The organism is Citrobacter sp. ANG330 (assembly GCF_047467925.1).
Lineage (GTDB): Bacteria > Pseudomonadota > Gammaproteobacteria > Enterobacterales > Enterobacteriaceae > Citrobacter_A > Citrobacter_A amalonaticus_G.
Map to the genome: position 1 here is coordinate 115344 of NZ_JASJUI010000001.1, position 229759 is coordinate 345102.

The 229759-nt window shown below is 52.5% G+C and carries 221 protein-coding genes, 2 tRNA genes, 7 other RNA genes, 5 pseudogenes and 1 other annotated feature (2 of these 236 only partly in view); of the genes and pseudogenes, 112 read left to right on the top strand and 123 right to left on the bottom strand.

Annotation, left to right across the window (positions count from 1 at the left end; genetic code table 11):
• Together QNN88_RS00500 and QNN88_RS00505 are read right to left on the bottom strand one after the other, a co-directional pair.
• Positions 1 to 49, bottom strand: the start of a protein-coding gene (locus QNN88_RS00500) for a peptidase U32 family protein (protein WP_414238512.1). 1913 nt of this gene lie to the left of the window's left edge; 49 of the gene's 1962 nt are visible here — the first part of the coding sequence; it begins with the start codon at positions 47 to 49; its stop codon lies off the left edge, out of view.
• A gap of 78 nt (positions 50 to 127) precedes the next feature.
• Complete coding sequence (locus QNN88_RS00505; RefSeq protein ID WP_414238513.1) at positions 128 to 664, bottom strand: helix-turn-helix domain-containing protein; 537 nt, start codon at positions 662 to 664, stop codon at positions 128 to 130.
• Between the two features lie 91 nt (positions 665 to 755).
• Between QNN88_RS00505 and QNN88_RS00510 the strand changes: the two genes are divergently transcribed.
• On the top strand, positions 756 to 1922 hold the full coding sequence (locus QNN88_RS00510) for a benzoate/H(+) symporter BenE family transporter (protein ID WP_414238514.1): 1167 nt from the start codon (positions 756 to 758) through the stop codon (positions 1920 to 1922).
• Here the strand turns inward: QNN88_RS00510 and QNN88_RS00515 are convergent.
• Positions 1899 to 2774, bottom strand: coding sequence for a helix-turn-helix domain-containing protein (locus QNN88_RS00515; protein ID WP_414238515.1), 876 nt, complete (start codon positions 2772 to 2774; stop codon positions 1899 to 1901). The genes QNN88_RS00510 and QNN88_RS00515 overlap by 24 nt on opposite strands.
• A 171-nt stretch (positions 2775 to 2945) precedes the next feature.
• On the opposite strand from QNN88_RS00515, the gene QNN88_RS00520 reads away from it, so the two are divergent.
• On the top strand, positions 2946 to 3839 hold the full coding sequence (locus QNN88_RS00520) for a DMT family transporter (protein WP_414238516.1): 894 nt from the start codon (positions 2946 to 2948) through the stop codon (positions 3837 to 3839).
• Positions 3840 to 3872: 33 nt separating this feature from the next.
• On the opposite strand, the gene QNN88_RS00525 is transcribed toward QNN88_RS00520, so the two are convergent.
• The 3 genes from QNN88_RS00525 to tehA all read right to left on the bottom strand — a co-directional run bounded on the left by QNN88_RS00525 (position 3873) and on the right by tehA (position 6294).
• Positions 3873 to 4541 carry a DUF3313 domain-containing protein gene (locus QNN88_RS00525; RefSeq protein WP_414238517.1) on the bottom strand — a complete coding sequence of 223 codons (669 nt, stop codon included), beginning with the start codon at positions 4539 to 4541 and terminating at the stop codon, positions 3873 to 3875.
• A 155-nt stretch (positions 4542 to 4696) separates the two neighbouring features.
• Complete coding sequence (gene tehB, locus QNN88_RS00530) at positions 4697 to 5293, bottom strand: tellurite resistance methyltransferase TehB (protein ID WP_414238518.1); 597 nt, start codon at positions 5291 to 5293, stop codon at positions 4697 to 4699.
• Entirely contained in the window at positions 5290 to 6294 is a 1005-nt protein-coding gene (gene tehA, locus QNN88_RS00535; protein WP_414238519.1) for a dicarboxylate transporter/tellurite-resistance protein TehA, read from the bottom strand. The genes tehB and tehA overlap by 4 nt, the downstream gene beginning before the upstream one ends.
• A gap of 112 nt (positions 6295 to 6406) precedes the next feature.
• On the opposite strand from tehA, the gene ydcK reads away from it, so the two are divergent.
• Complete coding sequence (gene ydcK, locus QNN88_RS00540) at positions 6407 to 7387, top strand: YdcK family protein (RefSeq protein WP_414238520.1); 981 nt, start codon at positions 6407 to 6409, stop codon at positions 7385 to 7387.
• Here ydcK and rimL read toward each other — a convergent pair.
• On the bottom strand, positions 7379 to 7924 hold the full coding sequence (rimL, locus tag QNN88_RS00545; protein WP_414238521.1) for a 50S ribosomal protein L7/L12-serine acetyltransferase: 546 nt from the start codon (positions 7922 to 7924) through the stop codon (positions 7379 to 7381). The genes ydcK and rimL overlap by 9 nt on opposite strands.
• Positions 7925 to 8108: 184 nt before the next feature.
• On the opposite strand from rimL, the gene QNN88_RS00550 reads away from it, so the two are divergent.
• The 7 genes from QNN88_RS00550 (at position 8109) to QNN88_RS00580 (ending at position 13634) form a co-directional block, all read left to right on the top strand.
• Positions 8109 to 9230 carry a M42 family metallopeptidase gene (locus QNN88_RS00550; RefSeq protein WP_414238522.1) on the top strand — a complete coding sequence of 374 codons (1122 nt, stop codon included), beginning with the start codon at positions 8109 to 8111 and terminating at the stop codon, positions 9228 to 9230.
• A complete protein-coding gene (sgcB, locus tag QNN88_RS00555) occupies positions 9227 to 9505 on the top strand; it encodes a PTS sugar transporter subunit IIB SgcB (protein WP_086512595.1) in 279 nt (92 codons plus the stop codon). The genes QNN88_RS00550 and sgcB overlap by 4 nt, the downstream gene beginning before the upstream one ends.
• Positions 9506 to 9517: 12 nt before the next feature.
• Complete coding sequence (sgcC, locus tag QNN88_RS00560; protein ID WP_042318918.1) at positions 9518 to 10831, top strand: PTS sugar transporter subunit IIC SgcC; 1314 nt, start codon at positions 9518 to 9520, stop codon at positions 10829 to 10831.
• 10 nt (positions 10832 to 10841) lie between these two features.
• A complete protein-coding gene (gene sgcQ, locus QNN88_RS00565) occupies positions 10842 to 11648 on the top strand; it encodes a BtpA family protein SgcQ (protein WP_414238523.1) in 807 nt (268 codons plus the stop codon).
• A 118-nt stretch (positions 11649 to 11766) separates the two neighbouring features.
• A complete protein-coding gene (sgcA, locus tag QNN88_RS00570) occupies positions 11767 to 12198 on the top strand; it encodes an SgcA family PTS sugar transporter subunit IIA (protein ID WP_414238524.1) in 432 nt (143 codons plus the stop codon).
• An 11-nt stretch (positions 12199 to 12209) separates the two neighbouring features.
• Positions 12210 to 12842, top strand: coding sequence for a ribulose-phosphate 3 epimerase family protein (locus QNN88_RS00575; protein ID WP_414239324.1), 633 nt, complete (start codon positions 12210 to 12212; stop codon positions 12840 to 12842).
• A gap of 15 nt (positions 12843 to 12857) precedes the next feature.
• Positions 12858 to 13634 (top strand): DeoR/GlpR family DNA-binding transcription regulator, encoded by a 777-nt coding sequence (locus QNN88_RS00580; protein WP_414238525.1) that lies wholly within the window; start codon positions 12858 to 12860, stop codon positions 13632 to 13634.
• A gap of 209 nt (positions 13635 to 13843) precedes the next feature.
• On the opposite strand, the gene QNN88_RS00585 is transcribed toward QNN88_RS00580, so the two are convergent.
• From QNN88_RS00585 to QNN88_RS00600, 4 genes are all read right to left on the bottom strand, one after another.
• The gene (locus QNN88_RS00585) at positions 13844 to 14068 is read right to left on the bottom strand and encodes a YdcH family protein (RefSeq protein WP_042318909.1); all 225 of its coding nucleotides are present in this window, start codon (positions 14066 to 14068) and stop codon (positions 13844 to 13846) included.
• A 168-nt stretch (positions 14069 to 14236) separates the two neighbouring features.
• The gene (locus QNN88_RS00590; protein WP_414238526.1) at positions 14237 to 15892 is read right to left on the bottom strand and encodes a glucan biosynthesis protein D; all 1656 of its coding nucleotides are present in this window, start codon (positions 15890 to 15892) and stop codon (positions 14237 to 14239) included.
• A 220-nt stretch (positions 15893 to 16112) separates the two neighbouring features.
• Entirely contained in the window at positions 16113 to 17621 is a 1509-nt protein-coding gene (locus QNN88_RS00595) for a carboxylesterase/lipase family protein (RefSeq protein ID WP_414239325.1), read from the bottom strand.
• A 45-nt stretch (positions 17622 to 17666) separates the two neighbouring features.
• Positions 17667 to 19010 (bottom strand): VOC family protein, encoded by a 1344-nt coding sequence (locus QNN88_RS00600; RefSeq protein ID WP_414238527.1) that lies wholly within the window; start codon positions 19008 to 19010, stop codon positions 17667 to 17669.
• Between the two features lie 238 nt (positions 19011 to 19248).
• Between QNN88_RS00600 and pcaH the strand changes: the two genes are divergently transcribed.
• A complete protein-coding gene (gene pcaH / locus QNN88_RS00605) occupies positions 19249 to 19986 on the top strand; it encodes a protocatechuate 3,4-dioxygenase subunit beta (protein WP_414238528.1) in 738 nt (245 codons plus the stop codon).
• Positions 19986 to 20606 carry a protocatechuate 3,4-dioxygenase subunit alpha gene (pcaG, locus tag QNN88_RS00610; protein ID WP_414239326.1) on the top strand — a complete coding sequence of 207 codons (621 nt, stop codon included), beginning with the start codon at positions 19986 to 19988 and terminating at the stop codon, positions 20604 to 20606. Before pcaH ends, pcaG begins: the two co-directional genes overlap by 1 nt.
• 41 nt (positions 20607 to 20647) lie before the next feature.
• Here pcaG and QNN88_RS00615 read toward each other — a convergent pair whose 3' ends face one another.
• Complete coding sequence (locus QNN88_RS00615; protein WP_414238529.1) at positions 20648 to 21550, bottom strand: manganese-dependent inorganic pyrophosphatase; 903 nt, start codon at positions 21548 to 21550, stop codon at positions 20648 to 20650.
• A gap of 125 nt (positions 21551 to 21675) precedes the next feature.
• On the opposite strand from QNN88_RS00615, the gene QNN88_RS00620 reads away from it, so the two are divergent.
• Positions 21676 to 22599, top strand: a complete 924-nt coding sequence (locus QNN88_RS00620; RefSeq protein WP_414238530.1) for a LysR substrate-binding domain-containing protein — start codon at positions 21676 to 21678, stop codon at positions 22597 to 22599.
• A gap of 50 nt (positions 22600 to 22649) precedes the next feature.
• Here QNN88_RS00620 and QNN88_RS00625 read toward each other — a convergent pair whose 3' ends face one another.
• The 3 genes from QNN88_RS00625 to QNN88_RS00635 all read right to left on the bottom strand — a co-directional run bounded on the left by QNN88_RS00625 (position 22650) and on the right by QNN88_RS00635 (position 25931).
• The gene (locus tag QNN88_RS00625) at positions 22650 to 24338 is read right to left on the bottom strand and encodes a methyl-accepting chemotaxis protein (protein ID WP_414238531.1); all 1689 of its coding nucleotides are present in this window, start codon (positions 24336 to 24338) and stop codon (positions 22650 to 22652) included.
• Between the two features lie 166 nt (positions 24339 to 24504).
• Complete coding sequence (locus QNN88_RS00630) at positions 24505 to 25623, bottom strand: S-(hydroxymethyl)glutathione dehydrogenase/class III alcohol dehydrogenase (protein WP_414238532.1); 1119 nt, start codon at positions 25621 to 25623, stop codon at positions 24505 to 24507.
• A 32-nt stretch (positions 25624 to 25655) separates the two neighbouring features.
• Positions 25656 to 25931 carry a metal/formaldehyde-sensitive transcriptional repressor gene (locus tag QNN88_RS00635; RefSeq protein WP_061077600.1) on the bottom strand — a complete coding sequence of 92 codons (276 nt, stop codon included), beginning with the start codon at positions 25929 to 25931 and terminating at the stop codon, positions 25656 to 25658.
• A 311-nt stretch (positions 25932 to 26242) separates the two neighbouring features.
• On the opposite strand from QNN88_RS00635, the gene QNN88_RS00640 reads away from it, so the two are divergent.
• Positions 26243 to 28642 carry an autotransporter outer membrane beta-barrel domain-containing protein gene (locus QNN88_RS00640; protein WP_414238533.1) on the top strand — a complete coding sequence of 800 codons (2400 nt, stop codon included), beginning with the start codon at positions 26243 to 26245 and terminating at the stop codon, positions 28640 to 28642.
• Between the two features lie 81 nt (positions 28643 to 28723).
• Here the strand turns inward: QNN88_RS00640 and cybB are convergent, their stop codons facing one another.
• Positions 28724 to 29260 (bottom strand): cytochrome b561, encoded by a 537-nt coding sequence (gene cybB / locus QNN88_RS00645; RefSeq protein ID WP_414238534.1) that lies wholly within the window; start codon positions 29258 to 29260, stop codon positions 28724 to 28726.
• Between the two features lie 187 nt (positions 29261 to 29447).
• On the opposite strand from cybB, the gene gap reads away from it, so the two are divergent.
• On the top strand, positions 29448 to 30449 hold the full coding sequence (gene gap, locus QNN88_RS00650) for a type I glyceraldehyde-3-phosphate dehydrogenase (RefSeq protein WP_414238535.1): 1002 nt from the start codon (positions 29448 to 29450) through the stop codon (positions 30447 to 30449).
• Positions 30450 to 30526: 77 nt separating this feature from the next.
• Here gap and QNN88_RS00655 read toward each other — a convergent pair whose 3' ends face one another.
• Positions 30527 to 31321 (bottom strand): YdcF family protein, encoded by a 795-nt coding sequence (locus QNN88_RS00655; RefSeq protein ID WP_414239327.1) that lies wholly within the window; start codon positions 31319 to 31321, stop codon positions 30527 to 30529.
• A 391-nt stretch (positions 31322 to 31712) separates the two neighbouring features.
• Between QNN88_RS00655 and QNN88_RS00660 the strand changes: the two genes are divergently transcribed.
• A complete protein-coding gene (locus QNN88_RS00660; protein WP_414238536.1) occupies positions 31713 to 33032 on the top strand; it encodes an MFS transporter in 1320 nt (439 codons plus the stop codon).
• A 140-nt stretch (positions 33033 to 33172) separates the two neighbouring features.
• Here the strand turns inward: QNN88_RS00660 and hrpA are convergent, their stop codons facing one another.
• Positions 33173 to 37075: an ATP-dependent RNA helicase HrpA gene (gene hrpA / locus QNN88_RS00665; protein ID WP_414238537.1), complete on the bottom strand. Its 3903-nt coding sequence runs from the start codon at positions 37073 to 37075 to the stop codon at positions 33173 to 33175.
• A 201-nt stretch (positions 37076 to 37276) separates the two neighbouring features.
• Between hrpA and azoR the strand changes: the two genes are divergently transcribed.
• Positions 37277 to 37882 (top strand): FMN-dependent NADH-azoreductase, encoded by a 606-nt coding sequence (gene azoR, locus QNN88_RS00670; protein WP_414238538.1) that lies wholly within the window; start codon positions 37277 to 37279, stop codon positions 37880 to 37882.
• Between the two features lie 35 nt (positions 37883 to 37917).
• On the opposite strand, the gene QNN88_RS00675 is transcribed toward azoR, so the two are convergent.
• The 5 genes from QNN88_RS00675 to QNN88_RS00695 all read right to left on the bottom strand — a co-directional run bounded on the left by QNN88_RS00675 (position 37918) and on the right by QNN88_RS00695 (position 42490).
• A complete protein-coding gene (locus tag QNN88_RS00675) occupies positions 37918 to 38328 on the bottom strand; it encodes a GFA family protein (RefSeq protein ID WP_414238539.1) in 411 nt (136 codons plus the stop codon).
• Positions 38329 to 38342: 14 nt separating this feature from the next.
• Positions 38343 to 39218 carry an aldo/keto reductase family oxidoreductase gene (locus tag QNN88_RS00680; RefSeq protein WP_414238540.1) on the bottom strand — a complete coding sequence of 292 codons (876 nt, stop codon included), beginning with the start codon at positions 39216 to 39218 and terminating at the stop codon, positions 38343 to 38345.
• A 113-nt stretch (positions 39219 to 39331) separates the two neighbouring features.
• Positions 39332 to 39655, bottom strand: coding sequence for a YdbL family protein (locus QNN88_RS00685; protein ID WP_414238541.1), 324 nt, complete (start codon positions 39653 to 39655; stop codon positions 39332 to 39334).
• 7 nt (positions 39656 to 39662) lie between these two features.
• A complete protein-coding gene (locus tag QNN88_RS00690; protein WP_414238542.1) occupies positions 39663 to 39854 on the bottom strand; it encodes a YnbE family lipoprotein in 192 nt (63 codons plus the stop codon).
• Positions 39851 to 42490 (bottom strand): YdbH family protein, encoded by a 2640-nt coding sequence (locus QNN88_RS00695; protein WP_414238543.1) that lies wholly within the window; start codon positions 42488 to 42490, stop codon positions 39851 to 39853. The genes QNN88_RS00690 and QNN88_RS00695 overlap by 4 nt, the downstream gene beginning before the upstream one ends.
• A 197-nt stretch (positions 42491 to 42687) precedes the next feature.
• Here QNN88_RS00695 and QNN88_RS00700 point away from each other — a divergent pair, with 197 nt between their 5' ends.
• Both QNN88_RS00700 and hslJ read left to right on the top strand, forming a co-directional pair.
• Positions 42688 to 43677, top strand: coding sequence for a 2-hydroxyacid dehydrogenase (locus tag QNN88_RS00700; protein ID WP_414238544.1), 990 nt, complete (start codon positions 42688 to 42690; stop codon positions 43675 to 43677).
• A gap of 110 nt (positions 43678 to 43787) precedes the next feature.
• Positions 43788 to 44210, top strand: a complete 423-nt coding sequence (hslJ, locus tag QNN88_RS00705) for a heat shock protein HslJ (protein WP_414238545.1) — start codon at positions 43788 to 43790, stop codon at positions 44208 to 44210.
• A 7-nt stretch (positions 44211 to 44217) separates the two neighbouring features.
• Here the strand turns inward: hslJ and QNN88_RS00710 are convergent, their stop codons facing one another.
• A complete protein-coding gene (locus tag QNN88_RS00710; protein ID WP_125368165.1) occupies positions 44218 to 44490 on the bottom strand; it encodes a DUF333 domain-containing protein in 273 nt (90 codons plus the stop codon).
• A gap of 157 nt (positions 44491 to 44647) precedes the next feature.
• Positions 44648 to 44998: a C40 family peptidase gene (locus QNN88_RS00715; RefSeq protein ID WP_414238546.1), complete on the bottom strand. Its 351-nt coding sequence runs from the start codon at positions 44996 to 44998 to the stop codon at positions 44648 to 44650.
• A gap of 768 nt (positions 44999 to 45766) precedes the next feature.
• On the opposite strand from QNN88_RS00715, the gene nifJ reads away from it, so the two are divergent.
• The 4 genes from nifJ (at position 45767) to uspF (ending at position 51664) form a co-directional block, all read left to right on the top strand.
• Positions 45767 to 49291, top strand: coding sequence for a pyruvate:ferredoxin (flavodoxin) oxidoreductase (nifJ, locus tag QNN88_RS00720; RefSeq protein ID WP_414238547.1), 3525 nt, complete (start codon positions 45767 to 45769; stop codon positions 49289 to 49291).
• Positions 49292 to 49653: 362 nt separating this feature from the next.
• Entirely contained in the window at positions 49654 to 50778 is a 1125-nt protein-coding gene (gene ompC, locus QNN88_RS00725) for a porin OmpC (protein WP_414238548.1), read from the top strand.
• Positions 50779 to 50935: 157 nt separating this feature from the next.
• A complete protein-coding gene (locus tag QNN88_RS00730) occupies positions 50936 to 51148 on the top strand; it encodes a KTSC domain-containing protein (protein WP_414238549.1) in 213 nt (70 codons plus the stop codon).
• Between the two features lie 81 nt (positions 51149 to 51229).
• The gene (gene uspF / locus QNN88_RS00735) at positions 51230 to 51664 is read left to right on the top strand and encodes a universal stress protein UspF (protein ID WP_414238550.1); all 435 of its coding nucleotides are present in this window, start codon (positions 51230 to 51232) and stop codon (positions 51662 to 51664) included.
• A 70-nt stretch (positions 51665 to 51734) separates the two neighbouring features.
• On the opposite strand, the gene QNN88_RS00740 is transcribed toward uspF, so the two are convergent.
• Together QNN88_RS00740 and QNN88_RS00745 are read right to left on the bottom strand one after the other, a co-directional pair.
• A complete protein-coding gene (locus QNN88_RS00740; RefSeq protein WP_414238551.1) occupies positions 51735 to 52928 on the bottom strand; it encodes a zinc-dependent alcohol dehydrogenase in 1194 nt (397 codons plus the stop codon).
• Positions 52929 to 52967: 39 nt separating this feature from the next.
• Positions 52968 to 53876 (bottom strand): SDR family oxidoreductase, encoded by a 909-nt coding sequence (locus tag QNN88_RS00745; RefSeq protein ID WP_414238552.1) that lies wholly within the window; start codon positions 53874 to 53876, stop codon positions 52968 to 52970.
• 377 nt (positions 53877 to 54253) lie between these two features.
• Here QNN88_RS00745 and QNN88_RS00750 point away from each other — a divergent pair, with 377 nt between their 5' ends.
• The 4 genes from QNN88_RS00750 (at position 54254) to cydB (ending at position 57531) form a co-directional block, all read left to right on the top strand.
• On the top strand, positions 54254 to 54439 hold the full coding sequence (locus tag QNN88_RS00750; protein ID WP_043000597.1) for a general stress protein: 186 nt from the start codon (positions 54254 to 54256) through the stop codon (positions 54437 to 54439).
• Between the two features lie 92 nt (positions 54440 to 54531).
• The gene (locus tag QNN88_RS00755; RefSeq protein ID WP_414238553.1) at positions 54532 to 55029 is read left to right on the top strand and encodes a ferritin-like domain-containing protein; all 498 of its coding nucleotides are present in this window, start codon (positions 54532 to 54534) and stop codon (positions 55027 to 55029) included.
• Between the two features lie 85 nt (positions 55030 to 55114).
• Entirely contained in the window at positions 55115 to 56521 is a 1407-nt protein-coding gene (locus tag QNN88_RS00760; protein WP_414238554.1) for a cytochrome ubiquinol oxidase subunit I, read from the top strand.
• Entirely contained in the window at positions 56521 to 57531 is a 1011-nt protein-coding gene (cydB, locus tag QNN88_RS00765) for a cytochrome d ubiquinol oxidase subunit II (protein ID WP_414239328.1), read from the top strand. Before QNN88_RS00760 ends, cydB begins: the two co-directional genes overlap by 1 nt.
• Before the next feature lie 34 nt (positions 57532 to 57565).
• Here the strand turns inward: cydB and QNN88_RS00770 are convergent, their stop codons facing one another.
• From QNN88_RS00770 to QNN88_RS00780, 3 genes are read right to left on the bottom strand one after another with little or no spacing between them, the layout of a single operon-like run.
• Entirely contained in the window at positions 57566 to 58084 is a 519-nt protein-coding gene (locus QNN88_RS00770; RefSeq protein ID WP_414239329.1) for a 2-oxo-tetronate isomerase, read from the bottom strand.
• Between the two features lie 11 nt (positions 58085 to 58095).
• Entirely contained in the window at positions 58096 to 58542 is a 447-nt protein-coding gene (locus QNN88_RS00775; RefSeq protein WP_414238555.1) for a DUF421 domain-containing protein, read from the bottom strand.
• 9 nt (positions 58543 to 58551) lie between these two features.
• Entirely contained in the window at positions 58552 to 59055 is a 504-nt protein-coding gene (locus tag QNN88_RS00780; protein ID WP_414238556.1) for a hypothetical protein, read from the bottom strand.
• Positions 59056 to 59195: 140 nt separating this feature from the next.
• Here QNN88_RS00780 and QNN88_RS00785 point away from each other — a divergent pair, with 140 nt between their 5' ends.
• From QNN88_RS00785 to ttcA, 3 genes and pseudogenes are all read left to right on the top strand, one after another.
• Entirely contained in the window at positions 59196 to 59588 is a 393-nt protein-coding gene (locus QNN88_RS00785) for a YdeI family stress tolerance OB fold protein (protein ID WP_414238557.1), read from the top strand.
• Between the two features lie 25 nt (positions 59589 to 59613).
• Positions 59614 to 59755: pseudogene (locus tag QNN88_RS00790) on the top strand (site-specific integrase); the annotation flags it as partial.
• Positions 59756 to 59868: 113 nt separating this feature from the next.
• Positions 59869 to 60804: a tRNA 2-thiocytidine(32) synthetase TtcA gene (gene ttcA / locus QNN88_RS00795; RefSeq protein WP_414238558.1), complete on the top strand. Its 936-nt coding sequence runs from the start codon at positions 59869 to 59871 to the stop codon at positions 60802 to 60804.
• Between the two features lie 44 nt (positions 60805 to 60848).
• Here ttcA and dbpA read toward each other — a convergent pair whose 3' ends face one another.
• The 4 genes from dbpA to QNN88_RS00815 form a co-directional block, all read right to left on the bottom strand.
• Positions 60849 to 62222 (bottom strand): ATP-dependent RNA helicase DbpA, encoded by a 1374-nt coding sequence (gene dbpA / locus QNN88_RS00800; protein ID WP_414238559.1) that lies wholly within the window; start codon positions 62220 to 62222, stop codon positions 60849 to 60851.
• A 23-nt stretch (positions 62223 to 62245) separates the two neighbouring features.
• Positions 62246 to 62425: a hypothetical protein gene (locus QNN88_RS00805; protein WP_305764052.1), complete on the bottom strand. Its 180-nt coding sequence runs from the start codon at positions 62423 to 62425 to the stop codon at positions 62246 to 62248.
• Positions 62426 to 62708: 283 nt separating this feature from the next.
• On the bottom strand, positions 62709 to 63692 hold the full coding sequence (gene zntB / locus QNN88_RS00810; RefSeq protein WP_414238560.1) for a zinc transporter ZntB: 984 nt from the start codon (positions 63690 to 63692) through the stop codon (positions 62709 to 62711).
• A gap of 89 nt (positions 63693 to 63781) precedes the next feature.
• A complete protein-coding gene (locus tag QNN88_RS00815; protein WP_414238561.1) occupies positions 63782 to 64915 on the bottom strand; it encodes a methyl-accepting chemotaxis protein in 1134 nt (377 codons plus the stop codon).
• 433 nt (positions 64916 to 65348) lie between these two features.
• On the opposite strand from QNN88_RS00815, the gene QNN88_RS00820 reads away from it, so the two are divergent.
• Genes QNN88_RS00820 through QNN88_RS00830 form a run of 3 tightly spaced genes read left to right on the top strand, consistent with a single transcriptional unit; the run spans position 65349 to position 67463 of the window.
• A complete protein-coding gene (locus QNN88_RS00820) occupies positions 65349 to 65870 on the top strand; it encodes an MHYT domain-containing protein (RefSeq protein ID WP_414238562.1) in 522 nt (173 codons plus the stop codon).
• Entirely contained in the window at positions 65842 to 66180 is a 339-nt protein-coding gene (locus tag QNN88_RS00825) for an EAL domain-containing protein (protein ID WP_414238563.1), read from the top strand. Before QNN88_RS00820 ends, QNN88_RS00825 begins: the two co-directional genes overlap by 29 nt.
• Before the next feature lie 50 nt (positions 66181 to 66230).
• Positions 66231 to 67463, top strand: a complete 1233-nt coding sequence (locus QNN88_RS00830) for a GGDEF domain-containing protein (protein WP_414238564.1) — start codon at positions 66231 to 66233, stop codon at positions 67461 to 67463.
• A 42-nt stretch (positions 67464 to 67505) separates the two neighbouring features.
• Here the strand turns inward: QNN88_RS00830 and pcaC are convergent, their stop codons facing one another.
• Genes pcaC through QNN88_RS00860 form a run of 6 tightly spaced genes read right to left on the bottom strand, consistent with a single transcriptional unit; the run spans position 67506 to position 72569 of the window.
• Positions 67506 to 67895, bottom strand: coding sequence for a 4-carboxymuconolactone decarboxylase (gene pcaC, locus QNN88_RS00835; protein WP_414238565.1), 390 nt, complete (start codon positions 67893 to 67895; stop codon positions 67506 to 67508).
• Positions 67885 to 68649, bottom strand: coding sequence for a 3-oxoadipate enol-lactonase (pcaD, locus tag QNN88_RS00840; protein WP_414238566.1), 765 nt, complete (start codon positions 68647 to 68649; stop codon positions 67885 to 67887). Before pcaD ends, pcaC begins: the two co-directional genes overlap by 11 nt.
• Positions 68627 to 69991 (bottom strand): 3-carboxy-cis,cis-muconate cycloisomerase, encoded by a 1365-nt coding sequence (locus QNN88_RS00845; RefSeq protein WP_414238567.1) that lies wholly within the window; start codon positions 69989 to 69991, stop codon positions 68627 to 68629. Before QNN88_RS00845 ends, pcaD begins: the two co-directional genes overlap by 23 nt.
• A 9-nt stretch (positions 69992 to 70000) precedes the next feature.
• Positions 70001 to 71203, bottom strand: a complete 1203-nt coding sequence (gene pcaF, locus QNN88_RS00850) for a 3-oxoadipyl-CoA thiolase (protein ID WP_414239330.1) — start codon at positions 71201 to 71203, stop codon at positions 70001 to 70003.
• A gap of 9 nt (positions 71204 to 71212) precedes the next feature.
• Complete coding sequence (locus tag QNN88_RS00855; RefSeq protein WP_414238568.1) at positions 71213 to 71869, bottom strand: 3-oxoacid CoA-transferase subunit B; 657 nt, start codon at positions 71867 to 71869, stop codon at positions 71213 to 71215.
• 10 nt (positions 71870 to 71879) lie between these two features.
• A complete protein-coding gene (locus QNN88_RS00860) occupies positions 71880 to 72569 on the bottom strand; it encodes a 3-oxoacid CoA-transferase subunit A (protein ID WP_414238569.1) in 690 nt (229 codons plus the stop codon).
• Positions 72570 to 72739: 170 nt separating this feature from the next.
• On the opposite strand from QNN88_RS00860, the gene QNN88_RS00865 reads away from it, so the two are divergent.
• A complete protein-coding gene (locus tag QNN88_RS00865; protein WP_414238570.1) occupies positions 72740 to 73546 on the top strand; it encodes an IclR family transcriptional regulator C-terminal domain-containing protein in 807 nt (268 codons plus the stop codon).
• Here the strand turns inward: QNN88_RS00865 and smrA are convergent.
• Positions 73543 to 74106, bottom strand: a complete 564-nt coding sequence (gene smrA / locus QNN88_RS00870) for a DNA endonuclease SmrA (RefSeq protein ID WP_414238571.1) — start codon at positions 74104 to 74106, stop codon at positions 73543 to 73545. The genes QNN88_RS00865 and smrA overlap by 4 nt on opposite strands.
• A gap of 424 nt (positions 74107 to 74530) precedes the next feature.
• Between smrA and ogt the strand changes: the two genes are divergently transcribed.
• The 3 genes from ogt (at position 74531) to uspE (ending at position 77094) form a co-directional block, all read left to right on the top strand.
• On the top strand, positions 74531 to 75046 hold the full coding sequence (gene ogt / locus QNN88_RS00875; RefSeq protein WP_414238572.1) for a methylated-DNA--[protein]-cysteine S-methyltransferase: 516 nt from the start codon (positions 74531 to 74533) through the stop codon (positions 75044 to 75046).
• Between the two features lie 194 nt (positions 75047 to 75240).
• The gene (fnr, locus tag QNN88_RS00880; protein WP_003020397.1) at positions 75241 to 75993 is read left to right on the top strand and encodes a fumarate/nitrate reduction transcriptional regulator Fnr; all 753 of its coding nucleotides are present in this window, start codon (positions 75241 to 75243) and stop codon (positions 75991 to 75993) included.
• A 150-nt stretch (positions 75994 to 76143) separates the two neighbouring features.
• Complete coding sequence (uspE, locus tag QNN88_RS00885; RefSeq protein ID WP_206163497.1) at positions 76144 to 77094, top strand: universal stress protein UspE; 951 nt, start codon at positions 76144 to 76146, stop codon at positions 77092 to 77094.
• 45 nt (positions 77095 to 77139) lie between these two features.
• Here the strand turns inward: uspE and QNN88_RS00890 are convergent, their stop codons facing one another.
• Complete coding sequence (locus tag QNN88_RS00890; protein ID WP_414238573.1) at positions 77140 to 77397, bottom strand: DUF2534 family protein; 258 nt, start codon at positions 77395 to 77397, stop codon at positions 77140 to 77142.
• 243 nt (positions 77398 to 77640) lie between these two features.
• Here QNN88_RS00890 and QNN88_RS00895 point away from each other — a divergent pair, with 243 nt between their 5' ends.
• Positions 77641 to 78663: a mechanosensitive ion channel family protein gene (locus QNN88_RS00895; RefSeq protein ID WP_414238574.1), complete on the top strand. Its 1023-nt coding sequence runs from the start codon at positions 77641 to 77643 to the stop codon at positions 78661 to 78663.
• Between the two features lie 69 nt (positions 78664 to 78732).
• On the opposite strand, the gene QNN88_RS00900 is transcribed toward QNN88_RS00895, so the two are convergent.
• Positions 78733 to 79116, bottom strand: coding sequence for a VOC family protein (locus QNN88_RS00900; protein ID WP_414238575.1), 384 nt, complete (start codon positions 79114 to 79116; stop codon positions 78733 to 78735).
• Positions 79117 to 79214: 98 nt separating this feature from the next.
• Here QNN88_RS00900 and QNN88_RS00905 point away from each other — a divergent pair, with 98 nt between their 5' ends.
• Positions 79215 to 79985 (top strand): DeoR/GlpR family DNA-binding transcription regulator, encoded by a 771-nt coding sequence (locus QNN88_RS00905; RefSeq protein WP_414238576.1) that lies wholly within the window; start codon positions 79215 to 79217, stop codon positions 79983 to 79985.
• A gap of 34 nt (positions 79986 to 80019) precedes the next feature.
• Here QNN88_RS00905 and QNN88_RS00910 read toward each other — a convergent pair whose 3' ends face one another.
• Positions 80020 to 81633, bottom strand: a complete 1614-nt coding sequence (locus QNN88_RS00910; protein ID WP_414238577.1) for a peptide ABC transporter substrate-binding protein — start codon at positions 81631 to 81633, stop codon at positions 80020 to 80022.
• Between the two features lie 183 nt (positions 81634 to 81816).
• On the opposite strand from QNN88_RS00910, the gene mpaA reads away from it, so the two are divergent.
• Positions 81817 to 82545 (top strand): murein tripeptide amidase MpaA, encoded by a 729-nt coding sequence (gene mpaA / locus QNN88_RS00915; protein WP_414238578.1) that lies wholly within the window; start codon positions 81817 to 81819, stop codon positions 82543 to 82545.
• Here the strand turns inward: mpaA and ycjG are convergent.
• A complete protein-coding gene (gene ycjG, locus QNN88_RS00920; RefSeq protein ID WP_414238579.1) occupies positions 82520 to 83485 on the bottom strand; it encodes an L-Ala-D/L-Glu epimerase in 966 nt (321 codons plus the stop codon). The genes mpaA and ycjG overlap by 26 nt on opposite strands.
• A 121-nt stretch (positions 83486 to 83606) precedes the next feature.
• On the opposite strand from ycjG, the gene tpx reads away from it, so the two are divergent.
• Positions 83607 to 84113 carry a thiol peroxidase gene (tpx, locus tag QNN88_RS00925; RefSeq protein WP_414238580.1) on the top strand — a complete coding sequence of 169 codons (507 nt, stop codon included), beginning with the start codon at positions 83607 to 83609 and terminating at the stop codon, positions 84111 to 84113.
• A 43-nt stretch (positions 84114 to 84156) separates the two neighbouring features.
• Here tpx and tyrR read toward each other — a convergent pair whose 3' ends face one another.
• The 5 genes from tyrR to QNN88_RS00950 all read right to left on the bottom strand — a co-directional run bounded on the left by tyrR (position 84157) and on the right by QNN88_RS00950 (position 89587).
• Positions 84157 to 85698 carry a transcriptional regulator TyrR gene (gene tyrR, locus QNN88_RS00930; protein WP_414238581.1) on the bottom strand — a complete coding sequence of 514 codons (1542 nt, stop codon included), beginning with the start codon at positions 85696 to 85698 and terminating at the stop codon, positions 84157 to 84159.
• A 147-nt stretch (positions 85699 to 85845) separates the two neighbouring features.
• Positions 85846 to 86907 carry a TIGR01620 family protein gene (locus QNN88_RS00935; RefSeq protein WP_414238582.1) on the bottom strand — a complete coding sequence of 354 codons (1062 nt, stop codon included), beginning with the start codon at positions 86905 to 86907 and terminating at the stop codon, positions 85846 to 85848.
• Positions 86904 to 88301, bottom strand: a complete 1398-nt coding sequence (locus QNN88_RS00940; protein ID WP_414238583.1) for a YcjX family protein — start codon at positions 88299 to 88301, stop codon at positions 86904 to 86906. The genes QNN88_RS00935 and QNN88_RS00940 overlap by 4 nt, the downstream gene beginning before the upstream one ends.
• Positions 88302 to 88626: 325 nt before the next feature.
• A complete protein-coding gene (locus QNN88_RS00945; protein WP_414238584.1) occupies positions 88627 to 89388 on the bottom strand; it encodes a hypothetical protein in 762 nt (253 codons plus the stop codon).
• Between the two features lies 1 nt (position 89389).
• Positions 89390 to 89587, bottom strand: a complete 198-nt coding sequence (locus QNN88_RS00950; protein WP_414238585.1) for a hypothetical protein — start codon at positions 89585 to 89587, stop codon at positions 89390 to 89392.
• Positions 89588 to 89812: 225 nt separating this feature from the next.
• Here QNN88_RS00950 and QNN88_RS00955 point away from each other — a divergent pair, with 225 nt between their 5' ends.
• On the top strand, positions 89813 to 90823 hold the full coding sequence (locus QNN88_RS00955) for a LacI family DNA-binding transcriptional regulator (RefSeq protein ID WP_414238586.1): 1011 nt from the start codon (positions 89813 to 89815) through the stop codon (positions 90821 to 90823).
• Positions 90824 to 90861: 38 nt separating this feature from the next.
• Here QNN88_RS00955 and QNN88_RS00960 read toward each other — a convergent pair whose 3' ends face one another.
• From QNN88_RS00960 to pspA, 15 genes are all read right to left on the bottom strand, one after another.
• The gene (locus QNN88_RS00960) at positions 90862 to 91767 is read right to left on the bottom strand and encodes an OmpG family monomeric porin (protein WP_414238587.1); all 906 of its coding nucleotides are present in this window, start codon (positions 91765 to 91767) and stop codon (positions 90862 to 90864) included.
• 77 nt (positions 91768 to 91844) lie between these two features.
• Complete coding sequence (locus QNN88_RS00965; protein ID WP_414238588.1) at positions 91845 to 92924, bottom strand: ABC transporter ATP-binding protein; 1080 nt, start codon at positions 92922 to 92924, stop codon at positions 91845 to 91847.
• A gap of 10 nt (positions 92925 to 92934) precedes the next feature.
• Positions 92935 to 93597: a beta-phosphoglucomutase gene (gene pgmB, locus QNN88_RS00970; protein ID WP_414238589.1), complete on the bottom strand. Its 663-nt coding sequence runs from the start codon at positions 93595 to 93597 to the stop codon at positions 92935 to 92937.
• The gene (locus QNN88_RS00975; protein WP_414238590.1) at positions 93594 to 95870 is read right to left on the bottom strand and encodes a glycoside hydrolase family 65 protein; all 2277 of its coding nucleotides are present in this window, start codon (positions 95868 to 95870) and stop codon (positions 93594 to 93596) included. Before QNN88_RS00975 ends, pgmB begins: the two co-directional genes overlap by 4 nt.
• Positions 95867 to 96922: a Gfo/Idh/MocA family protein gene (locus QNN88_RS00980; RefSeq protein ID WP_414238591.1), complete on the bottom strand. Its 1056-nt coding sequence runs from the start codon at positions 96920 to 96922 to the stop codon at positions 95867 to 95869. The genes QNN88_RS00975 and QNN88_RS00980 overlap by 4 nt, the downstream gene beginning before the upstream one ends.
• 9 nt (positions 96923 to 96931) lie before the next feature.
• A complete protein-coding gene (locus QNN88_RS00985) occupies positions 96932 to 97720 on the bottom strand; it encodes a sugar phosphate isomerase/epimerase family protein (RefSeq protein WP_414238592.1) in 789 nt (262 codons plus the stop codon).
• Positions 97721 to 97739: 19 nt separating this feature from the next.
• On the bottom strand, positions 97740 to 98792 hold the full coding sequence (locus QNN88_RS00990; protein WP_414238593.1) for a zinc-dependent alcohol dehydrogenase: 1053 nt from the start codon (positions 98790 to 98792) through the stop codon (positions 97740 to 97742).
• A gap of 28 nt (positions 98793 to 98820) precedes the next feature.
• Complete coding sequence (locus QNN88_RS00995; protein WP_414238594.1) at positions 98821 to 99663, bottom strand: carbohydrate ABC transporter permease; 843 nt, start codon at positions 99661 to 99663, stop codon at positions 98821 to 98823.
• Entirely contained in the window at positions 99650 to 100531 is an 882-nt protein-coding gene (locus QNN88_RS01000) for a carbohydrate ABC transporter permease (RefSeq protein ID WP_414238595.1), read from the bottom strand. Before QNN88_RS01000 ends, QNN88_RS00995 begins: the two co-directional genes overlap by 14 nt.
• Before the next feature lie 20 nt (positions 100532 to 100551).
• Positions 100552 to 101844: an ABC transporter substrate-binding protein gene (locus tag QNN88_RS01005; RefSeq protein WP_414238596.1), complete on the bottom strand. Its 1293-nt coding sequence runs from the start codon at positions 101842 to 101844 to the stop codon at positions 100552 to 100554.
• Positions 101845 to 101856: 12 nt separating this feature from the next.
• A complete protein-coding gene (locus QNN88_RS01010) occupies positions 101857 to 103539 on the bottom strand; it encodes a sugar phosphorylase (protein ID WP_414238597.1) in 1683 nt (560 codons plus the stop codon).
• A gap of 186 nt (positions 103540 to 103725) precedes the next feature.
• Positions 103726 to 103950 carry a phage shock protein PspD gene (pspD, locus tag QNN88_RS01015; RefSeq protein ID WP_414238598.1) on the bottom strand — a complete coding sequence of 75 codons (225 nt, stop codon included), beginning with the start codon at positions 103948 to 103950 and terminating at the stop codon, positions 103726 to 103728.
• Positions 103951 to 103974: 24 nt separating this feature from the next.
• Positions 103975 to 104334, bottom strand: coding sequence for an envelope stress response membrane protein PspC (gene pspC / locus QNN88_RS01020; protein ID WP_414238599.1), 360 nt, complete (start codon positions 104332 to 104334; stop codon positions 103975 to 103977).
• Positions 104334 to 104558: an envelope stress response membrane protein PspB gene (gene pspB / locus QNN88_RS01025; protein ID WP_042318763.1), complete on the bottom strand. Its 225-nt coding sequence runs from the start codon at positions 104556 to 104558 to the stop codon at positions 104334 to 104336. Before pspB ends, pspC begins: the two co-directional genes overlap by 1 nt.
• A gap of 54 nt (positions 104559 to 104612) precedes the next feature.
• The gene (gene pspA, locus QNN88_RS01030; RefSeq protein ID WP_046480992.1) at positions 104613 to 105281 is read right to left on the bottom strand and encodes a phage shock protein PspA; all 669 of its coding nucleotides are present in this window, start codon (positions 105279 to 105281) and stop codon (positions 104613 to 104615) included.
• 167 nt (positions 105282 to 105448) lie between these two features.
• On the opposite strand from pspA, the gene pspF reads away from it, so the two are divergent.
• From pspF to osmB, 13 genes are all read left to right on the top strand, one after another.
• Complete coding sequence (gene pspF / locus QNN88_RS01035) at positions 105449 to 106423, top strand: phage shock protein operon transcriptional activator (RefSeq protein WP_414238600.1); 975 nt, start codon at positions 105449 to 105451, stop codon at positions 106421 to 106423.
• Positions 106424 to 106535: 112 nt separating this feature from the next.
• Positions 106536 to 108179 carry an ABC transporter substrate-binding protein SapA gene (gene sapA, locus QNN88_RS01040; protein ID WP_414238601.1) on the top strand — a complete coding sequence of 548 codons (1644 nt, stop codon included), beginning with the start codon at positions 106536 to 106538 and terminating at the stop codon, positions 108177 to 108179.
• The gene (gene sapB, locus QNN88_RS01045) at positions 108176 to 109141 is read left to right on the top strand and encodes a peptide ABC transporter permease SapB (protein ID WP_414238602.1); all 966 of its coding nucleotides are present in this window, start codon (positions 108176 to 108178) and stop codon (positions 109139 to 109141) included. The genes sapA and sapB overlap by 4 nt, the downstream gene beginning before the upstream one ends.
• Complete coding sequence (gene sapC, locus QNN88_RS01050) at positions 109128 to 110018, top strand: peptide ABC transporter permease SapC (protein WP_414238603.1); 891 nt, start codon at positions 109128 to 109130, stop codon at positions 110016 to 110018. The genes sapB and sapC overlap by 14 nt, the downstream gene beginning before the upstream one ends.
• A complete protein-coding gene (gene sapD, locus QNN88_RS01055) occupies positions 110018 to 111010 on the top strand; it encodes a peptide ABC transporter ATP-binding protein SapD (protein WP_414238604.1) in 993 nt (330 codons plus the stop codon). The genes sapC and sapD overlap by 1 nt, the downstream gene beginning before the upstream one ends.
• A gap of 1 nt (position 111011) precedes the next feature.
• Positions 111012 to 111818 (top strand): peptide ABC transporter ATP-binding protein SapF, encoded by an 807-nt coding sequence (sapF, locus tag QNN88_RS01060; protein WP_043000548.1) that lies wholly within the window; start codon positions 111012 to 111014, stop codon positions 111816 to 111818.
• A gap of 122 nt (positions 111819 to 111940) precedes the next feature.
• Positions 111941 to 112729: an enoyl-ACP reductase FabI gene (gene fabI / locus QNN88_RS01065; protein WP_414238605.1), complete on the top strand. Its 789-nt coding sequence runs from the start codon at positions 111941 to 111943 to the stop codon at positions 112727 to 112729.
• A 200-nt stretch (positions 112730 to 112929) separates the two neighbouring features.
• Entirely contained in the window at positions 112930 to 114069 is a 1140-nt protein-coding gene (locus QNN88_RS01070; RefSeq protein WP_414238606.1) for a CMD domain-containing protein, read from the top strand.
• Between the two features lie 89 nt (positions 114070 to 114158).
• Positions 114159 to 116093 (top strand): exoribonuclease II, encoded by a 1935-nt coding sequence (locus QNN88_RS01075; protein WP_414238607.1) that lies wholly within the window; start codon positions 114159 to 114161, stop codon positions 116091 to 116093.
• A gap of 249 nt (positions 116094 to 116342) precedes the next feature.
• The gene (gene pdeR / locus QNN88_RS01080) at positions 116343 to 118334 is read left to right on the top strand and encodes a cyclic di-GMP phosphodiesterase (protein WP_414238608.1); all 1992 of its coding nucleotides are present in this window, start codon (positions 116343 to 116345) and stop codon (positions 118332 to 118334) included.
• 182 nt (positions 118335 to 118516) lie between these two features.
• Positions 118517 to 118699 (top strand): hypothetical protein, encoded by a 183-nt coding sequence (locus QNN88_RS01085; protein ID WP_414238609.1) that lies wholly within the window; start codon positions 118517 to 118519, stop codon positions 118697 to 118699.
• 99 nt (positions 118700 to 118798) lie between these two features.
• Positions 118799 to 119548 carry a DNA-binding transcriptional regulator YciT gene (locus tag QNN88_RS01090; protein WP_414238610.1) on the top strand — a complete coding sequence of 250 codons (750 nt, stop codon included), beginning with the start codon at positions 118799 to 118801 and terminating at the stop codon, positions 119546 to 119548.
• A 258-nt stretch (positions 119549 to 119806) separates the two neighbouring features.
• Positions 119807 to 120025 carry an osmotically-inducible lipoprotein OsmB gene (gene osmB, locus QNN88_RS01095; protein ID WP_000498253.1) on the top strand — a complete coding sequence of 73 codons (219 nt, stop codon included), beginning with the start codon at positions 119807 to 119809 and terminating at the stop codon, positions 120023 to 120025.
• A 119-nt stretch (positions 120026 to 120144) separates the two neighbouring features.
• On the opposite strand, the gene yciH is transcribed toward osmB, so the two are convergent.
• The 5 genes from yciH to pgpB all read right to left on the bottom strand — a co-directional run bounded on the left by yciH (position 120145) and on the right by pgpB (position 123781).
• The gene (gene yciH / locus QNN88_RS01100; protein WP_414238611.1) at positions 120145 to 120471 is read right to left on the bottom strand and encodes a stress response translation initiation inhibitor YciH; all 327 of its coding nucleotides are present in this window, start codon (positions 120469 to 120471) and stop codon (positions 120145 to 120147) included.
• On the bottom strand, positions 120471 to 121208 hold the full coding sequence (gene pyrF, locus QNN88_RS01105) for an orotidine-5'-phosphate decarboxylase (protein ID WP_414238612.1): 738 nt from the start codon (positions 121206 to 121208) through the stop codon (positions 120471 to 120473). The genes yciH and pyrF overlap by 1 nt, the downstream gene beginning before the upstream one ends.
• Before the next feature lie 174 nt (positions 121209 to 121382).
• Positions 121383 to 122552 carry a lipopolysaccharide assembly protein LapB gene (gene lapB / locus QNN88_RS01110; RefSeq protein ID WP_414238613.1) on the bottom strand — a complete coding sequence of 390 codons (1170 nt, stop codon included), beginning with the start codon at positions 122550 to 122552 and terminating at the stop codon, positions 121383 to 121385.
• A gap of 6 nt (positions 122553 to 122558) precedes the next feature.
• Complete coding sequence (locus QNN88_RS01115; protein ID WP_414238614.1) at positions 122559 to 122867, bottom strand: LapA family protein; 309 nt, start codon at positions 122865 to 122867, stop codon at positions 122559 to 122561.
• A 149-nt stretch (positions 122868 to 123016) separates the two neighbouring features.
• Complete coding sequence (gene pgpB, locus QNN88_RS01120) at positions 123017 to 123781, bottom strand: phosphatidylglycerophosphatase B (protein ID WP_414238615.1); 765 nt, start codon at positions 123779 to 123781, stop codon at positions 123017 to 123019.
• A gap of 196 nt (positions 123782 to 123977) precedes the next feature.
• Between pgpB and ribA the strand changes: the two genes are divergently transcribed.
• Positions 123978 to 124568: a GTP cyclohydrolase II gene (gene ribA, locus QNN88_RS01125; RefSeq protein WP_044257729.1), complete on the top strand. Its 591-nt coding sequence runs from the start codon at positions 123978 to 123980 to the stop codon at positions 124566 to 124568.
• Between the two features lie 50 nt (positions 124569 to 124618).
• On the opposite strand, the gene acnA is transcribed toward ribA, so the two are convergent.
• The 5 genes from acnA to topA all read right to left on the bottom strand — a co-directional run bounded on the left by acnA (position 124619) and on the right by topA (position 132271).
• Positions 124619 to 127294 carry an aconitate hydratase AcnA gene (gene acnA, locus QNN88_RS01130; protein WP_414238616.1) on the bottom strand — a complete coding sequence of 892 codons (2676 nt, stop codon included), beginning with the start codon at positions 127292 to 127294 and terminating at the stop codon, positions 124619 to 124621.
• 331 nt (positions 127295 to 127625) lie between these two features.
• Entirely contained in the window at positions 127626 to 127721 is a 96-nt protein-coding gene (gene ymiC, locus QNN88_RS01135; RefSeq protein ID WP_414238617.1) for a small membrane protein YmiC, read from the bottom strand.
• A 302-nt stretch (positions 127722 to 128023) separates the two neighbouring features.
• Positions 128024 to 128164 carry a YmiA family putative membrane protein gene (locus tag QNN88_RS01140; protein ID WP_212807457.1) on the bottom strand — a complete coding sequence of 47 codons (141 nt, stop codon included), beginning with the start codon at positions 128162 to 128164 and terminating at the stop codon, positions 128024 to 128026.
• 320 nt (positions 128165 to 128484) lie between these two features.
• The gene (gene cysB, locus QNN88_RS01145; RefSeq protein ID WP_414238618.1) at positions 128485 to 129459 is read right to left on the bottom strand and encodes an HTH-type transcriptional regulator CysB; all 975 of its coding nucleotides are present in this window, start codon (positions 129457 to 129459) and stop codon (positions 128485 to 128487) included.
• Positions 129460 to 129673: 214 nt separating this feature from the next.
• Complete coding sequence (gene topA, locus QNN88_RS01150) at positions 129674 to 132271, bottom strand: type I DNA topoisomerase (protein WP_414238619.1); 2598 nt, start codon at positions 132269 to 132271, stop codon at positions 129674 to 129676.
• A 395-nt stretch (positions 132272 to 132666) separates the two neighbouring features.
• On the opposite strand from topA, the gene QNN88_RS01155 reads away from it, so the two are divergent.
• A complete protein-coding gene (locus QNN88_RS01155) occupies positions 132667 to 132918 on the top strand; it encodes a YciN family protein (protein ID WP_042318668.1) in 252 nt (83 codons plus the stop codon).
• A 50-nt stretch (positions 132919 to 132968) separates the two neighbouring features.
• On the opposite strand, the gene sohB is transcribed toward QNN88_RS01155, so the two are convergent.
• Positions 132969 to 134015 carry a protease SohB gene (sohB, locus tag QNN88_RS01160; RefSeq protein ID WP_414238620.1) on the bottom strand — a complete coding sequence of 349 codons (1047 nt, stop codon included), beginning with the start codon at positions 134013 to 134015 and terminating at the stop codon, positions 132969 to 132971.
• A gap of 214 nt (positions 134016 to 134229) precedes the next feature.
• Here sohB and QNN88_RS01165 point away from each other — a divergent pair, with 214 nt between their 5' ends.
• A complete protein-coding gene (locus QNN88_RS01165; RefSeq protein ID WP_414238621.1) occupies positions 134230 to 134991 on the top strand; it encodes a YciK family oxidoreductase in 762 nt (253 codons plus the stop codon).
• Entirely contained in the window at positions 134988 to 135578 is a 591-nt protein-coding gene (gene cobO / locus QNN88_RS01170; RefSeq protein WP_414238622.1) for a cob(I)yrinic acid a,c-diamide adenosyltransferase, read from the top strand. Before QNN88_RS01165 ends, cobO begins: the two co-directional genes overlap by 4 nt.
• Positions 135579 to 135626: 48 nt before the next feature.
• On the opposite strand, the gene QNN88_RS01175 is transcribed toward cobO, so the two are convergent.
• From QNN88_RS01175 to rnm, 5 genes are all read right to left on the bottom strand, one after another.
• Positions 135627 to 135944 (bottom strand): hypothetical protein, encoded by a 318-nt coding sequence (locus QNN88_RS01175; RefSeq protein WP_414238623.1) that lies wholly within the window; start codon positions 135942 to 135944, stop codon positions 135627 to 135629.
• Between the two features lie 6 nt (positions 135945 to 135950).
• Positions 135951 to 136946: a hypothetical protein gene (locus QNN88_RS01180; RefSeq protein ID WP_414238624.1), complete on the bottom strand. Its 996-nt coding sequence runs from the start codon at positions 136944 to 136946 to the stop codon at positions 135951 to 135953.
• 172 nt (positions 136947 to 137118) lie between these two features.
• Positions 137119 to 137994, bottom strand: a complete 876-nt coding sequence (gene rluB / locus QNN88_RS01185; RefSeq protein ID WP_043000531.1) for a 23S rRNA pseudouridine(2605) synthase RluB — start codon at positions 137992 to 137994, stop codon at positions 137119 to 137121.
• A gap of 100 nt (positions 137995 to 138094) precedes the next feature.
• The gene (locus tag QNN88_RS01190; RefSeq protein WP_414238625.1) at positions 138095 to 138715 is read right to left on the bottom strand and encodes an L-threonylcarbamoyladenylate synthase; all 621 of its coding nucleotides are present in this window, start codon (positions 138713 to 138715) and stop codon (positions 138095 to 138097) included.
• Complete coding sequence (gene rnm, locus QNN88_RS01195) at positions 138712 to 139593, bottom strand: RNase RNM (RefSeq protein ID WP_414238626.1); 882 nt, start codon at positions 139591 to 139593, stop codon at positions 138712 to 138714. The genes QNN88_RS01190 and rnm overlap by 4 nt, the downstream gene beginning before the upstream one ends.
• A gap of 159 nt (positions 139594 to 139752) precedes the next feature.
• Positions 139753 to 139847: a sequence feature (Trp leader region), on the top strand.
• Between the two features lie 23 nt (positions 139848 to 139870).
• On the opposite strand from rnm, the gene QNN88_RS01200 reads away from it, so the two are divergent.
• From QNN88_RS01200 to trpA, 5 genes are read left to right on the top strand one after another with little or no spacing between them, the layout of a single operon-like run.
• Positions 139871 to 141433, top strand: a complete 1563-nt coding sequence (locus QNN88_RS01200; RefSeq protein ID WP_414238627.1) for an anthranilate synthase component 1 — start codon at positions 139871 to 139873, stop codon at positions 141431 to 141433.
• Positions 141433 to 143028, top strand: a complete 1596-nt coding sequence (gene trpD, locus QNN88_RS01205; RefSeq protein ID WP_414238628.1) for a bifunctional anthranilate synthase glutamate amidotransferase component TrpG/anthranilate phosphoribosyltransferase TrpD — start codon at positions 141433 to 141435, stop codon at positions 143026 to 143028. Before QNN88_RS01200 ends, trpD begins: the two co-directional genes overlap by 1 nt.
• Positions 143029 to 144390, top strand: a complete 1362-nt coding sequence (gene trpCF / locus QNN88_RS01210) for a bifunctional indole-3-glycerol-phosphate synthase TrpC/phosphoribosylanthranilate isomerase TrpF (RefSeq protein WP_414238629.1) — start codon at positions 143029 to 143031, stop codon at positions 144388 to 144390.
• 10 nt (positions 144391 to 144400) lie between these two features.
• A complete protein-coding gene (trpB, locus tag QNN88_RS01215; protein WP_414238630.1) occupies positions 144401 to 145594 on the top strand; it encodes a tryptophan synthase subunit beta in 1194 nt (397 codons plus the stop codon).
• Positions 145594 to 146400, top strand: coding sequence for a tryptophan synthase subunit alpha (trpA, locus tag QNN88_RS01220; protein ID WP_414238631.1), 807 nt, complete (start codon positions 145594 to 145596; stop codon positions 146398 to 146400). The genes trpB and trpA overlap by 1 nt, the downstream gene beginning before the upstream one ends.
• Positions 146401 to 146421: 21 nt before the next feature.
• On the opposite strand, the gene QNN88_RS01225 is transcribed toward trpA, so the two are convergent.
• Positions 146422 to 147900 (bottom strand): GGDEF domain-containing protein, encoded by a 1479-nt coding sequence (locus QNN88_RS01225; protein WP_414238632.1) that lies wholly within the window; start codon positions 147898 to 147900, stop codon positions 146422 to 146424.
• A gap of 579 nt (positions 147901 to 148479) precedes the next feature.
• Between QNN88_RS01225 and QNN88_RS01230 the strand changes: the two genes are divergently transcribed.
• From QNN88_RS01230 to QNN88_RS01245, 4 genes are all read left to right on the top strand, one after another.
• Positions 148480 to 148662, top strand: coding sequence for a general stress protein (locus QNN88_RS01230; protein ID WP_044257720.1), 183 nt, complete (start codon positions 148480 to 148482; stop codon positions 148660 to 148662).
• 84 nt (positions 148663 to 148746) lie between these two features.
• The gene (locus tag QNN88_RS01235; protein WP_109740285.1) at positions 148747 to 149247 is read left to right on the top strand and encodes a ferritin-like domain-containing protein; all 501 of its coding nucleotides are present in this window, start codon (positions 148747 to 148749) and stop codon (positions 149245 to 149247) included.
• 64 nt (positions 149248 to 149311) lie between these two features.
• Positions 149312 to 149818, top strand: a complete 507-nt coding sequence (locus QNN88_RS01240) for a ferritin-like domain-containing protein (RefSeq protein ID WP_043000521.1) — start codon at positions 149312 to 149314, stop codon at positions 149816 to 149818.
• 20 nt (positions 149819 to 149838) lie between these two features.
• Positions 149839 to 150717 (top strand): manganese catalase family protein, encoded by an 879-nt coding sequence (locus QNN88_RS01245; protein WP_414238633.1) that lies wholly within the window; start codon positions 149839 to 149841, stop codon positions 150715 to 150717.
• A gap of 74 nt (positions 150718 to 150791) precedes the next feature.
• Here the strand turns inward: QNN88_RS01245 and ompW are convergent, their stop codons facing one another.
• On the bottom strand, positions 150792 to 151445 hold the full coding sequence (ompW, locus tag QNN88_RS01250) for an outer membrane protein OmpW (protein WP_414238634.1): 654 nt from the start codon (positions 151443 to 151445) through the stop codon (positions 150792 to 150794).
• Positions 151446 to 151697: 252 nt separating this feature from the next.
• Between ompW and QNN88_RS01255 the strand changes: the two are divergent.
• The 5 genes and pseudogenes from QNN88_RS01255 to yciA all read left to right on the top strand — a co-directional run.
• A pseudogene (locus tag QNN88_RS01255) lies at positions 151698 to 151775 on the top strand (YkgJ family cysteine cluster protein); the annotation flags it as partial.
• 28 nt (positions 151776 to 151803) lie between these two features.
• Positions 151804 to 152547, top strand: a complete 744-nt coding sequence (locus QNN88_RS01260) for a YciC family protein (protein ID WP_414238635.1) — start codon at positions 151804 to 151806, stop codon at positions 152545 to 152547.
• A 55-nt stretch (positions 152548 to 152602) separates the two neighbouring features.
• Entirely contained in the window at positions 152603 to 153142 is a 540-nt protein-coding gene (locus QNN88_RS01265; protein ID WP_414238636.1) for a septation protein A, read from the top strand.
• Positions 153143 to 153318: 176 nt separating this feature from the next.
• A complete protein-coding gene (locus QNN88_RS01270) occupies positions 153319 to 155505 on the top strand; it encodes a TonB-dependent siderophore receptor (protein WP_414238637.1) in 2187 nt (728 codons plus the stop codon).
• Positions 155506 to 155604: 99 nt separating this feature from the next.
• A complete protein-coding gene (gene yciA / locus QNN88_RS01275) occupies positions 155605 to 156003 on the top strand; it encodes an acyl-CoA thioester hydrolase YciA (RefSeq protein ID WP_414238638.1) in 399 nt (132 codons plus the stop codon).
• Positions 156004 to 156051: 48 nt separating this feature from the next.
• Here yciA and tonB read toward each other — a convergent pair whose 3' ends face one another.
• On the bottom strand, positions 156052 to 156762 hold the full coding sequence (gene tonB, locus QNN88_RS01280) for a TonB system transport protein TonB (protein ID WP_414239331.1): 711 nt from the start codon (positions 156760 to 156762) through the stop codon (positions 156052 to 156054).
• A 90-nt stretch (positions 156763 to 156852) separates the two neighbouring features.
• Between tonB and QNN88_RS01285 the strand changes: the two genes are divergently transcribed.
• Positions 156853 to 158373: a recombinase family protein gene (locus QNN88_RS01285; protein ID WP_414238639.1), complete on the top strand. Its 1521-nt coding sequence runs from the start codon at positions 156853 to 156855 to the stop codon at positions 158371 to 158373.
• 31 nt (positions 158374 to 158404) lie between these two features.
• Here the strand turns inward: QNN88_RS01285 and QNN88_RS01290 are convergent, their stop codons facing one another.
• Both QNN88_RS01290 and QNN88_RS01295 read right to left on the bottom strand, forming a co-directional pair.
• Positions 158405 to 159178 (bottom strand): phage baseplate protein, encoded by a 774-nt coding sequence (locus QNN88_RS01290; RefSeq protein WP_311048053.1) that lies wholly within the window; start codon positions 159176 to 159178, stop codon positions 158405 to 158407.
• A 92-nt stretch (positions 159179 to 159270) separates the two neighbouring features.
• Positions 159271 to 160251: pseudogene (locus tag QNN88_RS01295) on the bottom strand (phage tail tape measure protein); the annotation flags it as partial.
• A gap of 90 nt (positions 160252 to 160341) precedes the next feature.
• Here QNN88_RS01295 and istA point away from each other — a divergent pair.
• Both istA and istB read left to right on the top strand, forming a co-directional pair.
• Positions 160342 to 161364, top strand: coding sequence for an IS21-like element IS100 family transposase (istA, locus tag QNN88_RS01300; RefSeq protein ID WP_414238640.1), 1023 nt, complete (start codon positions 160342 to 160344; stop codon positions 161362 to 161364).
• On the top strand, positions 161364 to 162143 hold the full coding sequence (gene istB / locus QNN88_RS01305; RefSeq protein ID WP_001297096.1) for an IS21-like element IS100kyp family helper ATPase IstB: 780 nt from the start codon (positions 161364 to 161366) through the stop codon (positions 162141 to 162143). The genes istA and istB overlap by 1 nt, the downstream gene beginning before the upstream one ends.
• A 76-nt stretch (positions 162144 to 162219) precedes the next feature.
• On the opposite strand, the pseudogene QNN88_RS01310 reads toward istB, so the two are convergent.
• From QNN88_RS01310 to QNN88_RS01340, 7 genes and pseudogenes are all read right to left on the bottom strand, one after another.
• A pseudogene (locus QNN88_RS01310) lies at positions 162220 to 163311 on the bottom strand (tape measure protein); the annotation flags it as partial.
• 73 nt (positions 163312 to 163384) lie between these two features.
• Positions 163385 to 163606: a hypothetical protein gene (locus QNN88_RS01315; RefSeq protein WP_414238641.1), complete on the bottom strand. Its 222-nt coding sequence runs from the start codon at positions 163604 to 163606 to the stop codon at positions 163385 to 163387.
• A 19-nt stretch (positions 163607 to 163625) separates the two neighbouring features.
• The gene (locus QNN88_RS01320; protein ID WP_414238642.1) at positions 163626 to 164348 is read right to left on the bottom strand and encodes a transposase; all 723 of its coding nucleotides are present in this window, start codon (positions 164346 to 164348) and stop codon (positions 163626 to 163628) included.
• Between the two features lie 543 nt (positions 164349 to 164891).
• A complete protein-coding gene (locus QNN88_RS01325; RefSeq protein ID WP_414238643.1) occupies positions 164892 to 165215 on the bottom strand; it encodes a hypothetical protein in 324 nt (107 codons plus the stop codon).
• Positions 165216 to 165352: 137 nt separating this feature from the next.
• Positions 165353 to 165739 (bottom strand): hypothetical protein, encoded by a 387-nt coding sequence (locus tag QNN88_RS01330; RefSeq protein WP_414238644.1) that lies wholly within the window; start codon positions 165737 to 165739, stop codon positions 165353 to 165355.
• Complete coding sequence (locus QNN88_RS01335) at positions 165739 to 166017, bottom strand: hypothetical protein (protein WP_021522066.1); 279 nt, start codon at positions 166015 to 166017, stop codon at positions 165739 to 165741. Before QNN88_RS01335 ends, QNN88_RS01330 begins: the two co-directional genes overlap by 1 nt.
• Before the next feature lie 3 nt (positions 166018 to 166020).
• Positions 166021 to 166578 (bottom strand): hypothetical protein, encoded by a 558-nt coding sequence (locus QNN88_RS01340; protein WP_414238645.1) that lies wholly within the window; start codon positions 166576 to 166578, stop codon positions 166021 to 166023.
• A gap of 199 nt (positions 166579 to 166777) precedes the next feature.
• Here QNN88_RS01340 and QNN88_RS01345 point away from each other — a divergent pair, with 199 nt between their 5' ends.
• Positions 166778 to 166960 carry a hypothetical protein gene (locus QNN88_RS01345; RefSeq protein WP_021522064.1) on the top strand — a complete coding sequence of 61 codons (183 nt, stop codon included), beginning with the start codon at positions 166778 to 166780 and terminating at the stop codon, positions 166958 to 166960.
• 1229 nt (positions 166961 to 168189) lie between these two features.
• Positions 168190 to 168735, top strand: a complete 546-nt coding sequence (locus tag QNN88_RS01350; protein ID WP_414238646.1) for a recombinase family protein — start codon at positions 168190 to 168192, stop codon at positions 168733 to 168735.
• Here the strand turns inward: QNN88_RS01350 and QNN88_RS01355 are convergent, their stop codons facing one another.
• Both QNN88_RS01355 and QNN88_RS01360 read right to left on the bottom strand, forming a co-directional pair.
• Positions 168736 to 169440, bottom strand: coding sequence for a hypothetical protein (locus tag QNN88_RS01355; protein WP_021522062.1), 705 nt, complete (start codon positions 169438 to 169440; stop codon positions 168736 to 168738).
• A 295-nt stretch (positions 169441 to 169735) separates the two neighbouring features.
• Complete coding sequence (locus tag QNN88_RS01360; RefSeq protein ID WP_021522061.1) at positions 169736 to 170401, bottom strand: hypothetical protein; 666 nt, start codon at positions 170399 to 170401, stop codon at positions 169736 to 169738.
• A gap of 340 nt (positions 170402 to 170741) precedes the next feature.
• Here QNN88_RS01360 and QNN88_RS01365 point away from each other — a divergent pair, with 340 nt between their 5' ends.
• Entirely contained in the window at positions 170742 to 171038 is a 297-nt protein-coding gene (locus QNN88_RS01365) for a YciI family protein (RefSeq protein ID WP_414238647.1), read from the top strand.
• A 41-nt stretch (positions 171039 to 171079) separates the two neighbouring features.
• On the opposite strand, the gene QNN88_RS01370 is transcribed toward QNN88_RS01365, so the two are convergent.
• Positions 171080 to 171253: a YciY family protein gene (locus QNN88_RS01370; protein WP_414238648.1), complete on the bottom strand. Its 174-nt coding sequence runs from the start codon at positions 171251 to 171253 to the stop codon at positions 171080 to 171082.
• 140 nt (positions 171254 to 171393) lie between these two features.
• Between QNN88_RS01370 and cls the strand changes: the two genes are divergently transcribed.
• The gene (gene cls, locus QNN88_RS01375; RefSeq protein ID WP_414238649.1) at positions 171394 to 172854 is read left to right on the top strand and encodes a cardiolipin synthase; all 1461 of its coding nucleotides are present in this window, start codon (positions 171394 to 171396) and stop codon (positions 172852 to 172854) included.
• Positions 172855 to 172888: 34 nt separating this feature from the next.
• Positions 172889 to 173218 (top strand): HI1450 family dsDNA-mimic protein, encoded by a 330-nt coding sequence (locus tag QNN88_RS01380; RefSeq protein WP_042283511.1) that lies wholly within the window; start codon positions 172889 to 172891, stop codon positions 173216 to 173218.
• 37 nt (positions 173219 to 173255) lie between these two features.
• Here QNN88_RS01380 and QNN88_RS01385 read toward each other — a convergent pair whose 3' ends face one another.
• The 7 genes from QNN88_RS01385 to ychE all read right to left on the bottom strand — a co-directional run bounded on the left by QNN88_RS01385 (position 173256) and on the right by ychE (position 181151).
• A complete protein-coding gene (locus QNN88_RS01385) occupies positions 173256 to 174092 on the bottom strand; it encodes an ion transporter (RefSeq protein ID WP_414238650.1) in 837 nt (278 codons plus the stop codon).
• A 47-nt stretch (positions 174093 to 174139) separates the two neighbouring features.
• Entirely contained in the window at positions 174140 to 175144 is a 1005-nt protein-coding gene (gene oppF, locus QNN88_RS01390) for a murein tripeptide/oligopeptide ABC transporter ATP-binding protein OppF (RefSeq protein ID WP_414238651.1), read from the bottom strand.
• Positions 175141 to 176154, bottom strand: coding sequence for a murein tripeptide/oligopeptide ABC transporter ATP-binding protein OppD (gene oppD / locus QNN88_RS01395; RefSeq protein WP_414238652.1), 1014 nt, complete (start codon positions 176152 to 176154; stop codon positions 175141 to 175143). Before oppD ends, oppF begins: the two co-directional genes overlap by 4 nt.
• A gap of 11 nt (positions 176155 to 176165) precedes the next feature.
• Positions 176166 to 177074, bottom strand: coding sequence for an oligopeptide ABC transporter permease OppC (oppC, locus tag QNN88_RS01400; RefSeq protein ID WP_414238653.1), 909 nt, complete (start codon positions 177072 to 177074; stop codon positions 176166 to 176168).
• 14 nt (positions 177075 to 177088) lie between these two features.
• On the bottom strand, positions 177089 to 178009 hold the full coding sequence (gene oppB / locus QNN88_RS01405) for an oligopeptide ABC transporter permease OppB (protein WP_414238654.1): 921 nt from the start codon (positions 178007 to 178009) through the stop codon (positions 177089 to 177091).
• A gap of 113 nt (positions 178010 to 178122) precedes the next feature.
• Positions 178123 to 179751, bottom strand: a complete 1629-nt coding sequence (gene oppA, locus QNN88_RS01410) for an oligopeptide ABC transporter substrate-binding protein OppA (RefSeq protein WP_414238655.1) — start codon at positions 179749 to 179751, stop codon at positions 178123 to 178125.
• Positions 179752 to 180503: 752 nt separating this feature from the next.
• On the bottom strand, positions 180504 to 181151 hold the full coding sequence (gene ychE / locus QNN88_RS01415; protein WP_042318631.1) for an NAAT family transporter YchE: 648 nt from the start codon (positions 181149 to 181151) through the stop codon (positions 180504 to 180506).
• Between the two features lie 476 nt (positions 181152 to 181627).
• On the opposite strand from ychE, the gene adhE reads away from it, so the two are divergent.
• Entirely contained in the window at positions 181628 to 184303 is a 2676-nt protein-coding gene (adhE, locus tag QNN88_RS01420; protein WP_414238656.1) for a bifunctional acetaldehyde-CoA/alcohol dehydrogenase, read from the top strand.
• A 139-nt stretch (positions 184304 to 184442) separates the two neighbouring features.
• Here the strand turns inward: adhE and tdk are convergent, their stop codons facing one another.
• Positions 184443 to 185060, bottom strand: a complete 618-nt coding sequence (gene tdk / locus QNN88_RS01425; RefSeq protein WP_414238657.1) for a thymidine kinase — start codon at positions 185058 to 185060, stop codon at positions 184443 to 184445.
• A 602-nt stretch (positions 185061 to 185662) separates the two neighbouring features.
• On the opposite strand from tdk, the gene hns reads away from it, so the two are divergent.
• The gene (gene hns, locus QNN88_RS01430; RefSeq protein WP_042318627.1) at positions 185663 to 186076 is read left to right on the top strand and encodes a histone-like nucleoid-structuring protein H-NS; all 414 of its coding nucleotides are present in this window, start codon (positions 185663 to 185665) and stop codon (positions 186074 to 186076) included.
• A gap of 139 nt (positions 186077 to 186215) precedes the next feature.
• Here hns and galU read toward each other — a convergent pair whose 3' ends face one another.
• The 3 genes from galU to rssA all read right to left on the bottom strand — a co-directional run bounded on the left by galU (position 186216) and on the right by rssA (position 189339).
• Positions 186216 to 187124: a UTP--glucose-1-phosphate uridylyltransferase GalU gene (gene galU, locus QNN88_RS01435; protein WP_414238658.1), complete on the bottom strand. Its 909-nt coding sequence runs from the start codon at positions 187122 to 187124 to the stop codon at positions 186216 to 186218.
• A 200-nt stretch (positions 187125 to 187324) separates the two neighbouring features.
• Positions 187325 to 188338 carry a two-component system response regulator RssB gene (rssB, locus tag QNN88_RS01440; protein ID WP_414238659.1) on the bottom strand — a complete coding sequence of 338 codons (1014 nt, stop codon included), beginning with the start codon at positions 188336 to 188338 and terminating at the stop codon, positions 187325 to 187327.
• Positions 188339 to 188430: 92 nt separating this feature from the next.
• Positions 188431 to 189339: a patatin-like phospholipase RssA gene (gene rssA / locus QNN88_RS01445; protein ID WP_414238660.1), complete on the bottom strand. Its 909-nt coding sequence runs from the start codon at positions 189337 to 189339 to the stop codon at positions 188431 to 188433.
• Between the two features lie 111 nt (positions 189340 to 189450).
• Between rssA and QNN88_RS01450 the strand changes: the two genes are divergently transcribed.
• The 11 genes from QNN88_RS01450 (at position 189451) to QNN88_RS01500 (ending at position 192411) form a co-directional block, all read left to right on the top strand.
• Positions 189451 to 189906, top strand: coding sequence for a YchJ family protein (locus QNN88_RS01450; RefSeq protein ID WP_414238661.1), 456 nt, complete (start codon positions 189451 to 189453; stop codon positions 189904 to 189906).
• 55 nt (positions 189907 to 189961) lie between these two features.
• On the top strand, positions 189962 to 190804 hold the full coding sequence (gene purU / locus QNN88_RS01455) for a formyltetrahydrofolate deformylase (RefSeq protein WP_414238662.1): 843 nt from the start codon (positions 189962 to 189964) through the stop codon (positions 190802 to 190804).
• Positions 190805 to 190975: 171 nt separating this feature from the next.
• A non-coding RNA gene (locus QNN88_RS01460) (RtT sRNA) lies at positions 190976 to 191118 on the top strand.
• Positions 191119 to 191142: 24 nt separating this feature from the next.
• Positions 191143 to 191227 (top strand) — tRNA-Tyr (locus QNN88_RS01465).
• A 44-nt stretch (positions 191228 to 191271) separates the two neighbouring features.
• A non-coding RNA gene (locus QNN88_RS01470) (RtT sRNA) lies at positions 191272 to 191403 on the top strand.
• Positions 191404 to 191438: 35 nt separating this feature from the next.
• Positions 191439 to 191523: transfer RNA gene (locus QNN88_RS01475), tRNA-Tyr, on the top strand.
• Between the two features lie 46 nt (positions 191524 to 191569).
• Positions 191570 to 191701, top strand: a non-coding RNA gene (locus tag QNN88_RS01480) — RtT sRNA.
• A gap of 46 nt (positions 191702 to 191747) precedes the next feature.
• Positions 191748 to 191878: non-coding RNA, RtT sRNA (locus tag QNN88_RS01485), on the top strand.
• Positions 191879 to 191924: 46 nt separating this feature from the next.
• Positions 191925 to 192056, top strand: a non-coding RNA gene (locus tag QNN88_RS01490) — RtT sRNA.
• A gap of 46 nt (positions 192057 to 192102) precedes the next feature.
• Positions 192103 to 192233, top strand: a non-coding RNA gene (locus tag QNN88_RS01495) — RtT sRNA.
• Between the two features lie 46 nt (positions 192234 to 192279).
• A non-coding RNA gene (locus QNN88_RS01500) (RtT sRNA) lies at positions 192280 to 192411 on the top strand.
• A gap of 167 nt (positions 192412 to 192578) precedes the next feature.
• On the opposite strand, the gene narI is transcribed toward QNN88_RS01500, so the two are convergent.
• The 5 genes from narI to QNN88_RS01525 form a co-directional block, all read right to left on the bottom strand.
• The gene (gene narI, locus QNN88_RS01505) at positions 192579 to 193256 is read right to left on the bottom strand and encodes a respiratory nitrate reductase subunit gamma (RefSeq protein WP_414238663.1); all 678 of its coding nucleotides are present in this window, start codon (positions 193254 to 193256) and stop codon (positions 192579 to 192581) included.
• The gene (gene narJ, locus QNN88_RS01510; protein WP_414238664.1) at positions 193256 to 193966 is read right to left on the bottom strand and encodes a nitrate reductase molybdenum cofactor assembly chaperone; all 711 of its coding nucleotides are present in this window, start codon (positions 193964 to 193966) and stop codon (positions 193256 to 193258) included. The genes narI and narJ overlap by 1 nt, the downstream gene beginning before the upstream one ends.
• Complete coding sequence (narH, locus tag QNN88_RS01515; protein WP_044327858.1) at positions 193963 to 195498, bottom strand: nitrate reductase subunit beta; 1536 nt, start codon at positions 195496 to 195498, stop codon at positions 193963 to 193965. Before narH ends, narJ begins: the two co-directional genes overlap by 4 nt.
• Positions 195495 to 199238 carry a nitrate reductase subunit alpha gene (locus QNN88_RS01520; protein WP_414238665.1) on the bottom strand — a complete coding sequence of 1248 codons (3744 nt, stop codon included), beginning with the start codon at positions 199236 to 199238 and terminating at the stop codon, positions 195495 to 195497. The genes narH and QNN88_RS01520 overlap by 4 nt, the downstream gene beginning before the upstream one ends.
• Before the next feature lie 388 nt (positions 199239 to 199626).
• A complete protein-coding gene (locus QNN88_RS01525) occupies positions 199627 to 201018 on the bottom strand; it encodes a NarK family nitrate/nitrite MFS transporter (RefSeq protein WP_414238666.1) in 1392 nt (463 codons plus the stop codon).
• A 353-nt stretch (positions 201019 to 201371) separates the two neighbouring features.
• Here QNN88_RS01525 and narX point away from each other — a divergent pair, with 353 nt between their 5' ends.
• Both narX and narL read left to right on the top strand, forming a co-directional pair.
• Positions 201372 to 203168 (top strand): nitrate/nitrite two-component system sensor histidine kinase NarX, encoded by a 1797-nt coding sequence (gene narX / locus QNN88_RS01530; protein ID WP_414238667.1) that lies wholly within the window; start codon positions 201372 to 201374, stop codon positions 203166 to 203168.
• Positions 203161 to 203811, top strand: a complete 651-nt coding sequence (gene narL, locus QNN88_RS01535) for a two-component system response regulator NarL (protein WP_042318615.1) — start codon at positions 203161 to 203163, stop codon at positions 203809 to 203811. Before narX ends, narL begins: the two co-directional genes overlap by 8 nt.
• Here narL and QNN88_RS01540 read toward each other — a convergent pair whose 3' ends face one another.
• Positions 203812 to 205218 (bottom strand): YchO/YchP family invasin, encoded by a 1407-nt coding sequence (locus tag QNN88_RS01540; RefSeq protein ID WP_414239332.1) that lies wholly within the window; start codon positions 205216 to 205218, stop codon positions 203812 to 203814.
• A gap of 209 nt (positions 205219 to 205427) precedes the next feature.
• Between QNN88_RS01540 and QNN88_RS01545 the strand changes: the two genes are divergently transcribed.
• The gene (locus QNN88_RS01545; RefSeq protein WP_414238668.1) at positions 205428 to 205781 is read left to right on the top strand and encodes a DsrE/DsrF/TusD sulfur relay family protein; all 354 of its coding nucleotides are present in this window, start codon (positions 205428 to 205430) and stop codon (positions 205779 to 205781) included.
• Positions 205782 to 206044: 263 nt separating this feature from the next.
• Positions 206045 to 206290: a DUF1883 domain-containing protein gene (locus QNN88_RS01550; RefSeq protein ID WP_042318612.1), complete on the top strand. Its 246-nt coding sequence runs from the start codon at positions 206045 to 206047 to the stop codon at positions 206288 to 206290.
• 48 nt (positions 206291 to 206338) lie between these two features.
• Here QNN88_RS01550 and QNN88_RS01555 read toward each other — a convergent pair whose 3' ends face one another.
• Together QNN88_RS01555 and chaB are read right to left on the bottom strand one after the other, a co-directional pair.
• The gene (locus tag QNN88_RS01555) at positions 206339 to 207034 is read right to left on the bottom strand and encodes a gamma-glutamylcyclotransferase (protein WP_414238669.1); all 696 of its coding nucleotides are present in this window, start codon (positions 207032 to 207034) and stop codon (positions 206339 to 206341) included.
• A gap of 196 nt (positions 207035 to 207230) precedes the next feature.
• A complete protein-coding gene (gene chaB / locus QNN88_RS01560; protein WP_414238670.1) occupies positions 207231 to 207461 on the bottom strand; it encodes a putative cation transport regulator ChaB in 231 nt (76 codons plus the stop codon).
• A 272-nt stretch (positions 207462 to 207733) separates the two neighbouring features.
• On the opposite strand from chaB, the gene chaA reads away from it, so the two are divergent.
• On the top strand, positions 207734 to 208834 hold the full coding sequence (chaA, locus tag QNN88_RS01565) for a sodium-potassium/proton antiporter ChaA (protein ID WP_414238671.1): 1101 nt from the start codon (positions 207734 to 207736) through the stop codon (positions 208832 to 208834).
• A gap of 80 nt (positions 208835 to 208914) precedes the next feature.
• On the opposite strand, the gene kdsA is transcribed toward chaA, so the two are convergent.
• Genes kdsA through hemA form a run of 6 tightly spaced genes read right to left on the bottom strand, consistent with a single transcriptional unit; the run spans position 208915 to position 214217 of the window.
• Positions 208915 to 209769: a 3-deoxy-8-phosphooctulonate synthase gene (gene kdsA / locus QNN88_RS01570; protein WP_414238672.1), complete on the bottom strand. Its 855-nt coding sequence runs from the start codon at positions 209767 to 209769 to the stop codon at positions 208915 to 208917.
• Between the two features lie 36 nt (positions 209770 to 209805).
• A complete protein-coding gene (gene sirB1 / locus QNN88_RS01575; protein ID WP_414238673.1) occupies positions 209806 to 210615 on the bottom strand; it encodes an invasion regulator SirB1 in 810 nt (269 codons plus the stop codon).
• Positions 210616 to 210618: 3 nt separating this feature from the next.
• Positions 210619 to 211011, bottom strand: coding sequence for an invasion regulator SirB2 (sirB2, locus tag QNN88_RS01580; protein ID WP_414238674.1), 393 nt, complete (start codon positions 211009 to 211011; stop codon positions 210619 to 210621).
• Entirely contained in the window at positions 211008 to 211841 is an 834-nt protein-coding gene (gene prmC, locus QNN88_RS01585; protein WP_414238675.1) for a peptide chain release factor N(5)-glutamine methyltransferase, read from the bottom strand. Before prmC ends, sirB2 begins: the two co-directional genes overlap by 4 nt.
• Positions 211841 to 212923, bottom strand: coding sequence for a peptide chain release factor 1 (gene prfA, locus QNN88_RS01590; protein WP_102601675.1), 1083 nt, complete (start codon positions 212921 to 212923; stop codon positions 211841 to 211843). Before prfA ends, prmC begins: the two co-directional genes overlap by 1 nt.
• A gap of 37 nt (positions 212924 to 212960) precedes the next feature.
• On the bottom strand, positions 212961 to 214217 hold the full coding sequence (gene hemA, locus QNN88_RS01595) for a glutamyl-tRNA reductase (protein WP_414238676.1): 1257 nt from the start codon (positions 214215 to 214217) through the stop codon (positions 212961 to 212963).
• Positions 214218 to 214418: 201 nt separating this feature from the next.
• Between hemA and lolB the strand changes: the two genes are divergently transcribed.
• The 4 genes from lolB to dauA all read left to right on the top strand — a co-directional run bounded on the left by lolB (position 214419) and on the right by dauA (position 218925).
• Positions 214419 to 215042, top strand: coding sequence for a lipoprotein insertase outer membrane protein LolB (gene lolB, locus QNN88_RS01600; RefSeq protein ID WP_414238677.1), 624 nt, complete (start codon positions 214419 to 214421; stop codon positions 215040 to 215042).
• Positions 215039 to 215890, top strand: a complete 852-nt coding sequence (gene ispE / locus QNN88_RS01605; RefSeq protein ID WP_414238678.1) for a 4-(cytidine 5'-diphospho)-2-C-methyl-D-erythritol kinase — start codon at positions 215039 to 215041, stop codon at positions 215888 to 215890. The genes lolB and ispE overlap by 4 nt, the downstream gene beginning before the upstream one ends.
• 264 nt (positions 215891 to 216154) lie before the next feature.
• Positions 216155 to 217102 (top strand): ribose-phosphate diphosphokinase, encoded by a 948-nt coding sequence (prs, locus tag QNN88_RS01610; protein WP_001518537.1) that lies wholly within the window; start codon positions 216155 to 216157, stop codon positions 217100 to 217102.
• Between the two features lie 137 nt (positions 217103 to 217239).
• Positions 217240 to 218925, top strand: a complete 1686-nt coding sequence (gene dauA / locus QNN88_RS01615) for a C4-dicarboxylic acid transporter DauA (RefSeq protein ID WP_414238679.1) — start codon at positions 217240 to 217242, stop codon at positions 218923 to 218925.
• Positions 218926 to 219001: 76 nt separating this feature from the next.
• Here dauA and ychH read toward each other — a convergent pair whose 3' ends face one another.
• Entirely contained in the window at positions 219002 to 219280 is a 279-nt protein-coding gene (ychH, locus tag QNN88_RS01620; RefSeq protein ID WP_012906045.1) for a stress-induced protein YchH, read from the bottom strand.
• Positions 219281 to 219554: 274 nt separating this feature from the next.
• Here ychH and pth point away from each other — a divergent pair, with 274 nt between their 5' ends.
• From pth to QNN88_RS01645, 5 genes and pseudogenes are all read left to right on the top strand, one after another.
• Positions 219555 to 220139 carry an aminoacyl-tRNA hydrolase gene (gene pth, locus QNN88_RS01625; protein WP_414238680.1) on the top strand — a complete coding sequence of 195 codons (585 nt, stop codon included), beginning with the start codon at positions 219555 to 219557 and terminating at the stop codon, positions 220137 to 220139.
• A gap of 116 nt (positions 220140 to 220255) precedes the next feature.
• On the top strand, positions 220256 to 221347 hold the full coding sequence (gene ychF / locus QNN88_RS01630; RefSeq protein WP_042318577.1) for a redox-regulated ATPase YchF: 1092 nt from the start codon (positions 220256 to 220258) through the stop codon (positions 221345 to 221347).
• A 71-nt stretch (positions 221348 to 221418) separates the two neighbouring features.
• Positions 221419 to 222351, top strand: coding sequence for a GntR family transcriptional regulator (locus tag QNN88_RS01635; protein WP_414238681.1), 933 nt, complete (start codon positions 221419 to 221421; stop codon positions 222349 to 222351).
• A 158-nt stretch (positions 222352 to 222509) separates the two neighbouring features.
• Complete coding sequence (gene deoC, locus QNN88_RS01640; RefSeq protein WP_414238682.1) at positions 222510 to 223220, top strand: deoxyribose-phosphate aldolase; 711 nt, start codon at positions 222510 to 222512, stop codon at positions 223218 to 223220.
• Between the two features lie 30 nt (positions 223221 to 223250).
• Positions 223251 to 223358: pseudogene (locus QNN88_RS01645) on the top strand (DUF1272 domain-containing protein); the annotation flags it as partial.
• On the opposite strand, the gene dhaR reads toward QNN88_RS01645, so the two are convergent.
• On the bottom strand, positions 223342 to 225243 hold the full coding sequence (dhaR, locus tag QNN88_RS01650) for a dihydroxyacetone kinase operon transcriptional regulator DhaR (protein WP_414239333.1): 1902 nt from the start codon (positions 225241 to 225243) through the stop codon (positions 223342 to 223344). The pseudogene QNN88_RS01645 and the gene dhaR sit on opposite strands and share 17 nt — an antisense overlap.
• Positions 225244 to 225486: 243 nt before the next feature.
• Between dhaR and dhaK the strand changes: the two genes are divergently transcribed.
• The 4 genes from dhaK to QNN88_RS01670 form a co-directional block, all read left to right on the top strand.
• Entirely contained in the window at positions 225487 to 226557 is a 1071-nt protein-coding gene (gene dhaK / locus QNN88_RS01655) for a dihydroxyacetone kinase subunit DhaK (protein ID WP_414238683.1), read from the top strand.
• Positions 226558 to 226567: 10 nt separating this feature from the next.
• Positions 226568 to 227200: a dihydroxyacetone kinase subunit DhaL gene (gene dhaL / locus QNN88_RS01660; RefSeq protein WP_414238684.1), complete on the top strand. Its 633-nt coding sequence runs from the start codon at positions 226568 to 226570 to the stop codon at positions 227198 to 227200.
• Positions 227201 to 227210: 10 nt separating this feature from the next.
• Positions 227211 to 228644 (top strand): dihydroxyacetone kinase phosphoryl donor subunit DhaM, encoded by a 1434-nt coding sequence (dhaM, locus tag QNN88_RS01665; RefSeq protein ID WP_414238685.1) that lies wholly within the window; start codon positions 227211 to 227213, stop codon positions 228642 to 228644.
• A 102-nt stretch (positions 228645 to 228746) separates the two neighbouring features.
• On the top strand, positions 228747 to 229759 hold the 5' portion of the coding sequence (locus QNN88_RS01670; RefSeq protein ID WP_414238686.1) for an alpha,alpha-trehalase. The gene runs 694 nt beyond the window's last position; only the first 1013 of its 1707 coding nucleotides appear in the window; it begins with the start codon at positions 228747 to 228749; the stop codon falls past the right edge of the window.

Sequence of the window (229759 nt, forward strand, 5' to 3'; positions counted from 1 at the left end):
TATCGCGTGCCGGGCTCAACAATTCAAGGCGATGTGGGGGCTGGCGCATAGCGTTGATTTTATCCAGTAGCAGCAAAATGGCGGCTATTGTAGTCAGAAGCGCCGCATTACGAAATAGTTTTCCCGCTTAACTGCGTGGGTAATGGATGAGCGAATGAAAGTGCACGGTCTGTTCGCTGCTGTTGCGATAAGCATGGGCTCTGTCGCCGGCAAAACGAATGCCTTCTCCGGCTCTGATGACGCGCCATTGCTGATTAATACACATCTCCAGTTCACCTGCGATCACCACAACATGTTCGATCACACCCGCTTCATGCGGTGTGGATTCGCTGAGTGCGCCGGGAGCCAGCAGAATTGAAAAGTGATCAAAGCGCAAGACCGGGTCCCACGGGAATAGCGGCGTCACGACCATCGCCTGCTCTTGCGGATCAAACGTCGGTAGCGGTTCCGATTCCGGCGGCGAGATAAAGGTGGAAAACGGGACGTTCAGACCGGTAGCAATCTTCCACAACGTCGCCACGGTAGGACTGGATTCGTTACGCTCAATTTGCCCGAGCATCGCTTTAGAGACGCCGGTCGCGTCGGCCAGTCGCGATAAACTCCACTCACGCTGCTTGCGTAACGTTTTTAAGGTGTTCGCCAGATAGTGCGTCACATTGTCCATGGATAGCCTCCCAAAAGGTCAGCTTACCACTTGTACGTTATAACGCCCAGATGCTAGATTAAACGACCGTTATAACGCACAAGAGGGGCTTATGCGCTCATTCTCTATCCCATTACCCACGTTGCTTTCTGGCTTTGTCGCCGTTCTGGTTGGCTATGCCAGTTCTGCGGCCATTATCTGGCAGGCTGCAGTGGCGGCGGGTGCCAGCACAACGCAAATTGCCGGCTGGATGACCGCTCTGGGTATCGCGATGGGGGCCAGTACGCTTATCCTGACGCTCTGGTATCGCGCCCCTGTCCTGACAGCGTGGTCAACTCCCGGCGCGGCGCTGCTGGTAACGGGACTTCAGGGTCTGACGCTGCCTGAGGCGATTGGCGTGTTTATCATCGCCAATGCGTTAATTGTATTGTGCGGCGTGACAGGACTCTTCGCCCGCCTGATGCGGATTATCCCCCATTCGCTGGCGGCGGCGATGCTGGCCGGGATTTTGCTCCGCTTTGGCCTGCAGGCCTTTGCCAGTCTCAATGATCAGTTTCTGCTTTGCGGCGGTATGCTGTTGGCGTGGTTGATTTTGAAGAGTATTGCACCGCGCTATGCGGTGATTGCGGCGCTGATTGTCGGGGCGGTTATTGCGTTACTTGAAGGTGACATTGTCACTTCATCTTTAGCCCTGTCCCCGGTTTTACCGACGTTTATTGCCCCTCAGTTTTCACTGACCCACAGTCTGGGGGTTGCCGTACCGCTCTTTCTGGTGACGATGGCGTCACAAAATGCGCCCGGCGTGGCGACCATGAAGGCCGCGGGATACGATGTTCCCGTTTCGCCCCTGATCGTTACCACCGGATTACTGGCGCTGCTGTTATCTCCTTTTGGCGTTTATTCTATCTGCATTGCCGCGATCACTGCGGCGATTTGCCAGAGTCCGGAGGCTCACCCGGATGCAGCAAAACGCTGGCTGGCCGCCGCTGCCGCCGGCGTGTTCTACCTGTTGGCAGGCATTTTCGGCAGTTCCATTACCGGGGTGATGGCTGCGCTACCGACGAGCGGTATTCAGATGCTGGCAGGACTGGCACTGTTGGGGACGATTTCGGGCAGTCTGTATCAGGCGCTGAATCAGGAAAGCGAGCGTGATGCTGCCGTAGTGACGTTTCTGGTCACCGCCAGCGGGCTAACCCTGTGGGGCGTGGGTTCGGCCTTCTGGGGACTGATTGCGGGCGGGATCTGCTACACCGTCTTAAGACTCACCCGACGCACGTAGCTGTGACGGTGTCTTGCCGGTCACCTGCTTAAAGCGGTTACTGAAGTGGCTCGGCGAACTGAATCCGCAGGCCAGCGCAATCTCCGTTAACGGACGCGGCGAGTGACACACCAGTTGTTTTGCCACTGCCATCCGGCGCTGCATCACGTACTGATGAGGCGCCATTTTCATCGACTGGCGGAACATTCTGGCGAAATGAAATTCGCTGAGTGCGGCTTCATGCGCGAGACTGGCAAGTGTTAACGGTTCCGCCAGATGGGCATCGATATACGCCAGCACATTACGCAGAGTCACTGGCGCAAGTCCACCCGTTACCGTTGGCAACCGCCACTGCACGTTGCTGTAGTGCTGAATAAGATGGGTCATCAGCAGTGACGATGCGGCGCTGAGGGTCAGGTGATTTGCGGGCTGATGCCAGTCGTTGCCCAGCAGAAACTGCCGGTAAACCGCCGTTATCCCCGGATCGTTACCAAACGTCCGCTCATCCAGCGTAAAACGGTACGGGCTTTTATCCCAGACCTTTTCCCCGATCTCACGCAGATGCGCGTCGGTGCAGTAGAGATGGACGAACGAGAGATCGTCACGGATATCCCAGGTAGATTCACTCTCTTTAGGCAACAGGCAAAACCGGTCCGGTCCGCCGCCATTTTTCCAGCCAGAGGCCGTTTTTTGATAGCTCTCGTAGCCATCCGCCACATACAAACTGAGCGTGTGATGGTCGCAATACTGCGTGATGGTATCACGCTTGTTCGACCATGCCGCCAACTGGACGCCTGAGCGCAATTCAACCGACTCGTGTAACACGGCATTGTGCTGACTCAACTTCTCAAAGGCATCGTAAAACCGGGTCATACCACCCCATAAGCGCTGTTGTTCAGGCCCTCAGTCTATCGCAGGTCGCTGTGGTTACCACTCGCCCGACAGAAAAAAGCGCAAGATTTTGCAAGTCGCCCGCAAACGGATGAAAGCATACCGCCCGGAGATAGGCGACAGTCAATTATCGGGTAAGAAGAGAGAACAGTGATGAACGCACTATTGTATTGTCTGGTTGTGGTGATCTGGGGTACGACGTGGATAGCCATTTATTTACAACAAGGCCCCGTGGCTGCACCGGTCTCGATTTTCTGGCGCTTTGCGGTGGCAACGGCGTTGATGATGATCATCATGCAGATACGCGGAAAGCTGCGTAAGCTATCGTTACGCGACCATCTGTTTTGCCTGCTGCAGGGCAGCTGCGTCTTCTGCTTTAACTTTTGGTGTTTTTACACCGCGGCAGCCTGGATCAATACCGGACTGGAATCGGTTATCTTTTCCATGGCGGTGCTGTTTAACGCGGTGAATAGCTTCTTTTTCTTTGGGCAAAAACCGCCGCTGCGTTTTTACTGCGCCGCCGCGCTGGGACTCACCGGTATCGTCACCCTCTTCTGGCAGGATTTGATGAGCAGCGGATTTAGCGGATCGTTGCTGCTGGGTATTGGTCTGAGTGCGCTGGGGACCTTTGGTTTCTCACTGGGAAATATGATAAGCCTGCGCCATCAGAAAAAAGGCCTGGAAGTGATGACGACCAACAGTTGGGCCATGCTGTACGGCACGCTACTGATTGCGACGATTGCGCTGCTGCGTGGCGATAATTTCACCCCGCAATGGACATTCAGCTACATCGGCGCCCTGTTGTATCTGGCGGTTTTCGGATCGGTCATCGCCTTCGGCGCCTACTTTACGCTGGTAGGAAGAATTGGCGCGAGTAATGCCGCGTACAGTACGTTGCTCTTTCCGCTGGTTGCGCTGTCATTTTCCACGGTTTATGAAGGGTATAGCTGGCAGGTAAATGCGGTAGCTGGACTGATGCTGATTCTGGTGGGAAACCTGGTGATGTTTGCCCGTCCCCCGGCGCTGTTGCGCCGCCGGACAGCTTAAAGGAACGCGCCATCAAACGATGGCGCGCCACGGTTATTTCTGGTTTACATCAAACATGGTGGCATCCGTCGCCATGTCATCAACCACTTGTTTCAGCGTCTCAAATGCCATTGGCGTACTCTGGTTGCTCAGATCTTTGCCTTCCCCCTGACGCACGACTTTAATCACCGGCTTATTGGTCGCCGCATCGATTAACTCGCCTTCAAAGTAGAGATGGGTATCCATCGTACGGTGACCGGTTGCCATTTGGGTACCCGCAACCACCAGCGCCACAGGCACCACTTCATAGAATTGCAGCCCCTCTTTGCTGGTATCCACCCCGGTGATCGCCCCGCGGAAGATCAGGCTACGCGGCCCCGGCGTGGTCACCAGCGGTTTACGTTGACCAATAGAGGTCTTCATTTTTGTGTTGGTGTAGTTCAACAACTGATCCAGCACATTCTGTCCAACCTGTGTGGAAGGTTTCGGGACCGGATAATAGGTGATTGGGTTCCAGACGATATTGTCATATTTGGTATCACTAAAGTTGGGATCGACCCAACGTAGCACCGGATGCCCCGTCGCAGATTTTGTTTCCTTAAGACCGGAGTAGTCTTTTAAAAAACCCGAGTATTTATCCGGCTGTGTCACTTTTGAGGCACAGCCCGATAACGCCAGTAAACCAGTAAGCACTGCAACTTTAAATAAAGTATGAGTACGCATGAAACGATCCCTTAGAATATGCAGATATGCAATTGAAATAGTAGCAAAGGGAAATCATCTGCGTTGGATTAAAAATGGCAGTAAGAGCACAATTTTTTCAGTGCGCCCAGATTTCGGAAAAAGACTGGGCGCTGAGGGAGTTAGCGGTATATTTGTTAGACCGTTTTGCGTGCCAGCAGCGTGGCGAAACGCAGTTTAATGCGGTTGCCGTTGGCGTCAGTGCGATGCAGTTCACCGACATCTTCATTATATTTCAGTAAATCCCAGCCTTCGTAATAACGACGAAGTTCCCCTTCTTTAAACGCAAAGGGGAAACCGACGGTGCACGGAAAATCAGCGGTATCCATCGCGGCGACAATCAGGTTATAACCGCCGGGTTTAGTGCAGCGCTGCATATTCTCGATTAGGCCCGGAATCGTTTTGGCTTCAAGGAACATCAGCACCACGGTGGAGAGAATAAAATCATATTCGCCCTCAAACGTTAGCGCGTTGAGATCCACTACCTTCGCCTGGAGATTATTCAGCCCTTCTGCCGCCTTGATACGCTCGACGTTGGCGATGCTCATCGGATTCTTATCCCACGCGGTCACGTCATACCCATTCGCCGCCAGATAAAGGCTGTTACGGCCATTGCCACAGCCTAAATCCAGCGTTTTACCCGGTTTGACAACCTTCACCGCCTCCAGCACTTCAGAGTGCGTGCGGGTTAAGTCGTATTTTTCAGTGAAGTAATTTTCGTCACGAAGGGTCATTTTTTATCCTCAGATTTCAGTAATGCCGCGCGTTCTGTGCGAATGAGCAGTTTTCCCTGCATCAGCAGCGCGAACGTGCGTACCAGCAATAATGCGATGATAACATTGGTAAAGATGAACAGCGGCACCGCCAGCGTATGGAAAAAACCTGCAGTACTGGCCTGGCCGAGATGTAACCCCGTGGTTGCCAGCGCCGACACGCCGAATGAGAAACTCCAGAAGGAAGCATTAAACGGCTGCGACAGATACCAGGGCATCAGACGGAGCATAAAAAGAAGTTGCAGCAGGCCGTAGCCAAACAACATTTTCGCCAGCGTGTCACCCTCGCCGCCGTTAACGCTCAGCCAGGCGCTACAGGCGACCAGCGCAGGCGCAAGCTGAATACCCAGCGATGTCCGCAGGGCGGCAGGTAATTCACCGGCACTACGCAGACGCTGCAGGATTACAGGCTCCAGGCTCAACCAGGAAAAAACGCCTGCCCCTAAAAAGACCAGTCCGGCATCGGTATAGCCTAATGCGCCGCAGGCCATCGCGCTGATAAAGTTGTTTGCGACCGTGGGTAAATAGAGTCCGGGTGTTGTTGCCTCTTCCGGGTGCGAACCGCGCCACAGCCCGGCGGTCTGCCAGGCAGCGTAAACCAGTTGAATAACTACCCCGACGCTGAACAGGCCAATCGCCAGCGGACGACACCACGGAACAAAGCCAATCGCCACCAGCATCGTGGTGGCCGGAAACAGGCTGACAAAACTGCTCATCACCGGGTGGCGAATTTCGGCAATGACGCTGTGCGGAAAACGGATCAGCCGTGTGATAAACGCCAGCGTCAACAGCCCCCAGATCATCATCGCCAGAATCACCAGACCGTCGCCGAACCAGTGGCTTACCGGCCAGATCTGGCTGGCATAACGCCAGGCAAATCCCATACCTATCGTCCCCAGCACCATGCCAAAGTAGCCAGCGGGAAGGTTCAGAACACGATCGCTATGCTTGCTGTTACTCATTTTGTTTATTTTTTAAAGTATATTTGAAATGCATTTTATGGAATTTCATTCGTTTTAGCCAGCGCCGCAAAATTTGCTACGGTTAGAGTAAGCAACTAAACGGAATGCCTTCATGCGTAAATACCGACTCAGCGACGAACCGCGCGCGTTCAGCTATCTGGATAATGGCAATAAAAAGAGCGTTTTACTACGCCAGATTATCGCACTTGTTGACTTCAGTGATGTAAAAGCCGGTGACGCGGGTGGCTGGATTGATAGCGAAAACGTGCTGGCCCACGCCGGACACTGCTGGATTTACGACGAAAATACGCTGGCCTTTGCAGGCTGTAAGATTTCTGGCAATGCGCGGATCACGCAACCCTGTCTTCTGCGTGATAACGTCATCATTAGCGATAACGTCTGGATTGACCACGCCGATCTCAGTCATGGTGCCATAATCAGTGACAACGTCACTATTCAGTCTTCTACTGTGCATGGCGACTGCCATCTCTTTGGCGACGCACGGATTCTGCAACAATCAGAAATCGTCGCGGCACGCGGACTCACCGTTGAACGCGATCAGATCCTGCAAATTTATGACCGCGCCACGGTCATCAACTCGCGCATTGTTCATCAGGCGCAAATTTATGGCGATGCCATCGTCAGCTACGCGTTTATCGAGCATCGTGCCGAGGTCTTTGATGACGCGTTGATTGAAGGTAATGACGAAAACAACGTCTGGATTTGCGATTGTGCCAAAGTCTACGGTCGCGCACAGGTGATCGCCGGAACGGGAGAGGATGCGATCCCTACTCTGCGCTACAGTTCACAGGTGGCTGAACAGGCGCGGATTGAAGGTAACTGTGTCCTTAAACATCACGTCCTGGTCGGCGGAAACGCCGTGCTGCGCGGCGGTCCGATTTTACTCGACGATCACATTCTGATTGAAGGCGCTGCGCGCATTCTCGGTGAGGTACTGATTGAGAATCACGTCGACATCCGCGGACACACCACCGTTGAGGCCGCCGCAGACGACGCCATTCACCTGCGCGGCCCGAAAGTGTATAGCGACGCGCAGCATATCACCCGCACCCCGCTGATTGGCTCACTGTAGCGGCACATCGATGATCCGTGCGTACAGGTTTACATCGTCATAGTGTCCGTTCAGGAATTCCGCCTGTTTCAGGCAGCCTTCCAGTTCAAAACCATTGCGCAGTGCGACCTGATTGCTGGCCAGATTCTTAACCCGGCATTTGATCACAAAGCGACGAATTTCACCGCGCCCGGCATAATAGTGAATAAACGCCTGCAACGCCCGCGACAGGATCCCTTTCCCCTGCTGCGCCTCATCCAGCCAGTAACCGATATACGCCGTCTTGTTCAACGGCTCTATCTGATTAAACGACAGCACGCCCAGCATCTCATCGCCGTCAAAAATGAGGAACATTTTGGCGTAACCTCGCTGATGCAGCATGATGTTGCCCAGCACGGTTTTGCGCGTATCCTCTTCACTCTTGACGTATTGCGGCCAGTCCAGAAACTGCTGTAGCCAGGCGCTGTTTTTACGTACCCGTTGATACAACCCGGTGACGTGGCATTCCTCGACTGCCCGAAGGTGCAGCGTGTCATTGACCTCAATAATTTCACTCATCCGATAGTTTCCTCCCTCGTTCAGACATTCATCAGCGCTGAGCGCTTTTATTCTACTTGTCTCACATTATTTTTTATTTCCTGCGCTTTCGCTGTTTCCGCGTGAAGCTGTTCACAATTATTCGCCCAGCCAGCGCCTATAAAACGCTCAACGAGTGATTGTTTTATCGTCTACGGAGATCCTTATGTCATTTTCTGTGCAGGAAACGCTGTTCTCGCTTTTGCCCCTCAATGCTATTTCAGGGCATGAAAACAGCGTCGCTGAGGTCATGCTACGCGAATTTAAACGACAGGCGAAAGAGGTCTGGCGCGATCGGTTAGGAAATGTCGTCGCCCGCTACGGCAGCGATAATCCGAATGCCTTGCGACTGATGATGTTTGCCCATATGGATGAAGTCGGCTTTATGGTGCGCAAAATTGAGCCGTCGGGTTTTTTACGCTTCGAACGCGTGGGCGGCCCGGCGCAGGTCACCATGTCTGGTTCCGTCGTCACACTCGCCGGGGAGAACGGCCCGGTGATGGGATGCATTGGCATTAAGGCGTACCACTTCGCAAAAGGAGATGAGCGCACACAATCGCCTTCCGTCGATAAACTGTGGATTGATATTGGCGCGAAAGATAAAGCCGATGCCCAGCGGATGGGCATTCAGGTGGGCACACCGGTTACGCTGTATAACCCACCGCAACTGCTGGCTAACGATCTCGTGTGTAGTAAAGCGCTGGACGATCGACTGGGATGTACTGCGCTACTGGGCGTCGCGGATGCCATCGGCGCAGCCTCGCTGGATATCGCGGTGTATCTGGTGGCCTCCGTGCAGGAAGAGTTCAACATCCGCGGCATTGTCCCGGTATTGCGTCGCGTTAAACCGGATCTCGCCATCGGCATTGATATCACGCCGTCGTGCGATACGCCGGATCTACAGGACTACTCCGAGGTTCGCATCAATCAGGGCGTTGGCATCACCTGCCTGAACTATCACGGTCGCGGCACGCTGGCTGGATTAATTACGCCGCCACGGCTGATCCAGATGCTCGAGCAAACGGCCCTTGCGCACCATATTCCCGTGCAGCGCGAAGTGGCCCCCGGCGTTATCACCGAAACGGGCTATATCCAGGTAGAGCAGGACGGCATTCCCTGCGCCAGCCTCTCCATCCCTTGTCGTTATACCCATTCTCCGGCGGAGGTCGCCAGTCTGCGTGATTTGACTGACTGCATTCGCTTATTGACCGCCCTGGCTGGTCTGCCAGCCGAGCACTTTCCCGTTGAGCCTGATTCAGGCACTACACAAGAGGCACATCCATTATGAAAAAGATCCTTGTGGCATGCGGTACCGGCATGTCGACGTCAACCATGATTGCGCACAAGTTGCAGGAGTTCCTTGCCGAGCAAGGCATTGCGGCAAGCACCGCCCAGTGCTGTCTCAATGAGATCCCGCTGAACTGTAACGGCATGGACCTGATTGTGACCTCCATGCGCACCAACAACGATTACGGCGTTCCCACGTTAAACGGCGCGGCCCTGCTAACGGGAATTAACGACGACGCCCTGAAGCAAGAAATCAAGGCACTGTTAACGCAATAATAAGGAGGCACTATGTTTGACTACATCCTGTCTCTCGGCGGTACCGTTTTTGTTCCCATCATCATGATTGTGATTGGGTTAATCTTCCGTATTCCCTGGCTGCAGGCGATCAAGGCCGGGGTCACGGTAGGGATTGGTTTTGTCGGGATGGGGCTGGTGATCGTGATGGCGATCGACAGCCTCAGCCCGCCCATCAAAGTGATGATTGAACGCTTCGGCCTGACCCTGCATGTGTTTGACGTCGGCGCAGGGCCGGCCTCCGGCGTCGGGTACGCCACCGCCATTGGCGCAATGATTATCCCGATCATTTTTCTGCTCAACGTCGCGATGCTGGTCACCCGTCTGACCAAAACCATGAACGTCGATATCTATAACTACTGGCATTACGCCATTACCGGCACCGTGGTCCAGTTAATGACCGGCAGCCTGATTTATGGCGTGCTGGGGGCCATTTGCCACGCAGCGCTGTCGTTAAAAATGGCCGACTGGACGGCAAAACGGGTGCAGAGCATCGTCGGTCTGGAGGGGATTTCCATCCCACAGGGCTATGGTTCGAGTTCTGTTCCGCTGTTCGTTTTGCTGGATGCCATCTACGAAAAAATTCCGTTCATGAAGGGACGCAACATCGATGCCCAGGAGATCCAGAAACGCTACGGGATGGTGGGCGACCCGGTAATTATCGGCGTGGTGCTCGGCCTGATCTTTGGCCTCGCCGCCGGTGAAGGATTTAAAGGCTGCGCCAGTCTGATGATTACCGTCGCGGCGATTATGGTGCTATTCCCACGCATGATCCGCCTGATTGTTGAAGGGTTGCTCCCCATCTCCGACGGCGCACGGAAATTTTTCCAGAAACATTTCAAGGGGCGCGAAGTGTATATCGGGCTGGATACCGCCGTCACGCTCGGCCACCCCACCACTATTGCCGTTGGTCTGCTGCTGATCCCCATCATGTTGATTCTGGCCAGCATCCTACCCGGCAACAAAGTGCTGCCGCTTGCCGATCTGCCCGTTGCACCGTTCTTTATCTGTATGGCGACGGTGATCCATCGCGGCGACCTGATTCGTACCTTAATCAGCGGCGTGATTGTCATGGTCACCGTCCTGTTGATCGCCACGCAGTTTGCCCCGTACTTCACCGAAATGGCGCTTAAGGGCGGCTTCAGTTTTGCCGGTGAAAACGCGCAAATCTCCGCGCTGTCCGTGGGCAATATGTTTGGCTGGTCAATCTCGGAGCTGATGTCGCTTGGCATCATTGGCGTCGTCGTGGCGGTGGGTATCGTCGCCAGCGTCGTACTGTTCTTACGTAAACGTGAACTATCGGAATAAGGAGTACTTCATGAGTTGGCTGAAAGAGGTTATAGGAACGGAAAAAGCCGTCATTGCTATGTGCCATTTGCGCGCATTGCCAGGCGACCCGGGATTTGATGCACAGAAAGGGATGAACTGGGTAATCGACCGCGCCCGGGACGATCTGCTGGCGCTACAGAATGGCGGTGTGGATGCCGTCATGTTTTCCAACGAGTTTAGTCTCCCCTATCTCACGAAGGTTCGCCCGGAAACCACGGCGGCAATGGCGAGAGTGATTGGACAACTGATGGGCGAAATCCGCATTCCGTTTGGCGTCAATGTGCTGTGGGACCCAGTCGCGTCGTTCGATCTGGCGATGGCGACAGGGGCAAAATTCATTCGCGAAATTTTTACCGGCGCCTACGCCAGCGACTTTGGCGTCTGGGATACCAACGTCGGTGAGACCATTCGTCATCAACACCGCATCGGCGCGGGTGAGGTCAAAACGCTGTTCAACATTGTGCCGGAAGCGGCGGTGTATCTGGGCAATCGCGATATTTGTTCCATTGCCAAATCGACCGTCTTTAACAACCATCCCGACGCCCTTTGCGTTTCTGGCCTGACGGCGGGTGCCCGTACCGACAGCGCCTTGCTGAAGCGGGTAAAAGAGACGGTGCCTGATACCGTGGTACTGGCGAACACCGGCGTGTGTCTGGAAAACGTTGAGGAACAACTCAGCATCGCTGACGGTTGCGTAACGGCCACCACCTTTAAAAAGGACGGCGTGTTCGCCAACTTTGTCGATCAGGCGCGGGTCAGTCGTTTTATGGAAAAAGTGCATCACCTGCGGCAATAAAAAAGGGGATAAGCAGCGCGCTTACCCCCGGTAGTACAGCGATCCCTGCCGCCTTCGTCAAAAGTCTCGACGGGGATCGCTATCAGAGTAACCCTAACCGGCAAGGAGTCAACGACTGATGATTAACGATGTTAAGTGGGTACAGGCGCAGCGAGAGGCTAAAGACTGGCGTCAGGCCGTCGAAATCGCCGCACGCCCGCTGATTACCTTTGGCGCTGCGCAACCAGGCTATGTGGACGGTATCATCGAAAACACCCTGAACTGGGGACCGTACTATGTTATCGCCCCCGGCATCGCGTTGCCCCATGCGCGGCCCGAACAAGGCGCTAACCATAATCAGGTCAGCATCACGACGCTCACAACGCCTGTCGCGTTTGGTCATGAGGAGTGTGATCCAGTCTGGCTGTTACTGTGCGTCAGCGCGACGGATGCCAATGCCCATATCCTTACCATCCAGCGCATCAGTCAGTTTATCGATTCGCCTGAACGGCTCGCGGCGGTCCGGCATGCGCAAACCGACGCCGCGCTGTTCGCACAGGTCTGTGGGTAACGGAGGTAATGATGATTCTGCACCCTTCTCTCGCGTCGGCAGATCCGCTGCACTACGCAGCGACACTGACGGCACTGGCCGATGCCGACATTGGCTCACTGCATCTGGATATCGAAGACAGCAGCTTTATCAACAACATTACTTTTGGCCTCAAAACCGTGCAGGCCGTCGCCCGACAGACGACGCATCCCCTCTCGTTTCATTTCATGATTGCCCGTCCGCAGGTCTGGTTTCCCGCCCTGGCGGCGCTCAAACCGGCGTGGATTTTTGTTCATGCCGAAGCGCTGGCATACCCTTCGCAAACGCTGGCAGAGATCCGCCGTATTGGCGCAAAGGCCGGGCTGGCGGTGAATCCGGCAACGCCAGTTGACGCATACCGCTATCTGGCGCCACAGCTTGACGCGCTGATGGTGATGACCAGCGAACCCGACGGAGTCGATCAACAGTTCATTCCTGCTCTGTGTGAGAAGGTGAGTCGTGTACGCGAGTGTTTCCCTGACGCGCAGTGCTGGGCCGACGGCGGCATTACGCTTTTGGCCGCACAACACCTGGCGGCAGCGGGCGCACAGCATCTTGTCGTGGGGCGTGCACTGTTCTCATCAGAGAATTATCACGCCACGTTATCCCGGTTTGCCGGACTGTAAGAGGAGATTGCTTCGATGAGCCAACAGCGCCCTGATCGTATAAAACAGATGCTGCACTATCTGTGGCAACATCGCCATCTCTCCACCCAGCAGGCCATAGAACTGTTTGGCTATGCGGAGGCCACCGTCCGTCGTGATTTCCAGTATATCGCCAGCCAGTATCCCGGCATGATTCGCGGTCATGGTTGCCTGGATTTCGACGACAGCATGGACGACAAAGAATATGTCTTTGAGGTCAAGCGGACGTTACAGATGGAGGCAAAAAAAGAGATTGCCGCCCTTGCCCGCACGATGATTAAAGACGGCGACTGTTTCTTTCTCGATTCCGGTTCCACCTGCCTTGAACTGGCGAAATGTCTGGCTGACGCGCGTGTGAAAGTCATCTGTAACGACATCAAAATCGCCAACGAGCTGGGCTGTTTTCCACATGTCGAAAGCTACATCATCGGCGGGCTTATTCGTCCGGGCTATTTTTCAGTGGGGGAAAGCCTGGCGCTGGAGATGATCAATGCCTTTTCGGTGGAGCGGGCCTTTATTTCCTGTGATGCGCTGTCGCTGGCCACGGGGATCACCAATGCCACGATGTTCGAAGTCGGCGTGAAAACACGAATTATTCAACGCGCCCGCGACGTCGTACTGATGGCCGATCATTCAAAGTTTGACGTCGTCGAACCTCACGCGGTCGCGACACTCTCCTGCATTAAAACCATTATCAGCGACAGCGCGCTGGCGGATGACATTGTGCAGCGCTATAGCCACGCAGGATGCCATTTGGTTTTGCCCCATCGCTGAATTTCAGGCACAAAAAAGCCGCCAGGTCTGGCGGCTTAGATTGCAGACAGAGAAGGAGAAAGCGTGGTTTTTCCTTCTCTGTAATTATCAGCCGAAAATCAATGAATTGATTTTCCTGATTTTTAATGAGGTGATCTCTTCTTATCCGGTTTCAGGATAAGGTTTGTCATCTCTCTCAAGCCGCCAGGTCTGGCGGCTCAAAATGCGGGTTATCCCGCGTCAACACTTTCTTTCTGCAGTATTTTGAGCATATCGTCCTTCAGCTGAAGTTTCTGTTTTTTCAGACGAACGACTTCGAGATTGTATCCCCGACCATCGGAACCTTCCAGCCTGGCAATTTCATGATCAAGGTTGTTATGCTTTTCGAAAAGCGACAAAAAGCGAGGATTCTCGGATTTCAGTCGGGAAATCAGATCTCTGTATTCTGGAAACATACGCTCTCCCTGTTAGTGGTAAACCATGTGTATAAGAAATACACGCCTTCAGCTTACCCATTTGACTTAGGGAAAAATGCGAACGGGATCGAGTTTAATTCCTGAACAGATATTTCGTACAGAACAAGGGTAAACGCCCTTTTGTCACTAAAAGGGCGTTTTGAGGGCCTAACGCATCACGCGATCGTCAACGTACGTGCGTTTATCAGGTGCTGGCGGGAAATATTGATACAGCCAGGTTTCACTGATCGCCTCACCCTGGCAGCGCAGGAACATGCGCATGTCTACCGGTTCGGTCGAATCGGACGTCGGATACCAGTCGAACTGGATGCGATAACCATCAAACGGCTCTACGTAGAGAATTTCAATCTGCTTCGCTTCGCCGCTGGAGAGTGTAATCACCGGCTCAATGCCTTTCGGTGCGGCCGCTTTCAGATCGCCGCCGACGAAATCGACTGCAAAACGCCGCGCCCATTTCTCCGGGTAGTGCTCGCCCGGCGCCCAGCCTTCAGGGAAACCGCCCATACCGGTGCGGGTGGCCAGCACACGCGCCAGCGGTGAACGAACCGGTGGTTGTGCGCTCCAGTAGAGACGGTATTGGTATTCCAGCTCATCGCCTGCTTTGATGGCTTTTTCCGGCTGCCAGAAGCAGACCACGTTATCCAGCGTTTCGCCGGTTGTCGGGATCTCCATCAGACCGATGGTGCCTTTCCCCCACCGGTTACGCGGTTCGACCCACAGGCTTGGGCGTTTGTTGTACCAGCCCATGATGTCCTGATAGTGGCTAAAATCGCGATCCAGTTGCAGCAGGCCGAAACCTTTCGGGTTGTTATCGGTATAGGCGTTGAATTGCAGCTTCTGCGGGTTGTTCAGCGGACGACAAATCCACTCACCGTTACCCCGCCACATCGCCAGACGATCGGAGTCATGGATTTGCGGGTGAATGGTATCGCACATGCGGCGTTCGTTATTGCCGCAGCTGAACATGCTGGTCATCGGCGCGATGCCCAACTGTTTGATGTCTTTGCGGGCATAAAGACGGTTTTCGACATCCATGATCACCTGGCTCTTCTCGCAGTGAATCACGAATTTATAGGCGCCGGTGATGCTCGGGCTATCCAGCAGCGCGTATACGGTAAAGGTGGTGGCGCCGGGTTTCACCGTATCAAACCAGAAGGCGGTGAAATCCGGGAACTCTTCTTTGGTGTCGGTGTAGGTATCTATCGCCAGGCCACGCGCGGAAAGCCCGTACTGATAGGTGTCATCAACCGCGCGGAAATAACTCGCACCGAGGAAAGAAACCACGTCGCGTCGCGCCAGCTCAGGCGCTTTAAAGACGCGAAAACCGGCAAAGCCGAGATCGGTTTGCCCTTCCAGTTGTTTGATATCAACACCAGCATCATTGTATTTAAACAGTTCCGGGCGGAAGTGGATCTCACGCGCCAGGTGGGTGCTGGAATCGACAGAGAACATGCGCACGCGACGACGAAAGCCCATCCCGACGTGAAAGAACTGCGCATCCAGCTGGCGGCCTTCGACGTTGTTCCACAGAGATTGCGCGGCGTCGTATTGAATGCTGTTGTAAGCCTGCGGCGTCAGATTCGCCAGCGTATTGGGCAACGCACGCGGCGCGCCGCCCCAAGGTTTCTGCGCGAGATCGTGCGCCATCGACTGCAGTACGGAAAAATCAAAGCGGACGGTTTGCCCATCCGCAATGTCGGATTCCGCCGCATACGCGGCACGGGTGAAGAGTGAAGCAATACCACTGGTGCCGCACACGGCGGCCATTGCCATTGAACCTTTAATAAATCGTCTGCGATTCATACCTGAAAGTAAATCCTTCTGGTCATGTGAAGGGTCCCGCGCTGGCGCTCGACAGCGGCAAGAAGATGCATAATTCTGACCGCTCACTCTAGACAAAATTGATTAATAATCCAATTGTTGCCCGCAGATTATCTGAACAAAATGGAAAATATTTTGTGTCGATGAGAACAGCCTGATTCCCACGTAAAGTTCCTCGCGCAAACTTTCAACTTTTGCAAAGCTAATCCAGGCTGACGTGCTGCGTCATCACCCGTTTAAACAATGCCAGCCGGGCGCGCATAAACCGGTTTTCGACCTTAAATCCGGCAAACTTATTTAGCCCGATACGTAACAACCGGTCGCGACCCTGAATACAGGCTGGCCAGCGCACGGGACCATGAAGCACATCGCAGGTCCGACTGGCGTGACGGGCAAAATTGACCCAGTAATCCGCAACATGGGAAGCAAAGGCGAGATCGTTTTCGTTCACGTAATTTCGCGAAGGTTCAGCGAGCGTTAAGGTATTAAATACGTAAGGCACCTCGTTGCCATGCCAGGCGCCGTTGGCGTAGGTATGATGTTCCGATTCTGCAACGTAATCGAACCAGTAGCGCCAGCAGGGTTCGCCGATCCGCTGTTGCGCCTGCATCACCACATAGCCCAATGCCGTAAACGCCATGTCCCGACACACCTGTCGACCCAGTTCCTCATCCCCCTTCACGCCCGGATACAGCAGCTTAATCAGACCGAGCCCCAGTCGGCGTTCACGGCGCAGTTTCTGGATTTGCCCGGCCAGATCAACGCCGAAAACCGCCATCACGCTGGCTTCATCGCTGTTAGAACCAATCATGACGGGCATCGGGTGCTGTCTGGCGGCGAAAAAGATGTCCAGCATTGGTTCCGGCAGTACCGCATCACCGAAGATCGGCGTTGGCGCAATTTTAAATGGCGCGCCCAGTGGCCAGAAGGCCTCAGCCGGAATGGCGCGTAGCTGTTCCGCCGTCGCATTCTGCAAGCCGAAGTGTTCAGCCAGCGCTACCCCGTTTTCCAGCGCGATTTCGCGAGGCGTGTCCGGCAACGTGTAGCCGCTCTGCACAATCGCTTTATGAAACAGCCCTTTCCCACGTGGGGAGGCTAACAGCGAGAGTACGCTGCGCGCCCCTGCCGACTCACCAAACAGCGTCACGTTTTGCGGATCGCCGCCGAACGCAGCGACGTTTTCCTGTACCCAGCGCAGCGCCGCTATCTGGTCGAGCAAGGCAAAATTATTGAGAGCCTCGCCCGCTTCGTCTTCCAGCGCCGGATGAGCAAAAAAGCCGAGATGACCGAGGCGATAGTTGACAGTAACGACAACCACGCCACGCTTTGCCAGCGCAACGCCGTCATAAGGCGGCAGACTACCCGCGCCAATGGTGTAGCCGCCGCCGTGCAGCCAGACCATCACCGGAAGTGGCTGATGACGTTCCGCCGGGGACCAGACGTTGAGATAGAGACAGTCTTCAGAAAATGCGCCGGGATCTCCGCCGCCCAACTCTTTGCAGTACTCAATGTCCTGCCAGCTGGCGCTGGAAAAGGTATTCGCGTCACGAATCCCGGACCAGGGAGTGACGGGCTGCGGCGCGCGCCAACGCCATTTCCCCGTCGGCGGCGCGGCGTAAGGAATACCGCGCCAGAGGTGGATGTCGTCCTGTACGACACCCATTAGCTGTCCCTGTACGGTTTGAATCAGAGGAATACCAGGATTGATCATGTCCATATTTACCCGTTAATCGCAGATCCCTACAGGATACCTGGATTAAAGCAGGCCGCAACGCCGTTTGCTGCGTTCTTCCGCCTCCTGATACAGTACAAACTCGTCAAACACCGGACACCCCAGCGCCTGTTCAAAGGCCTCGCGACTGGCGTTACCGTGACTGCGCGCCTGAGTCTCATTGCCCAGATTCGACTGGAAAATCCCCGCCGCGCTGACCGGCAGGAAATCTTCATAAGTGATGGGCTGCGCCTGCACCCAACCGCGTTCAATGTGCGGTTGCGGATCGTCGCCGGGACGAATCGCGTTGCGGTGCGCTTCGCCTGTCGGGGTCAGACGATAGCGGAACCAGGCCAGCCCCTGCTGGCGTAACAGGAACTCGCTGTCCGGAAACGCGTTAAACACCTCTTGCAGATGCAGTTGGTGCGTCAGGTTATCTTTTCCGGTACCGGCGTTGCTGAGTAATTCATCGTACAACTGGCGTCCTTTTATCGTCAGCGCTACGCCGCGTTGTTCGATCTCGCCAAAGCGGGCCGTGTGCGTCCCCTGCATTTCGCCAGCAAACAGCACCGGTTCTTCCAGCGCTTTAAAGCTGGTCTGGCGTAACAGAATGGGCACGTCGCGGCGCGGCGGACCTTCGATAAGCACTTTCGGTTCAATGCCACATTCCGGCATCATCGACTGCACCCGGTCGATATCCAGCGTTCTGGGCGTCAGATGATTGATATGACAACCGGGGAAACAGACCACATCGGCAATCAGACGATGTTCATTATGCAACGCGTGATAGGTTTGCTCATCCACGGTGGCATGACGATGCCAGCGGAAGGTTTCCAGCGCCTCTTTCACAAACTCGTGAGCCTGTGAGGCAGTAAACCCATTCTGGCTATCCCAGACGTCGAGCAGTTCACGACAGTGTGGGGTAAAAATATCGCGCTGCGCGAGGATCTCTGCCGCACGCTGGCGCAACGAGGCGTTTTCAATCAGTTCCAGGCGCAGTAAAGAGGTAAAAACGCGAAACGGATTTCGCGACAGCGAGGCATCGTCAATGGGGCGAAATGCCGTGGAGTGTACCGGCACGCCGGCCTGAGAGAGATCGTAGTAGCTGACCGGAAACATCCCCATGATCGCAAACATGCGCCGCAGCGTGGACAGCTCCTCCGCCGTACCGACGCGTATCGCGCCATGACGTTCTACGTTGAGGCGCGCCAGCTCATCCGCATTGGCCAGCTTTTCATGCAACGTGGGGTTGTTTTCGAGGACCGCCAGATTCACATCCGCCACAAGTTCCAGTAGCGTGCCGTACTGCGGAACTTCCTGCTGGTACATTGCTGACATTGCCTGCGAAAAGTATTCCCGAATCTCATCTGCCGTGATGGTGTTCGCCATAATGTCATGCCTCCAGTGAATGTTACCTGGAGTGTAGGAAAGACCATTCATTCTGGGGGGAAGAATTTACAAAGTGTGATCTCACCTGGATTCACCCTATGTCCGCCGCGGTGATTTTGTATAGCGTCTGGTTATGCAATAAGCGGCATAAATTCACTTTTAATTAACAATACATTTACACAAACTACCTCCGGTGACCCTAAAACAATAAATCTCTTCCCTGTACCGGAGTTACGCTATGTATGAAAAAAAGCCCTCTCGCGAGGTGATCCATCGCGACTATAACAGCCATCCCCCGGCCTTTGCCCCCGGCTATAAGACCAGCGTTTTGCGCTCACCACGCAATGCGCTAATCTCTTTGCAAAATTCATTATCGGAAATTACCGGACCGGTATTCAGCGATAACGATCTTGGCCCGCTGGATAACGACCTGATTATGAATTACGCCAAAGACGGCCTGCCGATTGGCGAGCGCATTATTGTTCACGGCTACGTGCGCGACGGCTTTGGCCGTCCGATGAAAAACACGCTGGTCGAAGTCTGGCAGGCCAATGCAGGCGGTCGTTATCGCCATAAGAAAGACCAGTATCTCGCGCCAATCGATCCTAATTTTGGCGGCTGCGGACGGGTGCTGACCGATGAGAACGGCTATTACTTTTTCCGCACCATCAAGCCAGGCCCCTACCCGTGGCGCAATCAGGTCAGCGACTGGCGTCCCTCGCACATTCACTTTTCACTCTCCGGCGAGGCCTTTGCTCAACGTTTAATTACGCAAATGTATTTTGAAGGCGACCCGCTAATCAAACAGTGTCCGATTGTGAAAACCCTCAATAACGATGATGCGATCCGCACATTGATTGCCGAACTGGATACCCACGCCGCCGTACCGCTCGACTGCCTGGCCTGGCGCTTTGACCTCGTACTTCGCGGACAGCGCGCGACGTTGTTTGAAAACCGCACTCAGGGAGGCGCATGATGAAAGAGTATATGCAGGAAACCGCCTCGCAAACGGCGGGACCGTATGTGCACATTGGGCTTGCGCCTGACGCCGCTGGATTTCATATCTTTGAGAAAAACTTCAGCTCCACGCTGACCAACAGCCATACCGAAGGCGAACGCATTGTGATCGAAGGACGGGTCATTGATGGTTCAGGCACGCCGGTGCGCGATGTGCTATTGGAGATCTGGCAGGCCAACGCCCACGGACGCTACAACCATCCGGCTGATCATCAGGAAGACAAACCGCTCGACGCGGATTTTCGCGGCTGGGGACGCACCTGTTCAGACTTTGACAGCGGCGTATGGCGTTTCGACACCATCAAACCGGGCTGCGTGGTGGGACGTGATGGCCGCATGATGGCTCCGCATGTCAATCTGTGGATCGTCGCGCGCGGCATCAATATTGGCCTGAATACCCGCCTCTATTTCGCGGATGAACAGGAAGCTAACCAGCGCGATCCGGTACTCAATCTGATCGAATGGGAAGTTCGCCGTCAGACCCTGATTGCCCGCCGCGAACAGCGTGGTAGCGAGACTGTCTATATCTTCGATATTCACCTGCAGGGCGAAAACGAAACCGTCTTTTTTGACGTCTGAGCAAGAGAATGGGCTGAATCTGTCAGCCCGTTCTGGCTGTTCTATTCCGGGATAGCAATATGAGTTTCCAGCCAGGGAAGCATCTGTTTTTTACGACTCAACATTCCCTCCACCGTCACCGGTTGTCTCATCTCAGGCTGATACGGGCCTGCAAACCAGAGCTGCGAATGGCCGGCGTTAATATCCGTTAACATCAGTACCACCAAATCCGCCCCGCTGCGGATTGCGTAATCAGCCATCTCCACACGCAGGGCGTCCAGCACATCGGCGACCTGATTTAACGCGTACAGTTCAATTTGCGCGACGCTCACCTGTTGCCCGTTAATGGTGAAACGCTTGATATCTTTTTGCAGTAGTTCACTGGCGCTCAGCCCTTCGACGCTGGTTTTCGCACTCAGCAAGTCAGCGCTGAATGCCGCCAAATCAACCCCGGCAAGCGGTGCCAGTTCTTCGACGGCCAGACGGTCATCCGCCGTGGTGGTGGGCGAACGCAGCGTGACAGTGTCACTCAATATTGCGCCCAACAGTAATAAAGCTTGCGCAGGCGTTATCTGTGCTCTGTTCTGGGGGCTCATCAGTTGCCACAACAACGTGGCGCTACTGCCCACCGGCTTTACCCATACTTCTGGCGGCAAACGGGTCACCAGCCCACCCAGGCGATGATGATCGATGATACCGACGATATTACTCGCCAGCAGGGTTTCTGGTCCCTGCGTCGGTTCGGTGAAATCCACCAGCCAGACGTCGAGGTCAGTCAGCGGCATCTCAAGCAACGCAGGCATGTCCAGGCCTGCACGCTCGAACAAAAATCGGGTTTCGCGATTGGGATTGCCCAGTCGCCAGGGGGTGGCCTGAAATCCGCGCATGTTCAACCAGCGGGCCGCCATGAACGCCGTGCAAATGGCATCACTGTCAGGGTTAAGGTGACCAACGACATGGATCATTTTCGCCTCCGAAGAGAAAGTGCTGTTACTTAAATAAGTTAAATGTTAATAATATTTTGCAATCAAGTTATCAAAAACAAACAACTTTACTTGTCACTGGCATCGCTCTGTTCTTAACATCGCTTATGGAAAAAAATAGTCTGTTCAGTCAGCGCATCCGATTGCGCCATCTTCATACATTTGTCGCTGTCGCTCAACAAGGAACCCTGGGGCGCGCAGCCGAAACCCTTAACCTCAGCCAGCCTGCGCTTTCCAAAACGCTTAACGAACTGGAACAACTGACCGGTACCCGCCTCTTCGAACGCGGTCGGCTTGGCGCGCAGTTAACGCTGCCCGGCGAGCAGTTCTTAACCCACGCGGTGAAGGTGCTTGATGCGCTCAACACCGCCGGACAGGCGCTGAATCGTAAAGAAGGTCTTAACAATGATGTGGTAAGGATAGGCGCCCTGCCCACCGCCGCGCTGGGTATTTTGCCTTCGGTGATCGGTCCGTTTCATCAGCAGCAGAAGGAGACCACGCTGCAGGTGGCGACAATGAACAACACCATGCTGCTGGCGGGGCTCAAATCCGGCGAGATCGACATTGGCATTGGCCGGATGTCCGATCCGGAATTAATGAGCGGCCTCAATTATGAGCTGCTGTTTCTCGAGTCGTTAAAACTGGTCGTGCGCCCCAACCACCCGTTATTGCAGGAAAATGTGACGCTGAGTCGCGTGATGGAGTGGCCCGTGGTGGTCTCGCCAAAAGGCACCGTACCGCGGCAAAATGCCGAGACGCTGTTGCAAAGCCAGGGCTGCAAGATGCCAACCGGCTGTATTGAAACGCTTTCTGCATCGCTGTCGCGCCAGTTAACCGTTGATTATGACTACGTCTGGTTTGTGCCGTCAGGCGCGGTGAAGGAAGATTTGCGCCAGGCCACACTGGTTTCCTTGCCCGTACCGACGCAGGGAGCAGGTGAACCGATCGGCATTCTGACTCGCGTGGATTCGCCGCTCTCATCTGGCGCACAGACCTTAATTGCCGCCATTCGTAAATCAATGCCGTTGTAGTCTGGTTGTGGGGTGGATGAGGCGATTTTGCGCCTCATCCGGTAATGGCATCAGAACGTTTCCCAGTTATCCCCGTGATCGGTAACCGGCTGTGTTAATGGCTGAACGGGCGTGTGGGTTGTCAGCACGCGCTTATCCGCGCGTCCGCCCTGCAAGCGAAATGTGCCTACGGCCTGTGTCAGACGTGCTGCCTGCTCTTCCAGTGACGCAGCCGCCGCCGAGGCCTCTTCCACCAGCGAAGCGTTCTGCTGAGTTACTTTATCCATCTCAGAGATAGCCTGGCTGACCTGCACAATTCCCCGGCTCTGTTCGTCCGACGCCGCGGCGATTTCCAGCATGATATCGGTGACACGCTTAACCGCCTCCACGATGTCGGTCATCGTGTTCCCGGCCGCGACCACTTCACCGGAACCCTGATCGATGAGACGGACGGATTCGCTGATCAGCCCTTCAATCTCTTTCGCCGCCTGGGCACTGCGGCTGGCCAGCGTGCGGACTTCGCTGGCGACCACGGCGAATCCACGCCCTTGCTCACCGGCTCGTGCGGCCTCTACTGCAGCGTTCAGCGCCAGAATATTGGTCTGGAAGGCAATACTGTTAATGACCGCGGTGATCTCAGAAATTTTCTTCGAACTGGTCGAAATATTGCCCATCGTCTGGACCACGCCGGAAACCATCTGCCCGCCACGACTGGCTTTGCCGGACGCGTCTTCCGCCAGTTTGCTGGCGTGGTGTGCGTTATCGGCGTTTTGCTTCACCGTCGCGGTCAACTCTTCCATGCTGGCCGCCGTCTGTTCGATCGCCGCCGCCTGCTCTTCGGTGCGTGAAGAGAGATCGGTATTGCCCGCCGAGATTTCGCTGGTACCGCGATAAATCTCTTCAGCGCCCTGACGCACCGATCCGACCGTTTGCACCAGCGAACGCTGCATCTGTTGCAGGTGACGACTCAGACGCCCAATCTCGCTACGCCCGGTAGGTTCATCCTGCATGGTGAGATCACCGGCGGCAATTTGCTCAATACGCTGCGCGGCATGCTGCAGCGGTTGAATAACGGTGCGACGCAGAACAATAAACGTCATCAGCGTCAGCACCAGTGCCAGACCAAAGGCACCAACCATGAATATCACTCCCAGTTGCGTGCGCTGATGTGCCTGTTCGCTTAACTGGTTCGCCCGCGCCATGCGCAGTTCAATCGCCTTTAACAGGACCTTGTTGTAACTGTCGTCCAGGGGTCTTGCCTGTTCACTTTCATGATTGATGATCGCTTCAAACATGCCGTTTCTGGCGTACTTGAGCATCGGTTGCATTCCTGCAATGTAGGCCTTAAAACTGCGCTCCAGCTCGCCATCCAGCGCCTCATCCGCAGGGGTTTTCACCTTGCGCGCCATGTAAATGGTAAACCCTTCCTCAGACTGCTTGATGCGCTTTTCCGCTGCGGCAATGTTCGCCTTCATGTCATCCATTTCAGCAATCCGGCTCGCCGCGCCGGCATGAATCATGTTGATTCTCGCCGTACGCAGATGGTTCGAACTGTTTGATAATCCCATGCGCACCTGAATCTCATCCGTCACGTCCCGCTGATCGCGGTCAGCCTGCATAAGAAAGTAGCCCGCCAGACCTGAGCTCAATGCGAACAGTAAAAGGATGCCACCGAGAATGGAGGAAAACAGCGGAACCAGCCTGATGTGATGCAAAAAGCCCAGCTTATGCGGTGCCTGCATCGATGATGTGTTGTCCATGACCGTCGACTCTCTTGTAGGATTAGTGCGTGATACGCGCCCGTTAGATAGTCATCGGCATTCCGCGACGTTTACTTACCGGGAAAAGCGCCGATTTCGTCACAGTTTGACAACATTTATGTTAAAAAAAGGAAAGCGCCAGCGGTGAGTTCCGCTGGCGAATGAATCAGTTATCGCCGAAATGGATAACGGTACGGATGGATTTACCTTCGTGCATCAGGTCAAACGCGTCGTTGATTTGCTCCAGCGGCAGACGATGGGTAATGAACGGATCCAGCTGGATTTTCCCGGCCATTGCGTCTTCTACCATGCCCGGCAACTGGGTACGTCCTTTGACGCCGCCAAAAGCTGAGCCGCGCCAGACCCGGCCTGTCACCAGCTGGAACGGACGCGTTTTGATCTCCTGACCGGCGCCAGCAACGCCAATGATGATGCTCTCGCCCCAGCCTTTATGGCAGCATTCCAGCGCCGCACGCATCACATTGACATTACCGATACATTCGAAGCTAAAGTCGACGCCGCCGTCGGTGAGTTCAACAATCACCTCCTGAACAGGTTTGTCATAGTCTTTCGGGTTAATGAAGTCGGTTGCGCCCATCTCACCCGCCAGTTTGAACTTCTCCGGGTTGGTATCGACGGCAATAATGCGTCCGGCTTTCGCCTGTACCGCCCCCTGAATCACCGCCAGGCCGATCCCGCCGAGGCCAAACACAGCGACGGTATCGCCCTCTTTCACTTTCGCAGTGTTATGCACGGCACCGATGCCCGTAGTAACGCCACAGCCCAGCAGACACACTTTGTCCAGCGGCGCTTGTGGGTTGACTTTCGCCAGCGAGATTTCCGCACATACGGTGTATTCGCTAAAGGTACTGGTGCCCATGTAGTGATACACAGGTTCGCCGTTATAAGAAAAACGGGTGGTGCCATCCGGCATCAGGCCTTTCCCCTGAGTCGCACGTACGGCCTGACAGAGGTTGGTTTTCCCCGATTTACAGAATTTGCATTCGCCGCATTCGGCGGTATACAGCGGGATAACATGGTCGCCTGGCTTCAGGCTGGTGACGCCTTCACCGACTTCCACGACGACACCACCGCCTTCATGCCCCAGAACCGCCGGGAAAACGCCTTCCGGGTCGTCACCAGACAGCGTAAAAGCATCCGTGTGACAGACGCCGGTGTGGGTGATTTTGACCAGAACTTCGCCTTTTTTCGGCGGTGCGACGTCAATCTCAACAATTTTAAGCGGCTGGCCGGGGCCAAACGCGACTGCTGCACGTGATTTCATCTGTCTCTTCCCTTTATTGCGAGGTGATGTGTTTATTTTAGATAAGCGCGAAGAAGGTGGCCGATCTCAGCCATGCGCACCGCGCGCTGGTCAGGGGTGGTTTCACCACTCACCAGCTCATCTTTCAGGTGGATCTCAACCATTTCGCCCATTAAACCGTTGGATGCACCGCGAACCGCGGCGATTTGTTGCAGGATAGCCAGGCAAGGCTCGCCGGACTCCAGCGCGCGCTCCAGGGCATCCACCTGCCCCCGAATGCGCCGGACGCGAGTCAGAATACGTTTTTTATCTGCAGGGGAATGCGGCATACGCCCTCCTTGATACTATAGGGGGGTATACTATCACCTTTTTAAATAATTGTGAAATAATTGCTTTGTTAAATAGCAATAAATTACTTTTGCCTCACTAACGCACAACCTGGTACTGAACTCACACAAAACATTAGCATTTTTTATATTTCATGATGAGTGTAAAGTTTTATCTAGCTAAGCAAACATTATGCTGCTGTTTACACTACGTTGAAATTATCAACGTAGAATTGCTGTGCGTTATCAATACCTTCTCACATCTTAATATTAACATTCCATTTATAAATAATAATCTACCGGATCTGCTATTAATGAGTAATCAGTTAATAAGACTACACTGTTTTACCGCCTTCTTTTTAATTACGCCCGCCGTTGCTACAGAATGGGACTATGAGGATATTTCGCTGGATGGCGATACAATAGAACTAAGAAATAATGAGCACGCGAATAATATCAGCGCCAGTAACAATAGCAAAATATATCTTTATAACAGCGCGGAAACGTATAATACAATATTGGAGGGCCGCAGTACTGAGTATGTTAATGATAGCGCACGGACCTATAACACAATTGTTCACGGTAACGGAGCAAGACAATATGGCTATGGAAATGCTCAACTCAACAACACAATACTAAACGAGGGTGGGCAGCAGTGGCTAAATGGGAACGCACTCGCGGTTGGTACTGAGATCAACGCGGGTTCATCGCAGTATTTAAGTGATAATTCCCAAACACGCAATGTGGTGATTAATAACGGCTCTCAGTATATTTCAGGTCATGGTGCGTCATCCGAAGGAACAACTCTCAATGGGAATTCATTACAGCAACTTACCGGTGGAACCGCGAATAACACCATATTAAATGGCAGTAGCTCACAAACACTGCAGTTCCAGTCTTATGCACCGGGTAAGGTTACCCATACCGTTCTTAATGATGAAAGCGTTCAATATGTTTTTTTTGAGCACTCTTCTGCAATTGGCACAATATTGAACGATAACTCTCGTCAGTATGTCTATTTTGGCTCTCAGGTATATGATACACATATTAACGGAGGTCATCAGATTGTTTACACAGACGGATATGCCGACAACACCATTATTGATGATGGCATTCAGTCTGTCGTAAAGGGGGCGGTGATAAACGATACGACATTATACGGTGGTTATACCTATCTTTATGAGGGTGCCCGTTCGACGGGTTATATGAATGTTTCGGATTCTGGTCACGTTTATATGGACCACGGTGCTTACGCTGAAAATATCAGACTAGAACAGGCTTCGTTATTTTTGACCGATATTGGTGAGCAATCCCCTGACTCAATGCCTGCCCGAATCGATAATCTCGACATGCATGACGCCAGGGTCTCTTTTTTACGTGACAGTGAGGGCGAATATACACCCTTAGATATTGGTCGGTTGTCTGGAACAGGATTATTTCTCTTTAACACATCGCTTGCCGAGCGTAATGCGAATTTTGTGACGATCGAACAAGGTTCCGGGCAGTTCGGGATTGTTGTAGCCGACTCAGGAAAAGAAATTGCCGTTCACGATAATCTGACGGTAAATCTCATTCATGACCAGTCCGGAGATATTGACTTCTCTATGGCAACGCCAAAGGGTCAACGTACGCAAAGCATTGATGGCGGTACTTTCATGTACACCCTCTACAACGCGAAGGATAAAGATGGTTTATATGGCGGAAATGTCTGGTATCTGGGGGCCATGACTGAAGATAACGGGGATGGGGATAATGGTAACGGCGGTGATAACGGTAATGGAGGACAACATGTTACCACACCTGCAACTGATGCCATTCTTAGCATGGCCACAGCAGGCCTGAACGTGATGCGTTCAGAGATGGATAGCCTACGAGCGTACCGTAATAGCCAACCTTCCGCATTGCATCAACATCGTGAAGGCCATGTCTGGGGTCATTATCTGGGTAAAAAAAGCGCCACACAGACTGGCAATGGTGCAGCGTATAAATTGTACCAGAACGGCTTTGAGCTCGGAGGTGATAAAACAACGACCTTTGACAGTGGATATCTGGTTACCGGTGCTTTCTTCATACTTTCCGATAACAGGGTTCACCATGCCCGTGGGGGCAAAAGTAAACTGAACAGCTACGGACTGGGAACCTATGCCACCTGGTATGATAACCGGGGTTTCTATGTTGATGGTGTTGCCAGGGTAAACCGCCTGAACAGCCAGTTACAAGCGCGAATGAGCAACGGTGAAAGCACCTCTGGTCGCTGGCATCAGTACGGTATCAGCAGCGCGCTGGAAACCGGGTATACCGTAAAACTCTCAGAGTCATTCTATGTTGAACCGTTTGCAAGAATGACTGGAACACAGATCAATGATGCCAGTGTGAAGCTAAGCAATGGAATGCAGGCGAAAACCGGTAAGGCTCGCTCCCTGACCGCTGAAGCGGGGGCGCGTATCGGAGCATCATATAGACTTGGTTCGGCTGAGGTGTCGCCTTATCTGCGTGCTGGCGTAGAGCAGGAGTTTGCCCAATCAAACGAAACCACGATCAATAAGCGTTACCGATTTGATAACAACCTCAATGGCACGTCCGGAAAGTATGCTGCCGGGTTGTCAGTCCTTCTGGCTCAAGACACGACGCTTTATGGAGAAATGAACTACCGCCAGGGAAGCCATATTGAAGATCCTGTCCAGGGCACTTTAGGGTTGCGTATCGGCTTCTGACAAAAAACGCAAACCAACCGCTCTCCTGTGCCCCAGAGTCTGAATTGCAATAGCCGCGCGGGGACGCTCCCCGCGCTGACATTAATTCCCCTGACGCTTGCGCGGCATCATGCGCAGCAGCGTATTATCCTTCCAGAAATAGTGGTGCATCAGCGCGGCAGCGGCGTGCAGCGCAATGACGAAGTAGCCGAGATTGGCCAGCGTGATGTGCCAGGATTTCAGCGTATCCACCAGGTCAAAATTGCCTTCTGTCGCATACGGCATCACCAGTCCAAAGGCCATCCACGGATTCCCGCGGTTGTACATCATCACCATGCCGATCACGGGTAGCGCGATGAACAACAGGTAAATCACCAGGTGTCCCAGATGCGCCAGTCCGGTCATCATCGGTTTCGGTTTTGGCACAATGGGCGGCGAAGGCACTTTCAGTCTGATCAGTAGACGCGCCACCATCAGCACCAGAATCGCGATCCCGCAAGAAACATGAATCATATTAATGAGGGGGCGATCGCTGCGTGGAAAAAAGCCCCGAAATTCCATTGCGCAGTAGGCCACAATCACCAGTAAAAAAACCAGCCAGTGGATGCCAATCTGCAGGCTTGAATACTTATTGCCCATAACACGTCCTGAGTAAAAACAGTAAAGCGACAACATAGCGAGCTTTTGTTAAAAATTCATTAATTTTTCTTCACTGCTTATCAGTAAGTTAGGCTTAACGGCAATAAGTGCGATTGCTCCCCCCGCCATCCTGGACTATGCCTGGAAGGGAAAAAGAGTGTCCGCTATAACCTCACAGGAGTTAATCATGAGTAAAATTGGCATTAACGGTTTTGGTCGTATTGGTCGCCTGGTGTTGCGTCGGTTACTGGAAGTGAAAAGCGAGGTTGATGTGGTTGCGATCAATGACCTCACCTCCCCTAAAATTCTCGCCTATCTGCTTAAGCACGACTCCAACTATGGTCCCTTCCCGTGGAGCGTCGACTTTACCGAGGATGCGCTGATCGTGGATGGGAAAACAATCGCGGTGTATGCAGAGAAAGAGGCCAAAAATATCCCGTGGAAAGCGAAAGGCGCAGACGTCATCATTGAATGCACAGGCTTCTATACCTCAACCGAGAAGTCCCAGGCGCATATTGATGCGGGTGCGAAAAAAGTGCTGATCTCCGCCCCTGCGGGCGACATGAAAACCATTGTCTATAACGTCAATGATGACACGCTGGACGCCAGCGATGTGATCGTCTCGGTAGCCTCCTGCACCACCAACTGCCTGGCGCCGATGGCAAAAGCGCTGCACGATAACTTCGGTATCAAAGTGGGCACCATGACCACCATTCACGCCTACACCGGAACGCAATCGCTGGTTGATGGTCCGCGCGGAAAAGATCTGCGCGCATCACGTGCGGCGGCGGAAAATATCATTCCCCATACCACCGGGGCGGCAAAAGCTATCGGGCTGGTGATCCCTGAACTCAGCGGCAAGCTGAAAGGCCATGCCCAGCGCGTACCGGTCAAAACCGGTTCCGTGACCGAACTGGTGTCCATTCTGGATAAAAAAGTGACAGCGGAAGAGGTTAACAACGCGCTAAAACAGGCGACGCAGAACAATGAATCCTTTGGCTATACCGATGAGGAAATTGTCTCTTCTGACGTAATCGGTTCACACTTTGGTTCCGTGTTTGATGCCACCCAGACCGAAATCACCGAGGTGGGCGATCTGCAACTGGTGAAGACCGTGGCCTGGTACGACAACGAATACGGTTTTGTCACCCAACTGGTCCGTACGCTGGATAAGTTCGTCAGACTCTAATCTTCCGCCTGATGGCGCTACGCTTGTCAGGCCTACCCCATGCCCGTTTGAGCGATAACGGCCCAAACGGGCAAACTTCAGCGCAGCGAACGGTTGCTCATCGCCTCATTCAGCGCGGCATCCTGTTGCAGGTGAAGCCATGCGCGCTCGACCTCAGGCGGGAAATCCACATGAACAATGAAGTCGCGGCCTCGGGGACCATAGCCGGTTTCATCATTACGTAATCGCGGAATCTCCCCCACCACCAGCGCTAAATAACGATCGACGGTCCACAGGCCGCCTGGGTCATTGGCGAAAGCAACACCGTCTTCCTGCTGGCATAAGACCGGCGTAAATCCCGGATGGCTCAACCAGCGTGGCGCATCCGGGTTATCACGGGTGACCCGACGAAAAGTTGCCACCGTGCGCCGTTGCATGGTGGGGTCCTGGATCACGATGGCGGTATTTATCGGTTCTGCGGCCTGAGCGACTAACTGCGCGCTAAAACGGGCATTCTCCCCGCAGTTGGTTGACTGATCTTCCAGCCAGATTTTATCCGCAGGAATATGCCAGAACTGTCGGGCAATATCCGCCAGAATGGCAGCTTCGGCGCGACCGGTAGTCTGGATGGTGTTGTAACGCGGATGCTGGGCGACGGCGGCATACAGGAAGGTCGTGGAGTGTCCAATCCCACCAGCGATCAGTAGTGGAATCTCTTGTTCATGGGCAATTCGGCATGCGGCGTCAATCGTCGGGATAACCGCATTACCCGCCAGGACCACGCAATCTGCCGGGTAAGCGGGACCTTTGCAGAAGTCATCCTGCGCCAGCCACTGCCCCACCGTATTGATCGCTTCAACGGTGGCGGCAGAAAGTTTCAGGAACGGTTGCATCATTAGGCTCCTCCTCATATTCCTGCAGAGTACCTTAACCGCGTTGAATAAACAGTAGATCTCTCTGAAAGGCTGATGATTGATATTTCGACGCTTTTTTTGTCATCGGCGTGAAATAATACAAAACGTCTAAAAACAGGACGGTTGCACCTGTAGATTATTCTTTTTAATAGCCACTCAATGAATGAATCACGTGACATCTTCTGATTTAACAGGCAATCGCCCTGCCAAATCGCGCTCTTTTTAGCCCGTTCCTGCACGATGCCCCTTGTTAAATGTTAAAAACACACCTAGTTTGATTAACAATTTCACAACCATTTAACGTAACAGGTTGCACCTGCCGCGCTGCCAGGTGACACCTTCTTTGTTCTCTGGCGGAGGTTTTAAGGTAATGACAACCCATGAAAGCAGTACGACTATACTGAAGAAAAATAAGAAGGTCCTCGTCGCCAGTCTGACCGGCAGTGCGATTGAGTGGTTCGACTACTTCCTCTACGGCACCGCAGCAGCACTGGTGTTTAACAAGATTTTCTTCCCGATGGTCGACCCGGTGATTGGTCTTATCCTCTCGTACCTCTCCTTCTCGCTGACCTTTTTTATCCGCCCGATCGGCGGGGTGATTTTCGCCCACATTGGCGATCGCATCGGGCGTAAGAAGACACTGGTACTGACGCTTTCCCTGATGGGCGGCGCGACGGTAATGATTGGTCTGCTGCCCACCTATGACATGATAGGTATCTGGGCCCCCATCCTGCTGATCCTGATGCGCATCATCCAGGGAATGGGCATTGGCGGTGAATGGGGTGGCGCGCTACTGCTTGCCTATGAGTACGCCCCGGAAAAACGCAAAGGCTTCTTCGGTAGTATTCCGCAGGCGGGGGTAACCATTGGGATGCTGATGGCGACCTTTATCGTCTCGCTGATGACCCTGTTCAGCGAAGAGGATTTCCTCTCCTGGGGCTGGCGTATTCCGTTCCTGTTAAGCTCTGTACTGGTGCTGTTAGGATTGTGGATCCGCCGCGATATCGATGAAACGCCGGATTTCAAAAAAGTTAAAGCCTCAGGCCAGGTCGCTAAAGCGCCCTTGCGCGATACGCTGACCCATCACTGGCGTGAGGTGCTGATTGCCGCGGGTTTGAAGGTAGTAGAAACCGCACCGTTCTACATTTTCTCAACGTTTGTGGTCAGCTATGCCACGAGCACACTGAGCTATCAGAAATCCCAGGTACTGGAAGCCGTCACCGTCGGCGCGTTGATTGCCACGGTGATGATCCCATTGATGGGGCTGCTGTCAGATAAAATAGGTCGTAAACGAATGTATGCCATCAGCGTCACGCTGCTTGGCCTGTTTATCGTGCCGTGGTTCCTGCTGCTCAATACCGGCACCACATGGGGCATTATGCTGGCGACGATTGTGATGTTCGGCGTGCTGTGGGCACCGGTAACGGCGGTACTGGGGACGTTGTGCTCAGAAATCTTCAGCGCCAACGTACGCTACACCGGCATCACCCTCGGCTACCAGATTGGTGCCGCGCTGGCGGGCGGTACTGCTCCTCTTATCGCCACCGGGTTATTGGCTAAATATGACGGCGACTGGGTGCCCGTGGCGTGGTACCTGCTCACCACCGTGGCGATTTCACTGGTTGCCATTTTCTTTGCCACCCGTGTGAAGCGTAGCCCGGCGACCCATGCCCAGCTTAACGAGTTGTAATCCCTTCGCGGCCAGAAAATCTGGCCGCGAAGGGCCTACGGACAATGCAATGGCATCCGGCGCTTGCTGGAACGCGTAATCCACGCCGATACCATTGAACTTGTAGGCCGGATAAGGCGAAGCCGCCATCCGGCGCTTAATTAGCCGCTAATCTGTTCCATTGCCTGCAGGATGCGTTTATCTGAAATGGGATATGGCGTTCCCAGCTGTTGGGCAAAATAGCTAACCCGCAATTCCTCAATCATCCAGCGGATCGCTTTGACATCCTCGTCTTCACGCCGCGCTGGCGGCAGCTTGTTGAACCACTGCTGCCATGCCTGCTGTACGCTTTCGACTTTTAACATCTGCGCGCGATCGCGGTGGGGATCAATCGCCAGTTTCTCCAGACGTTTTTCAATCGCCTGCAAGTAACGCAGCGTATCGCCAAGACGACGGAAGCCATTGCCGGTGACAAATCCGCGGTACACCAGCCCGCTCATCTGCGCTTTGATGTCGGAAAGCCCCAGCGCCATCGTCATGTCCACGCGCCCTTTCAGACGTTTGTTGATGTTGAATACCGCTGTCAGGATCTGTTCGACCTGTTTTGCTATCTCGACCACCGTCTCGTTCAGTTCTGCCCGAACCTTCTCGTGCAACGCGGCAAAGCCCTCTTCCGTCCAGACCGGGCCGCCATTGGCGTCAATCAGCTTATCCACACCGCAGGAAATACAGTCGTCAATCAGCTCCAGCACTTTTCCGTACGGGTTGAAGTACAGACCCAGCTTGGCTTTATTCGGCAGCTTTTCGTGCAGATACTTGATGGGCGACGGGATGTTTAACAGCAGCAAACGCCGCAACCCCGCCCACATCGCCTGCTGTTGCTCCAGCGGATTATCGAACAGCTTGATCGCCACGCTGTCGCGCTCATCCACCAGCGCGGGCCACGCTTTAACTTTGTAGTTACCGCGTTTCTGCTCGTAGCTTTCCGGCAGTTGGCCGAAGCTCCAGATATGAAGTCCACTCTGCTCGATACCATCATCGGCCACCGCAGACAGCGTCTCCTGCACTTTCCCTTTCAGCCGATCTTTTAACTCCTGTAGCGAGCGCCCTTCCTGCAGCTTCTTGTTCTTATCATCCACCACACGGAAGGTGATTTTCAGATGATCGGGCACCTGATCCCAGTGCCAGTCCTCGCGGTCAACCATCACGCCGGTCATCCGACGCAGCTCCCGCTCCAGTGCGTCCAGTAGCGGCAGTTCCAGCGGCGTCACCCGACCTAAAAACGCTTCGGCGTAGTTTGGCGCCGGAACAAAGTTACGTCGCACCGGTTTCGGCAGCGACTTAATCAGCGCAATCACCAGTTCGCGACGTAAACCGGGGATCTGCCACTCAAAGCCACTCTCGTCGACCTGATTCAACAACGGCAGCGGAATGTGTACCGTCACCCCGTCCGCATCAGCCCCCGGTTCAAACTGGTAACTTAACCGTAGCTTCAGATTGCCCTGATGCCAGAAGTTCGGGTAATCCAGCTTGCTGATTTTTTCAGCGCCCTCTTTGATGAGCATGCTCTTTTCAAAGTTGAGCAGGTCTGGCGTGTCGCGGCTGACCTTCTTCCACCAGTTGTCAAAATGACGGGCAGAAATGACGTCATGGCTGATGCGCTGGTCGTAGAACTCAAACAGCGTTTCGTCATCCACCAGGATGTCGCGACGGCGCGATTTGTGTTCCAGCTCTTCCACTTCCGCACGCAACTTGAGGTTTTCGCGAAAGAAGGCATGACGCGTCTGCCAGTCGCCCTCCACCAGCGCGTGGCGGATAAACAGTTCACGGCACAGCGCCGGGTCAATCTGGCTGTAGTTCACTTTACGCGCGGCAACAATCGGCAGACCGTACACGGTCACCTTTTCTGTCGCCATCACTGCGCCCTGTGCTCGCTCCCAGTGCGGTTCACTGTACGAACGCTTAATCAGGTGCTGAGCGACCGGTTCCACCCACTCCGGGTCGATGCGTGCTGCAATGCGTCCCCACAGACGGCTGGTTTCGACCAGTTCCGCGACCATTGCCCACTTCGGCGGTTTTTTGAACAAGCCGGAGCCGGGAAAAATCGAGAAACGCGCGTTACGTGCGCCGGTATATTCCTGTTTATCAGCGTCTTTCATACCGATGTGCGACAACAGCCCGGTCAGTAGCGCAATATGGATTTCACGATACTGCGCGGGTTCGCTGTTCACCGGAATACCCAGCTCTTTCACGACCTGTCGCAGTTGGGTGTAGATATCCTGCCACTCACGCACGCGCAGATAGTTCAGATAGTCAGTCCGGCACAAGCGACGAAACGCGTTTGACGACAACGCTTTTTGCTGTTCGCCGAGGTAATTCCACAGATTCACAAACGCCAGGAAATCGGACTCTTTATCGTGGAAGCGACGGTGTTTTTCATCAGACGCCTGCTGCTTATCCATCGGACGCTCGCGTGGGTCCTGGATGGAGAGCGCCGAGGTGATAATCATCGCTTCGCGCACGCAGCCGTGTTTTTGCGCTTCCAGCACCATGCGTGCCAGGCGCGGATCCACCGGCAGTTGGCTGAGCTGGCGGCCCAGCGGCGTCAGCTTATAGACCGTCGCCTGTTCATCGGTGGTAATCGCCCCGAGCTCTTCCAGCAGACGCACGCCGTCCTGGATGTTGCGCTTATCCGGCGCTTCGACAAACGGGAACGCGGCGATATCGCCCAGCCCCAGCGCGGTCATCTGCAGGATAACGGACGCCAGGTTAGTGCGCAGAATTTCCGGGTCGGTAAATTCCGGACGCGACAGGAAATCATCTTCGGAATAGAGACGAATACAGATCCCTTCGGATACGCGGCCGCAGCGACCTTTACGCTGGTTCGCGGAGGCCTGCGATACGGGCTCGATCGGCAGGCGCTGCACTTTGGTGCGATAGCTGTAGCGGCTGATACGCGCTGTACCAGGATCGATAACGTATTTGATGCCAGGCACCGTCAGCGAGGTTTCCGCCACGTTGGTCGCCAGCACAATACGACGCCCGCTGTGCGACTGGAAGACACGGTTCTGTTCGCTGTTCGACAGACGCGCATACAGCGGCAGCACTTCGGTATGGCGCAGATTCAGTTTATTCAGCGCGTCGGCGGTATCGCGGATCTCGCGTTCACCGCTCATGAAGATCAGGATGTCACCGGGGCTTTCACGTCCCAGTTCTTCTACTGCATCGAAAATCGCCTGTAGCTGGTCACGCTCGGTGTCATCGGCCTCTTCGACGATCGGTCGATAGCGGACTTCCACCGGATACGTGCGCCCCGAAACCTCAATGATCGGCGCATTGTTGAAATGCTTCGAAAAGCGTTCCGGATCGATGGTCGCGGAGGTGATGATGATTTTCAGATCCGGACGACGCGGCAGCAGCTCTTTCAGATAGCCAAGCAGAAAATCGATGTTCAGGCTACGTTCATGCGCTTCATCGATAATGATGGTGTCGTATTGCATCAGCAGGCGGTCTTGCTGAATTTCCGCCAGCAGGATACCGTCGGTCATCAGCTTCACCATCGTGTTATCGCTGACGTGATCGCTAAAGCGCACTTTATAACCGATGCACCCGCCCGGCTCTGTCTGTAACTCTTCCGCGATACGGTTCGCCACCGTACGCGCCGCCAGACGACGCGGCTGGGTGTGACCGATCAACCCTTTCAGCCCACGCCCCAGCTCCATACAGATCTTCGGAAGCTGGGTGGTTTTCCCCGAGCCGGTTTCCCCGGCAACGATCACCACCTGGTGATCGCGCACGGCGTCGAGAATCGCCTGTTTCTTCTGACTAACGGGCAGGTTTTCAGGGTAGGTAATCGCTGGTCGCGCCGCTTCGCGTAGCACAACTTTACCTGCCGCCTGTTCAATCTCTTTCGCCATCTCCTGGTAAATGGCCTGTTGTGCATCAGGATTTTTAACCTTCTTCACGCCATGTAGACGCCGCGAGAAACGCTGACGGTCGCGCAGCATCAGTGAATCCAGCTGCTGCTGTAAGGCATGAAACGTGAGTTTTTGTTGTTCTGTCATAGCGTTAAAAGGCAGTGATCTGCCGGGTTAAATCTCTTCTAAATGATAGGTATAGAGTACCACATCGGCGCATTTTGTGTGTTGTTCAATAAATTCGAACATAGGATTCGATATATTGCGCTTTCTCTGCGACAGGATTGTGAATACAGTGTCAACAAGCAACGGGGCACAGCCCATTCAAACATCTATAAGGAAACACCCATGAGCAAGGTATTAGTTCTCAAATCCAGTATTCTGGCAGGGTACTCTCAGTCAGGTCAGTTGTCTGATTATTTTGTTGAACAGTGGCGTGAAAAACATTCTGCCGACGAAATCACCGTTCGTGACCTGGCTGCTAATCCTGTCCCGGTGCTGGATGGCGAACTGGTGGGTGCCCTGCGCCCGAGCGACGCGCCGCTTACACCACGTCAAGAAGAGGCGCTGGCGCTGTCTGATGAGCTGATTGCTGAACTGAAAGCGCACGACGTCATTGTTATCGCGGCGCCGATGTACAACTTCAACATCCCGACGCAGCTGAAAAACTACTTTGACCTGATTGCCCGTGCTGGCGTAACGTTCCGCTACACCGAGAAAGGTCCGGAAGGTCTGGTGACCGGCAAACGTGCGGTGATCCTCTCCAGCCGCGGCGGTATTCACAAAGATACGCCAACCGACCTGATTGCGCCGTACCTGAAAGTTTTCCTCGGCTTTATTGGTATCACCGACGTGAACTTTGTGTTCGCAGAAGGGATTGCTTACGGTCCGGAAGTGGCGACTAAAGCGCAGTCTGACGCGAAAGCCGCCATCGATAGCGTGGTTGCAGCATAAGTTCTTCTCCTCCCGCTGCGGCGGGAGGTTCTTTATCACTTCGCCTGATAACGCAAATATCCCACCACGCCGTTACTTGCACCATCACTCGGATGATTCACCCCGTCAGTGACTTCCACGCAGGGAAAGTCAAACGGCGACACATTCTCAATGCATGCCACGTTAACGCCATATTGATCCGGGCTGGAGCGCCGCTGGTGGAAAGTGTAAATCCCACACACTGAACAGAAAAAGTGCCTTGCTGTGCCGGTATTGAAACGATACTCCGTAAGTTTATCCTGTCCTGAGAGAACCGTTATCCCCATCAATGGCGCAGAAACCACTACCGCCCCCCGCATCCGACAAAATGAACAGTTACAACGCCGGATGGTATTGAATCCATCGCTAAGTTGAACGGTAAATTTGACAGCCCCGCAGTGACATTGCGCATTTCTTTTTTCAGTCATGGTAAACCTCCGCCTTATGCCTTTTGCGCAATACTGTCCAGGGTCGCCAGCACTTCCGCTGAAAGAATCAGATCCCCTGCCGCCATATTTTCATGCAAATGTGTCACCGACGATGTGCCTGGTATCAGTAAAATATTCGGTGAGCGATGCAGCAACCACGCCAGCGCAACCTGCATCGGCGTTGCATTGAGGCTCGCGGCGACATCGGAGAGCGTTGAGGACTGCAGCGGCGTGAACCCGCCCAGTGGGAAAAAGGGGACATAAGCAATACCGTCTTCTGCCAGCGCGTCGATTAACGCGTCATCCTCACGATGGGCAATATTGTATTCATTCTGTACGCAGACCACGTCTGCCATACTGCGCGCCTGCGCCACCTGGCTTGCAGTCACATTGCTCAGACCGATGTGTCTGACCAGTCCCTGCTGCTGAAGCTCAGCCAGCACGCTGAAACTCTCTTCAATCGATCCTTCATGCGGGCCGTGACCGTCGCCCAGCATAATGCGTAAGTTAACGACATCCAGGACATCCAGCCCCAGGTTTCGCAGATTGTCGTGAACCGCTTTCTTGAGTTCATCTGGCGAAAACGCGGGCAGCCAGGATGCATCGTCGCCACGCCGGGCGCCGATTTTAGTGACAATCACCAGATCGTCCGGATAAGGATGCAGCGCTTCGCGAATGATTTGATTGGTCACGTGCGGACCGTAAAAATCGCTGGTATCAATATGATTAACCCCCAGCGCGATCGCTTCCCGAAGCACGGTCAAGGCAACATGACGATCGCGGGGTGGACCAAAAACACCAGGCCCCGCCAGTTGCATCGCCCCATACCCTATACGTTTGACCTGCCGGGAACCGAGAGTAAACGTTTCTGTGATGCCGTGACTTGCCATAACTGCCCCTTCTGCTGAATAGCGCGTAAGAAAAGAGAGTATAGAAACTTACCCTGCAAATTATTACGCGTCACCCGACAAAAAGAAAAACCGCAGACGACAATTTGAAAGGATTATTTCCGCAGCCACTTCCCGTTAATGCCCTGGACATATTCTCCGGGTTTCGCCCGCTCAACCAGTTTCTGTCCGGCCATTTTTGCCACTTCGTCAACGGGAAGCTGATGGCTTTCGGCCAGTTGCTGATAGCTGACGGCTCTCGCCTTATTGATTTCACTCACTAACGCCCGCGTCTGCGCATCCTGTTTCAGTGCGACCAGATAACCATTGTACGTTTCGCCAACCCGGCCCTGGCTTCTGGCTTCACTTAACGTCAGCGCGAAAGCGCTGCCACTTAATAAACTCAGAATCAGCGTCGCCAGAATAAAGGTTTTTTTCATTATCACCTCAGAACAAGTCGCTGCGGGATTTGAGCAGGCTTTCAACGTCTTTATCCACTTTGATATGGATCTCATGCTCAATTTTGACGTTCATATTGATAGTGATGGGCTCTTTGGGTGCCGCGACTTCAATGCGCGGCGTACAGCCCGTGACTAACAACAGCGGGAGAAGCACCAGCACGGCGGTCATTGTTTTCATTGGGGTTCCTCACATTCCTTGCCTTTCGAACAGGTTTTATCTGGCAGCGCCGCATTTTGTTCAAGCCATGCCTGTAGATTGTCGCCAAAGCGCAGACTGCGCCACAGCGTAAAAACATTCTCTTCGTGGGTGTAATTGAGATTAACCGTGCCGACCTTGCCATCGACCCGACTGTTGCCGGTGACCTGTGCCTGCATCGTCAATACGCCCAGATTGTCTAAATTGATTTTGGTCCATGAGTGGGCAATCTCCATATACCGTAACCAGTTGATGGCCGCCCCCGCCGCCATATTATCTTTCACCACCGCATCGGCGGTGTCTTTGTCGATACGCAGCGTCATCGGTCCGGGATTGGTTAACCAGCCGTCTTTGATAATCCATTTTTCATTGTTCAGCCACAGAGGGAGCGCGCCGCTCACCGGCCCGGACATGGCAAACTGCTTTGGATTCACCGCGCTGATAAGTTCGCTTGAAGAGATGTTTTGCACTCGCACCAGCGCCGGATCGTGCTGCGGCATGCGCAGTTGCTGCATGGAAACCTTGCCACCCAGCACATCGACGCTTACATCCGTGAGCAGCAGCGGATCGGCTTCACTCCACGGGTAAGCCCCCTCCAGATCGGCTGTAATATTCGTGGCAGTCACCTGGTTGACCACTTCAGCAATGCGCAGTGAAACCGGCCCGCGCGTCCCCAGTTGCCACGCGCCTTCACTAAAGCGGAACGGCAATACGAAATCGACGCCGTTGATCTGGTTATCCGGCATCCATGCGCTGCCGCCTTTTAAGACGCCGTGACCACCGGCCTCAAATCCCTGCTCCGCGGCCACCGAGAACGCCACCTGAGCGTACAGTTCGCCCTCACGTAATTTCATTTTCCATTCAGGCGGCACCAGCGGCTGGAATACCTCCAGCGACTGTTTTGGCCACCAGGCCTGACCGCGCAAACGCAGGCCATCCCAACGACCGTTCAGCCTGACAGGGCCGATCGCCCCGGCATGTAAATCACCTTTGAACTGGAAAAAAGTCGGATCGCGCCCGTCTACGCTGAATTTGAGCGTTGAAGGCGGTAAGACGCTTCCCCCCGAGAAATGGGTTTCTCCGGCATCAAACGAGAGCGCTCCGCTAAACCGGGGGTGCGCTGCATCACGTACCCATTCGACTGGTTGATCCATTACCAGGCGCGGCGTCTCCACCTTCATGGTGCCGTACTGAAGCTGGTCAAAGCCGGTGGACAAATCGGTTAGGGTAATGATGTTGTCATGCCACTCGCCTTTGCCGGCCACATCCCATTTTGCGTGCATCGGCGTAAAGCTGCCCTCGCCCCAGTAGCGCCACTGCCAGCGCCCCGCATCGGGCAGAAAATCATTTGCCAGACCGTCCAGGTGCAGGACGAAATCCCCCATCAGATTCTCATGAGCGCGCAGAATCGCCTGCAATCGTCCGTCCACGCCACGCTGAGTGACCTTCACGCCCGCCAGCGGCCAGCGGATTTCGTCGATATCCAGCGAATCGATAACCCGTCCGCGCGAGCGCAGCAGCGCACCCGGTTCAAATGCCAGTTCCGGATCGGTCAGGCTACCGGTCAACCTGGCAGGCAGTCTGGCATAGAAAATTAAATCATCCTGCTTGGCTTCACCGGTCAGTTGCAGCGGCATCGCGCTGTCGTCCATGCTCAGTTTTCCCGGACCAAACGAAAGCACCGCGTTGCCTTTCCCTGCTTCTCCCTGGGTCAGCACATTGAGCCGTCCGCTGATCACGGCGTTCTCGGTGCCCTCCTGCCAGTTATCCACTTTCACGCCCAGACGTCCGCTCAGCGGAAAACCCTGATAAGGCCACGACCAGCGACCATCGCTGATGGTTAACTGCTGGCGCGTGAGTTCCCACGGCAGATCGAGCAGCGGATCGGCATTATCCCGCGCCATGACAATCAACTGCCCGGCATTTTCACGCCATTCCAGTTCCGCATCGACCAGCGATGGCTCCTGCGGCAGGCTAAGTGTGGCGACAGTTCGCCCACTCACCGGCAGTCCATCCGGCACCAGCGGCATCATGAACTCCCCAACCAGTTTGACCGGTGGTTGCCCCTCAAAAGCCATCACATCGAGTTGGCTCACGGTCAGCGTCTGGCCGCGCAGTTGGCCTTGAAATTTTACCTTGTCGCCCTGATAACGAAGTTGCTGGACTGAAGAGGTCAGCGAGACGTTCAGTTTGCCCTGCCACACCTGCCAGGGGGAGAGAATGACGTTGTCGATGGTAATCCATGTGTTAGGCAACATAGCCTGCCATTCTGCCAGCGTACGTGGTGCGGCAGGAGACTGTTCCGTTTGCGGCAGTTTTGCCAGACACGCGGAGTCGAGTTCAAGCGTGCCCATATCCAGTTGCCAGCGGCTGGGATGCGACAACCGGGCCTGACTGACACGGGCTAACTGGCAATCATCAACCAGGTAGCGGAGCTCAGGAATAGATAAACCGTGGCGCGTGAATCGGGGGCTATCATCCAGTGCAATGCGTGTCCCGACCGGCAGCCAGATACCTGCCAGCGTCGGAACCCACCACCCCAGCGTCATCATAAGCGTGAGCGGGATAAGGATAACGAGTAAAAGTAGCGCCAGAACGGCTTTGTATTTACCCTTCATGGGCAGTTAATATCCTGATTTAGCGAAAAATTAAGCCGAATTAGGCTGCTATTGTGTCATGTTTGATTAAACATGCCCAGATTAAGAATAGATGCTCTAGAATTATTCATTATAGGTATGTCTTTCAATAAAATTTTATATTTTGTAAAATAATTTGAAATAATTAACTGTGACTCACCCTCACTGGAGAAAGTCTTATGAAACTCGCCGTCTACAGCACCAAACAGTACGACAAGAAGTACCTGCAGCAGGTTAACGAGGCTTTTGGCTTTGAGCTTGAATTCTTTGACTTTCTGTTGACGGAGAAAACCGCAAAGACCGCACATGGCTGCGAGGCTGTGTGTATCTTCGTAAACGATGATGGCAGCCGCCCGGTTCTCGAAGAGCTGAAGAATCATGGCGTTAAATATATTGCTCTGCGCTGTGCGGGCTTCAATAACGTCGATCTGGATGCGGCAAAAGAGCTGGGGCTGCAGGTCGTTCGCGTTCCGGCCTATTCTCCGGAAGCAGTCGCGGAACACGCCGTGGGCATGATGATGACGCTGAATAGACGTATTCATCGTGCTTATCAACGCACCCGCGACGCCAATTTCTCGCTGGAAGGGCTAACGGGTTTTACGATGCACGGAAAAACCGCAGGCGTGATTGGCACCGGGAAAATCGGCATCGCTGCCCTGCGTATTTTGAAAGGCTTTGGGATGCGCCTGCTGGCGTTTGATCCTTACCCCAGCGCGGCTGCGCTCGAACTCGGCGTAGAATATGTCGACCTGCAGACGCTGTTTGCCGAATCCGATGTGATTTCACTGCACTGCCCGTTAACACCAGAAAACTATCACCTGCTGAACCATGCAGCCTTTGATCAGATGAAGAACGGCGTCATGGTCATCAACACCAGTCGCGGCGCGCTGATCGATTCTCAGGCGGCGATTGAAGCGCTGAAAAATCAGAAAATTGGTTCCCTGGGGATGGACGTTTACGAAAATGAGCGCGATCTGTTCTTTGAAGATAAGTCGAACGACGTTATCCAGGATGATGTTTTCCGTCGCCTGTCGGCCTGTCATAACGTCCTGTTCACCGGGCATCAGGCTTTCCTGACCGCTGAAGCGTTGACCAGTATTTCTGAGACCACGCTGCAGAATTTACAGCAGTTAGCGAACGGAGAAACCTGCCCTAACGCCCTGTTCTGATCCGCCGGCCCTCCTGTTCTCAGGAGGGCATTTCAGAATTTCCCCAAAGCCACGGGTGATAAGTTCGGTATGCTGTCAGTGGCGATTACGTTTAAATGCAGAGAGTTAACATGAAGAAGGTCATAGCGCTGGCTGCGCTGAGCCTGCTGGTAGCAGGATGTGTAAGCAATGGAAAAGTGTCCGTCAGTCGTGAGCAATTACAGCATCACCGCTTTGTTCTGGAGAGTGTAGACGGCAAACCCGTCAACACGGCAGGCCAGCCGCTTGAGCTGAGCTTTGGTGAAAAGATGATGATCTCGGGCAATATGTGCAATCGCTTCAACGGTCAGGCTTCACTCTCAGAGGGTGCCTTGAAGGTAAAAGAGATGGCGATGACCCGGATGATGTGCGCCGATCCCTCGCTCAACGAGCTGGATAATACCCTTAGCACCATGCTTAAACAGGGCGCACAGGTTGATCTGACCGCGAACCAGCTCACCCTGGCCACTGCGGAACACACGTTAAGCTATAAGCTTGCTGATTTAATGCAGTAATGCGCGCTTAGTAGCTACCACAGCTTCCCGCGGCGAGGGATTGCTCGCTGCAACGTTTGCCGTTGGGAAGCGCGCACATGCCGATTGCCGATCCATCCAGTTGGCGAGCAACGGAAAGTGAACCGCCAATCATGGCGCAATTGGCTTCACCAGAACTGGTCATCGCTGCTTTTAAACCCGGTGCGACATGTGCTGCCGTCGCCTGCTGAACAGGTTCATTGTCACTGCTGCAAGCCGACAACAATAACGCGGCACATCCTACCCAAAACGCTGCGCGCATTTGACTCCCCTCATATTCTGTAAGCGTAAAACAAGCCGCACTAATAATAGGCATCCGAATTCGCCGCGTCGAGAGTCAAAACGCGCAATTATGCGACCCTGTCGCATTTTATTGCATTTTTTCACTTCGTTTTTGATCCCGCGGACCTGTTCCGCCGTTAAGCGCTTACCCGACGCGCGGTCAGATAGTGAGCCTGCCAGTATCGATTCGACAGATGTGACATTGTCACGCCTTGTGAACTGGAGGCATGAATAAAAGAATCATTGCCGATGTAGACGCCGACATGATGCACGTTCGGCTCGGTCTTAAAGAACACCAGATCGCCGACCCTCAACTCACGCTGATTGACCCTCTGCCCCATATGACTTTGCTCCTGTGCAGTACGCGGCAGGCGCTGATGGATAACCGACGCGATGATTCGGCGAGTGAAGGCGGAGCAATCAATACCGTTGCGGCTGTCGCCCCCCAGGCGGTAATCCGTTCCTCTCCACACCGCAAATTCACTCATAATGCGTTGCTTAAGTTGTGCTTTCTTATTCGGAACAAGCGCTTGCGAAAAGTGCCCTTCAGAATAAGAGAGTTGAGAAGAAGTATTAAATCCCCAGTCTTTAGCCTGCATTTTCACAAAAGCAAATGACGACGATGAGGCGGAAATAAGTAAAGTAAGCAGAAATATTCGAAGCATAATCTATTAAAAACAATCAATAAAATGAAAAAAAATCCAGACCTTTTGCGCACGAAAAATATTTATCTATAGTGATAAATAAAAGAGATATTTTTGTTATAACGTGTCTTTGCGTTGACATTGTCATTCGAGAAAACGAAGATTTACAGACACTTCCGTTCTGAATGATGCTCAGTATAGATGTGGATGCCCTGATACTGAACTTAAAAAATCTTATTAAGAAATTTACGGTGTAATGATAACGTTGAAGAGCGTAAATCCATTAAGTAAATTCTCAAAGAAAATATCCGTCCATTTTTGGATAATGTACTTTATATCGGTCATATTATTATCGGTCTTTGTAAAGGTAATTCGCCCCCTTCTCTGTAAGCCATAACTGAAGCATAACAAAAAGACACAATAAATATACAAACGGTAATTAGCGCTAAGTTATAAAATGGTTACTATTTTTGCGATCCTTGTGTCAATTTGTGCACTCGAAAGCGGCACAACTTCAAGGGAATAGAGGAAAGTCCTATACTGAAAGAATAACTATCAGGACGCTAAGTGGTTTCCCGCGTCCCTCTTTTTTGCGCAATGTAAGGGTGTCATATGATTACTATTGACGGTAATGGTGCAGTCGCCTCGGTGGCGTTTCGTACCAGTGAAGTTATCGCCATCTACCCCATTACGCCCAGTTCAACGATGGCCGAACAGGCGGATGCCTGGGCAGGCAACGGGCTAAAAAATGTCTGGGGAGATACGCCGCGCGTTGTTGAAATGCAGTCGGAAGGCGGCGCTATCGCTACCGTTCACGGGGCGCTGCAAACCGGCGCGCTTGCCACCTCCTTTACTTCTTCTCAGGGATTACTGCTGATGATCCCCACGCTGTACAAACTGGCGGGACAATTGACCCCTTTTGTACTGCATGTCGCCGCCCGTACCGTGGCCACCCACGCGCTGTCCATTTTTGGTGACCATTCTGACGTCATGGCGGTTCGCCAGACCGGCTGCGCCATGCTGTGCGCGGCGAGCGTACAGGAAGCGCAGGACTTTGCGCTGATCTCGCAAATTGCGACCCTGAAAAGCCGGGTTCCTTTTATTCATTTCTTTGATGGTTTCCGCACTTCCCATGAAATCAACAAAATCATCCCACTGGCCGATGACACTCTTCGCGGCCTGATGCCGCAGGCTGAAATTGATGCGCACCGCGCACGGGCGCTCAACCCGGAACACCCGGTGATCCGGGGAACATCAGCCAACCCGGATACATACTTCCAGTCCCGCGAAGCCACTAACCCCTGGTACGACGCCGTATACGATCATGTCGAACAAGCGATGAATGATTTCGCTGCCGCAACCGGTCGTCAGTATCAGCCGTTCGAATACTACGGTCATCCGCAGGCCGAACGGGTCATCATTCTGATGGGCTCTGCTATTGGCACCAGCGAAGAAGTGGTCGATGAACTGCTGACGCGCGGCGAGAAAGTCGGGGTGCTGAAAGTCCGTCTGTTCCGCCCTTTCTCAGCTAAACATTTGCTGCGGGCCTTGCCTGAATCCGTTCGCGCGGTTGCCGTACTCGATCGAACTAAAGAGCCAGGCGCCCAGGCGGAACCGCTCTATCTCGACGTCATGACTGCGCTGGCGGAAGCCTTCAACTGTGGTGAACGCGAAGCATTGCCACGCGTGATTGGCGGTCGCTACGGCCTCTCATCAAAAGAGTTTGGCCCGGACTGTGTGCTGGCCGTGTTTAATGAACTCAGCCAGACGAAACCCAAACCCCGCTTTACCGTCGGTATCTACGATGATGTGACTAACCTGTCGCTGCCGTTGCCGGACAACACCTTACCCACGACCGCCAAACTGGAGGCGCTGTTTTACGGTCTGGGCAGCGACGGCAGCGTTTCAGCAACCAAAAACAACATCAAGATCATCGGTAATTCGACGCCCTGGTATGCCCAGGGTTACTTTGTGTATGACTCCAAAAAGGCCGGTGGTCTGACGGTTTCTCACCTGCGCGTGAGTGAACAGCCGATCCGCTCTGCTTACCTGGTCTCACAGGCCGATTTCGTTGGCTGCCACCAGCTTCAGTTTATTGACAAGTACCTGATGGCCGAGCGTCTGAAGCCTGGTGGCATTTTCCTGCTGAATACGCCATATCCCGCCGAAGAGGTCTGGTCGCGGCTGCCGCAGGAAGTTCAGGCGGTACTGAACCAGAAGAAAGCGCGTTTTTACGTCATAAATGCAGCGAAAATCGCCCGTGAGTGTGGGCTGGCCGCACGTATTAATACCGTCATGCAGATGGCGTTTTTTCATCTGACTCAAATTCTGCCGGGCGACAGCGCGCTGGCTGAGCTTCAGGGAGCGATCGCCAAAAGCTACAGCAGCAAAGGCCAGGATCTGGTGGAGCGTAACTGGCAGGCACTGGCGCTGGCGCGGGAATCCATCGCCGCAGTGCCGCTGCAGTCGGTGGATCCGCACAGCGCCAACCGTCCGCCGGTGGTGTCTGACGCCGCGCCTGATTTTGTGAAAACCGTCACCGCAGCCATGCTCGCGGGTCTTGGCGACGCCCTTCCCGTCTCCGCGCTGCCGCCGGACGGCACCTGGCCGATGGGCACCACGCGCTGGGAAAAACGCAACATCGCCGAGGCGATTCCCATCTGGAAAGAGGAGCTTTGCACCCAGTGTAACCACTGCGTTGCCGCCTGCCCGCACTCGGCCATTCGTGCCAAAGTGGTTTCGCCGGACACGATGGAAAGCGCCCCCTCCAGCCTGCATTCACTGGATGTGAAATCGCGCGATATGCGCGGACAGAAATACGTTCTGCAGGTTGCACCGGAAGACTGCACCGGTTGTAATCTGTGCGTGGAAGTGTGCCCGGCGAAAGACCGACAAAATCCGGACATCAAGGCCATCAATATGATGTCCCGCCTTGAACATGTAGAAGAAGAGAAAGTGAATTATGACTTCTTCCTCAATCTGCCGGAAATTGACCGCAGCAAACTTGAGCGCATCGATATCCGTACGTCGCAGTTGATTACACCGCTGTTTGAGTATTCCGGTGCCTGTTCCGGCTGTGGTGAAACACCGTATATTAAGTTACTGACCCAGCTCTATGGCGACAGAATGCTGATCGCTAACGCTACCGGTTGTTCGTCTATTTACGGCGGTAACCTGCCTTCCACGCCGTACACGACCGATGCTAATGGACGCGGCCCCGCGTGGGCGAACTCCCTGTTTGAGGATAACGCAGAATTTGGTCTGGGCTTTCGCCTGACGGTCGATCAACACCGGGCCCGCGTGCTGCGCCTGCTCGCACAGTTTGCCGACCGGATCCCGGCCGAGCTTAACGATGCGCTACATGCAGAAGCGACACCAGAAGTGCGTCGTGAACAGGTTGCCGCGCTGCGTCAGCATCTGAAGGATGTTGAGGGTGCGCGGGAACTACTCACCGATGCCGATGCGCTGGTTGAAAAATCCATCTGGCTGATTGGGGGTGACGGCTGGGCTTACGATATTGGCTTTGGCGGACTTGATCATGTGATGAGTCTGACGGAAAACGTCAATATTCTGGTGCTGGATACGCAGTGCTATTCCAATACCGGCGGGCAGGCGTCAAAAGCCACGCCGCTCGGTGCGGTAACGAAATTCGGTGAGCACGGTAAGCGTAAAGCGCGCAAAGATCTGGGCGTCAGTATGATGATGTACGGTCATGTCTATGTCGCACAGATTTCGCTCGGGGCACAACTCAACCAGACCGTGAAGGCGATTCAGGAAGCAGAAGCGTATCCTGGCCCGTCGCTGATCATCGCCTACAGCCCTTGCGAAGAGCACGGCTATGATCTCGCGCTGAGTCACGATCAGATGCGCCAGTTGACGGCGACCGGCTTCTGGCCGCTTTACCGCTTTGATCCGCGCCGCGAAGCTGAAGGGAAATTACCGCTGGCGCTGGACTCTCGCCCGCCGTCAGATGCACTCGCTGAGACATTGCTCAATGAGCAGCGTTTCCGTCGCCTGAATGCACAACAACCAGAAGTGGCTGAGCAGTTATGGAAAGACGCCGCGGCGGATCTGCAAAAACGCTATGACTTCCTGGCGCAGCTGGCTGGTAAAGCAGAGAAGAGTAGTACCGACTAAGCTGGCTGTACGCCTTATCACTGCCTGAAAAAAAGCCCGAACATCTGTTCGGGCTTGTCATTATAAGTGTTGGCAAATCAGCACGTCGTACAGTAGACCAACAAAAAAGCAGTACGTGACAATAAAGGCATATAACCCGCGCAGAATATCGCATCATTTTTATTTTGTATAATTTTTATTTTATATATTTTATGCAATTATATTCACCCAAATTATTGTCATTTCACCAGAATTATTTATTTAAGGTTTCACTTAAGACGTAACAATTGATACTTATCTCTTTACGGAACTTCTCCTTTAGCATGTTTTTACTCCCCAACAGAGGGAGTGAAAGCTAAATATAAAACTAAAGGATTATTGCGATGAAAAGAAAAGTACTGGCCCTTGTCATCCCTGCCCTGTTAGCAGCAGGCGCAGCTCATGCTGCTGAAGTTTATAATAAAGACGGCAACAAATTAGATCTCTATGGCAAAGTTGATGGTCTGCATTATTTTTCTGATAATGCCAACAGTGATGGCGATCAAACTTATGTTCGTATGGGTTTTAAAGGTGAAACACAAATTAATGACCAACTGACCGGTTATGGCCAGTGGGAATATCAGGTTAACGCGAATACCACCGAAGGCGATCACGGCAACAGCTTTACCCGTCTTGGTTTTGCTGGCCTGAAATTTGGTGAGTACGGTTCATTCGACTACGGTCGTAACTACGGCGTTATGTATGACGTGGAAGGCTGGACCGATATGCTGCCTGAATTCGGCGGTGACTCCTACACCTATTCCGATAACTTTATGGTAGGCCGCACCAACGGTGTTGCCACCTACCGTAACACGGACTTCTTCGGTCTGGTAAACGGTCTGAACTTCGCGCTGCAGTATCAGGGTGCCAACGAAGATCAAATCACCAATGAACAGGAAGGCACCGGCAACGGCGGCGATCGCACCGTCCAGAACTCCAACGGCGACGGTTTCGGTATCTCTTCAACCTATGACTTCGGGATGGGCTTTAGCTTCGGTGCAGCCTATACCACCTCCGACCGTACCAACGAGCAAGTCAATGCTGGTGGTCGTGTCGCGGGCGGTGATAAGGCGGATGCATGGACGGCGGGTCTGAAATATGATGCCAACGACATTTATCTGGCTACCATGTACTCTGAAACCCGTAACATGACCCCGTATGGTGATGACGGCGTTGCAAACAAAACCCAGAACTTTGAAGTCACTGCGCAATACCAGTTCGACTTCGGACTGCGTCCGGCGGTGTCCTTCCTGATGTCAAAAGGTAAAGATCTGACCGGTCAGGGCAATGACGACAGCAAAGATCTGGTGAAATACGCGGATGTTGGCGCGACTTACTACTTCAACAAGAATATGTCCACCTACGTTGATTATAAAATCAACCTGCTGGATAACGACGACAACTTCTATTCTCGTAACAATATTAATACCGATGATGTCGTCGCACTCGGTTTGGTCTATCAGTTCTAAGATCTTCAGCCCGCTGGCAACGGCGGGCTTCTGTCCTTTTCCTCGCGGTCATAACCTATTCGTTTTACCTATAACAAAACACGATATCAGAGAGACTAAAATCCCCGTGGGTTAAATGATATATTCGTTGTATGCCCTGCCGCCGAGGATGCCCGCCATGAATCACCAGCCTGTAAAATCATCACGAATTGCCTCCGTCGGCTATGACGAGAAATCCTCTACGCTTGAAATTCGTTTCTACCAGACGGGCGTTATCCAGTATCGCGGTGTCCCTGCGCGTATATACCAAAATTTCCTTTCTGTGGTCTCAAAAGGCCGATTTTATGACGGTGTGATTAAGGATAAATACCCGGAAATCAAAAGCAAATAATGTCGAATTGTGATCTTTGTCATTGTACTGCCCCGGCGATAAGACGTTACACTTTATAGGGATACTCAAACAGGAGGTTTAATGAACAGAACAATTCTTGTACCCATCGATATTTCAGACTCAGAATTAACTCAACGTGTGATTAATCATGTCGAAGCCGAGGCAAAAATTGACGATGCACAGGTTCATTTCCTGACCGTCATCCCATCTCTGCCTTACTATTCTGCACTGGGCCTGGCCTACTCTGCGGAGTTGCCTGCCATGGACGATCTGAAAGCCGAAGCAAAATCTCAACTGGAAGAGATCATCAAGAAGTTCAGCATCCCTGCAGACAGAGTACAGATTCATATAGAGGAAGGTTCGCCGAAAGATAAGATTCTGGAAATGGCGAAAAAACTGCCTGCGGATATGGTGATTATCGCATCACACCGTCCGGACATTACCACCTATCTGTTAGGGTCGAACGCGGCTGCCGTGGTACGCCACGCAGAGTGTTCCGTTCTGGTCGTACGCTAATATTTTCAGCCCGCACATCGCTGCGGGCTTTTTAATTGTGCCTTAACCGGTGTTGCTGCTGTATCCACGCTCAGACGGTGGCCTTTCCTTGCGTCATACCAGGCACCAGAATCACTTTTCGACACGCCTCTTCACGCTTTTCAAATATCTCATAACCCCGCGCGGCCTCTTCAAGTGGCATATGGTGAGTCACGATTTCCTCCGGTGTCAGTAGTCCCTGTTCAATGAGACTGAGCAGGTCCGGCAGATATGCATGAACGTGAGTCTGACCCATTTTGAAGGTCAGTCCTTTGTCGAAGGCATCGCCAAACATGAATCCGTGAATAAAACCGGCATACACGCCAGGCACGCTGACGATACCACCGCGGCGCACGGCGGCAATACATTGCCGGAGCGCTTTACCGCTGCTGCCTTCAATTTTCAACGTGCTCAGCACGGTTTCTGTCAGGCTGCCCTTCGCCTCAAAACCAACAGCATCAATCACCGCATCCACACCGCGGTGTCCGGACGTGTTATCAATGATCCACTCGGCCGGATCGTCGTTTTTATCAAAATTAATCGGGATAGCGCCGTAACGCTGATGCGCAAACTCGAGCCGGTAGTCGTTATGGTCAATGATAAAAATTTGCTCCGCACCGTTCAGTCGGGCACAAGCGGCGCAGAGTAATCCCACCGGGCCCGCGCCAAAGATAGCCACGCTTGAACCCTGTTTAATGTCGGCATTCTTCACCGCTTGCCACGCTGTTGGCAAAATATCTGACAGAAAAAGCACCTTTTCATCCGGCAGTGTATCCGGCACTTTGAAGGGGCCGGCATTCGCCTTTGGAACGCGGACATATTCTGCCTGCCCGCCGGGGATCCCACCGTAGAGATCGCTGTAGCCAAACAGCGCGGCGGGAGGCGTGATGTTCTTACGGTTCAGTGCAGCACCTTTGCCGCTGTTGGTATTTTCACAGGCGGCATATTGATGCAAATGACAGAAAAAGCACTCACCGCAGGCGATCACAAAGGGTATCACCACGCGATCGCCTTTACTGACTGCCGTCACCTCCGGACCGGTCTCCACCACTTCGCCCATAAACTCATGACCAAAAATATCGCCATGATGCGTACCGGGGATTTTGCCGCGATAGAGATGCAAATCCGATCCGCAAATGGCGGTGGCGGTCACGCGAAGGATAATATCGTCCGGCGCCTCGAGACCCGGATCGGGCACAGAATCAACGCTAACATGATGCGGGCCATGATAAGTGAGTGCTTTCATTCACATTTCTCCTGTCGTCAGTGGCTGGCAAACAGCGCGTTATAAGGTTCCGGTGCCACCGTCAGAACACCAGACCTGACCCGACGTGTAACTGTTCTCTGGAGCAGCCAGCGTGACATACAGCGGCGCGATCTCCGCCGGTTGACCGGGTCGGCCAAGCGGGGACTGCGCGCCAAATTTCTCGATTTTTTCCTGTGGCTGACCGCCGCAGCACTGCAACACCGTCCAGTAGGGTCCCGGCGCGACGGCGTTGACCCGAATCCCCTTCGGCGCCAGCTGTTTCGCCAGCGATTTGGTGAAGACGGCGAGAGCCGCTTTGGTCTGCGCATAATCCAGCAGGATATCGCTCGGTTCGTACGCCTGGACTGAGGTGGTGTTGATGATCACACTGCCCGACGAGAGGTGACGAAGTGCAGCCTTCGTTATCCAGAAAGTCGCGTATACATTGGTCTTGAATGTGGCATCAAACGCTTCGGTAGTGAGATCTTCAATTGACTCACAGAACTGCTGGCGCCCTGCGTTATTCACCAGGATATCCAGCCCGCCTAACGCGTCTACCGCCTGGTTAACCAGCGTCTGGCAGAAAGTTTCATCGCGGATATCACCCGGGATCGCGGCCACGTTCCTGCCCGCTTTTTTAATCAGTTCAACCACTTCACGGGCATCTTCTTCTTCGTCGGGCAAATAATTAATCGCCACATCGGCGCCTTCCCGCGCATAAGCAATCGCCACCGCGCGACCAATACCGGAATCGCCCCCGGTAATTAAGACTTTCTTGCCGTTAAGCCTGCCACTCCCTTGATAACTCTCTTCACCGTGATCGGGACGGGGCTGCATTTTGCCGGCAAGTCCTGGAAAAGGTTGTTTTTGGTGCGGAAATGGCGGAGCCGGAAAATGCTCAGAATGCGTTTTATTGGTGATCTGCTTTTGATTATTCTGGTCAGCCATGCGTTTACCTCTCATTATTTTTCCTAAGGACTTTTAAGCGTAGAACAAAATTGTCGATAAGGTTCTTCAAACCGTCTGACTGATTAATTTTCGGTCATTCAAGCTGAGTCCCTTACTGAATACAGGTTTATTCTGAAGACTATTTTTTTAACCACTCTGCGCTCAGTCAGTTACGAACAAATATTTACAAACCATCGTAAAATAAGCGAAACGGGTCATTACGATAATATATTGAAAAGTAACCGGTCGGTTTTTTCTGATGTTTTGTGTAAATTTGACTCCTCGCGGATAGCCGCTAACTTTAAGCCCTGAACAACGACGGATACAAATTACATTTTTGTATCTGACTGACATAACCGATATACAAGAGGTGAGATATGGCAGAGCATCGTGGTGGTTCCGGTAATTTCGCAGAAGACCGTGATAAAGCATCTGAAGCGGGTAAAAAAGGCGGTCAACACAGCGGCGGGAACTTCAAAAACGATCCGCAGCGTGCATCTGAAGCAGGAAAAAAAGGCGGTCAGAACAGCCATAGTGGCGGACGTAAGTCTGATAACTCCTGAGTGTCAATCTGCTTTAGCCTTTAATAAATAAAGTGTCCTGCGGGTCTGTCTGTAGACTCGCAGTTATTTTTTCTGAGCCAGGAGAGGATTTTATGAATATGAAAACCCTTGAGGATGTTTTCATCCATTTACTTTCAGACACCTACAGCGCGGAAAAACAATTAACCCGTGGTCTGGCGAAACTGGCCCGAGCGGCCTCTGACGAAAAACTCAGCGCCGCATTTAATGCGCACCTGGATGAAACGCAGGGGCAAATTGCACGTATAGACCAGATAATCGAACAGGAGCCGAAAATTAAGATTAAACGCATGAAATGCGTGGCGATGGAAGGTTTAATTGAAGAAGCCAATGAGGTCATCGAAAGTACAGAAAAAAATGAAGTTCGTGATGCTGCGTTAATTGCTGCCGCCCAAAAAGTTGAGCATTATGAAATTGCCAGTTACGGCACGTTGGTAACTCTCGCCGAACAGTTAGGCTATACCGCCGCGGTAAAACTTCTGGCGGAAACGCTTGAAGAAGAAAAAGAAACCGATCTGAAATTAACTGACCTGGCGGTCAGCAATATCAATAAAAGTGCGCAGAAACGATAACTGCGCCCGAAGTTATCGGTGGGGAAGAAAAAACAGTTTCGTCGCGCTCTGCTTACGGCAGAGCTTTGTCATGGGGTAGCATACCGTGCCTGAACTTGATGCTTTTCATCTGGCCCGTTTTCAGTTTGCCTTCACAGTCTCTTTTCACATTCTTTTCCCGGCGATTACCATCGGGCTGGCCAGCTATCTGGTGGTACTGGAAGGAATGTGGCTGCGCACGCACGACCACCTCTGGCGTTCGCTTTATAACTTCTGGCTCAAAATCTTTGCCGTCAATTTTGGTATGGGCGTCGTTTCCGGTCTGGTGATGGCCTACCAGTTCGGCACAAACTGGAGCGGATTTTCCCAGTTTGCCGGCAGTATTACCGGGCCACTGCTGCTATACGAAGTACTCACTGCCTTCTTCCTGGAGGCGGGTTTTCTGGGCGTGATGCTGTTTGGCTGGAACAGAGTTTCTCCGGCGCTGCATTTTTTCACCACCTGCATGGTGGCGTTGGGAACGCTGATGTCCACCTTCTGGATCCTCGCGTCAAACAGCTGGATGCAGACACCGCAAGGTTTCAGCATTGAAAACGGTCACGTCATTCCGCAGGACTGGATGGCGATCATTTTCAACCCGTCATTTCCGTATCGTCTGTTCCATATGTCAATCGCCGCCTTCCTGAGTAGCGCGATGTTTGTGGGAGCCTCTGCCGCCTGGCATTTACTTCGCGGCAACGACACGCCGGCCATCCGCAAAATGTTTTCCATGGCAATGTGGATGGCGTTGATCGTCGCGCCGATTCAGGCGATGGTCGGTGATATGCACGGTCTCAACACTCTTGAGCATCAGCCGGTTAAAATCGCGGCTATTGAAGGTCACTGGGAAAACACGCCCGGCGAGGCAACGCCGCTCTTGCTGTTCGGCATGCCGGATATGGAGGAGGAGCGCACGAAATACGGTCTGGAGATCCCCGCGCTGGGTAGCCTGATCCTGACCCACAGCCTGGATAAACAGGTTCCTGCCCTGAAGGATTATCCCAAAGAAGATCGCCCTAACTCCCCTGTTGTCTTCTGGTCGTTTCGTATCATGGTGGGGATTGGTTTACTGATGATTGCGCTGGGTCTCTGTAGTGTCTGGTTGCGCTGGCGCCAGCGCCTGTATCAGTCTCGCCCGTTCCTGTGGTTTGCGCTTGGGATGGGCCCTGCCGGATTACTGGCGCTGCTGGCGGGTTGGGTCACGACGGAAGCAGGACGTCAGCCTTGGGTGATCTACGGATTCTTACGCACCCGCGATGCGGTGTCATTACACAGTACGACGCAAATGGTCATCAGCTTGCTGGTCTTTATCATCGTCTACTGTGCTGTTTTTGGCGTGGGCTATTACTACATTTTCAGGCTCATTCGCAAAGGTCCCCAACCTGTCAGTGAACTGACGTCACAAACGGATGGCACGCCGGCTCGCCCTCTTTCAGCGGCAGAACCGGTGACGGATGAAGAGGAGAAAGCGTGATGGGCATCGATATCACCGTAATTTGGTTTGTCATCATTATCTTTGCCACGCTGATGTACATCGTGATGGATGGCTTCGATTTAGGCATTGGGATGTTGTTCAGCGTGGTCCACGACGCCGATGAACGTGACGTGATGGTAAACAGCGTGGCCCCCGTCTGGGACGGTAATGAAACCTGGCTGGTGCTCGGTGGCGCGGGCCTTTTTGGCGCCTTCCCGCTGGCCTATGCGGTGATCACCGACGCACTGGCGATTCCGCTGACAATGATGCTTATCGGCCTGATTTTCCGTGGCGTGGCCTTTGAGTTTCGCTTTAAGGCGACGCCTTCCCACCGGCCGTTCTGGGATTACGCCTTTGCCGGCGGTTCGCTGCTCGCAACATTCAGCCAGGGCATTGTGGTGGGCGCGGTGATTAACGGCTTCGAGGTGACAGAACGCCGTTTTGCCGGTTCAGCGCTGGACTGGCTCACCCCTTTCAACCTCTTTTGCGGCATCGGCCTGATCGTCGCCTATCTGCTGCTCGGCACCAGTTGGCTGATTATGAAAAGCGAGGGTTCGCTGCAATCGCGAATGCGCGTCCTGACCCGTAAAGTCCTCCTCGCCCTGTTGGGAGTTATCGCGGTGGTGAGCGTCTGGACGCCTCTCGGCTGGCCCGCTATCGCCGAACGGTGGTTTACCCTGCCCAATTTCTTCTGGTTTGTCCCGGTGCCTGTTCTCGTGCTGGTATTGAGCCTGTGGATCTGGCGACTAAGCGCAGAGGTGAACAGCCACGCGCGGCCATTTATTCTGACGCTGGGTTTGATTTTCCTCGGCTTCAGCGGACTGGGCATCAGCTTATGGCCGCATATTATCCCACCGCATATCACGCTGTGGGAGGCGGCAGCACCGCCTGCCAGTCAACTGTTTATGCTGGTGGGGACCCTGCTGATTATCCCGGCCATTTTGATGTACACCGCCTGGAGCTACTTTGTCTTCCGTGGCAAGGTCTCCGGGGGAGAAGGCTATCATTGAGCGCCAGATTGCAGAGTGTTATTGATCTCCGGGGTCAGCGCCCCTCCCAGGCCGAGACTTCTTCCAGCAACACCGCAAGGCTGAAACGGACTGCTTTTTCAATAACATCCTGACACTCGCCAGAAAAAAGCTCGCGTTTCGTGACAATCTCCCCGCGGAGATTCCAGGCAAACCAGACCGTTCCGACGGGCGTTCCGTCTTCCCCACCGTCCGGACCGGCATAGCCGCTGATGGCAATGCTGATATCGGTTCCGGCACGCTCGCGTATGCCGATAGACATCTCTTTGACCGTCTGTTCGCTCACCGCGGTATATTTTTCCAGCGTACTGGCCTGTACGCCGAGCAGTGTCTGCTTCGCACTGTCGCTAAAGGTGATAACGCCAATATCATAAAAGGCGGCGGTATCGGATTCCGCGCAGAGTGCCGTCGCCAGATTACCGCCCGTGCAGGATTCTGCAGTGGTTAACGATAGCCCGCGGTCAATGAACACATTGGCTAGCTGTTTCGTAAGTTCGCCGGTAGTTTTCGCTTCATTATAGGCTGTTTCATTCATCATTCTTCTCCTTAACTTTCATCAGGAATAACGGAAATATGACCATTACGCTCCAGAATGGCGTATTTAATTTTTGCGGGATCCGTAATGCCCTGATTCTGTCGCGCCGCGACCAGGATATCATCCAGAGACACGTCAACTTTTTTCATCTTCCCGGTTAACGGAACGCCATGCTCGAGCAAAATAACCGGAGAACCGTCCAGTGCAGATTCAGCACCGTTGATCTTTTTCTTAATTAAACCAAACAGCATATCCACAATGACCAGGGTAATAATTGTCAGCGTCGCACCGGTGACAGAAAAATCATTGCCTAACAGGGCTTGTTGTGTCGCTTCGCTGATAATTAATAATAAAATGAGGTCAAAACTGGTCATTTGTAGCAAGGCGCGGCGTCCGACGATTTTAAACACCACCAGTAAAACAAGGTAAATAGCGAGTGCCCGCAAGACCATTTCCATACCCACCCCCTACGGATAAATAAACTGTCTGAAATGAATTTCAGGCTCGTGATTCAACTGTACAACACTCTGCGGATAACCCGGTTTTATCGGCATCACCCGCAGCCAGACGGTGGCATCTTTTTGATTATTAAGTGTGTTATAGACCAGATAAAGATCGCTGCCGTGACTGTACATGCGGTCAGGTCGCGGCCAGAGTGTTTCTGTTTCATAAGCTGTATTAAAATCTCCACCAATGCGCAAAATCGTCTGTGGTGATGGAGGGAGAGGAATCACGATTTTTAATTTAAATTCCGTCTGCAGACGACCAAATCGCTCATACTCCACATGAGCAGTATTATTTGCATTTTCCTTTACTGCCTCGCTGAAATAACCGCCAGAAAAAAAACCTGCCAGCGCCAGCAGGATAATAACCAGGAGGACCACAAAGCCAATCTTATGAAATTTTTCTTCAAAATTCAGAAAATGCTGACTTTCGTTGACTCCAGGCAATTTTGAATTTTCTTTGTCCATCGCTGCCCCCGCCGTCTCGCTTATATTTCGCCACCGGGATGATTTGCATAGCGTTTACCCTTTAAGACTCATCTCGTTTGCCAGATTAAGAAATAGCAACCAGACTTAATAAGTCAAGTTGACGACCCAATGGAGGCAGTATGAAATTATCTGTGGCACCCTTATTGTGTTGTTTTTTAATCCCTGGCGCTTTTGCTGAAGATAATGGAGGGCTGAAAAAGGACACCGCGCCGCCGCCGCCGCATGCGCTGGACGATGGGTATCGTGGGGTTGAGGATGCGCGCACCATGACGGTAGAACAGGCCAAAACCCTGCATGATGGTGCCACCATCTCTTTGCGCGGCAATCTGATTGATACGCAAGGTGATGACAAATATGCTTTCCGCGATAAAACCGGCACCATTACGGTACTCATTCCCCGCGCCGTCTTTGATGGCCGTACCGTGAAACCCGATTATATGATCAGCATTAACGGCAGTCTGGACACCAAAACGCAGCCGCCTGTCGTGCGCGTAAACAGAATTCAGAAATAAGTTTAAGCCGTTTACTGTCGGACGTGTAAAACGTGCTGGTATTCGTCGCCGTAATCCGTACCATACGCGACATACTTTTGCCTGTAGGCTTCGGTCAACCGAAGCGTTCACGTCTTTTATAGCCAACCCGATGGGGCATAAAACGCACGCAGGTGGTATACGAATTAACGTAGCCTGCATCGACGTATTGACGACGAGCAGGCTGCAGGCGAAACGCAAAACTGCCACGCTGATATGCGTGTCGTGACATGCCCCTTTCCGGTGTTCGAGACAGTAAATAATGTTAGAAAATCAACAAGCGACGAAGAAAGAACAGTACAACCTGAATAAATTGCAGAAACGTCTGCGCCGTAACGTCGGCGAAGCGATTGCCGATTTCAATATGATTGAAGATGGCGATCGCATTATGGTCTGCCTCTCCGGCGGCAAAGACAGCTACACCATGCTGGAAATCCTGCGTAATTTGCAGCAAAGCGCCCCGATCAGTTTTTCGCTGGTGGCCGTTAACCTTGACCAGAAACAGCCCGGATTTCCCGAACATATCCTGCCTGAATATCTCGAACAGCTTGGCGTCGAGTACAAAATCGTTGAAGAGAACACCTATGGGATCGTAAAAGAGAAGATCCCGGAAGGCAAAACCACCTGCTCTCTGTGTTCACGCCTGCGCCGCGGCATTCTCTACCGTACCGCAACGGAGCTGGGCGCCACCAAAATCGCGCTAGGCCATCATCGTGACGATATTCTCCAGACATTGTTCCTGAATATGTTTTATGGCGGAAAAATGAAAGGGATGCCGCCGAAATTGATGAGCGATGACGGTAAGCACATCGTGATCCGCCCGCTCGCCTATTGCCGTGAAAAAGACATTGAACGCTTTGCCGAAGCGAAAGGTTTCCCTATCATCCCTTGTAATTTGTGCGGCTCGCAGCCGAACCTGCAACGCCAGGTGATTGCCGATATGCTGCGTGACTGGGATAAGCGTTATCCAGGCCGTATTGAAACCATGTTCAGCGCCATGCAGAACGTGGTGCCTTCACACCTGAGCGATATCAACCTGTTTGATTTCAAAGGCATTAAGCACGGTTCTGATGTTATTGATGGCGGCGATCTGGCGTTTGATCGCGAAGAGATCCCGCTACAGCCTGCAGGCTGGCAGCCGGAAGAAGACGACAATCAACTGGATGAACTCCGCCTGAATGTCGTGGAAGTGAAGTAACGGGATATGTGCCGGATGCACCCGCATCCGGCAGGTTGACCGATTTATTTCAGCAGGCGAACCCGGCAGCTTTTGCCTTTAATCTTACCGCTCTGGAGCTGTTTCCACGCCTTGTTTGCTACCGACTGACGGACCGCCACATACACGTGCGCCGGATGAACGGTAATTTTGCCGATATCCGCCCCCTGAAGCCCCATATCCCCGGTTAACGCCCCCAACACATCACCCGGACGCATTTTGGCTTTCTTGCCGCCATCGATACACAGCGTCGCCATCTCAGCACTCAAAGGTGCAATCGCGACGTTTGTCGGGGCGGGTTGCCAGTTAAGCCGGAGCTGAAGCATTTCGGAAAGAATATTTGCCCGCTGCGCCTCTTCCGGTGCGCAAAAGCTAATCGCCAGACCGCTGTTGCCGGCACGCGCAGTGCGTCCGATACGGTGAACGTGAACCTCCGGATCCCAGGCCAGTTCGAAATTCACCACCAGCTCCAGAGATTTGATATCGAGTCCACGCGCCGCAACGTCAGTCGCCACCAGCACTCGCGCACTGCCGTTGGCAAAACGCACCAGTGTCTGATCGCGATCGCGCTGTTCCAGATCGCCATGCAGCGCCAGTGCGCTTTGTCCCGCCGCGTTCAGCGCATCGCACACGGCCTGACAATCTTTTTTAGTGTTGCAGAACACCACGCAGGATGCAGGCAGATGCTGGCTGAGCAGCTTTTGCAACAGTGGGATTTTGCCGTGCGTGGGAACCTCGAAGAACTGCTGTTCAATAGCGGGAAGCGCGTCCACAGAATCAATTTCAATGGAGATCGGGTTGCGCTGTACCCGACCACTGATTGCGGCGATCGCCTCCGGCCAGGTGGCGGAAAACAACAGCGTCTGACGCGACTCGGGCGCGAAGCGAATCACTTCGTCGATCGCCTCACTGAATCCCATATCCAGCATCCGGTCCGCTTCATCCATTACCAGGGTGGTCAGTGCATCCAGCGAAACGGTGCCTTTTTGCAGGTGGTCCAGCAAACGGCCAGGCGTCGCCACAATGATATGCGGCGCGTGCTGTAAAGAGTCACGCTGCGCGCCGAAGGGTTGCCCGCCGCACAGCGTCAAAATTTTGGTATTGGGCAAGAAACGCGCCAGACGACGTAACTCCCCGGCGACCTGGTCAGCCAGCTCGCGCGTCGGGCAGAGAACCAGAGACTGCGTCTGAAACAGCGTGACATCAATATGCTGTAGCAGCCCAAGCCCAAATGCCGCCGTCTTCCCGCTGCCGGTTTTTGCCTGCACCCGGACATCCTGCCCTGCCAGAATCGCCGGCAGCGCCGCCGCCTGCACGGGCGTCATGGACAAATAGCCCAACTCGTTCAAATTAGCGAGCTGGGCGGCGGGAAGAACATTCAGGGTAGAAAAAGCAGTCACAATTTAATCTCACGGTAAACGACTCACAGTCGGCAGGCGCGTATCCTCGCAGATCTGCGGCTGTGATGCGACAACTTAATCGGTACTTCGTCGGGCGGCGGGTCAGGCATCGGCTGTGGACGAGGGATCGGATCGGGTACAGGAACGGGATCGGTAGGAACGGGATCCGAGAAATGAATGTCTTGTTGGCGGTGGGTTAGCAGATGGAACATTTTTGCCTCCGGGATTTCATTGGCTCCCTTTCAGGGTAGTCGCTGAAAACGTACAGGCAAAAAAAAGCCGACTTATTTAAGTCGGCGTCGTACGAATCAATTGTGCTATGCAGTAATTCAAAAAAGGAAGTAAGACAATATGGAGCGCAACGCCCATCGCTTGACGTTGCATTCACCTGCAAGAGTGATATTGCCCCGAACAGGCACCACTTTTATTGACTTCGCTCAATCTTAAAGCCGTTTTAGGCAGAGAAATCTCTTAAAACACTCGTTTTTACAACCATTTACTACGATGCAACCATAAAGTAACACCACCAATCAGAACCACTAACAGAATACAAAAGAGTGAAAAGCCAAATTGCCACCCACCGCCGGGTATGCCGCCAAGATTGACGCCGAACAGGCCAGTCAGAAACGTGCTGGGAAGGAAAACCATCGCCATTAATGACATGGTATAGGTCCGCCTTGCCAGCGACTCCTGCATCACCTGCGCAATCTCATCCGCCATGACGCCAGTACGGGCAATACAGGCATCAATTTCATCGAGCCCTCTTCCCAGTCGGTCAGCGATGTCCTGCATCCGGCGTCGCTGATCGTCCGTCATCCACGGTAAACGTTCGCTGGCTAACCGCGAGTAGACATCGCGCTGCGGCGCCATATAGCGGCGCATCACAATCAGTTGTTTTCGCAATAATGCGAGAAATCCCCGTGGCGGGATTTGTTGATCGAGCAGATTGTCTTCGAGATCGATGATTTTATCGTGAAGCTGTTCGATGAACTCGCTGGCGTGGTCGGTCAGCGCATCGCATACGTCAACCAGCCAACCGCCGCAATCGCCAGGCCCTGTGCCTTCCTGGAGATCGCTGACGACATCGTCGAGTGCCAGGACTTTACGCTGTCGCGTGGAGACGATCAGGCGTTCATCCATATAAAGACGCATCGCCACCAGTTGGTCCGGGCGCTCATCGGTGCTGCCATTAATACAGCGCAACGTAATGAGCGTCCCTTCCCCCAGCCGACTGACGCGTGGACGAAGGCTTTCGCCCGCCAGCGCATCCCGAACATTGTTGGGCAATAACGGCGTAGTGGCCAGCCATTGTGCGCTGTCCGGATGCGTGTAATTCAGATGCAGCCAGCATGGATGTTCACGGCTGATCACATCGTCATCTTCCTGCGGTTTCACACCACCTTTGCCGTCCAGCAGCCAGGCAAATACCGCATCCGGCACACTGACTTCAGATCCCTTAATGGCTTCCATTTCGCCTCCCATACCTCGCGCTTTTCTGGTTAGTCTAGCCATCGACGTATGTTAAGCAACTACTCATTCACCCAATGTACGGCCAGGCTTCATGAAACTCCCCGTACAGAGTACTGAGGTGCTGAAAGAGAAATCTCCTCGGCGGCATCACTTAAACGGAACTGATGTGTTTTTGACTGGAGATCGACAACCTGTGATCTCAACACATCCGACGAACCCGATAATTCATCCACCATCAGGGCGTTACTTTGCGTCACCTTTTCCAGTTCGCTCATCGCCTGGGTTATCTGACTTATTCCTTTTTCTTGTTCGGCCGTGGAGGCCGATATTTCACACATCAACTGACTTAACTGCCCTGCGTCCTGAACAATTTCCTGCATATTCTTTTCTGTTTCGCCGACAACCATTGCGCCTTGCTGCACATTTTGATGCGTAACATCGATCAGGCCACGGATATTTTTTGCGGCTTCTGCACTTCGGTGCGCCAGATGTCGAACCTCCGTGGCCACGACGGAAAATCCTTTTCCCTGCTCGCCCGCTCGCGCCGCTTCTACTGCGGCATTCAGGGCCAGAATATTGGTCTGGAAAGCAATATCGTCTATCAGGGTGATAATTTCTGTCATTTGCTGTGTACATGACGTAATCGAATGCATATTGCTGGCGACCTGAACCATTAATTCGCTGCCTTTGCAGGCACATTGCATCGCACTATTAGCCTGTTGGCTGGCAAGTCGTGTGTGGTCGGCATTGTTGCGAGTGCTGGCGGCCATCTGTTCCATACTGGCGGCTGTCTGGATTAATGAGGCGGACTGCTGTTCGGTTTTAACGGATAATTCAGCACTACGGGCGGCCAGTTGCTCTGACAACGACAGTGCTGTTTTTGAAGAATGTCTGATCTCCCGCACCAGCGTCGCGATACTGCCGGATAAACTATTGATGCCCGGTATGAGTCTCCCGGCGCAGTTATTGCCAAATTCAGGAATATGAACAGCGAGATTCCCCGCGGTCACCAACTCAATACTTTTCTTGACGGTATTGATAGGCGTGACAAGATATATTGTCATGTAGCACCATAATGCGCATAACGCCACCAAAAAAATGACGTCTATAGATAGAATTACCGACAATTTAAGCGAGTACATTATTTGCACGAGGTTAATCAGGCTAAAGATAAATAGCAGAAATACGACAATAAAGGTTCTGACGCTAATGTGTTTTAACATTTTAAACCTGTTAGAGAGTAATATGGCAGGTCATATTTATATAGCATCAGGGAAGCATATATTCTTCTCGTTTCGCTCTTTATTCGCATTTCACGTTGAGATTTATTAAATTTAGCTTAGAGCAGGATAATCATAATTGCGTTTGCCTTTTGCTGTCGGTTCATCATGGAATGAGGTCACATTTCTCTCCATGCCGATGTAATTCTTCTGCTTAACAGTTAAGCGATGCGACATTTACTTCGATAAGCATTTAACCGGACTTAAATGATAAGATTCCATGATGTTTAAATCAGTCTCTTTGCGCTTTTGTCACATTTCGTTTTAGCACGCTAATGCGTCAGAGAAAAATTGTGGAGCTGCCCTTTTTTTCTCATGCGAATGAATGAATCCCTGCTAAATTTAACTGCACGACAGATTCTCGATGGAATGCCAGATGGTGCACGTATCATGGGATCCGGGATTAATCGGCATCTCCTTTCTCATCGCCCTGTTCGCCGCATCGCTGGCGATTCACATGAGCACCTCCGGCAACTCACTCTCGCGAACCCGGCTGTTCGCCGCAACGGCTGTACTAAGCATGGGTATGGTTATCATGCATTATGTCGGTATGGCCGCGATTATTGGGCATGGTGCCATTGTCTGGAATCAGGGGTTGGTTGCGCTGTCCGTTATCATTGCCGTTTTGGCCTCCGGCATCGGTCTGCGACTGGCTTTTTCACAGCACCGGAATATGCGCCAGACCTTGCTCAATCGGTTGGCAGCATCACTGATGGTCGCCCTGGCGATCTCTGCCATGCACTACACTGGTATGGGCGCCGCCACGTTCAGCCATCATAACCCCCCACTCCCCGCAGGCCTCAGCCAGGTTGAACTCGCCGTTTATGTCGCGGGTATCACACTGGTTACGCGTGAAGGCGGACGTTGCCATGTATCATGTGAAGCAACAGGGTCATGATGGCTGGGCCATCTATCAACCGGAAATGGAAGCCATTTTCACTACCGCGCCAGCCTTATTACAGGGGCAGTCCCAGGCGCTGGCGCGTAATGAATTCGAGCTGTGGTATTTACGTGTTGTCGCAGAAGGAATCGAAACGCCAGAACAGGAGCGGCTCCTGACGCAAATGGGATGCGGCGTACTGCAAGGGTTTTTATATGCGCAACCTCTGCCCGCACAGCAAATACCTGCGCTATTACAAAGAGATAGTCTCATTAAACAGCTAAGCGCCGTTTCCTGTTCACCACAACAGCGCTCTGTCTCACGGTAAGTACTTTTTCACACTGTCGCTAATAATTAATAAAAATAACAGGAATACGGATGACTTCACACAACCTCGATGCACTGAATTTATTAACACTGCCGGTCTGGATTGTCTCTCCCTGTAGCGAAGAATTGCTTTTTGCCAATCGTATCGCCAGAGAAGTGATGCGGGGATACACCTTCAGCCAATTGCGTAAGGGAGTGTATTCCACCCATGCGCAGAATACCTTGCCGCAATATATTACCGATCTCCGAAACCATCAGGATATTGTCGAAATACTGACGGTGCCACGCGAAGATAATCAGGCCGCGCTCACCTGCAGATTGTCGATAAAGGATCTTCCGGGTTGGGGGGATGTGATTATTTTCGAAGGCATTGACATCCCGGCAGTCCAGGGGTTGAAAGCCAGCCGCTCTGCAGCCTATCAGCGTAAAAAACAGGGATTTTACGCCCGATTTTTTCTCACAAACTCCGCCCCTATGCTGCTGATAGACCCGGCGAGAGAGGGTCTGATTGTCGATGCCAACCTGGCGGCGCTCAATTTTTACGGTTACAGCCTGGAAGCGATGTGTCAAAAGCATACATGGGAAATTAATATATTAGGCCGGCAGGTTTTGCCGGTTATGCATGAGATTGCGCGCCTTCCGGGCGGGCATAAACCATTAAATTTTGTGCATAAAATCGCCGATGGCACCACCCGTCATGTGCAAACCTACGCCGGACCGATTGAAATCTACGGTGACAGACTGATGCTGTGCATCATTCACGACATCACTGAGCAGAGACGCCTTGAGCAGGAACTGGAGCACGCCGCCCTGCATGATGCGCTGACTGGTTTGCTCAACCGTCGCCAGTTCTATAAGTTGACTGAACAGGGTCAGGCGCATCACCTGCCTCTGACCCAGGATTACAGCCTGCTGCTTATTGATACCGACCGGTTTAAAAGCATTAATGATCTGTATGGTCACCTCAAAGGCGATGAGGTTCTCTGCGCCCTGGCGCGAACCCTGAAGTCTTGCGCACGCAAAGAGGATTTAGTATTCCGCTGGGGCGGCGAGGAGTTTGTTCTGCTGTTGCCGCGCACACCGCTGGAAACGGCGTTGTCGTTGGCCGAATCTCTCCGTGCATCGGTGGCGAAAATTAGCCTTCCCGGTCTGCCGCGCTTTACCGTCAGCATCGGCGTGGCCCAGCACGAGCCGAACGAAAGTACCGATGAGTTGTTTAAGCGGGTGGATGCCGCACTCTATCGCGCCAAGAACGATGGCAGAAACCGGGTTCTGGCCGCCTGAAAAACAGCATCCCCGACGACACGTACTGCCGTCGGGGCGGGTTCACTTTCCGGCGGCGTCGCGCTGGTCAAAAACCTGTTGCGCCAGATGCAGCGTCGCATTGGCGGCGGGCAACCCGCAGTAAAGTGCTGAATGCATGATCAGCTCTTTCAGTTCTTCCCGCGTCACACCGTTGTTAAAGGCCGCATTGAGATGCATTTTCAGCTCTGCTTCACGATTGAGGGCAATCAACATGGCGATGGTTATCATACTGCGCGTATGCCGATCCAGACCGGGGCGGCTCCAGATATCGCCCCAGGCATAACGGGTAATAAAGTTCTGAAACTCTTCATTCAGCGGCGTCAGATTTTGCACGGTTCTGTCAACATGCGCATCGCCGAGAACCTCCCTGCGTACGACCATTCCCTGCTGGTAGCGTTCTTCATCCTGCATGTTGCCCTCCCAAAAACGATAACAACGCAGCGTTCACTGGAACGGGCGCTTCAATAGTGGATAAATGTGACGCCTTCACCACGGTCAGCACCGAGCCGGCAATACGCTGCTGCATGAATTGCGCATCGGCCACGGTGGTAACGGGGTCATATTCTCCGGCGATCAGCAGCGCCGGGCGCGTAATAGCGCTAATCTGTTCACGCAAATCCGCCGTTGCCAGCGCATCACAGCAGGCGGCGTATCCTTCCGCTGACGAGTCCGCGAGCTGTTGACACAATGCGGCAACAGTTTGTGGTGCAGACTGGCAAAAGGCCGGGCTGAACCAGCGTTCAGGCGCACTGATGGCAATGTCATGCAGGCCGTTCTGACGAACGCTTTGCGCACGAGCCTGCCAGCCCGCCTCATCACCGATGCGCGCCGCGCTGTTTATCACCGTGACGCTCAGCAGTCGCTGCGGCTGATGACAGGCCAGCCAGAGTCCGGTGAGTCCCCCCATTGAGATCCCGCAAAAATGCGCGGACGGAATATCCAGGTGATCGAGCAAATCAATCACGTCCTGTCCTAACCGGGCAAGACTGGTTGGCCCCGATTTGGCCGTAGCGCCATGTCCGTGGGTGTCATAACGCAGCACCCGATAGTGCGCACTCAGCGCCGCAAGCTGCGGCGCCCACATGGCAAGCGTGGTACCCAGAGAATTGGATAACACCACCACCGGCGCGTCTTGTGGGCCATCAATCTGGTAATTCAGTTCCATGCTGTTGTTCCTTAAAACGGGTAAGCACACGTTGCACAAATTGCGCCGCACAACCCGTTGCCGTCGCAGGGTCCAGTAACGTCGCCAACTCAGATTCTGTAAGATGGGCCATCACCTGCGGCTCCTCAACGAGTACCGAATGCAGGGATAGACCGTTTTCCGCCGCGCGATGGCACAATCCTTCGATCAGATGATGAGCATCCTGTTTACCGATAAACGCCGCCAGTGCCAGCGTGACCGCTTCCGCCATCATCAGCCCGTGAGTGATATCCAGGTTATCACGCATTTTTTGCGGGAAGACCTGCATATTCATGACCAGGTGTTGAGTTTCCTCCATGGCATGCCCAACCAGCATAACGATCTCCGGCAGGACTTCCCATTCGGCCTGCCAGCCACCGAGCGCGCGTTCATGTTGTTGTAACTGGCTGCTATAGAGGGTGGACATTAGTCCTGGCGTTCGCTGCATGGCTGTCAGGATCGCCGCACAGCTCACCGGATTTCGTTTATGCGGCATGGCTGACGATCCACCCCGCCCCGTCATGATGGGCTCGCTGACTTCCGCCACTTCGGTTTGCATCAGCAGCGCGAAGTCCTGCGCAAACTTGCCGAGCGTGCCGCCGACACCCGCATACCATGCGCCGACTTCCAGCAGGCGATCGCGCTGGGTATGCCATGGGGTATCCGGCAGCGCCAGCGCCAGTTCCTGCGCGAGCCGCTCTGCTACCGGCAAAGCATTCTCTCCGAGCGATGCCAGCGTTCCCGCCGCGCCGCCAAACTGTAGCGTCAGCACGCGCGGCAACAACTGTTGCAGACGTTCCTGCCAGCGCAGCAGCGCATCAAGCGTGCTCGCCAGTTTTAAACCCCAGGTCACCGGCAGTGCCTGTTGCATCCAGGTACGCCCGGGCATGACAGTATGCTGATGGCGATTAGCCTGCAGAGCAAAGGCTTCTGTCAACTCGCCCAACATGCGTTGGGTGTGATTGAGCGCCGCACGCAACTGCAGTACCAGTCCGGTATCGATCACATCCTGACTGGTTGCTCCCCAGTGCACGTAACGCGCCGCGTCAGGATCGACAAGCTTCACCCGTGCGGTTAAGTGCTTCACCAGCGGAATAGCCAGATTGCCTGCCGGCCGCGCCGCTTCCGCCAGCGCTTGCCAGTCATACGCCTGTGCGTGACAGGCCGCCGCAATGGGCTCCACAGCCGTTGCCGGTATCACGCCACAGGCCGCCTGCGCACGGGCAAGCGCAGCCTCAAAATCGAGCATCCCCTGGAGAAGCGATAAGTCTGAAAACTCTGCCGTGAGCGCCGTTCCGCGCATCAACGGAGTTAGCAAGGTCATTCCTGCTCCTTACACACGTTCAATAATCAATGCGATCCCCTGACCAACGCCAATGCACATGGTACAAAGCGCATAGCGCCCGCCGGTACGCTGTAACTGGTAAGCGGCGGTCATTGCCAGGCGACCGCCGGATGCTCCCAGCGGGTGGCCCAACGCAATCGCGCCGCCGTTGGGATTCACCTGCCCGGCATCATCGGGTAGCCCCAAATCCCGCATCACCGCCAGCGCCTGCGCGGCAAACGCTTCGTTAAGCTCGATAACATCCATCTGGCCAAGCGTTAATCCTGTCTGTGCCAGCACTTTTCGAACCGCCGGAGCCGGGCCAAACCCCATAATGCGCGGGGCGACGCCAGCCGTTGCCACACCGACAATGCGTGCCAGCGGTTGCAGACTCTGCTGCGCCATCGCCTGCTCGCTGGCGATGAGCAGCGCACAGGCACCGTCGTTAACGCCAGACGCATTGCCCGCCGTAACCGTACCGTCAGCGCGAACCACGCCTTTCAGCCTGGCGAGCGCCTCCGGTGAGGTCGCGCGCGGATGCTCGTCCGTGCCGAAAATCAACGGCTCACCCTTTTTTTGTGACACCGTCACAGGGATCAACTCGTGTGCGAAAACCCCCTGCTCCTGAGCGGCAGCGGTACGTAGCTGGCTACGCAGGGCAAACGCATCCTGATCGGCACGTGAAATGCCAAACTCCTGCGCCACGTTTTCCGCTGTTTCAGGCATGGAATCCACACCATAGCGGGCTTTCATTTGTGCGTTGATAAAGCGCCAGCCAATCGTGGTGTCTTCGATTTTCATATTACGGCTGAAAGCATTTTCCGCTTTGCCCATCACGAACGGCGCACGCGACATGCTCTCTACGCCACCGGCGATCATCAGTTGCGTTTCGCCACTTTTGATCGCTCTCGCGGCAATGCCAATGGCATCGAGGCTGGAACCACACAGACGGTTTACCGTACTGCCCGGAACACTTTCCGGCAGCCCTGCCAGCAGCAGCGCCATTCGAGCCACGTTGCGATTATCTTCGCCTGCCTGATTTGCACAGCCGTAAATCACGTCGTCGATCAACGCCGGATTGAGCCCCGGATTACGCTCAAGCAGTGCCTTTAGCGGCATGGCGGCCAGATCATCAGCCCTGACGCTCGCCAGCGTTCCGCCAAAACGGCCAAATGGCGTGCGCACTGCATCGCAGATAAATGCCTGATTCATCATAGTTCCTTATGCGCTTCGCGCCAGTGGTTCACAGCTCAGCGTCACTGGCGTCAGACGTTGCAGCTCTTCAAAAGACAGACCGTTAAAAATTTCCCGCACCACCGGCCCCTTGTCGGTGATATCGATGACCGCAAGATCGGTATAGATGCGGCTGACACAGCCCATCCCGGTCAATGGATAAGTGCAGTGTTCAACCAGTTTGCATTCACCGTCGCGGGTCAGATGGTCCATCATCACAAACACCTGACGCGCGCCGATCGCCAGATCCATTGCGCCGCCCACGGCGGGAATGGCGTCCGGCGCGCCGGTGCTCCAGTTGGCGAGGTCGCCGGTCGCAGAAACCTGATACGCCCCCAGCACGCAGATATCCAGATGACCGCCGCGCATCATGGCGAAGGAGTCGCCGTGGTGGAAATAGCAACCGCCCTGCAGCAGCGTGACATACTCTTTCCCGGCATTAATCAACTCCGGGTCTTCTTCCCCTTCAGCGGGTTTTGGCCCCATCCCAAGCAGGCCATTTTCACTGTGCAGGAAAATCTCTTTTTCCGCCGGCAGGTAGTTGGCGATACGGGTCGGCAGGCCAATCCCCAGATTGACGTATGCCCCTTCCGGAATATCTTGCGCCACGCGTCTGGCCATGTCGTCACGGGATAATTTCTTCATCGTTGACTCCTTATGCGCGCAGCGCAGCGTGGGTGAGGTTTTCCAGAGAAAATACACGCTGGACAAAAATCCCCGGCGTGATGACATGCTCGGGATCAAGCTCGCCGAGAGGGACAATCTGATTCACCTCCACTACGGTGGTGTGTGCGGCGGTCGCCATGATCGGGCCAAAGTTACGTGCCGCTTTGCGGTACACCAGATTCCCCCAGCGATCGGCCTGATGGGCCTTGATCAGGGCAAAATCGGCTTTGATCGGGTATTCGAGCACGTAGTCTTTCCCCTCGATGTGACGGGTTTCTTTGTCTTCAGCCAGCGGCGTGCCGTAGCCCGTGGGTGTATAAATAGCTCCCAGTCCCGCCCCGGCGGCCTGAATCCGCGCCGCCAGATTACCCTGTGGCACCAGTTCCAGCTCAACTTCGCCACGGCGATACAGTGCGTCAAAAATCTGTGAGTCCACCTGACGCGGAAAAGAGCAGATCATTTTGCGTACGCGTCTGGCCTTCAACAGCGCCGCCAGACCGACTTCACCATTACCTGCATTGTTATTGATGATGGTAAGGTCGCGAGCGCCCTGCGCGATGAGCGCATCGATCAATGTGGTGGGTTGTCCGGCGGTCCCAAACCCCCCAATCATGATGGTGGCACCATCCGGGATCCCGGCGACGGCCTCCTCCAGCGAAGGCACACTTTTATCAATCATCAGCTCGCTCCTTGTAGTGCGTATTTCGCACGTTTTTGCGTTGTTCGCACAAAATGTGACCCACTTAACGAAGTCAGGCAAGGGCGATAATCGAAATATGGTGCGATAATCGAACATCGTTTATGTTTGTACAAAGAATGTGATCTGTGGCGAACAACGAGAGGAAAAAAGTGGAAAAACATCCTGATGACCGACTGAGCAATGAGGCCGATCCGTTCAAGGGCGACCCTAACTATATGGCGTCACTGGCTCGCGGGCTGGAGGTGATCCAGGCCTTTACGCCGCAGCGGCGGGTGTTGTCGATATCACAGATTAGCCAGAAAACCGGGATCCCGCGCGCGGCGGTCAGACGCTGTCTTTATACGCTGGGGAAACTGGGTTTTGTCTATGCCGAGGATGGGAAAAATTTCGAACTCCGCCCGCGGATCCTGGCGCTGGGCCATGCTTATCTGGCCTCTACGCCGCTGGCACGCGCCACTCAGCCGGTTCTGAAGCATCTGAGCGAAATGCTTAATGAGTCCTGCTCCATCGCCACCCTCGACGGTGACGATATTTTGTATATCGCCCGCGCCTCCAGCTCACGCATTATGACCATCGATCTCGACATCGGCAGTCGGCTGCCCGCGTGGTCCACCTCCATGGGGCGCGTGCTGCTCAGCCATCTTTCAGAGGACAAGCTGAACGACATGCTCGGGCGCATCACCATGATCCGCTACACCTCGCAGACCGTGGATTCCGTCCCCGCCCTGCGCGCTGAACTGAAGAAAGTGCGACAACAGGGCTATGCGTTAAACGATCAGGAACTGGAAATGGGGTTGCGGTCCATTGCCGTACCGCTGATGAACAGCCAGGGCCAGGTCCAGGCGGCGCTGAATGTCGGCGTACATGCCGGACAGGTGACGGCGGAGGAGTTACGCAGCCGGGTGTTGCCCGAACTGCAAAAAGCCGCGCAGGAGTTGTCGCTGTTACTGCACTAACGGCTGCGCTTGGCGTGACGCTCCCAGTTTTCCTGCTTCGCCTGTGCGGATTTACGCAACGCCACATAGCACGCCCCGCTGCCGCCGTGATGCGGCAACGCGGTGCAGTAGGCCTGAACGTCATCGAATTCGGTCAACCAGCGAGCCAGATAGCTGCGCACGATATTGGCATGTGAGTTATCGTCTCGCCCTTTACCGTGAATAATCAGCACATTGCGCAGTCCATCCTGTAACGACTGGAGCAGAAAGCTGTACAGCTGTTGACGGCAGGCTTCCACCGGCTGACGCAACAGATTGAGGCTCGCCTGCTGGCTATACTTTCCGGTACGCAGCTTATCGAGTACGCCCTGTTGCAGCCCCTCACGGCGAAACTCTAAAGGTTGTACCAGCGGGACGATCTCCAGAAAGCCGGTGGTCAAAAAATTATCCAACTGGAGTAAATCAATACGCTGCGGGGTCCGCGCATTGCGCACGGGCTGCCAGTGTACCTCGGCGCAACGTTTCAGCGGCTGAACATCCTCCATGGCGTCAAGAAATAACGCTTTGTCGTCAAGATTCATGCTGTGTCCTCCCGCTTTTTTAAGACAGCTATTATCTTAGCCGTCCTCCAGAAGAGCGACAATGGTTTACAGATGCTTCCAGTAAACATCCACTTGTCATATACATTTGCTGTACTGATTAGCGCTGGTTTAACTCAGAGTAAAACAGTGCAGTAGTAATGTTTAATCCGGTTGATTTAACTTAGATTTTCGTGAAATCAATCACTCCAGTTGACTGGCATAGTTAAATGGTTCTTGCTATAAGACATTACCCGCCACCAGGAAAAATAACGGGCATAGATGAAGGATAAGCTGCTGTGTGTACTGTAGAGTCTGGCGGATGTCGACAGGCTCTATTTTTTTATCCCAAATCAGGGGTATAGCACTGCTGGCAGTGGCCATGATACGTTGACGCCCCACCGACTGCATGCCAACGAGGCAACCGATGCTGACACTACTGGAAGAGAAAATGATGACCCCACTGGGTCCGCTGTGGGTTATTTGCGACGAGCAGTTCAGGCTGCGCGCCGTTGAGTGGGAACAATACAGTGAACGGATGGTGCAACTGCTCGACATTCATTACCGCGCCGAAGGTTATTCTCGCATCAGCGCGACAAATCCCGGTGGCCTGTGTGATAAACTTGCTGACTACTTTGCCGGTAACCTCAGCGCGATTGATGCGCTACCGACCGCCACCGGTGGCACGCCTTTTCAGCGGGAAGTCTGGCAGACATTACGGACCATCCCCTGTGGTCAGGTGATGCACTACGGTCAACTGGCTGAGCAACTGGGGCGCCCAGGCGCAGCGCGCGCGGTTGGCGCGGCAAACGGTTCGAATCCGATCAGCATTGTGGTGCCCTGCCACCGCGTCATCGGACGCAACGGCACCATGACCGGTTACGCCGGTGGCGTGCAGCGGAAAGAGTGGTTGTTGCGCCATGAAGGTTACCTGTTGCTGTAGTATCCAGGCAATTCGTGCCTTCTTGCTCACACTTTTACGTAAAGATGCCCCACGGAAAACATGGATTTTCAAAGAGATAGAAATATTTTGCTGACACATGTCGGAATTATCCGCTATTGGGGTTAGCTCAGACTTACGTGCTCACCAAAAAGATGTTAAAATTGACAAATATCAATTACGGCTTGAGCAGACCTATGATCCCGGAAAAGCGAATTATACGGCGCATTCAGTCTGGCGGTTGTGCTATCCATTGCCAGGATTGCAGTATCAGCCAGCTTTGCATCCCGTTCACACTTAACGAGCATGAGCTTGATCAGCTTGATAATATTATCGAGCGTAAAAAGCCGATTCAGAAAGGCCAGACGCTGTTTAAAGCGGGTGATGAGCTGAAATCGCTCTATGCCATTCGTTCCGGTACGATCAAGAGCTATACCATTACTGAACAAGGCGATGAGCAGATCACCGGCTTTCACCTCGCAGGCGACCTGGTCGGTTTCGACGCGATCGGTAGCGGTCATCATCCGAGTTTTGCGCAGGCGCTTGAAACCTCAATGGTCTGTGAAATCCCGTTTGAGACACTTGATGATCTGTCCGGCAAAATGCCAAATCTGCGTCAGCAGATGATGCGCCTGATGAGTGGTGAGATCAAAGGTGACCAGGATATGATCCTGTTGCTGTCGAAGAAAAACGCGGAAGAGCGTCTGGCGGCATTTATCTATAACCTGTCTCGTCGCTTTGCGCAGCGTGGATTCTCTCCACGTGAATTCCGTCTGACCATGACCCGTGGCGATATCGGTAACTATCTGGGTCTGACCGTTGAAACGATCAGCCGTCTGCTGGGTCGTTTCCAGAAAAGCGGGATGTTGGCGGTGAAAGGGAAATACATCACTATCGAAAACAGTGATGCGCTGGCGGTACTCGCCGGACACACCCGCAACGTTGCTTAATCTTTCCGCATCCCTTCTGAAACCCTTCTGTCGAATCGTTAAATTTTCCTGATTTATTGATCTGACAGAAGGTTCTTCCCTGTTTCAATTCACATTCTTGGGTTACTCTTTTAGTTACAAACTGCGATGTCAGTTGTAAGGAGACCCTGTATGGCTATGTATCAAAACATGCTGGTGGTTATCGATCCGAATCAGGACGATCAACCTGCGTTACGGCGTGCGGTTTATTTGCATCAACGGATTGGTGGCAAAATTAAAGCCTTTTTGCCGATCTATGACTTTTCCTACGAGATGACCACCCTGCTGTCGCCCGATGAGCGTACCGCAATGCGTCAGGGTGTCATTAGTCAGCGGACGGCGTGGATACGCGAACAAGCAAAATACTACATTGAAGCAGGCGTTCCTGTTGAAATTAAAGTGGTCTGGCACAATCGTCCTTTTGAAGCCATTATTCAGGAAGTGATCGGAGCCGGACACGATCTGGTGCTGAAAATGGCGCACCAGCATGACCGACTGGAAGCAGTGATCTTCACCCCGACCGACTGGCATCTGCTGCGTAAATGCCCAAGCCCGGTGTGGATGGTGAAAGACCAGCCCTGGCCGGAAGGCGGCAAAGCGCTGGTGGCGGTAAACCTCGCCAGTGAAGAGCCCTACCACAATGCGCTTAATGAAAAGCTGGTGAAAGAGACGCTGCAACTCGCCGAACAGGTCAACCATACTGAGGTGCATCTGGTCGGAGCCTACCCCGTCACGCCTATCAATATCGCCATTGAACTGCCAGAATTCGACCCGAGTGTTTATAACGATGCGATTCGCGGTCAGCATCTGCTGGCAATGAAAGCGCTGCGACAAAAATTCAGTATCGACGAGAAAGTCACGCACGTTGAGAAAGGCTTACCGGAAGAAGTCATCCCGGATCTGGCAGAACATCTGCAGGCGGGGATAGTGGTTCTGGGTACAGTGGGCCGCACGGGAATTTCCGCTGCCTTCCTGGGCAATACGGCGGAACAGGTTATCGATCACCTGCGGTGTGACCTGCTGGTCATCAAACCCGACCAGTACCAGACGCCCGTTGAACTCGACGACGAGGAAGACGACTAACGCGTTGTGAAAAAACTAAAGGCCCAATTATTTGGGCCTTTAGTTTTAGTGCTTGTCCTCACCGCCGAGGAAATAAATCCCCAACGGGATGGCCAGCAGTACGGTAAAGACCAGGCTATAGACGAAAATCATTGATGACTGAATGATATACATTGACGTCGTCCAGTCAGAAAGCGGTATATCATACTGCTCAATCACACCGCCGATTGTAGCGCGCGTGACAACCGATGCCGCAATGATGAACACCCCCAGCAGACAGAGCAGAAACTTTTTGCCCTTTGCCGTCTTTAGCTTTTCCATCATCCTAGTGTCCTTCTGTTACCCAACCCTTTGTTACTTTGACGCAACAATACCATGACAACATGAAAAAGTCTGCATCAATCCCCCCTGACAACTCTGTTACATTGAAGCCTTCTTAGCGCCGAAACGCTGAAAGCGCTATTTATTGTTCCTTTTCATTGATGACTTGAATGTTTATCCTGAGTATCCTTACTCAGTTAATGATTATTTAGGCATGTCAGCGGCAGCGGAAAGCCGGGGATAAATATGTTTGCAGAGCTGTTCATAAAAAATATCTTCAATCTGACGGTTATTTTGAGTAGCGTCTTTAGCTTAATCCTGATGAATTTTTTCTTCCGTCATACGCATAAACGCAAGAAAGGGTTTATCTTCCATTCGGTTCAGTTTCTTATTTATGCGCTGATTATCAGTACGTTAGGGAGCATCGCCAACACCGTTATTGTGCATTATAAAATTAATGCACTTTCATCCAGTATTATCGACTTTGTCTGCACGTCATTAATCGCCCTGATTCTGACCATAAAACTGTTTCTGGTGATTAATCAGTTTGAAAAATCGCAAATCAGAAAAGGGCGAGACGTCACCAGCGCCCGAATTTTGTCGAGAATCATAAAGATCACCCTGATTGTGGTGATTATTCTGCTCTATGGCGAACATTTCGGCATGAGTTTATCCGGTTTACTGACTTTTGGCGGGATCGGCGGTATCGCTGTGGGCATGGCCGGGAAAGATATTTTGAGTAATTTCTTTTCAGGAATCATGCTCTATTTCGACCGTCCCTTCAGCATTGGTGACTGGGTACGTTCTCCGGATCGTAATATTGAAGGTACCGTGGCGGAAATTGGCTGGCGGATGACCCGGATAACGACTTTCGATCATCGCCCATTATATGTTCCTAATTCCGTGTTTTCTTCAATTAGCGTGGAGAATCCAGGCCGGATGAGCAACCGTCGAATCAACACGGTTGTCGGACTACGCTATGAAGATGCCGGTAAAATTGGCGTCATTGTCGATGCCATCCGGCAGATGCTACAAAACCATAGCGATATCGATCAACAACAAACGCTGCTGGTTTATTTCAACGGGTTTGGGGATTCTTCACTGAATATTATGGTTTATTGCTTTACCCGGACAACGGTCTGGGAAGAATGGTTAGCGGTTCAGCAACAGGTTTATCTTAACATTATTGATATCGTGCAAAGCCATGGCGCGGATTTCGCTTTCCCTAGCCAGACACTTTATCTCAATAATCCCTCTCAGGCTAACTGACTGATTATCCCCGCCTCAGACGGCATGGCGCTGAGGCGGGTCATGCCCCCGGAAATTTTGCTATTTCGCTTATTCAACGATTTCTATCAGATTCCCGTCCGGATCCTGAATGACCGCTTCATAATAGCCATCGCCGGTTGTACGGGGCGCTGAAACCAGAATCCCCTGCTCCTGCGCTCTTTGCGCCAGAACGTCCACCTTTTCGGCGCTGCCGACCGCGATCGCCAGATGCACCCACCCGGTTGTCTGGTTATCCGGGCGCAAGGCTCGCAGTGCTGGTTTCGTCATCAGTTCAATCGCAATATCATCACCAATGCGCACAAAATAAGACTCAAATCCGGGGTTGTTCTTGCTGATGTATTTCTCATTAAGCGTCCCGCCAAAAAAATCTGACCAGAAACGCGCCTGCGCCTCCAGTTCCGTGGTCCACAACGCCATATGTGCGATTTTCATGTTTCACCTCGTCTCAACCCGTCAGAATGTTGACAGCGCCGGTCGCTTTGCCCGATTATGCCTTTTATTGCTCGATGATTGGTAATTCAGGATTTATTATGCTCGATTATGCAGCTTTCCCCGAACAACGACAAGCCCTGATTCGACAGATCCTGCAGGAGAGTGGCCGTGTGGTATGCAGTGACCTCGCCGCCCGGCTGAACGTGTCGGAACACACCATTCGCCGCGATCTTCACGAACTGAGTAAGGCAGGAATTTGCAAGAAAGTGTATGGTGGCGCGGTGATGATGCTGACGGAAGCGGGAGACTATTCGGTTCGCAAAACGACGAAACCCGATCAAAAGAGCAATATCGCGCAAAAATGTGCACGACTGGTCACATCCGGCAGTTGTATTTTTATCGATACCGGCACGACCAATCTGGCGATGGCGGAGGCTCTCCCGGCTGAACTCTCTCTGACTGTAGTCACCAACTCACCGGAAATCGCCGCCGTACTGCTGAAAAAACCGCTGTACGACGTCATCATGCTCGGCGGTCAGCTGCAGCGCTCTTCCGGCGGTTGCGTTGGCGCAGCGGCAATTGCGCAGGTTCAGAAGATGTTATTTGATCAGGGGTTTATCGGCGGTTGCGCGATGGCACCGGAATCCGGCCTGACCGGATTTGATTATGCCGACTGTGAATTCAAACGTGCAGTGATCCGACAGTGTAATGAAACCATTGTGGCGCTGACAGCAGATAAAATCCCGGCAGTGGCGCGTTATGTTGTCGCCCGAAGCAGTGAGATTGACGTCATGGTGGTTGAGGCGAACATCAGCAAGGCGTATTGCGAAGCGTTTCGCGAGCATGATATCCGCATTTATACGGTGTGATCGGCAGGCGCGTTTCCGCGCCCGCTGACGGGTGTTAGTGCTTGATGATGTACATGGTCCGGCTGTACGCCACGTCTTCCGGGTTCATGATCGGATACCCTTTCAGCCACGGTTTGATTAAGCGTCCGTTGGTATACTGATAAATTGGCGCGATCGGCGCCTGCTCCATGAGGATTTTTTCCGCTGCGTTGTAATCTGCATTACGTGCTTTATCGGTATTTTCCATCGTCGCCTGGGTGATGACCTTGTCATACGCCGGGTTGTTAAAGCGGGAAATATTGCCGGAGTGCGTCGAAGTCAACAGCGACAGGAAAGTAGAAGGTTCATTGTAATCCCCTACCCAGGAAGCACGGATCACATCGAAGTTCCCGGTGTTGCGGCTGTCGATGTAGGTTTTCCACTCCTGGTTTTGCAGCTTCACATCCACCCCTAAGTTTTTCTTCCACATCGAAGCGACCGCGATGGCGATCTTCTGGTGATTTTCAGAGGTGTTGTACAGCAGCGTCAGCTTAAGTGGCTTCTGTGGACCATATCCCGCCGCACGCAATAAAGTTTTCGCCTGAGCATTCAGCTCTTCCTGACTCATCTGCTCAAAAGGCGATGGCTCAGGCGTAAAGCCGGCAGTGACGTCAGGGGTAAAATGCCAGGCCGGTTTTTCGCCAGTCCCCAACACTTTCTCCGCCATAATTCGACGATCGATGGTCATGCTCAGCGCCAGGCGCACGCGGGAATCCGCCGTTGGGCCTTTTTGCGTGTTAAACGCGTAGTAATAAGTACCCAGTTGGGGGGGCGTATAAACCTGCCCCGGAATATCCTTCAACAACTTCTGGTACATATTTTTCGGGAATGATTCGGTGATGTCGATATCCCCTGCCAGATAGCGTTTTGTGGCGGATGATTCCTGATTGATGGGCAGGAAGGTGACTTTCTGTAATACCGTTTTCCCGTTATCCCAGTAATGGGTGTTCGGCACCACCACCAGCTTTTCATTCACCACGCGATCCTGCAACACATAGGCACCATTACCCACCAGATTGCCTGGCCGGGTCCAGTCTTTACCGCTTTCCACGTTGTTTTTTTGCACCGGATAAAACGCAAAGCTGGCGGTGAGGTTGGCAAACCACGGCAGCGGTTTATCCAGTTGCACTCTCAGAGTTCGGGCATCAACAGCGGTCACGCCAAGTTTATCGGGCGTTGCTTTACCATCAATGATCGCCTGGGCATTGTTGATCCCTGCCAGCGCAGCAAACCAGGCAAAAGGTGACAGTGTTGTCGGATCCACCAGACGCTGCCAGCTATAGACAAAATCCTGGGCAGTCACCGGCGTGCCATCTGACCAGCGCGCGTTATCCCGCAACGTAAACGTCCAGATCCGGTTGTCGTTACTTTTCCAATGCGTGGCGACGCCTGGCACAATTTCGCCTTTCTCGTTCTGATTCACCAGCCCTTCGAACAGATCGCGAATGACCTGAATTTCCGGCAGACCGACTGCTTTTGCCGGATCCAGCGTCGCAGGTTCATCTTTTATATGGCGAACCAATTCCTGCTTCTCTGCCAGTACCGTTTTGCTGGGAACATCCGCAGCATATGACAGAGAAATGCTGCTAACCAACAGCGCACAACAGGTGACTGAAACAGAGTGCTTCATAGTGTTCCCTCAATCCGGCTTATCAATGATGGCGTAATTATTTGTTTCGCCTTATGGAAATGCAAATAACTTCCGGTAGAAAATTGATATTACGACTAAAAATCTGCGCGTGCGAAAACGATTTGATTATCGGCCTGATTTGCACAACACTGCGAGTAATAATCGCTGAATTCAGAGACGCTTATGACCGTTACCCGCCCTCGCGCACAACGTGGCGCCTTTCCGCCAGGAACCGAACATTATGGACGTTCACTGTTGGGGGCGCCATTGATCTGGTTTCCGGCAACCGCAGCCAGTCGCGACAGCGGTTTGATTATCGCGGGAACGCATGGCGACGAAAACGCGTCTGTGGTCACGCTCTCGTGCGCACTGCGCACGCTGACCCCGTCGCTTCGTCGTCATCATGTGATCCTCGCGGTAAACCCGGACGGCTGTCAGTTGGGCTTGCGTGCCAATGCTAACGGTGTCGATCTCAACCGCAATTTTCCCTCCGCAAACTGGAAAGCCGGAGAGACGGTTTATCGCTGGAACAGCGCAGCAGAAGCCCGTGATGTGGTGTTGTTGACGGGAGATCATCCGGGATCGGAACCGGAAACTCAGGCGTTATGTCAGCTCATTCATCGCATTCACCCCGCGTGGGTGGTCTCCTTTCATGACCCGCTGGCCTGTATTGAAGATCCGAAAAGCAGCGAGCTTGGTGAATGGCTGGCGCAGGCGTTCGATTTGCCGCTGGTGACCAGCGTAGGTTACGAAACACCGGGCTCTTTCGGCAGTTGGTGTGCGGATCTGGAATTACACTGCATCACTGCGGAATTCCCGCCAGTCTCATCCGATGAGGCCAGCGAGAAATATCTGCAGGCGATGTCCACGCTACTGCGCTGGCATCCTAAAGATGAAGTTGTCCGGTCGTAAAGTGCAGCGCGGGTTCCACATCGACAGCCAGCCAGGTGGGACCATCAAGATCGGCAAAGCTAACCTGCGGCGTCAGGGGCAATGCAGCAGTAATCGCCCGTGACGTGCAAAGCATGCAGCCCAGCATCAATGCAAACCCCTTCTCCCGGGCATCGCTAGCCAGCGCCAGCGCCTCGGTCAGCCCACCGGTTTTATCCAGCTTAATGTTGACCATTTCATAGCGCCCTTGCAGAGCATTCAGGCTGCTACGGGTATGACAACTCTCATCGGCGCAGACAGGCAACGGATGGATGAAATTTTCCAGCGCCGCGTCATCCTGCGCCGGAAGCGGTTGTTCCAGCATCGCCACGCCGAGATCGGCCAGCAATTGACAACGCGCCGCCAGCCCTTCCGCCCGCCATGATTCGTTAGCATCGACAATCAGGGTCGCCTCCGGTACCGCCGAGCGAATCGCCACCATGCGTTCGCTAATCAACCGGTCGTCGAGTTTTACCTTCAGCAAGGTTGCGCCCGCTTCCCACAGTGCCGCCGCACTGGCCGCCATTTGCTCCGGCGTACCGATAACGACAGTCTGCGCAGTTGTTATCGTTGCGGATAACGTCACACCGGTGATTTCTGCCAGCGTTTGCTGCTGGCGGCGGGCCTGCAGATCCCACAACGCGCAGTCAACCGCGTTACGTGCCGCGCCTGCAGGGAGCAATTTCTGTAATGCTTCCCGGGTCAGCCCTTTTTCCAGTTGCGGGGCAATACTCAGGATCTGCGCCATCACGGATGCATCGCTTTCCCCGTAGCGTGGATAGGGCGTGCACTCACCGATTCCTTTTACCCCCTCTTCTTCCAGTTCAACCACCACGACACGCGCCTCACTGCGGCTGCCACGGGCAATCACAAAAGGGGTATGTAACGGCCAGGCTTCCTCATATACCTTTACAGATCGCATTTATTCTCCTTAAACCATGACGTGGTGGTTTGTGCGCTAGCGCGAAATAGCGTTTGCCGTGTTATCGGCTGTTGGCATAAACTAGCCGTGACGTTAACTATATGTAAACAGGAAGATAACCATGTCACAAACCGTTCATTTCCAGGGCAACCCGGTTGCAGTCGCCAACTCCATTCCTCAAGCGGGTAGCAAAGCGCAGCCTTTTACCCTCGTGGCAAAAGATCTGTCTGACGTCGCACTGAGCCAGTTTGCAGGCAAACGCAAAGTGCTGAACATTTTCCCGAGCATCGATACCGGCGTTTGCGCGGCATCGGTACGTAAGTTTAATCAACTGGCCACCGAAATCGACAACACTGTCGTACTGTGTGTCTCTGCCGATCTGCCGTTTGCCCAGTCCCGCTTCTGTGGCGCAGAAGGTCTGAGCAACGTTATCACGCTCTCCACGCTGCGTAACGCTGATTTCCTGAAAAACTACGGTGTGGAAATCACTGACGGCCCGCTGAAGGGTCTGGCCGCTCGTGCGGTGGTGGTTCTGGATGAAAATGATAATGTCATCTTCAGCCAACTGGTGAATGAAATCACCAACGAGCCGGACTATGCCGCCGCGCTGGAAGTGCTGAAAGCGTAAGTCATCCCGTCGTACAAAAAAGCCTCCATTCTGGAGGCTTTTCTTATTCTTCGCCTTTCTTCTGATTAAGGCCGTATTCGCGCAGCTTATTGGCAATCGCGGTATGGGAAACCCCCAGACGTTTCGCCAGCTTGCGGGTACTGGGATAACTGCGATAAAGCTGGGTTAACACCGAGCGCTCAAAACGGCTGGTGATATCATCCAGCGAGCCTTCCATTGCATCTTCGCCCACGGCAACCGTCGTTGCATCGTAATCCGGCAGCAAAATATCCTGCGGCCGCAGCTCGTAGCCTTCAAGCTGCGTCAGCGCCCGGTAAACCGCGTTTTTCAACTGGCGTACGTTGCCCGGCCAGCCGTAGCGGGTCAACACGGTACTGAGATCGGCCGCCAGTTTGGGGCGCGGCACGCCCTGTTCATCGGCGAAACGCGCCACAAACAGTTCGGTCAGCGGCATGATGTCCTGCGGACAATCGCGCAGCGGCGGCAGATTCAGCGTCAGCACGTTAAGGCGATAATAAAGATCTTCGCGAAACAGTCCTTTCTGCACCAGTTCGACGAGATTCTTTTGCGTTGCGCAGATCACACGCACATCAACATGCACCTCATGATCTTCCCCCACCCGGCGGAACGTACCGTCATTAAGGAACCTTAGCAGCTTGGTCTGCATGCGCGGTGACATTTCGCCAATTTCATCCAGCAGCACAGAACCGCCGTTTGCCTGCTCAAAGAAGCCTTTTTTGCCTTCCGGCGCATGACCGAACAGTTCGCTTTCCACTGCATCTTCAGGGATTGAAGCGCAGTTGAGCGCCAGATACGGTTTACCCGCACGCGGGCTGGCCTGATGACAGGCATGCGCAAACAGATCTTTACCGGTGCCCGTATCCCCCGTAATCAGCAGCGGCGCACTTAGCATCGCCAGTTTGCGCGCCTGTTCAACCACGTGTTTCATTTTGCCGCTGACGGCGATGATCTGGCTAAAAGCGCTGACATCCTGAGTCGCCAGATTCTGCAACTGGCGCCCCATGCGGATGGTTGAACGCAACATCACCACCGCGCCGGTGAGCATGGTTTCGTCGGTTTCCCCTTGCAGATAGACCGGCGTGATTTCCATCAGGAAATTCTGCCCGTTAATCACCACATGTTCGTTATGGGAGGTTTGCGGATTGCCTTCCAGCCAGCGCTGGAAGTTAAAACCGTTAATCAGTTGTGCTGCGGTGTGATGGCGCATCCGTTCGGTATTAAGGGCGAAAAGCTGGCAGCTCGCCGGATTCGCCATCTCAATCTTACTTTTCAGATCCAGCGACAGAACAGGCTCAGGCAGCGCCTCAAGCAGCGCGCTAAGCGCCAGATGTTCACGCTCTGACGGCATCCACGGCACGGTACGTACGTCGGTAACTCCCGCAATGCGGCGAATTTCCGCCATCAGGCTGCTGAAGTTAGTGAACTCCAGTTCTGCAAAGTTAAGGTAGATCCGCCCGATGGGGTCAATCTCGATACCGCGCAAATCGATGCTACGTAGCACCAGTAAATCGAGTAATTCGCGTGTCAGACCAAGTCGGTCTTCACAAAAGACTTCCAGACGCATGGGGAACCTTCACCTGAATAATGAGCTATAGGTAAGATGATAAGCCAGGAATGGGGAAGCCGGAAGGTTTGTGTCAACAAATATTGACAGCCTGACGGAAAAACAGGCGTTTCGGCGTAAAGTTACGCGGTCAACGCCTGCCACACATTACTTTTCTTTCGGGGAGCTGTTTTTCTGCAACGTTTCTTTGAGCTGCCCGATCAACTGACGGCGGAAATCGCCCAGACGCGGTTTGTCATCTTCCATCCACGGCAACGGGCGGCAAAGTTCCATCGCTTTGATCCCCAGTCGTGCGGTCAACAACCCCGCGCCGATCCCCTGCGCGGCACGGGTCGACAGGCGCGCCGCAAGATCCTGCGACATCCAGTCCATCCCCACTTCCCGCACCAGCTCGCTGGCCCCGGCAAAGGCGATATTCAGCAGCACCAATCGGAACAGACGCAGACGGCTGTAATAACCCAGTTCAATACCGTATAGCGTGGCGATGCGGTTAATCAGTCGCAGATTACGCCAGGCAATAAACGCCATATCCACCAGCGCCAGCGGGCTGACTGCGATCATCAGCGTCGACTCCGCCGCCGAACGGCTGATTTCTCTCCGCGCCTGGGCATCCAGCACCGGTTGCACCAGATGGGCGTAGAGACTGACCACTTCGCGATCGTTTTGCGTTTCGTGGATCGACGCATACCAGCGCTGTAACGCCGGATGTGACTGGTCGATACCAGCCTGCTGGGCCAGTTTCTCGCAGAAGGCCCGCCCTTTGCCGGCTCCGTGACTGTGCAGGAGGTCACGCGCTTCATCGCGCTCGTGCGCGCGCTGGCGTAAACGCCACAGACGCCGCCATTCGGTTGCCACCGACCCGACGCCCGCGCCGATAATCAGCGCCCCGGCGGCGCATCCGCCGAGCGCAACCCAGTCCTGGGTTTGCCAGGCATTCATCGTCCACTGTACGCCCTGCCCAACCACGCTTACACTAAAGAGCGCCAGGCCGCCCATCACCATCTTGCGCCACAGACTGCGTTTCGGGCGCAGCGCCGCGTCAATGACCGCTTCGGCCTGCCCTTCTTCCTCCAACGGTTCATCCACGGTGGCGGGCGCAAAGGACTGAGCCTGCGTCTCGCTAAACGTTTGTTGCGCTTTAAAGGCCGGGCTCTGCTCAACTTCAAGCGGACCGGCGAAATCAATCCGCGGTTTTATCGGTTCGCTCATCGCAATTTATCTCCTATTAAAAACTCCAGCGCGGCATCCAGACGAATGTGCGGCAGCGGCTTATCGACGTCCATTTTTTGCGGTCGAAACGCTTCAAACTGAAAGCCCTGCCTGTCCCAGAACGCCTGTCCAGGCAGTCGTGCCGGCACTTCACCGGGGTAGACCGTCAGCGGCGAGCCATCGCTTAAGCGGTTCCCGCGCAGCGCCGGGATCTTCTCACCGTTCACTTCAATCAACCCGCTGGTGGTGGCCTGGACGGAGGCCAGCCCCAGACAATCCATGCTGATCCCTTCAAACGCGGCGTTCTGCCAGGCATCCTGAATCAACTGTTGCAGCAGCGACACCATATTGGCGTGCTGATCGATCGTCACGTGATCCGCTTTGGTGGCGGCAAACAGCAGTTTGTCGATCACCGGCGAGAACAGCCGACGGAACAGCGTACGCTGGCCATAATGGAAACTTTGCATCAGTTGGGTTAAGGCAAGACGCATGTCGTTGAACGCCTGCGGCCCGCTGTTGAGCGGCTGCAGGCAATCCACCAGCACAATCTGACGATCGAAGCGCAGAAAATGGTTCTTATAAAACCCCTTCACTACTTTTTCACAGTAGTAGTTAAAGCGCTCACGCAGCATCCCGGCGTTGGTGTGCTTATCCGCCTGCGCCAGTTTTGATTCGCCCCACGCGTCCACATCCGGCCAGGGGAAAAATTGCAACGCTGGTGCGCCCGCCATATCGCCAGGCAGGACAAACCGGCCCGGCTGGATAAAGTGAAGTCCCTGCTGTTTGCACTGATGCAGGTATTCCGTCCACGCCGCCGCGATATCGGCCAGGCGGTTTTCATCAGCGGTGGCCAGCGGATCCAGCCCTTGTGTCAACTGTCGCCATTTCGCCGACCATTCCGCCCGCTGCCCGGTGAGCAACCCGGTCATCTGCCGCGACCAGCTCAGATAATCTTGCGCCAGCATCGGCAGGTCGAGCAGCCATTCGCCGGGATAATCGACAATTTCCAGATACAGCGTCGACGTCTCTTTGAAGTGACGCAACAGGGAATCATTGGATTTATAGCGCAGCGCCAGGCGAATTTCGCTGACCCCACGGGTGGGCGTCGGCCACGTCGGCGGATCGCCATACAGTTGGGCCAGCCCTTCATCGTAGGTAAAGCGAGGAATGCCAAAATCTCGCTGGGGTACGCGTTTCACCCCGAGCAGACGCTCCTCGCGCACTGCGCTGAGCAACGGCAACCGCGCCCCGGCGTGGATATTCAACAACTGATTAACCATCGCGGTGATAAAAGCCGTTTTTCCGCTCCGGCTCAGCCCGGTGACCGCGAGGCGCAGGTGTCTGTCTACACCGCGATTAACCAGCGCATTGAGTTCATTGGTGAGTCTCTTCATCGCCATCCCGTTATGCCTGAAGACCAGAAAAAAGTATAACGCATCCCTTTATTGTGGGGGCAGGCCGTTGATTTTCAAGCGGGTTAGTCTGCAGGTAATGGATATAATGCGCGCAGCGTTCCAGGCTCATGGCAATGAGAACAGTGACGCGGGGGTTCTGCTCAACGAGGCGGCGAACCGTTAAGCAGAATTCAGCTGTCACTGATCAGTTACGGGGGAACGGTCAACGCAAGTATTTATGTTGCGCATTGTGTGCAGCCGGCCATGTCTGCTGTGAGGTCATTAATCCCTCATGTTGAAGGTTTAACCCCCCACTTTTTGGTATTCAGGGGGCCTCTGCCCGCTGCGCCAGCGCGCTGGCACTGGCGGGGTCGAAAAGCGAAATGCTCTCGATCTGATCCAGCATAATGACCTTTCTGAAGGCCATGGCGCTGCGCGGTTCTGAATCGAGCGTAATATCATGTTCGGCATACCACTTACTGTAATTATGCTCGATGCACAGGCGCATGGTCTTCCCGTCACGATAGCCGCTTAACATCGGGATCAGCACAATATTGGCTGTCTTTTCATATTCCAGCGTTGCCGTATGGATCATGCCGATATAAATTCGTCTCGATTTCAGCGTAATGTGCGCCAGTTCACCGTCTTCCATGCACTGGTAAAGCAATTGTTCAATACCGCTCGATTGCGCGAGACGCTTATACAGCCTTATTCTGCCTTCCCCATCCAGCCTGGCGCTGCCAGCCCAGTTCGAACGATAGAGACAAAATAAAATGGCAAACGCCAGCATCACCACGACCGGTGCCTGGATACCCAGAAAGCTCCAGTTCATAAAATCAATTTGCCAGTCGGCGTAGCGCTGCGAAGTCAGATGAAAGGTATTATCGGCGTAAGAAAATGTGAGCAACAGCAGCCATAATAATCCGGTGGCAATGACGCCCTGCAGAACGAAGATACAACCATAAAGCGCAACCAGAAAATAAACATCCCAGCCAAATGAACGCTTAATTTTAAATCGCGTAGAGAGATCGCGACTGGTGTACCAGTAACCGCACACCATCAGCACCATGAATATCGCGGTTCCCATATTACGCCCTCTTCAGCGCGTTAACATGACGCAGAAAATCCTGGCGCACCTCTTTGCTTTTAAAATTAACCGAAGCGTTTCCGTCCTGGTCAATAATAATTCGGTCTCCATCCTCCACCGCTTCAATGATCTCCTGATGACTCATCACCTGCAGTAACGACTCCGGGCTGGAGAAAATGGACATCAATAAACGTGTCATCGTCTGGGATCCTCATGAAGCAAAAGGATTAAGCCTGGCCGACAAACGAAGACTGCGCATTAAGGTTATGCTGAAAATCTTGTTTAACGCGATTTGCGACGCTTTCCGCAGGATAACATTAATCCCCCCGCTGGCCGCGTACTATGCAAGCCGCTCAGCGGTTGTCAACGGCAGACTAACTCCCTAAGATGTAGAGCATTAACTCTCTGATGGAGTTGCAGGAGTATGTCCCCCACTATTTATGATATCGCTCGCGTGGCGGGTGTGTCGAAATCGACGGTCTCACGCGTACTGAATAAGCAAACGAATATCTCACCGGAAGCGCTGGAAAAAGTGCAGCGCGCCATTGATGAACTGCAGTATCAGCCCAATAAACTGGCCCGAGCACTCACGACATCCGGGTTTGACGCCATTATGGTGATCTCAACGCGCTCGACGAAGACAACCGCCGGTAATCCCTTCTTCTCGGAAGTCCTGCACGCCATTACCGCGAAAGCAGAAGAAGAAGGCTTTGACGTGATCCTGCAAACCTCGCGCAGTACTGAAGACGATCTGCAAAAGTGCGAGAGCAAGATTAAGCAGAAGATGATCAAAGGCATTATTATGCTCAGCTCTCCTGCGGATGAGACCTTTTTCGCGCGTCTGGATAAATACGATATTCCGGTTGTGGTCATCGGTAAGGTTGAAGGTCAATACACGCACGTTTACTCGGTCGATACCGATAATTACCGGGACAGTATTGCCCTGACGGACGCCCTGATTAAAAGTGGTCATCAAAATATTGCCTGCCTGCATGCACCGCTGGATTATCATGTTTCTGTTGACCGCGTAAATGGCTATAAGCACAGCCTGGCGATGCATCAACTGGTAGAGAATAAAAACTGGATTATTGATGGTGGCTACACGCATGAAAGTGCGCTGGACGCGGCGAGAGAATTATTAAACCAGCACCCCTTACCGGACGCCGTCTTTGCGACCGACAGTATCAAGATCCTCAGTTTATATCGCGCAGCATCAGAGAAGAATATCGCCATCCCACAGCAGTTGGCGATCGTAGGTTACAGCAATGAAATGCTCTCTTTCATTCTCACTCCGCCCCCCGGTGGCATTGATGTGCCGACACGTGAACTCGGCGAACGAAGCTGCGATCTGTTATTTAAGCATATAGCGGGGAAAACTGACGCCAAATCCATTACCGTCGAAACCCGCATTTCGCTAACCGCATCGCTGGCCTGAGTTCGTGGCTGCCCGAAGTTTCCGGGCAGCCAGCGCGATTAAAAGGCGTAATTAACACCTATTCCTGCATAATGGAAGCGGTCACTGTCGCCTTCATCGTGATCTTCCCACTCATAGGCATATTCCAGCGTCATCGACAAACCATTCTGGAAATCATACGCATACTGTAATCCGAGACGGTTGAAGTCATGACCTTCACGCTCCGGATCGTCGCGCCAGTCCCAGTTTGACCAACGATCCAGACCAATACGGGTATAAGGCGTCAGCGTCGTATTACCCAGCGAGATCGGTAAATAGGCACGAATTTCCTGAGTAGAAAACTCGCCATTATCACGATTTTCAGCAAGGTTGAAACCGCGCTCAAGGTAGTAATTAACCGTCAGTCCCACCGTTTCATTAAAGGTATAATTCAGGCCCGTTTCGCTTTCGACACGACTGTCTGAATAGCCGGTGGTACTCAGATCATTGACGAACTGATACATCGCCAGCCATCCGCTAAAGCGCAAATCGTCCGTGAGCTTCACATCCCAGTCCGGCGCCACTTTCCAGCGCTGCATATTCGCGGTGTCTTTACCTGCTTCATTCACATAGTGATAGCCGTAGTTACGAAAGCCCCCCGTCAAGCCAAAACTGAAATCGTCGCTTTCCAGCATCTGATAGTGAACTTCCAGTTCCGGACGATCGAACCAGGTACCGCGTTTGCCAGCACTATAGTCAACCGGACCTTCCTGATAATAGGCCAGGGATATTCTCCATGGACCGTTCGAGGCATTAAAATAGACAGACGGTTCAGCAAGTCCATCCATATCTTCGCCGTAGCCTTCCACGTTTTCAATTTCGTACATGGCACCAATATTAAAATGCCAGTCTTTATTATCGGCGGCCTGTGCGCAGGCCATCCCAGCGCATATCAGCAGCGCTGTAGAGGTCAGTAAGGTTTTCATTTTTATTCCTTGTTAAAGTACAGATAAATAAAAATATCGCGAAAGCCAGGGGACCGCGCCCCTGGAGATACTTATTGTTAAATAGCGAATTCCGTCTCTACGTCAAAGAAATGGCATTTCGCCATATCAAAATGGATGGTGATATTTTCTCCTGCATAATAGTCATTAACAGACCCGGCACGGACCACCAACTCGTGCCCCCCAATCGTGCTGTACAACATAAATTCTGCGCCGGTCAGTTCCGCTACGCTTATTTTTGCTGTCACGCTATTCTCTTCTTGTATCCCAGGGTGAATATCCTCCGGGCGGATCCCGAGCACGACAGCTTTATGTTCATACCCCTTCGCATTTAATATCCGTAATTTATCTTCCGGAAGGGTTAATTTAAGGGTTTCCGTAACAAATTTATTTCCGTCAATCGCGCCACGAATAAAATTCATTGCCGGAGAACCGATAAAACCTGCAACAAACATATTGGCGGGATGGTTATAAACCATTTTGGGCGCTCCAACCTGCTGGACGATCCCGTCTTTCATGATCACAATCCGCGTCGCCATGGTCATAGCTTCTGTCTGGTCGTGCGTGACGTAAATCATGGTGGTATTCAGCTTCTGGTGCAGTTTACTGATCTCTGCACGCATCTGAACGCGAAGTTTGGCATCCAGGTTAGAGAGGGGTTCATCCATTAAAAACACGCCGGCTTCGCGCACAATGGCGCGCCCCAGAGCGACACGCTGGCGTTGACCGCCTGATAATGCGCCAGGTTTACGCTTGAGATAATCCCGTAAACCGAGGATCTGTGCGGCCCAGTTAACGCGTTCGTCAATAATACCGGCATCAATTTTCTTTATTTTCAGGCCGAATGCCATGTTGTCGTAGACATTCATGTGCGGATACAACGCGTAATTCTGGAAGACCATTGCAATATTGCGTGCCTTTGCGGGAACGTCATTCATCCGCTTACCGTCGATCAGCAGTTCGCCGGCACTGATCTCCTCCAGCCCCGCAATCATGCGCAGGGTGGTCGATTTTCCACAGCCCGACGGACCGACAAAAACGATAAACTCTTTATCTTCAATCTCCAGATTGAAGTCTTTAACCACATGCACCTGGTTGTCATAAATTTTGTGTATATGCTGCAACGAAAGCTGTGCCATGTTGATTCCTTTACTTGTCGAGTTGCCAGAAAGCCGATAAGCACGGCCACGTCAGAAATTCCGTTGTCGGAAGCAGCAGATCTGCGCCAGTTAAGGAGGAGCCAATCCCCACCGACCGCATTCCGCTGGCATTTATCGCTTCAATCCCCGCCTGCGCATCCTCTATGCCAATACAGGCCTGCGGGTTAACGTGCAGACCGCTGCACGCAGCCAAAAAAATCTCCGGATCCGGTTTAGAACGCTGGATCAGTGCGGCATTGGCGCAAAAATCGAATAACGAGGTCATTTGCAACGCCTGTAAGATGGCAGGCGCATTCAGCGATACTGACGCCAGGCCTGTTTTTATCTGTTCCGTACGCAGCGTCGCCAGCAGTTCCCGAATCCCAGGCAACACTGACTCCGGCGTAAGCCTTCGCAACGAGTCAACGTAAAGCGCGTTTTTACGCGCGGATATCTGTTCCCGTTCCGACAGTCTGAATGCCCCTTCTTTGCCGCCATGACGCAAAATACGCAGCAGTGACTCACCACGACTGATGCCTTTCAGGCTGTCGTTGAACTCCTCATCAATCACAATCCCCATCTCATCGGCCACCTGCCGCCAGGCCAGAAAATGCAGATGTGCCGTATCGGTAATCACCCCATCCAGATCAAACACAATTGCCTGCGGTTTCATTCACAGCCTCCTGGTGTGGTAGCGGTCCCATTATCAGGGAAAAAGAAGCCAGAAAGCGCTGTCGTATATTCACCATCAATAACGATTGGCTTTGTATTAAGCCACAGGGTCACCGGCCGGGAACTACGGATCGTGGCGTGATGTTGGCTAAGCGAAATCAGCATTTCACTTCCCTGCCAGTGCAGAGGAAACGTCAGCGTTTTCCACCCTTTTGGCAACGCAGGAGCGAGGTGCAGTTCGCCGTTACGGACACTCAGTCCCGCAAATCCCTGAATCACGCCCAGCCAGATTGCCCCCGTCGCCGCCGCATGGATACCGTCGTCGCAACTGTGCGGATCGTCGCCAAGATCGATCTGCGCCCCCTCATACCAGAACTGATAACTCTGTTCCGGGTTGCCACAGCGTGCTGCCACAATGCCGTGAATCGCTTTACTCAGAGAGGAGTCATGAATCGTGCGCGCTTCGTAGAATTGCAGATTGCTCAGGCACACTTTCGCGGTGAACAACTCCGGCAGCATGTAGGTCAGCATCACCACATCCGCCTGTTTCAGGATTTGCATTTCGTTGACTTCCGCCCGCGAATAATCCAGCAGGATCGTCTGTTTCCCGGCCTTTGCTTTGTACGCCGTCAGATCAATGGCCGGTTTGCTGAGGAACGTATCATCCTGTGGCAGAATGCCGTCTTCCTGGAGTTCGGGTCGCCAGAGAGACTGTAAAAAATGCTCAGCCTGTTGAATAAACGCCGCGTCTTCGCAGCCATAGCGCCGGGCAAAATGCAGCGCCTGCGCAACGTTGTAATACGCCATATAGTTGGTGAAAGCGTTATTATTCACGTGTTCGGTATATTCATCCGGGCCAATGACATCATGGATCTCGAGCCGCCCTTTCACATCCGTTGTTCGACTCATCCAGAACCGCGCCGTCTCAAGCAGCAACGTTAATCCTTCACGGGACATAAAGTGCTCATCACCCGTGGCATTCCAGTACATCACAACGGCCCAGGCGATATCGGCCACCAGATGGTGTTCCGCCAGCGCGGAAGCCACCTTCTGACGAAACCCGGTACGAATGTTTATCGCTGCAAATTCCGGTGTTTCTTCGTCACCGCTGCGTGCGCTCTCCCACGGAAACAGCGCGCCCTGCCAGCCGTTTTTACGCGCTTTTTCCTGCGCGCCTGCCAGGTTATGCCAGCGATAACGCAACAGATTCCGCGCAATATCGGGGTAAGTGAACAGATGAAAAGGTAACAGGAAGACTTCGGTATCCCAGAAAACGTGCCCCTTGTAACCTTCACCGGTCATCCCCTTCGCGCCGATGCTGCAACGCTCATCATGGGCAGGGGTCATCATCCGTAAATGATACAGCGCAAAGTCCAGTGCACGCTGATCGTCTGCGTTCAGGCTATCCACCTCAACCCGGCAGTGCTGCCACCAGCGGTGCCAGTTAGCGCCAGATTGCGCCAGTAACGCGTCATAACCCTGCGAGACGCACGCATTCAGGTGGTGGATCCCCTGCTGCCCCAAGGTTTCCAGCGAAACATCGCTCGCGTCGGTCCAGTCCACCCACGTCAGTTTTTCCAGCGTCAGGCATTCTCCGGCTTTCACCTGAACGTGGGTGTGCTGCATCAGCTGCCGTTCTTTTGCCGTGAAGCAGGTCTGCGCATCCCTATTAACGCTGCAATGTGTGGAGACAGCGACATGACTTTGGCCATCCTGAGTGGTGTAAATCCCTTGCAGAAGATGTTGACCAAATACCCGCACCTGCGTTTCATCCAGATGCTGGCGACCGTGGTTGGTGACGGTCGCGTCAATACCTGTCGATAGCGTTACGGTGGCATCACTGCCAAGTGGGGTTATCGATAACGACATCGCCAGTAGCGGCAGTTGTTCTGCGGACGCAAAGCGGCGACACTCAATCGCGAAGCGAGCCCCGTCCGGCGCGCGCCAGATAATCGAACGCGTGAGTTCACCGCTGGCGAAATCAAGCTCTCGCCGCCAGCTTTCCAGGGTGCCGCTGAGCAAAGAAAAAAGCGCGCCATTGAGAAGAATGTCGACGCCAATAACGTCCGGAAGGTTAACGATTTCATTGATTTCCCCCTTCCCTGACCGGTGATACAAACCGGCAAGATACATCCCGCGTGTCTGGTGGGTATAGGCCTCTTCGTGACTGGCGCGACACCCCAGATAACCATTGCCTGTCGCCATCAGTGAGGCGTACTTATTCAGGCTGTGCGGGCAAAAATCCGGCCCGGATAACATAACTGGCTTGCTCATAGTTCAACACACATCCCTGTTTCTGCAGACTGATACAACGCTGCCACCAGTTGCTGAATAACCCATCCCTGTTCAGCGTCTGCGATAGTGACCGGCTTGCCCTGAACATGATTCACAAAAGCCTCCATGCTGCGAAAATGGCGCTGGTCATCAGCACTTTCGCGGGACAATAACACCTCCAGTTCGCCATCCTTGTCGGTGTAGACCTGCGCCGGGAACAGCGTTGCGCCCGCTTTGTCCCCGAAAAAATTCACATTCATGATCGACTGTTCGGGAATATTCAGCGCAAAGGACGTTTCAAGGCGCAGAATACTCCCGTTCTGAAACTCGACGGTACCAAACAGCGAATCCTCAACGGTATAGGTTGCCGGATCCCACTCACCAAACTGTCCGCATTTTTTCTGAGTGCCAATTTTCTGAAAATCGTGGGCCCAGACGCGTTTCACCAGCGGGAATCCCAGCACATACATCGCGGCGTCCAGCATGTGTATGCCAAGGTCGATGAGCGGCCCACCGCCCTGCAATGCTTTGTTGGTAAAAACGCCCCATCCGGGTACGCCACAGCGACGCAGCGCCCTGGCATTGGTCACATAGATTTCACCCAGAACCCCAGCCATGACCTGTTCACGCAGCAACTGAGTATCAAGCGCAAACCGATGATGAAAATCATATGCCAGGACTTTCCCCCTGCGACGTGCGGTATTGCGCATCTCCAGCGCCTGATCCGGGGTCATGGCAGGCGGTTTTTCGCACATCACATGGCAGCCGGCGTCCAGCGCCAGCAGCGTGTGTTGATAGTGAAAACGATTGGGTGAACAGATACTGACGATATCGGGCTTCACCTTCTGAAGCATCGTCTGCGGGTCGTCCCAGACCTGCGCCCCACCGTATTTTTCTGCCAGCGTTTGCGCCTGAGACAGGCAGCTGTCACAGACAGCCACCAGTTGCAGATCCTCTCGGGTGCAGTAGTACGACGCGTGAACGTTATCCGCAACTTGCCCGGCGCCAATAATAGCGACGCGAAGCGGAGAGCCTGTCTTTGCACTTTTCACGGCAACCTCTTAGCAGGTACGCAGCCAGGCCAATGACTGACGGTAGGCTTCCGGCAGATTCTCTGCCCGAACCCGGCCTTCATACACCACATAGCCCTGATAGTTGTCTTCGCGCAACTGCTCAAACAGTCGGTGAAAATCAAGGGTGCCGGTGCCCGGCTGATAGCGATGATTGTCCGCGATATGCACATGCCCCAGCAGATCGCGGTTTTCATGCAGCGCCTTCGCCATATCGTCTTCTTCGATATTCATGTGGTAGAAATCGCCGATGATCTGCACGTGCTTCAGGTTGTTTTCCTCGATGTAGCGACGCGCATCCGCCAGTGTGTTGATCATATGATCCTGATAGCGGTTAAGTGGCTCGAGATAGACCGTGGTGCCCGTGCGCGCAGCGACCTTGTCGAGATAACGCAGCGAGTCGCTGACCACCTTACGATCGCCTGCCAGACTGCGCGGCGAGGTCATTGGCGGTAAACGGAAGGTAAACATGCCCCATGCTGCTGGCACAATGATCCCCTTCCCACCAACTTGCGCCAGAGCTTCAAGAATACGTTCAATCTGCTGTAAGCCGTTCAGACGACGCTCTTCGATGAAATCGCCGATCCACCCGTCATAGCCACCACAGGCGGTCGTGACCGGCAGACCCGTTTCTTTAATGGCGGCCTTGACTTCCTCAAGGTGATTGACCAACAGTTTGCCGTCGATCTCAAAACCGTCAAAACCCATCTCTTTAATATATTTGAATTTATCCAGAATATTTTCCGGGAAAAAAGCCTGATTCTGTGTGCCGATTTTCATTGATTGTCTTCCCTTACGCTTAAAATGTGACGCCCATTTTGATGCTCTGCTCCGGATGTCTGTCGACATACTGCATATAGCTTTCCGGACTATTGGCAAAGGTCACCACCGGGTCGATGAGATCTTCACAGTTCAGATACCCGTTCATCAGCAGTTCCCAGCAGGTCTCTTCGATACGTTTGCGACTCCAGCGCGGATAGTCCGGGTTCGGTTCGCTGCAGGCACGCGAGAAAACAATTCTGGCGTTATTGAAATGCGCTTCGCGCCCGAGGTTAAAACCTTCGGCAAAGGGTTTGGCAAAGGCAACGTAGGCGATCGTGCCGCCATAGGCCAGGCCGCGCAGTGCAGACTGTAGCGCGTCGGCATAACCACTGGTTTCGATAATCACATCCGCGCCCTGTTTGCCGGTCAGCGTTTTGATCTCTTTACCGACATCAGTACCCATTGGATTCAGGCAGAAATCCGCCCCATGTCGACGGGCAATATCACAACGATGGGCAATAGGATCCACGCCGATGACCACCGACGCGCCGGCTTTTTTTGCTAACTGGACTGCTATCTGACCAATCGCGCCCAGGCCAACGATGACGACAAAATCGCCGACCCGTACGTTGGCATCCCGCACCCCGCTCATTGCAAATTGCGCCGGGTCGTAGCACACCGCGTTTTTCCAGTTGGCGCCCTGCGGCATCTTGCGCAGTTTGTAGTTATTGACGCCGTTGATAATGACCGTCTCGGCTAAAGGCGCATAACCGCAGACGCTATCACCAGGGGCATAATCCGTGACGTCGCTGCCGCACTCGATAACGTCGCCGACCACCATATTGCCGAGCTGAAACTTGCCAAACTCGATACCGCGCGGCGCATCTTTCGGGCGCGGCATGAACATTTGCCATTCAGCGTTAAAATCTTCATCGATAAACGGGCTGGCAGCGCGGAAATCCACCACCTCCGTACCGTGTTTCGGGGCGCCAAAACGCACGCGGATCTTCACCTCATTCGCCATGACTGCGCGATCGTCATACTCCACCAGCGCCGCGACGCGCGGTTCTGTTGCGACTAACTTTTTCATTTACCACTCCTTGTTTAAACGGCCCGCGTTAGCCCTTCACGCCACCTGCGGTCAAACCACTCTTAATAAAACGTTCCGAAAGCGCATACATAATGACAACCGGTAACGCCGTCACCAGCGACGCCGCCATCATCCGTCCCCAGATATAATCCGGCGTACTGAACAACGTGTTCAGACCCACCGGTAACGTAAAGTTGCTGGCGCTGGAGAGGAAAATGGAGGCAAACAGATAGTCGTTCCAGGCCACCATAAAGCAGTAGACAAAGACCGACACCAGCCCGGACATCGCCAGCGGCACGGTAATACGAAAGATAATTTGCAGGCGATTGAGACCATCCATCATCGCCGCTTCTTCAATCTCATCCGGAATGGTGTCGAAGTAGCTTTTCAGCATGAACACCGCGGTTGGCAACGTCTGGGTCACCATGGTGACAATCAACGCCATTTCCGTGTCATAAATGCCCAGCGCGGTGATGATTTTGAACAGCGGCACCACCAGCAAAATGCCGGAGAACATGTAGACGGTGTAAAAACTGGCGTTAATGGTCATCCGTCCCTTAAAACGCAAGCGGGACAGCGCGTAGGCACCGAGAGTCCCCAGAAATACCGCCACCACGGATGACACGACGGACACCAGCAGACTGTTACGGAAGTAATCAATAAACGGGAAAATCAGCGGATTAAAAATGTCGATGTAGTGTTCGAGCGTCCACTGTTGCGGCAGCAACGTGGGATGCAACGAAATCGCCTCTTTCGCGCTTTTGAACGATGTCATTAACATCACAAAAAAAGGAAACAGTGTGACGATCAAAAAAACGATCAAACCACAATAAAAGCCCACGCGTCCGAGTCTGCGTTTATTTGTTGCCATTGAGGTTCACCCTATTTCTGGTCAATAAAATGACGGCGAAAATAATGATAAAAAGCACGACGGAAATGGCTGCAGCTTTACCTAAATCATTAAAAGCAAACGCCGTCTTGTAGAGATACACCCCGAGAATGTCGACCTTTGTCGTCAGCAGATAAACATCGGCGAACATGTAGAACATCCAGATAGTGCGCAGGGTAACCACCGTCGCCAGCACCGGCATAATGGCGGGCAGCGTGACGATACGAAAACGCTGCCAGGCATTCGCGCCATCCATCTCCGCCGCTTCGTAGAGCGATTTATCAATGGTCTGCAAAATCGCCAGAAACGAAATAAAGGCGTACGGGAAATAACGCCAGATGGCGAACAGCACCACCAGCACGAAACTGCTGCCGGGATTGTCGAACCACAAAGGGGCCTGATCGTACAGATGCAGCAGATCCACCCCCAGATAATTGACGATGCCGTAACCGCTGTTGAACATGTACTTCCAGGCAAAGACCAGCGAGATAGACGGAGTGACATAAGAAAGGATCACCAGTGAGCGCGCCGTTTTACGTAACCGGAACTCGCGATTAAAGAACATCGCCACCCCCAGACCGAGTACCGTACTGCCCGCCACCACCAGCGCGGTGTACCACACCGTCATCCACAGCGAATGCCAGAAATCAGGATCGGAAAGAATGCGGATATAATTCGCCAGCCCGACAAATGTGGCATCGATACGCGGATTCAACGGCAAACGCAGAAAGCTGATTTCAATATTCGACAGCATCGGCCACGCCACGAGGCCACCCAACAAAAGCAGGCTGGGCGCCAGCAACAGCATCGCAAAAGGCATATCGGAACGACCGGAGAATAAACGGCTCATGACAGCAGTCCTCTTACCCATTAACGCTGCTCATTCAGGGCATCCAGTTTTTTCTGGCTTTCCTGGAGCGTTTTCGAGAGATCAGCCTTACCTACCGTCACGTTATGCACCGTCGTGCTTATCACGCCGGAACCGGTAACGTCCCCCATGCGGGTGAAGTTTTTATCCCCTACCGCACCGAAAACCTGGATATTCGGTAGCTCCGCAATAAGTTGCGCCGGGAGGTCGCCTAACGCTTTAATCACGCTGTTGTTCTGCCAGGTTTGCGTTTTCACCACGGTTTTATTGACCGGCAGCGCGGCGCCCGGCGACATCATCACCCAGTCGGCAATGTTGTCTGGTTGTTCCATAAACGCGACAAACTTCTCGGCTGCGGCCGTCTCTTCCTCTTTTTGCCCATTCGTTATCGTCAGCGAGGTCAGCATGCCGTAAACCGCGGCGGTCTTTTCGGTCGGGACCATAAAGCCGACGTTCTGTGGGTTTCCTTCTTTAATTAGCGCGGGAAGAATGTAGGTGGAATAAATCGCCATCGGCGCCGTGCCATTCATAAAGGCATCTTTGACTTCCATGATGTCGTTAGATCCCGGCATCGTGGTCGCGGCCAGATCGCGGTAATATCCCAGCGACTGGCTCATTTCGGGCGTATTGAGAGTGATATGTCCCTGGGCATCAAAGACGTTGGCTTTATTGGATAAAGCAAACTGCGAAAAAGATTGTTCCGTCAGTACGCTTTCCGCGGTCGGCAAGGCAATGCCATATTTTTTATGCGCAGGGTCATAGAGTTTTTGCGCAGCGGCAAGCAGCGTTTCCCAGTTTTTTGGTTCATCCAGTCCCGCCTGGGCAAGGATGTCTTTGCGATACCAGATACCCCCGATCCAGGCGCTCACCGGAACGCCTGTCCACGCGTTGCCATCTTCAGTACGGACGATGCGCAGCACCCCCTCGTAGAAGGTTTCTTGCCCCACGGTCTGGATCACTTTCCCCACCGCATCCCGGTCGATCAACTGTTCTTTATCCATCACTTTGGCGTAGTCATGGCTGGTCTCAATCACCTCTGGCAGCGACCCGCTTCTCGCCAGCGTAATCACTTTCGTGTTATAGGCGTCTTCTTCGACGGGAACCTGTTTAACACTGATATCCGGGTTCGCATTTTCAAACCGTTTAATCAGCGCGGAAATAACGGCCTGGCGCTCCTGTTCCACAGAAGAGTGCATAAACTCAATTGAAACGTGGGACGGTTTTTCATCCTTACAACCTGAAATCAGGGCGCAGGAAACCAGTGCTGATAACAGCACCATTTTAGTTTTAATCATCAGATGTTCCTTTTATTTTTTAATCCACATAACCTGCCAGGGTTGCAGCGTCAATGTTTCTCCGCAAACATTAATTCCACTAATTACATCAATCCCCTTATCAATACCGGCATTGATACTTTGTTTGCGATCGCTAAAATTAAACAGGGCAGTAATCGTTTCACGTTCATCGGCAGAACGAATAATTCGCATAACCGTAGGTGTCAGGCTGCAAATATCAAAGTCACTCTCAGGATGAAACGCCTTATTCCCTCTGCGGATATGAATTAATCGGGATAATGTCTGATACACTTCATGGCGAAGAGAGCCTTCAACCATCAACGCCTCTTCAATCGTTTCTCGCTGATATTTCTTCCGATTAATGGCGCGATTGTACCCGTGTTTTTCGACACCCTCGTAGTCATTACGCGACCCGAGGATACTCTGAATATAAATTGCGGGCACACCAGGAAAAGTTAATAACAGAGCATGGGTTAGGATGAATTTGGCAAACCGTTCTTCATCACTGTCATTCTGATGACTTAACGCGTCCATCCAGGTCACATTTAATTCATACGGACTCCGGGTACCATCAGGATTATTTTTCCAGTTAACTAACGCCCCTTCTTTCTGCATGGCGGTCACCAGTGCGAGAATATCCTCTTCCGCTAACAGACCACGCAAAGGGTTCAGGCCAATGCCATCATGTGACGCCAGAAAATTAAACCAGGTCGTTTCGTTCGAAGGCAGTGCCAGCGTCTGCGCCCATTGGCACAGCACCCGGCAATCCTGACGATGCAGAGTGTGCAGGACAAGCGGCGGCAGGGAAAACTGATAAACCATGTGTGCTTCATCGTGCCCGTTGCCCAGATAGGAAACATTGTCCTGGTGCGGGACATTGGTCTCCGTAATGATGACCGTACCGGGGGCGACATCATCCGCTATCGCGCGAAATAATTTGATCAGTTGATGCGTTTTTTCCAGATGAATACAAGACGTACCCGGCGTTTTCCACATATAGCCAACGGCGTCCAGGCGAACATAATCGGCCCCGCGTTCCAGGTAGGTCAGCAGTACATCAATCATGGCGAGCAACACGTCCGGATTACTGTAATTGAGGTCAACCTGGTCTTCGCTAAATGTCGTCCATAAATAACGAACTGTTTTATCCTGTAGGGTAAACGGCGTTAATAACGGTAATGCCCGAGGCCGCGTCACCGCGTGTAAATCGGTAGCAGGATCCATTTCAATAAAGAAATTTTCATATCCGGGAGCCTGCTGCAAATAAAGTGTAAACCACTCACTTTTCGCAGACATATGATTGCAAACGAAATCAAACATCAGACGGCAGGATGCGGTTAAATCATGGATATCATTCCAGTCTCCGGTTTCAGGTGAGACCTGATAGTAATCAATAACAGAAAATCCGTCATCTGATGACCAGGGATAAAACGGTAGAAGATGGATGTGTGAAAATACGGAGGAAAGCCATTGCGTCCAGAATTGATTAAATGTCGGCAGGGGTTTTTCTGTCTCGCTATGAAATTGATCGGCATAGGTAATGAGTACCACATCACTTTCATCCCAGTGAGGTTTACGTTTTTTATTAATAATCTTACGCGAACTTTCTATTCGCGTTTTCAATGACTCACTGTGGCGCACTGTCCATGTATCGCCATAGACCTGACGCAGACGTTCGTTAATTTTACGGTTCACTTAAATTTTCCGTGGTAGCGGTCCCATGCGAAAGGAGACTACTCCGCCAAAAATAAGCTGTCAATGCAGACAAAGAGGTTTAAAGGAGGAATTAAAAGAATTTCAGCAGCTCAGCAATCGATTTGTGAGCTGCCGCAAATTAATAAAGAGGATGTGATTTAATTGTTACGAAAAAAGGTCGGGAAATTAACGTCCGGAATAGCGTTTTGATATTTTCGTCGCCATGCGGCTTAAAAGAGGTTCCAGCGCCAACGCCAGCAACATTTTGAGCGGACGGCGGGCGACGGATTTTACCGCCCACCCCGCGACACCCGCGGGGCCGTAGCGTAGCGCCGTCAGAAGCACCAGCTTACCTGCTATTTTCATACCCGGCTTAACCTTCTGCCCGGCGCGTTGCCAGCGATTATTCATCTCTACCCTCGTTTCGTTAATGATTTATAGCTGACGGAAACGGCTACGCAGAGTAAACGTGTCCGAGGTGACATACCGCTCCATTTCACGTAAGCGTTTCTCCCCCGCCGCCAGCTCTTTATCGACGATATCTAACAGCTCGCCGCTGGACGGTTGCTGCTCACCTGCTGCCAGGTTGTCCGGCATTGGGTCAAGCACAAACGCCAGAATGATATAGGCGACCAGGGTGAAAAAAGCCAGGCCGAAAAAGATCGACAGCACCACTAAAATTCGCACCAGTTTTACCGGCACATCCAGATACTGTGCGATCCCGGCGCACACGCCTCGCAGCATGCCCCGCTGCGGAATGCGCCATAATTTTTTGTTCAGATCAATGCCGCCCATTAACGATCCCTCCAGTTCGGATGTTCCGCATCGAGAATATCTTCCAGCGCCTGGATACGTTCACGCATGCGTTGCGCGTCGTCAGTTAACTGAACTAAACGTTGCTGCTCGCTTTGCGATAACTCGCCGCGACTGGAACGGTTGCTGTAATGCAGCCACAACCAAATCGGTAACACAAACAGCACGAAGATAGTTAACGGAATGGCCAGAAATAGCGCGCTCATGAGGTCTCCTTACAGATGATGAGCGGCGGCACACCCGGGCGCCGCCAGATATTATTATTGCTTGTCTTGCTGCATTTTGGCTTTCAGTTGCGCCAGTTGTTCGCTGATTTCATCATCCGCTTTCAGGTCGGCAAACTGCTGATCCAGTGTTTTCTGTTTGCCAAAGTTATGGCTTTCCGCTTCTGCTTCCATGTGATCGATACGACGCTCGAAAGATTCAAAACGCGCCATCGCTTCATCCAGCTTACCGCTGTCCAGTTGACGACGCACGTCACGGGATGAGCTCGCCGCCTGATGACGCAGTGTCAGCGCCTGCTGGCGTGCGCGGGTTTCGCTAAGTTTGTTTTCCAGCTCACCGATCTCTTTCTTCATGCGCGTCAGCGTATCGTCTACCAGCGTCACTTCATGCTCAAGATTGCCAATCAGATCGGTCAGCTTCTGTTTTTCAATCAGCGCAGCACGAGCCAGATCGTCTTTCTCTTTACGCAGTGCGAGTTCCGCTTTTTCCTGCCACTCTGTCTGTTGAGCCGTTGCCTGCTCAATGCGACGTGATAACTGTTTCTTTTCCGCCAGCGCACGCGCTGAGTTGGAACGCACTTCAACCAGCGTATCTTCCATTTCCTGAATCATCAGACGAACCAGCTTTTGCGGATCTTCCGCTTTCTCCAGCAGTGCGTTGATGTTGGCATTCACGATGTCGGCGAAACGAGAAAAAATACCCATAATTCTGTCCTCATATTTTCTGATGTCGGGCGTTGCCCTGCTGATTCTCTAATACAATCTGCGTGCCAACTTTTTAACTTATTGATTTATATTGGAATACACGGTTTTACCTCGACACGAAAACAGAGTAAAGTGGTGAAATACACTAACATGTGGCGAATTTAATCATGGCTGAATACAAAGATAATCTGTTAGGGGAAGCCAACAACTTTCTGGAGATGCTTGAGCAGGTTTCCCACCTTGCACCGCTGGACAAGCCGGTACTGATTATCGGCGAGCGCGGAACCGGTAAAGAGCTGATTGCCAACCGCCTGCATTACCTCTCCTCTCGCTGGCAGGGACCGTTTATATCGCTTAACTGCGCGGCGCTGAACGAAAACCTGCTCGACAGCGAACTGTTCGGTCACGAAGCCGGTGCGTTTACCGGTGCGCAAAAACGCCATCCGGGACGCTTTGAACGGGCCGATGGCGGCACCTTGTTTCTGGATGAACTCGCCACCGCGCCAATGCTGGTGCAGGAAAAACTGCTCAGAGTGATTGAGTACGGCGAACTTGAGCGCGTGGGCGGTAGCCAGCCATTACAGGTGAATGTCCGTCTGGTTTGCGCCACCAATGCGAATCTTCCGGCGATGGTCAATGAAGGCACCTTCCGCGCAGATCTACTCGATCGTCTGGCGTTCGACGTGGTGCAACTGCCGCCGCTGCGCGAGCGGCAAACCGATATCATGCTCATGGCAGAACATTTTGCCATTCAGATGTGCCGGGAAATTCGCCTGCCGCTGTTTCCGGGATTTACCTCGCACGCCAGAGAGACGCTGCTCACCTATGCCTGGCCCGGAAATATCCGCGAATTAAAAAACGTGGTCGAACGTTCGGTATACCGGCATGGTACCAGCGATGCGCCGCTTGATGAGATTGTGATCGACCCGTTTAAACGCAACGTGCCGACGCCCCCCGTTGCAGAAACCACAGCAACGAGTCTTTCGCTGCCTCTCGATTTACGCACGTTTCAGCAGCAGCAGGAGAAAGAGCTGCTGCAAGCCAGTCTGGAACAGGCAAAATTTAACCAGAAACGGGCGGCGGAATTACTCGGGCTGACTTACCACCAACTGCGCGCACTGCTCAAAAAACATCAGATTTAGCGCCTCCTGCTCCCTGATTGCGCATAATTACGCCAGTTGTCCTCAGACATTTGTGCCTGGCGGGCGATAGTGCGATACACTTTGCAAATCGTATCTAAAAACCTTAAAAATTATGCGCCTGGTTTTATCGTCTCTGATCGTGATGGCTGGACTTCTGAGTGCTCAGGCTACTGCTGCGCCTGAAACCGCCCCACGTGAAGATATTCGTGACAGCGGCTTTGTCTATTGCGTGAGTGGGCAGGTCAACACCTTCAATCCGCAAAAAGTGAGCAGCGGACTGATCGTCGACACTCTCGCCGCCCAGCTCTATGATCGGCTGCTGGATGTCGATCCCTATACTTATCGTCTGGTCCCGGAACTGGCGGAAAGTTGGGAGGTGCTGGATAACGGCGCCACTTACCGCTTCCACCTGCGCCGCGACGTGGCGTTTCAGAAAACGGACTGGTTTACGCCCACGCGTAAACTGAATGCCGACGACGTGGTTTTTACCTTTCAGCGCATCTTTGATCGCAACCATCCGTGGCATAACGTCAACGGCGGCAATTTTCCCTATTTCGACAGTCTGCAGTTCGCCGATAACGTGCAGAGCGTGCGTAAGCTCGACAATAACACCGTGGAATTTCGCCTGACGAAACCAGATGCCTCTTTCTTATGGCACCTGGCAACCCACTATGCGTCCGTGATGTCGGCTGAGTATGCTGATCAACTGACAAAACAGGATCGCCAGGAGCAGCTCGATCGCCAGCCGGTCGGTACCGGCCCCTTTCAGCTTTCCGAGTATCGCGCCGGACAATACATCCGCCTGCAACGTCATGACAAATTCTGGCGCGGTAAGCCGCTGATGCCACAGGTGGTGGTGGATCTGGGATCCGGCGGAACCGGACGTTTATCGAAACTGCTTACCGGCGAATGTGACGTGCTGGCCTGGCCTGCCGCCAGCCAGTTGACTATTCTGCGTGACGACCCGCGCCTGCGTCTGACGTTGCGCCCGGGGATGAACATCGCGTATCTGGCGTTCAATACCGACAAGCCTCCGTTGAATAATCCGGCGGTTCGCCACGCCCTGGCGCTGTCCATCAATAACCAGCGTCTGATGCAGTCTATCTATTACGGTACGGCGGAAACGGCCGCCTCTATTTTGCCTCGCGCCTCGTGGGCCTATGACAACGAGGCTAAAATAACAGAATACAATCCGGCTAAATCCCGCGAACAGCTCAAAGCGCTGGGGCTGGAGAATCTGACGCTGCGACTGTGGGTGCCGACCAGTTCTCAGGCGTGGAACCCGAGCCCGCTGAAAACCGCTGAGCTCATCCAGGCGGATATGGCGCAGGTTGGGGTGAACGTGGTGATTGTACCGGTTGAAGGTCGTTTCCAGGAGGCGCGGTTGATGGATATGAACCATGATCTGACGTTGTCCGGCTGGGCAACCGACAGTAACGATCCGGACAGTTTCTTCCGCCCGTTGCTCAGCTGTGCGGCCATCAATTCGCAGACCAACTTCGCCCACTGGTGTAATCCGGAGTTCGACAACGTGCTGCGCAAAGCGCTCTCATCGCAACAGCTTTCCGCGCGTATTGATGCATATGATGAAGCGCAGAACATCCTCGCCAAAGAGTTGCCGATCCTGCCGCTCGCCTCGTCATTGCGCCTGCAGGCCTATCGGTATGACATAAAAGGTCTGGTGTTGAGTCCGTTTGGTAATGCCTCTTTCGCCGGCGTGTCGCGCGAAAAAAACGATGAGGTGAAAAAACCATGATTATCTTCACTTTGCGTCGTTTACTGTTGCTGATGGTCACGCTGTTTTTTCTGACCTTTATCGGCTTTAGCCTCAGCTATTTTACGCCGCATGCGCCGCTACAAGGCGCATCGTTGTGGAATGCGTGGGTGTTCTGGTTCAATGGCCTGATTCACTGGGACTTTGGCGTCTCCAGCATCAACGGACAACTCATCTCGGAACAGCTCAAAGAGGTGTTCCCCGCCACAATGGAACTGTGCACGCTGGCATTCGGCTTTGCGCTAATGGTGGGGATTCCGGTGGGCATGCTGGCGGGCATTACCCGCAACAAGTGGCAGGATCGCTTGATCAGTGCCCTCGCCCTGCTCGGCTTTTCTATTCCTGTATTCTGGCTGGCGCTTCTGCTGACGCTGTTCTTCTCATTGACGCTTGGCTGGCTGCCGGTTTCAGGCCGATTCGATCTGCTCTACGAAGTAAAGCCGGTCACCGGTCTGGCTATTGTCGACGCGTGGCTCTCTGACTCCCCCTGGCGTGATGAAATGCTGATGAGCGCCGCCCGTCATATGGTGTTACCGGTGCTAACGCTGGCAGTTGCGCCGACTACGGAAGTGATTCGCCTGATGCGTATCAGTACCATTGAGGTGTTTGATCAGAACTACGTGAAGGCCGCGGCAACGCGTGGGCTGTCACGGTTTACGATCCTGCGCCGTCATGTGCTGCATAACGCCTTACCGCCTGTGATCCCCCGTCTCGGCCTACAGTTTTCAACCATGCTGACGCTGGCGATGATCACCGAGATGGTCTTTAGCTGGCCGGGGCTGGGACGCTGGCTGATTAATGCCATCCGCCAGCAGGATTACGCCGCCATTTCCGCCGGCGTGATGGTGGTGGGTTCGCTGGTCATTATCGTCAACGTGATTTCTGATATTTTGGGTGCTATGGCTAACCCTCTGAAACATAAGGAATGGTATGCCTTACGATAGCGTTTATAGCGAAAAGCGCCCGCCGGGTACGCTGCGCACCGCATGGCGCAAATTTTATGGCGATACCACGGCAATGATTGGCTTATACGGCTGTGCAGGGCTGGTGATACTGTGCCTGTTCGGTAACTGGTTTGCGCCGTATGGTATCGATCAGCAGTTCCTCGGCTATCAGCTGCTGCCGCCCTCCTGGTCACGCTATGGCGAAGTCTCCTTCTTCCTCGGTACTGACGATCTGGGACGCGATGTCCTGAGCCGTCTGCTCAGCGGCGCAGCCCCTACCGTGGGCGGCGCGTTTGTCGTTACGCTCGCCGCAACGCTGTGCGGACTGTTTCTCGGCGTGGTCGCCGGAGCCACGCACGGTCTACGCTCTGCCGTGCTGAACCATATTCTCGATACTCTGCTGTCGATTCCGTCTCTGCTGCTGGCGATTATCGTTGTCGCCTTTGCCGGACCGCATTTAACCCATGCTATGTTTGCCGTCTGGCTGGCGCTGCTGCCACGCATGGTCCGTTCGGTCTACAGCATGGTGCATGACGAACTGGAAAAAGAGTACGTTATTGCGGCGCGTCTTGATGGCGCTTCCACGCTGAACATTCTCTGGTTCGCCATATTGCCCAATATTACCGCAGGCTTGATCACCGAAATCACCCGCGCACTGTCGATGGCGATACTGGATATCGCCGCGCTCGGTTTTCTCGATCTTGGCGCACAACTCCCTTCTCCTGAATGGGGCGCGATGCTGGGTGACGCACTGGAACTGATTTACGTTGCGCCGTGGACGGTGATGCTGCCCGGTGCGGCTATCATGGTCAGCGTCCTGCTGGTGAATCTGCTGGGTGACGGCGTTCGCCGCGCCATTATTGCGGGGGTGGAATAATGCCATTACTGGATATCCGCAACCTGACCATTGAATTTAAAGCCGGTGAAGAGTGGGTCAAAGCCGTCGACCGCGTCAGTATGACTTTAAGCGAGGGGGAAATTCGCGGGCTGGTGGGTGAATCCGGCTCCGGTAAAAGCCTGATTGCCAAGGCCATCTGCGGCGTTGCCAAAGACAACTGGCGCGTCACCGCTGACAGGATGCGTTTTGATGATATCGACCTGCTACGCCTTTCTCCGCGTGAACGACGTAAACTCGTGGGACATAACGTTTCGATGATTTTCCAGGAGCCGCAGTCGTGTCTGGATCCGTCCGAGCGCGTGGGTCGCCAGTTGATGCAAAACATTCCGGCATGGACTTACAAAGGCCGCTGGTGGCAACGTCCTGGCTGGCGGAAGCGCCGCGCCATTGAACTGCTGCACCGCGTGGGGATTAAAGATCATAAAGACGCCATGCGCAGCTTCCCCTATGAACTGACCGACGGTGAATGTCAGAAAGTGATGATTGCCATTGCGCTGGCCAATCAACCGCGGCTGTTGATTGCGGACGAGCCGACCAATGCGATGGAGCCGACCACTCAGGCGCAGATCTTCCGCCTGCTGACGCGGCTGAATCAGAACAGCAATACCACCATTTTGCTGATCAGCCATGACCTGCAAATGCTCAGCCAGTGGGCGGATAAAATTAACGTGCTGTACTGTGGTCAGACGGTTGAAACCGCACCGAGTAAAGAGCTGGTGACGACGCCGCATCACCCGTACACCCAGGCGTTGATCCGCGCCATTCCTGACTTTGGTAGCGCCATGCCGCACAAAAGTCGTCTGAACACCATGCCCGGAGCCATCCCTTTGCTCGAACAATTGCCCATCGGTTGCCGTCTGGGGCCGCGCTGTCCGTATGCACAGCGTGAGTGTATTGAAACGCCGCGTCTGACCGGAGCGAAAAACCATCTCTATGCCTGTCATTTCCCCCTCAACATGGAGAGAGAATGAGATGGTTGAGACCTTACTTGAAGTCCGTAATCTGAGTAAAACCTTCCGCTATCGGACGGGCTGGTTCCGCCGTCAGACCGTAGAAGCCGTGAAACCGCTGAGTTTTACCCTGCGCGAGCGTCAGACGCTGGCCATTATTGGTGAGAATGGTTCAGGTAAATCTACACTGGCCAAAATGCTGGCAGGAATGGTTGAGCCAACCAGCGGCGAGTTACTGATTGACGATCATCCGCTCGAATTTGGTGATTATTCGTTTCGCAGTCAGCGCATCCGCATGATTTTCCAGGACCCGTCGACCTCACTGAATCCTCGCCAGCGAATTTCGCAAATCCTCGACTTTCCGTTGCGCCTGAATACCGACCTTGAGCCGGAACAGCGACGCAAGCAGATTATTGAGACCATGCGAATGGTAGGACTGCTGCCCGATCATGTTAGCTATTACCCGCATATGCTGGCGCCGGGGCAAAAACAGCGTCTGGGGCTTGCCCGCGCGATGATCCTGCGACCGAAGGTGATTATTGCCGATGAAGCGCTTGCGTCGCTCGATATGTCGATGCGCTCGCAGTTAATCAACCTGATGCTGGAATTGCAGGAGAAACAGGGTATCTCTTATATCTACGTCACCCAGCATCTGGGCATGATGAAGCACATCAGCGACCAGGTTCTGGTGATGCACCAGGGGGAAGTCGTCGAACGCGGCAGTACCGCCGACGTGCTGGCCTCTCCGCTGCATGAACTGACAAAACGATTAATCGCTGGTCATTTTGGCGAAGCGCTGACGGCCGATGCCTGGCGAAAAGACCGTTAACCGGTCTCCTGTTGTAGTCGGATTAATTCACCCGGCGTCTCGTGTTAAAATCGCCGCGTTTTAACGACATCAGGCCCCTTGATACGGCCAGGCGTCACAACGATAACATAAGGATTTTAGCTATGGGTTTTCTTTCCGGTAAGCGTATTCTGGTAACCGGTCTTGCCAGCAAACTGTCCATCGCCTGGGGGATCGCGCAGGCGATGCACCGCGAAGGCGCGGAACTGGCATTCACCTACCAGAACGACAAACTGAAAAGCCGCGTGGAAGAATTTGCTGCTCTGCTGGGTTCAAATATCGTAATACAGTGCGACGTGGCGGAAGATGAAAGCATCGACACTCTGTTCGCAGAACTGGCCAAAGCCTGGCCGAAATTTGACGGTTTCGTTCACTCCATCGGTTTTGCCCCTGGCGATCAGCTGGACGGCGACTACGTGAACGCGGTCACCCGCGAAGGCTTTAAAATCGCTCACGACATCAGTTCCTACAGCTTTGTAGCGATGGCGAAAGCCTGCCGTTCTATGCTGAATCCGGGGTCTGCCCTGCTGACCCTCTCCTACCTGGGTGCAGAGCGCGCGATCCCGAACTACAACGTGATGGGCCTGGCAAAAGCGTCTCTGGAAGCGAACGTTCGGTATATGGCGAACGCGATGGGTCCGGAAGGTGTACGTGTTAACGCCATCTCTGCAGGTCCAATCCGTACGCTGGCCGCCTCCGGTATCAAAGATTTCCGTAAGATGCTGGCGCATTGCGAAGCGGTGACCCCGATTCGTCGTACCGTGACTATCGAAGATGTGGGCAACTCAGCAGCCTTCCTGTGCTCGGATCTGTCCGCCGGTATCTCTGGTGAAGTGGTTCACGTTGACGGCGGCTTCAGCATCGCTGCAATGAACGAACTGGAACTGAAATAATCGTTCCGGCTTCCCCCGTGGGTGGCGCTCTGCCGCCCGCGTTATCGCCCTTTCCCCGCAATATAGCTTTTTGATCTTTGTTATCACGCAACAATCTTTCATCCCTTCTCCCGCATACGCCAGGATTAAGCAGCGAAAACGATCCGGCGTGATTCGACGACGACGTGTCCGGGTCGCCACATACAGACCAAGGAACGCTCATGGAACAACGCCGATTCAACGGCAAAAGCCACTGGTATCATGAAACCCAGTCCAGCACCGGCCCGCAGGACGTGTTGCCGCTGGTGCCTGAAGCCGCACACGTTGAAGACCGCTTTCTGTTGGATTTAGTGATCCCTGAAGACGCGCTTTTACCCTTTCAGTCCTGGCTGCAACCGGCCCGCCAGTTTGCTAACGAACTGTTCCCTGACACCGTTTTATTAAACCGCCTGCATACCTTTAGCGCCTATGAGCGCATGAGTACCGCGTTAACGGTCGCCCAGGTGTATGGCGTGCAGCGGCTTTGCAACCACTATGCCGCCCGTTTGACGCCGCTTCCCGGACCGGATTCGTCACGTGAGAGTAATCACCGGCTGGCGCAGATTACTCAGTATGCGCGCCAGCTTGCCAGTTCACCCTCGGTAATTGATAACCGCGCGCGCCAGCATTTATGCGATGTTGGCCTCTCCGCCTGGGATATTGCATTGATGAACCAAATCATTGGCTATATCGGTTTTCAGGCACGTGTCGTCGCCACGTTTCAGGCATGGCTGGGGCAACCGGTACGCTGGGTGCCCGGTCTGGACACGCAGTCATTCGCCGACGCATCCCTGTTTCAGCAACCCGATGCCACCTGGCATTCGGCGCACGAGCAGGTCGAACTGCGCTATGCAACGGCACAACAGTTAGAGTGTCTGTCGTGTTATCAGCCGATCGCCGCCCTTCAGCCCATCGCCCCTAATCTGGTTCACCAACCGACCCTGCTTACGCTGCTCGGTACACTGCTTAAAAGTCCATTGTCCATTGAGTCACCCGCACACAATTTCACCACGCTACTGACAGCGCGAATTAACGGCAGTGTAAGCTGCTTTAACCAACAGGCGACGTCACCGAAAATCGCCAACTTATTGCGCCAGAGCGAACACGAAATAGAACGCCGGGAACGACAGCTGCCGGTTGAGCGCCCGCTGTTCCAGGCGATTCAATTGCTGACGCGTGCACCCGATCGTTTCAGTGCCGCACAGTTCAACCCGTTCAGCGAGTCCTGTACCTCCCTCGAACAGGCAATCAATCTGCTGGCATGGTCGGGGTTATGCGGATGGCTGAATCGTCTGAAAATCGCACTGGGCGAGACACATTAACCCTTTCATTGCCATAAAGAGCGCTTGCCGCATCAGGTACTTTCGCGTAAAACTGTCAGCCGCTCTTATGGCCACGAAAATAGACAAATATGTTTCAGGACAACCCGCTGCTCGCGCAGCTTAAACAGCAACTGCATTCCCAGACGCCACGTGCAGAAGGGGTGGTAAAAGCCACGGAAAAAGGCTTTGGCTTCCTGGAAGTCGATGCGCAAAAAAGTTATTTCATTCCACCGCCGCAGATGAAAAAAGTGATGCATGGCGATCGTATTATCGCCGTCATCCACACTGAGAAAGATCGTGAATCTGCGGAGCCGGAAGAACTGGTTGAGCCGTTCCTGACCCGCTTTGTCGGTAAAGTGCAGGGTAAGAACGATCGCCTGTCCATCGTGCCGGATCATCCGCTGTTGAAAGACGCTATCCCCTGCCGCGCCGCACGCGGTGTGGAGCATGAATTTAAAGAGGGTGACTGGGCCGTTGCTGAAATGCGCCGTCATCCGCTCAAAGGCGATCGCACCTTCTACGCCGAATTAACCCAGTTCATCACGTTTGCTGACGACCACTTCGTCCCCTGGTGGGTCACCCTGGCGCGGCATAATCTTGAAAAAGAAGCGCCGGATGGCGTGGCGACGGAAATGCTGGACGAAGGTCTGGAACGTCAGGATCTGACGGCGCTGAATTTCGTTACTATCGACAGCGCCAGCACGGAAGATATGGACGATGCGCTGTATGCCGAAGAACTGGCTGACGGCAAACTGCAACTGACCGTGGCGATTGCCGACCCAACCGCCTGGATCGCCGAAGGCAGCAAACTGGATAACGCCGCGAAAATCCGGGCGTTCACCAACTATCTGCCGGGCTTTAACATTCCAATGTTGCCACGCGAACTGTCTGACGACCTCTGCTCACTGCGCGCCAATGAAGTGCGCCCGGTTCTCGCCTGTCGCATGACCATTGCCGCTGATGGCACCATTGAAGAGGACATCACGTTCTTCGCCGCCACGATTGAATCAAAAGCAAAACTGGCTTATGACAACGTCTCTGACTGGCTGGAAAACAGCGGTAGCTGGCAGCCTGAAAGTGAAGAAATCGCCCGGCAGATTCGTCTGCTGCAGCGTATCTGCCTGAGCCGTGGTGAGTGGCGTCATCAGCATGCGCTGGTGTTTAAAGATCGCCCTGACTACCGCTTCATTCTCGGCGAAAATGGCGAAGTGCTCGATATCGTCGCAGAACCGCGTCGCATCGCGAACCGGATTGTCGAAGAGTCGATGATTGCGGCCAACATCTGCGCTGCACGCGTCCTGCGCGATAAACTCGGCTTTGGCATTTACAACGTTCACCTGGGCTTTGACCCGGCCAATGCCGATGCGCTGGCCGCGCTGCTGCAATCCCACGGAATGCATGTGAACGCCGAAGAGGTATTAACTCTCGAAGGTTTCTGCAAGCTGCGTCGAGAACTGGATGCGCAACCGTCGGGCTTCCTCGACAGCCGTATTCGTCGCTTCCAGTCTTTTGCGGAAATCAGCATTGAGCCGGGTCCACACTACGGGCTGGGTCTGGAGGCTTACGCCACCTGGACATCACCGATTCGTAAGTATGGCGACATGATTAACCATCGCCTGCTGAAAGCCGTCATCAAAGGTGAAAGCATTAACCGTCCGCAGGAAGAGATCACCGTCCAGATGGCGGAACGTCGTCGCCTGAACCGTATGGCGGAACGCGACGTCGGTGACTGGTTGTATGCCCGCTTTCTGAGCGATAAAGCCGGTACAGATACCCGCTTCGCCGCGGAGATCATGGATGTTAGTCGCGGTGGGATGCGCGTACGCCTGGTGGAGAACGGCGCGGTTGCTTTTATCCCTGCGCCATTCCTGCACGCCGTACGTGATGAGCTGGTTTGCAGCCAGGAGAGCGGCACCATCCAGATTAAAGGTGAAACCGTCTATAAAGTGACGGATGTGATTGATGTCACCATCGCCGAAGTGCGAATGGAAACCCGCAGTATTATCGCCCGTCCTGCAGCCTGACGCCCCACCCTGTAACGGCCTTTTTCTTTTCGGAAAAGGCCGTTTTCTTTCCCCCAACGCGCCATTCTCTCACTACACTCTGTTTGTCAGCCGGATATATTTTTTACAATGCCTGGGCTTTTTACCGGTTCTGAATTACAAATAAATACATAAACAAAACAAGATGTTCAGCTATCGTTAATTTTAATTAACGCTGGCTAATCCCTTCCATTGAAGGTGGTCTGTGCTTTAAACGGGAGGGTGTTCACCGTGAAAGACATTCTGGAGTCCGCAACGTTGTATAGCTATCTTGGCACGCACACGCCTTACTGGCATTTGTCAGAAGATTCCAACACCCTATATTTGTCCGTTACCGAAGCAAACGACCGTATGCAGAGCGTTGAACTGACGCCCGAGCAAGCCGAAAGCATCCGCGAGTTGACCGTCATCACGTCCAGCCTGATGATGACGCTTCCCTTTGAAGACAACGATGTCCCGGTACATCTGGTGGGGCGAAAAATCAGCAAACATGAATGGGCTGGCAACGCGTCGGCCTGGCACGACACCCCTTCCGTGGCGCGCGACCTGGTCAAGGGGCTGTCGTTTGCGGAGCAGGTAGTGACTGAAGCCAACTCTGCCATTGTCATTCTCGACAGCCGGGGCAATATTCAGCGATTCAATCGCCTGTGTGAAGAGTATACGGGCCTGAAAGAGCAGGAAGTCATTGGGCAGAGCGTCTTCAAACTCTTTATGAGTCGCCGGGAAGCTGCCGCCTCTCGCCAGAATATCAGCGGTTTCTTTCGTAACGGCAATTCGTATGAAGTGGAACGCTGGATAAAGACCCGCAAGGGACAGCGTCTGTTCCTGTTCCGCAATAAGTTTGTCCACAGCGGCAGCGGAAAGAATGAAATCTATCTGATCTGTTCTGGTACAGACATCACCGAAGAACGGCGTGCGCAGGAACGGTTGCGGGTGCTGGCGAATACCGACACGATTACCGGGTTGCCAAATCGTAATGCCATTCATGAGCTGATTAACGACGCCATCGAACAAGCTGGCGACAGCCAGGTGGGCATTGTTTATCTCGACCTGGATAATTTCAAGAAGGTGAACGACGCCTGGGGCCATATGTTTGGCGATCAGCTTTTACAGGCAGTGTCGCTGGCGCTGCTGAGCTGTCTGGAAGAGAATCAGTTGCTGGCACGTCACGGCGGTGACGAGTTTATTATACTGGCAACCCAGACATCTCAGAGCTCGCTTGAAGCGGTCGCGTCGCGCATCCTTACCCGGTTGCGCCAACCCTTTCGCATCGGCCTTATAGAAGTTTATACCGGCTGTTCTGTTGGCATCGCAATGGCGCCTCATCATGGTGAAAATAGCGACAGCCTGATCCGTAATGCCGATACCGCCATGTATACCGCCAAAGAAGGCGGACGCGGCCAGTTCTGCGTCTTTTCGCCGGAGATGAACGAGCGGGTATTTGAATATCTGTGGCTGGATACCAACCTGCGAAAGGCACTGGAAAATGATCAATTGCTGATTCATTACCAGCCGAAAGTCACCTGGCGGGGAGAGGTCCGCAGCCTTGAGGCATTGGTGCGCTGGCAGTCTCCTGAGCGCGGGCTTATCCCACCGCTGGAGTTCATCTCTTATGCCGAGGAGTCCGGGCTGATTGTGCCGCTTGGCCGCTGGGTGATCATCGACGTGGTGCGCCAGGTTGCAAAATGGCGTGATAAAGGCATCAACCTGCGCGTGGCGGTTAACATCTCTGCCCGCCAGTTGGCCGACCAGACGATTTTCACGGATTTGAAACGCGTCCTGCACGAACTCAATTTTGAATATTGCCCTATTGATGTCGAATTGACGGAAAGCTGCCTGATTGAAAACGAAGCGCTCGCGCTGTCCGTCATACAGCAGTTTAGCCAGCTCGGCGCCCAGGTTCACCTGGATGACTTTGGCACCGGTTATTCCTCGCTTTCGCAACTGACGCGTTTCCCGATAGATGCCATTAAGCTGGATCAAATTTTCGTTCGCGATATCCATAAGAAATCGGTGTCGCAATCGATGGTACGCGCGATTGTCGCCGTGGCACAGGCCTTAAATCTACAGGTAATTGCCGAAGGTGTGGAGAGCGCCAAAGAGGATGCTTTTCTGACGAAAAACGGCGTTAATGAACGACAGGGATTTTTATTTGCTAAACCCATGCCTGCCGCCGTGTTTGAGCGCTGGTACAAACGTTATCTCAACAAGAAAAAACACTAAGCGGGAAAAATGTTAAGCTAAGCAAAACAGAGAGTTTCGCTTTCCGCCGGATCCATATCTGTATGTAATCGCAGAATATATAATATTCCCTAAAGGTTCTGTCGAGGCTGAATTTTCCCTTCTCTTTTGCCGCCATTTTTTGCATCATTAAATTCTTTCATACTTTGACCAAGGATCCCCCCATGTCTGATATCGATGCTAAACGGGTTGCCGAGCGTATTGATACCGTGCTTGATATCCTGGTGGCTGGTGATGTCCACTCCGCCATCCATAATCTCGAAATTCTGAAAGTGGAATTATTGAGCAAGGTGCAGGATGACGCCGAATCATCGACGAACAAGCCCCGGGCCCCGTGGGAGATCTGATTATTTCGCGCGCGGTTTGCTGGCGTGTGTCGCCTGGAAGTTACACCGCCGTATGTGTTTAATCTGTGCGGTATCATTACCGCTATAAAAATGAAAGCTATGAACTCCCGACAACAAAAAATATTGCAAATGGTCATTGATAAAGGCCAGATGAGTGTCTCTGAACTGGCCAAAATGACTGGCGTTTCCGAAGTCACTATTCGTCAGGATCTGAACACTCTCGAGAAACAGAGCTTTCTGCGGCGTGCGCACGGTTTTGCCGTTTCGCTGGATAGCGAAGATGTGGAAACCCGGATGATGTCCAACTATACCCTGAAGCGTCAGCTCGCTGAGTTCGCGGCGTCGCTGGTCAACCCGGGTGAGTCGGTATTCATTGAGAATGGCAGCAGCAATGCCCTGCTGGCACGAACACTGGCGGAACAGAAAGACGTCACCATCATCACGGTCAGTAGTTATATCGCTCACCTGCTGAAAGAGACGCCTTGTGAAGTGATCCTGCTTGGCGGCATCTATCAGAAAAAAAGCGAGAGTATGGTAGGGCCGCTGACTCGCCAGTTCATCCAGCAGGTCCATTTTAGCAAGGCGTTTATTGGCATTGATGGTTGGCAGACCGAAACGGGCTTCACGGGCCGCGATATGATGCGGGCCGATGTGGTCAATGCCGTGCTGGAGAAAGGGTCGGAAGCCATTGTCCTGACCGACAGTTCTAAATTCGGTGCGGTCCATCCGTACACGCTGGGTCCTATCGAGCGGTTCAGTCGCGTGATCACCGATGCCAGAATTTCTGCCAGCGACCGCAAGTTGATGGAACAGCGGGGCCTGACCATTAATATCGTCGACGCTGAGTAATATATCCGCAAATGATTTGCCCACCGCAGATCATTTGCGCTCTGAGACTATTCTGACGCCTGAATTAAGACTATTTACCTGTCGTTACCAGGTGAACGTCGTAAAATGAATATTAGCGATATAACAGGAAGTGACTATCACCTGCGTGATATTACCCTGCGCAATAAGGTTTCATGGGTACTCTCTTTAATACAGGATATTTTAACTATAATTAAAGAGAACTTAATTCCATGAATCGTTAATTCAGGAGAAAGTATTATGTTTGTAACGAGCAAAAAAATGACCGCCGCTGTACTGGCTATTACCCTGGCCATGTCTCTGAGTGCCTGTTCTAACTGGTCCAAGCGTGATCGTAACACCGCAATCGGTGCCGGCGCGGGTGCATTAGGTGGAGCAGTTTTAACGGACGGTAGCACGCTGGGTACATTGGGTGGAGCTGCTGTTGGTGGTGTTATCGGCCACCAGGTAGGTAAATAATCGTAAAAATCTACGGTTGACCGGCTCGATATAATACGACGATTATTTTTTTCTGGTCTGCACTACACAATAGTTAACAGTAATATAAAAGCCACGATGCATATATCGTGGCTTTTTTATCAACCACCTGCCAGCTTCACTTTCAGGCCTTTAGCTTCCAGCAGCGACTTAATTAAATCGCGCTTGTCGCCCTGAATTTCAATCACGCCGTCTTTCACTGCCCCACCGCAACCACATTTTTTCTTCAGTTCTGCGGCCAGCTTGCTGAGTTCGCCATCATCCAGATCAACGCCGGTAATCAGGCACACGCCCTTCCCCTTGCGTCCGCTGGTCTGACGCTGGATACGGACAATCCCGTCGCCCTTCGGACGTTCGGGCGCCGCTTTAGGTTCATCAATCCGCCCACTCTCCGTCGAATAAACCAGACGGCTGTTGGAATCACTCATTACACCTCCCGCTTCAGCGACGCGTTGATGGCTTTCAGCGTCTGTGCCGGATCGTCAGACTGCGTCACGGGACGCCCAATCACCATATAATCCACACCTGCCGCCAGTGCCTGTTCAGGAGTCATAATCCTCCGCTGATCGCCTGCCGCGCTGCCCTGAGGACGGATACCGGGGGTGACCAGTTTGAAATCATGACCAAACGCCTGCTTAAAGCGCATCGCCTCCTGGGCTGAGCAGACGACACCATCGAGGCCACATTTTTGCGTCAACGCGGCCAGGCGCTCAGCATGTTCGACAGGTGACAGTGTCACGCCGATGTCCGCTAAATCGCTGGCCTCCATGCTGGTCAAGACAGTAACCGCTATTAACAACGGCGCATCCTTGCCAAATGACAGCAGTGCTTCACGGGCTGCGGTCATCATTCTTGCCCCACCCGACGCATGAACGTTAACCATCCAGACGCCAAGATCCGCCGCAGCAGCCACCGCGTGAGCTGCGGTATTCGGGATATCATGGAATTTCAGATCCAGAAAGATATCAAAGCCACGCTGCTGGAGGTCGCGAACCAGTTGGGGTCCGAATAGCGTGAACATCTCTTTACCAACTTTCAGACGGCACTCGCGGGGATCGATTCGGTCGACAAACGCCAGAGCGTGATCGCGGTTATTATAATCGAGAGCAACAACGACAGGAGAATCGGTAGCCGTGCAGGGAGAAGATGAAGCAGTTAACGTCATAACCAGGCCTTCTTGCTAGGGGGCAAATGGGTAAACGGCGTGCATTCTACCTGTCAGGCGCAAAAATTAACAGACGCGATTGCATTTCTGCCAGACGATGTGGCACAGAGGCTGATATGGAGATGCGAATTAACGCATTAGTATGTTGTAACTAAAACGGGATCTTTTTAAAAATTACAATCCATCAAGGCCGCGAATCGGTTTGATCGTTGACCAGGCGCGGCAGGAAGGACAATGCCAGTACAGGGTATACGCGGTAAAACCGCATTTAGCGCAGCGGTAGCGCGGCTTGCTGCGCACCTGCTCGCCCACCATATCGCGCAGCACCATCAGGCTCTCTTTCGCACGCCCCTCTTCGGCTTCGTTAAGGTGATAGTCCATCAGTTTATGAAAAACGCGCATCGTCGGGTGACGCTGAAGCTGTCGGGTAATATACACCTGCGCCGTTTCCGTCCCTTCGCGGGCCTCGAGAATATCGGCCAGCATCAATTCTGCAGCAGCGCCGGTATTTTCTTCGACAGCACGGCGCAAGAACTCCGCCCATTCCTCGTTTTTGCCTGACTGTTGATAGCAGGTCTGGAGCATTTCCAGCGTTTCACTGACCAGTTCTTTATCCTGGGAAATCACCCGCTGGAGACATTCAACGGCCTTCGCGTAATCGCCCTTCGCCATCCAGACACGCCCCATCATAATAGAAACTCTGGCGCTATTTTTGTCCGCCGCAGCCCCTTTTTTCAGCAATGTCATGGCGCGATCCATGTCGTCGCTGCCCATCTGCTGCAACGCCAGTTCACAGTAAAAATGGGCGATTTCGATACGTTGCTTATCTTTACCCAGTTTGACCAGCCGTTCCGCAACCTCAATGGCCTTCTGCCAGTCGCTGGTTGCCTGATAAATCTGCAACAGCTGCTGCAACGCGCCGACGCGAAAATCCGTTTCATCGGTAAGCTGATTAAACATATCTTCCGCCCGGTCATATAAGCCGGCGGCCATGTAATCGCGGCCTAACTGCTGAACCGCCAGTAGCCGCTGTTCATAGGTCAGCGAGGCGCTTTCCATGAGAGTCTGGTGAATACGGATGGCGCGGTCGACCTCGCCGCGAGAGCGAAACAGGTTTCCGAGAGTGAGATGAGCCTCAACGGTGCCGGTATCCTCTTTCAACATATCGAGGAACAGATCCACCGCTTTATCTTGTTGGTTGCTCAGGAGGAAGTTAACCCCCGCGACATAATCGCGGGACAGGCGGTTAGCTTCATCCTGTTTTGTTTGTTGCGCACTTCTGCGACCCATATACCAGCCATAGGCGGCAGCAACAGGTAAAAGCAGAAACAACAACTCCAGCATAAACGGTTATTCCTTCGCGACCGACGTACCAGACGTCACCACAACGTCTGTCGCAGGCGAGAGCTGGCTTTCCAGTCGTTTAATTTTACGTTCAGCACGCACCAGAGAAACACGAACCCGCAGCCAGAAAAGACCACAGATTAACCAACCAATGGCGAATCCCGCAGCGAACAAAACGGCCAGCAGGGTTGAGATACGATACTCCCCCTGAGCCAACAGGTAATTAAAGGTCACCTGTTGATCGTTCTGCGCACCCAATGTTACCGAGATAACAAATATCGCCAACACCAGTAAGAAAATGAGTAAATATTTCACATTACTTCCCGTTATGTGGTTTAAGCGAATAAATCGTGTTCAACTTACCGCATTTAGCCTTTTAAATTACCATTTTCACGGCGTGTGCGAAATGGAAAGCACCCGGCTTTCGGATGATTTAAGGGCAAACCAGAAAAAATCAACCCTGGCTAGCCGTTTTGCTCACGTTCAGCAATCTCCTGCCTTTCTTCTGCTGGCGGCATGAGCGGCCCACAGAAACGCTGCGCAAGCCAGGTCGCCAGTGTCACCAACGCCCATGAGATTAGCGTTGCGACCACCAGATCGCGCGGCCAGTGCATGCCCAACAGCATTCGGCTGCCCATAACCCCTGTCGCCCACACCAGTAAAATAGCAATCGTCAGCGTCCTCCGGCGAGGCCACAACAACCCAACGGCGAGCAGCGCCCAGCTTGCCGCAAACATCGTGTGACCAGACGGAAACGCAAATCCGGTCTCTTTTTGCCAGTGCTGACGCAAGAAGAGCGGAATATCCTGCTGGGTTGAGAGCTGCGTCTTCACCAGAGCACTGCGCTCCTTCCGTTTTAAAGTGTAGAACTCATAAACCGGGATATGATGCGTTTTTTCCAGCCATATCACGAATGGACGAGGCTCCTGTACCCGTTCTTTGACCCATGACTTAACGCCCTGACCTATCAGGATCGCGCCCGCCAGAATAGCAAAAAGCATCACCGCCGCTTTGAGGCGAAAGCGTAAACACCATAAAAACCAGCCACAGAGAATAACATGCGTGATAATGCCCCACGGTTGGGTGACCGTTTCAGTTATCCAGTACATCGCCTTTAGCCACCTGGAGTCATGTCCCGGTTGCCAGCGCCAGCCGGACACCCACACGGCAACAGGCATAATCAACAATAATCCCGCTCCCACCGTAGTACGCTTTGCAATCGACAGCATGAACACCTCTTTTACGGATAAGTGTCACAATCATAACCGAAAAATTCCCTGTCCGGGGAAATTGACAGATTTGTGCCATTCGCATGATGATTGCGCGGCAGCGATTAGGTGAAGTCCGTTGCCTTATGGCAAAATAAGAAAATAAGCCAACAGGCAACGGCACAACATCGCGTGCCGGCATTATCTGGAGAAACACATGCAGCTTAAACGAGTGGCAGAAGCCAAACTGCCAACCCCATGGGGCGATTTCCTGATGGTGGGATTTGAAGAACTGGCAACCGGGCACGATCATGTCGCGTTAGTGTATGGTGATATTTCAGGTCAGACGCCGGTTCTGGCCCGTGTCCATTCAGAATGTCTGACGGGCGATGCCCTGTTCAGTCTGCGCTGCGACTGTGGTTTTCAACTGGAAGCCGCCCTGACGCATATCGCGGAGGAAGGACGCGGTATCCTGCTTTATCATCGTCAGGAAGGACGTAACATCGGTCTGCTCAATAAGATTCGCGCCTATGCATTGCAGGATCAGGGCTACGACACCGTAGAGGCTAACCACCAGTTAGGCTTTGCCGCTGATGAACGTGATTTCACCCTCTGCGCAGATATGTTCAAACTGCTGGGCGTTGATGAAGTACGCCTGCTCACCAATAACCCGAAGAAAGTCGAGATCCTCACTGAGGCAGGTATCAATATCGTGGAGCGTGTACCGCTGATTGTGGGCCGTAATCCCAATAATGAACATTATCTGGATACCAAAGCGGCCAAGATGGGTCACTTGTTGAGTAAGTAAGTCATGCGTTAAAGAAAAACCTGCATCGTGTGATGCAGGCTTTTTTATTTTTATTTCAACATATTACGAATGACATAGTGCAAAATACCGTCGTTCTGGTAATAGGTCAGCTCGGTGGCGGTATCAATACGACAGCGGCACTGCACCACCTCTTTGCTCCCGTCAGCCCGGGTTAACGTCACCGGTACGGTAGCGCCAGGTTTCAGTTTTTGCAGATCGGCAATATCGATAGCCTCTTCCCCGGTCAGTCCCAGCGTTTTACGCGTCACGCCCTGCGGGAATTCCAGAGGCAGGATCCCCATCCCAATCAGGTTTGAGCGGTGAATACGTTCAAACGACTCCGCAATAACCACGCGAATGCCCAGCAGTCTTGGCCCTTTTGCGGCCCAGTCACGACTGGAACCCGAACCATATTCTTTGCCGGCAATAACTGCCAGCGGGATTTTCTTCTGCTGATACTGCATTGCCGCATCATAGATAGACAACACCTCAGTGCCGGGAAGATATCGCGTCATTCCTCCTTCCACACCCGGCACCATTTCGTTGCGAATGCGGATGTTAGCGAACGTTCCGCGCATCATCACTTCGTGGTTACCGCGTCGCGAACCGTAGGAGTTGAAGTCTTTGCGTTCCACGCCGTGACTTTGCAGATAACGCCCGGCGGGACTGTCCGCTTTAATACTCCCGGCAGGAGAAATGTGGTCGGTGGTCACGGAATCCCCCAGCATTGCCAGAATGCGTGCGCCGTGTATGTCGGTCACCGGAGCGGGTTCCGCCAGCATCTCATCAAAGAAAGGCGACAAACGAATGTAGGTTGAATCATTTTGCCAGCCATAGGTGTCTGAGCGATCAACATTGATTGCTTTCCACTCTGGTGTCCCTTCAAATACCTCCGCATATTCTTTGCGGAACATTTCTGAAGAAACCAACTCCACCGCACGGGCAATCTCCTGCGCCGACGGCCAGATATCTTTCAGGTAAACCGGATCGCCTTTGCGATCGTGGCCGAGCGGATCTTTCTCCAGGTTGATGTTCATATTCCCCGCAAGGGCGTACGCAACAACCAGCGGAGGTGACGCCAGCCAGTTAGTTTTCACCAGCGGATGGATACGACCTTCAAAATTACGGTTGCCCGACAACACAGCACCCACGGTCAGATCGCCCTTCTTAATCGCGGTTTCGATAGGTTCCGGCAGTGGCCCTGAGTTACCGATACAGGTCGTACAGCCATATCCCACAAGGTTAAAACCCAACTCATCGAGATACGGCGTCAGTTTCGCCTTTGCCAGATAATCCGAGACCACTTTCGATCCTGGCGCCAGCGAGGCTTTCACCCACGGTTGACGCTTCAGCCCAAGCGTTACGGCTTTTTTGGCCAACAGGCCTGCGGCCATCAATACGCTCGGGTTAGAGGTGTTCGTACAGGACGTGATGGCCGAGATCACCACTGCACCATCCGGTAACTGATAGTGTTGGCCGTTCAGCATATAGTCTACCGGCTGGCGGTCTTTCTGCGCGGTATTGAGTTCCAGTTCACTGCTGGCGGCAAATGCTTTCGGCACATCACCCAGCGCGACGCGATCCTGCGGACGTTTCGGTCCGGCGAGGCTCGCCTCGACATCATTCATATCCAGCGCCAGCGTGCTGGTGAAGACGGGTTCATCGCCGGTATTGCGCCACATCCCCTGCGCCTTCGCGTATTTCTCAACCAGTTCGATTTGATCTTCACTGCGCCCGCTAAGGCGCATATAGTCCAGCGTCACGCCGTCAATGGGGAAGAAGCCGCAGGTCGCACCATATTCTGGTGACATATTGGCGATAGTGGCGCGGTCGGCCAGCGGTAAGGAATCCAGCCCGTCGCCATAGAATTCGACAAATTTGCCAACCACGCCGTGCTTACGCAGCATTTGGGTGACGGTTAACACAAGGTCGGTTGCAGTTATCCCTTCACGCAGTTTTCCGGTCAGTTTGAAACCCACCACATCCGGGATCAGCATTGAGACAGGTTGTCCCAGCATTGCTGCTTCAGCCTCGATACCGCCCACGCCCCAGCCCAGAACGCCCAGACCGTTAATCATGGTGGTGTGTGAGTCGGTGCCGACCAGCGTGTCCGGATAAGCCACCCATTCACCGTCCTGCAATTCGCTCCACACCGCTTTGCCAAGGTATTCGAGGTTAACCTGGTGGCAAATACCGGTTCCTGGCGGCACGACGCTGAAGCGACTGAAGGCCTGCTGACCCCATTTAAGAAACATGTAACGCTCGTGGTTACGTTCCATTTCGAGACGCACGTTCTCTTCGAACGCATCGTCATCGCCAAAATGGTCAACGGTGACGGAGTGGTCGATCACCAGATCCACCGGTGATAAAGGATTCACTTTTGCGGTATCGCCACCCAGGCGTTTTACCGCTTCGCGCATGGCGGCGAGATCCACCACGGCCGGGACGCCGGTAAAATCCTGCATTAACACCCGCGCGGGCCGGTAAGCAATTTCGCGATCGGCATGGGCATTTTTTAGCCAGCCGGCCAGCGCCTGGATATCGTCCTGGGTAACCGAATCGCCATCCTGCCAGCGCAGCAGGTTCTCCAGTAGGACTTTCAGTGACTTGGGCAGACGGGTGATGTCGCCCAAAGATTTCGCAGCCAGCGGCAGACTGTAGTAGTGGTAGGTTTTGTCTTTGGCCTGCAGTGTGTCCTTACTGGCTTCTCGTAGGGTTGACGACATAGCTCCTCCTTAATGACAGGGTTGCGATGCCCTGATCTCCTCAGGGTGAATATTAAAGATAACACAAACACACTGTAACGTTTTGATAACAACCCAAATTGATAAAAGAGGAAAAACCGAACGGCGAACAGACAAGAGAGGACAAGCGCGTATATGAGGGAAAAGAAACGAAAACCTCGCCACAGCGAGGTTTCAGATTGCTGACTACCTGTAGATTTGTGTTTATGTCGGGTGGCGACTACGCCTTATCCGTCCTGAACACTTTCGATATCAATGCGTTGCTCAGGCCACATGCAGGGCTGAGCAACACTATCAGGCGGAAGGTTTAAGATTAATTTATCACGATCCAGAACAGTTCAGCCCAAAAAATCAGCGAGACGGAAAATGCTCCCATCCAGGACCAGTATTTCATATTTGCAGTCATCATCGGCTACACCTGTTTTTGTTTAATACATTGTGTTGAGTTTTCTCAACGTTTATTGCTGTGGTGTAACGTTAAAAGCTTACCGCCGATAATTTATCGGTACAAAAACGGTAATAAAAATGGTGACGATTATTGTTTCTGTTCATCGTCTACATCGAATAATGCAATAAATGCTTGCTGGGGTTGAGTCAGCTTCCAGGCTTCAGGAACAGTTTTCACGCACGCACCTTTTTTCGTTTCTCGCACTCTGTCATCGGAGTGACATGTGGGCAACGAGGTCTGTTGTGAGTCGTGAACAACCATTTTTACCCCCAGGCATTCCAGATAAGCAGTGCAATCACGACCCAAAACAGCGCTGAGCCCAGGAAAACCGCAAGCCATGCTTTGCGTTTCATCTCAGGGTCCCGACGCGGTTCCTGGTTTTCAGACGGCATTGCTAACCTCATACAATCGGTATCACTTATCATTTAAGCACCAACAATCGGTACAATTAATCATCAGATGAGACAAATCCTAATGAAACTTTAGTCAAAAATCCAGCGAATTTACGAATCGTTTCCAGTGAATAAATCAATCTTTTGATCGAAAATAAATATTTGAAAGGGGAAATTTGCGAGGCGGGGAATAAGACACTACTTTATGGCCGATTACCCATAATTTATGTATGGTTAAAGTTATTGTTTCAGCCTGAATAAAGGAAGTGTGATTTAATTAAAACTTTCGGTATCCCCTGCGAACAAAAGATACCGATCTTTTCTTGTGACGATTACTTTTCAGGTAATTTTATATCTTTAAACATCGCTTCAATTTCTTCATTTGAGCGCAACGCCACGGCGGTATCGACCACATCTCGCGTTAAATGCGGTGCGAAGCGTTGAATGAAATCATACATATAACTGCGCAGGAACGTGCTGCGACGAAAACCGATTTTGGTTGTGCTGTGACTGAAAACGTCATGGGCGTCCACACGAACCAGATCCGGGTCAGACTGCGGGTCGACGGCCATACTGGCAATCACCCCTACCCCTAAGCCTAAACGCACGTAGGTTTTGATCACATCAGCGTCAGTCGCCGTAAAGACAATACGTGGCGTCAGACCTGCACGGTTAAAAGCGGTATCCAGTTCAGAACGCCCCGTAAAGCCAAAGGTATACGTCACCAGCGGATACTGCGCCAGCTCTTCAATCGTCACCGACGCTTTATTGGCCAGCGGATGTTCCGGCGTCACCACAATCGAGCGGTTCCAGTGATAGCACGGCAGCATCACCAGATCGTCATACAGATGCAGCGCTTCCGTGGCAATGGCAAAATCTGCATTCCCTTTAGAAACCGCTTCAGCAATCTGCGTCGGCGATCCCTGGTGCATGTGCAGCGACACGCGAGGGTAGCGCTCAATAAAGCCTTTAATCACATTCGGCAGCGCATAACGTGCCTGGGTATGCGTCGTTGCAATATAGAGTGAACCCTTATCTGGCCAGGTATGTTCACCGGCAACGGATTTTATCGCATCCACTTTAGACAGCACTTCACGCGCAATACGGATAATCTCCTGGCCTGCCGGCGTCACCTGAGTCAGATGCTTACCGCTACGGGCAAAAATCTGGATGCCAAGTTCATCTTCCAGCATGCGGACCTGCTTACTGATACCCGGTTGCGAGGTATAAAGTCCTTCCGCGGTGGAGGAGACATTAAGGTTGTGGTTCACCACCTCAACGATATAGCGAAGCTGCTGTAATTTCATGTTAAACCATCCAGATTAGCGCCATCAGATCATCGTTTCAGAGCAGACAAGAATGCACTGCTAATACGATTTAATAATAAAAAAGCCGTTAACTATAACCACTATATCATTAATAACCGGACTGTATAGGGATGAGTAAAAAATAATAAGCCCGCTATAAGAACAAAAAAAGGGCCGCTTCCGCGACCCTCTTCAGCACAACAGCCCGTGGCGGTTACTTCTTGCCTTCGACCCATTTGCCGTCAACAAAGAAGGCGGACCAGCCGGTCGCTTTCCCGTCTTTTTCAGCGGCAACATACTGCTGTTTGGTCTTACGGCTAAAACGCACCAGCGTTTTATTGCCTTGCGGATCCTGTTGCGGCGCATCGGCCAGATAACGCAGTTTTTCCGGCAGACGATCGCGGAAGCGGTATAGCTCTTCCACCAGCGGCGCACGCGTTTCACGCGATTTCGGGAAGGTATTGGCAGCCAGGAAAACCCCGGCAGCGCCATCACGCAGCACGAAATACGCATCCGATTTTTCACACGGCAACTCAGGCAGCGGAACCGGATCTTCTTTCGGCGGCGCCACTTCACCATTACGCAGGATCTTACGGGTGTTTTTACACTCGTCGTTAGTGCACGCCATGTACTTACCGAAACGACCCATCTTCAGGTGCATCTCAGAGCCACATTTTTCGCACTCAACGATCGGACCGTCATACCCTTTGATACGGAATTCGCCTTCTTCGATCTCGTAGCCATCGCAGGTCGGGTTATTACCACAAACGTGCAGCTTACGCTTCGGATCGATCAGGTAGCTGTCCATCGCCGTGCCGCACTTCTGGCAACGGCGTTTGGCGCGCAGGGCGTTGGTTTCCGCGTCATCGCCTTCCAGCACATTCAGGACTTCGTTTTCCGGCACCAGGTTAATGGTGGTTTTGCAGCGCTCTTTCGGCGACAACGCATAACCCGAGCAACCGAGGAACACGCCGGTACTGGCGGTACGAATCCCCATTTTGCGCCCACAGGTTGGGCAGTCGATGCTGGTCAACACCATCTGGTTCGGACGCATTCCGCCCTCTTCCGGATCTTTCTCCGCTTTATCCAGTTGCTGAGTAAAATCACTGAAGAAGTTATCGAGCACGCCTTTCCATTCGGTTTCGTGATTCGCGACCTGGTCGAGGCTGTTTTCCATCTGCGCGGTGAAATCGTAGTTCATCAGCTCGCGGAAATTCTCTTCCAGGCGGTCGGTAACAATCTCACCCATTTTTTCCGCATAGAAGCGACGGTTTTCCACCCGCACGTAGCCACGATCCTGAATGGTCGAAATGATCGACGCATAGGTCGACGGACGACCAATTCCGCGTTTTTCCAGCTCTTTCACCAGCGAGGCTTCACTGAAGCGCGCCGGTGGTTTGGTGAAGTGCTGAGCGGGGGTCAGTTCAACCAGAGACAGCGCATCGCCTTTATTGACGGCGGGCAGCGTCCGGTCTTCATCACCTTTACGCAGCGCCGGCATCACTTTCGTCCAGCCGTCGAAGCGCAGAATACGGCCACGCGCTTTCAGACGGAAATCCCCTGCGCCAACGGTCAGCGTGGTGGAGTCGTACTGCGCCGGGGTCATCTGACAGGCAACAAACTGACGCCAGATTAACTGATACAGTTTCTGCGCATCAGCTTCCATATCTTTCAGCGTTTCCGCCAGCACAGAGACATCAGAAGGACGAATCGCTTCGTGCGCTTCCTGTGAGTTTTCTTTGCTGGCGTACTGATTCGGACTTTCCGGCAGATACTTCTTACCAAAATTGTCGCCAATGTAACCGCGCACCATATTGACGGCATCCTGACTCAGGTTGGTCGAGTCGGTACGCATGTAGGTGATGTAACCCGCTTCGTACAAGCGCTGCGCCATCATCATGGTCTTTTTCACGCCAAAACCGAGACGCGTGCTGGCCGCCTGTTGCAGGGTGGAGGTGATAAACGGCGCGCCCGGCTTGCTGCTGGTCGGCTTGTCTTCACGTTCCAGAACGCTGTAGCGGGCTTTCTCCAGCAGGCTCACCGCCGCAAGCGTCTGCTCGCGGTTCACCGGACGGAACGGCTTGTCGTTCTGATGGGTTACCTGCAATGGCAGCGCGTCGCCGGAAGGCGTCGTGGTGTTGGCATCGATTTCCCAGAACTCTTCCGGAACAAACGCTTTAATTTCGCGTTCCCGCTCAACAACCAGACGCACCGCCACGGACTGTACTCGACCAGCTGACAGGCCTCGGGCAATCTTTTTCCACAACAGCGGCGAGACCATATAGCCCACCACGCGGTCCATAAAGCGACGCGCCTGCTGAGCGTTAACCCGATCAATATTCAGTTCGCCAGGCTTTTCAAACGCCTGACGAATCGCATTCTTGGTAATTTCGTTAAACACCACGCGGCTGTATCGCGTGTCATCACCGCCGATCACTTCCCGCAGGTGCCATGCAATGGCTTCCCCTTCGCGGTCAAGGTCGGTTGCGAGATAGATGTGGTCGGCCTTTTCAGCCAGTTGTTTCAGTTCAGAGACGACCTTCTCTTTACCGGGCAGCACCTCATAGTGCGCGTCCCAGTTGTGCCACGGGTCAACGCCCATACGGTTGACGAGCGCGCCACGTTCATCCTTTTTGGGCTTCTTAGCCGTTTTGGTGGAGGTAGAGTCGGCGCTCTTTTTAGCTGCTGAGCCACTGGTCGGCAAATCACGGATATGACCCACGCTGGACTTAACCACGTAGTCATTACCCAGATACTTGTTGATCGTTTTGGCTTTTGCCGGGGACTCAACGATGACAAGAGCTTTACCCATATTCACCTTTACCTAATTTGATTCTTCCAGGAATGCGTCGCACGTTGATACACCATCCACTGGCGACGAGCCACGGATATGGTCCCTGCATCTGCAGATATCAACCCCTTGTACTGACTTTGTACATTTAATAGCCAGGTGACTGAGTTAACAGGTTTTTCCGCACAGAGGCGCTATAGCACGACGGAATTTCGGTCGAATGTCAAGCAAATCTGTTGCCTGGTTGACGAAAGCGTCACACTGTACCTGATAAAATTCGTTACGCAACTTTATTAGCATGCAAAACCAAATCCTGCCAGTCAGCAAAGGTTGACAACCCCTTGTACACATTGAGGGAATATTTGCCCAAAAGAGTGGGTCGGCGTAGACTAATGCCCTTGTTTAAGGAGTAAAAAATGCGCAAAGAGACACAACCTATCGATCGCGAAACGCTATTGATTGAAGCCAACAAAATCATTCGTGAGCATGAAGATACGCTGGCGGGCATCGTTGCCACCGGTGTAACCCAGCGAAATGGCGTGTTGGTCTTCAGTGGGGATTACTTTTTAGACGAGCAAGGCCTACCCACGCCAAAGAGCACTGCCGTGTTCAATATGTTTAAACATCTGGCGCATGTGCTTTCTGAAAAGTATCACCTGATCGATTAAAGCAAAAACGCGAGGCCTGAGAGCCTCGCGTTTTTCGTTAATACCGCCTATTACATCAACGGTTTTTGTCCACGCTGCCACCAGCGCAGTAGCAGTCGATCGGCACTTTCCGCAGCACTGCCTGTCACCCGATCCACCAGTTTCTTCCGTTGCAGATAGCGAACGTTCAGCACCTCTCGTCCTTCCATCAGCCCCAGGATCACCTCGTCACTGGTATTTATCTCATCAATAAGCCCTTTCTCCAGCGCCTGCTGCCCGTACCAGTGTTCGCCTGTCGCAACCTGTTCAATGTCCAGAGTCGGACGCATACGATGGACAAAATCTTTAAACAGGTGATGGGTTTCATTCAAATCTTCGCGGAATTTCTGCCGCCCTTCTTCAGTGTTTTCACCCAGCAGCGTCAGCGTCCGCTTGTACTGTCCGGCGGTATGCAACTCAATATCAATATCCTTGCCTTTCAGAAAACGGTTGAAGTTGGGGATCTGCGCAACCACGCCAATCGAACCGACAATCGCAAAGGGGGCGGAGACAATTTTATCCGCCACACAGGCCATCATGTAACCGCCACTCGCCGCGACTTTATCCACCGTCACGGTCAGCGGAATTTTCTTATCGCGTAAGCGTTGCAGTTGTGATGCGGCGAGGCCATAGCCGTGAACAACGCCGCCAGGGCTTTCCAGACGTACCACGACCTGGTCCTGCGGTTTCACCACCGCCAGTACGGCCGTTACCTCTTCACGCAGAGAACTGACCTCGTGGGCATCCATACTGCCTTTAAAATCCAGCACCCAGACACGCGGTCTATCCGACGTGTCGCTCTCGCCCCGTTTGGCTTTCACTTTGGCGGCTTTCGCTTCCTGTTTATGCTTTTTCTTCTGCGCTTTATGCCAGAGTTTCTGTTGATGGCTATCCAGCAGCGCCATCGCCAGTTCATCCTTCATTTCTTTATATTGTTCACTGAGGTTGGTAACCCGCAGTTCGCCACGCTGGCGCTTACGTTGGGCAACATTCACGATAATGGTGGCAATCGCCGCGATAGCCAGCACAACGGTCACAATTTTTGCTAAAAACAAGCCATATTCAGACAACAATTCCACAGGTCCCACCTTGGTTAAACAACTTAGCGTCGGCTCAGTGTACCTCAGGCGTAATGCGTCGTCTCGCGGGATATGCGGATGGATAAAAGTATGACAAAGTGTTCATTTTAGGGCGTTATCGCCGTTGGCTGATTGAAATTGGCGCCTGTTTCAGGCATAAACCCGACACACCAACGAGAAGCAGAGCGACCAGGCATGTCGCCGAGGAGTCCCCATGCATTATCAACCGAAACAAGACCTCCTGCAGGATCGCATTATTCTGGTGACCGGCGCCAGCGACGGCATTGGCCGTGAAGCGGCCCTGACCTACGCTCGCTACGGCGCCAGCGTCATTTTGCTCGGCCGTAATGATGAGAAATTACGCCACGTCGCCGACAAAATTGCCCAGCAAACAGGCCGTCAGCCGCAGTGGTTTACGCTTGATCTGTTAACCTGCACCGCTGATGAGTGTCATCAACTGGCCGAGCGCGTCGCCGGTCACTATCCGCGACTGGACGGCGTCTTACACAATGCCGGATTGCTGGGCGATGTCTGCCCCATGATCGAGCAGGATCCACAGGTCTGGCAGGACGTCATGCAGGTCAACGTCAACGCGACCTTTATGCTGACCCAGGCATTGCTTCCTTTATTACTTAAGTCAGATTCCGGATCGTTAGTCTTCACCTCCTCCAGCGTGGGCCAGCAGGGGCGCGCCAACTGGGGCGCCTACGCCGCCTCGAAATTTGCTACCGAAGGGATGATGCAGGTACTGGCAGACGAATACCAGAACCGCCCTCTGCGCGTGAATTGCATCAATCCTGGCGGCACCCGTACCGGGATGCGCGCCAACGCCTTTCCGACAGAAGACCCGCAAAAACTCAAAACACCCGCCGATATTATGCCGCTCTACCTGTGGCTGATGGGCGATGATAGCCGCCGCAAAACCGGCATGACCTTCGACGCCCAACCGGGCCGTAAACCAGGAATCGCCCAATGAGTGAAGAACGTTATCAGCAGCGCCAGCAGCGTGTGAAGGACCGGGTTGACGCCCGGGTCGCCCAGGCTCAGGACGAGCGAGGCATCGTGATTGTTTTCACCGGCAACGGGAAAGGAAAGACCACCGCCGCCTTCGGTACTGCCACTCGCGCAGTGGGGCACGGTAAAAAGGTCGGTGTCGTGCAATTTATCAAGGGAACCTGGCCCAACGGCGAGCGTAACCTGCTGGAGCCGCACGGCGTTGAATTTCAGGTGATGGCAACAGGGTTTACCTGGGAGACGCAGAATCGCGAAGCCGACACGGCGGCCTGTCTGGCAGTATGGGAGCACGGCAAACGGATGCTTGCCGATCCGCAACTGGACATGGTGTTGCTGGACGAACTGACCTATATGGTGGCATACGATTATCTGCCGCTTGCTGAGGTGATTAACGCGCTGAATGCACGCCCGTCTCACCAGACGGTTATCATCACCGGTCGCGGCTGCCATCGGGATATTCTGGAACTGGCCGATACCGTCAGTGAACTGCGGCCTGTCAAACATGCCTTTGAGGCAGGGGTCAAAGCCCAGATGGGTATCGACTATTAAAAAAGGCCCCTCGGTGCTACCCACGCGCTGAGGGGGCTTTCTGCATATTCATTCCTGATCGGCGATTGCCGGGCTCATCAGGCGTTTAATTTCGTCAAAATGATCGGTGTACGCACTGTGGTTATCTACATCAACATCATTAATAAACAGCAGCAATTCTGTAATCAAGGCGTTGGCGTCGTCGTAACTGATAGCACTCAGTTCCGGTGAGGTCCGTGTGCCATAGTGGGTTGTCAGATTATTGCCGAGCGCCAGCACAAGAAGAAAGAATTTATGGCATATATCACATTCCGTTTTATTACCCAGCGCATAAAAGAGCATATCCAGTAGCGCCAGAACCCTTCGGTTTTGTACTTCATTCATCATTGCCTCCTAAAATAACAGCCCACTTTTGACCAGTAATTTCGCCAGCCCTTCAGATGCCTGTAAACCGCCGATAATTTGTTGTCGAATAATCTCTCTTTTTCGCTTAATATCCTCCTCGCTCAGTTTTTTATTATTGTAAAGGTCATTTAATTTTTCACCATTCTTAATAAAGGTATTGATAGCCTCTATTGCAGGCGCTGCGGGGTCGGACATTCTCAGACGACCTTCGTTAACGGCGACCGCCGGCGCCAAAAATTCCTGTTTGCTTTTAAACGTTTTGAACTCAGTCTCTTTGGCTTTATCATAATAATGGAAAGCATTTACAGTACTGGCATAAGTATTCTTATTCATCCTCTGTGACCTGGTCGCAATATCATTGCGTAGATCAATAAGGTTTGATTGTACCCTCTGCCAGTTTTCTTTAACCGCTTTACCCGTAATTTCTGCACTTTCTCTCTCTTTATACAATGCGTTAAAATAGGAAGTCAGATCCTTTATGGCTTTTGCTGTACCAGACAGATCGGTCCCCTCAGGCAGGGCCAACAGCGTCCCTGCGTTATTAGCATGATCCAGAGCTTTATTAAGCAAGACAACAGCCTTGCTGTCTTTGACATCCCGAGCTTCAGTTAGCATTTCTGTATAAGCACTCATGCTCTGTATAATTTCAAGTGAGGCTAATAGTTTTTCTCTTTCTATCGGAACGAGATGAATTTTGTTAGTGATGGCTTTTGCACGCCTGCTTTTATCCTGGCAAAGGGATGATGACTCGCTATCAATATACAGTGTGTAATCAGGTGTGGGTGAACAGTCAGGGTTCGTCGCGTAAAAGTTTACAATATATTTTTCTCGCGACGCATAGTATTGTCTGAAAAATTCCGCATTGGCATCAACAGTTTTATTTCCTGCGACAATTACCGAGGCAGCATGCTCATTTTTTAAAGTATCAGTTGCGCATCCTGATATACTCAGGGCGATAAGTAAAAGAGGAAGATGAATGTTCATAGCCCACCTTAATATCTGTTGCAGATATTAAAAGCGTAATAGCAGCGTTTTTTTTAGAGTTCATGAGCAAGTATGAAATGAAATTGTGGTTCTGCGACTAATTATTGAAGTGAGTCTACTTTGAAATATAAAAAAGGCCCCTCGGGGCCTTTTAGCGTTACGGGATAGCGGATTAACCGTTGTTATTACGACCGCCAGCACGACGACCGCCGCTCACCTGGCTATGGCGCTTCACCGCACGGCGAATCTGATTTGCCTTCATGCGACGACGATCTTTCTCTACCGCCACTTTCGAGGTGGTTTCGGGCTCCAGTTCCACCAGCTCACGCAGATAGTTGGTCTGGGCGAGATCCAGTTCCGTCCAGCCGCCGCGCGGCAGACCTTTCGGCAGCGGAATATCGCCGTAGCGCACGCGTATCAGGCGACTGACCTGCACGCCAACCGCTTCCCACAGGCGACGCACTTCACGGTTGCGCCCTTCGGTCAGGGTGACGTTATACCACTGGTTGATCCCTTCACCACCGCTGAATTTGATGGTTTTGAACGCCGCCGGACCGTCTTCCAGCTGCACGCCACGGCTCAGATCGCGCAGTTTAGCATCGTCAACCTGGCCAAAAACGCGCACCGCGTATTCACGTTCAACTTCACGGCTTGGGTGCATTAAGCGGTTCGCCAGTTCACCATCGGTGGTGAACAGCAGCAGACCGCAGGTATTGACGTCCAGACGCCCTACCGCAATCCAGCGTGCTCCACGCAGTTTCGGTAAGCGATCAAACACCGTAGGACGACCTTCCGGGTCGTTACGCGTGCACAGTTCACCTTCCGGCTTGTAATAAGCCAGAACGCGACAAATTTGTTCCGCCGACTCTTTCACCGAAATCAGGTGACCGTCGATACGAATTTTCAGGCCGGGAGTCACTTCAACGCGATCGCCCAGCGTGGCAATTTTGCCGTCAACGCTGACGCGACCTGCTGCAATGATAGATTCAATTTCACGGCGGGAGCCGTGGCCAGCGCGCGCCAGCACTTTCTGTAACTTTTCGCTCATAGAGCTTCCTTTAGCTGTCGCCTTCACAGGCGTCGAACAGGAGAATCAACGGCGCTTCTCAGCGCCATTTTAAGGCCGCGTAGTATACAGAGTTGCGTCCTTATAAGAAAGGTTTAACGTCTCCGACGCCTTCGCGCAAGATAACCGGGGAATCATCGGTTAAATCGATCACCGTTGTCGGTTGCTGGCCCAGATAACCGCCATGGATAATCAGGTCCACCTGCTTTTCCAGTCGATCTTTAATTTCTTCTGGATCGGACTCGGTAAATTCACTGCCCGGCAGCATCAGCGAGGTGGAGAGCATCGGCTCGCCCAGCGCCTGCAACAGTTCGAGCGCGATCGGGTTCGACGGCACGCGCAGACCGATAGTCTTACGTTTTTCCTGCAATAACCGTCGCGGCACCTCTTTTGTGCCCTTCAGAATAAAGGTGTAGTTGCCCGGCGTATTGTTTTTGATCAGGCGAAATGCCACGTTGTCGACGAAGGAATAGGTCGACAGTTCGGACAGATCGCGACACATCAGGGTGAAGTTATGCCCATCCGGCAACTGGCGAATACGACAAATCCGCTCCATCGCGCCTTTGTCTTCAATTTTGCACCCGAGCGCGTAGCCGGAATCGGTGGGATATACAATCACCCCTCCCTTACGCACAATCTCCACCGCCTGGTTGATCAGGCGCTGCTGCGGGTTATCAGGATGAATATAAAAAAACTGGCTCATACTTCCCTCACTGTGGTGTTCTGCGGCTGTTCCCACATCTGCCAGACGCCTTCAACGCCTGCCGGCAGCCAGAGCTTGCGACCCAACTCGATCCACGGACAAGGCTGATGAAAATCAGACCCTTGCGATGCCCACAGCTGATGCTGGCGGGCGAGCGTGGCCAGTTGCGTGCGCTCATTAGGGGACTGTTGGCACTGCGCGACTTCCATCGCATCACCACGATGTTGCGCAAAATACGCCACCAGCCTTTTCAGCCATTTAGCACTAAGATCGTACCGACCAGGATGAGCCAGTACCGCCTTACCGCCAGAATGATGAATGACATCAATAGCTTGTTCTATTGTACACCACTGTGGCGGAACGTATCCTGTTTTCCCACGTGCGAGATACTTTTTGAATACATCCGCCATGGTCATCGCTTTGCCGCATTCCACCAGATAACGGGCGAAATGACCGCGCGTCACTGCCCCACCGTCAGCAAGGCGTAGTGCCCCTTCCCACGCGCCGGTGATGTGCGCTTTTTCCAGTCTGTCGGCAATCAGTCGTGCCCGCTGTAGCCGTCGCTCCGTCTGTTGCGCCAGAAACGCGCACATTGCCGGGTTTTCAATGTCAATGTTCAGTCCCACGATATGAATTTCGTGGTTCTCCCAAACCGTTGAGATCTCAACCCCTGGGATCAAGTCCAGCGCCAGACCTGAACGTGAAATTTCTTCGCTTGCCGCCCCAATGGCGGCTGTGGTGTCATGGTCGGTAATCGCCAGCGTGCCTACGCGCATCTCGACAGCACGATGGACTAACGCTTCAGGCGTCAGTTGTCCATCAGATGCCGTAGTGTGACTGTGCAGGTCATATATCACTGCATAATTCGTGTCGCTCAAGGCGAACTCCCGTCTCTCAAAAAATACTCTTTCCTGTGCATCATAACGGTTCCGGTAAATTTACTGAAATCAGGTGTTGACAATAACCCACCGAACTAGTTAACTAGTACGAAAGTTCACAAGCAAAAGGGTATCGAAATGAAAGCAACATACGTTCTGCACGGTGGGTGGCGCACTTCCTGATTTCGGGCAGTGTATTTCGCGTGTAGATCGCCACCAGATACCCGGCCCGCCAACAGAGCGGGCTTTTTTTTGAACAAAATTAATGAGAACAACAATGCAGACATCAAAACCCACACTCGAACTCATCACCTGCGATGCCGCCTATCGCAAAAACCCAACGGAGTTATTCCATCAGGTTTGCGGCGACCGTCCGGCAACGTTGCTGCTGGAATCAGCGGATATTGACAGCAAAGACGATCTCAAAAGCCTGTTGCTGGTAGACAGTGCGCTGCGCATTACCGCTATCAGTGACACTGTCACTATTCAGGCATTAACCGACAATGGCGCAGCGTTACTGCCGCTGCTGGATGTGGCTTTGCCCGCTGGCGTTGAAAATGAACATCAGGATGCAGGCCGTGTACTGCGTTTTCCCCCAATCAGTACGTTATTAGATGAAGACGCGCGTCTGTGCGCACTCTCGGTATTTGACGCCTTCCGCCTGTTGCAGGAACTGGTCAATGTCCCGGCGCAGGAACGCGAGGCGATGTTCTTTGGCGGTCTGTTTGCTTACGACCTGGTCGCCGGTTTTGAAGATTTACCGCAACTTGAGGCCGGCAACCGCTGCCCGGACTACTGTTTCTATCTGGCGGAAACGCTAATGGTGATCGACCACCAGAAACAAAGCACTCGCATTCAGGCCAGTCTGTTCAGCGATAATGACGCTGAGAAACAGCGCCTCACCGCACGTCTGGCGCGTCTGAGCCAGCAACTGGCGGAACCTGCGCCGCCGTTGCCGGTCGTTTCCGTACCGCAGATGCGTTGCGAATGCGATCAGAGCGATGAAGAATTTGGCGCGGTGGTTCGCTCAATGCAAAAGGCGATTCGCGCCGGAGAAATTTTCCAGGTGGTCCCATCCCGTCGCTTCTCTCTGCCCTGCCCGTCGCCGCTGGCGGCTTATTACGTGCTGAAGAAAAGCAATCCCAGCCCATACATGTTCTTTATGCAGGACAATGATTTCACTCTGTTTGGCGCCTCGCCGGAAAGCTCGCTGAAATACGATGCTACCAGCCGTCAGATTGAAATCTATCCGATTGCCGGTACACGCCCACGTGGTCGTCACGCAGACGGCACGCTTGATCGCGACCTCGACAGCCGGATCGAACTGGAAATGCGTACCGATCATAAAGAGCTTTCTGAACATCTGATGCTGGTTGATCTGGCACGTAACGATCTCGCCCGCATCTGTACGCCGGGCAGTCGCTACGTGGCCGACCTGACAAAGGTTGATCGTTATTCTCACGTTATGCACCTGGTCTCTCGCGTCGTTGGCGAATTGCGCAGCGATCTCGATGTCCTTCACGCCTACCGCGCCTGCATGAACATGGGCACCCTCAGCGGCGCGCCGAAAGTGCGTGCAATGCAATTGATTGCCGAAGCCGAAGGTCGCCGGCGCGGCAGCTATGGCGGCGCAGTCGGTTACTTCACCGCACACGGCGATCTGGATACCTGCATAGTGATCCGCTCCGCGCTGGTGGAGGACGGCATCGCCACTGTGCAGGCCGGCGCCGGAATTGTACTCGATTCTGTTCCCCAGTCAGAAGCCGACGAAACCCGTAATAAAGCGCGCGCGGTCCTGCGTGCCATTGCCACCGCGCACCACGCACAGGAGACTTTCTGATGGCTGACATTCTGCTGCTCGATAACATCGACTCATTTACCTACAACCTGGCAGATCAGCTGCGTACCCACGGTCATAACGTGGTGATTTACCGTAACCATATTCCGGCCCAGACCCTGATTGAGCGTCTGGCAACCATGAAGAACCCGATTCTGGTCCTTTCTCCCGGTCCTGGCGTGCCCAGTGAAGCAGGCTGTATGCCGGAGTTGCTGACCCGTCTGCGTGGTAAGCTGCCGATTATCGGCATCTGCCTGGGCCATCAGGCGATTGTTGAAGCCTACGGTGGCTACGTCGGTCAGGCTGGCGAGATCCTGCACGGCAAGGCGTCCAGCATTGAACATGACGGTCAGGCGATGTTTGCCGGTCTGCCCAATCCGCTGCCGGTTGCACGCTATCACTCCCTGATCGGTAGCAACGTTCCGGCAGGCCTGACCATTAACGCCCATTTCAACGGCATGGTAATGGCGGTGCGTCACGACGCCGATCGCGTTTGTGGTTTGCAGTTCCACCCGGAATCCATTCTGACCACCCATGGCGCACGTTTGCTTGAGCAGACGCTGGCCTGGGCGCAGCAGAAGCTGGAGCCGACCAATACCTTGCAGCCGATCCTCGAAAAACTGTATCAGGCACAGACCCTGAGCCAGCAGGAAAGCCACCAGCTCTTCTCCGCCGTGGTGCGCGGCGAACTGAAACCGGAACAACTGGCTGCCGCGCTGGTCAGCATGAAGATTCGCGGCGAGCATCCGAATGAGATTGCCGGCGCGGCCACCGCCTTACTGGAAAACGCAGCGCCATTCCCGCGCCCTGACTACCTGTTCGCCGACATTGTCGGCACCGGCGGCGACGGTAGTAACAGCATTAATATTTCTACCGCCAGCGCCTTTGTGGCCGCGGCATGCGGCCTGAAGGTGGCTAAACACGGCAACCGCAGCGTCTCCAGCAAATCGGGTTCGTCGGACCTGCTGGCTGCCTTCGGTATCAATCTCGACATGAATGCCGACAAGTCGCGCCAGGCGCTGGACGACCTGGGGGTCTGTTTCCTGTTTGCGCCGAAGTATCACACCGGTTTCCGCCATGCGATGCCGGTACGCCAGCAGTTGAAGACCCGTACGCTGTTCAACGTGCTTGGGCCGCTGATCAACCCGGCACACCCGCCGCTGGCGCTGATTGGCGTCTACAGCCCTGAACTGGTACTGCCGATTGCCGAAACGCTGCGCGTGTTGGGTTACCAGCGTGCCGCGGTCGTGCACAGCGGCGGCATGGATGAAGTCTCTCTGCATGCGCCGACTATTGTGGCGGAACTGCATGACGGCGAAATAAGAAGTTATCAGCTAACGGCGGATGACTTCGGCCTGACCCCTTACCATCAGGAACAACTGGCAGGCGGCACGCCGGAAGAAAACCGTGACATTCTGACACGCTTATTACAAGGTAAAGGTGACGCCGCCCACGAGGCTGCCGTTGCCGCAAACGTCGCGATGCTGATGCGACTGCATGGTGAAGAAGATCTCAAGGCTAATGCGCAAACCGTTCTTGAGGTATTACGCAGTGGTTCCGCTTATGACCGAGTCACCGCTCTGGCGGCAAGAGGGTAAATGATGCAAACCGTTTTAGCGAAAATCGTCGCAGACAAGGCGATTTGGGTGGAAGCCCGCAAACAGCAGCAACCGTTGGCCAGTTTTCAAAACGATGTCCAGCCCAGCTCACGTCACTTTTATGACGCCTTACAGGGCGCGCGTACGGCCTTTATTCTGGAGTGCAAGAAAGCCTCCCCGTCTAAAGGCGTGATCCGCGATGATTTCGACCCGGCGCGGATTGCCGGGGTGTACAAACATTATGCCTCCGCCATTTCCGTTCTGACGGATGAGAAGTACTTCCAGGGCAGTTTTGATTTTCTGCCGATTGTAAGCCGCATCGCGCCGCAGCCGATTTTGTGTAAGGACTTTATTATCGACCCTTACCAGATCTACCTTGCGCGCCACTATCAGGCCGACGCCTGTCTGCTGATGCTTTCGGTACTCGACGACGAGCAGTATCGCCAGCTTTCTGCCGTGGCGCACAGTCTGAAGATGGGCGTGCTGACGGAAGTGAGTAATGAAGAGGAGCTGGAACGCGCTATTGCGCTCGGTGCAAAAGTGGTCGGGATCAACAACCGTGACCTGCGCGACCTGTCGATTGATTTAAACCGTACGCGTCAACTGGCGCCGAAACTCGGTCACGGCGTGACGGTGATTAGTGAATCGGGGATCAACACCTATGCGCAGGTTCGCGAGCTTAGCCACTTTGCCAATGGTTTCCTGATTGGTTCCGCGCTGATGGCGCATGACGATCTGAATGCCGCCGTACGCCGCGTACTGCTCGGTGAAAATAAGGTATGCGGTCTGACGCGCCCGGAAGATGCCAAAGCCGCGTGCGAATCAGGTGCGATATACGGCGGCCTGATTTTTGTCTCTTCTTCGCCACGCTTTGTCAGCGATGAACAGGCCCGTGCAGTGCAGGCCGCCGCTCCGCTACAGTATGTTGGCGTATTCCGTAATCACGACATCGCCGACGTTTGTGACAAAGCAACACAGCTTTCGCTGAAAGCCGTGCAGCTGCATGGCCGCGAAGACCAGGTGTATGTTGATGCGCTACGCGCCGCGCTGCCGGAAAGCGTACAGATCTGGAAGGCGCTGAGCGTTGGCGAAACGCTCCCTGCCCGTGACTATCAGCATGTCGACAAATACGTGCTGGATAACGGCCAGGGCGGCAGCGGTCAGCGTTTTGACTGGTCGCTCTTGCAGGGGCAATCGCTCGAAAACGTGCTGCTGGCGGGCGGTCTTGGCGCGGATAACTGCGTAGACGCAGCTAAAACCGGCTGTGCCGGTCTCGATTTTAATTCTGGTGTAGAGTCACAGCCGGGCATCAAAGATGCACGCCTTCTGGCCTCGGTCTTTCAGACACTGCGCGCATATTAAGGAAAAGGACATGACAACATTACTCAACCCCTACTTTGGTGAATTCGGTGGCATGTATGTGCCGCAGATCCTGATGCCTGCTCTGCGTCAACTGGAAGACGCGTTTGTCAGTGCGCAAAAAGATCCCGAATTTCAGGCCCAGTTTACCGATCTGCTGAAGAACTACGCGGGACGTCCCACTGCGCTGACGAAATGTCAGAACATCACCGCCGGAACCCGCACCACACTGTACCTGAAGCGTGAAGATTTGCTGCACGGCGGCGCACATAAAACCAACCAGGTGTTAGGTCAGGCATTGCTGGCAAAACGCATGGGTAAAACCGAGATTATTGCCGAAACTGGCGCAGGTCAGCACGGTGTCGCCTCTGCGCTCGCCAGCGCCCTGCTCGGCCTGAAATGCCGTATCTATATGGGCGCAAAAGACGTTGAGCGCCAGTCGCCGAACGTCTTTCGTATGCGCCTGATGGGCGCGGAAGTGATTCCGGTGTATAGCGGCTCTGCCACGCTGAAGGATGCCTGTAACGAGGCGCTGCGCGACTGGTCTGGCAGTTACGACACCGCGCACTATATGCTCGGCACCGCTGCTGGCCCGCATCCCTTCCCGACCATCGTACGTGAATTCCAGCGCATGATTGGCGAAGAGACCAAAGCGCAAATCCTCGAAAAAGAGGGTCGCCTGCCGGATGCGGTTCTCGCCTGCGTGGGCGGCGGTTCCAACGCCATCGGGATGTTTGCCGATTTCATTAATGAGCCAGACGTGGGGTTGATTGGCGTGGAGCCGGGTGGTCACGGAATCGAATCCGGAGAACACGGTGCACCGCTGAAGCACGGCCGCGTCGGGATCTATTTCGGCATGAAAGCGCCGATGATGCAGACTGACGAGGGCCAGATTGAGGAGTCGTACTCCATTTCAGCGGGTCTGGACTTCCCGTCTGTCGGGCCGCAGCATGCGTATCTTAACAGCATCGGCCGCGCCGACTACGTGTCGATCACCGATGACGAAGCGCTGGAAGCCTTTAAAACACTCTGCCTGCACGAAGGCATTATTCCCGCACTCGAATCGTCACACGCCCTGGCCCACGCGCTGAAAATGATGCGCGAGAATCCGGATAAAGAGCAACTGTTGGTGGTTAACCTTTCCGGTCGCGGCGACAAAGACATTTTCACGGTACACGATATTCTGAAAGCGCGAGGGGAAATCTGATGGAACGCTATGAAAGCCTGTTTGCACAACTGAACGATCGCAAGGAAGGTGCTTTTGTCCCCTTCGTGACGCTTGGCGACCCTGGCGTTGAGCAATCGCTAAAAATTATCGATGCCCTGGTTGAGGCGGGTGCGGATGCGCTGGAGTTAGGGATCCCGTTCTCCGATCCGCTCGCTGATGGCCCGACCATTCAGAGCGCCACGCTGCGCGCATTTGCCGCTGGCGTCACGCCGACCCGCTGTTTTGAAATGCTGGCTGCGATTCGCCAGAAGCATCCAACCATTCCGATTGGTCTGCTGATGTACGCGAATCTGGTGTTCAGCAAAGGTATTGACGCGTTTTATGCCAAATGTGCCGAGGTCGGCGTGGATTCGGTTCTGGTCGCCGACGTGCCGGTGGAAGAGTCTGCGCCATTCCGTCAGGCGGCGCTGCGCCACAATATTGCGCCGATCTTCATCTGCCCGCCCAATGCCGATGATGACCTGCTGCGCCAGATCGCCTCTTATGGCCGGGGATATACTTATCTGCTGTCTCGCGCCGGGGTGACGGGCGCAGAAAACCGCGCCGCGCTGCCGCTGCATCATCTGGTAGAGAAGTTGAAAGAGTACAACGCAGCGCCTGCTTTGCAGGGGTTTGGCATCTCGGCACCGGAGCAGGTATCTGCCGCCATTGACGCCGGAGCCGCTGGCGCGATCTCCGGTTCAGCAATCGTCAAAATCATTGAGAAGAATGTTGAGCAGCCTGAACAGATGCTCGCGGAACTGAAGGCATTCGTCAGCGGGTTAAAAGCCGCTACCCGCCGATAATGCCCAAAGACCGCCAGAACCTCACTGGCGGTCTTTGCTTTTGATATTCTTCATTTTGTACATCTCGCCATCCGCATACTGAATGGCATTATCAATTCCCTCAGTCACTTCAGCTACGCCCCAGGAGATGGAGAGCGGTACCCGCGTGTCCCGAACAACAAACTGATACTCATTGATTTGCTGGGCGATACGTTCCGCGATGGCGACCGCATCGCTCGTTTTCGCCTTATACAGCACAATCACGAACTCATCTCCCCCGGTGCGAATCACCAGATCGTCGCTGGTCCGGGTGTTTGACAACATCCTGTTCGCGATGATCTGTAGCGCTCTGTCGCCGGCAACGTGCCCCCATGTATCGTTAATCGCTTTGAATTTATTGCAGTCCACCAGCACCACCGAACTGTTCGAGAGATCCCGTCGCTTAATGATGTCGAGAATTTTTCGGTTAAAGCAGCCCGTTAACGAGTCGATGTAGATTTTCAGATCGCTCTCATTTAGCCAGGATCTTAATCCCATCATGATCAGCACAAAGAAGAACGGCGCCATCAGGATCAGGAGTCCCGCCTGGGTATCATGCATCGCAAACCCGCTAAGCGAGATGGCGTAGTGAATGACATACTTTTCAGAAAGCACCTTAAAGGCGATTTCCGGACGCTCCTTACACTCCCCCCACAAGCAAAGCGACTGCTGATTGAGAGTATTCACCAGCGAAACGTTCAGCCCGAGTGGCACCTGCCGGTCAAAGGCATCGCGTAATGCCTGCTGAAGTTCCGGCTTTGCATGATCGTAAACCAGATAGCCCAGGATATGGTCGGAAATCTCAGTACCCGAGAGGTCATAAATGTAGCTTACGACGCTAAAGGCTTTCTCATCCGTAATTTTGTCGTTATAGAAATCCGTGGAGCTTAAGGCTTTCGTTTTGACGCTTTTTTCCAACAGGCGGGTATAAAAATCGACGGGTGGTAAAAAGAAGTTCGAGATATTTTGCGCCATTTCCGAGGTGCGATAATTAAACGCTTTGGCGTCTGCAGGGGTAAACCAGTAAAAATAGCTCGCATCATCGGCAATGATATAGCGATGGGCATCGAAATTACCGGGATTGAGCGCATTCACTCTGCTACGAATAAACTCAGCGCCGGCAAACATGCACAGCGCGTCCAACGTTGGCTTTCGCGCGACCATTGCCCCGGATGCAGAGTGAATGCGTTTGCTGTCAGCGTTGATTCCCCAGACCCTCCCCCGGGGAAGAAACAGTGACATGGCACCACACTGATCGGCAGCTTTAATCTGCCGGTAACGCACACCGGTGGCGTCCGCAATCATTTCATTATCATTAAAGATATCCAGCATCCGCGTTTGCAGGCGGTTCATCCCTTCATTGACTGCTGCCAGTCGCTGCTCATAGATAATAAACAGGAAAAGTGATGTAAAGAGCAGCGTGATCAGCGCTGAAATAATAAGTGCCTGTCTGTTTCTTAAACTGTCCTGCACGATTTTCACTTAGGCACCCTGAGCATCAACACGCTGTTAAACTACGTTATTCGATTTTAAGAACGCAGTACAGGTCCCAGGGGAGAATCTCACCCTTCTGTCAGACTACTTGTGGGTAGAACCTCCCTGCCACAAATTATTTTAGTCTATCTGCGCCGCTTTACGTGATGCGCCATCACTCAGCGCCAGCCCGTCATCAGGCTGAAAACGTGGTTTTAGTGCTAGCGTCTTCAGGGTTGTAGCCCGAATCTGCGACCAGGAATATTCTTAAAGAGACAGTCTCATGATTATTTACCATGTCAAACCATCTCTACAAACGTAAATTTATGTCAATCACATTAACAATATTAATATAACCACACATTATGATACCCTGAGTTATTAATAGAAAAGCGAACTATAAGGCGTTAAGTCGCTCATTTCTAAAGAGCTGCATTATTATTTCGGATGACTGCGCCACATTATATTTCCCCCACGTGACAAATCCGTAACAATTTGACTATCCCGGGATAGCGACTAATTTTAGAAAGGTACCGACACCGGTCACAAATTAACATTTATGTTTACCAACGAAACAGGAGAAATAACATGGCCGAACATCGTGGTGGTTCTGGAAATTTCGCCGAGAATCGTGAGAAAGCATCAGAAGCGGGCCGTAAAGGTGGGCAACATAGCGGCGGTAATTTTAAAAACGATCCGCAACGCGCTTCGGAAGCTGGTAAAAAAGGCGGCCAAAACAGCCGTGGTGGAAATAAATCCGATAAATCGTAGTCATCTTTTTTTATATAATTTTTAAGATTTATCGTTAACGCTGCGAGTCTTTCGACTCGCAGTATCATCCCCAGGAGAATAGAGATGAATATTAAAACTGTTGAAGATGTTTTTATCCACCTGCTTTCAGACACCTACAGCGCAGAAAAACAATTGACCCGAGCTTTATCGAAATTAGCCAGGGCAGCCTCCAGTGAAAAATTAAGCCAGGCATTTCAGTCCCACCTTGAAGAGACACAGGGGCAAATTGAACGTATTGATCAGATCGTTGAATCCGAAGCGGGTATTAAAGTGAAACGGATGAAGTGCGTGGCGATGGAAGGCCTAATCGAAGAAGCCAACGAGGTTATTGAGAGCACTGAGAAAAATGAAGTGCGTGACGCTGCGCTTATTGCCGCCGCACAGAAAGTTGAACACTATGAGATCGCCAGCTACGGCACCCTTGCCACTCTCGCAGAGCAACTGGGCTATCGCAAAGCAGTTAAACTGCTGAATGAAACCCTGGAAGAAGAGAAAGCAACCGATATTAAACTGACCGATTTAGCCATCGGTAACGTTAATCAAAAAGCGCAAAATAAATCCTGAATTATTTTTATCCCGGTTATTAAATCTCCGCGTTTAATTAAGTTATTCCCAGAGGACATTACCAATGAATGCTATCGAACATTATCATGACTGGCTTCGTGACGCCCATGCTATGGAAAAACAAGCTGAATCAATGCTGGAATCCATGGCAGGTCGTATTGATAACTATCCAGATCTACGATCGAGAATTGAGCAACATATTAGCGAAACCAAACATCAAATTACGATTCTGGAAGAGATCCTCGACCGCAATAATATATCACGCTCTGTCATTAAAGATTCCATGAGTAAAATGGCGGCGCTCGGGCAATCCATTGGCGGTATATTCCCGTCGGATGAAATCGTAAAAGGCTCAATTAGCGGATATGTTTTTGAACAATTCGAAATTGCCTGCTATACCTCCCTGCTTGCTGCGGCACAAAAAGCAGGCGATACCGCCTCAATTCCGGCTATTGAATCTATTCTTAATGAAGAGAAACAAATGGCTGACTGGCTGATTAAGCATATTCCGCAGACGACGGAACAATTTTTACTGCGCTCGGAAACTGACGGCGTAGAAGCCAAAAAATAACAAATACATCAGGAGGCATAATGTTTCGACACGTTAAGCAACTTCAATATACGGTGCGAGTCAGCGAGCCTAACCCTGGTTTAGCGAATCTTTTGCTGGAGCAATTTGGCGGCCCACAGGGCGAACTGGCTGCGGCATGTCGTTACTTCACTCAGGGCCTGGGTGATGATGATGCAGGACGCAAAGAGATGCTGATGGATATTGCAACCGAAGAACTGAGTCACCTGGAAATTATCGGCTCCCTTGTCGGGATGCTGAATAAAGGGGCCAAAGGCGCATTGGCCGAGGGGACGGAAAATGAAGCCGAACTCTATCGATCCTTAACGGAAAATGGCAATGACAGCCATATCACCTCGCTGCTGTATGGCGGCGGTCCGGCCCTCACTAACTCCGCCGGTGTGCCCTGGACCGCGGCGTATATCGATACGATTGGCGAAGTGACAGCCGATTTACGCTCTAATATCGCAGCTGAAGCACGCGCTAAAATCATCTACGAACGCCTGATCAACGTGACGGACGATCCCGGCGTTAAGGATGCGCTGGCCTTTTTGATGACGCGCGAAGCGGCACATCAGCTCTCCTTTGAAAAAGCGCTCTACTCTATTCGTAATAACTTCCCGCCGGGCAAACTGCCGCCGGTCGAGCAATACACGAATGTGTATTACAACATGTCGCAGGGCGACGATCCGCGTGGAAGCTGGAACAGCGATGACTATTTCGATTACGTTGCCGATCCACAGCCTGCCGTGGATGGCGGAGATGGTCTGGCGACCGTCAAACTGACCAAAGAGCAACAGGCTATGGTCAAAGCCATGGCGAAAAGAACCCAGTCCGATCCGAAGGTAGACCCGTTAACCGGCGCTGAGCTGGGCGATGGCGAACCAAAGGAAAAAGCATAAGCAGGAGCAACGATAAAACCGTGTGTGTCATGTCCCTGTTGACCCCGTAAATACGGGGTCTTTTTTTAGGCCAATCAGAAACGGTAACCGGCAGAGAACATAAATACCCACGGGTCGAGGCGGATGTTGTCGTTGTAACGACCTTCCGGCAGCACGGCGCCGTTGGATTTATATTTGGCTTCAGTATCAATATCCATGTACCACACTGACATGTTGATCAGCCAGTCGCGGTTGATGAGATAATCCAGACCGACTTGCCCTGCCACACCCCACGAGTCTTTCAGGCTGAGATCGGACAGCCCTGCATTCTGACCGTCATCATTGAATTTCGTGTCGAAAAAGGTGGTGTAGTTAACGCCTGCGCCAATATAAGGACGCAGCTTGCTGCTGGAATCACCGAAATACCACTGCGCCATCAGGGTTGGCGGCAGATGATGAACGGTGGCGATGTCACCGGTCGCCTGCGTGCCCACCTTATGGCGGAATGGCGTTGCCGCCAGCAGTTCAACACCAATATTATCGGTCGCCATATAAGTGAAGGTCAGACCTAACTGCGTGTTGTTACTGACATTAAAGCCGCCTAAATGGCCTAACGTGCCGTCTGCACCTTCCGAAGGTCTTACTGTCGCCGAGCCTGCACGAATAAAGAACTCGCCCGCTTCATGCGCATAAACGCTGCCAGAGAGGAGAGTACTTACTGCCAATGCCGCCACTGTTAACTTTTTCATATCCGCTCCATCGTTATGGTTATAAATGCGTCACGAATATACCTACATTGAAGTAATAAGTGATCTAACCTGGATCACATTAAGCGGCGTAATTTAACATTTATTGATCCAGATTAAGTTAGAAGTGGCATTCAAAATCCTGGTTATCCTTGTTCAGATCAATTTTGCAATATTCCCCTTCTGAAAGTATTTTCGTCATTTTTGTGATGGCAACGCCATCGCGCTGTGGATTTGTTGTTCAAATTACTCTGACTTTACAAAGATATGCTTTTCCATACACCCCTTGATGCTGCCACTGCGCAGTTATCCAGGGTACAATTGCACGCTTAACAACACCTGCAGAACTCAAGGAGAGTGCATGTCTATCACGGCGAAATCCGTATACCGTGACACCGGGAATTTTTTCCGTAATCAATTTTTAACCATCCTGCTGATCTCGCTGCTGTGCGCGTTCATTACGGTGGTATTAGGGCATGCCTTCTCACCCAGTGATGCGCAGATTGCACAGTTGAGCGAAGGGGATCATCTTGCGGGAAGTGTGGGCTTGTTCGAGCTGGTGCAAAACATGACGCCGGAGCAGCAGCAGATCCTGTTGCGCGCCTCAGCGGCCTCAACGTTTTCTGGTCTGATCGGTAATGCGGTGATGGCTGGTGGCGTGTTGCTGATGATTCAGTTAATTTCAGCCGGTCATCGCGTCAGCGCCCTGCGCGCTATTGGTGCCAGTGCACCGATTCTGCCGCGCCTTTTCATCCTGATTTTGCTGACAACCCTGTTGGTGCAGCTTGGAATTATGCTGGTGGTCGTACCCGGAATTCTGTTAGCTATCCTGCTGGCGCTGGCGCCGATTATGCTGGTGCAGGATAAAATGGGAGTATTCGCCGCCATGCGCAACAGTATGCGTCTGGCGTGGTCTAATATGCGACTGGTCGCCCCGGCGGTGATGGGCTGGCTGCTGGCAAAAACACTACTGTTGCTGTTTGCCTCCAGCTTTGCTGCATTTGATCCTAACGTTGGCGCCGTTATCGCGAATACGTTGAGCAATCTGATCTCCGCCGTATTGCTCATCTACCTGTTCCGTCTGTATATGTTGATTCGCCAATAACCCTGTCTGCGTCGCCGGCAGAAATGCCCGACGCGTTTGATTACGGAATCGAAGAATGAAGCAGTTTCTTGATTTTTTACCGCTGGTTGTCTTCTTTGTCTTTTACAAAGTGTATGACATCTATGCGGCCACCTCGGCGCTCATTGTCGCAACCGCTATCGTGCTCATCTACAGTTGGGTTCGCTATCGCAAAGTTGAGAAAATGGCGCTGATCACCTTTGTACTGGTTGCCGTGTTCGGCGGGTTGACCCTCTTCTTCCATAACGATGAATTTATTAAGTGGAAAGTGACCGTAATTTACGGTCTGTTCGCCAGTGCGTTACTGGTAAGCCAGTGGATCATGAAAAAACCCCTGATCCAGCGCATGCTGGGTAAAGAACTGACGCTACCGCAACCGGTCTGGTCGAAGCTCAACCTCGCGTGGGCCATCTTCTTTATTCTGTGTGGGCTTGCCAATATCTACATCGCCTTCTGGCTGCCGCAAAACATCTGGGTGAACTTTAAGGTATTCGGCCTCACCGCGTTGACGCTGATCTTTACCCTGCTGAGTGGCGTCTATATCTATCGTCATCTCCCGCAAGAAGATAAATCGTAAACATCCACCAAACCAGGCCAACCGGCCTGGTTTTGCTTTCTGCACAATCCCTGCCATTCCAGCCATAAATTGCATGAATCATGAAGATATTGTGGAGATTGCCTTCACAATATTGTAATGAGAATAATTATCATTGATATTCCGTATCGCGTTTTTAACAATAGGGATGTCAGTTGATGAATTTGATAACAACAATGTTTCCGCGCCCTCTGGCGCTTTTGATTGCCACAGCATTAAGCGGAAATGCTTTCGCCGCAGACGAGGTCATGAACGACGGCGAAACGATGGTCGTCCAGGCAACCGCCGAAGAAGCCCTCAAACAGCAGCCCGGTGTTTCTATCATCACCGCCAAAGACATTGAAAAATCTCCACCGGTTAACGATCTCGCCGATATCATTCGCACCATGCCCGGCGTGAACCTGACGGGCAACAGCGCCAGCGGGAGTCGGGGAAATAATCGCCAGATTGATATTCGTGGGATGGGCCCGGAAAACACACTCATCCTCATTGACGGCGTGCCGGTCACCTCACGAAACTCGGTTCGCTATAGCTGGCGCGGTGAACGTGACACCCGTGGCGACACAAACTGGGTACCTGCGGAGATGGTCGAACGTATCGAGGTCCTGCGCGGCCCGGCAGCGGCTCGTTACGGTTCAGGGGCGGCGGGTGGCGTAGTGAACATCATCACCAAACAGCCGACGAATGACTGGCATGGCTCGCTCTCTCTCTACACCAATCAGCCCGAGAACAGCAAAGAAGGAGCCACCAGGCGTGCGAACTTCAATCTGAGCGGCCCGCTCATTGACGATGTTCTCACCCTGCGTTTGTATGGCAACATCAACAAAACCGACGCCGATGCAGCGGATATCAATACCCAACAAAACGGCTCCTATGCTGCCGGTCACGAAGGGGTACGTAACAAAGATATCAACGCCCTGCTCTCCTGGAAACTGACACCACAGCAAATTGTTGATTTTGACTATAGCTACAGCCGTCAGGGCAATATTTATGCCGGTGATACTCAGTACAGCAACAGTAACGTCAGTCCCAACGACCTGGTCAGCTCGCTGTATGGTGATGAAACCAACCGTATGTATCGGCAGACCTGGGGCTTAACGCATAACGGTATCTGGGACTGGGGACAATCAAAATTCGGCGTTTATTATGAAAAAACCAATAACACCCGGATGCAGGAGGGCTCGACCGGTAAAGTCGAGGGGATGATCAATAATACCGACTACGCAACCAGCCGCCTGGAATCCTATCGTTCTTCCGGTGAACTCAACATTCCGCTTTTCTGGCTGGTAGATCAAACTCTGACGCTGGGTGCGGAATGGAACCGCGACGAACTCAACGACCCGGCGTCTATGCAGGCCACCAGCGCATCCGGCGTGCAGATTGGCACTGTCTCCGGTGACGCCTCCAGTCGCAGCACCAAAAATAGCGCCACGCTCACCGGTATTTATCTGGAAGATAATATCGAAGCGCGGCCTGGCACGGATATTATTCCGGGGATCCGTTTTGACTATCACGATGAATTTGGCAGCAACTGGAGCCCCAGTCTGAATATGTCGCAGGAACTGGGCGATCTGTTTAAGCTGAAAGCCGGGATTGCCCGCGTCTTTAAAGCGCCAAACCTGTATCAGTCCAGCGAGGGATATTTGCTCTCCACGCGTGGCAATGGCTGCCCGAATACGATCGCCACCGGCAGTTGTTATCTGCTGGGCAATCCGGATCTGGACCCGGAAATCAGTATTAACAAAGAGATCGGTCTGGAATTTAATTACGCGGGATGGGATGCGGGAATCACCTGGTTCCGTAATGACTATAAGAATAAAATCGTCGCCGGGACCGATATTATCGGTTACGCCTCCAACGGGAATAACATCCTGCAATGGGAAAATGGCGGTAAAGCGATTGTCGAAGGTCTGGAAGGTAACGTGGTGATCCCGCTGGTGCCGGAGACGTTAAGCTGGCGCACCAACGCGACGTATATGATCAAATCCGAGAACAAGGACACCGGCAACCCGCTCTCTGTTATCCCGAAATACACCATTAATACCCTGCTCGACTGGCAGGTGAACGACAAGCTCTCCACACAGCTACAGTGGACGCAGTACGGTCGACAAAAACCGCGTGAGTATGCTGAAACGCGCAACGAAACGGGTGCCATGTCGGATAAAGAGATCGGTGCCTACGCGGTTGTCGGACTCGGTGCTAATTATCAAATGACGAAAAACCTGCGCCTGAATGCCGGGGTAAGTAACCTGTTTGATAAGCAGATCTATCGCGAAAACGATGGTGCCTCAACCTATAACGAACCCGGTCGTGCCTACTATGCTGGCGTGACAATGTCATTCTAATCGCTTCAACGCCCGCCTCGCGGGCGTTTCCCCTCTGTTCTCCATGCTAAAATCATAGTAGCATCGCGCCTGAATTTTTTTCCTATAGTCGGTTTTACAATGACAACAACAACGAACGTCCCTCAGGGCGAACTGGTTTTACGCACACTGGCTATGCCTGCCGATACTAACGCAAACGGTGATATTTTTGGCGGCTGGCTGATGTCACAAATGGATATTGGCGGTGCCATTCAGGCCAAAGAGATTGCTCATGGTCGTGTGGTGACTGTCCGCGTGGAAGGAATGAGCTTTCTGCGTCCGGTCGCAGTCGGCGATGTGGTATGTTGCTACGCCCGCTGTGTGAAGCGCGGAACCACTTCCGTCAGCATTAATATTGAAGTCTGGGTGAAGAAAGTCGCGTCAGAGCCAATTGGCCAACGCTACAAAGCGACAGAAGCGCTGTTTATTTACGTTGCGGTAGATCCGGACGGGAAACCTCGCCCGCTTCCGGCGCAATAGGTACGAAAAAGCCTCCGTTGCGGAGGCTTTTCTCTTAGTGCGTCACGTTCACTCGATTTGCGTGGTGCCGTTCAAGCGGAACACAATATTCACGACCAGCCCTGAGCCCGGTTTACCGGCTTCATAGCGCCATCTGCGCATCGCATTCTTCACTTCACGTTCGAACATGTTGGCAGGCTGGGCTGACACGATTTGTACGTTGTCCACCCGGCCATCGGACGTGACATCAAACTTCACTTTTACCCGCCCTTCTATGCGTAGCGCCTGAGCACGTGCCGGATACTGCGGCTGATTACGTGTCAGCGCACGCGGACCTGCCGGAACGCTTACCGTCGGTTTACTGGTCGCCGGCGCGGTGCTGGTGGTCGGACGCGCAGGCGCGGTATTCTCAAACGGCGACGCCTGACGCGGCTCGGCAGGTTTGACATCACGCTTCGGCTGCTCCTGAACCTTTTTCACCGGCTTCGGTTTTGGCTTAGGTTTAGGCTTCGGTTTCTCGATAACAACCGGCGCCTCTTTAGGCGGTTCTGGGACAGGCTCCGGCTCAGGCTCGACAACCGGTTCCGGCGGCGGCGCAACCGCCTGTGGTGGTTCCAGGTCGGCTGGCGAAACCATCGTTACGGAGATAGGCTGCGCAGGGGCAGGCAGTTCAATAACCTGATGTACCGAGGTATACAAAAGTCCCGCCACTAAAGCGCCATGAATGCCGACGGAAAGTAGCGTCGGCCAGGGAAAGCGACGAGGTAGATCAAGGGTCATTGTATTGTAGCTATTCGGCATTGTAGCATTAGCCATAACGTTTATAAGTTCATCTTTAAATGAGAATCAATTGCATGGGAGTTTATCACCATGAGAAGCGTAATTACATACCTTCGGTACAGTTCAGCTATACAAGGTACTGAGGGAGCTGATTCAACCAGACGACAAAATGACCTGTTTAGGCAATGGTTGAAGAAGAATAGCGATGCTCAAATAGTAGCGTCTTTCAGTGATGAAGGGTTGAGTGGTTACAAAGGTAAGCACCTTACTGGTCAGTTTGGTGACATGTTAGCCCGTGTTGAGTCTGGGGAGTTTCCAGAAGGTACAATTTTGCTTGTTGAGAGTATCGACCGTATAGGCCGTTTAGAGCATCTTGAAACAGAGGCCCTGATGAATCGCATCTTAGGCAACGGGTTAGAGATTCACACGCTACAAGATGGTCTTATCTACACAAAGGATGCTTTAGCCGATGACCTTGGTATAAGCATTATTCAGCGTGTCAAAGCCTATATAGCGCATCAGGAATCTAAGCAGAAGTCTTTCCGTGTTAGCCAGAAGTGGGAACAACGTGCAAAACTTGCCCTTGCTGGTGAACAGCGTCTTACAAGAAATGTTCCCGGATGGATTGACCCCGATACTTTCAAACTCAATGAACACGCTGAGACTGTAAGACTGATTTTCAAGCTGCTGTTAGATGGTGAAAGCCTTCATAACATTGCACGTCACCTTCAAAGCAACGGCATAAAGTCGTTTAGTCGCCGTAAAGATGCTAATGGGTTCTCTGTTCACTCTGTACGCACAATCTTAAGGTCAGAGACAACAATAGGCACACTACCAGCATCACAACGTAATGACCGCCCCGCTATACCGAACTACTACGAAGCCGCTATAGATGCTTCAACGTTCAATAAAGCTCAAGAGATTCTTGGTAAGAACCGCACAGGCCGTACACCTGCAAGTGATAACCCATTAACGATTAACATCTTCAAAGGTCTGTTTAGGTGTCAGTGCGGGGCTAGTGTCCATCCTACCGGAACCAAAAATAAGTATGCAGGGGTTTATCGGTGCAATAACCATCTTGACGGTCGCTGTGATGTTCCACCGTTGAAGCGTAAACCGTTTGATAAGTGGATGCTTGAAAATTTTCTAGGAATGATTGACGTGGGGAATGATGGAGAATCAGAGAGGAAGATTGCAGCGTTACAGCATGAGGTTGAAATTGTCACATCTCGAATCAAGAAAGCTACCGCCCTACTTCTCGAAATGGATGACATTACAGAGTTGAAAGCACAGGTGAAGGAACTGAACCAGAAGCGCACAGAACTACAGACCACTATCAACACTATGAAGCGTAAAACTTCACTCAGTGACAAGGGATTACCCCAACTCAAAGACATTGACCTTATGACTAAAGCGGGTCGTGTTGAGTGTCAGTTGATTTTGTCCAAGCATCTAAAAGGGCTAACATTGGGTAAGGATTCGGTAACTGTAACGCTACAGAACGACACTGAAATAATCGTTCCTACAGACCCGCTACCGCTAAATGATGGAACATCTATCTTTGAAATTGCTGAAAAAGAGCTACTAGAAATAGACGCTTATCAACTGTAGCAATCAGGGGCTATGAAGCCCCTTCTCACTTCTAATAAGTACCGCGCTTGTTAGGGTTCACAGAGTATTTCCGTAGAGCATTACCCGCCTTGAGTAGCTTTGCAGCACCTGAATTAGCTGAGTCTGTGAAGGTACTTTCACCATTCTTAACGCTAACGTTCTTAGAACATGCTACACGGGCTTTTAACGCTTCATCTGATAGCTCGCTTGCCGAATAGCTAAATAGCTCTTTGCAGGTCAGCATAGGTGTTTCATTGCGTGAGGTGGTTACATTGCCGATATTCTTCTTTGAAGTAACACCACCATCATTTGTAGTAGTGGTTTTACCAGTTGCTGATGAAACATCAGTTTGACCAACAATAGAACGGAACTCTACACCCTGGAATGTCATCTGAATACGTAAACCATTTGAAATAGTATGTTCTTTAGATGCTTTAAACTGAGTAATTACTGAGTCAGTGATAGAGATTCCATCCTTAGCAACTACGGTGATAATCTGTTTCTGGTCTCGCCAAGTTTCTACAGTGTCAATAAAGTTTTCTACAAGTTGGCCTTGACGTGTACGTAATAGGCTACCTTCGTAGCCCACTACAACAACACCAGAGATAGTAATAGTCTTTGGAGCACGTTGAACGTTATCAGTTACAGTCTGTCCAGATTGCATTGCTTGAGTCGTCACCATCATAGGTGAATCATACTCCATATTCTCTGTCGCAGATAATGTCAAAAAGTTATCTGGATTACCTTGCAGATGGAAATAGACTCCATCCTTTCCACTATATCGAAGTTGTTTTGTGTCAAACATTGTCATATTCCTATTATGTTAAGCATTAGCTACGTGAAATCTATTTTTTGATGTATATATCTGTTCAGAAGAAATCACGTAGCACACGGCTATTAATCATCAAGTGGGTAACTTGAACTCATAAGCATATCTGCTGTGAACTGGTCATTAGCTGACTGTGTAAATCTAAAGAACGCAGGTTCATCAGGTTTAATAGTTGCTTCACCAGTGATATTTACAGGGATTGGCTTCTTGGTTTCTACTGTGAGAGCATCTACCTTTCTTCCTAACTCTGATACAGCCATAGCTAATTGAGCATTACTATTAACCATATCACCTGTGATAGCTGGTGGAGTTGTCTGAGTGTTATTCACAAAGTTATTCATTGGTTCCTGAAGATTAGCAACTTTATTAGCTGCACTACTAAACCAACCTTTAACATCATCCATAGTGAACACTGGTTTAAGTCCAGACTCTTTAGCTAGCTCTGGTAATTTAGCTTGTGCTTCCATTCGTTCAGGCGTAGAAGCTAATCTCTCATAACCTGCATAAACTGCACTACCAGCTAATAGAAGATTCATAGGGTTTAGCCTTGATGGTTTCCCATTCTTTTTATTCACGTTGTCTGCTGTTGTATTGGCAACCTGACCTAATCTTGTGATAGCAGTCATAAGCCCGTAAATACTTCTGGTAACACCAATGACTTTATTTGCAGCAATAACACCAGCCAGGACTTTTAAGCTATTAATCAAGCCAGAACCTAAAGCATCAACTACTTTCTTTTGTTCATCGGTTAAACCACGATAAGCTAATGTCACCTCATCAAAGAATGCTCTTACCCTGTAAGAAATATCGGTTAGTGAATCGACACCATGTGACATATCAGTCATCAAGCTACCAAGAGACTCACCTAATGTTTTACCACTTCCACCAAGGGTGTTTAAAAGATTAGTCAAGCTTCTTGTGAAATCTTGAAGACCACCCTCAGAACCTTTGAAGATATTATTAAGCGTGTTTTTCCAAGCATTACTAAGGTTATCAACTTGAACCTGAGTACTATCCTTCAGCTTTTCTACTCCACCAGCCGCCTTAATAACGTGTCACGAACGGTGCAAAAGTGATCCACACCCAACGCCTGAAATCAGATCCAGGAGTTAATCTGCTCTCCTGATTCAGGAGAGCTTATGGTCACTTTTGAGACAGTTATGGAAATTAATATCCTGCACAAGCAGGGAATGAGTAGCCGGGCGATTGCCAGAGAACTGGGGATCTCCCGCAATACCGTTAAACGTTATTTGCAGGCAAAACCTGAGCCGCCAAAATATACGCCGCGACCTGCAGTTGCTTCACTCCTGGATGAATACCGGGATTATATTCGTCAACGCATCGCCGATGCTCATCCTTACAAAATCCCGGCAACGGTAATCGCTCGCGAGATCAGAGACCAGGGATATCGTGGCGGAATGACCATTCTCAGGGCATTCATTCGTTCTCTCTCGGTTCCTCAGGAGCAGGAGCCTGCCGTTCGGTTCGAAACTGAACCCGGACGACAGATGCAGGTTGACTGGGGCACTATGCGTAATGGTCGCTCACCGCTTCACGTGTTCGTTGCTGTTCTCGGATACAGCCGAATGCTGTACATCGAATTCACTGACAATATGCGTTATGACACGCTGGAGACCTGCCATCGTAATGCGTTCCGCTTCTTTGGTGGTGTGCCGCGCGAAGTGTTGTATGACAATATGAAAACTGTGGTTCTGCAACGTGACGCATATCAGACCGGTCAGCACCGGTTCCATCCTTCTTTGTGGCAGTTCGGCAAGGAGATGGGCTTCTCTCCCCGACTTTGTCGTCCCTTCAGGGCACAGACTAAAGGTAAGGTGGAACGGATGGTCCAGTACACCCGTAACAGTTTTTACATCCCATTAATGACTCGCCTGCGCCCGATGGGGATCACTGTCGATGTTGAAACAGCCAACCGCCACGGTCTGCGCTGGCTGCACGATGTTGCTAACCAACGAAAGCATGAAACAATCCAGACCCGTCCCTGTGATCGCTGGCTCGAAGAGCAGCAGTCCATGCTGGCACTGCCTCCGGAGAAAAAAGAGTATGACGTGCATGTTGGTGAAAATCTGGTGAACTTCGACAAACACCCCCTGCATCATCCACTCTCCATCTACGACTCATTCTGCAGAGGAGTGGCGTAATGATGGAACTGCAACATCAACGACTGATGGCACTCGCCGGACAGTTGCAACTGGAAAGCCTTATAAGCGCAGCGCCTGCGCTGTCACAACAGGCAGTAGACCAGGAATGGAGTTATATGGACTTCCTGGAGCATCTGCTTCATGAAGAAAAACTGGCACGTCATCAACGTAAACAGGCGATGTATACCCGAATGGCAGCCTTCCCGGCGGTGAAAACGTTCGAAGAATATGACTTCACGTTCGCCACCGGAGCACCGCAGAAGCAGCTCCAGTCGTTACGCTCACTCAGCTTCATAGAACGTAATGAAAATATCGTATTACTGGGGCCATCAGGTGTGGGGAAAACCCATCTGGCAATAGCGATGGGCTATGAAGCAGTCCGTGCAGGTATCAAGGTTCGCTTCACAACAGCGGCAGATCTGTTACTTCAGTTATCTACGGCACAACGTCAGGGCCGTTATAAAACGACGCTTCAGCGTGGAGTAATGGCCCCCCGCCTGCTCATCATTGATGAAATAGGCTATCTGCCGTTCAGTCAGGAAGAAGCAAAGCTGTTCTTCCAGGTCATCGCTAAACGTTACGAAAAGAGCGCAATGATCCTGACATCCAATCTGCCGTTCGGGCAGTGGGATCAAACGTTCGCCGGTGATGCAGCCCTGACCTCAGCGATGCTGGACCGTATCTTACACCACTCACATGTCGTTCAGATCAAAGGAGAAAGCTATCGACTCAGACAGAAACGAAAGGCCGGGGTTATAGCAGAGGCTAATCCTGAGTAAAACGGTGGATCAATATTGGGCCGTTGGTGGAGATATAAGTGGATCACTTTTCATCCGTCGTTGACATAACGCTCTGAAGTTGGGGTGTCAGTTTTAACAGAAATGGTGTTGAACTTAGACCTTTCTTCATAGCTTCAAAGAATTGTTTTTCAGATTTGAAGCCCATAGCTTTAGTCATTTCCTGAACAATGCCGGGCAAGGCTTCTGCAATCTGACCTTTCACCTCTTCGCTCATAACCTGACCTTTAGAAGCAACCTGCTGGAAACCAATTAAAGCACGTTTAATCTCTTCATTTGAACGTCCCATAAGACGACCATAAATAGTGACTGATTCAAACAGTTTTTCAGAATTATCAAGCCCAAGAGATTCTTTAGCACTTGCACCAAAACCAGCAAACTGTGATTGTGTTTCGGCTAAGTCCGTACCTGTTGTCTGTGATAAGTTCTTAGTGAATTGTTTAACCTGCCCTGCATCTTTACCAAATACGAAATCAATACTTCTTTCCGAGGATGCACGTTGAAGACCAACTTCCATAATCTTCTGATAGCTTGCTAATACAGCCTGCATAGAAATAAATGCACCTGCTGTTTTAACTGCTGCTGAACTCAAACTATCAAGACTATTAGCTGCTTTATTTCCGTTAATCCCAGATGTGACACCTTTGGATTTAATAATCGCTTCTCGTACACTTGCATTTAACTGAGCTAACTTCTCGTTAAACTTAGAGTTATCCATCTGACCAGCTTTACCAGCTAAACCATAAAACTGACTCTTGATGTATTTCTGTAGTACAGGGTCAAAACCCCTTAACTTAGACATATTAGCTTGATAAGCCGCTCTTACTGCTCGGTCACCTGTATTTCTTCTCGGTTGTCTTGGTTGTTTAAGAGCGCCATTAACCTGACTGGTAAACTGAAATGCTTTTGTGTTTCTTGCTCTTTGCTCAAACTTATCAAAAGCCTTGTTAAATTTTCTTTCAAGTTGCCCTAAAGAACTTGTCAGATTACTATCAAGCTGCTTTGTATTAATCCTGAAACCTTTGTTTAGGTTCTTTTCGATACGTTGAGCAGACTGCATAGCCATCTTTTCAACTCTTTGCAATCCTTTAATAACGTTTTCGTTAAAGCCCAGTTCAACGACAAACGAATCAACTTTAAATTGTGCCATTCATATTTTTTCACCTCATACAAAAAAGGGAGAGTCATCGATTTTATTCGATAATCTCTCCCGTGGATTTTTACTAACTAACCACAACTGACACCCAATGATAATCACCATCCTCACAAATAATTCTTGAACCAACCGGAACACGGTCAATGCACCACGAAGGGATTTTGCGAATCTTTGTTTTATTGTTTGAGGTGACAGATTGACGCTTGCTTTTTACTGTCTTTGGCTTGCGTGGTTGGTTTTTAAGTTTTTCACAAACTGCCTTGATAGTCTCTAAACGTTCTTCATACATTGTCACCTCGTATTATAAGTTAAATAGCCTTTGCGTATTTCTGAGAAATCTTCGTTAACTGCTCAATATCAGCCTGTAGAGCACTCTTCTTAAAGCCTTCGTATTCACCAATAAGCGTTTTCATAGTTCTAAGCTGGTTAGCAAGTTCTTTCTTTGCAGTATCAATAACCTTGTTGCGGGACTTCATGATATTTTGTCTGGCAACTTCATTTATTTCTTCCCGGGTCTTGTCAGTCATGAAGACAAATGCACCACTACCACGAGAAGCTTTAACAATCTTAGCGACCCTAAAACCTTCAGGAATATTATTAATCACGTCTGCAATTTGCTCAGGGAAAACGCCGTAACCGTCATTATATTGATAATCAAAATATGCGTATGGCTTTTGTTCAATTTCATCCTGAATCTCAAAATCAGTAGGTTCAATAGCTGCTTGAAGCTGAGTAACCTTGTCATAAGTAGCATCAAGCTTAATACGCTGTGCTTTCAAAACCGGATAGTATTTCTTTTCAAGCTCAAGCAATGCTTCTCCCTTGCATACATCAGGCATCTCTACCACTTCAGGGAAGACATTAATAATTTCAGAAGGAAGTCTTGATTCTTTCTCTTGCTTTTCCTGAATAAGCTTATCTGCTAAATCTTCTTGCATTTTTAGAAGTGGATGTGAACCACCGTTTAAATTAACTCTTTCGTAAGTTGGTTGTCTGTTATCAGCCTCTTTTTCATGTTCATCTCTAATCATTTAATTCACCTCGTTGTTTATTTATTTCATTTTTCATAGAAGCACCCTCAATAGCTCGTGGAGGTGAATGTCTGAAGCGAGTGAGTCGCTATCAAAGATGCTTTTATCAAACTGAAAAGCCCTAAACAGTTTTCTGTAAAGGGCTTGATGAATTTTGTTTAAACGTTTCGAAAGCAGGTAAATACTTTCTTCAAAGGTTCTCTAATAAAAACCCTTGAAGAAAAGCCCTCTTAGTTGAGGGCAAAATACCTGTAAGGACGTATATGTAGGAAATGGTTTTTGAGATGACCTATCCAGTGTGGGCTAAATAGGCCATGACGAAAAGCATTGCACCTTTCAGAATACACAAATCCAAATCTAGACGTATTTCATTTATAAAAATACATAGAGAGAACTGCTCTCCCATACTTAAAATTATGGCATATTTGAGGTTATTTGTCAACATGATTTTAACAATATGGTAACATCAATTTCTGTTAGCTGCGTTACCAATCAGGCAGCCACATAATAGCCCCAGAAGCGTCCATAAAATAACGAGTGTCATTAGTGAACCCTCACAGAATCCGTCACAAGTAAATTGTCAAAGTACAGAATCGCAATAGCTGCTTTCATGTATTTTTCAGGGCTAACGCTGTATCGGTTTGTTTCTTCGATAATAAGCCGCTTCATGTTGCTATCTGTAATTGGTAACATCATTCGTGGCTCGTCACATCCTATCGACTGAACAAAGTCTTCAATTTCTTCTGAGTTCTCAGCCATCAAAGCTAACAACTTATCAAAATCAATTGCCACACCTGCATCAGTGAAAGCCTGAATCATCATGGCAGTGTCGTTATCAATCATAATTTGTAATGGGTATTCGTTCATTTTTAAAATCCTCTAAAATAGGTCTCAGACCTATAAAAATAGCCATTTTGAAGCCAGTATTCATGCGGGTTACAGAGGGAGTGAGACACCCAGGTAATAGGGTAGCTCATCTTTGAGTCTCACTCATTCTTACAGGCTTATACAGACGCTTTAATCTTGTAGTATTGACTACGTGATAAGCCGTATTTCTCAGAAATATAACTTTGTGATTGGCCTTTGGAGATTGCATCAATGATTAAATCTTTATCGTATCTGTGACCATTGGCTTTGTGTTTGTCACCATCTTTAATAGAGCTGAAGTTCTCCATTAATTTAATGGCGTCTTTAAGGTCATCTTCATAGGTGTAATCAAAACCCCTGATAAACTCGAAATCACCATTATCTTTTCGTGCTTCAGTCCAGATATCGAATCTTGAGGCTAATTGCTGGTGGGTAAACTTAGGTTTATTAGTTTGCGTTACGTCTTTCCAGACCTTGCCGTCAAATCTTACCAAATGGTCACGATGTTTATAAAAGTCATACATTAAACCTCCGCAGCAAGCTTGTGAATCTTCAGACTCAATAGACGGGCAATATCAACTGGTAGTTTATTCTCAGCTTTAAGAGCATTAAGCGCTTCTCGTTCAATTCGAATATGCTTGCGTCCTTTCGCTACAGGGATTCTGATTAAATCCTCTTCGGAAATATCACGGTTAATCGCAAGCTGCATGATTGTTTTGTGGGGTAAGCTGGTCGTTTGTTTAATTCTGTTAAGCTCGTTAAAGGCTTCTTCTGAAATTCTTGTCAGTGTGTGTCTGTTCATTATTTAAAATCCTTCTGCAATTAGATAAGGGTCAAATTCAAAGTCTGTTTGTTCGTTTTCCATTGGTTCGATATTTCCAACGGTAATGTGATGTTCAACAATGCTAATTAATTTCGCGCACATCACAGCAAGCAACGCACAATAGGCATCAGTTGGTAGTTCATGGCTAAGTCTGGTTGCTTGACGCTGAAGATGATTTGTCACAGTGGATGAGTTAATTTCATCAAGATTCTTTAGAAGATAAAATAGTTTTTTGTTATATTTCGGGTGACCTTCACTTCTACAGAATCCAATAAAAATATCATCAAGCTTGCTTGGTAATTGCTCGTAGCTGTCAAAGTTAGCCAGATAATTTTTAATAGTATTCTTCGTGCTCTTTCTGGTTGGCATATAACGGTTCCTCGGTGTAATTGCCCGAATTACTTCGTGAATGCCTTTGCGTTCTGCTCTGGTGAACTTGGGTACTTCGTGGCGGGTTGGTGTGTCTGTGTAAGCGCAGGAGTTGTGCTTGTTGCGTTCTTTTGATGCCTGAAGCATCGCTCTAAATTCTGCATCTCTCATTCATATTCTGACCCTCTTAGTGTTTGTTAATTTCCTGTTAACTATATGCACAACATTAGCAGTTTCAGAGACTAATGTCAAGTATTTTTTAACAATTTATTAACATTTATGGTATAATGGTTCTATGAGAGAGGGAAAAATAGAAAAGGCGTGACTATGTATTTGGTCACATGTTTGCATTACACAGAAGGTATATTGAATGCTCAACTTCCCTCAAGATTTGGGGTCAACATGGATGAGTGGCGGTATCGGGCTTGTTGCTGGTGTCCTGATTCGCTACTGCCTCGTTCGGCTGTTCGTGGTCTTCAGGTTGTTCGGTCGTGAATGGTCGTTTGACCTGAAAGACAGAAGCCGTGAAGACAACCACAAAGACCCGTCCTAACCTCCAGTCACTCCCGCCTCTGAAATATTTTAGCTGGTAGGTAGTGAAATCTCCTGACAAAGCCGAAAAGCTGAATCTTTCAGTTAGTCACACCAGGCTATCCAATTGACAGATTACAGGAAAACCCTTATTAATCAATGAGTTGTAATTAGCCATTATATAGAACTGACAAGCCCCTTCACAGAGAACTTCCAAGACTCACTAAGATACAAGGCGATAACCCCAGAAAGGGAGAGCCATTCTTAACCAACCTTCTTAACCAGCCCTTTACGTTATTCGTTCACAGTGCTGATAAGTGGTTTTGCCCTCTGTTTCTGTTATCATCGGGCTTGCCTAATCAGGGCTTTGAAATGTCTCTGTAACTCTCTCTTAGCGAGAGAGAGAAAGAACATAGTGACCCCAAGCGAAGCGTCCCTCTTAGCACATATCTTAAACACCAGTTTAGCATTTAGTGCCATTTGTTAAGTTTAGCACTTTTTGCTAAAGATAAACTCCTTGACAAATGCTAAGATTTTTGAAATAGCTCTCTTAACAGATTTCTTAAGAGTTTTGAAAAAGTCTGTTTAACAGGTCACTACCTCTGATTCTTCGTTTCCCTTTATCTTGGTAGTTCTGTTAAGTATCTTTCAGGTATTTCTTACAGTCACTGTTAAGATAGAACCTACCTTCGGTTTCATGGTTCTCTTCCTCCCGTTAAACACTCTTATCAAGCCCTCTGCATAATCACTACCAAGAATCTTACAAGATACTATCCAGACCTCTTGTAGTTGACCTGATACAGAAACATTACAGACATGCTCTCTAGGTTCTGTGTAGCTCATTTAGTGGGAGGGAGGATATGGTGACCATAGGAACCCCTCATGTTATACAGGCTTCCATGCTGGTTAAAATCTATACAGGCAATATCCAGTCTCTAAAATTTTTATAAAAAATGACTAGCCCTCTCTTCAAATTCCCTCTCTGAAAATCTTCAAAAATATCTGTCACAGGTCTATGTCTGCTTGGTACGGTGCATTCTCGCTATAGCACCCCCTTTGCAAAATCTCAAAATATCATTGACTTCCTCTGTGAATTGCTATAAAGGCATCTCCATCTCTTAAGCGTACCGATATAGCATACTAAAAAGGTATAGCTAACCTCCTGTAAAAACCATACCGATTAGCCTTGTAAAACACCTTATCGGTACGATACACTCAACCCATCAAATGAGTAAGGCATATGAGTACATCATGGACAACATTGGCTATATTCGAGTTTCATCAGTACAGCAAATCACAGACCGTCAACTTGAAGGGGTCACACTGGATAAGGTATTCATTGACAAGGCATCTGGAAAGAATACAGAGCGTCCACAACTAAAAGCTATGCTCGACTATGTTCGTGAAGGTGATGTTATCCATGTACATGACCTGTCACGTTTAGGGCGCTCTACCGTGGATGTATTAACGCTGGTGGATAAACTTTCACAGAAAGGTATCAAGGTTCACTTCCACAAAGAAGGTCTGATAACTGGTGACGATAACCCCACGTCTAAGATGATTCTCACAATCTTTTCAGCGGTAGCTGAAGCTGAACGTAAAATGATGCTTGAGCGTCAACGAGAAGGCTATGAAGCTGCTAAAGCTGCTGGTCGTGTAGTTGGAAGGGGTAACGGTAAAGCGGTTGACAGAGAAGGTATCAAGGCTGCTCTTGCTGCTGGTGACTCAATTGCTAAAGTAGCTGCACAATTCAACGTTGCTAAGTCAACTGTGCAGCGTATTAAGTCTGAATCATAACTATTTGTTTTCAAGGCTTGATGCTTTACCCATTTCATCAAGAAACTTTTGTGCTTGATAAGTGCTTCTGGCTTCATCAAGAAGACTTTTGTTCACTGATTCTTTGACCAATGACCTAAAGTCTTCGTCTGTATACTTGCCGGAATCCACCCCTTTAACAATGTCCTCAATTTGGACAATTAACTGAAGAGATGCTTCTATCTGACTTTGAATCTGTGAACGTTCTGATTTCAATTGAGCAACCTCTACTTCAATGCTCATCATGTCCTCCCGTAAAGATTCCGCCCTTTCTTCCATATCTTTAGTATTTATTTTTTCCCTTTCCTTCTCTTGCACAACTCTCTCAATTTCCAGATTCTGCGTTGCTAACTCCATCTCTTCCAGCTTATCAGCCTTAACTTTTCTCTTTATCTTCATTTCAAGCGCTTTTGACTGAAGCCACATAGAGGCTTGATTTATGTACGGGAAGATAGACGACAACACGAATCCAACCAAGCATGGGAGAATTAAGTACTTAATGTAGAAAAAATCAGATGCGGTAATCTGGTGAATACGGACTTCCACCGGAGCCTTGCTAAGGCACATCACTGCAATGTGTTTCCAGTTAAACCCTACCCACGAAAGAATGATATATCCCCATAATGGGCTTGACAGCCTCTCTTTCAGTCCCTGTATGGTTGAATCCACAACACTATCTTCACTCATCTAATCACCACTTAAAATTTTGAAATCGGGGTTAATGTTATAGTGAACAGCTTAATTTAGGGAATGAATTTTATGGCAGTAATCGTTATATAGACCTGTATATGGCACTTTTCTAGATGTCGAGAGAGGGATGACTAACACCACACAGTTTACCCTAAACAGAGACTGCACAGATTCTTTATAAATATCAATTAGTTACACCAAAGATATGATTGTGTGGATACTGCATAGAATCTGTGTATTACTTCATAAATACTTGAAAAAACACCGTTAAATTGAATAGGTACTAACCTGTTTATGTCCTGTTTTTACCTGTTCTGGCGATAAGCGATTTCAGCCTCGTCATTACTGACTGCATAGTAGTTTCATGCAGGTAAAAATCTTTAAAACTGATTTCTTTTAACTCAAAAGATATCCTTACAGGTTCATCCATACTGGTAAGGATAGCCATGTAATCGCCGTTCACATAGCCTCGCGTAGGTGGGATGTTCTCTTCAGTTATACCTGCCCTTATAACCTTCCAAACTGAGTCATTGAAATTCATCACATCGTTACAGAATCGTCCATGTGCTTCCATCATATCACTAACCAGTGAAGCCGATTTAGGGCTAAGTTTGTTACCCATTGCATCCATCATTTGTAGTGACGATGCCAGATAATCCAGTTCAGCGATGATTTTGTAAGAGTTCGATTTAACCTCCCATTGCAACGACTTGTCTTTAGGTTCAGATATTGGCGTATGCAATCCATACTGACTATCAAATATCCTTCTTGAATCCTCAACGTATTGGATAGCTGAATAGTAACGTTTATGGAGATTGTGAACTTCTCTATAGAAGTTTTCAGCACTCTCAAGACGCTTGGTTTTAAACCAGTCATTAGCTTTGAATGCAGCCCAGACAGCGGTAGTAGCCATAGTGATATCAGCTAACATGCTGAAGAAGTCAATTGTGTCACTCATCCTTTCTTACCCTGAAAACTCAATCGGTTAACTATCTTAACGCTCTGGGGAGTTGTAAGGAACATCAATTGCAGAGGATGTGAGGTGAACATCTAAAGAAAACCGAATAGACTTCATTCAAGGGTCATTGAAGTCATAATCGTTTCAGTTGAAAAGCCAGGCCTCGATTTTAAATGCAAATAGCAATCATATTCAATAAGGCATCGGCATAAGCGCCATTTTTATCCTGAAATATCCCTGACAACAGCACGGCCTTAACAAGGCTGTCATCTTTGCGTTGCAGTAAAGAGGCCTTTCAAATAACGTATTTAGCACTTTTACCGACCAAGGAGCCCTATCCGTGCTTTATGTCATCTACGCGCAAGATAACCCGAACTCTCTTGAAAAGCGTCTTTCCGTCCGCCCTGCACATCTGGCGCGACTGCAACTGCTTCACGACGAAGGACGTCTTCTGACTGCTGGACCCATGCCGGCAGTGGATAGCAATGATCCCGGTGCAGCAGGTTTTACCGGCTCCACGGTGATTGCTGAATTTGGCTCACTGGAAGAGGCAAAAGCCTGGGCCGAGGCTGACCCGTATGTTGCCGCCGGGGTTTACGCGCAGGTTTCGGTGAAACCCTTTAAGAAGACGTTCTGAAAGATCTATTCATTGGGCACCGCATGCGGTGCCCTGTTCACTCAGAAGCTATGGATCGCAAACAGCAGCGAATTACGTTGCTGGTTCAGGACACATTTTCTGATTGAGTGGATTCGCATATTGCGACGCGACTGCCCTTCAAGCCAACGCGCTTTACGGCGACTGGCCTGACGCAGCATCCGCCAGCGTCCCACTTCCGTTCTACTCCGCTTCATGATACCTACTCTTATAATGCCAGAATGGGCATTATACCCCCCGCGGACAGGCAGGCTAGCGCTTTTGCCGTGTTTTTATTTGCCAGATGAATCCTGACGCGTAAACTCATAACAAACGCTTTCAAAAGGATTTTTAATCTATGACAACCTTCTACACGGTGGTGAGTTGGCTGGTCATTCTGGGCTACTGGGTGCTCATTGCCGGTGTAACATTACGTATTCTTATGAAACGGCGCGCAGTGCCTTCCGCGATGGCCTGGCTGTTGATCATTTATATTCTGCCGTTGGTCGGAATTATTGCTTATTTATCCTTCGGGGAACTCCATTTAGGCAAACGCCGGGCCGAACGTGCGCGGGCTATGTGGCCATCCACGGCAAAATGGCTGAACGATCTGAAAGCCTGCAAGCATATCTTCGCCGAGGAGAACAGCAGTGTCGCCGCATCGTTGTTCAAGCTCTGCGAGCGCCGTCAGGGCATTGCGGGGGTCAAAGGCAACCAGCTCCAGTTGCTCACCGATTCTGATGATGTCATGCAGGCGCTGATACGCGATATCCAGTTGGCGCGGCACAACATCGAAATGGTGTTCTATATCTGGCAGCCGGGGGGGATGGCGGATCAGGTGGCAGAATCCCTGATGGCTGCCGCACGACGCGGAATTCATTGCCGGTTAATGCTTGACTCTGCGGGCAGCGTCGCCTTCTTTCGCAGCCCCTGGGTGACAATGATGCGCAACGCCGGTATTGAAGTGGTTGAGGCGCTGAAGGTCAATCTGTTCCGTGTGTTCCTGCGTCGCATGGACCTGCGCCAGCACCGCAAAATGGTGATGATCGATAACTATATTGCTTATACCGGCAGTATGAACATGGTCGATCCGCGGTTCTTTAAACAGGATGCCGGAGTCGGTCAGTGGGTCGATTTGATGGCGCGTATGGAAGGTCCGGTCGCCACCGCGATGGGCATCGTCTATTCTTGCGACTGGGAAATTGAAACCGGCAAACGGATCCTGCCTCCGCCGCCGGACGTCAATATAATGCCGTTCGAAGAGGCCAGCGGACACACCATTCACACCATTGCCTCCGGTCCTGGCTTTCCGGAAGATCTGATCCACCAGGCGCTGCTGACGGCGGCTTACTCGGCGCGTGAATATCTGATCATGACTACCCCCTACTTCGTGCCGAGCGACGATTTACTGCATGCCATTTGTACGGCAGCGCAGCGCGGAGTGGATGTGAGTATTATTCTGCCGCGCAAGAATGATTCGCTGCTGGTCGGGTGGGCCAGCCGCGCCTTCTTTACCGAACTGCTGTCGGCAGGGGTGAAAATCTACCAGTTTGAAGGCGGTCTGCTGCATACCAAAAGTGTGCTGGTCGATGGTGAACTCAGTCTGGTCGGGACAGTGAACCTTGATATGCGCAGTCTGTGGCTTAACTTTGAGATCACGCTGGTCATTGATGACGTCGGATTCGGCGGTGACCTGGCGGCCGTGCAGGACGATTACATCTCCCGTTCACGCCTGCTGGACGCGAATTTGTGGCTAAAACGCCCGCTCTGGCAGCGGATCACCGAGCGACTGTTTTACTTCTTCAGTCCATTGCTGTAAAACGAGCCCAAGAGACGGTAAACAGGTAGTGATTATGGATATGGATCTGAACAATCGCCTGACTGAAGACGAAACGCTTGAGCAGGCTTACGATATTTTTCTCGAACTGGCGGCCGATAACCTCGACCCGGCAGACATTATTCTGTTCAATTTGCAGTTTGAAGAACGCGGTGGCGCAGAGTTATTTGACCCGTCTGAAGACTGGCAGGAGCACGTGGATTACGACCTGAACCCTGACTTTTTCGCCGAGGTGGTAATTGGCCTGGCGGACAGTGAAGACGGCGAAATTAATGATATCTTCGCACGCGTACTGCTGTGCCGCGAAAAAGATCACAAGCTCTGCCATATTCTCTGGCGCGAATAATGACGAAGAGAAGAGCCGCCAGCGCGGCTCTTTTTATTTAGTCCGGCAATTTACTGCCGCAGTGGTTACAAAACCTGGCGCTATGTTCGTGCTGGCTCTGCTTACACTGCGGGCATCGACGCTGCTGATTCCGCTTTTGAAACGCGCTGCTCATATGGGTGGTGATTAACCCCGTCGGAATCGCAATCACCGAATAACCAATCAAAATCAGAACGGACGCCACGATCCGCCCTAACGGCGTATGGGGTGTAATATCGCCATACCCGACCGTCGTCACAGTGACAATCGCCCAGTAAACGGATGCATTCAGCGTGGTAAATCCATATTCCGGCCCTTCAATGAGATACATCAGGGTGCCGAAAATAATCATGACAATGCCGATAAAGGAATAAAACAGAATCAGTTGATGCCGGGCGCTCAGAATAGCCTGCCAGAATACCCGTAGCGAAGGCATAAAGCGCAGCAGTTTCAGGATCCGCAGAATACGAATGGCCCGCATAGCCCGCCAGGCAAAAACGTAGTTAAGGCTGATTTCCGGCCACAGCCACATCACATACAAAGGCAGAATAGTCGCTAAATCAATAAAGCCCCAGAAGCTGAAGACATATTTTGCCGGATTCGGCCAACTCACCAGACGTAGAATATACTCAATCGTAAAAACCAGCGTGACGATGAGTTCAAGCCAGACAAAAATATGCCACTCATTAAGCGTCAGGTGATATTGCGTGCCAAGACCCGATTCAATAAAAATAACCAGCACGCTTAACAGCGCGAACAGGGCGCATAACCCCTCACCCCGTCGGCCTGAGCGGGTATTCAGGTCGAACAAGCGGTGATAAATTTGCCTGCGAATTGATGACAGTGAAAACGTCACAATAACCTCAGTAAAAAGAAGGGCTGACAGTTTGTCAGCCCTTGCAATTATAACGGGTCTACCTTAAGGCAGGATACCGCATGCCGGAAACTGCCTTCGAGTACCGGACGCGTTTTCGCACATTCCGGCCCGGCTATCGGACAACGGGTACGGAATACGCAGCCTGACGGCGGGTTAATCGGTGACGGTAATTCCCCTTCCAGTAGCTGAATCGTCTTATTTTTTTCCAGATCGGGATCGGGAATCGGCACCGCCGACATCAGCGCTTTGGTGTAGGGATGCAGCGGGTTGTGGTAAACCTCATCATAGGTCCCAAGCTCCACAGCATGACCCAGATACATCACCAGCACGCGATCAGAGATATGTTTGACCACGGCCAGGTCATGGGCAATGAAGATCAGCGACAGTCCCATCTCCCGCTGAAGCTGCTGCAACAAGTTGACAACCTGTGCCTGAATTGACACGTCCAGCGCGGAGACGGGTTCGTCGCAGATGATCAGCTTTGGCTCCAGAATCAACGCCCGCGCAATTCCGATACGCTGGCACTGGCCGCCTGAAAACTCATGCGGGTAGCGGTTGATCAGGTTAGGCAGCAGGCCGACCTTCATCATCATCGCTTTCACCCGATCGCGCACTTCCTGACGAGGCAGTTTAGGATGATAGGTGCGCAGTGGCTCGGCGATGATTTCGCCTATGGTCATACGCGGGTTTAGCGACGCCAGCGGATCCTGGAAAATCATCTGAATATCGCTTCGCACGTCGCGCCATTCATCCGGTTTCATCCCCAGCAAGTCTTTACCTAACCAGGCCACGCGCCCATCGGTCGCTTTCACCAGGCCGATGATCGCGCGGGCAAAGGTCGATTTCCCGCAGCCAGACTCCCCAACAACGCCCAGCGTCTCCCCTTCATAGAGTCGCAGCGTGACACCATCGACCGCCTTCAGGGTTTTAGAGGGCTGCCAGAACCACTGTTTGCCATCTTTTATGTCGAAATGCACCTTCAGATCGGCGATTTCCAGGAGGACTTTACGTTTTTCATCAATCGCGTTCATGCCAGATCCTCCACCGGTTTAAAGCAGGCGCGCAGGCGTCCCGGACTGAACTCCTCCAGCGGCGGAGCGCTACTACAAATCTCCATCGCATGCGGACAGCGAGGCTGGAACGGACAGCCTTTCGGCAGACGCAGTAAGTTGGGCGGGTTCCCCGGAATCGTCAGCATCTCCTCGCCTTCGCCATCCAGACGCGGAACCGCATTCAGCAGGCCAATTGAATAAGGATGAACGGGCTGATAAAAGACATCGCGGGCATTACCGTATTCCATCGTCCGACCGGCATACATCACCAGCACCTTGTCGCAAATCCCGGCCACGACGCCAAGATCGTGGGTAATCATGATGATCGCGGTGTTGAATTCACGCTTCAGTTCATTCAACAGCGTCATGATTTGCGCCTGCACGGTGACGTCCAGCGCTGTCGTCGGTTCGTCGGCAATCAGTAACTTTGGCCTGCACAGCAGCGCCATTGCGATCATCACGCGCTGACGCATACCGCCGGAAAACTCATGCGGGAACATTTTCATCCGCTTACGCGCTTCCGGCATTTTCACCGCATCCAGCATTCTGACCGACTCGTCAAACGCCTCGGCTTTACTCATGCTTTTATGCAGCATCAGCACTTCCATTAGCTGTTCCCCGACCCGCATGTAAGGGTTCAGCGAGGTCATCGGGTCCTGAAAAATCATTGAGATCTGTTCAGCACGCAGCTTATTCAACTCATGCTCAGGCAGATTGAGGATCTCACGTCCGTTGAACGTTGCCGAGCCGCCAATTCGGCCATTCGCCGCCAGCAGCCCCATCAGCGCAAACGCGGTCTGCGATTTGCCGGAGCCAGACTCCCCAACAATACCCAGCGTTTCTCCGGCACGCAGCGTAAAGTTTAAATCATTCACCGCGGTGACATCGCCGTCCGGGGTACTGAACGTCACACGAAGATCTTTTACGTCCAGCAGTGCGTTAGCCCTTTGCTGCGTGAACGGCACGCCTGCAGTTTCAATTACGCTCATGGCTGCACTCCTTAACGGTCTTTCGGGTCGAGGGCATCACGCAGGCCATCGCCAATAAAGTTAAAACAGAATAACGTCACCACCAGGAAACCTGCCGGGAACAGCAGTAGCCACGGCGACACTTCCATCGAGTTGGCGCCATCGCTGAGCAACGCGCCCCAACTGCTCAGCGGCTCCTGCGTCCCCAGTCCCAGGAAGCTGAGGAAAGATTCGAACAGGATCATGCTCGGCACCAGCAAGGAAGCGTATACCACCACCACGCCCAGCACGTTAGGCACAATATGACGCAGGACGATATTGCCGGTCGACACGCCACCCACCTGCGCGGCTTCGATAAACTCTTTCCGCTTCAGGCTCAGCGTTTGCCCGCGAACAATACGCGCCATGTCCAGCCAGGAGACCATCCCGATCGCCACAAAAATCAGCAGAATGTTTTGTCCAAAGAAGGTGACCAGCAGAATAACGAAGAACATAAACGGGAAGGAGTTAAGGATTTCCAGCAAACGCATCATCACGGAGTCGATTTTGCCGCCCAGATAGCCCGAAAGCGAACCGTACAGCGTCCCCACCACCACCGCCACCAGCGCGGCCGCAATACCAACCATTAGCGAGATCCGCCCACCAATCGCCACGCGCACCAGCAGGTCACGTCCGGAAGAGTCAGTACCAAAATAATGGCCTGATTCACTATCGGGCGCACTGGACATCATGCCCCAGTCGGTATCGAAGTAGGTGAACTGCGACAGCATCGGTGCCAGCGTCACGAACAGCGCAATGATCACCAGTACAATCAGACTGGCGACCGCGGCACGGTTATGTATAAAACGACGGCGTGCATCCTGCCACAGGCTGCGTCCCTCGACCTCGAGCTTCTCACTGAAATTCTCCAGCGCTTCGCTGTTTTTCTTACCTAACATCATCGCGAGCTCCAGTGTCAGTAACGAATTTTCGGGTCGATGACGGCGTACAGCACGTCAACAATCGCATTAAAGACAATCGTCAATGTTCCCACAAGGATTGTCAGACTCAGAACCAGCGAGTAATCGCGGTTCAGCGCGCCGTTAACAAACAGCTGACCGATCCCCGGTAAACCATAAATCGTCTCAATGACCATCGAACCGGTGATAATCCCGACAAATGCAGGCCCCATATAGGAGAGCACAGGAAGCAGCGCGGGTTTCAACGCATGGCGGAAAATAATGCGACGCATCGGCAGCCCTTTGGCTCGCGCCGTGCGGATAAAATTCGAGTGCAGCACTTCAATCATTGAGCCACGGGTGATACGCGCAATACTGGCAATATAGGCCAGCGATAACGCCACCATCGGCAGGATCATGAATTTCAGCGCCCCGCCATTCCAGCCGCCACCCGGCAACCACTTGAGGGTGATAGCGAATATCATGACCAGCAGCGGCGCGACCACAAAGCTGGGTATCACCACGCCGGTCATTGCCACCCCCATCACCGCATAATCCCATCGTGTATTTTGCTTCAACGCGGCAATCACGCCCGCGCTCACGCCGAGGATCACGGCCAGAAGAAAGGCGGCAAGCCCCAGCTTCGCCGAAACCGGGAAGCTTGAGGCAACAAGATCGTTAACCGTATAATCTTTGTATTTAAACGAAGGACCGAAATCACCGTGCGCCAGTTGCTTCAAGTAGCTGAAATACTGGGTCATGATGGGATCGTTAAGATGGTATTTCGCTTCAATGTTCGCCAGGACTTCTGCCGGCAATGCACGTTCACCGGTGAAGGGACTTCCCGGCGCCAGGCGCATCATAAAGAACGAAATAGTAATAAGAATAAACAGTGTCGGAATTGCTTCCAGACAACGGCGTAGAATAAATTTCAACATTGCCCGTACCTTTGGCGAGTGCCTTTCCCCCTGCACACAAAATGCCAGAGAGGGGGTGAGAGTCGACGAAAAAAGACACTGTGGGGCAGCGTAAGCTGCCCCACCCTTTGCCATTAATGCTTAATAATATACAAGTCTTTGACGTGGATATTATCCATCGGGTCTTTACCGGTATAACCACCCACCCACGGTTTCACCAGGCGGGCGTTAACGTAGTAGAACACCGGGACAATCGCAGAATCGGTATCAAGCTGCTGCTCGGCTTTGCCGTAAAGCTCAGTACGCTGCTCTTCATTCGTTGCTTTCAGCGCATCGGCGAGGATTTTGTCAAACGCCGGGCTCTTATAATGCGTCGTGTTGTTTGAGCTGTCAGACAACACCATGTTCAGGAAGGACGTTGGTTCGTTGTAATCCGCACACCAGGCCGCACGCGAGACATCATAGTTACCCTGATGACGCGTATCGAGGAAGGTTTTCCACTCCTGGTTTTCCAGTTTCACGTTCACACCCAAATTCTTCTTCCAGATGGACGCCGCGGCGATGGCCAGTTTTTTATGCAGATCGGAAGTGTTATACAGCAGGTTGAAGGTCAGAGGTTTATCAGCGGTATAACCGGCTTCGGCCAGCAGTTTTTTCGCTTCTTCGTTGCGTTTTTCCTGGGTCCAGCCAAACCACTCTGGTTCAGTCAGTTTTGCGCCATCAGTATACGGCGGCGTGAAGCTATAGGCCGGCAGGTCACCCTGGTTTTTCACTTTATTAACGATAATATCGCGGTCCAGCGCCAGCTTAAGCGCGGTACGCACACGGACATCCGTAAACGGTGCTTTCTGGTTATTAATTTCGTAATAGTAGGTGCACAGATACGGGTCAACATGAACTTCGTTCGGGATCTCTTTTTTCAGCTTCTGGAACAATTCAATCGGCATATTGTTATAGGTCATGTCGATTTCACCGCTGCGGTAGCGGTTAACATCTGTCACTTCTGAGGCGATCGGCAGGTAGGTCACCTGGTTAATCACCGTTTTGGCGTTATCCCAGTAATTAGGGTTACGCTCAAGCACGATATGCTCGTTTACGACCCAGTCTTTTAGCTTATACGCACCATTGCTGATGATATTAGCGGGCTGAGTCCATTTGTCGCCGTATTTTTCAACGGCGGCTTTAGGAACCGGGGAAACGGATGAGTGCACCAACAGTTTATAGAAATAAGGAACAGGCTCGCTGAGGGTCACTTCAAAGGTATTATCATCGATAGCTTTAACACCGAGATCGGTTGGCGGTTTCTTACCGGCAACAATGTCATCAATATTAACGATGTGACCATATTGCAGATAACTGGCGTACGGGGACGCCGTATTCGGATTCGCCAGACGCTGCCAGCTGTAAACAAAGTCGTGGGCTGTCACCGGTGAGCCATCCGACCATTTTGCGTCTTTACGCAGATGGAATGTCCAGACTTTAAAGTCTTTATTTTCCCATTTTTCAGCCACGCCCGGAGACGGCTTACCGTCGACGTCACTGATGATTAAACCTTCGAACAGATCGCGGCTGATATTCGATTCCGGAACCCCTTCGATTTTATGCGGATCGAGGGACTGGACTTCCGAACCATTATTTCGCACCAGCGTCTGCTTTTCTGCCAGTTGCACACCGGCGGGAACGACCGCCGCTGTTGCCACATTTCCGGCGATTAGCGCAGTTAAAATGCCTGCCGCCACTAAACTTTTCTTCGTGTTGGTCATTGTGTTTGTACTCCCTCATTATAATTACTGGCTTTATCACCAGCCTGTTAATCCCGTCAGGGATCTCTGTGCAGCTCCGGAGACTTTCAGCTGCCAGGTCGTTTACTGCCTGCTATCACCGACTTTATTTATTCTGACGATTCGTATGATCGCCTTACGTCGATTCGTTATGCACCTCCCCTGCCCGGGGCGCATGAACAGTGGGCTCAACTGTTTATTGATATTTATTCTCATCAACAAGCAATCCGCTTCAATATGAACTGTCGGAAAGTAACAAAAGCATTTATCAACCGCCAATACAATTTACAGATTTGTTAAGCAATTCTCTTTTAGAGAAAAAATTGCGTTCCGGTAGAACGTTCCGAAACAAACGAAATAAAAATAATGTCTTATTAATCATGCAATTATTAACAGCCTATCCGTTTGAGACCTTCGGACTCTGCAAAAGGCGTATAAATATACGAAAATTTAACAATTGGTTATTTTTTAGCACATTACTCTGCCAGTTCATTGAATTAACTAATATCATCTCAATTATCCTTCAGCAAGCCCCGGATTGTGATGTGAGCAAAATAACAAAGCAGAGTCTGGAAAAGAGATTAAAAACACAGTTGAATCAAGGGGCTTAATACGGACAAAGTCATCCGTGATTCCTGATGGGCGGGACGGAAAGTAAGAAAGGTGACGAGACGGGGTGATAAAAACAGACGGAGCCGCGAACAGCTCCGCAGGTTATTTCATCTGAAAGCGAATTAGCTTAATAGCCCTGGAAAAATGGCCTTAATACCTGTGACAATAAACTCGATCCCCAGCGCCATTAAGAGCAGGCCCATAATTCGGGTAATCACGTTAATGCCCGTCTGGCCAAGAACACGCACCAGCCATGGTGCCATGCGGAAAAGTCCCCAACAGCACAGGGCAAAAATCGCAATCGCCACAAAAAAGCCAAGCAGGTACATCACGCTGTGGTAACGCGTCCCCCACACAATGGTCGAACTGATAGCACCAGGGCCTGCCATCAGCGGCAGCGCCAGGGGAACCACGCCTACGCTTTCCCGGATCGCCGTTTCTGATTTTTCCTGCTTGTTCTGCTTATCCTCACCCAGTTTGCCGCTAATCATCGACATTGCAATGGTGACCACAAGGATCCCGCCGGCGATACGAAACGAATCAATTGAGATACCGAACAGTTGCAGAATACCGTCGCCGAGGAATAACGAGGTCCACAGAATGATCGCAACGGACAGGTTGGCAGTGAGGTTCGTTTTGTTGCGCGCCGCCGCTGTCTGGTAGCTCGTCATACTAATGAAGACAGGAATAATCCCAACCGGGTTCACTAACGCGAACAACCCGATGAAAAATTTGAAATAAACAGGAAAATCAAACAGCGTTTGGATCACGGTTAGCTCCGAAGCGTTAGCCGTATAAAGTAAGTTAAAATAACCGGGTAAAAACCGTGCTGAAGATACGCCTTTTCACAGCACATTTCACCAGGGCAAACGTAAAATTGCTACCATTCCTGAGTGTTAATAATATGTTTTAATTATGATAATTTAAGACCCATTCACCACTACAATTAAACAACACTTAGCGTTAAGGGTAAAAAGGCCCTGCTGAAAGGTGTCAGCTTTGCTAAATCTTGATCCAGATCACGTAATCGCTACTCAGAAGTGAGTAACCTTGCTTACGCCACCTGGAAGTAACGCGTTAGAGTTAGATGACGCTAACGCACAAGCTCTTTTAGTAAATCAGAGCAAACTGAACGTTAAGTAACCAATTGATTTTCTGGCTGTTATACAAACTAACGCCCGCTGTCTATACTCACGTATCGAGCAGATGATTTACTAAAAAAGTTTAACATTATCAGGAGAGCATTATGGCTGTTACTAATGTCGCTGAACTTAACGCACTCGTCGAGCGCGTCAAAAAAGCCCAGCGTGAATATGCCAGTTTCACTCAAGAACAAGTTGATAAAATCTTCCGCGCCGCCGCTCTGGCTGCCGCAGATGCTCGAATTCCTCTCGCGAAGATGGCCGTTGCCGAATCCGGCATGGGTATCGTCGAAGATAAAGTGATTAAAAACCACTTTGCTTCTGAATACATCTATAACGCTTACAAAGATGAAAAAACCTGCGGCGTGCTGTCTGAAGACGACACCTTCGGGACCATCACCATTGCTGAACCCATCGGTATCATCTGCGGTATCGTACCAACCACTAACCCAACCTCTACGGCAATCTTTAAGTCTCTGATTAGCCTGAAAACCCGTAACGCGATCATCTTCTCCCCGCACCCACGTGCAAAAGATGCAACCAACAAAGCGGCTGACATCGTGCTGCAGGCGGCTATCGCTGCTGGTGCGCCGAAAGACCTGATTGGCTGGATCGATCAACCTTCCGTTGAACTGTCTAACGCGCTGATGCACCACCCGGATATCAACCTGATTCTTGCGACCGGTGGTCCGGGCATGGTTAAAGCCGCATACAGCTCCGGTAAACCAGCTATCGGTGTGGGCGCGGGTAACACGCCAGTGGTTATTGATGAAACCGCTGATATCAAACGTGCTGTCGCCTCTGTACTGATGTCTAAAACCTTCGACAACGGCGTTATCTGTGCTTCTGAACAGTCTGTTGTTGTGGTTGATTCCGTTTACGATGCCGTTCGCGAGCGTTTCGCCAGCCACGGCGGCTACATGCTGCAGGGTAAAGAGCTGAAAGCTGTTCAGGACGTGATCCTGAAAAATGGCGCGCTGAACGCGGCTATCGTAGGTCAGCCTGCTTACAAAATCGCCGAACTGGCAGGTTTCACTGTACCAGAAACCACTAAGATTCTGATCGGTGAAGTGAAAGTGGTTGATGAGAGCGAACCGTTCGCTCACGAAAAACTGTCCCCGACGCTGGCGATGTACCGTGCGAAAGATTTCGAAGATGCGGTAATTAAAGCAGAGAAACTGGTGGCAATGGGCGGTATCGGTCATACCTCTTGCCTGTACACCGACCAGGACAACCAGCCGGAGCGCGTGGCTTACTTCGGTCAGATGATGAAAACCGCGCGTATCCTGATCAACACCCCGGCATCTCAGGGTGGTATCGGTGACCTGTATAACTTCAAACTCGCACCTTCCCTGACTCTGGGTTGTGGTTCCTGGGGTGGTAACTCCATCTCTGAAAACGTTGGTCCGAAACACCTGATCAACAAGAAAACCGTTGCTAAGCGAGCTGAAAACATGTTGTGGCACAAACTTCCGAAATCTATCTACTTCCGCCGTGGCTCACTGCCCATCGCGCTGGATGAAGTGATTACTGATGGCCACAAACGTGCGCTCATCGTGACTGACCGCTTCCTGTTCAACAATGGCTATGCTGACCAGATCACCTCTGTGCTGAAAGCTGCTGGCGTTGAAGTGGAAGTGTTCTTTGAAGTTGAAGCTGACCCTACTCTGTCCGTTGTACGTAAGGGCGCAGAGCTGGCGAACTCTTTCAAACCAGACGTAATCATCGCGCTGGGTGGCGGTTCCCCGATGGACGCCGCGAAAATCATGTGGGTTATGTACGAGCATCCGGAAACCCACTTCGAAGAACTGGCGCTGCGCTTTATGGACATCCGTAAGCGTATCTACAAATTCCCGAAAATGGGCGTGAAAGCGAAAATGATCGCCGTCACCACCACTTCTGGTACCGGTTCTGAAGTGACTCCGTTTGCAGTTGTCACCGACGATGCTACCGGTCAGAAATACCCACTGGCTGACTATGCTCTGACCCCGGATATGGCAATTGTCGATGCTAACCTGGTTATGGACATGCCGAAGTCCCTGTGTGCCTTCGGTGGTCTGGATGCCGTCACTCACGCCCTGGAAGCTTACGTATCCGTACTGGCTTCTGAGTTCTCTGATGGTCAGGCACTGCAAGCGCTGAAACTGCTGAAAGAAAATCTGCCGGCGTCTTACAACGAAGGGGCTAAAAACCCGGTCGCCCGTGAACGTGTTCACAGTGCAGCCACTATCGCCGGTATCGCGTTTGCGAACGCCTTCCTCGGCGTGTGTCACTCCATGGCGCACAAACTGGGCTCACAGTTCCACATTCCGCACGGTCTGGCGAACGCCCTGTTGATCAGCAACGTTATTCGCTACAACGCAAACGACAACCCGACCAAGCAGACTGCCTTCAGCCAGTATGACCGTCCGCAGGCACGCCGTCGTTATGCTGAAATCGCAGATCATCTGGGTCTGAGCGCACCGGGCGACCGTACTGCAGCGAAGATCGAGAAACTGCTGGCATGGCTGGAAAGCCTGAAAGCAGAACTGGGTATTCCGAAGTCAATCCGTGAAGCAGGCGTTCAGGAAGCCGACTTCCTGGCTCACGTTGACAAGCTGTCTGAAGATGCATTCGATGACCAGTGCACCGGCGCGAACCCGCGCTACCCACTGATTTCCGAACTGAAACAGATCCTGCTGGATACTTTCTACGGTCGTGAGTTCTCTGAAGGCACATCAGCGGCGAAAGAAGTTGTCGCTGCACCGAAAGCAGAGAAAAAAGCGAAGAAATCCGCATAATTCTCACTGAGCAGTCATAATGTAAAAGCGGCCTCTGATGAGGCCGCTTTTTTGTGTCCAGAATATGTTTCTTCTTTCAGCCCGCTGTCGGGTCTGTAAACGCTTCAGCCCAGCGCAAACCGTTTATCTGCAAAAGGGTTTAGTCGTGGCGATGGCGTTCTTGTATGGCCGTCAAAGAGCCCTCGTCCAGCGCTTCCTTATAATGCTTACGACAGACCGAGACATAGCGCTCGTTGCCGCCAATGACAACCTGTTCGCCTTCATTATAAGGCCTGCCCGCCTGATCAAGACGCAGCACCATACTCGCTTTGCGCCCACAGAAGCAGATCGTTTTTAATTCCACCAGCTTATCTGACCACGCCAACAGGTATTGGCTACCCACAAACAATTCGCCACGAAAATCCGTACGTAATCCGTAACACAGCACCGGAATATCCAGTTGATCAACCACTTCCGATAATTCATAAACCTGCTGGCGAGTTAAAAACTGACATTCATCCACCAGCACGCAGTGAATAGATTGTTGCGCATTATCGGCTGCAATCTCTTCATACAACGATGAATTCTGGTTAAACAATTTGGCGGGAGAGGACAACCCGATACGCGAACTCACTTTTCCCGCGCCATAGCGATCGTCTATTTCTGCGGTATATACGACAGTACGCATCCCGCGTTCCTGGTAATTGTATGAAGATTGCAGTAAGGCAGTCGACTTACCTGCATTCATTGCTGAATAGTAGAAATATAGCTGTGCCATCGGCCACAGACCCTCACCAAAGTGAAATAAAGACGGGCGCAGTGTAGCATAATTTCAATCGCTATCGGTGTCAGGTTCTGCCCTCATCTGCTATATCTTCCATCACCCGCTCGCGGTGTACGAAAAATCTGTAGGTGCAAATGTACGGAAAATACGAATTAACAATTGAACAAACAATGCGCGATAGATCCCATTCTTGTCGTAATGTGCTTTAGATATTCATCAACACTGCTTATCAACGCCGCCCTAATGGAAACCCTGAACTTATTGTTACTGTTCTACATAACTGTTGCGAAGTAATAGACTGCGCCCATCAACAAAACTAATATAAAAGGTTGAAATCACTACATTGCGCGGCTATTTCATCATGTGAAAATGTGACCTGAATCCAGATGTTTTCTGGCGAAAAAAGGAGTAACCGCTCAGCCAATAAGCCCTTTTTTGTGCGTTCCTTCAAGAAAAATTTAAGTTCGGATATTTATTGCAGGCAAAAAATAAAGGGCAATTTTGAATTCCTTACATTCCTGGCTATTGCACATCTGAATTTAACGCTCTATTATTAGCTCAACAAACCACCCCAATATAAGTTTGAGATTACTACAATGAGCGAAGCACTTAAAATTCTGAACAACATCCGTACTCTTCGTGCGCAGGCAAGAGAATGTACCCTTGAGACGCTGGAAGAAATGCTGGAGAAATTAGAAGTTGTTGTTAACGAACGTCGTGAAGAAGAAAGCGCGGCAGCCGCTGAAGTTGAAGAGCGTACTCGTAAACTGCAACAATATCGTGAAATGCTGATTGCTGACGGTATTGATCCGAATGAACTGCTGAATAGCATGGCTGCTGTTAAATCCGGCACCAAAGCTAAACGTGCAGCGCGTCCGGCTAAATATAGCTACGTTGATGAAAACGGCGAAACCAAAACCTGGACGGGTCAGGGTCGTACTCCGGCAGTGATCAAGAAAGCAATGGAAGAGCAAGGTAAACAACTGGACGATTTCCTGATTAAGGAATAATCCGTTATCTGCTTGCTTAAAATCCCGCACTCTGCGGGATTTTTTATGTCCGTAATCTGCCTTTTCACCGCAACGTGTGGGTATAAAAAAACGGCGCTGAATGTCAGCGCCGTCTCAGTTCGTTAATTATAACGTCTGGTTACTTTTTAATACCCATCTCTTCTTCGAGCCAGGCCTTAAATTCGCTACCAAGCGAATTATGTCGAATGCCATATTCCACAAATGCCTGCATATATCCTAATTTATTGCCGCAGTCGTGGCTCTTCCCTTTCATATGGTAGGCTTCGACAGTCTCTTTTTCGATCAACATGTCGATAGCGTCAGTCAACTGAATTTCATCGCCCGCTCCCGGAGGGGTTTTCGCCAGCAGAGGCCAGATGTCCGCACTCAGTACATAACGGCCAACAATTGCCAGGTTTGACGGTGCGACATCCGCTTTCGGTTTCTCAACTACGCCTACCATTGGAACGCTTTCGCCCGGTGACAACGGTACGCCTTTACAGTCAACCACACCATAAGCGGTAACATCGGCGACCGGCTCCACCATAATCTGGCTATTTCCGGTTTCATCAAAACGACGGATCATTTCAGCCAGATTATCCTGGGATAAATCGGACTCATACTCATCAAGAATAACGTCAGGCAAAATAACCGCGACAGGTTCATTACCCACGACCGGATGGGCGCACAATACGGCATGGCCCAGGCCTTTTGCCAGCCCCTGACGAACCTGCATTATCGTGACATGTGGTGGGCAAATAGACTGGACTTCTTCGAGTAACTGGCGCTTAACGCGTTTTTCCAGCATCGCTTCAAGTTCAAAACTGGTATCGAAGTGGTTTTCGATCGAATTTTTCGAGGAGTGCGTCACCAGCACAATTTCAGTGATGCCCGCCGCAATACACTCATTTACGACATACTGAATTAATGGCTTATCAACCAGCGGCAACATCTCTTTCGGGATCGCTTTCGTCGCCGGTAACATCCTGGTTCCTAATCCCGCTACCGGGATAACGGCTTTTTTGACTTTCGTGTTAATGGCAGCCATTTAAATTCTCCTGGACTGTTCATGTATTGAACGTGTTCATCAATCTGTATCGCATCGAGTATATCAGGACTGACACAAGCCTCAGGTCCGAAAAGGATGCGCGTTCGTATAATTAAGATAAATACGTATAAAACTGGCGCAGATAGTAACACCCGCTGAGAAAGGCAGATACGGCAATTTGCATCCGCCTTCTCGATTGTTCATTCTGCAGACAACATAAGACGCAGCCTACCTCCTGCCCCCCAAATTTGGCACTGCCAGGCCTCGCAGCGTTGACTAATTTGGTTGAGGTAGGTATTCCCCAGCGTTCCCAGTGGAACGCCGTTACTGATTTGCACATTATGCGAACCGGTATTTAATGTCGCATTGAGTCCGGCTGAAACCAGAATCAGATTTTTAAGCTGACTATGATAATAGCCAACTAATAGCGGAAACTGTCCGGGTAAATTCGCCTGACGGAGCAGTTGGTTGACCTGCTTCAATAATGCTCCCAGTTCCGGCAGACGCTGATTCTGATGCATGAGTTGATCCTGCAACAAACCATTAAATAACGCCCGCAGGAGTAACGCCGCCAGCACACCGTTGTCGCCAGCACGGGTAACATCCAGGCAATAAAATGCGAGATCATTCTCCGAAAGCGGCGCAATATCCAGAACCAGTCCGGGCTTATCTGCCGAAACCAGTTGTCGATAGTTGACCCGACAATGCGAAATAACCTGTTGCACCGGAGGCTGAAGTTCCTGAAGCAATTTTGCAGCGGCAGCAGGATTATCCACCATCGCATCCCAGTCACGAAAAAGACGCTCTTCTTCTTCAACCCGGGAATTAAACATATTTGGATACAGACAGGCAAACACGGTTTCCCGCAGCCGGGTCAGGTCTTTTACCGGCTTCAGCAGGACATCATTCACGCCGAGACGTAAGGCTTTGGCGATATCTGCCATATTTTCTGTCGCCGAGATCACCAGAATCGGCGTCTGGTCACCGCGGTTGCGCAAATGTTCCACCAGACTAAGGCCATTCATTCTCGGCATGGCGAGATCGCAAATCATGAGATCAGGTGTGAAATCGGCTAAACGGTCCAGAGCCTCAATCCCATCGCTCGCCAGTACCGTTGTCGCTCCCAAAGAGGAAAACCACGAATCCAGAAGCGAGCGAAAAACTGGCTCGTCTTCAACGATTAGAATCTGTTTTCCGACCAATGGCTGCGTCATGTTCTCTCCCCTGACTGGCTTTACTCAATAGTGGCATGCTATTGCCACACACGCCTGTCAGAATATGCTTAAGTGTAGTTAAAAATGGTGCGTCAAACGCCGGCTCGCACCAGAGGTAAAAGTTCGTCCATCTTTTTCTCAACCGCTAGCCGCCCTGCTTCTATGGCAGAACTGGCACGATGAAAATCCAGGGTGGAGATTTGTGGACAGAACGGTTGGATTAATATGTCCGGCGGGTCGCCCGCCATGCGATTACGCTTCAGGCGATTTTCCAGCACCTGAATCGACGTGGTCATGATTTCCATCGCGGTGGGCGCCGTCACCACGCGACGTGCGGTAATATTGCCCAGCCGTTCTTTCAGGCGCGCATGCCAGGGAAGCCCTTCATCGCTCCCCTCCGGAGCATCATCACTGACGTTCAATGACAGCAGATCCTGCTGCATCAAATGTGCGTCGTGTTGCAGATCGACAGCAATCACAATATCCGCACCCAGCGCGCGGGTCAGTGAGATGGGAACCGGATTAACGACGCCGCCGTCCACCAGCCAATAGCCATTGTGGGCGACGGGCGACATCAGGCCGGGAATACTGCAGGAGGCACGAACGGCGAGATGGAGATCGCCTTCCGTAAACCATAATTCGCGCCCGGTACTGAGATTGGTCGCCACCGTTGCAAAACGACGGCTACACTGCTCAATTTCAGCGACTGGCATAACGTTGCGGTATTGATTAAAGACGCGTTCGCCGCGCAGCAGTCCCCCCCTTCGCCAGGACACGTCCATCAGACGCAGGACATCCCAATAGCTGAACGAGCAGACCCACTCTTCTAACGCGGGCAATTTATTGCAGGCGTAGGCGGCACCGACCAGCGAACCGATGGAACACCCTGCGACGATATCAATATCAATGCCCATGTGTTTGAGGGCTTTGATGACACCAATATGCGACCAGCCTCGCGCTGCACCAGAACCTAGCGCCAGACCTATTTTCATTTTTCTCATGTGACCGACAGACTTCCCCTGGCTTACGGGCGTAGCAACATCTCCAACGCTCAGTTAACATAGCGCTACTCAGGCTTTTTTATCCGCCTTTTTTTATCAGGGAGTTTTTTTGTGTCTCAGCTTTGTCCCTGTGGTAGCGCTGTCGAGTATAGCCTATGTTGCCACCGATATCTGTCTGGTGAGCAAGTTGCACCCGCTCCATCGCACCTCATGCGTTCGCGCTACTGCGCTTTTGTGATGAAAGACGCAGATTATTTGATACGGACCTGGCATCCATCCTGTCACGCAGCCAGCTTCCGGGATGAGATCGGTGCCGGATTTGCCACCACTGAATGGCTGGGGTTGACCGTTTTCGAACACACCGTGTCTGAGAAAGACAACACCGGTTACGTCAGTTTTGTCGCCCGTTTTCGCGAACACGACAAACCGGGGGCAATCATTGAACGTTCTCGTTTTTTAAAAGAAAACGGTCAGTGGTACTATATCGACGGCACACGCCCGCAATTCGGACGCAACGACCCCTGCCCTTGTGGCTCAGGTAAAAAATTTAAAAAATGCTGCGGCTAGTCAACTGCCCGACAGTATTCACTCAGCAAACATCATCAACAGGATTACCGCTGCAATGCATTCTTTACAACGAAAAGTGCTTCGTACCATCTGCCCTGACCAGAAAGGGCTTATCGCGCGTATTACGAATATTTGCTACAAACATGAACTGAATATCGTGCAGAACAATGAGTTTGTAGACCACCGCACCGGGCGTTTTTTCATGCGCACCGAGCTGGAAGGGATTTTCAACGACGCCACGCTGCTGGCCGATCTGGACAGCGCCTTGCCCGAAGGCTCTGTTCGTGAGTTAAATCCTGCCGGACGTCGTCGCGTGGTGATTCTGGTCACCAAAGAAGCGCATTGTCTGGGCGATCTGTTAATGAAAGCCAACTATGGCGGTCTCGATGTGGATATCGCGGCCGTGATTGGTAATCACGAAACGCTGCGTTCGCTGGTTGAGCGCTTTGAAATTCCTTTCGAACTGGTCAGTCATGAAGGGTTAACCCGCGAAGAGCACGATCAGAAAATGGCGGACGCGATTGACGCGCACCAACCGGATTACGTGGTGCTGGCAAAATACATGCGTGTGCTGACGCCGGAATTTGTGGCGCGCTTCCCGAACCAGATTATTAATATTCACCACTCGTTCCTGCCAGCGTTCATTGGCGCGCGGCCTTACCATCAGGCTTATGAGCGCGGGGTGAAAATCATCGGCGCGACGGCGCATTATGTGAATGACAATCTGGACGAAGGTCCGATCATCATGCAGGACGTCATCCATGTGGATCACACCTACACGGCGGAAGACATGATGCGCGCGGGTCGTGACGTCGAAAAAAACGTTCTGAGCCGCGCGTTGTATCAGGTACTTGCCCAGCGCGTGTTTGTGTACGGCAACCGGACGATTATTCTTTAATCGACTGAGAAATGAATTGGTTACCTTTACGGCTTAGCGGGTAAAAATCAGGCAACCAGTTTATTTTTATCACCGGAATGCTTTACAGGGGCGCGTCATTTGATATGATGCGCCCCGCTTCCCGAAACGGAAGCAGGCCAGTAAAACGCATTACCCCGTGGTGGGGTTCCCGAGCGATCATAAGGGAGCTGACTGCAAATCTGCCGTCATCGACTTCGAAGGTTCGACTCGAGCGATAGTGAGAGAACGTTGCCAACGGCAACGGCCCGAAGGGTGAGGAGCTTTAGCTCCGAATAATCCTTCACTGTTATCGAATGCATGCAATATCTTTACCCCGTGGTGGGGTTCCCGAGCGGCCAAAGGGAGCAGACTGTAAATCTGCCGTCATCGACTTCGAAGGTTCGAATCCTTCCCCCACCACCATTATTCACTACAGTGATGTAGTTAACTCAATGAGCAATCCAGAAGTTTGTGCTTGTCGGGGAAGGTTAAGAACCTTCGATTAAGGTTCGACTCGAGCGAAAGCGAGAGAACGTTGCCAACGGCAACGGCCCGAAGGGTGAGGAGCGAAGCGACGAATAATCCTTCCCCCACCACCATTCACACTGTACGTTCTGACAATATGTTTACCCCTGGTGGGGTTCCCGAGCGGCCAAAGGGAGCAGACTGTAAATCTGCCGTCATCGACTTCGAAGGTTCGAATCCTTCCCCCACCACCATCACTTCCCTGTTACACCTTTGCCAAATCAATCGACGTTGCCCTATATTCTGCCCATGCGGGGAAGGATGAGAAGCTTCGATTAAGGTTCGACTCGAGCGAAAGCGAGAGAACGTTGCCGCAGGCAACGACCCGAAGGGCGAGGCGCAACGCGCCGAGTAATCCTTCCCCCACCACCATCACTTCCCTGTTACACCTTTGCCAAATCAATCGACGTTGCCCTATATTCTGCCCATGCGGGGAAGGATGAGAAACTTCGATTAAGGTTCGATTCGAGCGCAGCGAGAAAGCGTTGCCGCAGGCAACGACCCGAAGGGCGAGGCGCAACGCGCTGAGTAATCCTTCCCCCACCACCATCACTTCCCTGTTACACCTTTGCCAAATCAATCGACGTTTCCCTATATTCTGCCCATGCGGGGAAGGATGAGAAGCTTCGATTAAGATTCGACTCGAGCAAAAGCGAGAGAACGTTGCCGCAGGCAACGACCCGAAGGGCGAGGCGCTACGCGCCGAGTAATCCTTCCCCCACCACCATCACTTCCCTGTTACACCTTTGCCAAATCAATCGACGTTGCCCTATATTCTGCCCATGCGGGGAAGGATGAGAAGCTTCGATTAAGGTTCGATTCGAGCGCAGCGAGAAAGCGTTGCCGCAGGCAACGACCCGAAGGGCGAGGCGCAACGCGCCGGGTAATCCTTCCCCCACCACCATCACTTCCCTGTTACACCTTTGCCAAATCAATCGACGTTGCCCTATATTCTGCCCATGCGGGGAAGGATGAGAAGCTTCGATTAAGATTCGACTCGAGCAAAAGCGAGAGAACGTTGCCGCAGGCAACGACCCGAAGGGCGAGACGCAACGCACCGGGTAATCCTTCCCCCAACACGATCATCTCTTTTCAACAGTCCTTGCCCTGTTTCATCGCCTGATGACGCTTCGCTTATCAGGCCTACAGAGACGGAACTCACGCCAGGCCGGATAAGTCAACGCCGCCATCCGGCATCAACAAAAAAACCCTGCGACGCAGGGTTTGACAAGGATAACGTCAGACGCAATCAGTGACGGGCGCGTACAATCTGGTATTTGCGCGTCAGGTACTCGACCGGTGCGCTCCAGATGTGCACTAGGCGGGAGAACGGGAACAGCAGGAATAACGTCATCCCCAGCACCAGGTGCAGACGGAAGATAAACGCCACCCCCTCCAGATGCGCTGATGCCCCCCCGTGGAATGTCACCACAGACTGCGCCCATCCTACCAGCTTCATCATTTCGCTGCCGTCCATATGCCGGGCGGAGAACGGAATGGTCGACAGCCCCAGCGCACACTGGATCACCAGCAGCGAGAGAATCAGGATGTCAGCCCCGGTGGTGGTCGCCCGCACGCGTGGGCTAAACAGACGACGCTTGAGCAACAGCACGCCGCCCACGAGACACATCAGGCCCGCCGCGCCGCCGCCAATCATTGCCATCTTCTGTTTCACTTCAACAGGCAGCCACGCTTCATACATCCAGTGGGGCGTCAGCATACCGAGAAAGTGACCGGCGAAGATCCCCAGAATCCCAAAGTGGAACAGGTTTGAGGCCATGTTCATCCCCTTGCGATCCAGCATCTGGCTGGACGCGGCACGCCAGGTGTACTGACCATAGTCATAACGCAGCCAGCTCCCGATTAGAAACACGGACCCGGCGATGTACGGATAGATGTCAAAGAAGAACATATTCAGGAAGTGCATTATTGCTGTCCTCCGGTGGTGATATTCAGATATTGCGGCGCAACGGCTCCGGCAAAACGACGTTGGTGAGCAACGATTTCAGATTCACCGCAGCCCTGATCGGCAAAGAATTTCACCTGCTCTTCTTCCCAGACCGCATCAAGCGCTTGCGGCGTATCGTCGCGAACTTCATCGGCAATTTTTTCGGCAACTTTGTCACTGTCGATCGCCGCATTTGCCAGCTTCAGCAGCAGATCGAATAGCACCGCATAGCGGCTTTCACGCTGTTGCAGACGCGCACTCAGTAGCGCCAGAATCGGCGCGATGTCCTGCAACCCGCCCAGCGCCTCGCGCTTCGGCAACTGCGCCAGGTATTCCAGGTACAGCGGCAGATGGTCCGGCAATTCACGACTGTCGAGTTGTAAACCGTGCTGCTCGTACTGCGCCATCAGGTCAACCATCGCCTGGCCGCGATCGCGGGACTCACCGTGGACGTGCTCAAACAGCAGCAGTGAGGTCGCCCGCCCGCGGTCAAACAGTTCGCTGTAGTTGGCCTGCACGTCCAGCATCTCCTGCGCGGTTAAATCCCGCAGGAAAACGCTGAGCGTATGCGCATCCTCTTTATCAAGATTTTCAGATGACGCGAGTGCCTCGTACAGTTCCTGTTGATGCTGCCATAGGGCAGCATCCGGGTACTCGAGCAGACGCGAAACAATGACGAGTTCAATCATTGGTGCGGCTCCGTTTTGCTGGTCACATCGATGGCGTCAATGCGGCGACTGTTGAACAGGTTAAATTTGGTGTCTGAACCGTGGCACCCGTCGCCGAAGGTAAAGCCACAGCCGCTTTTCTCCGGGAAGGCGTCACGCGCCAGTTCGCGATGGCTGCTCGGTACCACAAAGCGATCTTCGTAGTTAGCAATTGCCAGGTAGCGATACATCTCCTGTGCCTGCGCTTCGCTTAAGCCAACTTCTTCCAGCGCGCGGGTATCCACTTTACCGTCAACGGTTTCCGCACGTTTATAGTGACGCATCGCCAGCATCCGTTTCAGCGCCAGCAGCACAGGTTGGGTATCGCCTGCGGTCAGTAAGTTAGCAAGGTACTGAACCGGAATACGCAGGCTGTCAACGTCCGGCAGAATGCCGTTGCTGCCCAACTCACCCGCATCCGCCGCCGACTGAATCGGTGACAGCGGCGGCACATACCACACCATCGGCAGCGTGCGATACTCCGGATGCAGCGGCAGCGCCAGCTTCCAGTCCATCGCCATTTTGTAAACCGGCGACTGCTGAGCCGCATCTATCACGCTCAGCGGAATGCCGTCTTTCAGCGCCTGTTCAATGACTGCCGGGTCGTTCGGATCGAGGAACACATCCAGTTGACGCTGGTAAAGATCTTTCTCGTGTTCGGTGCTCGCCGCGCTCTCAATCGCATCCGCGTCATACAGCAGCACGCCGAGATAACGAATACGCCCCACGCAGGTTTCAGAACACACGGTCGGTTGACCGGCTTCGATACGCGGATAGCAGAAAATGCACTTCTCGGACTTGCCGCTCTTCCAGTTGAAGTAGATTTTTTTGTACGGGCAGCCGGTGATGCACATCCGCCAGCCACGGCACTTATCCTGGTCGATCAGTACGATGCCGTCTTCTTCACGCTTGTAGATGGCGCCGCTCGGGCAGGTCGCCACGCACGCCGGGTTGAGACAGTGCTCGCACAGGCGCGGCAGATACATCATGAAGGTGTTTTCGAACTGGCCGTACATCGCCTTCTGCATGTTTTCGAAGTTCTGGTCTTTGGCGCGTTTTTCAAATTCGCCACCCAGAATTTCTTCCCAGTTCGGACCGCTGGTGATTTTGTCCATCCGCTTGCCGGTAATCAGCGAGCGTGGACGGGCAATCGGCTGGTGTTTGCTTTCCGGCGCGTTGTGCAGGTTCTGGTAGTCGTAGTCAAACGGCTCGTAATAGTCGTCGATCCCCGGCAGATGCGGGTTGGCGAAAATTTTACCGAGCAGCATCGCACGGTTCCCCATACGCGGCTGCAGCTTGCCGTTGATTTTACGGATCCAGCCGCCCTTCCATTTCTCCTGGTTTTCCCAGTCGTTCGGGAAACCAACGCCGGGCTTGCTTTCCACGTTGTTGAACCAGGCGTATTCCATCCCTTCGCGGCTGGTCCAGACATTTTTACAGGTTACAGAACAGGTGTGGCAGCCGATGCACTTATCGAGATTCAGCACCATACCGACTTGTGAACGAATTTTCATTTTACGCTCTCCTGTACCTGGTCATTGCCTTCGCCATCCAGCCAGTTAATGTTCTTCATCTTACGAACCACCACAAATTCATCACGGTTTGAACCGACGGTACCGTAGTAGTTAAAGCCGTAGGCCAGTTGCGCATAGCCGCCTATCATGTGGGTTGGCTTTGGCGTAATGCGGGTCACGGAGTTGTGGATCCCGCCGCGCTGCTCAGTAATTTCGGAACCCGGCAGGTTCACGATACGTTCCTGCGCGTGGTACATCATGGTCATTCCGGCCGGTACACGCTGACTCACTACTGCACGCGCCGTCAGCGCGCCGTTGCTGTTGAACACTTCGATCCAGTCGTTATCTTCAATGCCCAGATCTTTGGCATCGGTTTCACTCATCCAGACAATCGGGCCGCCGCGCGACAGGGTCAGCATCAGCAGATTGTCGCTGTAGGTGGAGTGGATACCCCATTTCTGGTGCGGCGTCAGGAAGTTCAGCGCCTTCTCAGGGTTACCGTTCGATTTCGCGCCCATTACCGCTTTCACGGAGCGGGTGTCGATTGGCGGACGGTAGACCAGCAGGCTTTCACCGAAATCACGCATCCACTGGTGATCCTGATACAGCGACTGGCGGCCGGTCAGCGTGCGCCACGGGATCAGCTCATGTACGTTGGTATAACCGGCGTTGTAAGAGACGTGTTCGTCTTCCAGACCAGACCACGTCGGGCTGGAGATAATCTTGCGCGGCTGCGCCTGGATATCGCGGAAGCGGATTTTTTCCTCTTCTTTGTTCGTCGCCAGATGCGTATGGTCGCGTCCGGTAAACTCGCTGAGCGCCGCCCAGGCTTTCACCGCCACGTGGCCATTGGTTTCCGGCGCCAGGGTCAGGATCATCTCTGCCGCGTCAATCGCCGTGTTGAGCATCGGCTGACCTTTCGCCGGGCCGTCCGCTTTGGTGTAGTTAAGCTTACGCAGCAGGTCCATTTCGCTCTGGGTATTCCAGGCGATCCCCTTACCGCCGTTACCGATTTTCTCCATCAGCGGGCCGATTGAGGTAAACCGCTCATACGTCGCAGGATAATCGCGTTCAACGGTCATAATGTGCGGCGCGGTGACGCCCGGAATCAGGTCACATTCGCCTTTTTTCCAGTCCTTCACGTCCAGCGGCTGCGCCAGTTCGGCGGCGGAGTCGTGCTGAATCGGCAACGTGACCACGTCCGTCTCTTTCCCGAGGTGCCCCACGCAGACTTCTGAAAATTTCTTCGCGATAGCCTTGTAGATTTCCCAGTCGCTTTTCGATTCCCAGGCCGGGTCAACGGCGGCGGACAGCGGATGAATAAACGGATGCATATCCGAGGTATTCATGTCATCTTTTTCATACCAGGTCGCCGTTGGCAGCACGATATCGGAGTACAGGCAGGTACTCGACAGACGGAAATCCAGCGTCACGACCAGATCCAGCTTGCCGTCGAGACCGTTGTCATGCCATTCCACTTCTTCTGGCTTCACGCCGCCCTGCTGGCCCAGATCTTTCCCCTGGATCCCGTGTTCAGTCCCCAGCAGGTATTTGAGCATATATTCATGCCCCTTACCGGATGAGCCCAGCAGGTTGGAGCGCCAGATGAACAGGTTACGCGGATGGTTTTTCCCGTTTTCCGGCTGCTCTGCCGCAAAGCGAAGCGAGCCCTCTTTCAGTGACTTAACGGTGTAATCCACTGGCGTCATTCCCGCTTTTTTCGCCTCTTCTGCGATGGTCAGCGGGTTGGTGCCTAACTGTGGCGCGGACGGTAGCCAGCCCATACGTTCAGCGCGCACGTTGAAGTCAATCAGGTGACCGCTGTAGCGGGATTTATCCGCCAGCGGTGACAGCAGTTCCTGCGCGGTCACCGTCTCATAACGCCACTGACTGGAGTGGTTATAGAAATATGAGGTGCTGTTCATGTGACGCGCCGGACGCTGCCAGTCAAGGGCAAATGCCAGCGGCTGCCAGCCGGTCTGCGGACGCAGTTTTTCCTGGCCGACATAGTGGGCCCAGCCGCCGCCGCTCTGGCCAATACAGCCACAGAACACCAGCATATTGATCAGGCCGCGATAGTTCATATCAAGGTGATACCAGTGGTTCAGACCGGCACCGACGATAATCATTGAACGGCCGTGCGTCTTATCGGCGTTGTCGGCAAACTCACGCGCGATGCGGGTGATTTGTGCACGCGGCACGCCAGTAATCTGTTCTGCCCACGCCGGGGTATACGCTTTGATGTCATCATAACTGGTGGCGCAGTTGGCATCGTTCAGACCGCGTTCCAGACCGTAGTTGGCCATCGTCAGGTCGTAAACGGTGGTGACCAGCACAGACGTGCCATCTGCCAGTTGCAGACGCTTAGCCGGCAGTTTGTGCAGCAGTACGTTTTCAAGCTCTACTTTATTGAAGTGTTCAGTGCCTTCGCCACCGAAGTACGGGAAGCCAACTTCTGCAATCTCGTCCTGACTGCCTAACAGACTCAGCTGCAGTTCAGTCTCTTCGCCGGTCGTACCGTCGCGCTGCTCGAGGTTCCATTTGCCTTTCTCGCCCCAGCGGAAACCGATAGAGCCGTTCGGCGCCACCATGTCACCATTGCTGTTAATGGCAACGGTTTTCCATTGCGGGTTATTTTCCTGACCCAGTGAATCCACAAGGTCAGCAGCTCGCAGCAGACGGCCCGCGGCATAATAACCGTCGCGTGCTTCCAGCATGACCAGCATTGGCATGTCGGTGTAGCGGCGGACGTAGTCGGTAAAGTACTGGCTCGGATTATCGAGGTGGAACTCGCGCAGCATCACATGGCCCATCGCCAGCGCCATCGCCGCATCGGTGCCCTGCTTCGGCGCCAGCCAGAGATCGCACAGCTTGGCGATTTCGGCGTAGTCCGGCGTCACGGCAACGGTTTTGGTGCCTTTGTATCGAACTTCGGTAAAGAAGTGAGCGTCCGGTGTACGGGTCTGCGGAACGTTGGATCCCCAGGCGATAATGTAGCTGGAGTTGTACCAGTCAGCGGATTCCGGCACGTCGGTCTGCTCACCCCAGGTCTGTGGAGATGCCGGTGGCAGGTCGCAATACCAGTCGTAGAAGCTCAGGCAGGTCCCGCCGATCAGCGAGAGATAGCGTGCGCCAGAAGCATAGGAAACCATCGACATCGCCGGGATTGGCGAGAAGCCAGCCACGCGGTCCGGACCGTACGTTTTCACGGTATAGACGTTAGATGCGGCAATCAGTTCATTGACTTCCTGCCAGGAGGAACGGACGAATCCGCCGCGACCACGCGCTTGTTTGAAGCTTTTTGCCTTATCAGCGTCTTCGATGATAGAGGCCCAGGCGTCTACGGGATCGCTGTGCAGTTTCTTCGCTTCACGCCACATCTTCATCAGACGTTTGCGCATCAGCGGATATTTCAGTCGGTTGGCGCTGTAGAGATACCAGGAATAGCTGGCCCCTCGCGGGCAGCCACGCGGCTCGTGATTTGGCATATCCGGACGGGTACGTGGATAATCGGTTTGCTGGGTTTCCCAGGTCACCAGACCGTTTTTAACGTAGATTTTCCAGCTACATGAGCCGGTGCAGTTAACCCCGTGGGTTGAGCGCACAACTTTATCGTGCTGCCAGCGCTGGCGATACCCGTCCTCCCAGTCCCGGTTGGTTTCGAGAAGCTGGCCGTGCCCATCGGCAAAGGTTTCGCCCTTCTGCTTGAAGTAGCGAAACCGATCCAGGAATTTACTCATCGGTTCTCTCCTGTTGGAGCCTGACGGCTCTCTGATAAATCGACATTGCTTGATTGAGGCGAAGGTAACGCTCTGAAAGGAGGTGGGAATTGATAACGATCAAGGCATACAGGGATGAAAACGGGAGGAAATTTTTGACATACTCCTTTCGGGGGATTTGAAATTTAATTGTATACAACTGTTTTTAAAGACTATTTCTTCAATCACATTTTCCGTAAATGATAAATTCTTAACGAGTGGGTATTAAGGGGTATTCCCCCTGGTTGACATCTTTTCGCAACGGACTGGCAGAACGGCGCAACAATAAAAACAAGAGTATGTTGTAACTAATAAGATGCAAAAAAAAGCGCGGTCTAACGCCGCGCAACGGATAATCAACAATGCTTTTTTACTTTTTAGAATGCCGTCCATATACCACCCAGGTGATAACCACGCAGGCAATATAGAAGATCAGGAAAACTTTCATCGCGTCAACTGGCGAACCAGTTAACGCAAGCGAAGTGCCGAATGCTTTCGGGATAAAGAAGCCGCCGATGGCGCCTATCGCCGAAATAAAGCCCAGCGCCGCTGCCGTGTCGGTCGCCGCTTCACGCATCGCTTTCTCTTCAGAGCCGCCTTCAGCTTTTACACGCTCCATCGTCAGCTTACGGAAGATAACGGAGATCATCTGGAAGGTAGAACCACTGCCCAGCCCGGCCGTCATAAAGAGTGCAAGGAAGACCACGAAGAAGGCGATGAAATTGCCGCCGGCACTATTGGTCGGTAAGGTCAGGAACAGCAGGCCGCTGAAAATCGCCATCAGCACAAAGTTCACCAGCGTGACGCGCGTCCCGCCTAAACGATCAGAGATCGCCCCACCTGCAGAACGCGCCAGCGCGCCGACCAGGGGGCCAAAAAATGCATAATGCAGGATCTGAATCTCCGGAAACTGGGTCTTTGACAGCATCGCAAAACCCGCGGAAAACCCAATGAACGAGCCGAAGGTCGCCAGATAGAGCAGGCTCATGATCCACAGATGACCGCGCCTGAGAACCGGTAATTGCTCTTTCAGCGATGCTTTTGAGGTCGCCAGTTCGTTCATACCAAACCAGGCCGCCAGCGTGAAGAAGGCGAGGAACGGTACCCAGATCCAGGCGGCATTCGCCAGATACAGTTGCGAACCATCCGGTTGCTCAACGCCATGGCTGCCAAAGACAGCGAAGATCGACAGCGAGACCACCAGCGGCGCAACCAGTTGCATCACGCTGACGCCCATATTCCCCAGGCCACCATTCAGCCCCAGCGCACCGCCCTGTTTCTGCTTTGGAAAGAAGAAACTGATGTTCGCCATACTGGAGGCAAAGTTTGCGCCGGCAAAGCCGCACAGCAGTGAAATCACGATAAAGGTGCTGAACGGCGTGGCGGTATCCTGCACGGCAAATCCTAACCAGACGCACGGGATAATCAGGATCCCGGTGCTGAATGCGGTCCAGCGGCGACCGCCAAAGACCGGAACCATAAAGGAGTAAGGCACACGTAATAACGCGCCGGAGACCGACGGTAACGCCGTCAGCATAAACAACTGCTCAGTGGTAAAGTTGAAGCCGACCTTCGGCAGATTCACCGCAACAGCACTGAACAACATCCAGACGCAAAACGCCAGCAGCAAGCAGGGGACGGAAATCCACAGGTTGCGGCTGGCGATACGTTGACCCCGCTGTGCCCAGAACGCCGGATCTTCCGGTCGCCATTCGGTGATTACAGCTCCAGATGCCCTTTCGGGGGCGGATGAGTGACTCATAGACACCTCTGATACGCAATTCGATGCCTGCAACCTTAGGGTTTACAGCGCGAGGTAAGTTGATATAAATCAAAGGAAAAGGAGGCAATATCAGCGCAAAAAAATCATGATCACCCTAAGTGAGTAGAATAATTCGCCAAAAAATACGTGGTTTTTCACAGCACTGCTCGCCGCACTTTCCCCCTTCCCTGAATCCTCTGCGATCACGGCAATTAAGAGGTAACTCGTTTTAGGTATGGGTATACTCCAGGGGATGGTCGAGAATAACGCCACTGTCTGATTCTGCCCGGCACTCTCGTCATTCATCAAGGTTCCCCGATTTGCTCGCCGGGGACCTGAAAGAAGAAGGTTTTATGCTAAAACGTTGTCTTTCTCCACTCACGCTGGTTAACCAGGTGGCGCTCATTGTGATGCTCTCGACGGCCATTGGCGTAGCCGGTATGGCGGTCTCTGGCTGGCTGGTTCAGGGCGTACAGGGCAGCGCGCACGCCATCAATAAAGCGGGTTCACTGCGGATGCAAAGCTACCGCCTGCTCGCCAGCGTGCCGCTAAGCGCTGAGGATCAGAAACTGCTTAATGAAATGGAGCAAACGGCGTTCAGCCCGGAACTGACCCGTGCCGCAGAACGCGACGGTCAGCAGGAGCAACTGCGCGCCCTTCAGGATTACTGGCACCGCGAACTCTCCCCCGGCCTGCTACAGGCCAAAAGCAGAGAATCTGTCGCCGCCGACGTCAGCCAGTTTGTCGCTGGCCTCGATCGGCTCGTCTCCGCGTTTGATCACACCACCGAAATGCGCATTGAACGTGTGGTGATGGTGCACCGGGTGATGGCGATTTTTATGGCGCTGCTACTGGTGTTTACCATTATCTGGTTGCGTGCGCGTCTGCTTCAGCCGTGGAAACAACTGCTGTCGATGGCGCGGGCCATCAGCCAGCGCGACTTTACTCAGCGCGCGCAGATCGGCGGGCGTAATGAGATGGCGATGCTCGGCGACGCGCTAAATAACATGTCCGACGAACTGGCGGAAAGCTATTCAGTGCTTGAACAGCGCGTCAGAGAAAAAACGGCCGGGCTGGAGCAGAAAAACCAGATCCTCTCTTTTCTCTGGCAGGCGAATCGTCGCCTGCATTCGCCGGTTCCGCTTTGCGAACGTCTCTCCCCGGTGTTGAACGGTCTGCAAAATCTGACCCAAATGCATGACATCGAACTGCGGGTTTATGACCAGGAAGATGAAGAGAACCATCAGGAATTCACCTGCCAGTCCGATCTCAGTTGTGATGATAAAGGGTGTCACCTCTGCCCGCGCGAAGTGCTACCGACCACGGAAGGCGGAATGACGCTGAAATGGCGCTTAACGGACACCCATACCCAGTACGGCATTTTGCTGGCAACTCTGCCGCAGGGACGTCACCTGAGTCACGATCAGCAGCAACTGGTGGATACCGTCGTGGAACAGCTCACCGCCACGCTGGCGCTGGATCGCAATCAGGAACGCCAGCAGCAGTTGATTGTCATGGAAGAGCGTGCCACCATCGCACGCGAACTGCATGATTCTATTGCACAATCACTGTCCTGTATGAAGATGCAGATCAGTTGCCTGCAAATGCAGGGAGACGCATTGCCAGACAGCAGTCGTGATTTGCTGAGCCAGATCCGTAACGAACTGAACGCCTCATGGGCGCAACTGCGCGAACTGTTGACGACGTTCCGCTTACGGCTGACCGAACCCGGTCTGCGCCCGGCGCTGGAAGCCAGTTGCCAGGAATACAGCACCCGTTTTGGTTTTACGGTGAAACTGGATTACCAGCTACCACCACGCCTGGTGCCTTCGCATCAGGCGATTCACCTGCTGCAAATTGCCCGTGAAGCCTTAAGCAATGCGCTAAAACACGCTCACGCTGATGAGGTCGTGGTTACCGTGGCGCTGAAAGGCAAGCAGGTTAAATTGACTGTACAAGACAATGGCTGCGGCGTTCCTGAGAACGCCGAACGCAGTAACCACTATGGCATGATCATTATGCGCGACCGGGCACAGAGCCTGCGTGGAGACTGCCAGGTACGCCGCCGCGAGACGGGAGGCACTGAAGTCGCTGTCACCTTTATTCCCGAAACATACTTCACAGAAGTTCAAGGAGATACCCATGAATAATCAGGAACCGGCAACTATCCTGCTCATCGACGATCATCCGATGCTGCGGACCGGCGTCAAACAGCTTGTCAGCATGGCGCCGGATATTACCGTAGTCGGTGAGGCCAGCAACGGCGAACAGGGTATCGAACTGGCCGAATCGCTTGACCCGGATCTGATCCTGCTTGACCTGAACATGCCGGGGATGAACGGGCTGGAAACCCTCGACAAACTGCGTGAAAAGGCTCTTTCCGGGCGTATCGTGGTGTTCAGCGTATCGAATCATGAAGAAGATGTGGTGACGGCGCTCAAGCGCGGCGCTGATGGTTATCTGCTAAAGGATATGGAGCCGGAAGATCTGCTTAAGTCATTACAGCAGGCTGCCGCCGGAGAGATGGTGTTAAGCGAAGCGTTAACGCCCGTGCTGGCTGCCAGCCTGCGCGCCAACCGCGCCACTTCCGATCGCGATGTCACGCAATTGACCCCGCGCGAGCGCGACATTCTCAAGCTTATCGCTCAGGGTTTGCCGAACAAGATGATTGCCCGTCGCCTGGATATCACCGAGAGTACGGTGAAAGTCCACGTGAAGCATATGCTGAAGAAAATGAAGCTGAAGTCACGCGTTGAAGCGGCAGTGTGGGTGCATCAGGAACGCATCTTCTGATCACTCCTCCGGCAGCAACCTCCAGCGTGGGTCGTCTTCTGGCATCGCCATAAACGGTTCAGTCAGCACGAGCGTGATCTCATTGGAAGAGACACGCTGCCCTTTGTCATCTTCGACCACGACCGACAGTCGCCAGCGGTTGCTCGCCCCTTCACTGCTGTCCCAGGCGGGCATAATCACCGTCCAGCCTTCGGCGCTTTCCGCGTTAGCCCCTGCCGTCAGACTCAGTGCCTGCGTGTCCCCCTGCCAGGTAATATGGCGAATGCCATGCAGACTGCGTACCTGTAGTTTTAACGGCACCGTTTCGCCCGAGTGCAGATCCCACGGTGGCGTCGCCAGAAATACGCTCAGCGTTTTGCGCTGGCGGTATTCCATCGTCGGCAGGTTATTGCGCTGGGGTTGATCATAGCGGCTTCCGCGCAGCGACTGACTCTCTGCCACTTCGCTGGCGGCCAGCTGTTTTTTCAACGGCACGCCGAAGCGGTAGTTCAGGTTCAGTCCAAGGTTGTTCTGGCTGAGCCCGCTCTCCCCCTGTTTGTGCTGGGCGGTTACTGTCACCAGCGGAACCGGGGTGTAATTCAGCCCCAGCTTCACCGCCACTGGATTGTGATAGCCCGTCCCGGAATCAAACAGATCCACGCTGTCGCCAAAATATTGTTCCACACTGATGCTAGTATTGAGATATTCGTAGAAGGGCATGCGCATTTGCGCCGTGACGTCGTAACCGCGCGCCATGCGTTGCTCCAGCGTCGGCGTATGGGCGCGCCACGAGGCAAACGGCTGGTAATAATTGGCCGACAGCCGCAGGTATTCCCCCCACGCTTCAGCGCCCAGTCCGCCACGCTGAAGGTTTTCATCCAACAGATTATCGTAGAAGGTGTTATAGCCGAGCAGCCAGCCGTCGCGCACCCAGCGCTGGCCGATACCCACATTACTCACCAGCCCGTCATCCTGCTGAGTAAGACCCAGTTGACTCCAGGTGAGGTAGCGCGAGTTATCCTGCAAGGGGACAAACCAGCTTCCGCGACTGCCGTTGAAATTGCCTTCGCTATCGACCTGAACATTCACGCTGGCCTTGCCCCAGGGCGACAGCCAGGACTCCAGGTGCTCATTCACCTGCTCGCTGACGGCGTCGCGAACCTGACCAAAAGCAAACTGTTTTGCCTGCTCGCCGGTGTCCAGTCCGTTGTCGTTCATGCTTGCCTCGCCAAAGGCTTTCATCATCTCGGCGAAATGTTTTTCACCTTCATGCGATTCGGGAGCCATACCCAGATCGGGCAATCCGTCCTGGTTATTATCAAAGGGATTTTCGGCCTGTTGCATAAAAGAAGATTGTGCACTGGCCGTACCGCCTGCCAGCAGCAAGAGTATCCAGAAAGGGAGGAAATGCGATACAAAACGGCTCAAATCGACGATGGCTTTTAGGGAGATCAATTAACTAACACGCTTAAAGCTTACCTGACTCAGCGTCATTTTGCAGGCTTTCTCACGCTTTCAGGAATATCCTTATGCCTGCCAGGCATGCCTTTTTCGCCACTCTTCCATTGGTAACACCCCGCTTGCGCGGTAACATAACGTGCTGACAAATCAAACCTCCCCCGCTAACAGGAGTTAACATGCAAAAGATTGTGATCATTGCCAACGGTGCGGCATACGGTAGCGAATCGTTATTCAACAGCCTGCGACTGGCGATCGCGTTACGTGAACAGGCGGGCGATCTTGACCTTCGTCTGTTCCTGATGTCGGATGCCGTCACGGCGGGATTACGCGGTCAGAAGCCCGCAGAAGGCTACAATATCCAGCAGATGCTGGAGATCCTGACCGCTCAGAATGTGCCGGTCAAGCTGTGCAAAACCTGCACCGACGGACGCGGGATCACGACGCTGCCGCTGATTGACGGCGTGGAAGTCGGCACGCTGGTGGAGCTGGCGCAATGGACGCTGGCCGCCGATAAAGTGCTCACCTTCTAATCCCCCTTTTCAGGCGAGCTTGCTGAAACAGCCGGTTATTTCCGAATTTAATCTTATTGGGGCGTATCTTTACCCAAAGTAAGTGCGCCCGATCACGCTTTTCGCCGGGATTTTGTCACTATTGTTTAATCGTTATGCCATTTTTTGATCAAAATCAGCATCCGAAGCCTAACTCTTTGGTGTTATGCCTCATGGGTAAAATGTGAACAACATCACGCAGCACTTCCGAAAGGAAGTACGTTGTTTTCAATACGGGGTGAGAAATGGCATTAGTAAAGGCAAGTCTGAAGTTATTTGGTGGGGACACCGTGGTCGTACGCTGTTCGGAGCGTTGCCACATCCATCTGATGAGCGAGAAAAATCACGTTAAAGACACGCAGACCGACATATTAAGCGTGCAGAACCGTGATAACGCATGGTTGACCGTACCGTATACCGGCGTCTGGAACGTCCTGATCGACAGCCACAGCCAGTCGCTTGAACATTCCATCAGTTATATCGCAGCCTGATACGTGAATTGCCCGGTAGCGCTTGCGCCTGCCGGGCCAACAGAAACCTCACGCGAAGCCCGGGCGCATAACCCCTTCTGGCAACGGTCCCTCTAACAAACCGCGTACATTGGTCACCAGGTCATTAAGACACTCATCCTGCATTCCCAGTTTCTGCAACTCCTGCTCGAGTGAAAACAGATACTGCGCGTTGGTGCCAAGTGGCCCACTGGCAGCAGCAATCAACGGGGCGATGATTTGCGCGCGCGTGTCCGACTCATACAACGGATGGCGCGGGTCCATAATAAACACCAACGCACTCACCGTTCGACCATCGTCCAGCGCCAGCTGACACCATGTTGGCAGATAGCAGCCAGTGATCATTTCGCGCTTCCACAGCAGTGTTAACTCCTGCTCAAGCGTCGCATCCGGGAGACGATAGGCGACGCCGGTGGTGCGCCCGCCCTCTTTTAGTGCAAGCATACGACCCGGCTGACACGCGGTTCCACGCCCTGCGGTAAGGCGCAGGCAAAATGCCCGATGCCATCCCACCAGCGTACCGGTACATGACTCTTCAAACTCTAACGCCGGGTTCCACATCAACGATCCATAACCGAAGATCCACACCGGTCCCTCATCCGGTCGGCAGGCCAGCGTCGCCGCAAGGGACGCTGCACGTTGCTCTGCTGACCATAAAAGTGATTCTTCAATAGCGCCAAATGCCGTCTTACAATCGGCATTCATCAAGAAATCACGCGTTAACACCTTACACCTCCGCCACTGCATACATCCCTGCGACAACTTTTTGACGCCTTCCGGGCATTTTAACTGCTCATTTTGAAACCAATAGCATGACAATATGCAATTCCCAGGCCGCTTGCAAGGCAGCAACGGGGGCGGGTAGCACGATTCGCCTACACAATAATCACTTTCGGAAATTTATCGCTTACGCGTTAGGGGATTAGGATTTTTTGTGCCATTTATCATCGTCCCCTTTTTCGTAATCATTTTTTACCGCAGCCCACGCCACTTTATGTGCCGTCTCTTCACGGCTGGCGTCATCGCGGCGGTCTTCTTTGTCTTTATATTGATCCCAGGCGCTATTAAACGCCTCTTTATAGATATCCTGCGCGTGGGCGGGTAATACATGTTGCACGCTGTCAGGCAGATCTTTTTTCGATTTGTACGGCATCTTTGGCTCCTCTTCTCGCTAAACCTTAAGTGTGGTCAACAATGATTCCTCCTGCCACTGAAAAATGGTTTATTAGCGATAACCAGAATATAAGCCTCTGTTATTTAACTATTCACTCAACAAGACTCACCTTTTTTGTTGTTTTAAAGGGAAAACACTGCAATGCCGTAAAATTTCGTAAAATATCACCTGTAAACCCACGTTTTCTGTTATTTTTCGCACTCTTTATTATATTTATAACTAAAACTGACCTGCAGAGAGGGAGAGCATTTATGACACATGCACATGAGGCGGTGAAAACCCGCCATAAGGAGACATCGCTTATTTTCCCGGTTGTGGCGCTGGTAGTGCTGTTCCTTTGGGGAGGCAGCCATTCACTACCAGCGGTGACTGGAATCAATATCCTTGCCCTGATTGGTATTTTAAGCAGTGCTTTTAGCGTGGTTCGTCACGCTGACGTATTAGCCCACCGCCTCGGCGAACCCTACGGATCACTCATTCTGAGTCTGTCTGTGGTTATTCTCGAAGTCAGCCTGATTTCTGCGTTAATGGCCACCGGTGATGCAGCGCCCACGCTGATGCGTGATACGCTCTATTCCATCATTATGATTGTGACCGGCGGTCTGGTGGGTTTTTCGTTATTAATGGGTGGGCGTAAATTCGCCACTCAGTATATGAATCTGTTCGGTATTAAACAGTATTTAATCGCCCTGTTTCCGCTGGCAATTATTGTGCTGGTCTTTCCTATGGCCTTGCCCGGTGCGAATTTTACCACCGGTCAGGCACTGTTAGTGGCCTTAATCTCTGCCGCGATGTACGGTGTGTTCCTGCTGATTCAGACTAAAACGCACCAGAGTCTGTTTGTTTATGAGCATGAAGATGACGGCGACGATGATGACCCACATCACGGTAAGCCCTCTGCGCACAGCAATGTGTGGCATGCAGCCTGGCTGGTGATCCACCTGATTGCGGTGATTGCCGTCACCAAGATGAACGCGAATCCGCTGGAGACGCTACTGACTGAACTGAACGCCCCGGTCGCCTTTACCGGCTTCCTGGTCGCACTGTTAATCCTCTCACCGGAAGGGCTTGGGGCACTGAAAGCGGTGCTCAGTAATCAGGTGCAACGCGCCATGAACTTATTCTTTGGTTCGGTACTGGCGACGATCTCGCTGACCGTGCCGGTAGTGACGCTGATTGCATGGACAACGGGGAATGACCTGGTGTTCGGCTTAGGTGCACCGGAAATGGTGGTAATGGTGGCGTCGCTGGTGCTGTGCCAGATCTCGTTCTCAACCGGGCGCACCAATGTGCTGAACGGTGCGGCGCATCTGGCGCTGTTTGTCGCTTATCTGATGACGATATTTGCCTGATATAAAAAAGCCCGATGGCGCTAACACGCTTATCGGGCCTACATCTTGCCCGATGCAATATCGGGCACACAATCTTTCAATTAGTTCTCGGTATCGAGCTCGTCGAAGCTTTTCACCAAATCGTCAATCGCCTTCATCTGCACCAGGAACTGTTCCAGCTTCGCCAGCGGCAGCGCGGACGGGCCGTCACATTTCGCGTTGTCCGGATCCGGGTGCGCTTCGATGAACAGACCGGCCAGACCGACCGCCATACCGGCACGCGCCAGTTCAGTCACCTGACCACGACGGCCGCCAGACGCTGCGCCAAACGGGTCGCGGCACTGCAGCGCGTGGGTCACGTCGAAGATCACCGGGCTGTTGCCGGAAACTTTCTTCATTACGCTAAAGCCCAGCATATCGACAACCAGGTTGTCATAACCGAAGTTTGCCCCACGGTCGCACAGGATCACCTTGTCGTTGCCGCCTTCATGGAATTTATCCACGATGTTACCCATCTGACCCGGGCTCACGAACTGCGGTTTCTTCACGTTGATAACCGCGCCGGTTTTCGCCATCGCTTCCACCAGATCGGTCTGACGCGCGAGGAACGCCGGTAACTGAATCACATCCACAACGTCAGCCACAGGCTGCGCCTGGCTGGCTTCATGAACGTCGGTGATCACTTTCACGCCAAAAGTCTGTTTCAGTTCCTGGAAGATTTTCATCCCTTCTTCCAGGCCCGGTCCACGGTAGGAGTGGATGGAGGAACGGTTGGCTTTATCAAAAGAGGCCTTGAACACGTAAGGGATACCCAGTTTCTGGGTAACGGTCACGTAGTGCTCACAAATGCGCATCGCCAGATCGCGCGATTCCAGCACGTTCATCCCGCCAAACAGCACGAACGGCAGATCGTTTGCTACCTTGATGTCGCCAATGCTAACCACTTTTTGTTTCATAGGATCGCCTTAATGATGAGTAAGAATGTCGATAAATTAATGCAGGACAATTTGTTTATGCGAGATGTTATTAATCTGCGCACGAATCATTTCGCTGATCGGGTCTTCCGGACACTGCTCAACGAAATAGCTTAAATCGGTCAACGCGACATGTTCACATTCCAGTTGCGCATAAATTAATCCGCGGTCGCGTATTTCATACGGATCTTCCGGGTTAAATTGCAGTAACGCTTCGCTCGCACGCAGCGCCAGCTCCATCTGTTGTTCTTCCATTAAGGAAGATTTCAGCGTGTCCAGCAGCTTGCGAATCACTTCCGCGTTATCCGCTTCGTCGAGGTCTTCATTAAATAGCTCAGCGACCGGGCTGATATTCCCCTTCAACCACACTTCCAGCGTATGCTCATTCAACGTTTCACCATTGAAGGGATTGATGAGCCATATTTCGCCTTCCAGCGACTCAATACGCAAAATAAGCTGCGTCGGGAAAATCACCGGTACCAGCGGCAATGACAGACGGTTGGCAATCCACAATAAAATTGCCCCCAGCGACACAGCGCTGCCCTGGCGGTTCTTCAGTACCTGGTCAAGCCATAATGCATCGGATAAACGGTAAACGCCGCGGGTGTCAGTAAAGCCCCACTCGCCGTAGAAAAGTGCCAGCAATTTTTCCAGTTGCTCATCCTGAGACAAAAGCTGGCTAATTTCTTCTTGCGCCAGGCTGACCAGACGTTCCAGCTCGTCATAGACAGTTTGTGAAGGAAAATCCAGGCGGATCAACTCCGATGCCAGAATCATCCCGTCGCACAATGGCGCTTTATTAAATTCGAAATCAGCTAACGACCTCATGACTTACCCCAGTAACGGTATTTTTGTGGTGGCGAGTTTAATGATGATGTACAGCACCACCAGCGCCAGCGGGAACGCGATTAATCGTGTCTGCCGACTGCGCGCCCGACGGTTATCGAGCGCAATAAAACCCAAAACGATGTAAATGATAACTCCAAACAGCTTCTCAGTCAGCCATGTCCCCTGTTCCGTGAATGGCAGGATGTGCGTTTTAGCGATCAACCCCACACCACTGAGCAACAAAACGGTGTCAACAATCGGCGGCACGACACGCGTCCAGCGCGCCTGAGCCCGCGCAGAGTGACATTCACGCCACCCATAGCGCAGCACAAACAGACTAACAGAAACAGCAATAGTAATGAGGTGAACGCCGAGCAGGAACGTAACGCTGTTCATGCAGGCTTTCGTCCGAGCGTAATGCGCTCGTTGCCGCCATAATCGCGGCAGGTTTCTACCGCCTGGTAGCCCGCGCGATTGAAGGCGTCACGCACGGCTGCACCCTGCTGCCAGCCATGCTCGAGAAGCAGAAAACCGCCCTCTTCCAGCTGCGTGAAAGCGTGCCTGATGATGTGCACAATGTCGGCCATTCCGCAGTCACCCGCGACCAGCGCGCTCAGAGGTTCGAAGCGAACATCGCCCTGCGCCAGATGCGGATCCTGCTCGTCAATATACGGCGGATTGCTGACAATCATCGCAAAGCGCTGCCCCGGCAAGGCGCTAAACCAGTCGCTTTGCCGGATGCGAACGTTATTGATGGCCAGATGCGCGGCATTACGCTGCGCCAGCTCAACGGCATCTGGCATCCGGTCAACCGCCGTGATGTCGCAGTCAGGGCGCTCAGACGCCAGCGCCAGCGCAATCGCGCCGGTGCCAGTACCAAGATCGAGAATACGGCACGGGTTTGTTGGCAGTCGTGCCAGCGCCTGTTCTACCAGACACTCCGTATCCGGGCGCGGGATCAACGTTGCCGGTGAGACAAACAGCGGCAACGACCAGAACTCCCGCACGCCGGTTAAGTGCGCTACCGGCTCACCCCGCTGGCGACGAGCCAGTAACGTTGTCAGCTGTGCCAGTTGGGCATCAGTTAACAGCGTTTCACCAAATGCCAGCAGATACGTACGCCCTTTTCCGGTCACGAATTCGAGTAAAATCTCGGCATCGCGACGCGGGCTTTCGCTCCCCGCCAGCTGGCTTATCGCCTCACGTAACCAGTGCTGAAAATCCATTATTCCTGCTCGGACAGCGCCGCCAGTTGATCGGCCTGATATTCCTGCACGATCGGCTCAATCAGCATGTCCAGTTTGCCTTCCATTGCTTCATCCAGCCGGTAGAGCGTCAGGTTGATGCGGTGATCGGTCACACGCCCCTGCGGGAAGTTGTAGGTCCGGTTGCGGTCGCTGCGATCGCCGCTGCCTAACAGGTTGCGACGTGTTGAGGCTTCGGCCTGCTGACGTTTTGCCATTTCTGCCGCACGAATACGCGCGCCCAACACCGAGAGCGCTTTGGCTTTGTTCTTGTGCTGCGAACGTTCATCCTGACACTCCACCACAATGCCGGTCGGCAGGTGGGTAATACGAATCGCGGAGTCGGTGGTGTTAACGTGCTGACCACCCGCCCCGGAGGAACGGAAGGTATCAATGCGGAGATCGGCCGGGTTGATATCCGGCAGTTCGGCTTCCGGTAGCTCCGGCATCACCGCCACGGTGCAGGCAGAGGTGTGAATACGCCCCTGGGATTCCGTTGCTGGTACGCGCTGCACGCGATGCCCGCCGGACTCAAACTTCAGTCGACCATAGACGCCATCGCCGCTGATCTTGGCGATAATCTCTTTATAACCGCCGTGCTCACCTTCGCTGGCGCTCATGATTTCCACGCGCCAGCGGCGTGTTTCAGCATAGCGGCTGTACATACGAAACAAATCTCCGGCAAACAAGGCGGCTTCATCGCCGCCGGTCCCGGCGCGAACTTCCAGAAACGCATTGCGCTCATCGTCAGGATCTTTCGGTAATAACAGCACCTGTAACTGTTGTTCCAGTTGTTCACTTTTGTCTTTCGCTTCGCGCAGTTCTTCCTGCGCCATTTCACGCATTTCAGGATCGTCGAGCATCATTTGTGCCGTTTCGATATCGTCCTGAATCTGTTGCCAGTCCGTAAAACAGCGAGAAACATCGCTTAGTTGTGCATACTCGCGCGACAATGCGCGAAAACGTTCCTGGTCCGCGATGGTTCCCGCATCACCCAGCAGCGCCTGAACTTCTTCATGACGTTCATGCAGGGCTTCCAGTTTGGCAACGATAGAAGGCTTCATAGGCGTAAATGCACCTTGTAAAAAGAGGGGTGTATTGCTACTCCAGCCCGAGGCTGTCGCGCAAGATATTCAGGCGTTCGTCGTCCCCGTCACGGGCGGCCTGCTGAAGAGATTTGGTTGGCGCATGGATCAGGCGGTTGGTCAGTTTCCATGCCAGATCCTGCATAATGGCCTGCGCGTCGCCGCCCTGTTCCAGAGCAGCAAGCGCTTTTGCAGTCAGTTCATCCCGTACATGCTCAGACTGACTCCGGTATTCACGAATGGTTTCACTGGCGCCCTGAGCGCGCAGCCAGGCCATAAACTCGCTGGTTTCCTGCGCGACAATCGTTTCGGCTTCTACCGCCGCGGCTTTGCGCTGCGCCAGGTTGTGCGAAATGATGCTTTGCAGGTCGTCAACGCTATAAAGATAGGCGTTAGCCAGTTTGCCGACTTCCGGTTCGACATCGCGCGGAACGGCGATATCCACCAGCAGCATCGGCTGATTGCGACGGCTTTTCAGAGCACGTTCCACCATCCCTTTACCAATAATGGGCAGCGGGCTGGCGGTTGAACTGATAATAATGTCGGCTTCCCGCAGACGTTCGTCGATGTCGCTGAGTGCGATGACTTCGGCCCCGACTTCATCAGCAAGCACCTGCGCCCGCTCACGGGTGCGGTTGGCGATAATCATCTTCTGCACGTTGTGTTCGCGCAGATGGCGCGCCACCAGTTCGATGGTTTCGCCCGCGCCGACCAACAGCACGGTGACCGTGGAAAGTGATTCAAAGATTTGGCGCGCCAGCGTACAGGCGGCAAACGCAACGGACACGGCGCTGGCGCCGATATCGGTTTCGGTACGGACCCGTTTAGCGACGGAGAACGATTTCTGGAACATACGTTCCAGCGCGCTGGCGTTCAGGTGGCCTTTTTGCGAATCCGCAAAAGCTTTTTTCACCTGACCGAGGATCTGTGGTTCGCCGAGTACCAGCGAATCCAGACCGCTGGCGACACGCATCAGATGGCTGACCGCATCGTTATCCTGGTGCCAGTAGAGACTGCTGCGCAGCTCCTCTTCATTAAGATTGTGGTAATCACATAGCCAACGAATCAGCGCTTCCTGCAGGTTGTCCTGCTCTTCCACGCTGAGATACAGCTCCGTGCGGTTGCACGTCGACAAGACCACGCCACCCTGCACCATAGGCTGCGCAAGCAGGCTTTCCAGCGCCTGATCGAGCGTATCCGGCGAAAACGTTACGCGTTCTCGCAGCGATACAGGTGCCGTCTTATGGTTAATGCCGAGCGCTAAAAGGGTCATGTCTGCGGGAGTAGTACCAGCGTTGATATGGTTAGTCTGCTCGCATCATACAGGATGCGCGTAATCAATAAAAGAGAGTGCCCCCTTTTGGAGTAATCGCTTATCGCTTAAATTAAGATAACGTGAACGTAGACGATATACCCGTGCGGCGCTAGCATTAAGGGTTATTATTGCAACGTCTCACAAGGATTCGTCATCATTATGACCCTGCCCGATTTTCGCCTGATCCGCCTGCTTCCGCTGGCAAGCCTGGTTCTGACCGCCTGTACGATCAACGCGCCGAAAGGCCCGGGTAAGAGCCCGGATTCTCCTCAATGGCGGCAGCATCAGCAGGAGGTCCGTCAATTGAATCAATATCAGACGCGCGGCGCGTTTGCTTATATTTCCGACGAACAGAAAGTCTATGCTCGCTTTTTCTGGCAACAGACCGGTCAGGATCGCTATCGCCTGCTGCTGACCAATCCGCTGGGTAGCACCGAGCTTGAACTGAACGCGCAGCCAGGTAACGTGCAGTTGGTGGACAATAAAGGCCAGCGCTATACCGCTGACGATGCCGAAGAGATGATCGGCAAGCTGACCGGCATGCCGATTCCGCTGAACAGCCTGCGTCAGTGGATCCTTGGCCTGCCGGGCGACGCGACCGACTATAAACTCGACGACCAGTACCGTCTGAGCGAAGTGAACTACCGCCAGGACGGAAAAAAATGGAAGGTGGTCTACAGCGCGTACGACAGCAAAACCTCCCCGGCAATGCCGGCCAATATGGAACTCTCCGACGGCGATCAGCGTATCAAGCTGAAAATGGATAACTGGATTGTAAAATGATGACCCAGTGGCCCTCTCCGGCAAAACTGAATCTGTTTTTATACATCACCGGACGACGTGCAGACGGTTATCACACGCTGCAAACGCTGTTTCAGTTTCTCGATTATGGCGACACGATTTGTCTCGAGCCGCGCAGCGATAGTGAAATTCGTCTCTTAACGCCGGTTGACGGCGTGGCGCATGAAGACAACCTGATCGTCCGCGCCGCGCGACTGCTGCTGAAAACAGCCGCAGAAAGTGGACGTTTGCCTGCCGGCAGCGGCGTGGATATCCGTATCGAAAAACGCCTGCCGATGGGCGGTGGCCTGGGTGGCGGATCGTCGAATGCGGCAACCGTGCTGGTCGCGCTGAACCACCTCTGGCAATGTGGGCTGTCACTGGATGAACTGGCCACCTTAGGCTTAACGCTTGGCGCAGACGTGCCGGTGTTTGTCCGCGGGCACGCCGCCTTTGCCGAAGGTATCGGGGAGATTCTGACGCCGGTAGAGCCCGTCGAAAAATGGTATCTGGTGGCGCATCCGGGCGTCAGTATTCCTACACCGATGATTTTTAACGATCCCGACCTCCCCCGTAATACGCCAAAAAGGTCAATAGAAACGTTATTAAACTGTGAATTCAGCAATGATTGCGAGGTTATCGCAAGAAAACGTTTTCGCGAGGTTGATGCGGCGCTTTCCTGGCTGTTAGAATACGCGCCGTCGCGCCTGACTGGTACAGGGGCCTGTGTCTTTGCTGAATTCGATACAGAGTTTCGTGCCCGGCAGGTGCTTGAGCAAGCCCCGGAATGGCTCAATGCCTTTGTGGCGAAGGGTGTCAACCTCTCCCCACTGCATCGAGCGTTACGCTGAATCATTGAGATTTCAGGAAGATGGCAAAATGACGCATTGCCGGTCACATCGCTTTGTGTGACGGGTTTGAGCCATTGTAGTCAGCGGTTCTGAAAGCTGAATGAGGATGGGTAAGCCGGGCAAGCTGAGTTTCGGTGACAACGTCACCCTGTTCCAGACGTTGCATCGCGCTCTTTAATACACCGCATGGAGAGAGTCCTGCCTGGCCCGCACAGTTTTTGGCAAACTCTTTCCACCAATGGACGCATGCCTGAGGTTCTTCTCGTGCCTGATATGAAGCTTTTTGCTGGTAACGCCACCCCGGAACTAGCACAACGTATTGCCAACCGCCTGTACACTTCTCTCGGCGACGCCGCTGTAGGTCGCTTTAGCGACGGCGAAGTCAGCGTACAAATTAACGAAAATGTACGCGGTGGTGATATTTTCATCATCCAGTCCACTTGTGCTCCAACGAACGACAACCTGATGGAATTGGTCGTTATGGTTGATGCCCTGCGCCGTGCTTCCGCAGGCCGTATCACTGCCGTTATCCCTTACTTTGGCTATGCGCGCCAGGACCGTCGTGTCCGTTCCGCTCGTGTGCCGATTACGGCAAAAGTTGTCGCTGACTTCCTGTCCAGCGTCGGCGTTGACCGCGTTCTGACCGTTGACCTGCATGCTGAACAGATCCAGGGCTTCTTTGACGTACCGGTTGATAACGTATTTGGTAGCCCGATTCTGTTAGAAGATATGCTGCAGCTGAATCTGGATAACCCGATTGTGGTTTCTCCGGACATCGGTGGCGTCGTGCGTGCCCGCGCTATCGCTAAGCTGCTCAATGACACCGATATGGCGATCATCGACAAACGCCGTCCGCGTGCAAACGTCTCTCAGGTGATGCACATCATCGGTGACGTTGCCGGCCGTGACTGCGTGCTGGTTGACGATATGATCGACACCGGTGGTACGCTGTGTAAAGCAGCTGAAGCGCTGAAAGAACGTGGTGCGAAACGCGTATTCGCTTACGCCACTCACCCGATCTTCTCAGGCAATGCGGCAAACAACCTGCGTAACTCTGTGATTGATGAAGTCGTGGTCTGCGATACCATCCCGCTGACTGACGAAATCAAAGCACTGCCGAACGTGCGTACGTTGACCCTGTCGGGTATGCTGGCCGAAGCGATTCGTCGTATCAGCAACGAAGAATCGATTTCTGCTATGTTCGAGCATTAATCGAACCCGGCTCAAAGACCCGCTGCGGCGGGTTTTTTTGTCTGTAACCTTTATTTGTATGACTTATGCCTCCTTCACCTGCCAACCCGCCATTTCATTGAGTTGACAGATGATGCGCTCATGGATGAAACATTATTGTGAACAGAATTTTTTCCTCACATGTGATGCCTTTCCGCGCCCTCATCGACGCTTGCTGGAAAGAAAAATATACCGCCTCACGGTTTACCCGTGATGTGATTGCCGGGATCACCGTCGGGATTATTGCTATCCCGCTGGCAATGGCGCTGGCAATTGGCAGTGGTGTCGCGCCGCAGTACGGACTTTATACCTCCGCTGTGGCCGGGATCGTTATTGCCTTAACCGGGGGCTCGCGCTTCAGCGTCTCCGGCCCGACCGCCGCCTTTGTGGTCATACTCTACCCCGTTTCGCAACAGTTTGGGTTGGCAGGCCTGCTGGTGGCGACGCTGATGTCCGGGGTCTTCCTGATCCTCTTTGGCCTGGCTCGTTTTGGCCGCCTGATTGAATACATTCCGGTTTCGGTTACCTTAGGTTTTACCTCAGGGATTGGTATCACCATTGGTACCATGCAGATCAAAGATTTCCTCGGTTTGCAGATGGCTCACGTCCCGGAGCATTATCTGCAGAAAGTCGGCGCGTTGTTTATGGCGCTGCCAACCGTTAATCCGGGTGATGCCGCCATCGGCGTGGTCACGCTGGGCACGCTGATGATGTGGCCGCGTCTGGGCATTCGTCTGCCAGGTCACCTGCCTGCTCTGCTTGCTGGCTGCGCCGTCATGGGCATCGTTAACCTGCTGGGCGGCCACGTTGCCACCATTGGTTCTCAGTTCCACTATATTCTGGCCGACGGCTCACAGGGCAACGGGATCCCGCAACTGCTGCCGCAACTGGTGCTGCCGTGGAACCTGCCGGATTCCGATTTCACGCTAAGCTGGGATTCCCTGCGCGCCCTGCTTCCGGCCGCGTTCTCAATGGCCATGCTGGGGGCGATTGAGTCGCTGCTCTGCGCCGTGGTGCTCGACGGCATGACCGGCACCAAGCACAAAGCCAACAGCGAGCTGATTGGTCAGGGCCTGGGTAATATTGTTGCTCCCTTCTTTGGTGGGATTACCGCAACGGCGGCGATTGCCCGTTCGGCGGCGAACGTCCGCGCCGGGGCAACGTCGCCCATCTCTGCGGTGATCCACGCGCTGCTGGTCATCCTTGCGCTATTGGCGCTGGCGCCGCTGCTCTCCTGGCTGCCGCTGTCAGCGATGGCGGCCTTACTGCTGATGGTGGCGTGGAACATGAGCGAAGCCCACAAAGTGGTCGATTTGCTGCGTCATGCGCCCAAAGACGACATCATTGTGATGATGATGTGTATGTCATTAACGGTGCTCTTTGACATGGTCATTGCCATTAGCGTTGGGATCGTGCTGGCCTCGTTACTGTTTATGCGTCGTATCGCGCGCATGACGCGCCTGGCGGCGGTTAACGTGGAAGTGCCGGATGATGTACTGGTGCTACGCGTGATCGGCCCATTGTTCTTTGCGGCCGCTGAAGGATTGTTTACCGATCTGGAATCACGCATTGAGGGCAAACGCGTTGTGGTGCTGAAATGGGATGCCGTACCGGTGCTGGATGCCGGCGGTCTGGATGCCTTCCAGCGCTTTGTGAAACGTCTGCCGGAAGGCTGCGAGCTACGCGTCAGCAACCTGGAGTTTCAGCCACTGCGCACGATGGCGCGTGCGGGTATTAAGCCGATTCCGGGGCGCCTGGCCTTCTTCCCGAACCGCGATGCGGCACTGGAAGATTTACTGAAATAAAAAACACCTGCGTCCAGCCACCAGGACTGGACGCAGGTGTATCGGAAACCACGACTATCTAATCTGGCGAAATCCGTTAGCTGTGACGACGATTGTCGTTACGCCGGCAACGCTTGTCGTAATGACGAACCCACCAGTAACGGTCGCAGACCTGCTCATGCCCCCCTACGCGGGCGCCGGCCAGCCACAGAATGGCGCCGACGAAGATGCTGAGCACTGCACCATGTGCGAAAAATTGTGGCAGGTTAAATTGCGGCAACTGGTTTAAAATTGAATAACCCACGCCAACAACCATCACCACTAACCCCAACCCCATGAGTACATTACCGAGTAACGAAGCGTTTTTGCGTTTCATATGTCACCTCCGGAACTTTTGGGTTACCTCAGGGAATACCCCTAATCCTTATGTGTAAAGTATAGACAACACACCATGTGGGTAGTGCGCCTGCGATCACAATTACAACTCATTATTCAACAAAACTTTACAAATAACCTGCTGAACACCTTGACTTTATAATAATCAATAAATGCAATTATTCAGTTTTCGCATGAATTGACACGGTTCTTTGTCAAGCGGGACGACAGACAGTAAACTACGCGCCAGTTACAGACACACTCAGGAAAGAAACGTGACGATTAAATTGATTGTCGGCCTGGCGAACCCCGGCGCTGAATATGCAGCCACCCGACATAATGCGGGCGCATGGTATGTCGATTTACTGGCAGAGCGGTTGCGCGCGCCCCTACGGGAAGAGCCGAAATTCTTTGGCTACACCTCCAGAGTCACTCTGGAAGGTGAAGATGTCCGTTTATTAGTTCCCACCACGTTTATGAATCTGAGCGGTAAAGCGGTCGGTGCGATGGCGAGTTTTTATCGCATCAATCCTGATGAAATTTTAGTCGCCCACGATGAGCTGGATCTTCCACCCGGCGTCGCGAAATTCAAGCTCGGTGGCGGTCATGGCGGCCACAACGGGTTAAAGGACATCATCAGTAAACTCGGTAATAACCCTAACTTTCACCGCTTACGCGTCGGAATTGGTCATCCGGGCGACAAAAACAAAGTTGTTGGCTTCGTTCTGGGCAAACCACCTGTTTCTGAACAGAAGTTAATTGACGACGCAATTGACGAAGCGGCTCGTTGCACTGAACTGTGGTTCAAAGACGGTTTGACCAAAGCAACGAACCGATTGCACGCCTTTAAAGCGCAATAAGCAGTGATGTGCGGCATTTTTGTCATCCGCTGTGTATAATAGGCGGAGTTATTTCCATTTCTACAATCTGTTTTCTGTAACAGGTTGATTATCAAGATATTAAGGTGATTTAAATCATGGGATTCAAATGCGGTATCGTCGGTTTGCCCAACGTCGGGAAATCTACCCTGTTCAACGCGCTGACCAAAGCCGGTATTGAAGCGGCCAACTTCCCATTCTGTACGATTGAGCCGAATACTGGTGTCGTGCCAATGCCCGACCCGCGTCTGGATCAATTGGCTGAGATCGTCAAACCGCAGCGTATCCTGCCGACCACCATGGAATTCGTCGATATCGCCGGTCTGGTAAAAGGCGCCTCCAAAGGTGAAGGTCTGGGCAACCAGTTCCTGACCAACATTCGCGAAACCGAAGCGATCGGTCATGTTGTACGCTGCTTTGAAAACGACAATATTATTCACGTTTCTGGCAAAGTGAACCCGGCGGAAGATATTGACGTGATCAACACCGAACTGGCACTGGCGGATCTTGATACCTGCGAACGCGCCATTCACCGTGTGCAGAAGAAAGCCAAAGGCGGCGATAAAGACGCGAAAGCCGAACTGGCGGCGCTGGAGAAATGCCTGCCGCAGCTCTCTGAAGCCGGTATGCTGCGTTCTCTGGACCTGACGGACGAAGACAAAGCGGCGATCCGCTACCTGAGCTTCCTGACTCTGAAACCAACGATGTATATCGCGAACGTCAACGAAGACGGCTTCGAGAACAACCCGTATCTCGATCAGGTGCGTGAAATTGCAGCGAAAGAAGGTTCCGTCGTCGTTCCAGTCTGTGCGGCGGTTGAAGCGGACATTGCTGAACTCGACGATGACGAGCGTGACGAGTTCATGCAGGAACTGGGACTGGAAGAACCGGGCTTGAACCGTGTGATCCGTGCAGGCTATAAACTGCTGAACCTGCAGACCTACTTCACCGCTGGCGTGAAAGAAGTACGTGCATGGACCATTCCTGTCGGCGCAACGGCTCCGCAGGCAGCGGGTAAAATCCATACCGACTTCGAGAAGGGTTTTATTCGCGCACAGACCATCGCATTTGACGATTTCATCACCTATAAAGGTGAACAAGGCGCGAAAGAAGCCGGTAAAATGCGTGCTGAAGGGAAAGATTACATCGTTAAGGATGGCGATGTGATGAACTTCCTGTTCAACGTCTAAATAAAATTTGTTGTCTCATGAGGTTGTATAGAATCTCATGAAAATCAAAAAACCCTATAAAATCCACGCAATTGCGTGGATTTTTTTTACTCTTTCTATACCATTCAGATATCCTCGACAGCCATCGCTGGCTCTTTAATGGTATGATACTTTTGAGCAATACGAATGGGTCAGAAGAGAATGCAATGAACACTGGACGCTTTATAAAAGATAACTTCCGCTTCTCCGAAGGCACCAGTGCTTCTCTGTATTCGCAACTGGCCTCGTTTATTCGCCATCAAATTAAGCTCGGCGTATTTAGTCCCCATGATAAGCTCGTTACTGAGAACGAGTTGTGTGACATTCTTAACATCAGTCGGACAACCGTTCGACTGGCGTTCAATGAACTTCTTGAGGAAGGACTTATTGTTCGCCAGCGTCGTAAAGGTACTTTCATTGCCGATAAAAAAATTAATCGCCGGCTCAATTCGCTCTATAACTTCACTGAGAGTATGCGCGAACAGGGAATAAAGCCGCGCTCACTGGTGCTGCAATCGGAAGTGACTGATGCTGATGAGATCGTGGTAGACAAACTAAATCTGCCGCAAATGCAGAATAAGGTTTTCACCCTGAAACGGGTCCGACTGGGTGATGATACTCCCCTGCTGCTGGAAACAACCTCTATTCCCTGGCGTCTGTGCCCAGGTATTGAGCATTACGACTTTACGACCCACTCCCTTTACGATGTTCTCAAAAATGAGTTTGGGCTGAATATTTCACATGCCACCGAACATATTGAGGCAGTGATTATCAGTAAATCGGCCGCCCATTATCTGCAATGCTCAGAAAACGTCATGGCAGGTTATCAAATTGAACGTGTTTCATTCCTTGAGAACGGTTTTGTCTTTGAATATACGACATCCGTGACCCGTGCAGATAAATGCAATTTTAAAATTGACCTGTTTAATGCCGGGCAGAATTCAGCGAAAGCCAGGGTCGATTTTTCCCGTCAGTTAAAACGCTGATTGCCTTTCTCTCACCTTGGTCAAAAACGGTAACATCTCTCCCCCCTCATCCGCGAGCTTCAATGACATTAACATCTGGCATCTGTCAGTGTATTGACAATACGTTTCCACCGCCTTATATGTATCATACAAATGATACATATAAGTGAGGTTCGCAGATGAAGACGCCAAGGAAAGCCGCAGAGATGTCACCTCAGGAACTGGGGCGCTACATTGATCAGTCAGTTCTCAAACCAGAATTTACGCTGGCGGAAGTTCAGAAATATATCCAGGAAGGTATTGATTTTAATTGTAAAACCGTATGCATCAACCCGGCATATCTTGAGGTTGCCAGGGAGATGTGCGAAGGGACAAACACCGGCATTTGTGTAGTGTGTGATTTCCCTTTTGGTGCGTCGTCAACGGCATCCAAAGTTAAGCAAGCCGACATTATCTGTCAAAACGGCGAAGTTGAAGATCTCGATATCGTGGCTAACTATGGTTTTATCCGTAGTGGGCAATGGCAGGCATTTGAAGATGACATCCGGGCAGTAGCGACCGTAGCCCACCGCTACGGTACTCTGTTGAAGGTGATTTTTGAAACTGATGCGTTAACGCTGGAACAGGTAGCTATGGCCACAGAATACGCCTGTCGTGCTGGTGCAGATTTCGTCAAAACCTCTACAGGTTTCTATACCGGTGGCGAAAGTAAAGGGGCAACACCGGAGGTGATTCAGGTGATGATGGATGCAGCAAAAGGACGCTGTAAAGTAAAAGGTTCCGGATGCATTCGTACGCGTGAACATTTCCTGCAATTGATTGATATGGGAATTGATCGAATGGGCATTGGATATCGCTCCACCCCTGTAGTGCTGGGCCTGGAGGCTTAATGCCAGAAGTGTCTGATGAAATAGTGGGCAGGTAACTGCCCCTATTGCGGTGGAGAGCTGGTGCGCCGTCCAATACGCCCCCAGGCCGCCCTCCTGCAACATCCCGCATCCAGCGCACGTATCAGGAGCTCAACTTAAAATGAGCCGCGTTGATATTGTACAGCTTCATTTTTCGCCATAACGTGGTGCGGCCAATTTTCAGCAGACTCGCCATCTCCTGAATACGTCCACCGGTCACCCTTGCCGCGTGAATAATGGCATCTTTCTCCATGTCGCTGAAAGAGACGCTGGCTGAGAAGCGATCGGCCGTGGGCTCTGAGGTCCGGAGCTCGTTGAAAAGATACTCCGGCAGAAGATTCAGATGAATACGCCCGTTATCACTTCTTAATGCCGTATTTTCGATAACGCTATTGAGTTCGAAATCATTGCCAGGCCAGTCGCAGGCAATCAACTGCGTCAGCACGTCGTCGTCAACGGATAAGCGGGTCGAGAAGCGTTTTTCCAGACGACGCAGGCGGTGATTCACCAGTACAGGAATGCTGTTCCGCCGCTGTCGTAGCGGTGGAATGGCAATTTCGAAAGCGTGCAGCGCATAATAGAGCTGGCGGCTAAAGCGATTTTGTTCCACCAGTCGCGCCAGATCCACCGTCGTGGCGGCAATCACTTTCACATCAACAGGCACCACCCGCCGTGCGTCCAGGCGAGTGATCACCCCTTGTTTGATCACCTGTAATAACGCCGACTGCAGTTCAGGCGCCAGATACTCTATTTTTTCCAGGTACAGCGTACCGCCGTGCGCCAGTTCCAGGCGGCTCAACCGCCCTTCGCTGTCGTCATCCTCCGTACTGGCGATAAAATCCCGTACCTGATCGGCATACAGCTGACAATTCACCGCAATATACGGACCTTCCGCCCGTTCGCTGGCATTATGAATTGCCTGACTCAGCAACTCTTTTCCTACGCCCTCTTCGCCACATAACAACACCGGGAAACTGCCCCGCGCCGCCTGACGGCCAAAATGAACGAGTCGCTGGGTCTGCGGATCGTCCTGCGCCATCTGCGCGAAGGTATGGTTCACTTTACCCAACTGGCTGGTCACCAACTGGCGCATCTTCTCCACCGGATGCAGCAGCAGAATAAAACTGGTGCCCTGCGCTTCGACAATCGGTTTGAGGGTAATCACGGTATCAACGAACTGATGCTGGCTTTCAAATGTTGCTTCAACATGATGCAACGGGCGCTGATGGCGGATCGCACGCACCAGCACGCTGGGCAGCGTCAGGAGTTCATTGAGGTTTTTGCCATGGGCAGCCGTCACATCAAGATGCAGTAAACGGGCCGCCTGCGCATTGATAAATTGCAGGCTTCCCTGCGCGTTCCAGGTCATCACGCCATCATCCATGCTCTCCAGCAAACCGTACAGTTGATTGAGATGACGGTTTGATTCAGCCAGCAGGCTGTCGGTGAGCAACGAGTTTCCCACTTCACGCGCGACCGCCAGCGTTAAAGGCAGATCGGCAGGCGAAGCGTCGTCTGCCGGACAGCCCAGCGCAACAGATCCTAAGAGGCGCCCGTGGTTGTCGAAAATGGGCGTCGAGCAAAAACTCCACGCACCGAGCGCCTGTTTAAAATGGTCATCGGGTCGTGTTTTAACCGGCTGTCCCAGTATGGCGGCCAGCGACAGCGCACAACTGCCAATAATGCTTTCCGCGCAATAGGTGCCGTCAGTAAAGCCGAGATCCGCCAGTTGTCGGAGCGTATCCGGATCGCCGCAGCGGCTCAGCATGCAGGCGCTCTCATCAAGAATAAACAGTGCGCACTTTCGTGGTGCCATGTATTCCCACGCATCTTCCAGCGCCGCCTGTCCAAGCGTGAGCATCGCCGTCTTGCGCCGACAAATTGAGTCGAACGTTAACCCCTGTGCCCGGTGCGGCTGCGCCCAGAATTCGCGCTGCATCATTTTGCCGCAGCGCAGCCAGGAGGCGCGAATATATTCAGGAACGTCTGCGGTGGTCGTTATTATTTCGCTGCTCTTCACTGTCGCTTTCTCCGCGATACCGGGTGCGTTTGCTCGCAATTTTGCCCTATTTAACGCTTTCACGTTCCGTTATGAATCATTTACCGGAATTAATGTTTCCTTATGAAACATAGCATTGATGAATTTTCTTTTTCGCGTGCCAGGGCACAATTACGGTATCGGCAGCGAGCGGTCGCCGTGGCGTTGAACACAACCGTTCCCCTGGAGCTAAAGACCCGGAGCAAAAGAATGAAAAAGCTGATTAACCGTGTGGAAGACGTACTGAGTGAACAACTAGCTGGCCTCGCAAAAGCGCATCCGTCACTGACCCTGCATCAGGATCCGGTATATGTGACCCGCTCAGATGCCCCCGTCCCGGGCAAAGTCGCGCTACTTTCCGGCGGCGGTAGCGGACATGAGCCGATGCACTGTGGCTACATCGGCCAGGGCATGCTCTCCGGTGCCTGCCCTGGGGAAATTTTCACCTCCCCAACCCCTGATAAAATGTTCGAATGCGCCATGCAGATTGACGGCGGTGAAGGCGTGCTGTTGATCGTGAAAAACTACACCGGCGATATTCTCAACTTTGAAACCGCGACCGAACTGCTGCACGATAGTGGTGTGAAAGTCACCACGGTGGTCGTGGATGACGATGTGGCGGTCAAAGACAGCCTCTATACCGCCGGACGACGCGGCGTTGCGAATACGGTGCTGATTGAAAAACTGGTCGGGGCCGCCGCAGAACGCGGTGATTCCCTGGAAGCCTGTGCCGAACTCGGACGCAAGCTTAACAATCAAGGTCATTCAATCGGCATCGCTCTCGCCGCCTGCACGGTTCCGGCAGCCGGGCAACCCTCATTTACCCTGGCCGACAATGAAATGGAGTTCGGCGTGGGGATCCACGGCGAGCCAGGCATCGACCGTCGCGCCTTCATCTCGCTCGATAAGACCGTTGACGAGATGTTTGATACGCTGCTGGAAAACGGCACTTATCACCGCACACTTCGCCACTGGGATCTCGCACAGGGAGCCTGGCAGGAAGATAAGCAAAGCAAACAGCCATTACAACGCGGCGATCGCGTCATCGCGCTGGTCAACAACCTCGGCGCCACCCCGCTTTCTGAACTGTATGGCGTCTATAACCGTCTTGACGAACGCTGCCAGCAGACGGGTATTGTCATCGAACGTAATCTGATCGGTTCATATTGTACGTCACTGGATATGACCGGCTTTTCCATCACGCTGTTAAAAGTGGATGATGAGACGCTGGCGCTCTGGGACGCACCGGTTCACACCCCGGCCCTGAACTGGGGAAACTAAGGAGAGAGTCATGTCACTTAACAGAGCGCAGATTGTGAGTTGGCTTTATCGCTGCGGGGAGATATTCAGCAAAGAGAGTGATTATCTCACCGGACTGGATCGCGAGATTGGCGATGCTGACCACGGTTTGAATATGCATCGCGGCTTTAGCAAAGTGGTCGAAAAATTGCCGGCCATTGCGGATAAAGATATCGGCTTTATTTTAAAAAATACCGGGATGACGCTGCTGTCAAACGTCGGCGGAGCCAGTGGTCCGCTGTTCGGCACCTTTTTCATCCGCGCCGCGCAAGTCACTCAGGCGCATCAGAGTTTGTCACTCGATGAGCTCTGGCAAATGATGCGCGACGGTGCCGATGGCGTGATAAGCCGCGGTAAAGCCGAGCCGGGCGATAAAACGATGTGTGATGTCTGGTTGCCGGTGGCGGAGTCATTGCGCCAGTCCTGCGAGCAGAATCTCTCCGTCACCGCCGCGCTGGACGCTGCCGCCGCTCAGGCTGAAGCCGCCGCGCAAAGCACGATTACCATGCAGGCCCGTAAAGGCCGCGCCAGCTATCTGGGCGAGCGCAGTATCGGGCATCAGGATCCGGGTGCGACCTCGGTGATGTTTATGATCCAGATGCTGGCAGCCGCAGCAAAAGAGTAAGGACAGTAAGATGGTAAACCTGGTCATCGTCTCTCACAGCGCCCGCCTCGGTGAAGGTGTGGGCGAACTGGCACAACAGATGTTAATGGGCGGCAACTGTAAAATTGCCGTTGCCGCCGGTATCGACGATCCGCAAAATCCCATCGGCACCGATCCCATCAAAGTGATGGAGGCGATCGAGTCTGTTGCCGATACCGACCACGTACTGGTGATGATGGACATCGGCAGCGCCCTGCTCAGCGCAGAAACGGCGCTGGAACTTCTTGACCCGACGATCGCCGCGAAAGTGCGGCTCTGCGCCGCGCCGCTGGTTGAAGGGACGCTGGCGGCAACGGTGAGTGCTGCCGCGGGTGCGGCTATCGATAAGGTCATTGCCGACGCGACCCACGCCCTCGAAGCCAAGCGTGAGCAACTGGGTTTACCCTCTTCTGCTTCTGAAACCCGTATCGGCCCGGCCTTTAGCACGCAAAATGCGTCGGCAAAATCGGTGACGGTGGTGATCAAAAATCCCAACGGTCTGCATGTTCGTCCGGCGTCACGGCTGGTGACAGCGCTGTCAGCCTTTAACGCCGATCTGCTGCTGGAAAAAAACGGTAAGTGCGTTACGCCGGACAGCCTTAATCAGATTTCGCTGCTGCAGGTTCGCTGTAATGACACGGTACGTCTGCTGGCGAGCGGGGAGCAGGCGGATGATGCACTGGCGGCGTTTCGCCAACTGGCGGCGGAGAATTTCGGTGAGTCACTGGAAGATACCGCGGTTAACGCATCGTCAAAGGGAAATACCATCGGCAACGCGTTCAGTTACACACCCATGCCGTTGCCGGTTCGACACGCGTCCGATCGCAGTCCGGGTGAAGAGCAGATGCGATTACGTAACGCGCTGGATCTCACGCTGCTCGACCTGATGACGTTGATTACCCGCGTGGAAGAAAACTGGCCAGGCGATCTCACGGCCATTTTCTCCGGTCACCATATGTTGCTGGACGATCCGGAGCTGTTTGATACCGCATGCGGACTGTTGCGTAGCGAACACTGTACAGCGGAATATGCCTGGCAGCAGGTGTTGAGCCGCCTCAGCATGCAGTATCGTCAGCTGGATGATGCCTATTTGCAGGCGCGTTACATCGATATCGACGATCTCCTGCACCGCACACTACGTCATTTGCTACATAGCCCGCAGGTGCTGCCTGAGGTTACTGCGCCAGCGATACTGGTCGCTGACAATCTGTTTCCATCAGTGGTACCGGAGCTTGACCCGCGCATGGTGAAAGGCATCTGCCTGCGGGAAGGCAGTCCGCTCTCGCATGGCGCGCTGATCGCCAGGGAAATGGGTATCGCCTGGGTATGCCAGCAGGGCGACGCGCTTAACGAAGTGAAAATGGGCGAACGACTCTCCCTCGATGTGGTACACAATCGTGTTATCAGGGACAGGAAACCGCTGTAGCGTCGCAAAAAAAGAGGGGTAACAACGCGCCGGGTGCAATCCTCGACTACGATTTTCTCATGGTAGATACCGTTTTTCGGTACGCACTAAGGAGATGAATCCATGCATACCCCTGCTTTTCGCACGTCTGGTTCACTGTCACTGATCATAAAACTCGCGGTTTCAGGCTCGCTTCTTGCTTTCTCTTCGCTGTCGACGAACGCCGAAGAGATGCCGGTCTCCCCGCCGCAACCACCGGATATCCTGCTCGGCCCACTGTTTAACGATGTGCAGAATGCCAGATTATTCCCCGATCAAAAAACCTTTGCTGATGCCGTGCCTAATAGCGATCCGCTGATGATCCTCGCGGATTACCGGATGCAAAAGAATCAGTCCAGTTTCGATTTGCGCCACTTCGTGAGCGTCAACTTTACGCTGCCGAAAGAAGGGGAAAAATATGTTCCCCCGAAAGGACAATCGCTGCGTGAACATATCGACGGACTATGGCCAGTGTTAACCCGATCGACGGAAAGCGCCGGAAAATGGGATTCACTGCTGCCGCTGCCTGAAGCTTACGTCGTACCCGGCGGACGCTTCCGGGAAGTCTATTACTGGGACAGCTACTTCACCATGCTGGGACTTGCCGAAAGCGATCACTGGGACAAAATTGCCGATATGGTGGCGAACTTCGCCTGGGAGATTGATACCTTCGGTCATATTCCTAACGGCAACCGTACCTATTACCTGAGCCGCTCTCAGCCGCCCTTCTTTTCACTGATGGTCGAACTGCTGGCGCAGCATGATGGTGACGATGCGCTGAAAAAATACCTGCCGCAAATGCAAAAAGAGTACACGTACTGGATGGAAGGCGTCGAAACATTGCAGCCGGGTCAACAAAACAAACGGGTGGTTAAGCTGGACGATGGCACCCTTCTCAATCGCTACTGGGATGAGCGAGATACGCCGCGACCAGAATCCTGGGTCGAAGACATTGCGACAGCAAAAAGCAATCCTAATCGCCCGGCAACCGACATTTATCGCGATCTGCGATCAGCGGCTGCGTCCGGCTGGGATTTCAGCTCACGCTGGATGGATAACCCGCAGCAGCTCGGCACGATCCGGACCACCAGCATCGT

Excerpts from the sequence above, each read along its gene's own strand:
- QNN88_RS00505 (WP_414238513.1), bottom strand. The coding sequence starts at position 664 with ATGGACAATGTGACGCACTATCTGGCGAACACCTTAAAAACGTTACGC.
- QNN88_RS00510 (WP_414238514.1), top strand. The coding sequence starts at position 756 with ATGCGCTCATTCTCTATCCCATTACCCACGTTGCTTTCTGGCTTTGTC.
- QNN88_RS00515 (WP_414238515.1), bottom strand. The coding sequence starts at position 2,774 with ATGACCCGGTTTTACGATGCCTTTGAGAAGTTGAGTCAGCACAATGCC.
- QNN88_RS00520 (WP_414238516.1), top strand. The coding sequence starts at position 2,946 with ATGAACGCACTATTGTATTGTCTGGTTGTGGTGATCTGGGGTACGACG.
- QNN88_RS00525 (WP_414238517.1), bottom strand. The coding sequence starts at position 4,541 with ATGCGTACTCATACTTTATTTAAAGTTGCAGTGCTTACTGGTTTACTG.
- tehB (WP_414238518.1), bottom strand. The coding sequence starts at position 5,293 with ATGACCCTTCGTGACGAAAATTACTTCACTGAAAAATACGACTTAACC.
- tehA (WP_414238519.1), bottom strand. The coding sequence starts at position 6,294 with ATGAGTAACAGCAAGCATAGCGATCGTGTTCTGAACCTTCCCGCTGGC.
- ydcK (WP_414238520.1), top strand. The coding sequence starts at position 6,407 with ATGCGTAAATACCGACTCAGCGACGAACCGCGCGCGTTCAGCTATCTG.
- rimL (WP_414238521.1), bottom strand. The coding sequence starts at position 7,924 with ATGAGTGAAATTATTGAGGTCAATGACACGCTGCACCTTCGGGCAGTC.
- QNN88_RS00550 (WP_414238522.1), top strand. The coding sequence starts at position 8,109 with ATGTCATTTTCTGTGCAGGAAACGCTGTTCTCGCTTTTGCCCCTCAAT.
- sgcB (WP_086512595.1), top strand. The coding sequence starts at position 9,227 with ATGAAAAAGATCCTTGTGGCATGCGGTACCGGCATGTCGACGTCAACC.
- sgcC (WP_042318918.1), top strand. The coding sequence starts at position 9,518 with ATGTTTGACTACATCCTGTCTCTCGGCGGTACCGTTTTTGTTCCCATC.
- sgcQ (WP_414238523.1), top strand. The coding sequence starts at position 10,842 with ATGAGTTGGCTGAAAGAGGTTATAGGAACGGAAAAAGCCGTCATTGCT.
- sgcA (WP_414238524.1), top strand. The coding sequence starts at position 11,767 with ATGATTAACGATGTTAAGTGGGTACAGGCGCAGCGAGAGGCTAAAGAC.
- QNN88_RS00575 (WP_414239324.1), top strand. The coding sequence starts at position 12,210 with ATGATTCTGCACCCTTCTCTCGCGTCGGCAGATCCGCTGCACTACGCA.
- QNN88_RS00580 (WP_414238525.1), top strand. The coding sequence starts at position 12,858 with ATGAGCCAACAGCGCCCTGATCGTATAAAACAGATGCTGCACTATCTG.
- QNN88_RS00585 (WP_042318909.1), bottom strand. The coding sequence starts at position 14,068 with ATGTTTCCAGAATACAGAGATCTGATTTCCCGACTGAAATCCGAGAAT.
- QNN88_RS00590 (WP_414238526.1), bottom strand. The coding sequence starts at position 15,892 with ATGAATCGCAGACGATTTATTAAAGGTTCAATGGCAATGGCCGCCGTG.
- QNN88_RS00595 (WP_414239325.1), bottom strand. The coding sequence starts at position 17,621 with ATGATCAATCCTGGTATTCCTCTGATTCAAACCGTACAGGGACAGCTA.
- QNN88_RS00600 (WP_414238527.1), bottom strand. The coding sequence starts at position 19,010 with ATGGCGAACACCATCACGGCAGATGAGATTCGGGAATACTTTTCGCAG.
- pcaH (WP_414238528.1), top strand. The coding sequence starts at position 19,249 with ATGTATGAAAAAAAGCCCTCTCGCGAGGTGATCCATCGCGACTATAAC.
- pcaG (WP_414239326.1), top strand. The coding sequence starts at position 19,986 with ATGAAAGAGTATATGCAGGAAACCGCCTCGCAAACGGCGGGACCGTAT.
- QNN88_RS00615 (WP_414238529.1), bottom strand. The coding sequence starts at position 21,550 with ATGATCCATGTCGTTGGTCACCTTAACCCTGACAGTGATGCCATTTGC.
- QNN88_RS00620 (WP_414238530.1), top strand. The coding sequence starts at position 21,676 with ATGGAAAAAAATAGTCTGTTCAGTCAGCGCATCCGATTGCGCCATCTT.
- QNN88_RS00625 (WP_414238531.1), bottom strand. The coding sequence starts at position 24,338 with ATGGACAACACATCATCGATGCAGGCACCGCATAAGCTGGGCTTTTTG.
- QNN88_RS00630 (WP_414238532.1), bottom strand. The coding sequence starts at position 25,623 with ATGAAATCACGTGCAGCAGTCGCGTTTGGCCCCGGCCAGCCGCTTAAA.
- QNN88_RS00635 (WP_061077600.1), bottom strand. The coding sequence starts at position 25,931 with ATGCCGCATTCCCCTGCAGATAAAAAACGTATTCTGACTCGCGTCCGG.
- QNN88_RS00640 (WP_414238533.1), top strand. The coding sequence starts at position 26,243 with ATGAGTAATCAGTTAATAAGACTACACTGTTTTACCGCCTTCTTTTTA.
- cybB (WP_414238534.1), bottom strand. The coding sequence starts at position 29,260 with ATGGGCAATAAGTATTCAAGCCTGCAGATTGGCATCCACTGGCTGGTT.
- gap (WP_414238535.1), top strand. The coding sequence starts at position 29,448 with ATGAGTAAAATTGGCATTAACGGTTTTGGTCGTATTGGTCGCCTGGTG.
- QNN88_RS00655 (WP_414239327.1), bottom strand. The coding sequence starts at position 31,321 with ATGCAACCGTTCCTGAAACTTTCTGCCGCCACCGTTGAAGCGATCAAT.
- QNN88_RS00660 (WP_414238536.1), top strand. The coding sequence starts at position 31,713 with ATGACAACCCATGAAAGCAGTACGACTATACTGAAGAAAAATAAGAAG.
- hrpA (WP_414238537.1), bottom strand. The coding sequence starts at position 37,075 with ATGACAGAACAACAAAAACTCACGTTTCATGCCTTACAGCAGCAGCTG.
- azoR (WP_414238538.1), top strand. The coding sequence starts at position 37,277 with ATGAGCAAGGTATTAGTTCTCAAATCCAGTATTCTGGCAGGGTACTCT.
- QNN88_RS00675 (WP_414238539.1), bottom strand. The coding sequence starts at position 38,328 with ATGACTGAAAAAAGAAATGCGCAATGTCACTGCGGGGCTGTCAAATTT.
- QNN88_RS00680 (WP_414238540.1), bottom strand. The coding sequence starts at position 39,218 with ATGGCAAGTCACGGCATCACAGAAACGTTTACTCTCGGTTCCCGGCAG.
- QNN88_RS00685 (WP_414238541.1), bottom strand. The coding sequence starts at position 39,655 with ATGAAAAAAACCTTTATTCTGGCGACGCTGATTCTGAGTTTATTAAGT.
- QNN88_RS00690 (WP_414238542.1), bottom strand. The coding sequence starts at position 39,854 with ATGAAAACAATGACCGCCGTGCTGGTGCTTCTCCCGCTGTTGTTAGTC.
- QNN88_RS00695 (WP_414238543.1), bottom strand. The coding sequence starts at position 42,490 with ATGAAGGGTAAATACAAAGCCGTTCTGGCGCTACTTTTACTCGTTATC.
- QNN88_RS00700 (WP_414238544.1), top strand. The coding sequence starts at position 42,688 with ATGAAACTCGCCGTCTACAGCACCAAACAGTACGACAAGAAGTACCTG.
- hslJ (WP_414238545.1), top strand. The coding sequence starts at position 43,788 with ATGAAGAAGGTCATAGCGCTGGCTGCGCTGAGCCTGCTGGTAGCAGGA.
- QNN88_RS00710 (WP_125368165.1), bottom strand. The coding sequence starts at position 44,490 with ATGCGCGCAGCGTTTTGGGTAGGATGTGCCGCGTTATTGTTGTCGGCT.
- QNN88_RS00715 (WP_414238546.1), bottom strand. The coding sequence starts at position 44,998 with ATGAGTGAATTTGCGGTGTGGAGAGGAACGGATTACCGCCTGGGGGGC.
- nifJ (WP_414238547.1), top strand. The coding sequence starts at position 45,767 with ATGATTACTATTGACGGTAATGGTGCAGTCGCCTCGGTGGCGTTTCGT.
- ompC (WP_414238548.1), top strand. The coding sequence starts at position 49,654 with ATGAAAAGAAAAGTACTGGCCCTTGTCATCCCTGCCCTGTTAGCAGCA.
- QNN88_RS00730 (WP_414238549.1), top strand. The coding sequence starts at position 50,936 with ATGAATCACCAGCCTGTAAAATCATCACGAATTGCCTCCGTCGGCTAT.
- uspF (WP_414238550.1), top strand. The coding sequence starts at position 51,230 with ATGAACAGAACAATTCTTGTACCCATCGATATTTCAGACTCAGAATTA.
- QNN88_RS00740 (WP_414238551.1), bottom strand. The coding sequence starts at position 52,928 with ATGAAAGCACTCACTTATCATGGCCCGCATCATGTTAGCGTTGATTCT.
- QNN88_RS00745 (WP_414238552.1), bottom strand. The coding sequence starts at position 53,876 with ATGGCTGACCAGAATAATCAAAAGCAGATCACCAATAAAACGCATTCT.
- QNN88_RS00750 (WP_043000597.1), top strand. The coding sequence starts at position 54,254 with ATGGCAGAGCATCGTGGTGGTTCCGGTAATTTCGCAGAAGACCGTGAT.
- QNN88_RS00755 (WP_414238553.1), top strand. The coding sequence starts at position 54,532 with ATGAATATGAAAACCCTTGAGGATGTTTTCATCCATTTACTTTCAGAC.
- cydB (WP_414239328.1), top strand. The coding sequence starts at position 56,521 with ATGGGCATCGATATCACCGTAATTTGGTTTGTCATCATTATCTTTGCC.
- QNN88_RS00770 (WP_414239329.1), bottom strand. The coding sequence starts at position 58,084 with ATGAATGAAACAGCCTATAATGAAGCGAAAACTACCGGCGAACTTACG.
- QNN88_RS00775 (WP_414238555.1), bottom strand. The coding sequence starts at position 58,542 with ATGGAAATGGTCTTGCGGGCACTCGCTATTTACCTTGTTTTACTGGTG.
- QNN88_RS00780 (WP_414238556.1), bottom strand. The coding sequence starts at position 59,055 with ATGGACAAAGAAAATTCAAAATTGCCTGGAGTCAACGAAAGTCAGCAT.
- QNN88_RS00785 (WP_414238557.1), top strand. The coding sequence starts at position 59,196 with ATGAAATTATCTGTGGCACCCTTATTGTGTTGTTTTTTAATCCCTGGC.
- ttcA (WP_414238558.1), top strand. The coding sequence starts at position 59,869 with ATGTTAGAAAATCAACAAGCGACGAAGAAAGAACAGTACAACCTGAAT.
- zntB (WP_414238560.1), bottom strand. The coding sequence starts at position 63,692 with ATGGAAGCCATTAAGGGATCTGAAGTCAGTGTGCCGGATGCGGTATTT.
- QNN88_RS00815 (WP_414238561.1), bottom strand. The coding sequence starts at position 64,915 with ATGTTAAAACACATTAGCGTCAGAACCTTTATTGTCGTATTTCTGCTA.
- QNN88_RS00820 (WP_414238562.1), top strand. The coding sequence starts at position 65,349 with ATGGTGCACGTATCATGGGATCCGGGATTAATCGGCATCTCCTTTCTC.
- QNN88_RS00825 (WP_414238563.1), top strand. The coding sequence starts at position 65,842 with ATGTATCATGTGAAGCAACAGGGTCATGATGGCTGGGCCATCTATCAA.
- QNN88_RS00830 (WP_414238564.1), top strand. The coding sequence starts at position 66,231 with ATGACTTCACACAACCTCGATGCACTGAATTTATTAACACTGCCGGTC.
- pcaC (WP_414238565.1), bottom strand. The coding sequence starts at position 67,895 with ATGCAGGATGAAGAACGCTACCAGCAGGGAATGGTCGTACGCAGGGAG.
- pcaD (WP_414238566.1), bottom strand. The coding sequence starts at position 68,649 with ATGGAACTGAATTACCAGATTGATGGCCCACAAGACGCGCCGGTGGTG.
- QNN88_RS00845 (WP_414238567.1), bottom strand. The coding sequence starts at position 69,991 with ATGACCTTGCTAACTCCGTTGATGCGCGGAACGGCGCTCACGGCAGAG.
- pcaF (WP_414239330.1), bottom strand. The coding sequence starts at position 71,203 with ATGAATCAGGCATTTATCTGCGATGCAGTGCGCACGCCATTTGGCCGT.
- QNN88_RS00855 (WP_414238568.1), bottom strand. The coding sequence starts at position 71,869 with ATGAAGAAATTATCCCGTGACGACATGGCCAGACGCGTGGCGCAAGAT.
- QNN88_RS00860 (WP_414238569.1), bottom strand. The coding sequence starts at position 72,569 with ATGATTGATAAAAGTGTGCCTTCGCTGGAGGAGGCCGTCGCCGGGATC.
- smrA (WP_414238571.1), bottom strand. The coding sequence starts at position 74,106 with ATGAATCTTGACGACAAAGCGTTATTTCTTGACGCCATGGAGGATGTT.
- ogt (WP_414238572.1), top strand. The coding sequence starts at position 74,531 with ATGCTGACACTACTGGAAGAGAAAATGATGACCCCACTGGGTCCGCTG.
- fnr (WP_003020397.1), top strand. The coding sequence starts at position 75,241 with ATGATCCCGGAAAAGCGAATTATACGGCGCATTCAGTCTGGCGGTTGT.
- uspE (WP_206163497.1), top strand. The coding sequence starts at position 76,144 with ATGGCTATGTATCAAAACATGCTGGTGGTTATCGATCCGAATCAGGAC.
- QNN88_RS00890 (WP_414238573.1), bottom strand. The coding sequence starts at position 77,397 with ATGATGGAAAAGCTAAAGACGGCAAAGGGCAAAAAGTTTCTGCTCTGT.
- QNN88_RS00895 (WP_414238574.1), top strand. The coding sequence starts at position 77,641 with ATGTTTGCAGAGCTGTTCATAAAAAATATCTTCAATCTGACGGTTATT.
- QNN88_RS00900 (WP_414238575.1), bottom strand. The coding sequence starts at position 79,116 with ATGAAAATCGCACATATGGCGTTGTGGACCACGGAACTGGAGGCGCAG.
- QNN88_RS00905 (WP_414238576.1), top strand. The coding sequence starts at position 79,215 with ATGCTCGATTATGCAGCTTTCCCCGAACAACGACAAGCCCTGATTCGA.
- QNN88_RS00910 (WP_414238577.1), bottom strand. The coding sequence starts at position 81,633 with ATGAAGCACTCTGTTTCAGTCACCTGTTGTGCGCTGTTGGTTAGCAGC.
- mpaA (WP_414238578.1), top strand. The coding sequence starts at position 81,817 with ATGACCGTTACCCGCCCTCGCGCACAACGTGGCGCCTTTCCGCCAGGA.
- ycjG (WP_414238579.1), bottom strand. The coding sequence starts at position 83,485 with ATGCGATCTGTAAAGGTATATGAGGAAGCCTGGCCGTTACATACCCCT.
- tpx (WP_414238580.1), top strand. The coding sequence starts at position 83,607 with ATGTCACAAACCGTTCATTTCCAGGGCAACCCGGTTGCAGTCGCCAAC.
- tyrR (WP_414238581.1), bottom strand. The coding sequence starts at position 85,698 with ATGCGTCTGGAAGTCTTTTGTGAAGACCGACTTGGTCTGACACGCGAA.
- QNN88_RS00935 (WP_414238582.1), bottom strand. The coding sequence starts at position 86,907 with ATGAGCGAACCGATAAAACCGCGGATTGATTTCGCCGGTCCGCTTGAA.
- QNN88_RS00940 (WP_414238583.1), bottom strand. The coding sequence starts at position 88,301 with ATGAAGAGACTCACCAATGAACTCAATGCGCTGGTTAATCGCGGTGTA.
- QNN88_RS00945 (WP_414238584.1), bottom strand. The coding sequence starts at position 89,388 with ATGGGAACCGCGATATTCATGGTGCTGATGGTGTGCGGTTACTGGTAC.
- QNN88_RS00950 (WP_414238585.1), bottom strand. The coding sequence starts at position 89,587 with ATGACACGTTTATTGATGTCCATTTTCTCCAGCCCGGAGTCGTTACTG.
- QNN88_RS00955 (WP_414238586.1), top strand. The coding sequence starts at position 89,813 with ATGTCCCCCACTATTTATGATATCGCTCGCGTGGCGGGTGTGTCGAAA.
- QNN88_RS00960 (WP_414238587.1), bottom strand. The coding sequence starts at position 91,767 with ATGAAAACCTTACTGACCTCTACAGCGCTGCTGATATGCGCTGGGATG.
- QNN88_RS00965 (WP_414238588.1), bottom strand. The coding sequence starts at position 92,924 with ATGGCACAGCTTTCGTTGCAGCATATACACAAAATTTATGACAACCAG.
- pgmB (WP_414238589.1), bottom strand. The coding sequence starts at position 93,597 with ATGAAACCGCAGGCAATTGTGTTTGATCTGGATGGGGTGATTACCGAT.
- QNN88_RS00975 (WP_414238590.1), bottom strand. The coding sequence starts at position 95,870 with ATGAGCAAGCCAGTTATGTTATCCGGGCCGGATTTTTGCCCGCACAGC.
- QNN88_RS00985 (WP_414238592.1), bottom strand. The coding sequence starts at position 97,720 with ATGAAAATCGGCACACAGAATCAGGCTTTTTTCCCGGAAAATATTCTG.
- QNN88_RS00990 (WP_414238593.1), bottom strand. The coding sequence starts at position 98,792 with ATGAAAAAGTTAGTCGCAACAGAACCGCGCGTCGCGGCGCTGGTGGAG.
- QNN88_RS00995 (WP_414238594.1), bottom strand. The coding sequence starts at position 99,663 with ATGGCAACAAATAAACGCAGACTCGGACGCGTGGGCTTTTATTGTGGT.
- QNN88_RS01000 (WP_414238595.1), bottom strand. The coding sequence starts at position 100,531 with ATGAGCCGTTTATTCTCCGGTCGTTCCGATATGCCTTTTGCGATGCTG.
- QNN88_RS01005 (WP_414238596.1), bottom strand. The coding sequence starts at position 101,844 with ATGATTAAAACTAAAATGGTGCTGTTATCAGCACTGGTTTCCTGCGCC.
- pspD (WP_414238598.1), bottom strand. The coding sequence starts at position 103,950 with ATGAATAATCGCTGGCAACGCGCCGGGCAGAAGGTTAAGCCGGGTATG.
- pspC (WP_414238599.1), bottom strand. The coding sequence starts at position 104,334 with ATGGGCGGCATTGATCTGAACAAAAAATTATGGCGCATTCCGCAGCGG.
- pspB (WP_042318763.1), bottom strand. The coding sequence starts at position 104,558 with ATGAGCGCGCTATTTCTGGCCATTCCGTTAACTATCTTCGTGCTGTTT.
- pspA (WP_046480992.1), bottom strand. The coding sequence starts at position 105,281 with ATGGGTATTTTTTCTCGTTTCGCCGACATCGTGAATGCCAACATCAAC.
- pspF (WP_414238600.1), top strand. The coding sequence starts at position 105,449 with ATGGCTGAATACAAAGATAATCTGTTAGGGGAAGCCAACAACTTTCTG.
- sapA (WP_414238601.1), top strand. The coding sequence starts at position 106,536 with ATGCGCCTGGTTTTATCGTCTCTGATCGTGATGGCTGGACTTCTGAGT.
- sapB (WP_414238602.1), top strand. The coding sequence starts at position 108,176 with ATGATTATCTTCACTTTGCGTCGTTTACTGTTGCTGATGGTCACGCTG.
- sapC (WP_414238603.1), top strand. The coding sequence starts at position 109,128 with ATGCCTTACGATAGCGTTTATAGCGAAAAGCGCCCGCCGGGTACGCTG.
- sapD (WP_414238604.1), top strand. The coding sequence starts at position 110,018 with ATGCCATTACTGGATATCCGCAACCTGACCATTGAATTTAAAGCCGGT.
- sapF (WP_043000548.1), top strand. The coding sequence starts at position 111,012 with ATGGTTGAGACCTTACTTGAAGTCCGTAATCTGAGTAAAACCTTCCGC.
- fabI (WP_414238605.1), top strand. The coding sequence starts at position 111,941 with ATGGGTTTTCTTTCCGGTAAGCGTATTCTGGTAACCGGTCTTGCCAGC.
- QNN88_RS01070 (WP_414238606.1), top strand. The coding sequence starts at position 112,930 with ATGGAACAACGCCGATTCAACGGCAAAAGCCACTGGTATCATGAAACC.
- QNN88_RS01075 (WP_414238607.1), top strand. The coding sequence starts at position 114,159 with ATGTTTCAGGACAACCCGCTGCTCGCGCAGCTTAAACAGCAACTGCAT.
- QNN88_RS01085 (WP_414238609.1), top strand. The coding sequence starts at position 118,517 with ATGTCTGATATCGATGCTAAACGGGTTGCCGAGCGTATTGATACCGTG.
- QNN88_RS01090 (WP_414238610.1), top strand. The coding sequence starts at position 118,799 with ATGAACTCCCGACAACAAAAAATATTGCAAATGGTCATTGATAAAGGC.
- osmB (WP_000498253.1), top strand. The coding sequence starts at position 119,807 with ATGTTTGTAACGAGCAAAAAAATGACCGCCGCTGTACTGGCTATTACC.
- yciH (WP_414238611.1), bottom strand. The coding sequence starts at position 120,471 with ATGAGTGATTCCAACAGCCGTCTGGTTTATTCGACGGAGAGTGGGCGG.
- pyrF (WP_414238612.1), bottom strand. The coding sequence starts at position 121,208 with ATGACGTTAACTGCTTCATCTTCTCCCTGCACGGCTACCGATTCTCCT.
- lapB (WP_414238613.1), bottom strand. The coding sequence starts at position 122,552 with ATGCTGGAGTTGTTGTTTCTGCTTTTACCTGTTGCTGCCGCCTATGGC.
- pgpB (WP_414238615.1), bottom strand. The coding sequence starts at position 123,781 with ATGCTGTCGATTGCAAAGCGTACTACGGTGGGAGCGGGATTATTGTTG.
- ribA (WP_044257729.1), top strand. The coding sequence starts at position 123,978 with ATGCAGCTTAAACGAGTGGCAGAAGCCAAACTGCCAACCCCATGGGGC.
- acnA (WP_414238616.1), bottom strand. The coding sequence starts at position 127,294 with ATGTCGTCAACCCTACGAGAAGCCAGTAAGGACACACTGCAGGCCAAA.
- ymiC (WP_414238617.1), bottom strand. The coding sequence starts at position 127,721 with ATGATGACTGCAAATATGAAATACTGGTCCTGGATGGGAGCATTTTCC.
- QNN88_RS01140 (WP_212807457.1), bottom strand. The coding sequence starts at position 128,164 with ATGAGGTTAGCAATGCCGTCTGAAAACCAGGAACCGCGTCGGGACCCT.
- cysB (WP_414238618.1), bottom strand. The coding sequence starts at position 129,459 with ATGAAATTACAGCAGCTTCGCTATATCGTTGAGGTGGTGAACCACAAC.
- topA (WP_414238619.1), bottom strand. The coding sequence starts at position 132,271 with ATGGGTAAAGCTCTTGTCATCGTTGAGTCCCCGGCAAAAGCCAAAACG.
- QNN88_RS01155 (WP_042318668.1), top strand. The coding sequence starts at position 132,667 with ATGCGCAAAGAGACACAACCTATCGATCGCGAAACGCTATTGATTGAA.
- QNN88_RS01165 (WP_414238621.1), top strand. The coding sequence starts at position 134,230 with ATGCATTATCAACCGAAACAAGACCTCCTGCAGGATCGCATTATTCTG.
- cobO (WP_414238622.1), top strand. The coding sequence starts at position 134,988 with ATGAGTGAAGAACGTTATCAGCAGCGCCAGCAGCGTGTGAAGGACCGG.
- QNN88_RS01175 (WP_414238623.1), bottom strand. The coding sequence starts at position 135,944 with ATGATGAATGAAGTACAAAACCGAAGGGTTCTGGCGCTACTGGATATG.
- QNN88_RS01180 (WP_414238624.1), bottom strand. The coding sequence starts at position 136,946 with ATGAACATTCATCTTCCTCTTTTACTTATCGCCCTGAGTATATCAGGA.
- rluB (WP_043000531.1), bottom strand. The coding sequence starts at position 137,994 with ATGAGCGAAAAGTTACAGAAAGTGCTGGCGCGCGCTGGCCACGGCTCC.
- QNN88_RS01190 (WP_414238625.1), bottom strand. The coding sequence starts at position 138,715 with ATGAGCCAGTTTTTTTATATTCATCCTGATAACCCGCAGCAGCGCCTG.
- QNN88_RS01200 (WP_414238627.1), top strand. The coding sequence starts at position 139,871 with ATGCAGACATCAAAACCCACACTCGAACTCATCACCTGCGATGCCGCC.
- trpD (WP_414238628.1), top strand. The coding sequence starts at position 141,433 with ATGGCTGACATTCTGCTGCTCGATAACATCGACTCATTTACCTACAAC.
- trpCF (WP_414238629.1), top strand. The coding sequence starts at position 143,029 with ATGATGCAAACCGTTTTAGCGAAAATCGTCGCAGACAAGGCGATTTGG.
- trpB (WP_414238630.1), top strand. The coding sequence starts at position 144,401 with ATGACAACATTACTCAACCCCTACTTTGGTGAATTCGGTGGCATGTAT.
- trpA (WP_414238631.1), top strand. The coding sequence starts at position 145,594 with ATGGAACGCTATGAAAGCCTGTTTGCACAACTGAACGATCGCAAGGAA.
- QNN88_RS01230 (WP_044257720.1), top strand. The coding sequence starts at position 148,480 with ATGGCCGAACATCGTGGTGGTTCTGGAAATTTCGCCGAGAATCGTGAG.
- QNN88_RS01235 (WP_109740285.1), top strand. The coding sequence starts at position 148,747 with ATGAATATTAAAACTGTTGAAGATGTTTTTATCCACCTGCTTTCAGAC.
- QNN88_RS01240 (WP_043000521.1), top strand. The coding sequence starts at position 149,312 with ATGAATGCTATCGAACATTATCATGACTGGCTTCGTGACGCCCATGCT.
- QNN88_RS01245 (WP_414238633.1), top strand. The coding sequence starts at position 149,839 with ATGTTTCGACACGTTAAGCAACTTCAATATACGGTGCGAGTCAGCGAG.
- ompW (WP_414238634.1), bottom strand. The coding sequence starts at position 151,445 with ATGAAAAAGTTAACAGTGGCGGCATTGGCAGTAAGTACTCTCCTCTCT.
- QNN88_RS01260 (WP_414238635.1), top strand. The coding sequence starts at position 151,804 with ATGTCTATCACGGCGAAATCCGTATACCGTGACACCGGGAATTTTTTC.
- QNN88_RS01265 (WP_414238636.1), top strand. The coding sequence starts at position 152,603 with ATGAAGCAGTTTCTTGATTTTTTACCGCTGGTTGTCTTCTTTGTCTTT.
- QNN88_RS01270 (WP_414238637.1), top strand. The coding sequence starts at position 153,319 with ATGAATTTGATAACAACAATGTTTCCGCGCCCTCTGGCGCTTTTGATT.
- yciA (WP_414238638.1), top strand. The coding sequence starts at position 155,605 with ATGACAACAACAACGAACGTCCCTCAGGGCGAACTGGTTTTACGCACA.
- tonB (WP_414239331.1), bottom strand. The coding sequence starts at position 156,762 with ATGACCCTTGATCTACCTCGTCGCTTTCCCTGGCCGACGCTACTTTCC.
- QNN88_RS01285 (WP_414238639.1), top strand. The coding sequence starts at position 156,853 with ATGAGAAGCGTAATTACATACCTTCGGTACAGTTCAGCTATACAAGGT.
- QNN88_RS01290 (WP_311048053.1), bottom strand. The coding sequence starts at position 159,178 with ATGTTTGACACAAAACAACTTCGATATAGTGGAAAGGATGGAGTCTAT.
- istA (WP_414238640.1), top strand. The coding sequence starts at position 160,342 with ATGGTCACTTTTGAGACAGTTATGGAAATTAATATCCTGCACAAGCAG.
- istB (WP_001297096.1), top strand. The coding sequence starts at position 161,364 with ATGATGGAACTGCAACATCAACGACTGATGGCACTCGCCGGACAGTTG.
- QNN88_RS01315 (WP_414238641.1), bottom strand. The coding sequence starts at position 163,606 with ATGTATGAAGAACGTTTAGAGACTATCAAGGCAGTTTGTGAAAAACTT.
- QNN88_RS01320 (WP_414238642.1), bottom strand. The coding sequence starts at position 164,348 with ATGATTAGAGATGAACATGAAAAAGAGGCTGATAACAGACAACCAACT.
- QNN88_RS01325 (WP_414238643.1), bottom strand. The coding sequence starts at position 165,215 with ATGAACGAATACCCATTACAAATTATGATTGATAACGACACTGCCATG.
- QNN88_RS01330 (WP_414238644.1), bottom strand. The coding sequence starts at position 165,739 with ATGTATGACTTTTATAAACATCGTGACCATTTGGTAAGATTTGACGGC.
- QNN88_RS01335 (WP_021522066.1), bottom strand. The coding sequence starts at position 166,017 with ATGAACAGACACACACTGACAAGAATTTCAGAAGAAGCCTTTAACGAG.
- QNN88_RS01340 (WP_414238645.1), bottom strand. The coding sequence starts at position 166,578 with ATGAGAGATGCAGAATTTAGAGCGATGCTTCAGGCATCAAAAGAACGC.
- QNN88_RS01345 (WP_021522064.1), top strand. The coding sequence starts at position 166,778 with ATGCTCAACTTCCCTCAAGATTTGGGGTCAACATGGATGAGTGGCGGT.
- QNN88_RS01350 (WP_414238646.1), top strand. The coding sequence starts at position 168,190 with ATGGACAACATTGGCTATATTCGAGTTTCATCAGTACAGCAAATCACA.
- QNN88_RS01355 (WP_021522062.1), bottom strand. The coding sequence starts at position 169,440 with ATGAGTGAAGATAGTGTTGTGGATTCAACCATACAGGGACTGAAAGAG.
- QNN88_RS01360 (WP_021522061.1), bottom strand. The coding sequence starts at position 170,401 with ATGAGTGACACAATTGACTTCTTCAGCATGTTAGCTGATATCACTATG.
- QNN88_RS01370 (WP_414238648.1), bottom strand. The coding sequence starts at position 171,253 with ATGAAGCGGAGTAGAACGGAAGTGGGACGCTGGCGGATGCTGCGTCAG.
- cls (WP_414238649.1), top strand. The coding sequence starts at position 171,394 with ATGACAACCTTCTACACGGTGGTGAGTTGGCTGGTCATTCTGGGCTAC.
- QNN88_RS01380 (WP_042283511.1), top strand. The coding sequence starts at position 172,889 with ATGGATATGGATCTGAACAATCGCCTGACTGAAGACGAAACGCTTGAG.
- oppF (WP_414238651.1), bottom strand. The coding sequence starts at position 175,144 with ATGAACGCGATTGATGAAAAACGTAAAGTCCTCCTGGAAATCGCCGAT.
- oppD (WP_414238652.1), bottom strand. The coding sequence starts at position 176,154 with ATGAGCGTAATTGAAACTGCAGGCGTGCCGTTCACGCAGCAAAGGGCT.
- oppC (WP_414238653.1), bottom strand. The coding sequence starts at position 177,074 with ATGATGTTAGGTAAGAAAAACAGCGAAGCGCTGGAGAATTTCAGTGAG.
- oppB (WP_414238654.1), bottom strand. The coding sequence starts at position 178,009 with ATGTTGAAATTTATTCTACGCCGTTGTCTGGAAGCAATTCCGACACTG.
- oppA (WP_414238655.1), bottom strand. The coding sequence starts at position 179,751 with ATGACCAACACGAAGAAAAGTTTAGTGGCGGCAGGCATTTTAACTGCG.
- adhE (WP_414238656.1), top strand. The coding sequence starts at position 181,628 with ATGGCTGTTACTAATGTCGCTGAACTTAACGCACTCGTCGAGCGCGTC.
- tdk (WP_414238657.1), bottom strand. The coding sequence starts at position 185,060 with ATGGCACAGCTATATTTCTACTATTCAGCAATGAATGCAGGTAAGTCG.
- hns (WP_042318627.1), top strand. The coding sequence starts at position 185,663 with ATGAGCGAAGCACTTAAAATTCTGAACAACATCCGTACTCTTCGTGCG.
- galU (WP_414238658.1), bottom strand. The coding sequence starts at position 187,124 with ATGGCTGCCATTAACACGAAAGTCAAAAAAGCCGTTATCCCGGTAGCG.
- rssB (WP_414238659.1), bottom strand. The coding sequence starts at position 188,338 with ATGACGCAGCCATTGGTCGGAAAACAGATTCTAATCGTTGAAGACGAG.
- rssA (WP_414238660.1), bottom strand. The coding sequence starts at position 189,339 with ATGAGAAAAATGAAAATAGGTCTGGCGCTAGGTTCTGGTGCAGCGCGA.
- purU (WP_414238662.1), top strand. The coding sequence starts at position 189,962 with ATGCATTCTTTACAACGAAAAGTGCTTCGTACCATCTGCCCTGACCAG.
- narI (WP_414238663.1), bottom strand. The coding sequence starts at position 193,256 with ATGCACTTCCTGAATATGTTCTTCTTTGACATCTATCCGTACATCGCC.
- narJ (WP_414238664.1), bottom strand. The coding sequence starts at position 193,966 with ATGATTGAACTCGTCATTGTTTCGCGTCTGCTCGAGTACCCGGATGCT.
- narH (WP_044327858.1), bottom strand. The coding sequence starts at position 195,498 with ATGAAAATTCGTTCACAAGTCGGTATGGTGCTGAATCTCGATAAGTGC.
- QNN88_RS01520 (WP_414238665.1), bottom strand. The coding sequence starts at position 199,238 with ATGAGTAAATTCCTGGATCGGTTTCGCTACTTCAAGCAGAAGGGCGAA.
- QNN88_RS01525 (WP_414238666.1), bottom strand. The coding sequence starts at position 201,018 with ATGAGTCACTCATCCGCCCCCGAAAGGGCATCTGGAGCTGTAATCACC.
- narX (WP_414238667.1), top strand. The coding sequence starts at position 201,372 with ATGCTAAAACGTTGTCTTTCTCCACTCACGCTGGTTAACCAGGTGGCG.
- narL (WP_042318615.1), top strand. The coding sequence starts at position 203,161 with ATGAATAATCAGGAACCGGCAACTATCCTGCTCATCGACGATCATCCG.
- QNN88_RS01545 (WP_414238668.1), top strand. The coding sequence starts at position 205,428 with ATGCAAAAGATTGTGATCATTGCCAACGGTGCGGCATACGGTAGCGAA.
- QNN88_RS01550 (WP_042318612.1), top strand. The coding sequence starts at position 206,045 with ATGGCATTAGTAAAGGCAAGTCTGAAGTTATTTGGTGGGGACACCGTG.
- chaB (WP_414238670.1), bottom strand. The coding sequence starts at position 207,461 with ATGCCGTACAAATCGAAAAAAGATCTGCCTGACAGCGTGCAACATGTA.
- chaA (WP_414238671.1), top strand. The coding sequence starts at position 207,734 with ATGACACATGCACATGAGGCGGTGAAAACCCGCCATAAGGAGACATCG.
- kdsA (WP_414238672.1), bottom strand. The coding sequence starts at position 209,769 with ATGAAACAAAAAGTGGTTAGCATTGGCGACATCAAGGTAGCAAACGAT.
- sirB1 (WP_414238673.1), bottom strand. The coding sequence starts at position 210,615 with ATGAGGTCGTTAGCTGATTTCGAATTTAATAAAGCGCCATTGTGCGAC.
- sirB2 (WP_414238674.1), bottom strand. The coding sequence starts at position 211,011 with ATGAACAGCGTTACGTTCCTGCTCGGCGTTCACCTCATTACTATTGCT.
- prmC (WP_414238675.1), bottom strand. The coding sequence starts at position 211,841 with ATGGATTTTCAGCACTGGTTACGTGAGGCGATAAGCCAGCTGGCGGGG.
- prfA (WP_102601675.1), bottom strand. The coding sequence starts at position 212,923 with ATGAAGCCTTCTATCGTTGCCAAACTGGAAGCCCTGCATGAACGTCAT.
- hemA (WP_414238676.1), bottom strand. The coding sequence starts at position 214,217 with ATGACCCTTTTAGCGCTCGGCATTAACCATAAGACGGCACCTGTATCG.
- lolB (WP_414238677.1), top strand. The coding sequence starts at position 214,419 with ATGACCCTGCCCGATTTTCGCCTGATCCGCCTGCTTCCGCTGGCAAGC.
- ispE (WP_414238678.1), top strand. The coding sequence starts at position 215,039 with ATGATGACCCAGTGGCCCTCTCCGGCAAAACTGAATCTGTTTTTATAC.
- ychH (WP_012906045.1), bottom strand. The coding sequence starts at position 219,280 with ATGAAACGCAAAAACGCTTCGTTACTCGGTAATGTACTCATGGGGTTG.
- ychF (WP_042318577.1), top strand. The coding sequence starts at position 220,256 with ATGGGATTCAAATGCGGTATCGTCGGTTTGCCCAACGTCGGGAAATCT.
- deoC (WP_414238682.1), top strand. The coding sequence starts at position 222,510 with ATGAAGACGCCAAGGAAAGCCGCAGAGATGTCACCTCAGGAACTGGGG.
- dhaK (WP_414238683.1), top strand. The coding sequence starts at position 225,487 with ATGAAAAAGCTGATTAACCGTGTGGAAGACGTACTGAGTGAACAACTA.
- dhaL (WP_414238684.1), top strand. The coding sequence starts at position 226,568 with ATGTCACTTAACAGAGCGCAGATTGTGAGTTGGCTTTATCGCTGCGGG.
- dhaM (WP_414238685.1), top strand. The coding sequence starts at position 227,211 with ATGGTAAACCTGGTCATCGTCTCTCACAGCGCCCGCCTCGGTGAAGGT.